Source organism: Paenibacillus sp. JT31N11, from assembly GCF_056269285.1.
On record NZ_JBWDNQ010000007.1, the window covers coordinates 1 to 230,686 of the forward strand.

184 protein-coding genes, 1 pseudogene and 2 riboswitches (1 of these 187 cut by a window edge) are annotated in these 230,686 nt (G+C 53.2%); of the genes and pseudogenes, 45 read left to right on the forward strand and 140 right to left on the reverse strand.

Annotation, left to right across the window (positions count from 1 at the left end):
• On the forward strand, positions 1-526 hold a 526-nt coding region (locus AC0YNV_RS22700), incomplete at its 5' end, for an SDR family NAD(P)-dependent oxidoreductase (protein ID WP_475770054.1).
• A gap of 264 nt (positions 527-790) precedes the next feature.
• Positions 791-1,356 (forward strand): annotated as a pseudogene (locus tag AC0YNV_RS22705) (oxidoreductase); the annotation flags it as partial.
• Positions 1,357-1,458: 102 nt separating this feature from the next.
• On the opposite strand, the gene AC0YNV_RS22710 reads toward AC0YNV_RS22705, so the two are convergent.
• The 12 genes from AC0YNV_RS22710 to coxB all read right to left on the reverse strand — a co-directional run bounded on the left by AC0YNV_RS22710 (position 1,459) and on the right by coxB (position 14,807).
• Positions 1,459-2,793 carry an ABC transporter permease gene (locus AC0YNV_RS22710; RefSeq protein WP_475770055.1) on the reverse strand — a complete coding sequence of 445 codons (1,335 nt, stop codon included), beginning with the start codon at positions 2,791-2,793 and terminating at the stop codon, positions 1,459-1,461.
• A complete protein-coding gene (locus tag AC0YNV_RS22715; RefSeq protein ID WP_475770056.1) occupies positions 2,786-3,688 on the reverse strand; it encodes an ABC transporter ATP-binding protein in 903 nt (300 codons plus the stop codon). The genes AC0YNV_RS22710 and AC0YNV_RS22715 overlap by 8 nt, the downstream gene beginning before the upstream one ends.
• Before the next feature lie 40 nt (positions 3,689-3,728).
• Positions 3,729-4,646 carry an ABC transporter ATP-binding protein gene (locus AC0YNV_RS22720; RefSeq protein WP_475770057.1) on the reverse strand — a complete coding sequence of 306 codons (918 nt, stop codon included), beginning with the start codon at positions 4,644-4,646 and terminating at the stop codon, positions 3,729-3,731.
• A 13-nt stretch (positions 4,647-4,659) separates the two neighbouring features.
• Positions 4,660-5,064 (reverse strand): GntR family transcriptional regulator, encoded by a 405-nt coding sequence (locus tag AC0YNV_RS22725; RefSeq protein WP_475770058.1) that lies wholly within the window; start codon positions 5,062-5,064, stop codon positions 4,660-4,662.
• Positions 5,065-5,103: 39 nt separating this feature from the next.
• Positions 5,104-5,829, reverse strand: a complete 726-nt coding sequence (locus AC0YNV_RS22730) for a hypothetical protein (RefSeq protein ID WP_475770059.1) — start codon at positions 5,827-5,829, stop codon at positions 5,104-5,106.
• A 373-nt stretch (positions 5,830-6,202) separates the two neighbouring features.
• On the reverse strand, positions 6,203-9,238 hold the full coding sequence (locus AC0YNV_RS22735; protein ID WP_475770060.1) for a PAS domain S-box protein: 3,036 nt from the start codon (positions 9,236-9,238) through the stop codon (positions 6,203-6,205).
• 173 nt (positions 9,239-9,411) lie between these two features.
• Positions 9,412-9,867, reverse strand: a complete 456-nt coding sequence (locus AC0YNV_RS22740; protein ID WP_379113533.1) for a DUF420 domain-containing protein — start codon at positions 9,865-9,867, stop codon at positions 9,412-9,414.
• A gap of 79 nt (positions 9,868-9,946) precedes the next feature.
• Positions 9,947-10,864, reverse strand: coding sequence for a cytochrome c oxidase assembly factor CtaG (gene ctaG / locus AC0YNV_RS22745; protein WP_475770061.1), 918 nt, complete (start codon positions 10,862-10,864; stop codon positions 9,947-9,949).
• An 87-nt stretch (positions 10,865-10,951) separates the two neighbouring features.
• A complete protein-coding gene (locus AC0YNV_RS22750) occupies positions 10,952-11,269 on the reverse strand; it encodes a cytochrome C oxidase subunit IV family protein (RefSeq protein ID WP_210038889.1) in 318 nt (105 codons plus the stop codon).
• Between the two features lie 4 nt (positions 11,270-11,273).
• Positions 11,274-11,894 (reverse strand): cytochrome (ubi)quinol oxidase subunit III, encoded by a 621-nt coding sequence (locus AC0YNV_RS22755; RefSeq protein WP_210038888.1) that lies wholly within the window; start codon positions 11,892-11,894, stop codon positions 11,274-11,276.
• Positions 11,891-13,699, reverse strand: a complete 1,809-nt coding sequence (gene ctaD, locus AC0YNV_RS22760) for a cytochrome c oxidase subunit I (RefSeq protein ID WP_379113552.1) — start codon at positions 13,697-13,699, stop codon at positions 11,891-11,893. The genes AC0YNV_RS22755 and ctaD overlap by 4 nt, the downstream gene beginning before the upstream one ends.
• 67 nt (positions 13,700-13,766) lie before the next feature.
• Positions 13,767-14,807, reverse strand: a complete 1,041-nt coding sequence (gene coxB / locus AC0YNV_RS22765) for a cytochrome c oxidase subunit II (protein WP_475770062.1) — start codon at positions 14,805-14,807, stop codon at positions 13,767-13,769.
• Positions 14,808-15,168: 361 nt separating this feature from the next.
• Here coxB and AC0YNV_RS22770 point away from each other — a divergent pair, with 361 nt between their 5' ends.
• Positions 15,169-15,897 (forward strand): hypothetical protein, encoded by a 729-nt coding sequence (locus AC0YNV_RS22770; protein WP_475770063.1) that lies wholly within the window; start codon positions 15,169-15,171, stop codon positions 15,895-15,897.
• Positions 15,898-16,038: 141 nt separating this feature from the next.
• Here the strand turns inward: AC0YNV_RS22770 and AC0YNV_RS22775 are convergent, their stop codons facing one another.
• Positions 16,039-16,776: a phytanoyl-CoA dioxygenase family protein gene (locus tag AC0YNV_RS22775; RefSeq protein ID WP_210038885.1), complete on the reverse strand. Its 738-nt coding sequence runs from the start codon at positions 16,774-16,776 to the stop codon at positions 16,039-16,041.
• Positions 16,777-16,938: 162 nt separating this feature from the next.
• Here AC0YNV_RS22775 and AC0YNV_RS22780 point away from each other — a divergent pair, with 162 nt between their 5' ends.
• The 4 genes from AC0YNV_RS22780 (at position 16,939) to AC0YNV_RS22795 (ending at position 20,553) form a co-directional block, all read left to right on the forward strand.
• Positions 16,939-17,793, forward strand: coding sequence for a helix-turn-helix domain-containing protein (locus tag AC0YNV_RS22780; RefSeq protein ID WP_475770064.1), 855 nt, complete (start codon positions 16,939-16,941; stop codon positions 17,791-17,793).
• Positions 17,794-17,917: 124 nt separating this feature from the next.
• Positions 17,918-18,694: an ABC transporter permease gene (locus AC0YNV_RS22785; RefSeq protein ID WP_210038883.1), complete on the forward strand. Its 777-nt coding sequence runs from the start codon at positions 17,918-17,920 to the stop codon at positions 18,692-18,694.
• Positions 18,691-19,482 carry an ABC transporter permease gene (locus AC0YNV_RS22790; RefSeq protein WP_475770065.1) on the forward strand — a complete coding sequence of 264 codons (792 nt, stop codon included), beginning with the start codon at positions 18,691-18,693 and terminating at the stop codon, positions 19,480-19,482. Before AC0YNV_RS22785 ends, AC0YNV_RS22790 begins: the two co-directional genes overlap by 4 nt.
• A gap of 48 nt (positions 19,483-19,530) precedes the next feature.
• Positions 19,531-20,553, forward strand: a complete 1,023-nt coding sequence (locus AC0YNV_RS22795; RefSeq protein ID WP_475770066.1) for an ABC transporter ATP-binding protein — start codon at positions 19,531-19,533, stop codon at positions 20,551-20,553.
• Positions 20,554-20,769: 216 nt separating this feature from the next.
• On the opposite strand, the gene AC0YNV_RS22800 is transcribed toward AC0YNV_RS22795, so the two are convergent.
• Both AC0YNV_RS22800 and AC0YNV_RS22805 read right to left on the reverse strand, forming a co-directional pair.
• Positions 20,770-21,396 carry a cyclodeaminase/cyclohydrolase family protein gene (locus tag AC0YNV_RS22800; RefSeq protein ID WP_475770067.1) on the reverse strand — a complete coding sequence of 209 codons (627 nt, stop codon included), beginning with the start codon at positions 21,394-21,396 and terminating at the stop codon, positions 20,770-20,772.
• Entirely contained in the window at positions 21,393-22,259 is an 867-nt protein-coding gene (locus AC0YNV_RS22805) for a bifunctional 5,10-methylenetetrahydrofolate dehydrogenase/5,10-methenyltetrahydrofolate cyclohydrolase (protein WP_475770068.1), read from the reverse strand. The genes AC0YNV_RS22800 and AC0YNV_RS22805 overlap by 4 nt, the downstream gene beginning before the upstream one ends.
• An 82-nt stretch (positions 22,260-22,341) precedes the next feature.
• A riboswitch (ZMP/ZTP riboswitch) is annotated at positions 22,342-22,481 on the reverse strand.
• Between the two features lie 178 nt (positions 22,482-22,659).
• Between AC0YNV_RS22805 and AC0YNV_RS22810 the strand changes: the two genes are divergently transcribed.
• The 4 genes from AC0YNV_RS22810 (at position 22,660) to AC0YNV_RS22825 (ending at position 25,028) form a co-directional block, all read left to right on the forward strand.
• Positions 22,660-23,103: a MarR family winged helix-turn-helix transcriptional regulator gene (locus tag AC0YNV_RS22810; protein ID WP_210038878.1), complete on the forward strand. Its 444-nt coding sequence runs from the start codon at positions 22,660-22,662 to the stop codon at positions 23,101-23,103.
• A gap of 220 nt (positions 23,104-23,323) precedes the next feature.
• Complete coding sequence (locus tag AC0YNV_RS22815; protein WP_475770069.1) at positions 23,324-24,103, forward strand: pirin family protein; 780 nt, start codon at positions 23,324-23,326, stop codon at positions 24,101-24,103.
• Between the two features lie 130 nt (positions 24,104-24,233).
• A complete protein-coding gene (locus AC0YNV_RS22820; protein WP_475770070.1) occupies positions 24,234-24,395 on the forward strand; it encodes a hypothetical protein in 162 nt (53 codons plus the stop codon).
• 83 nt (positions 24,396-24,478) lie between these two features.
• A riboswitch (guanidine-I (ykkC/yxkD leader) is annotated at positions 24,479-24,594 on the forward strand.
• A gap of 104 nt (positions 24,595-24,698) precedes the next feature.
• On the forward strand, positions 24,699-25,028 hold the full coding sequence (locus AC0YNV_RS22825) for a hypothetical protein (protein WP_210038875.1): 330 nt from the start codon (positions 24,699-24,701) through the stop codon (positions 25,026-25,028).
• Between the two features lie 203 nt (positions 25,029-25,231).
• On the opposite strand, the gene AC0YNV_RS22830 is transcribed toward AC0YNV_RS22825, so the two are convergent.
• From AC0YNV_RS22830 to AC0YNV_RS22840, 3 genes are all read right to left on the reverse strand, one after another.
• Positions 25,232-26,269, reverse strand: coding sequence for a zinc-binding alcohol dehydrogenase family protein (locus AC0YNV_RS22830; RefSeq protein WP_475770335.1), 1,038 nt, complete (start codon positions 26,267-26,269; stop codon positions 25,232-25,234).
• A 192-nt stretch (positions 26,270-26,461) separates the two neighbouring features.
• The gene (locus AC0YNV_RS22835; RefSeq protein ID WP_475770071.1) at positions 26,462-28,480 is read right to left on the reverse strand and encodes a beta-galactosidase; all 2,019 of its coding nucleotides are present in this window, start codon (positions 28,478-28,480) and stop codon (positions 26,462-26,464) included.
• A gap of 88 nt (positions 28,481-28,568) precedes the next feature.
• The gene (locus AC0YNV_RS22840) at positions 28,569-30,932 is read right to left on the reverse strand and encodes a helix-turn-helix domain-containing protein (protein ID WP_475770072.1); all 2,364 of its coding nucleotides are present in this window, start codon (positions 30,930-30,932) and stop codon (positions 28,569-28,571) included.
• Positions 30,933-31,254: 322 nt separating this feature from the next.
• On the opposite strand from AC0YNV_RS22840, the gene AC0YNV_RS22845 reads away from it, so the two are divergent.
• Positions 31,255-33,930, forward strand: coding sequence for a family 78 glycoside hydrolase catalytic domain (locus AC0YNV_RS22845; RefSeq protein WP_475770073.1), 2,676 nt, complete (start codon positions 31,255-31,257; stop codon positions 33,928-33,930).
• A gap of 1,259 nt (positions 33,931-35,189) precedes the next feature.
• On the opposite strand, the gene AC0YNV_RS22850 is transcribed toward AC0YNV_RS22845, so the two are convergent.
• The 6 genes from AC0YNV_RS22850 to AC0YNV_RS22875 form a co-directional block, all read right to left on the reverse strand.
• On the reverse strand, positions 35,190-37,577 hold the full coding sequence (locus AC0YNV_RS22850; RefSeq protein WP_475770074.1) for a glycoside hydrolase family 95 protein: 2,388 nt from the start codon (positions 37,575-37,577) through the stop codon (positions 35,190-35,192).
• A complete protein-coding gene (locus tag AC0YNV_RS22855; protein ID WP_475770075.1) occupies positions 37,574-38,605 on the reverse strand; it encodes a hypothetical protein in 1,032 nt (343 codons plus the stop codon). The genes AC0YNV_RS22850 and AC0YNV_RS22855 overlap by 4 nt, the downstream gene beginning before the upstream one ends.
• Before the next feature lie 37 nt (positions 38,606-38,642).
• Complete coding sequence (locus AC0YNV_RS22860) at positions 38,643-41,108, reverse strand: glycosyl hydrolase family 95 catalytic domain-containing protein (protein WP_475770076.1); 2,466 nt, start codon at positions 41,106-41,108, stop codon at positions 38,643-38,645.
• Positions 41,109-41,303: 195 nt separating this feature from the next.
• A complete protein-coding gene (locus AC0YNV_RS22865; protein WP_475770077.1) occupies positions 41,304-42,992 on the reverse strand; it encodes an ABC transporter substrate-binding protein in 1,689 nt (562 codons plus the stop codon).
• A gap of 80 nt (positions 42,993-43,072) precedes the next feature.
• Positions 43,073-43,969, reverse strand: a complete 897-nt coding sequence (locus tag AC0YNV_RS22870; protein ID WP_475770078.1) for a carbohydrate ABC transporter permease — start codon at positions 43,967-43,969, stop codon at positions 43,073-43,075.
• An 18-nt stretch (positions 43,970-43,987) separates the two neighbouring features.
• The gene (locus AC0YNV_RS22875; protein WP_475770079.1) at positions 43,988-44,920 is read right to left on the reverse strand and encodes an ABC transporter permease; all 933 of its coding nucleotides are present in this window, start codon (positions 44,918-44,920) and stop codon (positions 43,988-43,990) included.
• A 328-nt stretch (positions 44,921-45,248) separates the two neighbouring features.
• On the opposite strand from AC0YNV_RS22875, the gene AC0YNV_RS22880 reads away from it, so the two are divergent.
• Positions 45,249-47,327, forward strand: a complete 2,079-nt coding sequence (locus tag AC0YNV_RS22880; RefSeq protein WP_475770080.1) for a glycoside hydrolase family 65 — start codon at positions 45,249-45,251, stop codon at positions 47,325-47,327.
• A gap of 44 nt (positions 47,328-47,371) precedes the next feature.
• Positions 47,372-47,569, forward strand: coding sequence for a hypothetical protein (locus AC0YNV_RS22885; RefSeq protein ID WP_475770081.1), 198 nt, complete (start codon positions 47,372-47,374; stop codon positions 47,567-47,569).
• 309 nt (positions 47,570-47,878) lie between these two features.
• On the opposite strand, the gene AC0YNV_RS22890 is transcribed toward AC0YNV_RS22885, so the two are convergent.
• Positions 47,879-48,493, reverse strand: coding sequence for a TetR/AcrR family transcriptional regulator (locus AC0YNV_RS22890; protein ID WP_475770082.1), 615 nt, complete (start codon positions 48,491-48,493; stop codon positions 47,879-47,881).
• A 160-nt stretch (positions 48,494-48,653) separates the two neighbouring features.
• Here AC0YNV_RS22890 and AC0YNV_RS22895 point away from each other — a divergent pair, with 160 nt between their 5' ends.
• Positions 48,654-49,547: a ketopantoate reductase family protein gene (locus AC0YNV_RS22895; RefSeq protein WP_475770083.1), complete on the forward strand. Its 894-nt coding sequence runs from the start codon at positions 48,654-48,656 to the stop codon at positions 49,545-49,547.
• Between the two features lie 158 nt (positions 49,548-49,705).
• Positions 49,706-50,692 carry an NADP-dependent oxidoreductase gene (locus AC0YNV_RS22900; RefSeq protein ID WP_475770084.1) on the forward strand — a complete coding sequence of 329 codons (987 nt, stop codon included), beginning with the start codon at positions 49,706-49,708 and terminating at the stop codon, positions 50,690-50,692.
• 255 nt (positions 50,693-50,947) lie between these two features.
• Here the strand turns inward: AC0YNV_RS22900 and AC0YNV_RS22905 are convergent, their stop codons facing one another.
• The 5 genes from AC0YNV_RS22905 to AC0YNV_RS22925 all read right to left on the reverse strand — a co-directional run bounded on the left by AC0YNV_RS22905 (position 50,948) and on the right by AC0YNV_RS22925 (position 58,493).
• Positions 50,948-53,140 (reverse strand): alpha-L-rhamnosidase-related protein, encoded by a 2,193-nt coding sequence (locus AC0YNV_RS22905; protein ID WP_475770085.1) that lies wholly within the window; start codon positions 53,138-53,140, stop codon positions 50,948-50,950.
• Positions 53,141-53,165: 25 nt separating this feature from the next.
• Entirely contained in the window at positions 53,166-53,999 is an 834-nt protein-coding gene (locus AC0YNV_RS22910) for a carbohydrate ABC transporter permease (protein WP_210038861.1), read from the reverse strand.
• 15 nt (positions 54,000-54,014) lie between these two features.
• Complete coding sequence (locus AC0YNV_RS22915; protein WP_475770086.1) at positions 54,015-54,911, reverse strand: carbohydrate ABC transporter permease; 897 nt, start codon at positions 54,909-54,911, stop codon at positions 54,015-54,017.
• A 75-nt stretch (positions 54,912-54,986) separates the two neighbouring features.
• Positions 54,987-56,294 carry an ABC transporter substrate-binding protein gene (locus AC0YNV_RS22920; protein WP_475770087.1) on the reverse strand — a complete coding sequence of 436 codons (1,308 nt, stop codon included), beginning with the start codon at positions 56,292-56,294 and terminating at the stop codon, positions 54,987-54,989.
• Positions 56,295-56,399: 105 nt separating this feature from the next.
• The gene (locus AC0YNV_RS22925) at positions 56,400-58,493 is read right to left on the reverse strand and encodes an amylo-alpha-1,6-glucosidase (RefSeq protein WP_475770088.1); all 2,094 of its coding nucleotides are present in this window, start codon (positions 58,491-58,493) and stop codon (positions 56,400-56,402) included.
• Between the two features lie 229 nt (positions 58,494-58,722).
• On the opposite strand from AC0YNV_RS22925, the gene AC0YNV_RS22930 reads away from it, so the two are divergent.
• Positions 58,723-59,736 (forward strand): LacI family DNA-binding transcriptional regulator, encoded by a 1,014-nt coding sequence (locus tag AC0YNV_RS22930; protein WP_475770089.1) that lies wholly within the window; start codon positions 58,723-58,725, stop codon positions 59,734-59,736.
• 239 nt (positions 59,737-59,975) lie between these two features.
• Here AC0YNV_RS22930 and AC0YNV_RS22935 read toward each other — a convergent pair whose 3' ends face one another.
• Both AC0YNV_RS22935 and AC0YNV_RS22940 read right to left on the reverse strand, forming a co-directional pair.
• The gene (locus AC0YNV_RS22935; RefSeq protein WP_475770090.1) at positions 59,976-60,812 is read right to left on the reverse strand and encodes an oxidoreductase; all 837 of its coding nucleotides are present in this window, start codon (positions 60,810-60,812) and stop codon (positions 59,976-59,978) included.
• 385 nt (positions 60,813-61,197) lie between these two features.
• Entirely contained in the window at positions 61,198-62,073 is an 876-nt protein-coding gene (locus AC0YNV_RS22940) for a helix-turn-helix domain-containing protein (protein WP_475770091.1), read from the reverse strand.
• 83 nt (positions 62,074-62,156) lie between these two features.
• On the opposite strand from AC0YNV_RS22940, the gene AC0YNV_RS22945 reads away from it, so the two are divergent.
• Positions 62,157-62,972, forward strand: coding sequence for a phytanoyl-CoA dioxygenase family protein (locus AC0YNV_RS22945; protein WP_475770092.1), 816 nt, complete (start codon positions 62,157-62,159; stop codon positions 62,970-62,972).
• Positions 62,973-63,144: 172 nt separating this feature from the next.
• Here the strand turns inward: AC0YNV_RS22945 and melA are convergent, their stop codons facing one another.
• The 4 genes from melA to AC0YNV_RS22965 form a co-directional block, all read right to left on the reverse strand.
• Positions 63,145-64,653, reverse strand: coding sequence for an alpha-galactosidase (melA, locus tag AC0YNV_RS22950; RefSeq protein WP_475770093.1), 1,509 nt, complete (start codon positions 64,651-64,653; stop codon positions 63,145-63,147).
• 156 nt (positions 64,654-64,809) lie between these two features.
• Complete coding sequence (locus AC0YNV_RS22955; RefSeq protein ID WP_475770094.1) at positions 64,810-65,721, reverse strand: helix-turn-helix domain-containing protein; 912 nt, start codon at positions 65,719-65,721, stop codon at positions 64,810-64,812.
• A gap of 168 nt (positions 65,722-65,889) precedes the next feature.
• Positions 65,890-67,299: a SulP family inorganic anion transporter gene (locus tag AC0YNV_RS22960; protein ID WP_475770095.1), complete on the reverse strand. Its 1,410-nt coding sequence runs from the start codon at positions 67,297-67,299 to the stop codon at positions 65,890-65,892.
• Positions 67,300-67,409: 110 nt separating this feature from the next.
• The gene (locus AC0YNV_RS22965) at positions 67,410-67,616 is read right to left on the reverse strand and encodes a DUF1657 domain-containing protein (RefSeq protein WP_210038850.1); all 207 of its coding nucleotides are present in this window, start codon (positions 67,614-67,616) and stop codon (positions 67,410-67,412) included.
• Positions 67,617-67,804: 188 nt separating this feature from the next.
• On the opposite strand from AC0YNV_RS22965, the gene AC0YNV_RS22970 reads away from it, so the two are divergent.
• The 4 genes from AC0YNV_RS22970 to AC0YNV_RS22985 all read left to right on the forward strand — a co-directional run bounded on the left by AC0YNV_RS22970 (position 67,805) and on the right by AC0YNV_RS22985 (position 71,033).
• Entirely contained in the window at positions 67,805-68,665 is an 861-nt protein-coding gene (locus AC0YNV_RS22970) for a DUF421 domain-containing protein (protein ID WP_475770096.1), read from the forward strand.
• A gap of 83 nt (positions 68,666-68,748) precedes the next feature.
• Positions 68,749-69,231: a stage V sporulation protein AC gene (gene spoVAC, locus AC0YNV_RS22975; protein WP_210038848.1), complete on the forward strand. Its 483-nt coding sequence runs from the start codon at positions 68,749-68,751 to the stop codon at positions 69,229-69,231.
• A 1-nt stretch (position 69,232) separates the two neighbouring features.
• Positions 69,233-70,240, forward strand: coding sequence for a stage V sporulation protein AD (gene spoVAD / locus AC0YNV_RS22980; RefSeq protein WP_475770097.1), 1,008 nt, complete (start codon positions 69,233-69,235; stop codon positions 70,238-70,240).
• Between the two features lie 178 nt (positions 70,241-70,418).
• Positions 70,419-71,033, forward strand: coding sequence for a YitT family protein (locus AC0YNV_RS22985; protein WP_475770098.1), 615 nt, complete (start codon positions 70,419-70,421; stop codon positions 71,031-71,033).
• Between the two features lie 239 nt (positions 71,034-71,272).
• Here AC0YNV_RS22985 and AC0YNV_RS22990 read toward each other — a convergent pair whose 3' ends face one another.
• Complete coding sequence (locus tag AC0YNV_RS22990) at positions 71,273-72,211, reverse strand: aldo/keto reductase family protein (RefSeq protein WP_475770099.1); 939 nt, start codon at positions 72,209-72,211, stop codon at positions 71,273-71,275.
• A gap of 202 nt (positions 72,212-72,413) precedes the next feature.
• On the opposite strand from AC0YNV_RS22990, the gene AC0YNV_RS22995 reads away from it, so the two are divergent.
• From AC0YNV_RS22995 to AC0YNV_RS23005, 3 genes are all read left to right on the forward strand, one after another.
• On the forward strand, positions 72,414-72,746 hold the full coding sequence (locus AC0YNV_RS22995; RefSeq protein WP_188994965.1) for a winged helix-turn-helix transcriptional regulator: 333 nt from the start codon (positions 72,414-72,416) through the stop codon (positions 72,744-72,746).
• A gap of 393 nt (positions 72,747-73,139) precedes the next feature.
• Positions 73,140-73,919, forward strand: coding sequence for a DeoR/GlpR family DNA-binding transcription regulator (locus AC0YNV_RS23000; RefSeq protein WP_475770100.1), 780 nt, complete (start codon positions 73,140-73,142; stop codon positions 73,917-73,919).
• Positions 73,920-75,071, forward strand: a complete 1,152-nt coding sequence (locus AC0YNV_RS23005; protein WP_475770101.1) for an MFS transporter — start codon at positions 73,920-73,922, stop codon at positions 75,069-75,071.
• A gap of 108 nt (positions 75,072-75,179) precedes the next feature.
• On the opposite strand, the gene AC0YNV_RS23010 is transcribed toward AC0YNV_RS23005, so the two are convergent.
• The 19 genes from AC0YNV_RS23010 to AC0YNV_RS23100 all read right to left on the reverse strand — a co-directional run bounded on the left by AC0YNV_RS23010 (position 75,180) and on the right by AC0YNV_RS23100 (position 92,753).
• Entirely contained in the window at positions 75,180-75,689 is a 510-nt protein-coding gene (locus AC0YNV_RS23010) for a DUF2179 domain-containing protein (RefSeq protein WP_379113550.1), read from the reverse strand.
• A gap of 18 nt (positions 75,690-75,707) precedes the next feature.
• The gene (gene thpD, locus AC0YNV_RS23015) at positions 75,708-76,607 is read right to left on the reverse strand and encodes an ectoine hydroxylase (RefSeq protein WP_475770102.1); all 900 of its coding nucleotides are present in this window, start codon (positions 76,605-76,607) and stop codon (positions 75,708-75,710) included.
• Positions 76,607-77,014, reverse strand: coding sequence for an ectoine synthase (locus tag AC0YNV_RS23020; protein WP_475770103.1), 408 nt, complete (start codon positions 77,012-77,014; stop codon positions 76,607-76,609). Before AC0YNV_RS23020 ends, thpD begins: the two co-directional genes overlap by 1 nt.
• Positions 77,015-77,056: 42 nt before the next feature.
• Entirely contained in the window at positions 77,057-78,310 is a 1,254-nt protein-coding gene (gene ectB / locus AC0YNV_RS23025; RefSeq protein WP_210038945.1) for a diaminobutyrate--2-oxoglutarate transaminase, read from the reverse strand.
• Positions 78,311-78,354: 44 nt separating this feature from the next.
• Positions 78,355-78,852: a diaminobutyrate acetyltransferase gene (gene ectA / locus AC0YNV_RS23030; protein WP_475770104.1), complete on the reverse strand. Its 498-nt coding sequence runs from the start codon at positions 78,850-78,852 to the stop codon at positions 78,355-78,357.
• Positions 78,853-79,004: 152 nt separating this feature from the next.
• Entirely contained in the window at positions 79,005-79,856 is an 852-nt protein-coding gene (gene ehuA, locus AC0YNV_RS23035) for an ectoine/hydroxyectoine ABC transporter ATP-binding protein EhuA (RefSeq protein WP_475770336.1), read from the reverse strand.
• A 21-nt stretch (positions 79,857-79,877) separates the two neighbouring features.
• Complete coding sequence (ehuD, locus tag AC0YNV_RS23040; protein WP_475770105.1) at positions 79,878-80,543, reverse strand: ectoine/hydroxyectoine ABC transporter permease subunit EhuD; 666 nt, start codon at positions 80,541-80,543, stop codon at positions 79,878-79,880.
• Between the two features lie 7 nt (positions 80,544-80,550).
• Complete coding sequence (gene ehuC / locus AC0YNV_RS23045; RefSeq protein ID WP_210038837.1) at positions 80,551-81,201, reverse strand: ectoine/hydroxyectoine ABC transporter permease subunit EhuC; 651 nt, start codon at positions 81,199-81,201, stop codon at positions 80,551-80,553.
• 2 nt (positions 81,202-81,203) lie between these two features.
• Positions 81,204-82,142, reverse strand: a complete 939-nt coding sequence (gene ehuB, locus AC0YNV_RS23050) for an ectoine/hydroxyectoine ABC transporter substrate-binding protein EhuB (protein ID WP_475770106.1) — start codon at positions 82,140-82,142, stop codon at positions 81,204-81,206.
• Between the two features lie 966 nt (positions 82,143-83,108).
• Positions 83,109-83,705 (reverse strand): RNA polymerase sigma factor, encoded by a 597-nt coding sequence (locus AC0YNV_RS23055; protein WP_210038836.1) that lies wholly within the window; start codon positions 83,703-83,705, stop codon positions 83,109-83,111.
• Positions 83,706-83,804: 99 nt separating this feature from the next.
• Positions 83,805-84,674, reverse strand: a complete 870-nt coding sequence (gene bioC, locus AC0YNV_RS23060) for a malonyl-ACP O-methyltransferase BioC (protein WP_475770107.1) — start codon at positions 84,672-84,674, stop codon at positions 83,805-83,807.
• Positions 84,637-85,449 (reverse strand): alpha/beta hydrolase, encoded by an 813-nt coding sequence (locus AC0YNV_RS23065; RefSeq protein WP_475770108.1) that lies wholly within the window; start codon positions 85,447-85,449, stop codon positions 84,637-84,639. Before AC0YNV_RS23065 ends, bioC begins: the two co-directional genes overlap by 38 nt.
• Positions 85,446-86,624: an 8-amino-7-oxononanoate synthase gene (gene bioF, locus AC0YNV_RS23070; RefSeq protein ID WP_475770109.1), complete on the reverse strand. Its 1,179-nt coding sequence runs from the start codon at positions 86,622-86,624 to the stop codon at positions 85,446-85,448. Before bioF ends, AC0YNV_RS23065 begins: the two co-directional genes overlap by 4 nt.
• A gap of 18 nt (positions 86,625-86,642) precedes the next feature.
• Positions 86,643-87,641, reverse strand: a complete 999-nt coding sequence (gene bioB / locus AC0YNV_RS23075) for a biotin synthase BioB (RefSeq protein ID WP_475770110.1) — start codon at positions 87,639-87,641, stop codon at positions 86,643-86,645.
• A gap of 13 nt (positions 87,642-87,654) precedes the next feature.
• Positions 87,655-88,392, reverse strand: coding sequence for a dethiobiotin synthase (gene bioD, locus AC0YNV_RS23080; RefSeq protein WP_475770111.1), 738 nt, complete (start codon positions 88,390-88,392; stop codon positions 87,655-87,657).
• A complete protein-coding gene (bioA, locus tag AC0YNV_RS23085) occupies positions 88,389-89,750 on the reverse strand; it encodes an adenosylmethionine--8-amino-7-oxononanoate transaminase (RefSeq protein ID WP_475770112.1) in 1,362 nt (453 codons plus the stop codon). Before bioA ends, bioD begins: the two co-directional genes overlap by 4 nt.
• 681 nt (positions 89,751-90,431) lie before the next feature.
• Positions 90,432-91,058 (reverse strand): phosphatase PAP2 family protein, encoded by a 627-nt coding sequence (locus tag AC0YNV_RS23090; protein ID WP_210038828.1) that lies wholly within the window; start codon positions 91,056-91,058, stop codon positions 90,432-90,434.
• Positions 91,059-91,085: 27 nt separating this feature from the next.
• On the reverse strand, positions 91,086-91,874 hold the full coding sequence (locus tag AC0YNV_RS23095; protein WP_475770113.1) for a hypothetical protein: 789 nt from the start codon (positions 91,872-91,874) through the stop codon (positions 91,086-91,088).
• A 30-nt stretch (positions 91,875-91,904) separates the two neighbouring features.
• Positions 91,905-92,753 (reverse strand): protein phosphatase 2C domain-containing protein, encoded by an 849-nt coding sequence (locus AC0YNV_RS23100; protein WP_475770114.1) that lies wholly within the window; start codon positions 92,751-92,753, stop codon positions 91,905-91,907.
• 315 nt (positions 92,754-93,068) lie between these two features.
• On the opposite strand from AC0YNV_RS23100, the gene AC0YNV_RS23105 reads away from it, so the two are divergent.
• Positions 93,069-93,284 (forward strand): hypothetical protein, encoded by a 216-nt coding sequence (locus tag AC0YNV_RS23105; protein WP_475770115.1) that lies wholly within the window; start codon positions 93,069-93,071, stop codon positions 93,282-93,284.
• Positions 93,285-93,404: 120 nt separating this feature from the next.
• Here AC0YNV_RS23105 and AC0YNV_RS23110 read toward each other — a convergent pair whose 3' ends face one another.
• The 16 genes from AC0YNV_RS23110 to AC0YNV_RS23185 all read right to left on the reverse strand — a co-directional run bounded on the left by AC0YNV_RS23110 (position 93,405) and on the right by AC0YNV_RS23185 (position 119,115).
• On the reverse strand, positions 93,405-94,046 hold the full coding sequence (locus AC0YNV_RS23110) for a hypothetical protein (RefSeq protein ID WP_475770116.1): 642 nt from the start codon (positions 94,044-94,046) through the stop codon (positions 93,405-93,407).
• A 15-nt stretch (positions 94,047-94,061) separates the two neighbouring features.
• A complete protein-coding gene (locus tag AC0YNV_RS23115) occupies positions 94,062-95,183 on the reverse strand; it encodes a glycoside hydrolase family 88 protein (RefSeq protein ID WP_475770117.1) in 1,122 nt (373 codons plus the stop codon).
• Positions 95,184-95,233: 50 nt separating this feature from the next.
• The gene (locus AC0YNV_RS23120; RefSeq protein ID WP_475770118.1) at positions 95,234-96,058 is read right to left on the reverse strand and encodes an amidohydrolase family protein; all 825 of its coding nucleotides are present in this window, start codon (positions 96,056-96,058) and stop codon (positions 95,234-95,236) included.
• A gap of 19 nt (positions 96,059-96,077) precedes the next feature.
• The gene (locus tag AC0YNV_RS23125; protein ID WP_475770119.1) at positions 96,078-97,961 is read right to left on the reverse strand and encodes a heparinase II/III family protein; all 1,884 of its coding nucleotides are present in this window, start codon (positions 97,959-97,961) and stop codon (positions 96,078-96,080) included.
• A gap of 112 nt (positions 97,962-98,073) precedes the next feature.
• A complete protein-coding gene (locus AC0YNV_RS23130; RefSeq protein WP_475770120.1) occupies positions 98,074-98,979 on the reverse strand; it encodes an aldo/keto reductase in 906 nt (301 codons plus the stop codon).
• A gap of 556 nt (positions 98,980-99,535) precedes the next feature.
• On the reverse strand, positions 99,536-101,455 hold the full coding sequence (locus AC0YNV_RS23135; RefSeq protein ID WP_475770121.1) for a DUF8034 domain-containing protein: 1,920 nt from the start codon (positions 101,453-101,455) through the stop codon (positions 99,536-99,538).
• A 27-nt stretch (positions 101,456-101,482) separates the two neighbouring features.
• Positions 101,483-103,024 carry an ABC transporter substrate-binding protein gene (locus tag AC0YNV_RS23140; RefSeq protein WP_475770122.1) on the reverse strand — a complete coding sequence of 514 codons (1,542 nt, stop codon included), beginning with the start codon at positions 103,022-103,024 and terminating at the stop codon, positions 101,483-101,485.
• Positions 103,025-103,120: 96 nt separating this feature from the next.
• Entirely contained in the window at positions 103,121-104,008 is an 888-nt protein-coding gene (locus AC0YNV_RS23145) for a carbohydrate ABC transporter permease (RefSeq protein ID WP_210038818.1), read from the reverse strand.
• A 22-nt stretch (positions 104,009-104,030) separates the two neighbouring features.
• Positions 104,031-104,960, reverse strand: a complete 930-nt coding sequence (locus AC0YNV_RS23150) for an ABC transporter permease (RefSeq protein ID WP_475770123.1) — start codon at positions 104,958-104,960, stop codon at positions 104,031-104,033.
• A gap of 958 nt (positions 104,961-105,918) precedes the next feature.
• Positions 105,919-108,246: a helix-turn-helix domain-containing protein gene (locus tag AC0YNV_RS23155; RefSeq protein WP_475770124.1), complete on the reverse strand. Its 2,328-nt coding sequence runs from the start codon at positions 108,244-108,246 to the stop codon at positions 105,919-105,921.
• A gap of 637 nt (positions 108,247-108,883) precedes the next feature.
• The gene (thrS, locus tag AC0YNV_RS23160) at positions 108,884-110,806 is read right to left on the reverse strand and encodes a threonine--tRNA ligase (RefSeq protein WP_475770125.1); all 1,923 of its coding nucleotides are present in this window, start codon (positions 110,804-110,806) and stop codon (positions 108,884-108,886) included.
• Positions 110,807-111,465: 659 nt separating this feature from the next.
• On the reverse strand, positions 111,466-112,383 hold the full coding sequence (locus AC0YNV_RS23165) for a helix-turn-helix transcriptional regulator (RefSeq protein WP_475770126.1): 918 nt from the start codon (positions 112,381-112,383) through the stop codon (positions 111,466-111,468).
• Between the two features lie 84 nt (positions 112,384-112,467).
• Positions 112,468-113,571: a 5' nucleotidase, NT5C type gene (locus AC0YNV_RS23170; protein ID WP_475770127.1), complete on the reverse strand. Its 1,104-nt coding sequence runs from the start codon at positions 113,569-113,571 to the stop codon at positions 112,468-112,470.
• A 371-nt stretch (positions 113,572-113,942) separates the two neighbouring features.
• Positions 113,943-114,956: a zinc-dependent alcohol dehydrogenase gene (locus AC0YNV_RS23175; protein ID WP_475770128.1), complete on the reverse strand. Its 1,014-nt coding sequence runs from the start codon at positions 114,954-114,956 to the stop codon at positions 113,943-113,945.
• Positions 114,957-115,490: 534 nt separating this feature from the next.
• A complete protein-coding gene (locus AC0YNV_RS23180) occupies positions 115,491-117,398 on the reverse strand; it encodes an ABC transporter ATP-binding protein (protein ID WP_475770129.1) in 1,908 nt (635 codons plus the stop codon).
• On the reverse strand, positions 117,385-119,115 hold the full coding sequence (locus tag AC0YNV_RS23185) for an ABC transporter ATP-binding protein (RefSeq protein ID WP_475770130.1): 1,731 nt from the start codon (positions 119,113-119,115) through the stop codon (positions 117,385-117,387). Before AC0YNV_RS23185 ends, AC0YNV_RS23180 begins: the two co-directional genes overlap by 14 nt.
• A gap of 277 nt (positions 119,116-119,392) precedes the next feature.
• Between AC0YNV_RS23185 and AC0YNV_RS23190 the strand changes: the two genes are divergently transcribed.
• A complete protein-coding gene (locus AC0YNV_RS23190) occupies positions 119,393-119,845 on the forward strand; it encodes a GNAT family N-acetyltransferase (RefSeq protein ID WP_475770131.1) in 453 nt (150 codons plus the stop codon).
• 151 nt (positions 119,846-119,996) lie between these two features.
• On the opposite strand, the gene AC0YNV_RS23195 is transcribed toward AC0YNV_RS23190, so the two are convergent.
• The 7 genes from AC0YNV_RS23195 to AC0YNV_RS23225 form a co-directional block, all read right to left on the reverse strand.
• A complete protein-coding gene (locus tag AC0YNV_RS23195) occupies positions 119,997-120,599 on the reverse strand; it encodes an ABC transporter ATP-binding protein (RefSeq protein ID WP_210038804.1) in 603 nt (200 codons plus the stop codon).
• Positions 120,589-121,515, reverse strand: a complete 927-nt coding sequence (locus tag AC0YNV_RS23200) for an ABC transporter ATP-binding protein (RefSeq protein ID WP_475770132.1) — start codon at positions 121,513-121,515, stop codon at positions 120,589-120,591. Before AC0YNV_RS23200 ends, AC0YNV_RS23195 begins: the two co-directional genes overlap by 11 nt.
• Before the next feature lie 28 nt (positions 121,516-121,543).
• Positions 121,544-122,407 carry an ABC transporter permease gene (locus AC0YNV_RS23205; protein ID WP_475770337.1) on the reverse strand — a complete coding sequence of 288 codons (864 nt, stop codon included), beginning with the start codon at positions 122,405-122,407 and terminating at the stop codon, positions 121,544-121,546.
• On the reverse strand, positions 122,407-123,396 hold the full coding sequence (locus AC0YNV_RS23210; RefSeq protein WP_475770133.1) for an ABC transporter permease: 990 nt from the start codon (positions 123,394-123,396) through the stop codon (positions 122,407-122,409). Before AC0YNV_RS23210 ends, AC0YNV_RS23205 begins: the two co-directional genes overlap by 1 nt.
• A gap of 18 nt (positions 123,397-123,414) precedes the next feature.
• The gene (locus tag AC0YNV_RS23215; RefSeq protein ID WP_475770134.1) at positions 123,415-125,031 is read right to left on the reverse strand and encodes an ABC transporter substrate-binding protein; all 1,617 of its coding nucleotides are present in this window, start codon (positions 125,029-125,031) and stop codon (positions 123,415-123,417) included.
• Positions 125,032-125,177: 146 nt separating this feature from the next.
• Positions 125,178-125,624 carry a nickel-responsive transcriptional regulator NikR gene (nikR, locus tag AC0YNV_RS23220; protein ID WP_475770135.1) on the reverse strand — a complete coding sequence of 149 codons (447 nt, stop codon included), beginning with the start codon at positions 125,622-125,624 and terminating at the stop codon, positions 125,178-125,180.
• Positions 125,625-125,742: 118 nt separating this feature from the next.
• Positions 125,743-126,720: a YpdA family putative bacillithiol disulfide reductase gene (locus AC0YNV_RS23225; protein WP_475770136.1), complete on the reverse strand. Its 978-nt coding sequence runs from the start codon at positions 126,718-126,720 to the stop codon at positions 125,743-125,745.
• A gap of 245 nt (positions 126,721-126,965) precedes the next feature.
• On the opposite strand from AC0YNV_RS23225, the gene AC0YNV_RS23230 reads away from it, so the two are divergent.
• Positions 126,966-127,514 (forward strand): HupE/UreJ family protein, encoded by a 549-nt coding sequence (locus tag AC0YNV_RS23230; RefSeq protein WP_475770137.1) that lies wholly within the window; start codon positions 126,966-126,968, stop codon positions 127,512-127,514.
• A 111-nt stretch (positions 127,515-127,625) separates the two neighbouring features.
• Here AC0YNV_RS23230 and AC0YNV_RS23235 read toward each other — a convergent pair whose 3' ends face one another.
• The gene (locus AC0YNV_RS23235) at positions 127,626-129,398 is read right to left on the reverse strand and encodes a methyl-accepting chemotaxis protein (protein ID WP_475770138.1); all 1,773 of its coding nucleotides are present in this window, start codon (positions 129,396-129,398) and stop codon (positions 127,626-127,628) included.
• Between the two features lie 275 nt (positions 129,399-129,673).
• Here AC0YNV_RS23235 and AC0YNV_RS23240 point away from each other — a divergent pair, with 275 nt between their 5' ends.
• The gene (locus AC0YNV_RS23240; protein WP_210038797.1) at positions 129,674-129,880 is read left to right on the forward strand and encodes a hypothetical protein; all 207 of its coding nucleotides are present in this window, start codon (positions 129,674-129,676) and stop codon (positions 129,878-129,880) included.
• A 159-nt stretch (positions 129,881-130,039) separates the two neighbouring features.
• Here AC0YNV_RS23240 and AC0YNV_RS23245 read toward each other — a convergent pair whose 3' ends face one another.
• Entirely contained in the window at positions 130,040-130,459 is a 420-nt protein-coding gene (locus AC0YNV_RS23245; protein WP_475770139.1) for a winged helix-turn-helix transcriptional regulator, read from the reverse strand.
• Between the two features lie 38 nt (positions 130,460-130,497).
• On the opposite strand from AC0YNV_RS23245, the gene AC0YNV_RS23250 reads away from it, so the two are divergent.
• A complete protein-coding gene (locus AC0YNV_RS23250; protein WP_475770140.1) occupies positions 130,498-131,136 on the forward strand; it encodes an NADPH-dependent F420 reductase in 639 nt (212 codons plus the stop codon).
• 29 nt (positions 131,137-131,165) lie between these two features.
• Here the strand turns inward: AC0YNV_RS23250 and AC0YNV_RS23255 are convergent, their stop codons facing one another.
• The 7 genes from AC0YNV_RS23255 to AC0YNV_RS23285 form a co-directional block, all read right to left on the reverse strand.
• A complete protein-coding gene (locus tag AC0YNV_RS23255; protein WP_475770141.1) occupies positions 131,166-132,527 on the reverse strand; it encodes a glycoside hydrolase family 28 protein in 1,362 nt (453 codons plus the stop codon).
• Between the two features lie 116 nt (positions 132,528-132,643).
• Positions 132,644-134,821: a glycoside hydrolase family 88/105 protein gene (locus AC0YNV_RS23260; protein WP_475770142.1), complete on the reverse strand. Its 2,178-nt coding sequence runs from the start codon at positions 134,819-134,821 to the stop codon at positions 132,644-132,646.
• Positions 134,822-134,847: 26 nt separating this feature from the next.
• Positions 134,848-137,100: an AraC family transcriptional regulator gene (locus AC0YNV_RS23265; protein ID WP_475770143.1), complete on the reverse strand. Its 2,253-nt coding sequence runs from the start codon at positions 137,098-137,100 to the stop codon at positions 134,848-134,850.
• A gap of 171 nt (positions 137,101-137,271) precedes the next feature.
• Positions 137,272-138,138, reverse strand: a complete 867-nt coding sequence (locus AC0YNV_RS23270) for a carbohydrate ABC transporter permease (protein WP_475770144.1) — start codon at positions 138,136-138,138, stop codon at positions 137,272-137,274.
• Positions 138,139-138,182: 44 nt separating this feature from the next.
• Positions 138,183-139,160, reverse strand: a complete 978-nt coding sequence (locus AC0YNV_RS23275) for an ABC transporter permease (RefSeq protein WP_475770145.1) — start codon at positions 139,158-139,160, stop codon at positions 138,183-138,185.
• A 45-nt stretch (positions 139,161-139,205) separates the two neighbouring features.
• Positions 139,206-142,499: a glycosyl hydrolase gene (locus tag AC0YNV_RS23280; RefSeq protein WP_475770146.1), complete on the reverse strand. Its 3,294-nt coding sequence runs from the start codon at positions 142,497-142,499 to the stop codon at positions 139,206-139,208.
• 78 nt (positions 142,500-142,577) lie between these two features.
• The gene (locus AC0YNV_RS23285) at positions 142,578-144,131 is read right to left on the reverse strand and encodes an extracellular solute-binding protein (protein WP_475770147.1); all 1,554 of its coding nucleotides are present in this window, start codon (positions 144,129-144,131) and stop codon (positions 142,578-142,580) included.
• Positions 144,132-144,569: 438 nt separating this feature from the next.
• Between AC0YNV_RS23285 and rbsK the strand changes: the two genes are divergently transcribed.
• Entirely contained in the window at positions 144,570-145,478 is a 909-nt protein-coding gene (gene rbsK / locus AC0YNV_RS23290; RefSeq protein ID WP_475770148.1) for a ribokinase, read from the forward strand.
• A 352-nt stretch (positions 145,479-145,830) separates the two neighbouring features.
• Here rbsK and AC0YNV_RS23295 read toward each other — a convergent pair whose 3' ends face one another.
• The 10 genes from AC0YNV_RS23295 to AC0YNV_RS23340 form a co-directional block, all read right to left on the reverse strand.
• Positions 145,831-146,496 carry a response regulator gene (locus AC0YNV_RS23295; protein WP_475770149.1) on the reverse strand — a complete coding sequence of 222 codons (666 nt, stop codon included), beginning with the start codon at positions 146,494-146,496 and terminating at the stop codon, positions 145,831-145,833.
• Positions 146,493-147,281 carry a sensor histidine kinase gene (locus tag AC0YNV_RS23300; RefSeq protein WP_475770150.1) on the reverse strand — a complete coding sequence of 263 codons (789 nt, stop codon included), beginning with the start codon at positions 147,279-147,281 and terminating at the stop codon, positions 146,493-146,495. Before AC0YNV_RS23300 ends, AC0YNV_RS23295 begins: the two co-directional genes overlap by 4 nt.
• A gap of 9 nt (positions 147,282-147,290) precedes the next feature.
• Positions 147,291-147,749, reverse strand: a complete 459-nt coding sequence (locus AC0YNV_RS23305) for a hypothetical protein (protein WP_475770151.1) — start codon at positions 147,747-147,749, stop codon at positions 147,291-147,293.
• 42 nt (positions 147,750-147,791) lie between these two features.
• Positions 147,792-148,250 carry a hypothetical protein gene (locus tag AC0YNV_RS23310; RefSeq protein WP_475770152.1) on the reverse strand — a complete coding sequence of 153 codons (459 nt, stop codon included), beginning with the start codon at positions 148,248-148,250 and terminating at the stop codon, positions 147,792-147,794.
• Between the two features lie 318 nt (positions 148,251-148,568).
• A complete protein-coding gene (locus AC0YNV_RS23315; RefSeq protein ID WP_475770153.1) occupies positions 148,569-150,755 on the reverse strand; it encodes a hypothetical protein in 2,187 nt (728 codons plus the stop codon).
• A 26-nt stretch (positions 150,756-150,781) separates the two neighbouring features.
• Complete coding sequence (locus tag AC0YNV_RS23320; protein ID WP_475770154.1) at positions 150,782-152,467, reverse strand: extracellular solute-binding protein; 1,686 nt, start codon at positions 152,465-152,467, stop codon at positions 150,782-150,784.
• A 65-nt stretch (positions 152,468-152,532) separates the two neighbouring features.
• Complete coding sequence (locus AC0YNV_RS23325) at positions 152,533-153,426, reverse strand: carbohydrate ABC transporter permease (RefSeq protein ID WP_475770155.1); 894 nt, start codon at positions 153,424-153,426, stop codon at positions 152,533-152,535.
• 13 nt (positions 153,427-153,439) lie between these two features.
• Entirely contained in the window at positions 153,440-154,354 is a 915-nt protein-coding gene (locus tag AC0YNV_RS23330) for an ABC transporter permease (protein WP_475770156.1), read from the reverse strand.
• Positions 154,355-154,501: 147 nt separating this feature from the next.
• A complete protein-coding gene (locus AC0YNV_RS23335; RefSeq protein ID WP_475770157.1) occupies positions 154,502-157,546 on the reverse strand; it encodes an alpha-mannosidase in 3,045 nt (1,014 codons plus the stop codon).
• A gap of 241 nt (positions 157,547-157,787) precedes the next feature.
• A complete protein-coding gene (locus AC0YNV_RS23340) occupies positions 157,788-158,951 on the reverse strand; it encodes a GntR family transcriptional regulator (RefSeq protein WP_475770158.1) in 1,164 nt (387 codons plus the stop codon).
• A 385-nt stretch (positions 158,952-159,336) separates the two neighbouring features.
• Between AC0YNV_RS23340 and AC0YNV_RS23345 the strand changes: the two genes are divergently transcribed.
• The 4 genes from AC0YNV_RS23345 to AC0YNV_RS23360 all read left to right on the forward strand — a co-directional run bounded on the left by AC0YNV_RS23345 (position 159,337) and on the right by AC0YNV_RS23360 (position 163,358).
• On the forward strand, positions 159,337-161,397 hold the full coding sequence (locus AC0YNV_RS23345) for a GxGYxYP domain-containing protein (protein WP_475770159.1): 2,061 nt from the start codon (positions 159,337-159,339) through the stop codon (positions 161,395-161,397).
• Positions 161,398-161,655: 258 nt separating this feature from the next.
• The gene (locus AC0YNV_RS23350) at positions 161,656-162,105 is read left to right on the forward strand and encodes a GNAT family N-acetyltransferase (protein ID WP_475770160.1); all 450 of its coding nucleotides are present in this window, start codon (positions 161,656-161,658) and stop codon (positions 162,103-162,105) included.
• A gap of 276 nt (positions 162,106-162,381) precedes the next feature.
• Positions 162,382-162,900, forward strand: a complete 519-nt coding sequence (locus AC0YNV_RS23355; protein WP_210038774.1) for a DUF302 domain-containing protein — start codon at positions 162,382-162,384, stop codon at positions 162,898-162,900.
• Positions 162,901-163,211: 311 nt separating this feature from the next.
• A complete protein-coding gene (locus AC0YNV_RS23360; protein ID WP_475770161.1) occupies positions 163,212-163,358 on the forward strand; it encodes a hypothetical protein in 147 nt (48 codons plus the stop codon).
• Between the two features lie 92 nt (positions 163,359-163,450).
• Here the strand turns inward: AC0YNV_RS23360 and AC0YNV_RS23365 are convergent, their stop codons facing one another.
• From AC0YNV_RS23365 to AC0YNV_RS23410, 10 genes are all read right to left on the reverse strand, one after another.
• A complete protein-coding gene (locus AC0YNV_RS23365) occupies positions 163,451-164,503 on the reverse strand; it encodes an ABC transporter substrate-binding protein (RefSeq protein WP_210038773.1) in 1,053 nt (350 codons plus the stop codon).
• Positions 164,504-164,590: 87 nt separating this feature from the next.
• Positions 164,591-165,586, reverse strand: a complete 996-nt coding sequence (locus AC0YNV_RS23370; RefSeq protein WP_475770162.1) for an ABC transporter permease — start codon at positions 165,584-165,586, stop codon at positions 164,591-164,593.
• Positions 165,587-165,612: 26 nt separating this feature from the next.
• Positions 165,613-167,121 (reverse strand): sugar ABC transporter ATP-binding protein, encoded by a 1,509-nt coding sequence (locus tag AC0YNV_RS23375; protein ID WP_475770163.1) that lies wholly within the window; start codon positions 167,119-167,121, stop codon positions 165,613-165,615.
• A 165-nt stretch (positions 167,122-167,286) separates the two neighbouring features.
• A complete protein-coding gene (locus AC0YNV_RS23380) occupies positions 167,287-168,270 on the reverse strand; it encodes a substrate-binding domain-containing protein (RefSeq protein WP_475770164.1) in 984 nt (327 codons plus the stop codon).
• Positions 168,267-170,057, reverse strand: a complete 1,791-nt coding sequence (locus AC0YNV_RS23385) for a cache domain-containing sensor histidine kinase (RefSeq protein ID WP_475770165.1) — start codon at positions 170,055-170,057, stop codon at positions 168,267-168,269. The genes AC0YNV_RS23380 and AC0YNV_RS23385 overlap by 4 nt, the downstream gene beginning before the upstream one ends.
• Complete coding sequence (locus AC0YNV_RS23390) at positions 170,054-171,673, reverse strand: response regulator transcription factor (RefSeq protein WP_475770166.1); 1,620 nt, start codon at positions 171,671-171,673, stop codon at positions 170,054-170,056. The genes AC0YNV_RS23385 and AC0YNV_RS23390 overlap by 4 nt, the downstream gene beginning before the upstream one ends.
• On the reverse strand, positions 171,666-173,786 hold the full coding sequence (locus AC0YNV_RS23395) for a methyl-accepting chemotaxis protein (protein ID WP_475770167.1): 2,121 nt from the start codon (positions 173,784-173,786) through the stop codon (positions 171,666-171,668). Before AC0YNV_RS23395 ends, AC0YNV_RS23390 begins: the two co-directional genes overlap by 8 nt.
• Positions 173,773-174,006, reverse strand: coding sequence for an HPr family phosphocarrier protein (locus AC0YNV_RS23400; protein ID WP_210038936.1), 234 nt, complete (start codon positions 174,004-174,006; stop codon positions 173,773-173,775). Before AC0YNV_RS23400 ends, AC0YNV_RS23395 begins: the two co-directional genes overlap by 14 nt.
• A gap of 353 nt (positions 174,007-174,359) precedes the next feature.
• Positions 174,360-176,201: an S-layer homology domain-containing protein gene (locus AC0YNV_RS23405; RefSeq protein ID WP_475770168.1), complete on the reverse strand. Its 1,842-nt coding sequence runs from the start codon at positions 176,199-176,201 to the stop codon at positions 174,360-174,362.
• A gap of 82 nt (positions 176,202-176,283) precedes the next feature.
• Positions 176,284-181,362 (reverse strand): glycosyl hydrolase family 95 catalytic domain-containing protein, encoded by a 5,079-nt coding sequence (locus tag AC0YNV_RS23410; protein ID WP_475770169.1) that lies wholly within the window; start codon positions 181,360-181,362, stop codon positions 176,284-176,286.
• Positions 181,363-181,856: 494 nt separating this feature from the next.
• Here AC0YNV_RS23410 and AC0YNV_RS23415 point away from each other — a divergent pair, with 494 nt between their 5' ends.
• Positions 181,857-182,936 (forward strand): DJ-1/PfpI family protein, encoded by a 1,080-nt coding sequence (locus AC0YNV_RS23415; protein ID WP_475770170.1) that lies wholly within the window; start codon positions 181,857-181,859, stop codon positions 182,934-182,936.
• Between the two features lie 139 nt (positions 182,937-183,075).
• Here AC0YNV_RS23415 and AC0YNV_RS23420 read toward each other — a convergent pair whose 3' ends face one another.
• On the reverse strand, positions 183,076-183,669 hold the full coding sequence (locus AC0YNV_RS23420; protein ID WP_475770171.1) for a TetR/AcrR family transcriptional regulator: 594 nt from the start codon (positions 183,667-183,669) through the stop codon (positions 183,076-183,078).
• Between the two features lie 60 nt (positions 183,670-183,729).
• On the opposite strand from AC0YNV_RS23420, the gene AC0YNV_RS23425 reads away from it, so the two are divergent.
• Positions 183,730-184,377, forward strand: a complete 648-nt coding sequence (locus AC0YNV_RS23425; protein WP_475770172.1) for a DUF2306 domain-containing protein — start codon at positions 183,730-183,732, stop codon at positions 184,375-184,377.
• A gap of 143 nt (positions 184,378-184,520) precedes the next feature.
• On the opposite strand, the gene AC0YNV_RS23430 is transcribed toward AC0YNV_RS23425, so the two are convergent.
• Both AC0YNV_RS23430 and AC0YNV_RS23435 read right to left on the reverse strand, forming a co-directional pair.
• Positions 184,521-185,204, reverse strand: a complete 684-nt coding sequence (locus tag AC0YNV_RS23430; protein WP_475770173.1) for a GDSL-type esterase/lipase family protein — start codon at positions 185,202-185,204, stop codon at positions 184,521-184,523.
• Between the two features lie 149 nt (positions 185,205-185,353).
• A complete protein-coding gene (locus tag AC0YNV_RS23435) occupies positions 185,354-186,058 on the reverse strand; it encodes an S-layer homology domain-containing protein (RefSeq protein WP_475770174.1) in 705 nt (234 codons plus the stop codon).
• Between the two features lie 228 nt (positions 186,059-186,286).
• On the opposite strand from AC0YNV_RS23435, the gene AC0YNV_RS23440 reads away from it, so the two are divergent.
• Complete coding sequence (locus AC0YNV_RS23440; RefSeq protein WP_475770175.1) at positions 186,287-186,835, forward strand: GNAT family N-acetyltransferase; 549 nt, start codon at positions 186,287-186,289, stop codon at positions 186,833-186,835.
• A gap of 438 nt (positions 186,836-187,273) precedes the next feature.
• Positions 187,274-188,095 (forward strand): methyl-accepting chemotaxis protein, encoded by an 822-nt coding sequence (locus AC0YNV_RS23445; protein WP_475770176.1) that lies wholly within the window; start codon positions 187,274-187,276, stop codon positions 188,093-188,095.
• A gap of 93 nt (positions 188,096-188,188) precedes the next feature.
• Here AC0YNV_RS23445 and AC0YNV_RS23450 read toward each other — a convergent pair whose 3' ends face one another.
• Both AC0YNV_RS23450 and AC0YNV_RS23455 read right to left on the reverse strand, forming a co-directional pair.
• A complete protein-coding gene (locus tag AC0YNV_RS23450) occupies positions 188,189-188,467 on the reverse strand; it encodes an ArsR/SmtB family transcription factor (protein ID WP_475770177.1) in 279 nt (92 codons plus the stop codon).
• Positions 188,468-188,508: 41 nt separating this feature from the next.
• Entirely contained in the window at positions 188,509-189,453 is a 945-nt protein-coding gene (locus AC0YNV_RS23455) for a glycoside hydrolase family 43 protein (RefSeq protein ID WP_475770178.1), read from the reverse strand.
• 462 nt (positions 189,454-189,915) lie between these two features.
• Here AC0YNV_RS23455 and AC0YNV_RS23460 point away from each other — a divergent pair, with 462 nt between their 5' ends.
• Positions 189,916-190,929 carry a CobW family GTP-binding protein gene (locus tag AC0YNV_RS23460; RefSeq protein ID WP_475770179.1) on the forward strand — a complete coding sequence of 338 codons (1,014 nt, stop codon included), beginning with the start codon at positions 189,916-189,918 and terminating at the stop codon, positions 190,927-190,929.
• Between the two features lie 36 nt (positions 190,930-190,965).
• On the opposite strand, the gene AC0YNV_RS23465 is transcribed toward AC0YNV_RS23460, so the two are convergent.
• Positions 190,966-191,547: a TetR/AcrR family transcriptional regulator gene (locus AC0YNV_RS23465; protein ID WP_475770180.1), complete on the reverse strand. Its 582-nt coding sequence runs from the start codon at positions 191,545-191,547 to the stop codon at positions 190,966-190,968.
• A gap of 360 nt (positions 191,548-191,907) precedes the next feature.
• Here AC0YNV_RS23465 and AC0YNV_RS23470 point away from each other — a divergent pair, with 360 nt between their 5' ends.
• On the forward strand, positions 191,908-193,065 hold the full coding sequence (locus tag AC0YNV_RS23470) for an MFS transporter (protein ID WP_475770338.1): 1,158 nt from the start codon (positions 191,908-191,910) through the stop codon (positions 193,063-193,065).
• A gap of 45 nt (positions 193,066-193,110) precedes the next feature.
• On the opposite strand, the gene AC0YNV_RS23475 is transcribed toward AC0YNV_RS23470, so the two are convergent.
• On the reverse strand, positions 193,111-193,482 hold the full coding sequence (locus tag AC0YNV_RS23475) for a VOC family protein (RefSeq protein ID WP_475770339.1): 372 nt from the start codon (positions 193,480-193,482) through the stop codon (positions 193,111-193,113).
• Between the two features lie 181 nt (positions 193,483-193,663).
• On the opposite strand from AC0YNV_RS23475, the gene AC0YNV_RS23480 reads away from it, so the two are divergent.
• The 3 genes from AC0YNV_RS23480 to AC0YNV_RS23490 are packed head-to-tail and all read left to right on the forward strand — an operon-like array spanning position 193,664 to position 196,183.
• Positions 193,664-194,221, forward strand: coding sequence for a TetR/AcrR family transcriptional regulator (locus tag AC0YNV_RS23480; protein WP_475770340.1), 558 nt, complete (start codon positions 193,664-193,666; stop codon positions 194,219-194,221).
• 54 nt (positions 194,222-194,275) lie between these two features.
• Positions 194,276-195,139: an NmrA family NAD(P)-binding protein gene (locus tag AC0YNV_RS23485; protein ID WP_475770181.1), complete on the forward strand. Its 864-nt coding sequence runs from the start codon at positions 194,276-194,278 to the stop codon at positions 195,137-195,139.
• Between the two features lie 60 nt (positions 195,140-195,199).
• Positions 195,200-196,183 carry an aldo/keto reductase gene (locus tag AC0YNV_RS23490; RefSeq protein ID WP_475770341.1) on the forward strand — a complete coding sequence of 328 codons (984 nt, stop codon included), beginning with the start codon at positions 195,200-195,202 and terminating at the stop codon, positions 196,181-196,183.
• Between the two features lie 229 nt (positions 196,184-196,412).
• Here AC0YNV_RS23490 and AC0YNV_RS23495 read toward each other — a convergent pair whose 3' ends face one another.
• The 13 genes from AC0YNV_RS23495 to desA all read right to left on the reverse strand — a co-directional run bounded on the left by AC0YNV_RS23495 (position 196,413) and on the right by desA (position 210,375).
• Positions 196,413-197,408 carry a Gfo/Idh/MocA family protein gene (locus AC0YNV_RS23495; protein ID WP_475770182.1) on the reverse strand — a complete coding sequence of 332 codons (996 nt, stop codon included), beginning with the start codon at positions 197,406-197,408 and terminating at the stop codon, positions 196,413-196,415.
• 26 nt (positions 197,409-197,434) lie between these two features.
• Positions 197,435-198,517 (reverse strand): Gfo/Idh/MocA family protein, encoded by a 1,083-nt coding sequence (locus tag AC0YNV_RS23500; RefSeq protein WP_475770183.1) that lies wholly within the window; start codon positions 198,515-198,517, stop codon positions 197,435-197,437.
• Positions 198,514-199,188 (reverse strand): hypothetical protein, encoded by a 675-nt coding sequence (locus tag AC0YNV_RS23505; protein WP_475770184.1) that lies wholly within the window; start codon positions 199,186-199,188, stop codon positions 198,514-198,516. Before AC0YNV_RS23505 ends, AC0YNV_RS23500 begins: the two co-directional genes overlap by 4 nt.
• 8 nt (positions 199,189-199,196) lie before the next feature.
• On the reverse strand, positions 199,197-200,153 hold the full coding sequence (locus tag AC0YNV_RS23510; protein WP_475770185.1) for a sugar phosphate isomerase/epimerase family protein: 957 nt from the start codon (positions 200,151-200,153) through the stop codon (positions 199,197-199,199).
• Between the two features lie 9 nt (positions 200,154-200,162).
• The gene (locus AC0YNV_RS23515) at positions 200,163-201,050 is read right to left on the reverse strand and encodes a carbohydrate ABC transporter permease (RefSeq protein WP_475770186.1); all 888 of its coding nucleotides are present in this window, start codon (positions 201,048-201,050) and stop codon (positions 200,163-200,165) included.
• Positions 201,051-201,053: 3 nt separating this feature from the next.
• On the reverse strand, positions 201,054-201,959 hold the full coding sequence (locus AC0YNV_RS23520; protein WP_379113514.1) for an ABC transporter permease: 906 nt from the start codon (positions 201,957-201,959) through the stop codon (positions 201,054-201,056).
• A 28-nt stretch (positions 201,960-201,987) separates the two neighbouring features.
• Positions 201,988-202,188: a hypothetical protein gene (locus AC0YNV_RS23525; protein ID WP_475770187.1), complete on the reverse strand. Its 201-nt coding sequence runs from the start codon at positions 202,186-202,188 to the stop codon at positions 201,988-201,990.
• Between the two features lie 21 nt (positions 202,189-202,209).
• On the reverse strand, positions 202,210-203,778 hold the full coding sequence (locus tag AC0YNV_RS23530) for an extracellular solute-binding protein (RefSeq protein WP_475770342.1): 1,569 nt from the start codon (positions 203,776-203,778) through the stop codon (positions 202,210-202,212).
• A gap of 327 nt (positions 203,779-204,105) precedes the next feature.
• Positions 204,106-206,328 carry a helix-turn-helix domain-containing protein gene (locus AC0YNV_RS23535; protein WP_475770188.1) on the reverse strand — a complete coding sequence of 741 codons (2,223 nt, stop codon included), beginning with the start codon at positions 206,326-206,328 and terminating at the stop codon, positions 204,106-204,108.
• 443 nt (positions 206,329-206,771) lie between these two features.
• A complete protein-coding gene (locus AC0YNV_RS23540) occupies positions 206,772-207,497 on the reverse strand; it encodes a metallophosphoesterase family protein (RefSeq protein WP_475770189.1) in 726 nt (241 codons plus the stop codon).
• A gap of 12 nt (positions 207,498-207,509) precedes the next feature.
• On the reverse strand, positions 207,510-208,109 hold the full coding sequence (locus AC0YNV_RS23545) for a response regulator (protein ID WP_210038738.1): 600 nt from the start codon (positions 208,107-208,109) through the stop codon (positions 207,510-207,512).
• Positions 208,106-209,242: a sensor histidine kinase gene (locus tag AC0YNV_RS23550; RefSeq protein ID WP_475770190.1), complete on the reverse strand. Its 1,137-nt coding sequence runs from the start codon at positions 209,240-209,242 to the stop codon at positions 208,106-208,108. Before AC0YNV_RS23550 ends, AC0YNV_RS23545 begins: the two co-directional genes overlap by 4 nt.
• A gap of 35 nt (positions 209,243-209,277) precedes the next feature.
• Positions 209,278-210,375, reverse strand: coding sequence for a Delta(5) desaturase DesA (desA, locus tag AC0YNV_RS23555; RefSeq protein ID WP_475770191.1), 1,098 nt, complete (start codon positions 210,373-210,375; stop codon positions 209,278-209,280).
• Between the two features lie 289 nt (positions 210,376-210,664).
• Here desA and AC0YNV_RS23560 point away from each other — a divergent pair, with 289 nt between their 5' ends.
• Complete coding sequence (locus AC0YNV_RS23560; RefSeq protein WP_475770192.1) at positions 210,665-211,993, forward strand: FAD-dependent oxidoreductase; 1,329 nt, start codon at positions 210,665-210,667, stop codon at positions 211,991-211,993.
• A 128-nt stretch (positions 211,994-212,121) separates the two neighbouring features.
• On the opposite strand, the gene AC0YNV_RS23565 is transcribed toward AC0YNV_RS23560, so the two are convergent.
• The 12 genes from AC0YNV_RS23565 to AC0YNV_RS23620 form a co-directional block, all read right to left on the reverse strand.
• Positions 212,122-213,117, reverse strand: coding sequence for a phytanoyl-CoA dioxygenase family protein (locus tag AC0YNV_RS23565; RefSeq protein ID WP_475770193.1), 996 nt, complete (start codon positions 213,115-213,117; stop codon positions 212,122-212,124).
• Between the two features lie 91 nt (positions 213,118-213,208).
• On the reverse strand, positions 213,209-214,108 hold the full coding sequence (locus AC0YNV_RS23570) for a helix-turn-helix domain-containing protein (RefSeq protein ID WP_475770194.1): 900 nt from the start codon (positions 214,106-214,108) through the stop codon (positions 213,209-213,211).
• A gap of 198 nt (positions 214,109-214,306) precedes the next feature.
• Entirely contained in the window at positions 214,307-215,368 is a 1,062-nt protein-coding gene (locus tag AC0YNV_RS23575; RefSeq protein ID WP_475770195.1) for an NAD(P)/FAD-dependent oxidoreductase, read from the reverse strand.
• 32 nt (positions 215,369-215,400) lie between these two features.
• Positions 215,401-216,399: a FecCD family ABC transporter permease gene (locus tag AC0YNV_RS23580; protein WP_475770196.1), complete on the reverse strand. Its 999-nt coding sequence runs from the start codon at positions 216,397-216,399 to the stop codon at positions 215,401-215,403.
• Positions 216,392-217,402, reverse strand: coding sequence for a FecCD family ABC transporter permease (locus AC0YNV_RS23585; RefSeq protein ID WP_475770197.1), 1,011 nt, complete (start codon positions 217,400-217,402; stop codon positions 216,392-216,394). The genes AC0YNV_RS23580 and AC0YNV_RS23585 overlap by 8 nt, the downstream gene beginning before the upstream one ends.
• A gap of 126 nt (positions 217,403-217,528) precedes the next feature.
• On the reverse strand, positions 217,529-219,520 hold the full coding sequence (locus AC0YNV_RS23590; RefSeq protein WP_475770198.1) for an ABC transporter substrate-binding protein: 1,992 nt from the start codon (positions 219,518-219,520) through the stop codon (positions 217,529-217,531).
• Positions 219,521-220,197: 677 nt separating this feature from the next.
• Positions 220,198-224,304: a LamG-like jellyroll fold domain-containing protein gene (locus tag AC0YNV_RS23595; RefSeq protein WP_475770199.1), complete on the reverse strand. Its 4,107-nt coding sequence runs from the start codon at positions 224,302-224,304 to the stop codon at positions 220,198-220,200.
• A gap of 796 nt (positions 224,305-225,100) precedes the next feature.
• The gene (locus AC0YNV_RS23600; protein WP_475770200.1) at positions 225,101-226,192 is read right to left on the reverse strand and encodes a PdaC/SigV domain-containing protein; all 1,092 of its coding nucleotides are present in this window, start codon (positions 226,190-226,192) and stop codon (positions 225,101-225,103) included.
• Positions 226,193-226,350: 158 nt separating this feature from the next.
• Positions 226,351-227,325, reverse strand: coding sequence for an ABC transporter substrate-binding protein (locus AC0YNV_RS23605; RefSeq protein WP_475770201.1), 975 nt, complete (start codon positions 227,323-227,325; stop codon positions 226,351-226,353).
• 123 nt (positions 227,326-227,448) lie between these two features.
• Positions 227,449-228,294: a helix-turn-helix domain-containing protein gene (locus tag AC0YNV_RS23610; protein ID WP_475770202.1), complete on the reverse strand. Its 846-nt coding sequence runs from the start codon at positions 228,292-228,294 to the stop codon at positions 227,449-227,451.
• A gap of 46 nt (positions 228,295-228,340) precedes the next feature.
• Positions 228,341-229,495 (reverse strand): response regulator, encoded by a 1,155-nt coding sequence (locus AC0YNV_RS23615; protein ID WP_475770203.1) that lies wholly within the window; start codon positions 229,493-229,495, stop codon positions 228,341-228,343.
• Positions 229,492-230,686: the 3' portion of a sensor histidine kinase gene (locus AC0YNV_RS23620; protein ID WP_475770204.1), read on the reverse strand. The gene runs 617 nt beyond the window's last position; the window shows 1,195 of its 1,812 coding nt (coding positions 618-1,812); the start codon falls outside the window, past its right edge; the stop codon is at positions 229,492-229,494. Before AC0YNV_RS23620 ends, AC0YNV_RS23615 begins: the two co-directional genes overlap by 4 nt.

Here is a 230,686-nt window from a genome sequence, read left to right on the forward strand (position 1 = left end):
TTTCTTTGAACAGCGGTACGGTAAGCTTGATATGTTGATTAATAATGCGGGGATACAGATAGAGATTGAAGATCTTGCGCCCATTAATGAAACAAGTACCGTTTCGCCGGCTGTTATGCGTGAAACCTTCGATGCCAATTTCTTCAGCATGGTTGAATTAACTCAGCTCCTGCTGCCGTTGATTCGCAAAGCGCCTGCCGGAAGAATTGTTAATGTATCCAGTGCACTTGGATCGAATACCCTGCATTCCAATCCTGCTGCTCAAATTTACGATGTCAAGCTTCTTGCTTACGATGCCTCGAAGGCGGCAATGAATACCTTTACGACTCATCTTGCACATGAGCTTAAGGATACACCAATCAAAGTGAATTCTGCTTACCCGGGTTGGGTAAAGACTCCACTGGGCGGTAAATACGCTGATATGGATCTTGAAGATGGCGGTAAGACAAGCGTAATGCTTGCCACGTTGCCTTCGGACGGACCGACAGGCAAGTTCTATCATATGGACACAGAGCTACCTTGGTAATCAGGTAGTTAATAGTAAAACGTGTTAATGCGGCGAGCGCTTTCCCAATATAACGGGAGAGCGCTCGCCTGATTAAAGCGAAAAAAATGGTGTGAACTTATTTTGAATGATATAAGGTTTAAATGCTCGCTGCTTTTTTATCGCCTTTATGATGCATAGGCTAAAAACCACAAGGGGTTGAGAATAATGTCAACAGTTAAATTTGTTGTTTCACCATACGCAATTAATAAGGTTGAATTAAAAAATCGTGTAGCACTTTCCCCCATGACTCGCATGTCGGCAGAACTCGATGGGAGAGCATCTGAAAAGATGGTTCGCTATTATTCAACGTTTGCCGAAAATGGGTTTGGTCTTATTATTACCGAAGGTGTATATACGGATGAATTACACAGTCAAGGATATTCAAATCAGCCTGGACTAGTAAACGAATCACATGTACATTCATGGAAAATAGTCACAGATGTGTTCATACAAAAGGCAGCAAAATAATTGCTCAGCTGATGCATGCTGGTGCTCTTTCTCAATTCGCAAATGAAACGGTTGCTCCTTCCGCAGTCAAGCCTATGGGTGAAAAACTTGCTTTATTCGGCGGTAGCGGAGAATTTATGGTGCCACGAGAATTATCAATTGATGAAATTCAATTAATCGTCGAAGGCTTTTCAAACGCTGCTTTAAATGCTCAAAAGGCCGGTTTTGACGGCATTGAGATTCATGCAGCAAACGGATATCTGTTAGATCAGTTTCTAACAGATTACACCAACAAACGAAACGATGCATATGGCACTACTACAGAAAATCGTGTCCGACTGATTAGGGAAGTTATTAAAACGATCAAGAAGAATGTCAGTGAAAATTTTATAGTCGGCGTACGTATATCGCTTGCAAAAGTGAATGATTTTACGCACAAATGGTCATTACATCTTCGCAATCCCTTACCCTTTGTACGCCCTCATAGCCTTCCGCAGCTCACGAATGCTCGGACGCTTGCCATACATCAGAACCCCGGCGCGGTAAATCCTCGCAGCCAGCCAGCCGACGATAAGAATCGATACGATCAGCACCGCGATCGAGATCCAGAGCTGCCATACTGGCGGATCGGACAGCCCGAGACGGGTGACCATGACATAAGGCGAGAAGAACGGAATGTACGACGTCACTTTGACCAGCATCGTGTTGGGGTTGTTCAATCCCCCGAATATGCAGATATAGAAGCCTGCCAGTGAAAGCATCGTAATCGGCAGTACCGCCTGCCCGAGATCCTCGGTACGGCTGACGATGGAACCAACCGCCGCGAACATGGTGGCAAACAGGAAGTAACCGAGCAGATAGAAAATGATCGAATAGACCAGCAGGACCGGATCCATTTCACTAAGCGAGATATTCATGTCCTTCAGAGTCTCCAGATTATGCGGCAGCGTCATATTAACAACAATGACGATAACATATACCGAGATTTGAGTCATCCCGACCAGGAACATGCCGAATATTTTACCGAACATCCCCTTAAGCGGCGATACGCTCGTAATGAGAATCTCCATGACACGCGAGCTCTTCTCGGCGGTTATTTCACTTGCAATCATCTGCCCCGTAATCATAATAGCCATGAACAGCATGAAGATAATGACATAGACAAGACCGATATCCATCGCTTGCTCCGAGGCCGTTTTCCCCTGCCCCACCGAGCCCGCGCCTTCGGATGTAGAGATTTGGACGGAATCGATGACCACCGGAGCCTGCAGCACTTGCTTCAGCTCATCGCTTAGACCCACACCGCTTAATATGGCATCATTCTTGATCGACAGCAGCGCAACCTGAAGCGATTGCGTCGAGCTTGTATCGAGCAGCGCTTCCGACTTGTACACGACATTCGGGAACGCGCCTTCTGCACCTGGTTCAAATTCGAGATAGCCGTCAATCTTCCCATCGGAGACCGCTTGTTTGAGAGCTTTTTCATTGGCTTCTTCCGACCCCGCATCGGGAATGGATACCATTTCGATATCCGGCTTCTCCTGGACTTTGTAATAATCGCCCAGCTGCGCCGCGATATGACCGGGAGTAAACATCTGTGAGCTCAATTGATCCTGCGTGCTGCCCAGATAACCAACCGCTGTCGGCTGGTCCTCACCGCTGAATTTGGCGAAGAGATAAGGAAGATTAATGACCACACTAAGAATGATGGCAATAATAACGGTTGTAATCAGAAAAGCTTTTCCTCTGAATTTGTTCTTGACCGTAAATCCGACAACTGTCCAGAATCCGTTACTCATGATTATCACCTACCGTCTTTATAAAGATTTCGTTAAGCGTTGGTTCCATAACTTCAAAACGCGTGACATCCGTCTGCCCCATCGCCAGCTCCAGAACCGGCCTGCCTGCCGCTTCGCCCGATATCAGCAATTCATAACCATATTCATGACGATTCACCTTCTGTACGCCTTCAAGCGTTTCCAGTCCCGACACCTCGCCGGTTGTCGAAAGAATGATGCGCTCACGCGGGAATTGATTCTTGATGCTCTTCAAATTGCCCTGCAGCACCTGATTGCCTTTATGCAAAATCGTAATATTGCGGCACAGCTCCTCGACATGCTCCATCCGGTGTGTAGAGAACAGGATGCTGGTGCCCGCATCGCGCAGCTCCTTGACTGTCGACTTGAGCAGCTCCACATTGACAGGATCAAGGCCGCTGAACGCTTCATCCATAATGACAATTTTCGGCTCATGGATAACCGCCGCAATGAACTGTATTTTCTGCTGATTCCCTTTGGAGAGCTCCTCCACCTTCTTGCCGTAATACTCCGGTACGCTGAACCGGTCCAGCCATCTCTTCAGATTGTGGTCGGCATCCTTGCGGGACATGCCGCGGAGCTGGGCCAGATAAATGATCTGATCATTGACCTTAACCTTGGGATACAGCCCGCGCTCCTCCGGCAAATAACCCAGATTGCGCAGCTGCTCCAGATCGTATGGCTTATCGCTGTAGTGAATGCTGCCTCCATCCGGGTAGATGAGTCCCAGCACCATGCGCATCGTTGTCGTCTTGCCGGCGCCATTGGCACCCAGCAGCCCGTAAATCTCTCCCTGCTCCACTTCAAAATTGATCCCGTTAACCGCTGTCTTGTCCCCATACTGCTTCATCAACTGATTTACTTTCAATGCCTTCATTGATCCTTCCAGCCCCTCTCCTATTTCGGGTTGATCTGCCTCAAGTCTGCATGCGAAGCCGTTCTCTCTCCGTCAGCAGAACCAGAATATCATCCAGCTCCAGCTTCTGCCTTCCGACAATATGCACCTGCTGTGCTGCACACCACTCTTCCGCTTCCCTTGCTTCGCTTGTCGTAATCTTAACAGTGGTTCCTCCGGTATGCTCCATGCTGCAATAGCCCGGGACCGACTTCCAGTTGACCCCAAGACGCTCCTGACTGCCGCCATCCAGATACAGCACATACCAGGATTCCAGCAGCGTATCCTTCTCATACAGGCCAAGCATACGCCCATGAACCATGAACACGATATAGTCTGCAAGCCGCCTGACCTCATCAACGATATGCGAAGCCATGAGAATCGTCCGCTCTCCCCTCTCCATATATCGATGCAGGACATCAATCATCGTCTTCCAGGCAATGGGATCAAGTCCGGATGAAGGTTCATCGAGCAGCAGCAGCTGCGGTTGATGCGCCATGGCGATGGCGAGATCGAACTTCCGCCGCATCCCTTTGGACATTTTGCCAAGCTTCAGGTCCGTCTCCACATCGAAGCGGCGAAGCAGCTCGCGATACAGGGTAATATCCCACTGCGGGTACCATTTCCGGATAAATTCCGCTTTCCGGTCCGCTGTCATATGATCGTCGATCTCATTGCTTTGCTCCGGCACATAGCCGATCTTCTCCTTCAGCAGCTGATCGTTTCCGGAGCCGACTCTCTCGCCAAGCACTTCAATCTGCCCCGAATCCGGTTTGGAAATATCCAGCAGCAGACGCAGCAGCGAGCTTTTTCCCGAACCATTGGGACCCACTATAGCGGTTACATACCCTCTGGGAATATCCAGATTGACAGGTCCCAGCTCAAAATGCCTTCTCTTTTGAACAATCTCTTTAAGCCGTATTACCGATTGCTCCAACACGATTCACCTCCTTTCATAGGTCAGTGGCGCCGGGCTGCCGCTTGCTCTTCAATATGTCCCGCAGCATATCCAGCATCTCCTCATCCGAGCATTGCACCCGCAGACCCGCATCGACAGCGGCTTCAAGCGCCTCCATCACCGCACTGCGGCGCTGCAGATCGCGCTGCTCTTCCTCCACCTTGGCCACAAATGTTCCTGTACCCTGCCGTGTCCGCAGAATACCCTCGTTCTCCAGATCCTGGTACACGCGTCGGATCGTAATCACACTGCATTTGAGATGCTGAGCGAGCTCCCGAATGGAAGGCAGAAGCGTATTTTCAGCCAACTGTCCGCTTACAATCAAAGCCCGCAGCTGCACTTCGATTTGGTGGTACAAGGGCTCTGCGCTTTGTTCATTAATTTGAATGGGAATCCACACCTTGCACACCTTCTTTATTCTTACTTCAGCTTGAACTGCTTATTGCGCCAGATTACTGACATCCAGCCGCTTCTTGACCAGCGATCCGATGACAAGGATGGACAGGATGCCGGCAACCGGCATGCAGATGGTCAGCAGCAGCTCATGCTGCCTGGCCGCATTCAGCGTATATTCCAGAACCGAGAAGTGATTTAACCACAGCAGCAGGACGATGAAGGCATAGATAAATATATAGAGGAAGCATACAATCAGATAAATCCTCCCGCCGATCGCCATTTCGAAATAAATATAGGTTGAGGCGACCACAAGTCCATATCCCAGCCAGATCAGCAAGAATCCCAAGTACTCACTAAGGCTGAGCGCCTGACGAAGCCCACTGGAGACAAGATACTGTGAAGCAAAGAATACCAGTCCTACTATCAGAAAGACCACGAGCATCTGAATGATTCTAAAGATAACAATCGAGCTCATCTGAATCGGCATCGTCCGCCAATAGGCGAACTTTTCTTTCAGGTAATCCCTCTTCCAAAATTTAAAGGAATGTTGACCCATCAGAAAGCCTAAGCAGGGGACCAGACTCAGGTAGAAGAAATCACCCATCCACGCATCGAACGAGAAGGCAGGATTCGGTTCCTCATAAACAGGCAGCAAGGGGAATGTAAATAAGCTGACATATAAAAAGAATAAAATCGAAACAATTAATCCAACCCAGGATCGGCGCATTTCATGCTGGAATAATACAAGTGCTCCCCGCCAGCTGGTCATGCTCTTCCTCCTTCACTCATTATACTGTATATATCTTTATACACAGTATAATGACAGAGGGCCAGTTCTGTCAATACCTGGTTTGTATAAAAATTAAAGACTCATACATTCCTTCGGCAGCTGCAGAGTTAGTTTCCCCACAAACCTTTACACAACTAGTAGCAAAGCTCATAAATAATACTGTAAGGTCTTGAATGAAGTAACGGCTGTTGCATCCTTTTACTGCTCCGTTCGTTTCTTCCCCGTAGATGTTAAAGAATTGTACAGGCGTGAAACTTATAAATTCGATAAGGTCAAAAAAAACCGGCCCTCACCGGACCGGCATAAGTCTAAAACTTGTATCAATATTCGTTTCTGCAGCGTGTGTTCTCCTTTAGACAGGCTCTCCTTCATCCTCCGCGAGCCCAACCGCGATTGTAAAATAAAACGTAGCTCCCTCCGACTCCGCACTCTCGACACCGATTATGCCGCCCATCAGTTCCACCAAATTTTTAGAAATAGCCAGGCCCAGTCCCGTACCCCCATATTTGCGGTTAATAGCTGTGTGCAGCTGGGAGAAGGACTGGAAAAGCTGATTCTGTTTATTCAGCGGAATCCCGATCCCTGTATCGGTCACCTTGAATTCCAGCAGTATCCCTTGGGATAAAGCTCTGCTCTTCACATCAACCGTCAGGGATATGCTTCCCGAATCGGTAAACTTGATCGCATTGCCCACCAGATTAACGAGCACCTGGCGCAGCCTGACGGGATCCCCGACTATGATCGCCGGAACGTCATCCGCTATTTCGCAGGTCAGCTGGATCTCTTTCTCCACCGCGCGATGGAGAAAGAGATCCAGCAGATTGGACATGGTCTCATGAATCGGAAAAGGCTCCCGGTTCAGCACCATTTTGCCGGCTTCGATTTTACTAATATCGAGTATATCATTGAGAATCAGAAGCAGCGCTTCGCTGCTCTGGCTGATAATTCCCGCATATCCGCGCTGTTCTTCATCCAATGAGGTTTGCAGCAGCAAATCCGTCATGCCGATAATGCCGTTCATCGGCGTCCGCAGCTCATGGCTCATCACCGACAGAAATTCTGATTTCGCCCGGTCCGCGCGTTCCGCCGATTCCTTGGCCTTGAGGATTTCCTTCTCGCCGGTAATATCCCGGAATACCACGACCGCCCCCTTGCGTTCACCCTTATCGAAGAGCGGAGTCACCTGATATTCCGCCAGAAAGCTGGTACCGTCCTTCTTCCACAGCACAGCCTCCTTCTCCTGATGAGAACGTCCGCTATGAATCGCCTGGTAGATGGGAGTATCCGCCGATGACAATCCCTGCGGGCCATACTGTTCAATCATGGTCAAATCCAGCGATTCCAGCAATTCACTGGAGCTGAAGCCCAGCAGCTGCGCTCCGGCCGGATTAATGAAGGTCGGTCTGCCCGTAATATCCAGGCCAAAAATCCCTTCAGATACCGCATTCAGAATAAGCGCATGCTCATAGCTGAGCTTTTCGATTTGATTGATATACTGCTTGCGTTCCGTAATGTCCGATGCAATCCCATATACACCGACGATCTGTCCGTTTACCATGATCGGCACATTATGAATGCTGAGATCCCTTACATGGCCGTCCTTCCCGATCATTCGGGCTTCATAGGACTGCGGCTGACCCTGCATCACAAGCTTTATGCGGCGGACGGTCTCCGCAGCATCATCCGGATGTGACAGCTCATTGAACGGCTTCGCCAGCAGCTCCTCTCTGGAGTAGCCAGTGAGCTTCTCCATACTGGGATTAAGCGAAGTAAACTTAAAATCCAGATCAAAGGAACTGATCCCCGACGGATTATAATCGAACAGCGATTTGTAGCGGCTTTCGCTTTCGCTCAGCTTCGATTCGAACATTTTACGATCCGTAATATTACGGGAAATGGAAATGAGCTCACTTATTTGATCATGTTCATCATATGTGTATCGGCTGCTTGTCTCAAACCAGACATATGTCCCGTCCTTCTTCTCGAACCGGAATACATAGGTTTCCAGATAGCGCCTGTTTTTATTGTTTTCCAAAGCCGCTATCACTTGGGCCCTGTCATCAGGATGAATATAATCGATATAGCTTGCACCAATCATCTCCTTCTGCTCATAGCCCAGCATATGGTGGCAGATCGGAGAAGCGTACAGGATCGTCAAGGCGTCGTCCACGGCATGACGCGAGATAAAGTCCAGTGAATGCTCGGATATAATGCGGTAATTGCGCTCGCTCTCGCGCAGACGATCCTCCATCCGGGTTTGATCGGTTATATCCTGCACCATGCCGATCATCTGCAGGGGCTTCCCGTCTTTAATCGCAACGGTTTCCCACTGGTTGCGGATCGTCCTGATTCCCCCGTCAGGAAGCATAATCCGGCATTTATAAGCAGCCGGCAGCCCATCAAGAAGAGATTGCTCCACGACATTCCTCGCCTGCTGACGGTCATCAGGATGAATTCGTTCCAATACAACCTCAATACTGCTCGCAACCGCTTGGAACGCATAGCCGAAAATACGGCGTGTTTCCTCCGAGAATGACAGCTCCCCTTTGATTAAATCCCATTCCCAGCTGCCCATATTGGCAATTCGCTTGGCTTTGGTCAGCCTATCCTCATACTTCTTCCGTTCCGTTACATTTCTGCCGACGGATAGGATTTTCTCCGGGATTCCATTCTTGTCTCTTACGACATGCGACCATATCTCAAACCACAAATAACGCCCATCCCTATGCTGAAGCCTACGGATAAAACGCTCTTTATCGGAATAAAGCATGCCGGGCTGCTCCATCTTGGCGGCATCCTCCGGATGATAATAATCCATGCGTTTTTTGCCGACGAACTCTTCCGGCTTATAACCGAGCAGGCTCCAGGATGATGGAGAAAGATAGATCAAGACGCCATCCGGCGTACTGATCGAGATCAGATCCTGTGCATTGCGAGTGATCAACGAGTATAAGTCCTGATAGTCGGGCATCGATGGAACCATCGCCTCAAGAGCCACATCCGGTACTTTCGCAGACAGTTCAATTACCAATTTTACTGGCTGCTTCACGTCTTCTTCTGCCACGCAGCGCGTCCATCGTTGATGGGTACGGATGCCATGGCCCAGCTTATGCCGAACGATCTGATCGGTATCATAAAAGGCGTCGCTTGAGGCCAGCAGACGGTCAAGCTCCTTCTCGGGGAGAGGTGATTCACCATTTATCCGTTCAATCAGCTCAGGGAACGTTCTATGAAGCAGCTCGCTCTCGGAGAAGCCTGTCAAATCTCTATAAGCAGGGTTGGCATACAGCACCGCTAAATCCTCTGCAGCTAATATGGCAACACCATTCATCGCATGGTGATAAATATGCCCAAAATGCGGATCCTGGTTTAACGGAGGTATAGTCATCCGGATCCCTCCTTGGTTCTTTATGTATATCTTCATTATACTATTAAACAGGTAGTCATAAACATGAGGCGGCGGGTCTAGTGTATATCCGCATCAAATAGAAAAAGAACCGAAGCAGGCTCCGATTCTTTCTTTTTGAACTAATCTAATTCCATTGTCCCGGTTAATACGGGTTAGCCGAACAAAACATCAAGCACCGGTTTGGTATGACCGCCCGGATACATTAAATATAACAGCACATAAACAATAACACCCGTAACAACGGTGACAAGCCAGATCACCGATGTAATCCTGCCTACTTTGCGATGCTTGACGAAGCTGTTTCGAAAAGCAAGCGTAAGCGTCGTGATGCCAAACACAGCCGCAACTGTGGCAAGCGTAATATGGAAGAACAGGAACACCATATAATAGGTCTTCAGATCATCCGGTCCGCCCCATTCCGTATTTCCTACGAAGATGGTGCGGGACACATAAATAATAAAGAAGAGAAGCGCCGCTATGGAGCCCGCGATCATGACTTTCTTATGCGTCTCAAGTCTTCTCTTAATCGCCAGACGCCAACCGATAGCTACCAATATTCCGCTTATAAAGATGAACGACGTGCTGATTGCAGGCAATAAATCATACATTGACAAGGAACATCCCACCAATTCTTTCAATTCAAACCCATTACCGATTTACACTGCCATAAGCTGCGGTTCCTGCAGGTTAAACCCCTGCGCCTGCAGGGCCCGCGCTACCTGTTCTTGGCAGCTCATCCTCTGTATCGCCTTGCTCTCTCTTATACCAATGAAAAAAGACATAAGCGAGAATACTGCCGTACATCAGCTCCTGAACCAGCTTCATCACGATTCCGCCAAGCTGCTGATCTTCAACGGGCTTCATCAGATTAAAGAAGGAAGGGCCGTCGAACATCGTAAGCAGACGGGTAGGATCGCCGGATACACAGTATCCCATTGCCTGTGCCCATACTTCAGGATCATTATAAGTTGCATACAAGGGTGTGGAGGCAAAGATAATCAGTGCACAAGCCGGCGTGAGCAAGATCCCGTTGGCAAATACATAGGCCATTTTGCGCAGATCCGTCAAACGGTTCCACTCCGGAACAGGGCAAACAATTTGCCACCACATCATAAAGGCTGCCAGCAGCATAACCAAGTAATAGATACGATGAACCGTATAATGCGTCATGACAAAATCATGCACGTGAGGAACATGATACAGCGAGAACAGCATATTAAACAGAACCAATGACAGAATTGGGTGCATCAGCGGATTCAACTTCTTCCAGAATGCCCCGCTAAACATCTTCCGCCATACAAACCCAGGTACAGCCAGCAAAATCAGCGGCGGAACGATCAAATAAGAGATGGACATATTCATCATGTGAAATGTAAACATCATATGTCCAAGCATCTCTAATGGCCCGCCTTGTGCCAAATAATACAAAACAGCACCAAAAACAAATAAACTTTTCTGGAGCCAAGTCGCTGGCGGCTCCTGCGGCGCGTGCTTCAGCTTCCACGGTCCCACCATATAGAAATACAGAATAACAATCGCAGCAATAAAAAAGAAAAAGATTGGGCTCCATAGCTCTTCAAAGGTGAAGTACTGCAAACCTAGCATGCCTTGATCCCCCTTCCCAGCATTACCCATATTTACAACAAAAGAGGGGGCCAGCAAGGACCACCCTCTTTTCAATTTATCCGTGTACTACCACCATGCCCAATACTCAGCCATGATAACAATGGTGAACACAACGAACACTCCCATGAGAATACCAACTATCGGAAAAATATGTCCGCGATCCTTCATGTGCATCCAAAATGACATTTGGATAATAACTTGCAGTATGGCCATAAACACCAGCATGATATAAATAAACGTTCCGTTTATTTCACCGGCGGCTACCATGGAGAAGGCAATTACCGTAAGCAGGATAGAGAAAATAAAAGCGACGATATGCTTCTGTGGTCCTTCATGCTTATGGCGTTTGCCATGCTCTTCAACAGTTGTGTCTTGGCTTGACATTTGGTTAGCCCACCTTTCCCATCAGATAAACGACAGTGAAGATGAAAACCCACACGACATCGATAAAATGCCAGTACATACCAGCAACATAAATCTTCGGCGCAGTTACAACAGTTAACCCTTTTTTGAAAATTTGCGCGATAAGCAATCCGATCCACAATACCCCGAAGGCTACGTGAGCACCGTGAAAGCCTACCAGTGTATAGAACGATGTACTGAACGCGCTCGTTGAGAATTTATGTCCTTCATGGACATATTCGGTAAACTCATAAATCTCAAGTCCAAGGAAGCCAAGACCCAGAACAATCGTAATGATGAGCCAATTGATCATCGCTTTAACTTTATTGGTGTGCATCGCTTGAATCGCGAACACGCTTGTCAAACTGGAAACCAGCAGGATGAAGGTTGCCGCGGCAACCGTCGGAAGCTGGAACAGCTCTTGCGATGTCGGATTTCCGTCTCCCACCTGGTGACGAAGCGCCAGGAACATGGAGAACAAGGTTCCGAACAAGACCGTCTCCCCGCCAAGGAAGAGCCAGAAGCCGGTCACTTTATTGCGGCCCTCAAGAGTTGCCTTCTCCGGCTCGTGCGGCAGCTTTCCGTCTACATGCGAGTGTGCGCTCATGCTTTTACCCCCTTGTCATGCAGTTCTTCCGGTTCAATATGGAAGCCATGATCATCGAAGACCGAGCGGAGGAACATACAGCCGAACGTGATAACCAAGCCCACGATACCCACAATCGTTTGGTGATACATAAATCCAAGACCTGCGATAAACAAGCCAATCGACATAATTAACGGCAGAATAGATGGTGAAGGCATATGAATCGGTCCAACCGGTTCAGCCGGCGTCATGCCGGTATTGCCGTCCATTTTTTCTTTCCAGAAAGGATCGTAGCTGCGCACAAGAGGCGTCTGCAAAAAGTTATACTCCGGCGGAGGCGATGGAATCGACCATTCCAGCGTACGGCCGTCTTCCCACGCATCGCCAAGGGCATTGCGCGGTTTCATTGCTGTGACAACGATATTGACCAGGAAGAATATTGTGCCAAGACCCATCAACATGGCTCCGACTGTACTAATCATATTCAAATTATTGAAGCCCATGCCATCCAGATATGTCCAGACCCGACGAGGCATCCCCATCAGTCCAAGGAAATGCTGCAGGAAGAACGTCAAGTGGAAGCCGATGAAGAAGGTCCAGAACGTTAAGCGGCCAAGATTTTCATTCAGCATACGGCCGAACATTTTGGGCCACCAGTAATGGAGACCTGAGAAAATACCGAAGATCAAACCGCCGACAATAACGTAGTGAAAGTGAGCGACAACGAAATAGGTGTCATGGTACTGGTAATCGGCCGGAGCGGCAGCCAGCATAACGCCGGTTACTCCACCCATTACGAACGTAGGCACAAATCCGATGGCAAACAAATTGGCTGTTGTAAACTTGATGGAACCCCCCCACATCGTGAACAGCCAGTTGAAGATTTTTATACCGGTAGGTACAGCGATCAGCATCGTTGCAATTGAGAACAAGGCGTTGGCAACTGGTCCAAGACCGGTTGTAAACATGTGATGTGCCCAAACCATGAAGCCGAGGAAGCCGATCAGAACCGTAGCGAAAACCATGGAGCTGTATCCAAACAGCCGTTTGCGCGAGAACGTACTGATGACTTCGGATATAACCCCGAAAGCCGGCAGGATGAGGATATATACCTCAGGATGTCCGAAGATCCAGAAGATATGCTCCCATAGAACGGCGTTACCGCCATTATTAACCTCGAAGAAATTACCGCTGAACAAGCGGTCAAACATCAGCGCCACCAGACCAACTGTCAGTGCCGGGAAAGCGAACAGAATGAGCGCCGAGGTAATGAATGCGGTCCAGGTGAACATCGGCATACGCATGAAGCTCATGCCCGGAGCGCGCATATTAATAATCGTCGCCAGGAAGTTGATACCGCCGATCAGCGTTCCGATACCGGCGATCTGCAAACCGATGACATAATAATCAACGCCATGATCCGCACTATAGGTCGAGGTTGCAAGCGGTACATATGATGTCCAGCCCGCGTCCGGCGCTCCACCTGTGAACCAGCTGACATTCAGCAGCACTCCGCCTGCGAAGAATGTCCAAAATCCAAGTGCGTTTACAAAAGGAAAGGCAACGTCGCGCGCGCCAATCTGCAGCGGTATAACCGCATTCATCATCGCGAAAATCATCGGCATCGCGGCGAGGAAAATCATAGTTGTACCGTGCATGGTCAACAGCTGGTTATATGTATCAGCGCTGACAAAATCATTTTGCGGCTGCCATAACTGAATCCGAATCATAATAGCTTCCAAACCGCCAACAAGGAAGAAGAAGCCACCTGAAATCAAATACAGAATACCAATTTTCTTATGGTCAACGGTTGTCAGCCAATCCATTAAGCCGCTATACCGTTTAACCGCATGTGCGTGAGCCAAAGTTGGTACCTCCTTCAATCCGCGAGTATTAATAATTAAGCTTCAAGTCAGCCAAGTACTTGGCAATGGCATCAATCTGTTGATCGTTGAGCTCTACTTTCGGCATCAGTGATCCAGGCTTAACGGCTTGAGGATCTGATATCCATTTCTTAAGGTTATCCTCAACCGATCCTTCATTCTTGTATTTAGGCTCGTCTCTATTGACTAATATGCCCGCAACCGCATCGCGGCTTCCGATTCCTGTCAGGTTCGGATAGGTTTGTCCGCCATTGGCGCCAATCGCATGACATGACAAGCACTGGTTAGTTATGAGATCCGCAGTTGCCTGATCGGCAGGCAGCGCAACAGGCTCTTTCATCTGTGCAACCCAGCGATCAAAAGAAGCGCGGTCGACTACTTTAACCTTGAAATCCATCAGTGAGTGGGAAGGTCCGCAAAGCTCGGCGCATTTCCCTAAGTACACGCCTGTCTTCGGCGCTTCAAAATACATTCTGTTGACGTTGCCGCCCGGGTTCGTATCGATCTTACCCGCAAGTGAAGGAATCCAGAAGGAATGAAGCACATCGGCCGTCTTGGCTTCGATGGAGATAACGGCATCATTAGGAATCAAAAGCTCCTGAGCCGTCTTCAATCCGTATTTCGGGTATTCAAATTCCCACCAGTATTGATGAGAGGTAACCTTGATCTGAATCGCGTTGGGATCTTTGGAATAATCCTGTGCGAGTCCAAAAACCGTCTTGATTGTCGGAACACCGAGAATGATCAAAAGAATGATCGGAATAACGGTCCAAATAATTTCCAGCTTGTGGTTACCTTCAACCTGAACCGGAATTTTGTCGCCTGGACGACGGCGATAGCGAATAATAACATAGAACGCAATTGCGAAGATGACCACGACTACAATTACCATGATAATAATAGTCAACTTCATTAGTCCGAATTGTTCCTCGGCTACCGGTCCTTGCGGTCTAAGAGTCGACAGGTCAGCTCGTCCGCATGCTGACAGGAGCAATACCATCCCCGCAAGAAGCGGCATAAGCCGTTTTAGAACGTGCCACCGATTCATCATCAATCAACCCCACTTTTGACTTTTTCGCAGCAGCCTTGGATGGCGGAAATACGGCCTGCTGCGTGATTTTCCTAGGTGTATAGACAAACTTCCGCAATCTAATCACTTTATTAAATATAAAGTTGGAGGTGCTATTTGTCAATGTTCCCAAGAGAGTTCACAAATTGTTCTCAAAGCTGAAAAAACCTCGATTTTAGCGCTTTTTTTGCTTGCCAACAGCTTGCTCCATGACCCTCTTGAAGCTCCATGTCTATCCTTCATTGTTTGCTTAAACCATGGTTCTTTATGTATGAAATTGTGATGCATATTTCAAGTTTCGACGCCCATGCTAAGAACAGATTAAAGGAAGGGGCGAACCACCGTGGAAAAGCTGCGCAAGCTTCTTATGTCATTCACCGCAATTGCCGTCATTCTAACCGTCTCAAGCGGCTGCAATTACAGACGACAAACCGAGAACAGCACCTACGATTACGGCACCCAGCAGAAGAACGATCCGAAAATGCTCGGCAGCCGCATGTACGGGACGATGAGCGGCTTGCCGGGTCAGCATGACAATCAGTGGCTCGAGTACAGCAACATGCTCTCGACCGAAGTGTCCAACATCAACGGCGTTGCTGCCGCGCTCGTATTTCTGACGGACAAGAACGCATATGTAGGCATGACGCTGGACTGGACGGCAACCCACACCCGTAAAACCGGCGGCAGAGGCACCCGGGAACAGAACAATACCGGCTCGAACTCCGGCGTTTATAATTCGGATAACGGCAGTCCGTACTGGAACAACCAGCGGATCGTCGGTCCTTATAATTCCCAGTTGTCCGTCAATGATCATAATGAAATTTCAGGCGAGCTCAAGCAGACCATTGCCGTTCATATACGCAGACTGGCGCCTGCTGTTCAGGAAGTTCATATATCGGCCAACCAGCAGTTCGTGAACCACCTTGTCCAGTATGCCCAGGAAGCATGGGCAGGACACCCTCTCACCCCTTGGACAGACTCCTTCAATAAATTGGTCAAGCATCAGTTTGTTGGCGGCGATGATGTTCCCGAGCCGCTGGATGTACAGATCCGCCGCGCACAAACAAAATAAAGATCAAGACTGAGGAATGCGCTGACGCACATTTCCCCGTCTTGATCTGCAAGCATAAAATGCTGATTGTAATTTATTTTTCTTCTATAATATATGCAATAAGATTACGCTGCCCCGCCTGATACACCCGGCCCGGGCAGTTTATTCGTTCACGAATTTGCTGCCCGCAATATTCTTGCCCCTGGCCAGCCACACCTTGAATCCGGGATTCTTCTCCGGCACGACCTTGGCTTCCGTGGAGAAATACCTCATTGTGTAGCCGCAGCGTCGGTAGGGGCTCTTGTTCGCTTCTGCACCATGAATGATACGGGAATCATGCAGCGAGCATTCTCCTTGCTCCAGCTCGAAATAAACGGCTTCAGACTCGTCAACGTTCTTGATTTGGGTAGCAAACAGATTCTTGGCCGCGTCGATATCCTCGTACTCGGAGAACCCGTTCCGATGAGTGCCGGGAATCACGCGCATGCATCCATTCTCTTTCCAGCTGCGGTCGATGGCAAGCCAGACCGTGATGATTTTGTCGAAGGAGCTCAGACGTCCCTTCCAGTACGTAGAATCCTCATGCCATGGAGTCGGGCGGCCAACTACAGGATCCTTACATATAAAGTGACTCGACCAGAGTCCGATATTGGGCCCGATTATGGGCTCAACCAGATCGAGCACCTCGTCGCTCAGCAGATAATCCAACAGCCGTTCATCGCGAAAATGCGGCGTATCCAGCTCATCGGACAGCTTGCTGCCTTTTTGGGCCAGCTGCTCCTCGAAGATTTCCGTGAGAGTACGCATTTTTTCCGGACTGAAAAGCTGTTTATTGTGGAGCAAATAGCCATTCTCCTGATAATAGTCAACCTGTTCCTTTGAAAGCGTAGACAATTGCATTAAAAATACCTCCTTCGTTGGTGTTTCCTTGCCTGTTGTCCTCATTTTATAATGTTTCGGTCTGCGAATTCTCCTTTTATGTTCAGATATAATACGCATATCTTCAGATTGATGATGAATTCCTATATAATCTACTTAGATGAAAGGAGATGAAGGAAACAAATGGTCTATCCCCCGCTGCCGACAAGACTGACCAATGACGAGTATTTCTCCTCCTCAACCTTCCGTATCTTTCATCAGCACATTAAGGAACAGGTGGATCTTCATTGGCATGAGTTTTATGAGATTTCCTTCGTCGTGTCAGGTGAAGGCTATAATATTGTCAACGGAGTTCCGATGACGATCGCAAGAGGCAATCTCTTCCTGCTGACGCCGGCGGATTTTCATATAATCGGCCCTTCGCGAGGGAACTCTCTGGAGATTTACAATCTCATATTTTCCGATGAGTGGATGGAGCCTCAGATGCGCGAGCTGCTGTTTCATAATCCCGTTGAACTTTCTGCTGTAATGACAGAGAGCATGACGCCGGATCTGATTGCATGCTTCTCCCTTATTATGAAGGAATCACCCAGTCAATTGTCCGGCAGGCGTCTCATGGTGGGAAGCGCTCTGAACCGCATATTGATTGAATTGCTGCGCGCATGCGAGGCCGAAGCCGGGGAAGCGGAGAGGAAGCAGCCGCCAATGCCTCATGCCCATTCAGCCGGCATACAGGATAGCCTCGTGTATATCCACCATCATTTTCGCGAACCGCTCTCTCTGGAGGCCGCTGCCAGACAGGCAAGGCTTTCCCCCAATTATTTCAGCGATTGCTTCCGCAAAACGACCGGGACTGCCTTTCAGCAATATTTGCAGAGCCTCAGGCTTAATTTTGCCAAATCGCTCATCCAGTCCTCCTCCCTCCCGATCTCGGAGATCAGCTATATTTCCGGCTTCAACACGCTGACCCATTTTGAGAAAATGTTCAAACGGAAGTTTGGAGATGCTCCAAGGAGCTTCCGTACCATGGCTGAATAAAAAAATATTGCATTTCCTCCACCATTTAGGATATGATGGTCTCTCGCTCTCTCTACGAGCATTTCACCTTTGCATCCAGGCAGTCCGGCTCTTCGCCGCAGCTTATCATGATGGAGGTGCTATTTTGCTTTTCCTCGTTTTGGCCCGTAAGACATACTTACGGAATCTGCAGTACCGCGGCGCACATATGGTACATAATATCGCCAGCGCCCTGTTCGGCTTCATCTACATTTCCATCTGGACCGGCATTGGCGTAAGCCAATCGCTTGGCGCCTACGGAATGAGCGGCATGATCAGCTATGTCGCCTTCAATCAGGTCAGCTTGTGGGTCGCCGCTTTTCTGAACAACGGCCTGGGCCTGGAGCAATCCGTCCGAACCGGTCAAATCGCCATTGAGCTCATGCGTCCGGTTCACCTGTTCTATCAGCTGATGTGCAAGGAATGGGGGCAGATCGCCTACCAGTTTGTCTACAAGTTTCTCCCGATTTACACGCTGTACCTCTTCGTCCTTCCGCTTCATGTCCCTTCATCCCTGCTTACATTCATCTGGACCGCTGTCGCTTTGATGCTCGCCGCCTATATTTCCATCTGCATCAATTTCCTGATTGGAGCCCTGGCACTCTGGACGACCGAATCACGCTGGCTGTACTGGGTCAATTATGCCTTCAGTATGCTGCTGTCCGGCTTTCTCATTCCCATTGAGTGGCTGCCGGGCTGGCTCGAGCTGATCAGCCGGGCTTCGTTCTACCCGTTCCTGCATTATGTGCCGACCCGGATTTATCTGGGCATGGACGGCCCCGGCCCGCTGCTCGGCTCTCTTGGCTGGGGCGCAGGACTCACCGGCATCTGCCTGATGATTGCCCGGACTATGCGGCGCAAAGTGGAGGTGCAGGGCGGATGAAATGGCTTCGCATGTACCATCTGCTGGTAGTCGCCAGCCTTCGCAGCCGAATGCAGTACAAATTCAATTTCTGGTTCTCTTCCCTGATGGCTGCCCTGATCAATGTCGTGGAATTCGCCATGCTGGCTATTATTCTGCTGAAATTCGGCCATATTAAAGGCTGGTCACTGGCAGAAGCCGGCTATCTGTATGCCATCCTGACTCTGTCCAAAGCGATATACCGGACGGTAGCCTCTGATGTGCATCATCTGGAAAAATATTTGCTCAGCGGCGACCTGGACAGTCTGCTGCTGCGGCCGGTCCCCGTGCTGCTCGGACTGATGTCGTTCAATGTATCCTTCCGGATCGGGGAGATCATTCAAGGCGCCGCCGTGCTTGCTGTCAGCATGCAGGCTTTATTTGCCGCCGGGCAAATCTCCTGGGCCTCTATCCCGCTGACGCTGCTGGTTATCCTCTCAGGCGCTTTGCTATTATTCGGAATCGGACTGCTTACGGCTACAGCCGGCTTTTGGATTACGAGGATTGAAGAGCTGCAGAATATTACGGAGGACGCAGCGCGGACAGCCGTCCAGTATCCTGTTTCGATTTATCCCAAGTGGATGCAGGTCATGCTGCTCAGCGTTATTCCGGTCGCATTCGCCAATTATGTCCCCTCATTGTATATTCTGCGCGAGGAAGGCGGAGTTTGGCTGCTGTTGTCCGCATTCGCGGCGGCTGTACTGGTGTTTGCCGCAGGACTGTTTATGTGGCGGGTCGGTTTATCCCGTTATCAGAGTACAGGCAGCTAAACAAGCATCTCTATTCGTATATTCTCAAATAGGAGGACCAGCGCTCATATGATAACGGTCGAGCACTTATCCAAGGAATTCAAATCAGCCGTCCCCAAGGAGGGGCGGTTCAGCGGGCTGCGCACCATGTTCTCAAGGGATTATAAGGTGAAGGAAGCCGTCCGTGATATCAGCTTTACGATTAATCACGGGGAATTCGTCGGGTATATCGGGCCTAACGGAGCGGGAAAATCAACAACGATCAAGATGCTATCCGGCATTCTTCATCCGTCAGCGGGCGAAGTGCGGATTGCCGGCATGAGCCCCCACCGCGAGCGGCGCACCGTCGCGCGCAGACTTGGCGTGCTGTTCGGTCAACGGACACAGTTGTGGTGGGACTTGCCGGTGCGGGATTCCTTCGACATTTTGGCCGCCATGTACGGTGTGCCCGATGAAGTGAAATCGCGGCGCCTTGGCGAGCTGAGCGAACTGCTGGCTCTTGCCCCGTTCATGGAGACGCCAGTGCGCAAGCTGTCACTCGGACAAAGAATGCGCGCCGACATCGCGGCGGCGCTGCTTCACGATCCGGACATTCTGTTTCTCGATGAACCGACCATTGGACTTGATGTGATCGCCAAACGAAGCATCCGCGAATTTTTGCATTCCATCAACCGCGAGCTGGGCAAGACGATCCTGCTCACGACTCATGATATGGACGATATTGAACAGCTGTGCAGCCGCGTCATTGTGATCAATGACGGCCGTCTCGGATTTGACGGGACAACCGACGGGCTGAGGCGGAGGATCGGCTTGCCGACCATCATTCGGGTAACCTATCTCAGCATGGCTTCTCCACTGATAGACGGCCAGTTTAATCCGGCCGACTGGCCGGGAAGCGCCGCTGAGGAACCGCAGGACCGCCGTTGGCCTCTGCGGCTTACGAGCAGCGACGGTCATACGCTTACCGTGGAGTGCAACCGCGATCAGCTCAGCGCCATGGAGGCGCTGCGGATGCTGGAGCAGCTGGGCGAGATCGAAGATGTTCATATGGAGGAGCCCGACTTTGAAGAAATCGTTCACCGGGTCTACTAAGACCTGATTGTGTTAAAGACCTGATCAGGATAAATCAGGTCTTTATTTACAAACGCCCCACTCCATGCGCGCAGCCCGTCAGAGTCAGTTGGTATTGGCCAGTCCGTTGGCATTAGCCAGCTAGTTGGCGCTGGCCAATCAGTTGGTATCGGCCAGTCCGTACGCCACTTGGAGTATGGGCCAAAGTTTATCTTGTCTCAAATGAAAAGGAGCAGCTTACAATCGGGATCTGACTGCCGTCAGGATCTCTGCCTGCAGCTTGGCACCAGCAAGCTCAAGCGCTTCGCCCTGTTCACGAATGCGCGCTGCGGCAGCCAGATCTTGAATGGAGCTCAAATTAATTTCAACCGTGAGCCAAGCCGATTGGATCGCCGCTTCGAGCATCAGGGCGGCGATTCCCCAATCGGAGATGACATTGCGGTTCACTTTCATAACCGCATCATGCAGCAGCAGCAGCAGCTCATGACACAGCACCATTAAGCCTAATGGCACCTCGGCCGCGCGGACAGCAGCTCCGCTGAGGGCCTTTTTGCGCAGCTCCCGCTCCTCTTCAGATGTCCTTGGCAGAGCCAGAACGCGCATAAACTCCCCGAAGCTCTCTATATCCTGCAGCATGACCGCCTCGCATGCCGATACAGCCCCCGTCATTTGTCCGGTTATGAAACTCATATCCGCCTGTACATCTTCATACTTGTTTCCTGTCGTCAGCCGGGTTACCATCGAGCCCATGGACGCACCAAGCGCCGCGGCTAGGGCAGCCACGCTTCCTCCTCCTGGAGTAGGAGAAGCGGAGCCCGCTTTCTCCAAAAAAGCATGGATCGATTGCTTCCATGAATCGCTCATATGTGCAGCCTCCCCACATCCTGCTGCAGCTTTAATGCATGCAGGACATTCTCGAATAATATCGTCGTGGTCAATGTGCCCACACCCCCAGGGACCGGTGAAGAAGCCGCTACATGATCGGCCGTTTCCAGAGCGGCATCACCGGCAATTCCACTGCCATCTTGCCTGACATTGATGCCTGCGTCAATGAGAGTCAGCCCGGTATGAACCATCTCCGGGGTAATCAGGTTCAATCGGCCCGCAGCCGTGACCAGCACGTCCGCAGCCTTGATCATTCGAGCCAGATCAGCCGTACGGGAATGGCACACGGTCACAGTTGCGTTCAGGTGCAGCAGCATTTGCATCAGAGGCCGGCCTACCGTCTCCCCCCTGCCGACAACGACAACATGCTTGCCGCTTAGCGGGATTCCCGCAGCCTCAATCAATCGGATGCAGGACTGCGGGGTAGCCGGCCGCAGACCGGGTTCATTCATCATGCAGGCAAGCTTATTGGCCGGGGTAATACCGTCAATATCCTTCAGCGGATCCAGCGCAGCCGCAAGCCGGCTGGAATCCAATCCCGCTGGCAGCGGAAGCTCGATCAGGATGCCGTGAATGCTGTCATCCCCATTCAACCGCTGAATCTCCCGGAGCAATTCAGCCTCCGTGACGTTCTGCTCGAAAGTCAGAAGCTCGAAGCCAATATCCAGCTTCCCGGCAAGCCGCCCCTTGGCGTTGGCATAGGCTGCCGAGGCCGGGTCTCCATTTACCATCAGGACCGCAATTGCCGGTGCAATCCCTGCTTCCTTCCATTCCTGAACCTGTGTCTTGATGAGCCCGCCTGCCTCATCAGCGAGCGGTTTTGCCTTCAACAGCTTGGCCATGATCGAATGCCTCCCTCATGCAATAGGTAAACAAAAAAAAGCATCTGAAAGGACCCGTGCTCTTAAGCACATCTTCCTTCAAATACTTTGCCCAGGCGTACGGCTATGACAGAGCGGCCGCTGCACCCCAATTAACTGATAGCGGAGGTCAGCATGGATACGCTCATTCAGTCGCTTGCTTCCTCGTGGTTAATCCACGCTGCGCCAGTTGCACGCGACCCTTATTCCAATGCTGTCATTATAGCAGAAACAAGGTCCAGAAGAAACGGCTATTGACGTCCTCTGGAGGATATATTGGCATTCCCCCGACTGTAACGGAATGCAGCCGCTTGACAACGTCGTCGAATTGATTTATCTTTAAATTAAGATATTTAATATAAAAGAAAATGAGGTGAGCAGCGTGAGTCAACCTCCGGATACTTCTTTACAGCTATTCGTTACTTTATCACGGGCGAATCAATGGGTTAGCGCACATATACAGCAGGATATTCGCAAATACGGGTTGAACCCCACTGAATTTGGTGTGCTGGAGCTGCTGTATCATAAGGGAGAGCAGCCTCTGCAGCAGATTGGCGAGAAAATATTGATGACAAGCGGCAATATTACCTACGTCATCGACAAGCTGACGGCCAAAGGATTAGCGCGGCGCAAGGCATGTCCTACGGACAGGAGAGTAATTTTCGCAGAGCTTACGGAGCAGGGGACCGAGCTGCTTGAGCGGATTTTTCCAGAGCATACCGTGGCGATTCAGAAGGCGGTAGCCGGTCTCACGGCTGAAGAGCAGACACAGGCCATTCAACTGCTTAAGAAGCTGGGCCTTGCAGCCCAGGCAAGCTTCATCTAGTTAGCTGCTTGCATTCAGAGCTACAGAGAAGCTGCGCATGCGGAACGTCTTCAGAATATTCGAGGGGGATGAGCGTGTTCACCGCTTGTCACTTGTCTAAAAATCCGTTGCAGACTGTTTCCGTCTGATACGCGGTATGATAACCGGCTTTTTGAGACGATCAATTGTCATATTGAGGCTATACCCTAATTATATAAAACCACTAATGGAGGTCATTTCTATGCAAACCTTAATATACGGTCCAACTTTACAAGGCAGAGGCGCATTTGACGGCGGCAAAATTACAGAGCAGAAACCAATCGGCTTTACCGGGGACGGCTCGGTGCTGCGCAGAATCGGCCCATTGTTCTACTGGGCTTGGGCGCATTCGGCCGAAGGCGGGCACATTCCGCTGCATCCCCATCAAGCCTTTGAAATTATGACCTATGTAGTTAACGGCCAAGCCGAGCATGGCGATACTCTGGGCACCAAAAGCACTGTAGGGCCCGGCGGCGTCCAAATCATGCAGACCGGCTCCGGCGTCAGCCACCAGGAGCGTTTTGTAGGCCCGGATATGGAAGCTTTCCAGATCTGGTTCGAGCCAAGCCTGGAGACGGCCTACAAAGCCGCGCCAACCTATAATCAGTATGATCATGAGGCGTTTCCGATTGTGGAGACGGACGGCGTTATCAGAAAAACCGTGATCGGCGAAGGATCGCCCATCTCCATCGTTGCCGATGCCCGGATGTGGGATGTTACCGTACCGGCCGGACAATCCTACCGCCATCAGGTCCCTGCCGAACGTACTTTATCGGCGCTTGCGATTCGGGGCGGGGGCAGCTGGTCCTATGCAGAGGATGCAGAAAAAAACACGGATTTTCAGCACAAGGATTATGTCGTAGTGCGTGCTGATGAGGAGCTGAACGTCCTCATAACGGCAAGTGAGGGCACCGAGCCGCTGCGGCTCATTCTGATTGAGGTTCCGACGATCGTAGACTATCCGCTGCACCCCAAACGCTGAGTATAGAAGTAATATTAACTGTCATCAGATCAGGGCTATAGCCTTATATGTATCCTTTCCATCTCCTCTCCGATTTACTAATGCCATTTAACATGTTATATTAACTAACATATGAGTGCTGGAGAGGACGATGGATGATATGAATGTCATGCGGCTGGCTTTACTGGTTGTTTTGCTGCTTCCGGTTATTTATTTGTCAATCCAACATACACAGCTGTTTCTTATCAGCCTGCTTATCTTCTCCTTCGGGATCCGCAATATGAAATTCATAAACCTGTTCCGACGCTTTTGAGGGAAAGAGTCTGCATGCCGGCTGAAGATTCCGGGTTGATTTTTCAGTCCTGATCGTTTATATTAAAAACAATATAACTTTATATGTAAGGTTTCTAGGGTTCCGCGGCATCGTTTCAGCCGGACTGGACCGAGGGAAACCCACGTAAGCCGGTTCATCGGCACGCGTGACGACACGGAGGGATAAAAGCCCGGGAGATATCGTTATGATCGATATTTCCAGGCTTTTTTGTTTTGTTCAGGTGATTTCTTTCCATACTAAAGGGAGACTTCCACCACGATTGCGGGAGAGAAAGTGAGGTTTATGATGAATTTTATTTTGGATAATAAGTGGTTTATCCTGCTTATGCTCGAGGTGCTCGCCTGGGCATCCACCTTCTTTATGGTGTTTGCCAGATACCGGCTGGGCTCCAAGCCTCTGTTCCGGATCGGAGCCATACTGACCGTTCTCACAGGCGTGCTGCCTCAGGTTACGCTCGGCATTGTGAATTTTATTGTAGAAAAGAAGCTGGATCTCTTTACCTTCGTTATTGTGCTCCTGATACTCTATGGCTCCACGCTGGGGCGCAAGAAAATCAAGCAGCTGGACGACTGGGCCAAACGCAAGTTTTCCAAAGCTGGCCCGCAGATCTGAACGGCGCTGGCCGGCATGCGGCAAGCAAAATCATTGCAGCAAACTAACCGCCCCGTCATCCAGCCTTCAGAAGCACAGCTGGAAAGACTCAAGAAGAAGCCTGACTGTCGCCGTCCTAGGACCCACAGCCAAGCTTCTTCCCTCCAGGGCATAAGCAAAGTCTGATGGAATTTTAACCTTTATTGCCTTTAAAGAAACAAAGACTATTGGAAATGCTCGAGAACAACCTTGCCAACGGTCCGGCCGGCTTCAATCGTGGCATGGGCCTTTTTCAGGTTGGCGGCATTAATCGGTTCCATTCTTTCGGTCAAGGTTGTGCGGATGATGCCGGCATCAATGAGCTGGGCCAACTCGTTCAGCAGCTTATGCTGTTCAATCATATCCGCCGTCTGGAACATCGCACGGGTGAACATGAATTCCCACATGAACGCTGCGCTTTTATTTTTAAGCACATTCAGGTTCAATGACTCCTTCGTTTCCACAATAGAACAAATTTTGCCCTGCGGCGCTACCGCTTCGCCCATGTTCTCCCAGTGCTGCTCCGTGCTGTTCAAGCAGAAAATATAATCGGCCTCCGGCAAGCCGATGTCCTTCAATTGAGCGGTGAATGGCTGGAAATGATCGATGATATAATCAGCTCCAAGCTCCTTGACCCATTCCGCCGATTCTGGACGTGAAGCTGTTCCAATAACCGTCAGCCCCGCATATTTCGCCAGCTGCACGGCGATGGACCCCACACCCCCCGCAGCTCCGATAATAAGGATTGACTTGCCTGCATTAGCGTCCTTATTCCGGGACACCCCCATCCGGTCAAACAGCCCTTCCCAGGCCGTGATCGCCGTTAAGGGCAGCGCAGCCGCCTGGGCAAAATCCAGCGATGCCGGCTTGGAACCGGCAATCCGTTCATCGACGAGATGAAACTCGCTGTTGCCGCCTGGCCGGGTAATGCTGCCGGCATAATAGACCTCGTCGCCAGGTTGGAACAACGTACATTCCGGCCCTGTCTGCTCTACGACTCCCGCCACGTCCCAGCCCAGAATTTTTGGCGAGTCTTCCGTCTTGTCTTTCGGAGCGCGCACCTTGGTATCGACCGGATTGACAGAAATGGCCTTAACCCGGACCAATATATCCCTCCCGGTTGGAACCGGCTTCTCAAGCTCCATATCGATCAGGCTGTCTGGATGCTCAATATTCAAATATTTATAAAGACCTATCGCTTTCATTGTTTCCTTGTTTGTCATCATGCCAACTCCTTATAATCCAAGATTGCTTCCATATCTTATTTTACCCGCTCCAATCCAAAATAGTAAATATACGCATTCGTGCGAGGTGAAAGCAAATCGTAGCAAGCAAGGCAAAAGGACAGGATTATTCCCTGGAGGGCAGCCTGAATGACTGCCCCCAGGGGAGATAACCCTGCCCTGATGATAGAATTATGCCGTCTCTTCTGTGCTATCGGAAAGAAATAAAGCAGCTCCGTAGGCTGGGAGCTTCAATGCGCTATCCTGCAGCTGTCCTGCGCCGCACACGAGAGCCTGCCAGCCGGCCGGGATTTCTATTTCCGCTGCTGAGGCGTTATGATTCAGGACGAACAGATATTCACCGGCTTCCCCTTTGCGCCGCGTGATCTCCACTCCATCCACAGATTCGGCAATGCCGCGAATTCCCGACGCCCGGACCAGCTCTTCGACGAGCGTTTCCATCGTCAGGGGACCAAGCTGTGTACCCACATAATAGGCAAATCCGCCGCCATATGAATTTCGGGTAATCGCCGGCGTATTCGCATAGAACTCCTCCGTATACTCGGCAAGCGTCTCAGCTCCGTCAAGCGTGATGATATCACACCATAGATTGGCGCTCTCCGTGACTTCCCCGTTTCCGATCCAGCGTATGCCCTGGCCGAATTGACGCAGGCAATCGTAATCCTCAATCTTCACACCGGCGAGCTCCGCATAATCGCCGGGCAGCGCCGCGGCATGAACCGCATTGTCCCAATCCTTAACGCCAGCCCGGATATCAAGCACCAGATGGCCGCCGGCTGCAGCATATTCGCGAAGCTTGCAGCTGAGCCCCGGATTGGTTAGGAACATCAGCGGGGCGATAAGCACCTTGTACGCGGAGAAATCCGACTTGTCGGACACCAGGTTGACCGGCACATTCTTATCGAAGAACGCCTGATAATAGCTGTACAAATGCTTCACGTAGTGCAAATCCGGATGATGGGGCTGAATCTGCATGGCCCATTCCTGGTCGTAGCTGAACACGATGCCCACTTCGGACCCCGGAAGACCGCCCTTGAACGCGTCCATATGAGGGGCCAGCTCCTGAATCGTCTGCTTGATCTCCGCGTGGCGCCGCCCCGGAATCCGGCTGTGGGGCAGTATGCCGTGCCAGTACTGCTCGCTGCCCACAAGCGCCGTATCCCAGCGGAAATAGACGATTGTATCCGCTCCATGCGCAATGGATTGGTAGGTCCACAGCCGGATTTGTCCGGGACGGGGCGTGGAGCCGAGAATTTCCGTGCCTGTCGGACCTGCCAGCTGCTCCATAATCCAGAACGACTGCTCCTTGGTTCCCCTCATCAGATCAAGCGCCATTCCCAGATGCGCCGGCGAGCTGCGCTTGATGCGCTCCTCCAGGAAAAGCATCGGGTACTGATCATGGGAGATGAAATCCAGATCCCTGGCAAGCTCGAAATAATCAGTTTTGTCGAAGAAACCCATAAAATTATGCGTTATAAAATGATGAGGGCAGATTTCCCGCAAAATATCGACCTGCACCTTCTGAAAATCGACAATCAAATCCGAGCAAAACCGCTTCCAGGCGAGCAGATGCGACGGATTATGGGAATTCGGCGTCGGCATGGGAGCCGGAACCTGATCGAAGCGTGAGTAGGTCTGGCTCCAGAAGACGGTGCCCCAGGCTTCATTCAGCGCTTCAATCGTGCCATACCGCTGCTCCAGCCATTGCTGGAAGCGGCTGCGGCAGGAATCGCAGTAGCACAGCTGCTGATGGCTGTTGCCGAATTCATTATCCGTCTGCCATCCGATAACGGCGGGATGATCCTTGTAATGCAGAGCCATCTCCCGTACAAAACGGCGTATATGCGTGCGGTATGTCTCGTTCGACTGGCAATCGTGATGACGGCCGCCGAAGCTCACACGCATTCCGCTCGCATTCACGGGAAAAATATCGGGATGCTTTTCCATAAGCCAGACGGGGGGAGCTGCGGTAGGTGTCCCCAGCACTGTTTTGATTCCCCGACTGTTCAGGATTTCGATAGATTTGTCGAGCCACCCGAAATCGTACCGTCCTTCCTCCGGTTCCATCTTCGACCAGGCAAATTCAGCCATGCGGACAAGATCGATGCCCATGCCGCGCATTTGATCCGCGTCCCATTCCCAAATATCGCTTGGACAATGTTCAGGATAATAATCCACTCCAAATTTCATACTTTCGTTCCTCCTTATGATTCTCCAAACGAAAACCGCTTGCTGATATTCATGTGATGAATTAAACATTTAACAATATACATCATATCTATTTATCCTGTACAGCTTTTTGTATCCGGTCTTGGGTAATCAGAATATCCTTCTTCTTCCCCAGCGTTTTGCGGTATACCAACGGCGTTGTCGCATGTATGCGCTTAAATGCGCGGCAAAATGTATTGGAGGAATTATAGCCGACCGCAGCTGCGATTTCGTTCACGGAGAGCTTGGTTGCGCCGAGCAGAATTTTCGCCTGATTCATGCGGAGGTCCTCAATGTAGCTGGAGAAGTTGACGCCCGATTGCTCCTTGAAGAACTGGGACAGATACATCTCCGAGATGTGAAACCGGTCGGCAACCGCGCTTAAATTCAGCGATTCATCTACATAAGCCTCCTGCAGAAAAGCAATGATATTCTGAATCATCTCGTTGTTATGGCTTTTTTTGCGAAGCTCCACCGTGTCGCATATTTTCAGAAACGTATCCGTCACGGACTCGAACATCCGGCTCTGGTTGTGTACCTGATCCTGATTGATCATATTGTCAACAAATTCGCTGATTTCCGCCTCGGATATGGAAGCCTGATCAATCAGCTTGATGAAACTGCCCGACAATTCATATAAAAACAACCTGAACATATAGGCGGAAAGCTTGCGGTCCCGAAAATTCCACTTATACAGCTGCTCGAGAATTTCACTGACTTCCTTCTTGTTGCCCACCTTCGCATAGTTGATCAGCCGGATTTCGACATCGCCGGGATAAACATAATTTTCATTTGTTTTTGGCAGGTCGCTGTACCAGACGATTCCCTCGGTAAGCTCCGAGACCTTATAATTCAAAGCCCGCATAGCTTCCTCGTAGGAACGGGATACCTCTAGAAGATTGCTGTAGCTTCCGCCTACGGCAAAATCTGATTTCGCCTGGAATTGATGACCGAGCAGTTCTTCCGCTTTCATGAGGTTCTCCGTAATGTTCCGGCGGCACTCATCGAGATCATCAAAATTGCATACAAACAGCATAGCGGTTTTATTCTCGCCGGCGTCATGAAAATAGACATCCGATTCAAACAAAGAACGAATGACCTCCTTGGCCACAACTCTTTTGATATCCAGCTCCTGAAGCAGATCCGCGTTATCGAAATGATCGTTTTTCTCGAACTGCAGCAGCGCCACCATATAGAACCTGCCGTCCAGGTTGATCCGTATATGGTTTTGCTGCGCCTTGATTTCCTCCAGTGTCATAAAGCTTCCTGCGAGCAGCCGTTGGAAGAAAGCCGCCCGGAGGAAAGGTTTATGGGCTTCAATCTCGGTCTCCAGCTCCTCATTGTTGGAGATCAGCCGGGCGATCGTATTCTCGATGAAGCCGTATGCGTCCTTGCCCCGAATATGCTCGAAGGAGAGCTTGTCGGAAATTCTGGCGATGATCGTCTGCACCGGCCTGCTGTTCCGGTACGAAAGATAAAGCGCACAGAACAAGCCCAGCAGCAAGGAAACCGCAAGTACGATCAATGTGATCCGCTTAATATAATTGACTTTGTCCATGACCACATAAGTGGGCTGAACGGCTACGAATTTCCATCCGTTGTAGGTTGAGGTCGTGTACGTTACGCTCATTGTTTTGGAACCGATTTGATGATTGAAAAATCCGGATGGCCGCTTGGCGTCAAGACTGACCGGCTTCACCCCTTCTTCTCCGGCGCCCGAGGCCCCCGTGATAATGTTTCCGTTCTGATCGGCGATATAAGCCCATCCCCCGCTGGAAACGTCCACCCCCTTGAGCAGCTGCATAAGCTCTTTATTGTCAATCAGCACCATGATGGCACCCTGTGGATTGCTGGAGAGCCCCATCGATTGGATATAAGTGACCAAATCCACATTCTTGCCCGCCAAACGAACCGGCTGAGCCGGGAAATATTCTCTTTTGTGATAAGGCTTCAGAAATTGATCGTACCAAGTCTGGTAATCCATATCCGTATAGGTCATATAGTCCTGATAAAACTTGGGCAGCGTATAGGTTTTATGCGGAGTTAGCGCAATCTCGCTGTTCTTGAACATCAAGGCATAGTCCAGTATGAAATTATTGTACAGCCCGTAGTCGGCGATGCTCTTCCTGGTTTCCAGCAGCCGGATCAGATTCGTATCCTTGAACGGTTCGCGGATCCCCTGAAAACTGAGCACGCCGGTATTGGTGATCAGCTGCTGGGCCAGCATTTCCACATCGGACAGTCTGCGGTCTATGGTCGTTTTCGCTTGGTCCAGCAGAAGCAGATTCGATTTGGCCGCTTCGTTCGACATAATCGTGGATGTCTTGGTATAGGCAAACAGGCCTATGAGCAATGGTACGATCAAAATAATCAGATATGGAACAAAAAAGCGCAGCCATATGGATTTATTGTTCTCTCTAATTGTTCTCAGCACTTCTTTGTCTCCCCCTTTGAAAATAAGTAAGCGCTTTCCGACGCCGATACAGGCTCTTCTTTTTCTGTGAACCCAGAATAACATATCCCGGATATTGAGGCGAACCCGATTATTGGGTAATGCACATTAATTTTCAAATGCAAATTCCTTTTGTATGCCGTGTATATTCCCGAATTATTGCATATCCGGCGTTCAGGGAATGTGCACCATTCTCAGCATTTACTTATATCCTTGAGCTGCGCCTATTTCTTAAACTATATGCAAGGTTAAGTTTCCACCCTATAAGCAGAGTCGAAAATCAGTTTGAAGGAGGAATAAGCAGATGATAAAGGACCTGTTTGTTGAAGGCCAACAATGTCCGCTTGGACTGGATGTCGGGCATCCAGACTTTGGATGGAGCTTCCGCTCTTCGCAGCGACGCTCCGTGAAGCAAACCGCATACCGGATCATCGTTTCCGGGACGCAAGAAGAAGTGCAGGACGGCAAAGCTGGAATATGGGACAGCGGCGAAATCCGCAGTGCGAGAAATATGCACATTCCCTATGAAGGAAAACCCCTGGAATCACGTAAACGGTATTATTGGAAGGTTCAGGTTCGGGATCAGGACAATGTCCTGTCTGAGAGCGCTGTCTCCTGGTGGCAAATGGGCCTGCTCCGCTCTTCGGACTGGCTTGCCCAATGGATCGGCACGCCCGAAATTGGGCCGGACGCGGATGCAGGGAGCATCCCTTTGTTCCGCAATGAGTTTACCGTGGACAGGCCCCTGGCTGGAGCCGTTCTATATATATGCGGATTAGGTCATTACGAGCTGCGGCTCAACGGTCTGAAGGTTGGGCAGCGCGTGCTCGATCCGGGCTGGACCCACTATGATAAAAGCTGTCTGTATGCGGTCCATGACGTCACCGTTCTATTGCGGCAGGGACAAAATGCCCTTGGAGCGATAGTCGGCAATGGGTTCTATAACGTAACCGGCGGAAGATACACGAAATTCAAGCACTCATTCGGCCGGCCCAAATGTCTCATTCAGCTGGAGCTTTCTTATACCGACGGCAGCAAAGCATTCGTTACCAGCAGCGGCCAGTGGATGACCGCCTGCGCTCCCCTGACCTTCTCCTGCATGTATGGGGGAGAAGACTATGACGCCCGGCTGGAGCAAGACGGCTGGGATCTGCCCGGATTCATCCCCGGCAGCGGATGGAGACGCGCAGCCAATGCGGAAGCTCCCGCAGGCGTATTGAAGGCGCAGCAAATCCCGCCGCTAAAGGTCATGAAGACTTTCCATCCCGTCTCAATCGTGCCGCAGCGTCCCCATGTTTATACGATCGATTTTGGCCAAAATTTCTCGGGCTGGGTTCAAATTGCCATAAAGGGTCCCCGTGGCGCTTCGATCCGGATGCTCCCTTCTGAATTGCTGCACCCCGACGGTTCGGCCGATCAGCGGGATTCCGGTTCCCCCTATGAATTCAATTATGTCCTCAAGGGGGAAGGAACCGAGGTGTGGAGCCCCCGGTTTACGTATTATGGCTTCCGGTATCTGCAAATTGAGAATATTGCCGTCGAAGGCGGGCAGGCGGCAGACAGCGGGCTTCCCGTTCTGATTGCCGCAGAAGGACAAATGATCTATCCGGATATCGAGGCATCAGGCAGCTTCATGAGCTCAAATCCTATGCTGAACAAAACGCACGAGATTATTAATTGGGCGATCCTGAGCAATATGAAAAGCGTGTTCACGGACTGCCCTCACCGGGAGAAGCTCGGCTGGCTGGAGCAAACCCATCTCATGGGTCCTTCCCTCCTGTACAATTATCCGGTTGAATCATTGATGCTGAAGGTGCTGGAGGATATTCGCGAAGCCCAGCTCCCAAGCGGCCTGGTCCCTACTACCGCGCCGGAATATATCGTATTCGACGGAAAGCTGAGCAAGTACCGCCACTCTGTTTCCTGGGGTGCCGCCTATATCATGAACTGCTGGAATTTGTTCCGGACCTGCGGAAACACCACGGTATTAACCGGGCAATTTACCGGTATGGAGCGGTATATCCGTTATCTGGAGGCTAATTCGGAAGGGTTCATTATCCAGGATGGCCTTGGCGATTGGTACGATATTGGCGAGAATGGCCCAGGTTATGCGCAGAACACCCCCATTGCGCTGCCGGAGACGGCCATGTTTTACCAGATTGTCTCGGTATTCGCCCGAATTGCCGGTGAATTGGGCCGGGAACAGGATGCAGAACGCTACCGTGTGTTGAGCCAGTCCATCAAAAACGCCTATAACCGTACATTCTTCAATCCGGCGACCTGCCAGTACGCAACCGGCAGCCAGACTTCCAACGCGATGTCGCTGGCTATCGGGCTGGTCGAGGAGCAGTACCGCTCCCGGGTGCTGGCCAATCTGGTTGCGGATATTCACAACCGCCTTAACCATACGACTGCAGGCGATGTAGGACACCGCTATGTTCTGCTGGCGCTGGCGAGTCATGGCCGGTCCGACATCATCTGCGAGATGGCCGCCCAAACGGACTATCCAAGCTACGGGTACCAGATCGAACACGGAGCCACATCGTTGACGGAAGCATGGGATGGGCCGACAGTAGGCAAATCGCAAAACCATTTTATGCTGGGTCATCTGGAGGAATGGCTGTACCGGGGATTGGGCGGTCTGGATTACGAATTCAATTCCGCTGAGCAGACCTATGATTTTACCATCAAGCCCTACATTGATCTGGAGCTTGATCATCTCGAAGTTACAGGCAAGCTGCCTGGCGGGCAAGCGCGGATCAGCTGGAACCTCCTCGGCGGTCGCCGGATCGGTCTCGAAATCTCGATTCCCGTCAACTGCACGGGCACTCTGTATGTGCCTGCGGTTTCCCTCGCGTGCGTAAGCGAGAGCCATGCGGCGCTGGAGGAATCGCGTGATATCAAGGTTGTTGCCTACGAGGGCGGCTGCGCCGTGCTGCGGGTGAACTCCGGCAATTATTATTTTGAATCGGCGGTTTGAGCACCGCGCCACAGCTGTGATTTGCGGATGAACGGTACGGTTGCGACAAAATAATCGCCCTGTCCTTTTGGAAAGGACAGGGCGATTATTTTACACCGAAGGATGATGCCTCACCATCCTCTTGGCCGGTTAATCCTGCTTGCAGCGAGTTCGGCCTCTATTCGCACGATCCAGCAAGGAGAAATCTCACTGCCGCTGCCTTTCTGCTCCATTATTCCAGCTCACCGGTCCCATCCCCACTCTATGCCGGTTTTTCCTGCTTGCAGCGCGCCTCCGTCTCTATCCCGACGCTGCAGCGAGGAAAAACCTTGCTACATGAGCCATGCAGCTCTTTTCACCGGTCGCTTCTCCCTCTATGTCGGTTTTTCCTGCTTGCAGCGCGCCTCCGTCTCTATCCCGACGCTGCAGCGAGGAAAAACCTTGCTACATGAGCCATGCAGCTCTTTTCACCGGTCGCTTTCCCCTCTATGCCGGTTTTTCCTGCTTGCAGCGCGCCTCCGTCTCTATCCCGACGCTGCAGCGAGGAAAAACCTTGCTACATGGGCCATGCAGCTCTTTCCACCGGTCGCTTCTCCCTCTATGCCGGTTTTTCCTGCTTGCAGCGACCGCAAATTCCAAATGACGGCTCCAGTGTGTAAGCTACAAAAATATATTTATAGCTAGCTGCTACTATGTAAAAGAAGGAGAACCGGCTGTTGCTTTTTAAAAGGGGATGACAAGCCCTTAACCCTTTTAAAAAATTATAGAAGTGAATGAACCTTATTGATCCAATATAGTCAAGCAGGGCCCGGCAGGAATCTCGGGTTGGCTTGATAGTAGCAAGAGGCTGCCGCTTCCCGCGGATGAAATCCGCACGAGCGACAGCCTCTTGCCTTTTCTTGTCCTGCCTGTCAGCAGGCAGATGCCTCAATCGTTATTGAGACTAATTCGGACTGGTCCCTGGAGCCCACCCGAGGGATAGATATCCTGCCCAATGTCGAGACGGCCAATTTCCCCGGTAGCTAACAGCCGGCTTGCCGTCAATGAGACTGTTTGGGCATCCTGCCTCATAATGGATCCCTTCTTGAGCCTGATCCGTAGATGGTGACCTGCGAAGACAGATTACTCAGCGAATAGCGGTAATAGCTTATCTTCTCCACGGTTGGCAGGCCATTCACCACTACCTCCGCCTTACCGCGAGCATATCCCTGATCCAGCATATCACCGACCGAAGTCCGGTTTAGCCGTATGAAACTGTGATGCGATTTCTGCGATTTCCGTCAGAGCCCCATCTCCGCCATTTCCCGGGAAATTCGATAAGTTGCGCCCTTCTCTGTCGCGAATGCGACAATATCCGATTCCACTGATACCGTCGCAACCGATCTGTCTCTCGCCGTGATAATGAACGGGTTCTCGCAGCGGATGCTGCATATCCCCCCGGCATGGGAGACGATTTCCGCTTCCGTCAGCCTGCCGTTCTTCCAATTCAGGCTGACCTCGAAGCCTCCCCGCGCTCTTAAGCCTTTGATATACCCGTCAGGCCATTCGTCGGGAATAGCGGGAAGAAATTCGATAAAGTCCTGATGGGACTGCATCAGCAGCTCGATAATACCCGCTGTGACGCCGAAGTTCCCATCGATCTGGAACGGCGGATGCGCGTCGAACAGATTGGCGTAAACACCGCCCGAGTGGTAGTTTTTCTCCTCGGTTTCGCAAAATTGCAGCAGCTTGTGAACAAAGGATGCCGCCCGGTTGCCATCGCCGAAACGGGCCCACAGGCCAACTTTCCAGGCCAGGCTCCAGCCCGTCCCGTCGTCTCCGCGCCTCTCAAGCGAACGCTGGGCTGCGGCGAACAAGTCAGGCGTGCCGCGCTGCGTCAGCTGACGTCCCGGATAAACGCCGAACATATGGGCAATGTGGCGGTGATGGACATCCTGCTCTTCAAAATCCCGAAACCATTCCTGCAGCTGTCCGTATTGGCCGATCTGCATGGGATATAACCGGTCGCGGGCGGCAGCCAGCTCCCGCCTGAATTCATCGTCGGCCTCCAGCACCTCGCATGCGGCCATGCAGTTGGAGAACAAATCCCAGATCAGCTGCATGTCCATGGTCGAGGCAAGACTGACGCCAGCCAAACCGTCCGCGGTCTGGAATCTGTGCTCCGGCGATGTCGACGGACCGGTAACCAGATAACCGCTCTCGTCCTCGAACAGCCAGTCCAGACAGAACAAGGCGGCTTCCTTCATAATCGGATAAGCCGTGTCGCGCAAATAAGCCTCGTCTTTCCAGAAAGCGTAATGCTCCCATAGATGCTGGGACAGCCATGGGCTCGCCATCGACCAGCTTGCCCAATGGGCCTCGCCGTTGCCATAGCCGCCGCTTGGCGAGGTCAGGCACCAGATATCGGTGCAATGATGGGCCATCCAACCCCGTAAACCATAAATCTCCGCCGTTTTCCTCCCGCTTCTCGCCATATTCGCGACGAAATCCAGCATCGGCTCATGGCAGGCTTCCAGGTTCCCCGCCAGAGCCGGCCAATAATTCATCTGCGTATTGATATTAATCGTATAATTGCTGCTCCAGGTCGGGCGCGTGTCCTTGTTCCAGATCCCCTGCAAATTGGCAGCCTGGGAGCCGGGCCGGGAGCTGGCGATCATCAAGTAGCGGCCATATTGGAACAACAACTCAACAAGACCCGGGTCGCGCCCGCCGTAGGCTTTGATCCGCTGCTCGGTCGTCATATTCGCAGGAGCAAGCGGCTCTCCCAGATGCAGCTCCACACGGTTGAACAAGGCGGTATAATCGGCGATATGATCGCCGCGGACTTGATCGTAGTTTTTCTGCAGCGCGTTTGTCAAATAATCCCCGCATAGACCAGAAGGGTTCTTCCCCTCCGTGCGCGGCGGGCGGTCGAAGCCGTTAAAACTGGTCGCAGCGCAGAAATACAGCGTTGCAGAGGTTGCTCCATAAATATGCAGGCCATCATGATCAACGGTCATCGAGCCTCCCTCATGTCTGGCGCCCAATCTGCCTTCAAAGCGAACCGCATCGGTTTCATCCCAATCGCCATACTGAATGGGATTGTCCGGGTTCTGATGGTTAGGCCCGCAATACTCCGGCGCGCTGCCCTGCATAATCAGGGTATTCCCGGCAGCGGCAGTCCGGAAGCGGAGCTGGCTTCCGATACGGGCGTGGAAGCTCAGCATCCCGGGCTTATCCGCTTCCAGACGGACGACGATCGCCTGATCCGGGTAAGAAGCGAAGATTTCCCGCGTATGCCGGACATCTCCGATCATGTAGCTGACGCGGGAGATTCCGTCCCGCAGATCAAGGGACCGTTCATAAGAAGCGGCAAGATTGCCGTGCTCGAACTGAATGCGCAGATCGCCCAAGGGCATATAGGCTTCGTTGTAGGGACCCATCAGCTGCTTGCAGCCGATGCCCGCTTCCACGTATTTGCCTGCTTTCAGCAGCTCCCGCACAGCATGAAGCGATTCCTTGGCGCGGGGAGCCTCCCATTCCTGACGCCCTCCGGACCAGAGGGAATCTTCATTCAGCTGGATCAGCTCCGCCTCCACGCTGCCAAAAATCATCGCCCCCAGCCGGCCGTTGCCGACAGGCAGCGCATCCGTCCATTTTCGCGCAGGATGGTCATAATGAAGCTTCACTGCTCATTCCCCCCTGGCAAAACCCGCTGAAATACATCATGGGAGGCTGCAACCGTTATCGTGCGGAATTCCCTGCCGTTATTGTTGCGCGTCCGGTCTCCGTCCTGCGACGGCCTTGCCGAGCAGTAAAAATGATATAACACGCCGTTATGCGTTATAACCGTTGGTTTGTGGGCATAGGTCGAATCAATTTCCCCCTCTGCACCAAGACGGATGACAGGTTCCGGATAGGCCTCCCAGTTGAACAGATCGGAAGAGACAGCCACCCCTTCCTGGGCCCGTCTGTAATCATAACCGAAGAAGAACATCACCCATTCGTCCTTGCTCCGCAAAACGCACGGATCGCTGACAAAAGCGCTTTTCCAGCCTTCTTCCGATACGCGAAGCACCGGATTATGCTCGTAGCGGATCCAGGTTTTCAAATCCGCGGAGGTTGCAAGGCCCGTCTGCTCCACCCAACCGGATGTGTTTTTGTTCTTGGCGTTGTAAAATAAATAAAACAGGCCCTCATGTTCAACCAGGCATTCCTTGTACAGGCCGCCCTTCTCCCAGTCCTCCCCTTCCTCGGGAGTCAGAATCGGGTCAGGCAGGCGGTGCCACTCCAATAAATTCTCGTCTTCCGTATAGGCCAGACCGATCTTGGCGGAGCCTTCCTCATAACCGTCCTCGGGATAGCTGTGGTAGGCAAGCCAATACTTATTGTCCCATTTCTTCAGTACAGGCGGCGCCTCAAGCTCGTTCTCTCTGAGCATCCAGGTGCCGGCAATATTTTTGGAATCCCAGTTCGACAGATCGTTCCGCTCCAGAATAACGCCGTGATGCTCCCAATTCAGAAGATCCTCGCTAACCGCCAGCGCGGTCTGGTAGCCAATTCCGTTAAATCCCACGTACATCATGTAGAAGCGGTCCTGATGCTGAAAGACAAACGGGCAGTCGACCGCATTCTGATCGAAATGATCCGGCAGACCCGAGCCTGTCAATACCGGCTTGCCGTATTTATAAGGGGTCAAATAAGGCGCAATATTCATTGAAGATCCCTCCGAATTTGTTTAATAGCTTCCGTGATCATCCATGCCTCGTAAAGCGGATAAGCTCGCCCGGCACTGTGTCCAGCGCAATATCGCCCAGAAACGTCTCTCTCTTCATACCTCTAACGCAGGCGGTCCCGTTCTCCCACGGCGCATATATTTGAAGCTTCCCGCCCGCCTCGCTCTGCACTTCAAGCCACTGCACAGCCCCGTCTCCCCATGCCGCGCTGACCAGAAATCCTCCTGCGGCGCGCAGTGTCCGGAATTCCGCATACCGCTCGCCCGGCCAGTTCGGAAACAGGCGGAGGATGCCATTGTAGCTTTGCAGCAGGCATTCGTTGATTACGACTGGCAGAGCAGTATTCTCAAACCATACGCCCATGCGCGACATAAAATCGAAATTCAGCGTGTCTTTATAGCGGCCGCCGACCTGAAGCACCATATCGGTGCAGGTCCCGTTCGGCATCATGCAGTATTCGATTTGCCGCTTGAACCTCTCCAAATCCAGAATGCCGAGCCGCGCGCCCTGCAGATTATGGAAAACTAGCTCGTTGCCTCCTTCGTTGCGGTGGTTGCGGTATGAATTGCAGGCGATCTCATAGATGTCTTCAGGCGAATGCAGGCCGTGATCCTCCCCCGGAAATACGGTGAACGCGCTGTTCGGGGTGTTGTACACCATTTCCGGATCCTCTCCCCGCACGGATACGAAAACTTCCCCCCGCTCCTGCGACAGAGCTGTCGGATAATCGGGCAGATGCTCCAGAATATCCAGCACTTCACCGATGAGCGCGGCTTCCTCAACCTCGATATCCAGCGCCGCGCACGCCTCCACATAGGCACGAAAGACGAATTTGAACAGCGTAATATCCGTCAGGCTGTCAGCATTATATTTGAATCCGGGCATCAATCCGTACAGCTCCGGAGGAACCGTCGGGAATATATGATAGCGGTCATCGCCCCACCGGGGGCCTTGGGCATCCGGGCGTGTCATATAATCCGCCATGAACAGTACGGCGAGCTTGATCGGTTCGAAGCCCTTATCCCGCAGAAACGCCTTATCCATCGTATAGACATAATGCCACCACAAGCTCTGCACCACCCACGGAGTCGTACACATGACCCACCCGAAGGGCGGTCCGGCACTGGGATTGATCGTCATATCGACGGGAAAAGCCGAGACCGGATAGAAGGCGCCGCGCAGACCGTAATAGTCCTCGGCCCATCTCCTGCTGACAGGCGTAATATGATGCACCATCTCCACATACGGCAAATGGCGGTCCACATGATTGCTGGAGAAAGCCAGCCAGAACGGCTGCTGGGTATTGTAATCCAAATGGTAATCGCCATGCCAGGCGGAACCGATGGTATCATAGGTCCAGTTCGCGAACAATCCGGGACAAGTTGCCCCCTCTTTTACGCCGCATTGGAAGAAGTACAGGTTCCAGTACCAGATTTTCTCCAGTTCCTTGTCTCCAAGCAGAACGCCGGAACGGTTCCAGAAAGAGGAATAGGCCTCCCTGGTGCTCTCGAAGCAGGCAGCCATCTCGCCGTACCGAATGTCCCTGTCCCCGGGAAAGCCGACCGAACGGGAAACATGCGCGTCCATTCCTTCCTCCAGGTCGACTGCCGCCAGGAACGGACCTTCCGGCTTTACCTTATACTCCAGTATATGCGCGCTATCTCCGCTCATATAATCGTCAAGATGCGTCGCCACAATGCCATTGCGGGTCTCATTTTTCACGGACAATTGCGCAAGCGAACCGCCGGATAAGCCCAGCGTCAGACGGAACGCCTTGTCCTTGCTGTGGCGCTCAGTTCCGCTTTCCAGATAAGGGAGAACCTGCCTCATGGACAGGAATGCCGCCTTCATATCCGCCGAGCATTCCGCCGCGGGGATTTCCTTCGGTGTGGACGGATCGGGAATAAGCCGCACCCGGTCGAATGGCGCGGCAATCGGGAGTCCGGCCTCATTCACAAAGCTCATCCACAGCCGGTCCCGCGAGGCCTCCGCAAAAATCCGCAGCGTTGCGGGAATGCCCTCCACCAGGAAGCGCACCTCGCATAAGCCGCTTGAGATATGAACCGTATGTCCCAGTACCTCCGCCTTTCGGCGGTCAAAGCCAAGAAGAACCGAACCGCAAGGCATCGGCCGGGGGTACGGCTTGTTATAGGTTTCTTTGAGCATAAGGCAGTATTCCCGGTACCAATCGTCCTCTACCAGAGATCCGATATTATCGGGAAGCTGCTTCAATCTTTCGAACACTTCGCTGAATGTGCCGACCTTCCCCGCATCCTGTTCGGCGATTCTCTGATCCCATACATTATTGTGGGAAAAATGAAGAATAACCGCATCGGGACGGGTCGTGACGACGATTCCCATGCCGCCGTTGCCGAGCAGCGCCCCGGAGAAAAAATCCGGCGCGATCCGATTGCAGACGATCGGATGCAGGGCAGCCTGACCGGCTGGCGTAAAGGTAGAGCTTGACCTAGGTTCGACCATCATATTCGCCTCGTATCCATGGAATATTGGATAAGAAGAAACGGCTTCGCCGCCCTGCGGCGGCAAAGTCAGTTTCTTCCCTTAATGGAGTGAAAATTATAAATGCTATAAGGCAAAGAAGAATGGACTGGCCGCTCTTAAGCCGCGGCCAGCCAGTTTCTTCTCACGGAGCTTATCCCTGCACAGTTTCGCAGAGCTTTATTTTTTGGTCATCGTATCGTACGCTTCCTGGTAAATCTCGATATACCGGGATAAATTCATGCTGTCCAGACGCTTGATATAGGCGTCCCATTCCTTGCTCAGATCAGCGTCGCCGCTAATAAAGCGGGCATTCATCTCGCGGACCTGTCCGTCGATCGTCGCTTTCAAATTGGCGATTTCATTGGACTGCTCCGTCGTAAAGTACAGCGGAGGAATGACCTCTTCCTCGGGTATCTTAAACGGCTCGTATTTCTGCGTTTCCTTGTACAGAATCGGCTCAACTGAAGCCTCCGGATCCGTCACGGCCCAGCCCAGACGGAACTCGTTGGTTTCGTTCATCGGAAAGCTGTTATACCAGTTGATCCTCTGCGCGCCGCTGGTCGGCGTAATTGCCTGGAAGAGCGCCGGCTTGCCGTCGATGCCTAATTGTCCTTCATCTGCGTACTTCCATTCGACGCCTTCTCTGCCATACTTCCCGTTCAGCAGCACTTCCTGCGTATAGAAGGCATCTGCCCAGCGCATGGCTACATCGGGGTTCTTGGCGGCATTCGTAATGATATACCGTCCGGTGACAGCCGTGTAAGGCGTATTGCTGGCAACCTGCAGACCGCCTGGTCCCTTAAGCGGCGGAACCGCCTTGTACTGCAGCCAGCGGCCGCTTTCCCCGTTGAACTGCGTGAAGTTGCCCATATGAAAGGCTGCGGCAACTCCAAGTATCGGTACATCCGGGTTTTCGCCAATACGCTTCAACTGGTCATTATCCATGGTGAAGGATTCAGGAGAAATCAGCCCTTCCTGGTACAGCTTATGCAGGTAGGTCAAGCCTTCTTTCCATTCCGGCTTGTTGAAAGCCGCATCGATTTTGCCGTCTTTAAGCAGCAAACCGAAGTTGTCATGCGTCAAATTATCGTAAATGAACGCATTCATAACAAAGCTGTCTATATTGTTTCCCGGTGTCGCAATGGAGCCCGCAAACGGAATCTCATCCTGTTTTCCGTTGCCGTTCGGATCCTGCTCCTTGAATGCCTTCAGCACATTGTAGAACTCATCCGTTGTGGTCGGCATCTTCAAGCCCAATTTATCCAGCCATGGCTGGTAAATCCACATTTTCTGGACAACCGTACAGTGGTAGCAATCGCTGACATACGGAAGCGAATAGATTTTACCGTCTGAAGCGGTAGAAACCTGCTTGATCAAGGGATTCGCTTCGAACATCTTCTTCGTCTCGGCGCCGTATTTCTCGATCAGGTCAGACAGTTCAAGGAAAACGCCGTCCTGACCGTAAATCATCTGCTGGGCCGCAGGCACGTTGAAGTTCATAATAACGTCGGGCAGATCGCCCCCGGCAAGCGTCAAATTCAATTTGTCCTGCGCGTTCATCGGGGGAACGACTTCCCATTCCACATGGACATTCGTTTTTTCTTCGTACCATTTGGTGAATTCGTTATCATCGAACGACTCCACGTTGGCGTCGCCCATGACCATCACTTTCAATGTCGTTTTTTCTTTGACAATCGGAAACTCGCCCGCCGCAGTCGCGAGGTTAGCGCTTTCGCCGGCTCCGTTATCCGCCTCCGCCGGCTGATTCGCCGCATTATTGGTATTATTCGTATTGCTTGAACATCCGGCAAGGATAACGGCCAGACACAGCAGAGCCAGAATTCCGGACATGACGACCTTTTTCATGTTACACGCTCCTATGATGAGAGAAATGGATGCCTTGTGGCAGTTAATGTTTACTTGGTGACGAGCCCGCTTTCAATGAATCAGCCTTTCAACGATCCGATCATAATGCCTTTGACAAAAAACTTCTGGACAAACGGGTAAATCAGCAGCAGCGGCGCGGACGATACTACAATCAGCGAATATTTCAAAAGCTCCCGCAGCCCCTCTCTTTTCGCCGCCTGCTCCACATCTGTCAGCATGTTAAGATCAACCTGGTTCTGCACGAGGATTTCCCTCAGCACAATTTGCAGCGGATATAAATCCCGGTCCTTCAAATAGATTAACGCGTTGAAATACTGATTCCATTGGCTCACCGCATAAAACAGCGTAATAACGGCGAGGATTGGACCTGAAAGCGGTATCACGATCTTCCATAAAAACTTCAGATCGCTGCAGCCGTCCAGATGCGCCGCTTCCAGCATTTCAGTCGGTAGAGTCGTCTGAAAATAAGTCCGGGTAATAATCATATTCCATACGGATAGCGCGGTCGGCAGAAGCATCGCCCACCTTGTATCCGTCAAGCCTAAATCCTGAACGAGCAGATAGGTCGGGATGAGTCCTCCGGTGAACATCATCGTGAAGACGAACAGAAACATAAAGTAATTTCTCCCGACAAAATCATGCCGTGACAGCGGATATGCAGCCAATACCGTAAGTATGACATTGATGGAGGTGCCTGCGACCGTATAAATAATGGAATTTGTGAACCCTGTCGTAATCATGCTGTTCTTGAAAATCGCCTTGTAGCCTTCCAGATTGGGCTCCACCGGCCACAGCCAGACGCGTCCCGAGATGACCGCATTGGAGGAGCTGAAGGATGCGCTCACAATATAGATAAGCGGGTAAAGCACGAGCAGCGCCATGAATGCCAGAAACACATAATTCACAATGGAGAATAAACGGTCACCCCATGATTGCTGCGAAAACTTGTATTCCATGTTATCGCCTTCCTATTCCTACCATAAGCTGGTTTGTCCGACTTTCTTGGCAATCTTGTTTACAGTGAGCAGCAGAACCAGGCCAATGAAGGATTTAAATAATCCGATTGCCGTCGAATAATCGTAATTGGGCACCATGGACGTCAATCCCTGCTTGTACACATAGGTGTCTATGACTTCCGAGGTTCTCATATTAAGCGGGTTTTGCATCAGCAGCACCTTCTCGAATCCGACATCCAGAACATGGCCCGTATTCAAAATAAACAGCGTGATCGCGATCGGCAGAATGCCCGGCAGATCGATATACCAAATTCTTTGCAGCTTGGTCGCCCCGTCCACAATGCCCGCCTCATGCTGGGACGGATCGATGCCCGTCAGTGCGGCAATATAGATGATGCAGTTGAAGCCTATCGTCTGCCAGATGTCCGATGCGACATAGATCGTCTTGAAATAACCCGGCGTTCCCATGAAATTAATGGCGTCGCCTCCGAACCAGCCGATAATGATATTGATTATACCGGTTCTGGGCGCCAGGAACTGCAGCATGATCCCGATCAGCACCACCACCGAAATAAAATAGGGGGCGAATGTAATCATCTGCACCGATTTTTTAAAGGATCGGTTGCCGACATAATTCAGGCTCAATGCGAAAATAATGGGCAGCGGGAATCCTGCAAGCAGCGTGTAAAGACTCAATCCGACCGTGTTCTTCAGGATTCTCGTAAACTCATAGGAATGAAAGAATTCCTTGAAATGGGCGAAGCCAACCCACTCGCTTCCCATAATCCCTTTGGACACGGAGAAGTCCTTGAACGCAATTTGCGCCCCATACATGGGGCCGTATTTGAAAATAACAATGTAAATGACAGGCAGTAAGATAAGCAGATACAGCTGCCATACCTTGGCCATCTGTTTGAATGTGTGTTTTCCCGTTGCCTTCATGCCGGTCATTGCAATAACCCCTCCCTCCTCTTAAGCGGATATGACCCTCCTGTTTGCTGCCTTAGCTGCTGTCGTCGGCCGTGACAACCAAAGTATAGAAAAACGGGTGGAGCATCCGCAAGATGAATGTCCCAAGGAATGTGCACCGGAATAGATTGAAGCAAATGTGCAGCAAACCGGGATGGTGCAGCATTTTATAACCCCTGCCGCATAACGATAAACTTCTGCCGGGAAATGTGCAATTGCTATGGAGATAGGGATTTTGCCTTTTATCCGGGCATTTCACGCGTATAATAGTGGCGTAAATCATTTCATCCGATAAGGAGATGCGACACAGATGATCAACCGGCAGGCTCTCGTTGGACGCCATCATCCCGTTATACAAGGCTTTGACAAAAACGCTTCGCTCTCGGTCGGCAATGGAAACTATGCCTTCACGGTCGATGCCACCGGCCTTCAGTCGTTTCCGGCGCTTTATGCGGACGGCGGCGTTCCCCTCGGCCATCTCTCCAACTGGGCCTGGCATACCTTGCCCAATCCGGAAGGCTACCGCATGGATCATTATCCGCTTACTTATTACAACACGTTCAATGGACGAAGCGTCGGCTTCCCTTACTCGCCCCGCGGCCAGCGGAGCGCCGAATACAATTGGCTTCAAGCCAACCCGCACCGGCTGCAGCTTGGAGAGATCGGATTCCGGATCTCACTGCCTTCCGGCGCCGAAGCCGCAAGCGGGGATCTGACCGATATGCGGCAGGAGCTGGATCTGTGGTCCGGGAAAATTACCAGCCGCTTCAGCGCAGCCGGGCTCCGCACGGTCGTGGAGACCTGCTGCCATCCGGATATGGATCTGATCGCAGTACGCATAGGCTCGGAGCTGATTGCAGATGGCGCGCTGCGCATCGCTTTCCGTTTCCCCTACGCAAGCGGAACCTTCTCCGGCAGCCCGGTGTGGGATGAACCGGACGCGCATCAAACGGAGATTGAAGCGCAGTCGCCTTCTTCCATCCGTCTTCGCCGGACGCTTGATGCGGATGTCCATTATATGACGGCGGCCTGGTCCGGCGGCTCATTCGTCCGCGATTCAGCGGATCCGCATCAGTTCCTGCTTACGCCGTCCGCGGAGGATCATGGCGGCGAATTCGAGCTTTGCTTCCGCTTCGGGCTTGAAGCCAACGAAGACCCGCTGCCTGCCTTCGGGGAGACAGAGACTGCTTGCCGCAGCCATTGGGAGTCGTTCTGGAGCAGCGGAGCTGCCGTGGAGCTGGCGGGGAGCGCGGACACGCGGGCGCATGAGCTGGAGCGGCGCATCGTATTGTCCCAATATTTGACCGCGATCCAGTCCTCCGGGTCGCTGCCTCCTCAGGAATCCGGCCTTACGCATAACAGCTGGTACGGGAAATTCCATTTGGAGATGCATTGGTGGCATTCTGTTCATTTTGCATTATGGAACCGGACGGAGCTCCTGGAAAATAACATGGGCTGGTACAGTGATATCCTGCCGCAGGCGAAGGCGCTGGCCGCTTCGCAGGGCTACAACGGTGCCAGATGGCCCAAATGCATCGCTCCCGATGGGGTTAACGGCCCCTGCTACATTGAACCTTTTCTAATTTGGCAGCAGCCCCATCCGATCTATTATGCCGAGCTTATCTACAAGAGCGGAGGCGGAGACGGGGCACTTGCGCGCTACCGTGAAATCGTACTGGAATCCGCCGCTTTCATGGCCTCTTTTGCGGAGTGGGATGAGGAGCACAGACGCTACGTGCTTGGTCCGCCGGTTGCTCCCGCCCAGGAGATTTACGACCATGCCGTCACCTTCAATCCGTCCTTTGAGTTGAGCTATTGGGCATTCGGGCTATCGGTCGCAAATACGTGGAGAGAGCGGCTTGGCCTGCCCAGGGACGAGAATTGGGATCATATTCTGCAGCATCTGTCCAGACTGCCGGTAGTAGATGCAGTATATACAGCGGCCGAAACCGCACCGGACACCTTCCGGAACAAAACGGGCGTTGTCGACCATCCGACCATGCTGGCACCCCTCGGTATGCTTCCGGGACTGATGGTTGACCATGAAACGATGAGACTTACGCTTCATGAGGTCTGGAAGAACTGGAACTGGGATCATACATGGGGATGGGATTATCCGATGACTGCCATGACTGCCGCCAGACTTGGCGAAGGCCGATTGGCTGTCGAAGCTCTATTAATGGAACGGGGGAAAAACAGCTATCTTCCCAACGGGCACAATTATCAGAGGCCGGATCTGTCCGTCTATCTGCCCGGCAATGGCGGCCTGCTGACCGCTGTCGCCATGATGGCTTCAGGCTGGGAAGACGGGCCGGATACGCATGCTCCCGGGTTTCCGCAGGACGGGTCATGGACCGTCCGCTGCGAAGGTTTTGTCAGGATGCTCTAGCCGCGATAGCAGCAGGGTTGCCGCCCAAGGATCCATGGACAGACATGGACAACCATCGACAACCACAAGAGGCGGCTACGGATGAATCGCATCCGGGCGCGGCTCGAGCAACGAGCGGGGCGGTCATTGCCCTGCAGCTTCATATGATGAATTTGCCTCCCAGGCAGCAGGAGAGGATCGCCCCCTTTCGCAAGCAGTTTTATACGATACTGCAGGAGCGGGGAGGATCCTTTTTCTTTTAACAGCGGCATGAAGGCTGCCCTTGCAGAAATATACTGCTTGGCCTTTCGAATCTCTGAGCGGTTATCCGTGACGCTCATTTGTTCGAACCATGGAATAAGCTCCTCTTCCAGCCAAACGATCAAACGCTCGCAGTTTGCAGCATTGGTTGATCCTGGTGCATATCATCTCGTCCTGCCGCAATCAGTGCGGCCAGCTGCTGAAAGGCGGAAGTCAACTCCGGCAGCCCGGTTTCGTCATACTGGGGCGACGGCAGGGAGTAACCACTCTTCCGTTTCCAATCTGAAATATTGGGCCTTGTGAGCATTAACCTAAGGCGCTGTCGGCGAGTCGTTTAAATATTCATTGCAATTGCGGTACAGCCCCAAACCATTCATTACATAGGGACGAACAATGTCTACAAGTAAATCGGCTCGATTATTTTCCCCAACAATTAACCAATAATGCGCTGCGCCATAGATCGCTGCGCCTGTCATGGCCGAAATGATCTTTGTATGATGGCGGTCCGCTATATGATGGTTATCCCCTTTCACAAAAATGCCTTCTATTATTTGCTGCAACATCTTTTTTACCTTTTCATCCACAAGCTTAGCAATAGATTGGGAATCCATTCTGCATATCTGATAAAAATATACGATGTAGCGGTGTGTCAGCAAGACCAGCTGACTGCATATTTCATCTGTAAACTCCCGCGCATTCACCACTTGTTCAGGAATCATCTCGCGAAAAGCCTGTTCTGTAATTTCCTCCATCAATGCATATTTATCTTCATAATGGGCATATAAGGTGGCGCGGTTAATAGTAGCTCTCTGCGCGATATCTTTTATGGTTATTGCATCAAATCCTTTATTCTGCAACAACTCTCTGAATGCTTCCCTGATTAACTGTCGTGTCCGTAAAACTCTTGGATCCTCCTGATTTACCATATCTATATCCCCCTTCTTAAACATCAAATATCAAAATTTGTTGTCTATGCAACGTTTTACATACTCTGCCGATTGAAATCCTCATCATGCCGTACTATTATCGTATCAAACAGATGTTGTTTAAACAACTGTGACTAGTTAGCTGAAAGGAAGGACAATATTGAACAGCAAACAACATAGACTTTTGATAGTTGGCGCCGGTGTGATTGGCAGTGTATACGCACTCAGATTTGCACAGTCGGGACTGGACGTCACTATGCTGGCCCGAGGAAAGAGACTGGATGCGCTTAAAAGGAACGGACTGCGATACAACGATAATGGTGTGATAAAGCAAATATCGATCAAGACGATAGAGAAGCTTGCAAACGACGACATCTATGATTTCATCTTTGTTCCTGTACGATATGATCAGGCAGAATCTGCCCTGTCTGCGATCAAGAATAATCAGAGCCAAACCATAATCACCTTGACTAATACCATTGGGTATGATCACTGGCTTGAAATCGTGGGTGATCGGTTACTTCCAGGATTCCCGGGTGCAGGCGGAGATATCAAAGAAGATGTTCTATACGCCCAATTCGGTTCCAAAACTCACCAAGGAACCTTTTTTGGTGAAATAAATGGACAAACGACCGAAAGAGTGAAGGAGCTTGCCAAAATATTTGAAACAGCGGATTTGCATTATGAAATACAGAAGGACATTCAAGCATTCCATGTTTCGCATGCTGCGCTCGCTGCAGTCAACAAGCATTTCTATACGAATGACGGAATGGTGGATATAGAGACAGCAAGAAGTGAAAGCATTCTAAGCAAGGTCGCCGCAGATCTTAAACTAAATCTTCGCCTGGTCGAGCAAGCCGGAATCCCGGTGATCCCGCCTGAGACGAAGTCGATGGGAGAATTGCCTGAGAAAGATATTATTTCCCGGTACCGCCAGATGCTGAGCAATGACTTTGTGATTGATGTTAAGCTTGGAAACCATGCTGTCAGCAAAAAAACAGAAATACTGTTATTGGATGAGATGTTTCATAAAAAGCTATCTGTTCGACGATGACATCGCCATCTCTCCACAAAGGACGGCAATACGTTCGATAGTACCTCCCCAACGGGAAAGCAACTAACGGATCATGCCAAGGATTGGCCCGGTTAACACAGTAGAAACAGCGGCAGTTGAAAAATCAACGTATGTTCAATTTAAGAGGAGGCATAATCATGAAAGCTATTGCTTTGACAAGCTTTGGAATCCCCGAAGTGCTAGAGGAACTGGAAGTGCCGATTCCCGCACTCACCGACACACAGGTTCTCGTCGAAATGCGCGCCTCTTCCATCAATCCCGCAGATATTCTATTTCGCAGCGGCGCGATTCTTCAGAGTCCCATGGCCGATAAATTTCCGGCTCAATTTCAATTGCCGCTTGTTCTTGGTAATGAAGCAGCCGGCATCGTAAAAGAGGTTGGCGAAAACGTGCGTCATTTCAAGCCGGGGGATCGTGTCATGGGCATGGTTCAGAGGGGTTCTTACATGGACTATGTTGCGGTGGAGGAAGATCTTCTTGCCGTTATCCCTGACAGTCTTTCCTTCGAAGAGGCAGGCGCCGCGCCTACGGTTGCCCTGACAGCTTGGCAAGCGCTGTTCGAGCATGGCCGTCTTCAACCGGGACAACGCATCCTTGTTCAAGCCGGCGCCGGAGGCGTGGGACATGCAGCGGTCCAGTTGGCCAAGCAACATGGAGCATATGTAATCGCAACCGCGAGGGACTATAATCATGATTTCGTCAAAGGACTCGGTGCGGACGAGGTGTTCGACTACACGAAAGTCGACATTGCCACCCAAATAACAGATCCTGTTGATATCGTATTGGATTCCGCTATGGACCCATCCACTTTCGGTACCGGGTTACCGGGAGAAATCGGAAAGAAGAACTACTCGGTCATCAGGGATGGCGGAGCCTATATTTCAGTGGTGGCATTCGCGATCAATCAATATCCGAAGGTCCGCGGCATTGACGCACGTTTCTTCCAGGCAAGACCTAACCGTACCGATTTTGAATCCATTGTTCGCCATATGAAAGAGAATAAATTGAGTATCCATATCGATGAGACCTATCCCTTTACTGCTCAAGGCCTGCTTCAGGCGTATCGCAAAAGCGAAGAGTCGCCGAAACGGGGAAAAATCGTCATATCGAAAAACATGGGATAAGCTTCTTGCTTGGTGAGATGGGATGTCTCAAAAGTAAGTTTGCGCACTTGACGGATAGCTTGCCTGATCAAATCATCTTGCAAAAATAAAGCAATGGCGGTGCTGGGTCCCCCCTGCACCGCCATTGCTGGTTTCCGCCTTCTCCGATAAATGACAAGACCCACCCGACAAATGATGCGCAGCAATCAGACTCGAACCTTCTCGAATAGAATGGACGATGACCGGAAGCGCCAACAACCCCTGCATAAGCTTTACCTAAAGCTCCAGCTCAATCAGCGCTTCCGAGCTTTGCACCCTGCGGTTGTTCCACTCGACCGTCACGTTCCAGCAGGCTTCGTTGCGGATCGACACGAAGCGGGCAGCTTCTCTTTCTTCCAGATGGATATCGAATTCCGCCTCGCCGATCACCAGCCGCTCCATTGAACAGCGTTTGCCCCTCCAGGCCGAGGGAAGCTGCGGCTTCACCACAAGCTCCTTGCGGGCGGCAGCCGGGTTGATCCCGAAGAAATGGCGCACGACCGGAACCGCCACCGCATAGATCGTCCACGCCTGAACCACGCAGCCATAGTCCGGCGACATCTCGGAGAGGGAACCCGGCAGCACATAAGAGAAGCTCCTGAACATTCTCTCCAGCAAATCCAGCGCCGCGTCCGGATTGCCGCTTGCCGCCTCCGCAACAGCATGAACCCCTGTCGAAATTGTCATCGTGCCCTGCTGATAGATGCCGGACAAATAAGTACCGTATTCACCGATAAAAGTGTCATTGCGCATATGTTCAAGCGCCAGCTGCGCTTTGTCCGGATCGGCGATCCCGGTCTCCATCGGCGTAACAATAACCCAGTTCTTGTTCAGCAGCCAGCCGCGGTCCTCCGCCTCATCCTCCACATCGTCAAGCAGCCCTGTCAAATATTCGCGATATCCGGTAATTCCTTGCTCTTGGGCAAGCGCTGTCATGTAATCAAGCTTCGGCTCAATCTCCTTTTTGGGCGCAACCGCATCGGCAAACAGTCCTTCCGATTCCATCCAGAACCGCTCGTTTATGGCAGCCGCGCTTCTCTTCGCCAGGAGGCTATAGCGGTGATGACCCTCTTCATCCTGCAGCCAGCGGCTCATCTCCGTTATGGCCTGCAGCGCTTTGGCCGTATAGACGGCGCTGTCGATCAGCTCCATGTTGAGCCCGGCTATTTCAATGATTCCATAGCCGGATGGGAATAAATCGCCGTCGGGGTCCATTTCACCGAGCAGCCAGTCTATGCCTTTTACGCAATAATCATAATGCCTGCGCAGCAGCGCCTCATCTCCGGTCCAAAGAAATAATTCCCATACGAACGCGATATAGTGTGCGGTCTCCTGCGTATTTCCGGGATTGGACACGGCGCCCATGGTCGTGGCCTCATGGATGAAGCGCCCATTGCCGTTCACTTCTTCGGACTTGCGCAGCAGCAAATCCAGCGTCTCCTTGGCAAGCCGGTGATCGCCGATCGCGAGCACGCCCTGAAGGGAATAAGTATTGTCGCAGCCGAACCACCATGGATAAGTCGGTCCTCCTGCCGTAAGTCCGCGTCCGATGCCGTCCACCTGCTGAATGAGCCATTGATTATTCCATTTGACCCAGGTGAAGATATCGTTGAACACAGCTTCTCCTTCTATCATAAGCTGAGCCCGCCGGGCCACGCTGTCATAAGCGCTTTGCTTATCGCGGAGCATGCGTTCATGATCATGCTCCAGGCTGCGGTAGGTCTCCTGGCAGGATTCCGCAGAGGCATAGGAACCGGCGACAAACAAATGGAACTCGAATTCCCCCTCCGCAGGAATGATGATCTCCGCGCTGAACTTGATGCCGCAGCCATTGCCGGCTGTAAACTCCGGACCGTAAAGATCCGGCCGGCATTCCATCCCGTCCCCCGGCAGGTCCGTACCGATCATCGCATACCAATCGTGACTGCTGTCCTTCACCAGCACCTCCCGGCTGCCGAGCTGCACCGCTTCATCCTGAACGCCGTCATGGATACCGATTTCATCGGAGAACCACACCGGCCGCAGATCGGTGCGCGCCAGCAGCTCCAGCTTCAGCCGGAGCTCTCCTTGTCTTGTATGATGAAGCTTGTATCCGGCAACCATGCCTTTGGCAAGCTCCGGCGCAAATTGGGTACGTTTGATGGTCAGCGGAATATGGCTCAGACCGTGGCCATAGTCAAATGTGCTGCCCCAGGATTCATTCGTGAAGGCATCCGCTCTGGACCACACGGAGATGCCCCTGTCCATGTCCGTCACTTTGAGCCAGAAGCCGTCCAGCAGCTTGATGGGATGAAGCCATACCCCGCCCATTTCATTGGCGACATGATGCCCGAAATCGGGAAAATAGCCATCCTGCGTCCCGCAGATTTTCACATATTCGCCTGCATTATAATAGAGATTGAATGGATGTTTGCTCGTTGTATTGATCATAATGATGCCTCCTTAAGCGGCATTCTCAACCCTTCACGGCAGAAGAGATAGAGATGCCTTCTATGAAATATTTCTGCGCCACGAAGAATACAACGAGCGCCGGCAGCATAATGAGAATCGTCGCGGCCATCAGCATATTCCACTCGATGTTGTACATGCCCTTGAACATGGACAGTCCGAGCGCCAGCGTATATTTATCATTGGAATTCAAATAAATGAGCGGACCCTGAAAATCATTCCACACGCCCATAAAGGTAAAGATCGCTACCGCGATGAGCGGCGGCTTGGACAGCGGAATCATGATTCTGGTGAAAATCTGCCATCTTTTGGCTCCATCCACGAAAGCGGACTCATCCAGTTCCCGCGGAATTCCGCGCATAAACTGCCGGATCAGGAAGATGTTGAACGCTCCGCCTCCGAAGAAAGCCGGCAGAATAAGCGGCAGGAACGAATCCGAGAATCCCGCCTCCTTGAACATGAGAAAAGTAGGGATCATCGTCACCTGGCTTGGCAGCATCATGGTCGCAAGCAGAACGAGGAACAATGTGCGTTTCCCTTTGAAATTAAAGCGGGCAAAGCCATATGCGCTGACCGCAGCCGACAGGACGGTTCCGATCATGACCGGCACGAGAATAATCAGCGTATTGCGGAGAAACAAAAAAAACGGGATGGCCGTTATCGCATCCGCATAATTGGACCACAGCCATTTTTTCGGAAAGAATTGGGTGCCAAACACTTCGGCCGGCGTCTTCAGCGACGTGGACAATGTCCACAGCATCGGCACCAGCACCACGGCCGACCCGGCAAGGAGCAGAACCAGAGCAAGAAGCCGCAGCGGGTTAAATTTATTGAGCAGCATGATATTATCCCCTTTCTAGTCTCGTTGATCGTCGCCCTGATAGTGGACCCAGAGGGAGGAGCTGCGAATGACCAGCATCGTGAAAACCAATATAATCAGGAACAAAATCCAGGAGAGCGCCGACGCATAGCCCATATCGAATTCCATGAACGCTTTGTTATACAAATACAGATTATAGAACAGCGTCGAGTTGAGCGGACCGCCTTCGGTCATGACGAACGCCTGGGTGAAATATTGAAATCCTCCGATAATCCCCATAATCACATTAAAGAACACCGTAGGCGAGATGAGCGGAAGTGTAATGCCGAAGAACCGGCGGAAGGGACCGGCGCCATCCAGCTCAGCAGCTTCATACAAATCCTCGGGAACGCCCTGCAAACCGGACAAATATATAATGACCGTATTGCCAATGCCCCACAGCCCCATTACAATCAATGCCCCCAGCGCATAGCTTGGATCCTGCAGCCAGGCTGGACCCTGTATCCCAAACCAGGCCAATGCCTGATTCAATATTCCATACTCCGGATTGAAAATCATGACCCACATCATGGAGATTGCGACTGCAGGAATGACGGACGGCATGAAGAAGACAAGCCGGAATACCTTCATCCCCCTCGAACGCATATTCAGCAGCACCGCAACCAGAATGGACATGATCTGAAAAAGCGGCACGGAAACCAAGGCGAAAATAAAGGTAACCTTCAAAGATTGGTAGAACAAATCGTCATGAAATATAGCTTTAAAGTTATCCCAGCCGACGAACTGGATCGATTCCACACCGGTAATGACATCCCACTTACTGAAAGAAAGCACCAGCGAGAAGATCATCGGACCAAGCGTGAAAATCACAAGCCCGAGCAGCCACGGGAGAATAAACAGATATCCTGTGCGTTCAGATTTGGCGTTATTCATAATGACCTCCTTGATAAAAGAAGGTGAAGCGCGAACAACGCTTCACCCTTCGCCTATTTTATTTTGAACACGAATTTATTTAATTTTGGCATCCACATTTTTGGCTGCTTCATCCAAAGCGGCCTTCATATCCTGGCGGCCCAGCAGCACTTTTTCGAGTGCCTGCGTGAATTCATCCTTGAACAGCGGACCGTTGCCTGAGCGCATGGTCACCGGTTTCTGGGCGTAATCCATCATCTCAATGACTGCCTTGTCGGCTTGCTCCGCCGATTTGACCGCTTCCAATTCCGTAACCGTCGCCGGCAGCACCAGACCGTCTTTGGAACGCAGCTTCTGGGCATCCGTGCCGGACAGCCATTTCACAAGCTCGTAAGCTTCCTGCTTGTGTTTGCTTTTGGAATTGACCGCCCAGCCTGCGGCAGCGATAATGCCGGCGCGTGTTCCGTCTGCACCGGTAGGGATAAGCGCTGATCCATATTCCACATCCGACTTGTCGAGATCGGATTTGACCCAGCGGCCGGTAATCATCATGGCCAGCTTGCCGGTCATGAACATCGAGGAGTCTCCGCCCAGCGTTTGTGTATCCTGAGGCGTCGGCGATACGCGGTTCTCGCCTTTGGAGAGCGCAACGTATTTCTCCATCGCGGCAACCGTTTTCTCGCCATTCATAAAGCCTTCGGCTTTTGAACCGTCTTCATTGGCAATATCCGTGCCATTCGCCCACAAATACGTGTAGATCGGATATTCCCATGTGCCTGCATTAAATCCGAACTGCGTGAATTTGCCATTCTCCTGCTTGGTCAGCTTTTGGGCTGCCTGGGTCATGTCATCCCAGGTCCAGTCCGCGCTCGGGTATTCGATTTTCGCATCGTCAAACAGCTTTTTGTTGTACCACAGGGCCAGCGGATTGAAATCCTTCGGAAGGTAATACAGCTTGCCGTCCAATGTCTCCATATCAATCAGACTTTTCTGGAAAATGTTGATATCGAATGCATCATCCTTGGCGATATAATCGTCCAGAGGCTCAATTACCCCTTTGTCCACAAAAGAACGGAAATCCCCTTCTCCGACGAGAAATACGTCAGGCGCGGTGCCGCCGGCAAGCGACGCAGTCAGCTTCGTGCCATAGCCGTCGCCGGGTACCGGCTCGAATTTGACTTCAATATTGGGATGCGCCGCATTGAATTCGTCAGCCAGCGTCTGCTCGTTGGCGCCGCTGTTTACATCTCCCCACAGGGTGAAGGTCAGCTTCACTTTCTCGGCGCTGCTCCCGGAGCCCTCTCCGTTTCCGGCATTGGAGCTGTTTCCGCCCGAAGAGCAGGCAGAAAGCAGCAGGGTTAAAATCAGGACGGAAACCAGACTCAATAATCCTTTTTTCTTCATAATGAATAACATCCCCTTAAAATATAGTATATATAGCTCGGAAAGCTAAAGCCCCTCCATGATTCAAGCGGCTCTCCTTTTCCGGTATTACCTGGAGGTTCCCATTTACAGGATGTTCAACTGATATCCGGTTTCATTCGCCATGACCCGAACCTGTGGAACATCGCTTCCCGCTTCACGCATAATCAGCAGGTGAAGGTGGCCATCGCCGATATGAAGGCGTTGGATCTCAAGCACATTCATGCCCGCCAGGAGCGCGGGCTTCAGCGTAATCCGCTTCTCCAGCGCATCCGGCACAATTCCCAGCAGAGCCTGAACAAATGCCAGCGATGTGCCGGCTGCCCATGCCTGGGGCGAACAGGCGACCGGATAGGGAACGGGCTGCCCCAGCGATTCGCCATACCCGCAGAACAGCTCAGGCAGTCGGGCATACTCGAATGATTGCGATGCCTTGAGCAGCCCTTCCATTACGGTGAGCGCTTCGCTCTGAAAACCATTGCAGCTCATGCCGATTATACTGAGCGAGTTGTCATGCGGCCATATGCTGCCGTCATGATAGCTCATCGGGTTGTAGCCCGAAGCGTCTGTGCTCATCGTGCGGATGCCGTATCCGCTGAACATATCGCCGGCTACCAGACGCCCGGCAACCGCCCGCGCCCGTTCAGGCGAAGCAATGCCGCTCATCAGGATGTGGCCTGCGTTGGAGGTAACGGAATGCACCTGACGCTTGGCGCCATCAAGAGCAATGGCGTAGAACTGCTCATCCTCCATCCAGAACTGCTGCTCGAACCTCTCCCTGAGCCGGGCCGCTTCGTTTTCAAGCCGGTCAGCGCGCTCAGCGCTTCCGAAGCTGCGGAACAGCGGGGCAAGTCTTGTTTTCGCCTGGTAGACGTAGCCCTGGACTTCAACCAGGGCAATGGGGGCCTTCGCATATTCACCGTCGGCATGGACGATAGAGTCCGCAGAATCCTTCCAGCCTTGGTTGGCGATGCCCTTGGACGATTTCTGGACATATTCGACGAAGAGATCGCCGTCCTCATCGCCATAGCGGTCGATCCATTCCAGTGCGGCATCCACATTCGGCATCAGCTGCCGGATCAATGCGGCATCTTCCGTCCAATGGAAGTACTCGGCAGCCAGCAGCAGGAATAACGGCGTAGCGTCAATCGTGCCATAGTAAGGCGTAAAAGGCACCTGATTTGTCCCCGCCAGCTCGCCATAGCGGATTTCATGCATGATTTTCCCTGGCTGTTCGTCCCGCCACTCATCCACCTTCGTTCCCTGATAAGAAGCCATCGTCAGCAGCGTTCCTTTGGCGATTTGCGGATTCAGCGGAAGCATCTGCAGCGCTGCAATCAAGCTGTCGCGTCCGAACGGCACCGCGAACAGCGGAAGACCGGCGACGGGAAACGGCCCGTGTCCGAGATCGGTCAGCAGCACCCGCAAATCCTGCAAACTGCGGTCAATGAGATTGTTAAATGCCGGCAGGTCGCTGTGGATGGAGGTGGAGCTGACGTTCCAGTCCCCGTAGGACGCATTCAGCTTCGCAAGAGCTTCCGGCGCTTCGTGCAGCCTGGGCTCCGCTCCATCGATTACAGGCATGACGACAAAAGAGATTTCAGTCGATTCCGCATGGGATAATCCGATCCGGAAATGAACGGTCCCGTCGGCGTCCACCACATTCTCGGGACCTTTCCAGCGGATTCGGGTTTCCCTGTTTACGCGGTCCGCGCCCATGTACGAAATCGTGCGCTCTCCCGGACCGGAATGACGGCCGGTAACCGTTCCAAGCTCCCCATACTGAAAACCCCGTATAACGAACATATCTGCAAAATCCGCATCCATCCGAACAGAAAATTCAAAATCGACTGGTTTTGGATAATAACTGGTAATCCGAAACGTTTCGTAGAGAACTCCAGCGTAAATAAAGCGCTCTCTTACGATTTCTACCGATTCACGCCATAAAATCAGTTCTCCATCCTGCTCCATATGCGGATTCGTCAGCCGGATAACAGCGACGAAGTTTTCATCGGCCGATGAGGAAAGAAGGATTGGTTTTTGCCCATTGACAAAAATGTCCAGATGGCTCAAAAAGCGCGTATCCGATGTGTACAGCCCGTTTCCGCTCTCTGGCGAAATATTGCCGAGCTTGTCGGTAATCAGAAATAAATTGTTCTCTTTGATAACACGGTAATCCAATTTAAAACCTCATTTCTCTTGTTGTCATGATGCCATCGCAATTCCGAAACGTTTCGGATTTCAACCAAAAAAATATCTCCTTTCGACGGAGACCTTTCCGAAACGATTCGGATCGACTATACTTAGTATTATAAATTGCCTTGTAAGCATTTACAACAGTTTTTTAAAGTTCATTTCACAATCTGCGATCTACCCGCCTAATATATTTTTGCCGAAGGAGAATCCTATATTGGTTACCATTAAAGATATCGCTAGAGCCGCTCAAGTTTCCATTACCACCGTTTCGCGCGCGTTAAACGGTTATAGTGACGTAAACGAGGAAACACGCAAGAAAATTGTGGCGGTAGCCGACCGGCTTGGCTACAGCCCCAACATAGCGGCGCGTTCGCTTATTTCCAAGAAATCAAAAACGATCGGTCTGCTGCTCTCCAATGTAACCAGAGACAGCTCCAAGGACAACATCGCTTTCGAGGTGCTCTGCGGCATGAACGACCGTGCCGGGGAACTGGATTACGATCTGGTGCTGTTCAGCACAACGCCGCAGAAGCAGAAAACCAAATCCTATAAGAAGCTTTGTAATGAAAGAGGCGTCGACGGCGTCATAATCATGGGCATCCGCCTCGACGATCCTTATCTCGAGGAAATCGTATCCTCGGAAATTCCATGCGTTCTGATTGACATTCCGCTGCGGGGCCCCAATGTGGGCTACGTAACTTCCGATAATGTGAAGGGCGCCTGCACGGCTATGCTCCATTTGCTGGAGAATGGCCACCGCCATATCGGGATGATTAATGGGCATACACAGGCAGACGTCAGCCGACACCGGCTGAGAGGGTATATCGATGCGCTTGCAAGCTACGGCATCCCGTACAACGAATCTTACGTGATGGACGGTTCCTTCTCCGAGGCTGCCGCCAAAGAAGCGATGTACCGCATGCATTCGCTCTATCCGGAGCTGACGGCGGTATTTTGCGCAAGCGATCTGATGGCCCTTGGAGCGATACAAGCCGTCAAAGGCTTGGGACGGAGCGTGCCGGAGCATATCTCTATCGTCGGATTCGACAACATCGACATAGCGGCATACCATACGCCCGCCATTACAACCGTCAATCAGCATAAATACGAGACCGGCTATCAAGCTGCCCAGCTGCTGGTTGATCTGCTGGAGGGACGCAATGTCAACCGCTATATTGTGCTTAATACGGAGCTCGTGAAGCGCGATAGCGTGCGGACTATTCTTTGAGGGTATGTGAAGAATACTGGCTGTTCAGGCGGTCAATCACCGGCCTGCTAGACTACCCGCCGGCCACGTAAACCGTCTTCCCTTGCCCCTATATGACAAAGAAGCTGTCTTTTGAGTTGGAACAACCTCAAGTAACAGCTTCTTTGTTAGCGTTAATTCCTCAGCCTGATCCCAGACAATGGGGCGATCTTCCCTGTTTATCAACAAGTCCGGCAGCCTGAACGGCCGCAAAGCGTTCTTTATTCGTCGAAGCCGATGGATTCACTAAGATGGCGCCACTTGGCGTCAGCCTCGAGCCGGGCCTGCCCGACGGTTTCCGCTAAGGCGACGGCGTCGCTTCCGAGCAGCAGACGCAGCGGCGGCTCATCGAGCTCCGTGATGCCGATGATACCCTTCGCAGCCTTGACGGGGTCGCCCGGTGCTTGTCCGCCGTGTCCGGTGAACATCCGCACCAATGCGCCGACGGTCTGATCGTACGGCTCGCTGATCGGCGGAATGGTCATGGAAGACCCTGCCCAGTCGGTGCGCAGCCCGCCTGGCTCGATAATGGTTACCTTGATTCCGAAAGGGGCGATTTCCTGAGCCAGAACCTCGGAGAAGCCCTCCACGGCCCATTTTGCACTCTGGTATGCCGCCAAGCCGACAGTCCCGATACGTCCCCCGATGGAAGAAATCTGGATGATATGGCCGAAACCCTGCTCCCGCAAAATCGGCACAGCCGCCTTGGTAACGTAGACGACCCCATAGAAGTTTGTATCAATTTGAGCCCGAAAATCGCTCAGGGTGACGTCTTCGATGGAAGCTACATCCCCGTAGCCCGCATTATTAACGACAACATCCAGCCGGCCAAACACAGCGGCAGCTTCCTTCACCACAGCTTGTACCGCCTCCGGATCCGTGACGTCAAGCGCAAGCGGGCGGATCTGCCCGCCGTAACGGTCAACCAGATCGGCCAGCTGCTCGGGGTTGCGGGCAGTCGCAATCAGTCTGTCACCTTTCTTCAATATCTCTTCAGCCAATCTGCGGCCCAAACCGCGGGAGCTTCCCGTTACCAGCCATACTTTTTGTTCAGACATGGGTTCATTCTCCTCTTCTTTTGTCCAATATAGTCATTTGCAGAAAACCAATAGATATGTGCATCTTCTTCTTATACCTTGCAGCAATAAACAGTAATATTAAATGAACGTACACTTATAATATTTAAAAAAATCGCCATCATATCCGGAATGCTCCATATAAATTAGACTCCTTTTCGGCAGCACCACCTCTCCTGATTGATTAATGAACGTTCACTTAAATGGATGTATGATCCTATGCAGATCCATCCAAACGAAACGTTCATATCCCTCTGATTCTGATCATCGTCTATTTAATCTCATGGCTTCGTTCCATGTCACTTATAATAAAAGATCATTCATTTAATGTCAATGGTAAAATAAAATATGCCTGTTTAAGGATGTTTCACACCGGCTCGTCCCCCGAACCATCCTGCACAGCAGATCCGTAATCGATCGACTTGCGGTATGCGGTGGGGCTTTTCCCGTACAAGGCGGAGAACTGCTTTGTGAAGTAGAAGGAGTCTGCAAAACCGACATCCTCCGCTACCCGGGCGATGGACAACGCCGTCCGCTCAAGCAGCCGGGCCGCGTAGTTCAGCCTCATTTTCAGCAGCGTCTCGATCACCGAATCCCCTGTTTCCTGCTTGAACAGATGGGCGAACCGGGAAGGCGACAGGGCCACCCGCTCGGCAAGGGATGCGATGGTGTGCTGCTCCCTGAATTGCTCGCTCAGGTAATCCAGTATCTGTCCAATGCGCGAGTCCATCAGCCCGCCCTCGAACTGCCGGGTATAACGGCCAAGCAGCAAAATGACTTCTTCGAGCGCATTATTCGCGAGTCTCTGCTGCAGCACATCCCCATTCACGCTATCTCTCACAACGCGCCGGAAAGCGGTCAGCAATCGTTCCCGGACGGTGGACTGCTCGATATGCAGCACGAACAGCTCCCCTTTCTTATTGGGAAACTGCAGCAGATCGATCCACCCCGGCTCCGGGAGAAAATGGGCCCAGACAAATTTCCACACTTCACCCTCGCGGGTTTCATAATCATGCCGGTCTCCCGGTCTGATCAGCACTACATCGCCTGCGGCGCATGGGTGACGCTCATCATCGAACCCGAAGCTTCCCGCTCCCCCGTAAGTAAAGGTCAGCAGCCAATCCCGCGTCCCTTGCGGGCGTCTTATCCGATAGCCGACAGGCTGCTCAAAGTCGCCCGCAAGTATAATTCGGGAGTTAAGCGAATAGGAGCCCGCAGCAGGATCAACCAGATTGTCAGCCATTCTATATATTCCTCCATCATTATTGTCAACTTATAATAAGGATACATGAATTCAATGAATCCGTAAAATCAGGAGGGTTTTCCATGACGACAGCAAAGCTTGGAAACGTATTGAATGCCGATCAGAAGAAGCAGTTTGATCAAGAGGGATTTTTGCTGCTATCGGGATTGTTTGCCGGGGAAGCGGCCATGCTGCGCGAGCATTATATGAAGCTGCGGACAGAGGCGCCGCCCCAATTCTACAAGGCGGCAAGCGCGGAGGAAGCAGCCGGAGACATTCTCAAGCAGTATCCGCGGATCATGCATCCCCACCGCTTTGACGAGCTGTCCAAATCGTATATGCTGCATCCGAAATTAATGAATATACTGGCCGATCTGTTCGGAACAGATCCCTTGGCCGCCCAATCGATGCTGTATTTCAAGCCTCCAGGAGCCAAAGGCCAGGCTCTGCACCAGGATAACTTCTACCTGCTTGTTGAACCGGGCACCTGCATTGCGGCCTGGATTGCTCTTGACGACGCCGATCAGGATAACGGCGGCATGCTTGTCGTGCCCAAGTCCAATCAACTGGAAATCCAGTGCCCGCATGAAGCGGATCCCGCTCTTTCGTTTACCCGCCATGAAGTGGATGTACCCGAGGGCTACAGCCCCGTACAGACAAATATGAAAGCCGGCGATGTCCTATTCTTCAACGGCAGCATCATTCACGGCTCCTACCCGAATGTATCGAAGGACCGGTTCCGCAGAGCGCTCATCTGCCATTATGCCAGTGTTGAGGACACGAAGATCAGCGCAGGCTACAAGCCGTTGTTCCGCTTTGACGGCAGCGAATTCGAGATCGCAAGCAATGAAGGCGGCGGACCATGCGGCTCCGAGTTTGATGCTGCCGGCGTCCATTAATATGGACAGCGGCCGCTCCAGGCCAGATTGCTGCACAATCACAACAACCCCTGAACGGACTGACCGTTCAGGGGTTGTTTGCTCGCGTTCCGCACCTGCGCAGCTCCAGGAGCAGAAACCGCCGCTGCGGGGCGATGGTCATGTACCATTACAGGTATCCGCTCGGTATACTTTAATGCGCCGCTGCGGGACGCTCCTGGGCTTTATCCGCCTCACCGGCATTGCGGTTGGCCGCTTCACGGTTCTCCATCATCTCTTCGACGGTCTTCGTCTTCAGGCGGGCCGCTCCCTTGTAGCCCTCGCGTGTAGGGATAAGATTGCCCGAAGCAAGGCGCGCCTTCGCTTCTTCAACAGCCTGCCCGTATTGCGGCAGCCACTGCGCCTGCGCCACGAGCATTTCATCAGCCATCTGCCAAATTTCCTTCGGATTGCATACCGCGCCTACAAGCGGGTCCATCATCATCGCCTGACGGAGCAGCTTGTCGTCTCCATGAACCGCCGCTTCCACGGCGAGACGCTGAACGGAAATGCTCACATTGCATACGGCCGCGCAGCCCAGCGGTAGAGCGCCCACATGCGGGATGTTGATGCCATTGCGGTCCACATAACCCGGCGCTTCAATAATCGCATCATCCGGAAGGTTGGAGATCACGCCGTTATTCACCACATTAAAGTGACCGCGGTAGACCCGCCCGGTCTCCAGCCCTTCAATAATGTACGAGCCGTGCTCCTCGCTGCGCTTGTCGGCTGCATAGACGAACGGTTCCTCTTTCATCCAGTTCGGGAATTCCGTCTCGAACCAGTTCCGGCCTTCCGTGCAAACACGCAAATAACCGCCAGTTTCCCCGTTGATCCACGAGCCCAGATCAATCCAGTCCATAATTTCATCCGAACGCTTGCGGTACCAGGGCACATACTCGCTGAGATGACCATTGGATTCCGTGGAATAATAACCGAACCGCCGCAGCATATCGATCCTCACCTTCTCGGTCTTGGAGAATTCGGGATGATTCTCGAACGCTTCCAGCAGCTTGCCCGTCATATCCTCGCCGTTATGCTTGACACTGATATACCAGGTTTGATGATTGATGCCCGCGCAGATGATATCGACATCCTTCTTCTCCAGGCCCAGCGCCTGGGCAATCTGCCGGTGGCCGCCCTGAACGCCATGGCAGAGGCCGATCGTGCGCACGCCGCCATATTGATTGCAGGCCCAGGTCAGCATCGCCATTGGATTCGCATAGTTCAGCAGCAGCACATTAGGGTCGGCAACCTCGCGGATATCCTTGCAAATATTCAGCATCTCCGCGATTCCCCGCTGGCCGTACATGATTCCCCCGGCGCACAGCGTATCGCCGACGCATTGATCCACCCCGTACCGGAGCGGAATATCCACATCATGCTGGAACGCTTCAAGGCCGCCGATCCGGACAACCGTAAACACATAGCGGGCATCCTTGAGCGCCTCTCTGCGGTCGGGAGTCGCATGAATCTTGATGGACAAGCCATTCTCATCAATATCCCGCTGGCACAGCCTGGTCACCATATCCAGGTTATGCGGATTGATGTCCGTAAAAGCAACCTCCATATGGTTGAATTCCGGAACTGCCAGCAAATCCCTAAGCAATCCGCGTGTGAAACCGATACTGCCCGCACCGATAAAAGCAACTTTAAAAGACATGAAAAAAACCTCCCTCATCGTTTCCGGACCCGCCGGCTGGTCAAAACCGTAAGAAGCCCATAAGCTCTTGCGCTTATTGCGGTTTGGTTCATAACCTTTTGACCCCATTGTAGCAGGACGCCAAGGAAGGCGTTTTCAATTTTGCAACAGGTTCGGCTAGCGGATGTCAACTATTGCAACCTGATTATGGAATCCATGCACCGTCTCCCGGGATTTGCGATAGGCTGCCGGGGATAGTCCCGTATGCTTCTTGAACATGGCGCTGAAATACTGCCTGCTGTTTAGTCCTATATAATCGGCGATTTCGATAATCGGAACATCCGTCCTTGCGAGCAGCATCTTCGCTTTCTCGATCCGCAGCTCTGACAAATACTCCGTCATCGTCATGCTCATGCTCGCCTTGAAAATCCGCTGCAGGTAGACCGGATGCAAATTGACCGCGGCAGCGATGTCCCTGGTCTGAATATCGGCGTCGTAATGCTGATGGATATAATCCGCCGCCTTGCGGACATAACGGTCGATCTGGCGGACCGAATTACCCTTCCGATCCTCTGCGGCAAGCCGCGCAACCCGAATCAGCAGCTGCGAAATGAGCAAATTGGCCATCATTGTATGTTCCCCGCTGCCGGTATCCAGCTCTGTGACGAGATTTTTGAGCGTATGGTAGACATCGCTTGGATCGCGGAGAACAATATATGGCTCCCCGCGGTCCAGGAGCTGCCGCAGCGCAGGGCTGCCGGCTGCAAGCTGGCCCAGTGACGGATAGCTGCCCCGGCACTCGGCAAAAACAAATTCCACATTAAGCATCCGGCATGGATTTCCGTCCACACTCAGCCGATGCTCCACGCCGCTGTCCAGCATAATCAGGTCGCCTTTGCGCATCGCAATCGTCTGATCTCTGGCTACAACCGTACAGGTGCCGCTAATGACATACATAATCTCAATGGTTTGATGCGCGTGAAAGCCCATATGGAAGTCAATCCACTGCTTATAATAGTAAGCAAGAATTTGCGGCCGGTATTCCTCCAGCGCCCATTTGGGATTGAATAAGCTGTACATATTCTCCATTAATGCCCTCCTCACGATTAAGAAGAAACGGCTTGGCCGTCCTTTGGCGGCATCGTTAGTTTCTTCCCTCAGATCTTATAGAAATGGATACATGTGAAATTTATACATTCTATAAGATCAAAAAGGCGGCCCGCCCAAGGCGCCAAACCTTGGGAATCACCGCCTGTATTATAAAGCTTTCTTCTCATCGGTACGCACGGTTACCCGCTTGCCGGCATTCGTAAGCCGGTCGACCACCTTCTGCAGCGATAATCGCGCCGTATGATCCCAGATCTTGGCCGCGCTCAGGTCAATATGCACTTCCTCGGCCGCACAGCCATGCTCGATCCGATTGTCCAGCTCGGCTGCGGAAGCAAAGAACAGCTGTCCTTCCACCCGGTACGTGCGCTTGCTGCCCTCCCATTCGCTGTGCACATGCACGCGGGAGGCCCGGACCGCAAACCAGATAAAGCTGATCAGAACCCCCACCAGCACCCCGACCGCCAAGTCATGAGTCGCCACAACGGAGGCCACCGTTGCCAGCATGACAACCGTTTCACTGGCCGGTACGGCGCGCGGCTTGAATACCGACCGCCAATCGAAGATCGCCGCGCAAACCATCAGCATGATTCCAACCAGCGCAGCCATGGGAACAAGCGCGAGCAAGTCGCCTGCGATGACCACCAACAGAAAGAGAAACAGAGCGGCAACCAGCGTCGACAGCCGGTTGCGCCCGCCCATCTTCACATTGAGCACGGATTCGGCCACCAGCGCGCAGCCTGCCATTCCCCCGAAGAAGCCGGCGACAAAATTGGCAATGCCCTGACCGCGCATTTCCTTGTTCTTGTCTGTCCGCTCCTCCGTCATCTCGTCCAGCAAATTATGCGTAAGCAGCGTTTCCGTGAACCCGACGACAGCAAGGGACAGGGAATAGGGCAGGATAATCATCAATGTCTCCCAGTTGAACGGTATATCCGGGATCAGGAAGGAAGGCAGAGAGGCATCGATGACGGCAATATCGCCGATACGTGAAACATCACCCATCCCGAATGCCCATACGGCCAAAGTCAGCACGGCTACGGCAATGAGCGGCGATGGAATGGCTTTGAAAAAACGCGGAAGCACATAAATGATAGCAAGCGTTGCAGCGACGAGCGCATACATCGTCCACGCTGCGCCCTCGAAATACCGCAGCTGCGACATAAAAATCAGAATCGCCAGCGCGTTGACGAAGCCCGTCAGCACTCCGTGGGGGACAAAATTCATCAGCTTGCCAAGCTTGAAGGCCCCCATCAAATATTGAATGATGCCTGTAAGAATCGTAGCGGAAAACAAATAGGCAATACCATGCTCCTTCACGAGCGTCAGCATCAGCACGGCCATGGAGCCAGCGGCCGCCGAGATCATCCCCGGCCTTCCTCCCAGGAAGGTCGTAACGAGCAGTATACAGATGGAGGCGTAAATACCGACCGTAGGCGGCACTCCAGCCATCAGGGAAAAGGCCAGTGAATCCGGGACAAGCGCAAGCGTGGCGGTCATTCCCGCGAGCACGTTTACTTTAACATTGGTTGTCCATTGCTTATGCCATACAGCATTCAAAATCATTCACCTCTAGTAGGAATCGTTAGGCTAGCCGAAGTAGAGCAAGACTACTCGGCTAGCATAACGTGAACCCCTCATCAGGTCAATGAAAAATGTGCCCGTTTTGCCTAGAACCCTTTATATTGAGGCTCTTCATTTTCCAACTGCTGCACGCGGCTTTCCAGCTGCTGAAGGACCTGCTGCGTCGTTTCTGCGGCATTGGTGTAGATGGTTTTGGCGTCCTGGTTTTCTGTGCTCAGCGCGAATTGCTCAAGACTGGCTTGAGCGCTTTTTAGCGAAGCGACACAGGTTTTTACATCGGATGATACGGTCATCTTTTTCACCTCCATATGGCTAGTCATTTTTTACCCTGAGTATTCTACCCCATATGAATAGGTTTATTCCCACCGGAATTCAGCTTTTAATTAATGGCATTAATGAATTAAGGAGGAGGGCATGGGGGACTATTTAACAAAGAAACATTTGCCATGGAAGACGACAGATCTTATAAAGGAGCGGGAATATGCCGGAATGGTTGCTGGTCGCGTTAAGGACCTTATTAGCGGTTGTTGTGCTTTTTGTGATGACGAAATTGCTCGGGAAGAGACAGGTTTCCCAGCTCTCTTTATTCGAATATATAACGGGAATTACAATCGGCAGCTTGGCCGCCTACATATCGCTGGATGTCGATACCAAATGGTTTCTCGGAATTGTCTCGCTGTGCGTCTGGGTGGGCGTATCGCTTGGCATTGAACTTTTGCAGCTCAAGAGCAAGGCTGTCAGGGATTTCATCGATACGAAGGGAACCATCCTTATAAAGGATGGCAAAGTCCTGGAGAAGAATCTGAAGAAAGAAAGGCTCACAACGGACGAATTGATGGAGCAGCTGCGCAGAAAAAATGTGTTCCTGGCATCTGATGTTGAATTCGCCATCATGGAGCCGAGCGGCGATATCAATGTGCTGCTCACCCGGGATAATCAGCCGCTTACAGCCAAGCACATCGGATTGAAGGTCAACCCCGAGCAGGAGCCGCAGGCAGTCATTATGGACGGCAAAATCATGGATGAGCCGCTCGCCACGATCGGGCTCAACCGGCAGTGGTTGAATACGGAGCTTGAGGCGATTGGCGTTACGCCTGAAAATGTGTTCCTCGGTCAGGTTGACGCCGATAAGCAGCTTTACGTCGACCTGTTCGACGATGCGCTTGTCGTTCCGAAGCCGAGCAAGAAAGCCGCCCTCTTTGCGCTGCTCAAAAAATGCGAGGCGGATATCGAAATGTTCAGTCTCTCCACACAGGATCAGCAGGCGAAAAATATGTTCGAGGACTGCTCCTATGCTCTCCAGAACACGATTGCCGAGCTCAAGCCTTTCTTGACCCGGTGACATCCTTTTCGTCTGACCCGGCATTGGAAGCTCTCTGTATAAGATGCAAGCCAAGGCTTAACAATAAAGGAGGACATCACCCCATGGTTAAAGAGAAATTGAAAGATGCCACGCCCGTTCAGCGGGATTACCAGGAGCTTGCCTCGCAGCTGGAGCCCAAGAGACCTGCGGTCCTTAACAGCCTGCGCGCTTTTCTGGTAGGAGGGGCCATCTGCATCCTTGGCCAGTTCATACAGGACATGTTTGTCCGCTGGACCGATTTTGACAAGGAGGAGGCCGCCAATCCCACGGTTGCTATTCTGATTCTGATTTCAGTGATTCTCACCAGCTTCGGCGTGTACGATAAAATCGCCCAATGGGCCGGGGCGGGTTCAGCCGTGCCGGTCACCGGCTTCGCCAATTCCATGGCGTCAGCCGCAATCGAGCACCGCAGCGAAGGACTGGTGCTGGGGGTCGGCGGAAATATGTTTAAAGTCGCGGGAGCTGTCATCGTCTTCGGCACCGTGGCAGCTTTTGTAGTGGGCGTGCTGACATGGATAATCGAAGGCTCGGGAGGGGGATCCTGATATGTTGAAAGGACATCAAAGCTGGGTATTTGAGAATCGGCCGGTCATCCGGGGAGCCGCTACGGTAGTCGGTCCCTTCGAGGGGCAGGGTCCGCTTGCCAATGACTTTGATATCATCCACGGCGACCTGATGCTGAAGGAAAAGAGCTGGGAAAAGGCCGAGAAGGTTCTGATTGAGGAAGCTTCCAAGCTTGCCATTGAGAATGCGGGACTCTCGAAGGAAGATATTCAGTTCTATATCGGCGGCGATTTGATGAATCAAATCATCAGCAGCAGCTTTGCCGCACGTACGATGGAAATTCCGTTTCTTGGCGTGTTCGGCGCCTGTTCAACGTCTATGGAGAGCCTCGCGCTCGCTGCTACGCTTGTTAATGGAGGCTCGGCCCATCATGTCCTGGCCGCGACCGGAAGCCATAATGCCAGCGTAGAGAAGCAGTTCCGCTATCCGACGGAATACGGCTCGCAGAAACCGCCTACCGCGCAATTTACGGTTACGGGCTCAGGCGCTGCCGTTGTCTCCAGATATGGCACCGGACCTGTGGTCACGTCGGCAACGATCGGGCGGGTCATTGATATGGGAATTACAGATCCCTTCAATATGGGCGCGGCAATGGCGCCAGCCGCTGTAGATACGATTGAAGCCCACTTCCGGGACTTGCAAATCGAGCCGGATTACTATGACCTTATCGTTACCGGTGATTTGGCCAAGGTTGGCCATAATATCGCCACCAAATTATTCGAGAAGCATAACTTCCCCATCCATCAGACCGTCTTCGGCGACTGCGGCATGATGATTTACAATTATGAAACCCAGTCTGTTCAGGCCGGTGCGAGCGGATGCGGCTGCTCAGCTACTGTAACGTATGGACACTTGCTCAAACGGATACGCGAGGGGGACCTGAAACGGCTGCTTGTCGTTGCGACAGGCGCCTTGTTATCGCCGCTGTCTTTTCAACAGGGTGAGAGCATTCCAAGCATCGCACATGCAGTATCTATTGAAGCCCAGTAAGAGGAAATCGAAGGCTCCGTCCTTATGACGGCTGACATCAGGATTCTTCCACAAAATATGAGAAAAGGTTAGGCCAGGTACTAACCTTTCTCTATATTTAAAATATATAATAAATTTAAGCAAGCTATCCCGGGATAGAGCATATATATTAGACATGCTATCCCCGGGAGTTGATAAAGTGCCGTCCTTCGCACAATGCTTGGCCATTATTGTTGGAAGTCTGCTGATCGCAGCCGGAATTGATTTCTACCTGGTCCCCTATCACATTATGGACGGCGGCTTTATCGGGGTCGGACTCATTTTCCACTATCTTTTCGGGTTCAAAATAGGGAATGTCATCATATTATGCAGCATCCCCGTATTTCTGGTCTCCTGGTATAATGAGCGCGAATTTCCGCTCGGCAGCCTGCTTGGCATGCTGATGTCTTCCTTTCTGACAGACCTGTTCGAGCCCTACCACTATCAAATTCCCCTGCCGCCGATCAGCAGCGCTATTATTGGAGGCGGATTCGTAGGATCGGGGCTTGGCATCATGCTGCGCCATAAGGTCAGCACAGGGGGCACGGATCTGTTGGCGCATCTGATAGCCAAGGATACCTCCATCAATGTCGGCCTGCTGATCTTCGCGGTGGATATTGTCGTGATTGGACTTGGAGGCATGCTCATTACCGCGACCTCCTTCATCCTATCGGCAATGACGATAACCGCAGGCGCTATTGCCACGATTCTCATCACCAGCACCAGCGGGAGAATGCTGTTTTTGCCATCGTTGATCAAACGCAAACGGAGATGAGCCGCTTTAAAAAGACCCGAGCCTGTAAACATCTCTATAAATCTGAAACTAAGAAGAAACTAACGGCACCGTCTTTGGCGGCATCGTTAGTTTCTTTCCTCAAACCTTATTGAAATTAATAGGCGTGAAAACTTCTAAATTCTATAAGGTTTAAAAAACCGCTGAATGCAAAGCCCGGATCGTAAATCCCGGCTTCTGCTTTCAGCGGTTCATGCTGCCCTGCTGCTATAACAGCATTCTTATTTCAGGATCTGTTCGATCCGTTCAACGACTTCCTCAGTCAGCACAATTCCAACTGCCTGCACATTCTCCACCACTTGATCAGGATTGCTTGCGCCGACAAGTGCGCTTGCCACGTTAGGCTGACGCAAAATCCAGGCCAAAGCCAGCTGGCCGACTTTGATATCCAGTTCTGAGGCAATTTCCGAGAGGGCGCGCACTTTGGCAAGCTTCTCTTCGGTAATTCCTTTGCGGACCCAGTCCAGCTTGGCTGCGCGGCTGTCTGCGGGCACATCCTCAAGCGAGGTATATTTGCCTGTCAGCAGTCCCTGCGCAAGCGGCGAGAACACGATTTGTCCGATGCCATTGCGTTCGCCGAACGGAATGACCTCTTTCTCGATGTAGCGCTCGAACATATTGTAGATCGGCTGATTCACGACGATGCGGTCCAGCAGGTAACGGTCTGCCGTTCCCAACCCTTCAGCCATCTGCGTTGCCGTCCACTCGCTGACGCCGACGTATTGAACCTTGCCCTGACGGATCAGGTCGTCTATTGCGCGAAGCGTTTCGTAGAGAGGGGTTTCGGGATCATGGCGGTGGCAGTAGAAAATATCTACATATTCCACGCCCAGACGCTTCAGACTGGCGTTGCACTGCTCGATCACATGCTTGCGGGAAAGGCCGCGGTCATTCGGTCCGTCGCCCATCGGCCAGAATGCTTTGGTTGCCAGCACATAGGATTCACGCGGGAACGACTTGATCGTTTCGCCCAGCAATGTCTCGGCTGCTCCCCGTTCATATACATTAGCCGTATCAAATGAATTGATCCCCAGCTCATAAGCCTTCTGAACGGCTTTCACCGCATTCTCACGTTCTACATAACCGCCATATGTCAGCCAACTGCCGAGGCTGATCTCGCTTACCTTCAATCCGCTGCCACCAAGTTTACGATAATTCATGTAAGGAAAATCCTCCTCTTATTTGGCAAAGCCGAAGCTTTGTCCATTTATTCGATTCTACCTGCGCTTGGTACCTCTTCTATTCTACGCATGCTTCTATCATTTTAAAAGTAGTGAAATATTAATCATTTTATTATATTATCTATATATACTATACTAATAGTTACTATCAATCTTTCACAGAAGGAGTGCGCTTATTCTCATGTCCGTAAACAACTATATTCCGAAAGTACCAGCCTGCATCGATTGCAATATTGAAAAAACGCTTAACGTTATCGGCGGAAAATGGGCTTTTCTCGTCCTTCGCGAGCTGTTCGGCGGCAAGAAACGGTTCGGAGAGCTGCAGCGTCTCATCTCTGCGGTAAGTCCCCGCGCGCTGACCAGTACCCTGCGCCATCTGGAAGAGCAGGGCGTTCTTGAACGCCATGTATTTCCGACCGTCCCCGTCACCGTTGAATATTCCCTTACACCCAAAGGCGTCGATTTGCATCAGATCCTCAAGGAAATGAAGCTCTGGGCGGCCAAGTGGACGTAACGGCATAGATTTAAAGGGCAATCAGATCCAGCAGCCGTTCCCGCTCCTCCTGTACCTCTCCCGCAATCTGGCTGCCGCAGCCGGCAGCATTCCGCTTTCTATCGCATCCGCGTCTTCAGCCGCCGGCATGATACAGTCTTCCCGATCTATAAAAGGGACCTGGGGGGCCGGTTGATATGCCCGGCGGCCTGTAAGGAGGCGCTATTATGATGCAGCTTATCGCCTCATTGCCAAGCTTCTGCCCGCGTATGCATTGATCCAATCGATATTGGCGGCCAATTGACCTTACGAAGGAATATCCGGATGAAAATCTCCCATGACAACCCCCTGCCCCCCCCCCCCCGAAGCTTCTCCAGATAACCGCAAATCGCAATATAGAGGTGAAGGTGGAAGATGTATCAGGAAGAACGTATCCTCTCCATTAAAGCGTATTTGGAGCAGCACCAGCGGGTAAGCATCCAGGATATTTGCGAAATATTCAACGTATCCCGGGACACCGCCCGTCGCGACCTGTTGAAAATGGATGAGCTTGGCATAATCAACCGTACTCATGGCGGAGCCGTTCTGCCTCAAAAAAACAAGGAAATCTACGAATATAAGGAGAGGCTGGTCAGGCAATCCGGGAACAAGCGCGATATCGGGTTGTATGCGGCTTCCCTGATAAAGGACGGGGATTTTATCTTGATGGATGCTTCAACCACCGTACAATTTACGGCCGATCATCTAGCTTCCAGAGATGTGGCCGTGGTTACCAATTCGATTGATATTGCCGATGCCTTGTCCCGTAAGGAGCGGGTCAGGACCTATTTGCTGGGCGGTGAACTAAATCCCCGGCACCGTTTTCTCTATGGACAATCCACTATTGCCAAGCTGTCCGATTATCAGGTGGACAAATTATTTCTGGGGGCCTGCGGCATTACTGTCAACGGCCTGTCCTATCCCCACGAGGAAGACGGAGATGTGAAGCGGGAGATGATCCGCCGGGCCGATCAGGTTATTGTGCTGGCGGATCATACCAAGTTCGGCCATCAGATGTTTTACAAAATATCAGAGTTGGAATCCATCGATCTGCTGATCACAGACCGGCAGCCGGACCAGGAGCTTACCGATAAGCTTGCCGAAAACAATGTGGAATTGCTGATCGTACCGGATTCAAGCCCGACAGGCGAATAGATGAATAGGAATACAAGAATGATCTGGTTAGGCTGCTTATCGTATTTGCTGGTTGGACTTTCTACGGTTGTTTTTGGCTCCTTGCTGTCAGAGGTGCTCCATGTGTACGGACGAAGCTTTGGCGATGGAGGGGAGCTGATTTTTGCCCAGTTTGCCGGTTTTCTGGCAGGGGTGCTTCTGGTTCCGTTCGGTCTGCGCCATCTGGGGTATCGAAAAGTCCTGACGGCTGCTTTTTTGCTGCTGCTTATCGCTCATACGATTCTTTACAGCCAGCCGCATTGGTCGATTTTATTTGTCTCTTTGATCATAAACGGATTCGGATTTGGAACGGCACAAACCGCAGTCGGAACGCTGCTGCTGGAATCCATGGGCCATCGCAAAGCCATTGTAATGAGCCGTCTTGAAGTATCCTTCGGTATCGGAGCGCTGGTCATGCCAATCCTCTCCGGCCTGTTTATTTCCCGTCAATCGGCATTCGCCTCTTTCGCTGTAATCGCCGTATTGGCGCTCATGATGGCATTGATTTGGGTGATGCAATCCTTCAGGTCTGCCGTTTACCAAGACACCGCAGCAACCGATGCACACACTGAAGCCGGTACAGCGAAAATGATGAAATTGCTTGTTCTGTTAAGCTTTATCTTCATTTATGTGGGGCTTGAAACCAGTGTCATTAATTTCCTTCCCTCCCTGTTTGCCGAACGTCTTGGACTCTCGAACGCAAGCGCTGCGCTCAGTGTCTCCTTCTTTTGGACTTCGATGATTGCCGGACGGCTCTTATCCGGTTATATCGCCGAGAAAACAGGCTATATGCGCTTTTTGCTTGCCGGTACCTCCGGAGCTCTTGTGGCTCTCTGCGGTATGGCTGCTATTTCAAACATCATTGCCGTATTTGCTTTCGTTCTCATGCTGGGGCTTTTTCTGGCAGGCATTTTCGCCATAGCCATTGTTTATGCCAGCCGGTTGTTACCCCATAACACCCGCCGAACGACGAGTATCCTGATCGCTTCCGGTGGAATCGGCGGAGCTGTGCTGCCTTTACTGGTCGGCCGGAGCATGAATTATTTTCAGCCCGCTTTAACAATATGGCTGTTGGCTGGCTGCGCTCTTTGCATGCTGGCCTTGCTTCTGGCTTTGAAGCCGAATAAAAAATAGGCTATCCCCGCGGTTATGCATTCGGTTAGGCAAAATATCCAAATTCAAACAACCCAAGCAGCTGCCTGAGAAGACATCCGCTTGGGTTATGCATGCAGTAAATCCCGCTCACCGCTCGATCATTTTCGTCCAGAAGCCGCCTTTGAACTGCCTTGGCTCGTGGGAGATCACGAACGCTTTGGGCGCAACCATGCCGATGCTCCGCATGAGCCGCTTCTCGTTGCTGCGTTTGACCAGAACCTGCATGACCAGCCGTTTGCCGTCACGTCCCTCCGCCATCCAGGATGTAACGCCATAGCCAAAGTCGCGGAGCTTGTTCGGCAGGCCGGTTGCGGCGGAATCGGCGATAACTTGTACGACCGAATAGCCCAGTGCCAGATATTCCTCAATCCGGCTGCCCGCATACACGCCAATGCCGAAGCCCAGGCAGTAAGCCGCCATGTTGATGGGATTGGACAGATTCTGGAGTACGAGATTGAGCCCTGCCAAGTAAATAAAAACCTCCGCCATCGCCATAAGAGAAGCTGCGCCTCTTCTCCCTTTGATCACGAGAATCAGGCGCAGCGTAAAAATCGAAACATAGACGACGTTGATCGCTATGATAGAGAGAACAAGCATAAGACCGCTCACGCCGGGTTACCCGCGTGCAGCAATATATTTCGGCCTGGGTGTTTGCCCCGAATACGGCTTCTCCAAGGCATTCTCCACACTGTTGTAGACCATGAACACATTGCTTCGCGGCAGAGGCGTGATATTGCTGTTCGAGCCATGCATAATATTGCAATCGAACAGCACGATTGAGCCTATACCGCCAACAATCGTTTCGATTCCGCCTTCTTCCACAAGCCGGGCCAGGCTGCCGTCATCGGGCACGCCGTATTCCTGGCGGCGGAGCGACTGCTTGAAATGATCGTCCGGTGTCTGCCCGACACAGGAAACGAATTTCTTATGCGAGCCGGGCACCACCATCAAGGGACCGTTAAAATGAAAATTATCCTCCAGTGCAATGGAGCAGCTGAGCGCGCGCATGGAAGGCATCCCATCCTCCACATGCCAGGTTTCAAAATCAGAATGCCAGTAAAACTCCTTGCCGGTAAAGCCCGGCTTGAAGTTGATCCGGGATTGATGGATATAGGTTTGCGAGCCGAGAAGCTCGTTGATGATTGCGGTCAGACGTTTATTGGCCGAGAGCTCCTTGAAGCGTTCATTATGCTCATGGACCGCGAAGATGGAGCGCACCTCCGTCCCGCCCGGCTCGCGAATGACATGCTCCGCCTCACGCTGCCCGTAATGCTGCTGGAGCTTCTTCAGCTCGGAGCGCCAACCGGCGACCTCCTCACCGGAGAAGAACTGATCCAGAAACAGATAGCCGTTCCTGTCGTAGAACCGAAACTGCTCTTGGGTCAATGGGCTGCCTGACTTCCAGGTGCTGTAGACAACAGGGTCCGCGCGCTCCACGATAGCAGGCTTGTCGGAAATCCGGGACGGATATTTATCTTCTCTAGTCTTCTTGGAATTTGCCAGATTTATGCTCATTAGCGGTTCGCCTCCAATTCAGCCTCTTCAATCAGCGGATAAACCCCGTCCTTGTCATGCACCTCGCTGCCGGTTAGCGGAGGGTTGAACACGCATATCGTCCGCACCTGCGTTTTTGCCCGCAGATAATGCTTCTCATGACCGTCCAGCGCATACAGCATGCCCGGACGGATGGGGAACTTCTCGCCGGTGGCGACGATTTCAATCTCTCCTTCTCCTTCGATGCAATAAACGGCCTCCACATGATTTTTGTACCAGATGGTCGTTTCCGTGCCGGCTTTGATAATCGTATCATTCAGGGAAAAACCCATGCCGTCCTTGCGGAGCAGCAGCCTGCGGGCGTTCCAGGTTTCGGTATCGATATCATACTTGGAGTTCACAATGTCCTCTAAATGCTTGACAATCATAGTATCGCTCTCCTCTCGAATTTGCCTGCATTTCGCAAGCACTTAAACCAGCGCCCCAATGCGCTCCGACTGTACGATTTCTTCAAAGCTTTCCTTAAGAATGGCCAGCCCCTTCTCCAGAACGGAGGATTCAATGGTAAGCGGGGGCATCAGCTTGGCGACTTCGTCATGCGGACCCGATGTTTCCATGATGACGCCGCGTTTGAAGGCGACTGCGCTCAGTTGTCCGGCCAGCTGCGGCGGGTCGAAGGAAATGCCCTGAATCAGACCCTTCCCTTTCCTGTAGGCTTTGACCTCGGGATGCTCCTTCAGAAGCTGGCTCAGCGCCTCTTCAATACGGCTGGCTTTCCCGGCCAGTTCTTTCTCAAACGCCCCGTCCTCCCAGTAGGAAAGCGCCTCGGCTGCGGCGACAAAGGCGAGGTTGTTCCCGCGGAAGGTCCCGTTATGCTCGCCGGGATGCCACAGATCGTATTCCGGCTTAATTAGTGTCAGCGCCATCGGCAGACCGTAACCGCCAATCGACTTGGACAGGCATACGATATCCGGGTTAATGCCCGCTTCCTCGAAGCTGAAGAAAGTCCCCGTACGGCCGCAGCCCATCTGCACATCGTCCACAATCAGCAGAATGTCCCGCTTCAGGCACAGCTCCTGGACTCTCTTCAGCCAGGCCGGGCTGGCCGCATTCAATCCGCCTTCGCCTTGCACCGTTTCCAGAATGATGGCTGCCGGCAGGTCGAACCCGCTTCCCGGATCATCCAGATATTTCTCCATCATATCCACCGTATTGATGCCTTCGCCGAAATATCCGTCATAAGGCATGAAATTCGTGTTGGGCAGATCGACGCCGGCTCCTTTGCGCTTGAACGCATTGCCTGTAGCGGCAAGCGATCCCAGACTCATCCCGTGAAAGGCATTGGTGAAGCAGACAATATTCCTGCGTCCCGTAACCTTGCGGGCAATCTTCATGGCGCTCTCCACAGAATTCGTTCCTGTCGGGCCGGGAAACATAATTTTATAATCAAGTCCGCGCGGTTTCAGAATGGATAAAGTGAACCGCTTCAGAAACATTTCTTTCGCTTTTGTCGCCATATCCAGGCTGTGGGTCACTCCGTCTTCCAGCAAGTAGTCAACCAGCCGGGTGCGGATAGCCGGGTTGTTATGACCGTAATTGAGCGCCCCCGCACCGGCAAAAAAATCAATATATTCCCGTCCTTCGATATCCCACAGCTTGGCGTTCTTGGCCTTATGGAACACCTTCTCAAAGCTCCGGCAGTAGCTGCGCACCTCTGACTCCATCTTGTCGAACACCCTTAAATCCGCTGCGTCCTTCTTGACTTCGCTCACCGAATCACTCCTAAAGAATTATTTGTAAACGGTCCGACACGAAACAGCAGCTCCGGCTCATGATCGGATTCTTCGGGAAAATAAGCGGCCGGATAATATTCCGTAACATGACATTGTCCGCCATTTTCCTCGCCAAGTCCCATGAGCATCCTTTGTGAAGCCATATTATCCGGTCCAATCGTCGCCTCAACAAAGCGGATCGGGCCATTTTCTTCCCGGCTCAGCAGCTCGCGGAGCATTTTTTTGCCCAATCCGTTACCCTGCCAAGCGCTGCCGACCACAGCCTGCCAGATAAACAGCGTATCCGGCTGATCCGGTCTCTTGTAAGCGGACATAAACCCCACGATTCTTTCCTCCTGGACAGCGATGACGCAGGTATCGCGAAAAACATCGCACAGCATGATGTAGCTGTATACGGAATTGAGATCCAATGTCCCTGCATCCTTCACCAGCTGCCATACCTGCTTGCCGTCGGAGGCCGACGGTTTATTCAAATTTATAAGCTGTATAACGCTTCACCTCTACCGTGTTCTATAAGTTCCGGGGAAGAAATTCATCATTACCGCCAAAGGATGGCGACAGTCATTTCTTCCTTGTACCACCTCATCGAGGGGCGGATTGCTTCCCATCGGCCCTGGCCCCTTTGTCATGATGATTGGGAAGCAGCGCCGGCGAAGCGTCCGAGGAAGGACTGCAGGCGCTCGCTCTGTGAATTCTCAAATATTTGCTCAGGCGTTCCCTGCTCCACAATTCTGCCTTCCGCGCCAAAGATGATCCGGTCGGCCACGTCTCTTGCAAACTCCATCTCATGCGTGATCAGCAGCATGGCCATCTCGCCTTCGCGGGCGATTTCCTTAATAACCTCCAGCACCTCGCCGACCAGCTCGGGATCAAGCGCAGAGGTCACCTCGTCGAATATCATCACCTTGGGCTGCATGACGAGCGCCCGGGCAATGGCGACGCGCTGCTTCTGTCCGCCAGAGAGCTGTGAAGGATACACCTCCAGCTTCTCCTCCAGCCCCACCTTGCGCAGCATCGTGATGGCGCGGTCATGCGCTTCTTCCCTGGACAAGCCCAGCACGGTACGCGGAGCCATCGTCACATTGCGCAGGACGTTCATATGCGGGAACAGATTGAAATGCTGAAAGATCATCCCCACCTTGCCCCGCATCCGATGCAGATGCTTCTCGTCCGCACGGACCAGCTTGCCTTTGACCTCCATATGCCACAGCAGCTCGCCATCCAGCTCGATTGTTCCGCCAGTCGGCTCCTCGAGCGTCATGAGCAGGCGCCCAAGCGTGGTTTTGCCCGATCCGCTCGGTCCGATCATGGCGATCTTCTCTCCCGGATAAAGCTCCAGATCCACACCCTTGATTACCTCCAGCTCCCCGAAGGATTTCGTTATATTGTTATATTTTACAATCGGCTGTACATCCGCGAACCTCCCGTTCCGGTCTTCCCGCGCGTCCAGCTCCTCTGTTTGTTTCTCCAATTGCATGCTCATATCGGACCTCACACCTTACCCTGCGTATTTCCCGTTGAGCTTCTTCTCCAGAAACCGGAACAGCACGGTCATGATCAGGCTGATAATCAGGAACAGCACTCCTACAACGGTATAGGGTTCAAACACCCGATAGGAATCAGAGGCGGCATTCTTCGCGGTGAGCAGCAGCTCAACGAGCGTAATCGCCATCAATATCGGAGTTTCCTTGAAAATAACAATCAAATAGTTGCCCATCACCGGCACAATTGGCCGGAAAGCCTGAGGCAGTATGATTTTGATCCACGTTTGCGTTTTCGTAAAATTAAGCGCGCTGGCCGCTTCCCATTGACCGCGGGGCACTCCGTCAATGCCGGAGCGGTAAACCTCGGACAAATACGTGCTGTAATGCAGCCCCAGCCCGATTACCCCAGTCGTGAACGCGGATAAGGAAGCCGAAGGAAACAGCATCGGCAAAATATAAAACAGCGAGAACACCTGCACCAGCAGCGGCGTGCTGCGCACGAACTCCACGAAGCCGCGGATCGTATACCGCAACACGGCAAATCTGGAGCGGGAACCAACCGCCAGCAGCAAGCCGAATGCAGCCGCAACCAGAAACCCGCACAAGGTCGCATAAAGCGTTACCCGCAGAGCGCCGAGCAGCTCGGGCAATAAATCCCAGACATAATCCCATTTCCACATCTCTCATTCACCTCCAAGCCGCAAATTTGCGTTCCAGCAGCCGGATCGTGACCGTGATGCATGCAGACAGGGCAAAATAGATCACAAGCAGCAGACCAAATATCTGCGGGGTCCATGATAAATAATTATTGCGGAGAATCATGGCTTCATAGGTAAGATCGCTTAGCGTAATAAAATAGACCAGCGAGGTCGATTTCAGCAGCTCGATCAATAAATTTCCAAAAGGCGGCAGCATGCGGACAACGGCCTGCGGAATGACCACGCGCCACATTCGCTGCCGAGGGGTCAGGTTCAGCGCCAAGGAGGCTTCATACTGACCGGAAGGAACAGCCAATATGGAGCTTCGTACGATTTCCGAGCCGTATGCCCCGCAGTTCAAGCCGATAGCCAGCACTGCCGTCACCATCTTGCTCAGCTCTATTCCCGCAAACGGCAGAGCGAAGTAGATCCAAAACATAAGTACAAGAAGGGAGGAGGCTCTAAACAGATCAACGTAGATGCGGGAAATACCTCGTACAACCGCATAGCTCGATACCCGGCCAAGACCAGCCGCCACAGAAACGATCAATGCGACAATCCCGGCCATTACCGTAACTTGAATCGTAATCTTGACCCCTTCGTACAGGAGCGGAAACATCGCCGACCAGGTCGGAGTCATGATTATCCCTCACATAACTGGCTGGAGGTCATATCTCCAGGCAGCTCCTGCTCCGTAAAACCGAATTTCTTGAGAATTTCCAGCAGCTCGCCGGATTCCTTCATCTTCTCAAGCTCTGCGTTATAGGCCTCCTGGAAAGACGTATCCTCCGGACGGAAGGCTGTAGCGCCGTAGCCCGTAACATCTTTGCCATCCACCGTTGGCTGTTCAAAGTCCATGACCCGCTCCAGCTTGGCATCCTTCGCACTGTCCAGTCTGGATTGCAGGGCCGGCCCCGTCATCGTCATGGCATCGGCGCGTCCGGACTGCAGCGCGCTGATGGCCGCATCCTGATCCGGTACGATAACCATCCGATCCTCCGGAATGCCGGACGCCTTCAGATAATCCAGCTCAACGGCACCGGCCATAACCGCAACCTTGGCCTTGTCGTTATCGGCAATATCCTTATAGCTCCCCAGCTTGAGCGGATTTCCCTGCTTCACCGCTATCGCTTCGCCGATGCTGTACTCGGGATTCGCGAACAGCACCGCTTCACAGCGTTTGGGATTAATGAACATACCCGCCGTAATCATGTCGAAGCGTTTAGCCTGCAGACCTGCGATTAAGGAAGTGAACTCGGTCAATTCTCCCTTCATTTCCTTAATGCCCAGCCGATCCAGGATAACGCGGGCGATCTCCACCGCCTCACCGGTCAGCTTTCCGTCGGCATCTTTATATGCATAAGGATTCTCGTTGGCAAAACCGATTGTTACCGATCCTTTTTTCTGTACGTCAGCCAAGGTCCCTGTCGCCTCGCTGTTCCCCCCGGATGCATTGGCATTGTTATTTGCCGGTGATGTCCCAGCCGTATCGTTCCCGGCAGCTGGTTCATTGCTGTTCTGACCACAAGCCGCCAACAAGAGCATTGGCAGCAAAACGACGATTGCCCAACCCTTCTTCAAATGCTTACACAACCCTTCGTCTATATTTATTAAGAACACTTATATAAGGCTAACATCTTTGCCGCAGGAGGTCATTTCCAGTATTTCAGGATAAAATTGCTTATTTTTGGCTCTCGTAGGCAGAGCCACCCTCATCCGCCACATCCTCCTTTTTCCTCTTGTATATTGCCGTATGATCCTGCATAAGGAGTTTTACATCAGGGGCTATCTATGATAAATAAACAATAATTATAAATCGAATCGCCTTTTTGTTACATTTTTATAATAAAAATAAATTATATTTTACAACTGGCGATAAAATGGGATAGAAACGAACAAAAAACCACCTTTTTCGCGATTGTTCGCTAAAAGGTGGTTTGAGGCGAAACTATTACGGGTATGCTGCGCGGGTGGATCAATTTACATCGATAAAGGCACGCTGCGCGGGCGGATCATTCTTACATAAATGCACGCTGCGCGGACGGATCATTCTTACGATCGCTGTTGTCCTTCGGAATTCTTGATTGGATGAAACATTTAGCGGTTAATTTCGAAAGACAAAGGCGACCACTATCGTTTCTCCAGAACGATTCCGCCCGCTCCGCGCTCAAGATTCAAAGCCAAGCCGAATGGCACTTCACCGCCCATACAACAAAAAGAAGAGCGCTTGACGCGCTTCAGCGCCACAACCGCTATTTCATCTAATGATAAAGCTATATCGCCTTTTTAACTCCCCGCGAATATCAGAAATTTCCTCATGCGCAGCCAGGCCTTTTGCACCAGCCTTTCAGAATAAGACCGATAGCGCTTCGCAATGACTTCGAATGATAAGAATAAGACCGATAGCTTCGCACGATGCTCGACAGATCAAGATCGATCGCGCTTCGCTCGATGCTCGGATATAAGAATAAAACCGGTAGCTTCACACGATGCTCGGCAGAGCAGAACAAGACCGTCCGCGCTTCGCGCTTATGCGGCTATTACGGCTCATCTGCTTTCGTAATTCATCACGGCGCGTGTCCATCTGTCGACGACGAAGGAGCGTCTGGGCATGCGCATGGGAGGCTTAAGCTGTGGTTTGAGCGAGATCAGTTCACCCGTAGCCTTATGCTGGGCGCCGCGTTTGCGCAGAGCCTGCTTGGATCGGTGGAGCACCATTTTGACCGCAGGCACGGTACAATCCAGTTCATCTGCAATATCCTGATAGGAATAACGAAACACCTCGGCGAGCAGCAGCATTTCTACTTCACGCTCCGACAAATGCTCCGTTACCCACTCCAGCAGACCCCGAACAGAGGCATAATTCTCATCGCAATAGGACTGTTCACCTGCTTCATCTATAGGAACCATAATGCCCCTGCGCCTACGATATGCGTCTATGTAAACGTTTCGGGCTATTTTATACAATAACGATCGCGGATATTGGACATCACCCTTGCTGCGGTAATGCTTGAAAGCCCGGAGCAGCGTCTCCTGGCGCAAATCCTCCGCTTCCCAATGAGATGCCGTCAAATAAAAACAATAGGTCCGTAAATGATTCAGATGCGGGGTAATGACATCTTCAAACTCAGCCCACGGCCTCATGCATTCGCCTCCTCACTGTTTTTTCCCAGTGTAGCACGCAAATATGAAACCAACATGAAAGCTACATGAAAAATCCGGGCCTAATTCGTGACCATGGCACTAACGGGAGGCTTCTGCTTGAATGATCAGAACGTCGTAAGTGGCAGCAATGCCCCCCTGTATGCTGAATTTGTCCTCATATGACTTATACATATCGGCAAACAGGCGGCGCGTCCCGATACTGCGTGTTGTGTCGGCCTGGGATGTGCTGGCCCCCATCGCCTTGACCGAGTGGAGAAATTCCCTGGGGGACGCGTAAATTTCCCTTTGAATAAAACCCTCACAGCGAATATTGGCAAATCCCGCTTCATAAAGAAGATTAACCCAGCCATCTGCCGATTGAAAGGAAAGCCCGTGCCGCTGCGGCGCATGCCCGCTGGCTGTATAAGCTTCATGAAAGGACGCATGCAGCTCATTGAAGGTATCCGGCCCAAAGGTGGCGAATGTCAACAGCCCTCCTGAGCGAAGCAGCCGCTGAATGTGGCCAAGCGTTTGCCCCGGATTGTCCAGCCATTGAAAACAGGCGTTGGAAACGATGAGATCGTATGCGTCTTTCGGTGCATCAGCCGCCCATAATTCGACATCGGCCTGAACAAAACGTACAGGATCGCGCCGTTTGCGAATTCCGCCCTCCTGGTTGGCCTTGTCCAACTGAAGCCTATGCTTGGCCGCATCGATCATAGCGGGCGCAATATCAAGAGCCGTCATCGATGCTCGAGGCCATTGGGCGGCCATTCTTTCAGTCAGCGCGCCCGTGCCGCAGCCGATCTCCAGAATATCCAATCCGGCCATGTCCGTCTCACTCTTCCATCGGACCAGGGATCTCGCCACCCGGTCTGCCATATCGCGCTGCACTCGGGAGTGAATATCATACATACCCGCCGCGCTGCGGTTAAACTGATGCCGTATTGCCTGCTTGCCGCTGCTCATACCACCATCTCCTTATTTCATCGGCCAGCTCAGCTTCCCTTTCCAGGAAAGGCGCATGCCCGCAAGCGGGCAGGGCCAGCAGCTCTGCCCGCGGCAATTGTGCCGCAAGCTCTGACGCAGCGCCGTATGGGCAAATTTTATCCTCTATTCCATGTATAAGCAGAGCCGGACAAAGGATTGCCGGAAGCTGAGACTGGCATTCCATGTTCCGCAGAATCTGAAGACCTGCAAGGAGCGCCGGAGTCGTCCAGCTGCCTGCCGGCGGAAGGCTGGCGCCAAGTCCGCTTTTCCATTCCGCCTCCGTTAGCAGAAGCTGTCGAAATCGGGCCTCTACGGCATCCCGATTCTTCGCAAGACCTGTAATCATCTGCCTGAGGTAGATATCTGCCCAGCCGCGGTCTGACTCTTCCCTGGAGCGGATAAATCTTGCGTTGGCCGCAAACAGGACGAGACCATCGGCCCAGCCTGCGGCCGCCAGTCTCAGCGCCAGCAAAGCGCCAAGCGACCAGCCTCCAATCAGAAGGGGGCCGCAGCGAGTTTTTGTCTGACTGGCAGTCCGGTCTGGTGACAGAGCCTTCCTGACTGCCGCTTCCGTCAAAAGCAGTATCGCCTCCTCGGAATCGGCAGCGCTGTACTGTGCGGAAAGATGTTGAAAATCCGGCAGCTGCGAGCGCAGCCGGTCAAAAATCGAATCCGGCATGCTCCATCCTGCCAGCCACAAAATCGTGCCCCTGGACTCCTGCTGCAAGGGCGGCCCGTTACCCGAATGCCTCATCCACCTGCCACCCCTGATTGAAGGGCAGCGGCACAGATGAGTGCCGCGGCATCGGCCAGCTCCCGTTCCGAGTGGGCGGCGGACAACGAGAAGCGAATCCGCGCCGTGCCCTTGGGCACAGTCGGCGGACGGATTGCCGCCGATGCAATACCGGCTGCCTCCAGTGCGCTGCCGAAACGCAAGACAGCCGCATTATCGCCAATAATGACGGGGATGATCGGGGAATCTCCCGCAGCGATATTGAAACCGGCGGCGCCAAGCGAAGAGCGCAGTCTCCTGCCCGCAGCATTAAGCCGTTCCCGGCGCCAGTGCTCGGTCTGAACCAGCTCCAGCGCTTTGGCGATACCAGCAACTATGGATGCGGGCAGGGCGGTCGAATAGATCAAGGTTCTAGCCTTGTTTATCAGCCATCGGATCAGCGTACGGCTGCCGCAGACATAAGCGCCGTAGACGCCAAACGCTTTGCTGAATGTTCCCATATGTACATCCACGTCCGCCTGTACGCCAAGCTCATGGCATAATCCCTCGCCGCGCCTGCCGTATATCCCTCCGCTATGCGCCTCGTCCACCATCAGCATGGCACCGTATTCACGCTTGATCGCTGCGAGCTCGCGCAGCGGAGCCTGGTCGCCATCCATCGAGAAGACGGCATCTGTCACGATCAGCTTCTTCTTTTTATCCCGGTGCTTATTCAATAAAGCCCGCAAATGCTCCATATCGTTATGGCGGTATCGGGCATGCTCCGCGCGGCTTAGTATGACGCCATCCACGATGCTCGCATGGTTCATCTGATCGCTGAATACAACATCGCCTCTGCCTGCCAGCGCGGCGATGACGCCGGTATTGGCCATGTAGCCATTGGCAAAAACAAGCGCTGCCTCGCAGCTCTGCCACAGGGCCAGCGCAGTTTCCAGGCGGCCGAAGGACGGCCGGTTGCCCGTCACCAGGCGCGAAGCGCCGGAGCCGGCCCCTTCGGCGGACTGAGCTTCGCGCATCGCTTCATTAATCGCGTAATGCTGCGCAAGTCCCAGATAATCGTTGGAAGACAAATCGAGCAGCTTTCTTCCCCCGCGCATGATATAACCCGGGCATCCGGGCACCGGAGCGCTGGCTCGCAAGGTGCGTTCCAGAGAAGCGTCAGTCATCATTTCAAGCTCTTCTTCCATCCAGTTCATGATCATTCCGCCCTACCCTTATAGAGCACTAATTTCAATTTCAAAGCCCATATCTTCAATCATTTGATGATCTTCGGATACATGTTGTCCGGCTGTCGTCAAATAATCGCCCACAAACAGGGAATTGGCTGCATATAGAGACAGCGGCTGCAGCGTACGAAGGTTGACCTCACGGCCGCCGGCCACGCGGATTTCCTTGGAGGGGCATATAAATCTGAACAAGGCCAGTACCCTCAGCGCTTTTAAGGCCGGTACACGGTCCGCCTTTTCCAGGGGTGTCCCCGGTATCGCATTAAGAAAATTGACCGGAATGGAATCCACATCAAGCTCGCGGAGCGCAAAAGCCATTTCCACAATTTCCTGATGGGTCTCGCCCATGCCGATAATGACTCCGGAGCAGGGAGACATGCCGTAGGCTTTCACCTTTTCCACAGTTTCTACACGCTGTCCATAAGTGTGGGTAGTGGTGATTGCCGGGTAGTTCGCTTTACTTGTATTCAGGTTATGATTGTACCTATGCACGCCCGCTTCCGCCAGCCGCTCGGCCTGGCCGTCCTTCAATAAGCCCAGACAAGCGCATATTTTGAGCGGCATGGTTCTGCGGATTTCCTGTACCGCGTCCGCTACCTGCCCCAGTTCCTTGTCCGTCGGTCCTTTTCCCGAGGCTACGATGCAGTAGGTTCCGGCTTTGCGCGCCATGGCTTCGCGCGCTCCGGCGAGCAGGGTATCTTTATCCAGCAGGCTGTATTTTTGTATGGAAGCCGTCGATACGATGGACTGCGAGCAGTAGCCGCAATCTTCGGGACACAACCCGCTTTTGGCATTGATGATCATATTCAGCTTAACCTTCCTGCCGTAAAAGAACTTCCTCACACTGAACGCGGCATGCATGAGCGGCAGCAGCTCATCATTGCCGGCTTCCAGAACGGCAAGCCCTTCTTCCAGTGTCAAGCATTCCCCATTTAACGCCTTTTGGGCGAACGATTGCCATTCTATTTGAAGTGAAATTGTGTTCATCTCGGTCATCTCCCTAATTTCCAGCCAAAAGCGCCTCTTTGACCAGTGCGAATTGAATATGTTGCCGTACGGTATGTACCAGCGTGTTCGTATCCTCCGGGGCATGAATCCGGGGAAGACGGCCAAGCACCGGAATGCTGCTGTAATGTTCGATCAGCTCTGCATTTGTGGATAGGCTCGGATCGTCATGCATTTCTGCCGATTCGCCATCGTTCAGGATGATACCGACAATGGAAATTAATCGAAGCTTCAGGTATGACACCGTCAACAGCGTGTGGTTAATCGTGCCGAGGCCGGATCGGGCCACAATAAGTGCGGGCAGACGAAGTTCTGCCATCAGGTCCGCCACGAGGGCATCCTCTGCCAGCGGAACAGCCACGCCTCCCGCTCCCTCTACAAGGAGCGCATCGTAACGCTTGGCAAGCGGTCCGCCGGATGCAATCAGCTTCTCCAGCGTAAGGGTCACTCCCGCTTCCCGGGCTGCGAGCAGCGGTGTAAGCGGAGCGGCAAACGAGAAGGGAGCCACCGCCTCCGGCAGTTCATCGATCCCGGTGCTCTTCAACAGCTGCTGGGCATCAGTCCTTCCACTGCCAAAAGTGCTGCCGGATTGAACCGGCTTCCAGACGCCGACATTCCTTCCTTCGGCGCGAAGTGCAGCGGCGATAGCCGCTGTGACGACCGTTTTGCCAACGCCGGTGTCCGTACCCGTCACGAATAGTCCTCTTATTGGCTGTGCATTCGTTTGGTTCATGCCGCCGGCCCGCTTTCGGTGACGCAAATTATCGCTTCCACCAAAATAGCCGTCATGAGCTCCAATTCCGCTTCGCTGCTGGCAAGCGGAGGGATGAACACGATCACATTGCCGAGGGGCCTCGTCAGCATGCCGAGTTCTCTGGCTTTAAGACTTGTCCTGACGCCGATTCGCTCCGCCCATTCGTACGGTTCGCGTGTATTCTTGTCGCGTACAAGCTCGATTCCGATCATCAGTCCCTGCTGGCGGATGTCCCCAACATGCGGGCGTTCTTTAAGCGCTGCGAGCCTATGCTCCACCAAAGACGCCTTGGCCCGAACCCCTGACAGCATACTGCGCTCTTCAAACAGCTTCAGGCTGGCCAGCGCCACGGCACAGCCAAGCGGGTTTCCCGTAAAGGAATGACCGTGAAAAAAAGTTTTCTGCTCCTCGTAATCGGCATAAAACGCGTCATACACTTCATCGGTCGCAAGCGTCGCCGCCACAGGCAAATAACCGCCCGTAAGACCTTTGCCGATGATCATCAGATCAGGGGAAACCCCTTCAAGGTCGCACGCGAACATCTCTCCCGTCCTGCCGAAGCCAGTCGCCACCTCATCGGCGATTAGCAGGACATCATGCTCGCGGCACAGCTTCGCGATTTCCCGCAGGCAGCCAGGCGGCATCACGATGATGCCCGAAGCCCCCTGCACAATCGGCTCTACGATCAGAGCGGCAATGCTGGCCGCCTGCGAATGGAGCAGCCTGCGCAGGGCGGTAAGCGTAGTTTCCAATGCTTCTGCTTCTCCGCCCTCGCAGCGGTAGGCATAAGGATAAGGAATGACATGGGAAGGAAAAAGCATGGGACGGAACACATCATGGTACAGCGGAATCGCACCGACACTGACCGCGCCGATCGTATCCCCGTGGTACGCCTGATTCATCGTGATAAACTGCGTTTTGCCCCGCACACCCCGGTTATGCCAATATTGAAAAGCCATCTTGATGGCAATTTCGACACCGGTTGCTCCGGAATCGGAGTAGAAGACTTTCGTCAGACCTGGCGGAGTAATTTCGGCCAGCTTCCCGGCAAGCTCAATGGCGGGCACATTGGCCATGCCAAGAAGGGTGGAGTGCGCGACGCGGCCCAGCTGGTCCGTTATGGCCTGATTCAGCTCCGGCACGTTATGTCCGTGAATATTAAGCCAAACCGAGGAGAAGCCGTCAAAATATGCCCTGCCGTGAATATCGTACAGCCTGATGCCTTCGCCGCGTTCGATAATGAGAGGTTCCGAGGCATGATAGTCTTTCATTTGGGTAAAAGGATTCCATAGATGCGCCTGGCTTGTAGCAGCAAGCCGTTCGTAATCCGTATGCACAAGACATCACCATCCATTAGGCATTTTAATTGTTAACCATAAATAAAAATATGGTTAACAATTAAGTAAAGCCATTGTAGCAAACCCGTTTATGTCTGTAAAGGGAAAGAATACGGCGGTTTTATCGCATCGTACAATACTGCTGGGGCATCGTTATAGCTTCCTTCATCCCGTTTAATAGCCATCCTCCATGCGTCTGCTGGCTGGCATACAATCCAATGAACCTTCTCAAGGATATAGATTTAACACGGCTTATCCACCTATTGAGGAGTAAGAAATTTAATGAAAGCTTGTCTGATCAAGGCGTTATCCGAAGGCCATTTGATTATTACAAGTGCATTTTTCTCCAGCTTTCTTCGTACTGGTCGGCGTGCACGGCATTCACGCAATCTCTAACAAGCGAACAGGTATCCGGCATCTTTACTTGGAGTCTGCCAACAAGTGAAACGATGCCGAAGAATGGGGTCACGAAGCCCGCCCTACAGGCTGCTGCCGAATAAGGCTGAATGCCGGATGAGGGAACCTTCATACAGCGAAACACCGCGTGCCGGGAGCTGCGCGCGGTGCGAAGAGATGAGCTGCCAGAAGCGGTGAGACTGGATCAGCAGAATGGGGTTGAATGAGGAATTTAGCGGCTGAAGAACCGCGGGCTGGAGACAGGGCAGGCAACAGGCAGCCCTGCTACGCTCTGCCGGCTGCAGTCCTTCTTTGCCAGATGAGGAACAGGCGGATGCACAAGGTGATCCAGCAGGCGCTGACCCAGTAACCGCCGAGCACATCGGATGGATAATGAACACCGAGATAGATGCGGGAGAGGCCGATGCACAGTATCATGAACAGGCTGAAGGCGATCAGGGCAATTCGCCAGCGCTTGGTGGGCAGATGCCGCCACAGCAGAAAGGTTAAAATGCCGTACAAGGTGAAGGCCGACATGGAATGGCCGCTGGGGAAGCTGAAGCCCCCTTCCGTGGCAATACGGTGTATATCCGGACGAGCGCGCTGATACAGGGCTTTCAACGTTTCATTGAGCATCCACGAGCCGAGCAAAGCGGCGATAAACAATACAATCTCCCTGCGGTGCTTGAACGCCACAGCAAGCAGAACGGCGATAACAAGCGAGAATGGAACGGCGATTTTCGAGGAACCAAAATAGGACAAGCCATTTGCAATCCGGGTGAGCCAATCATTTTCCCAGCCTTGAACGGCATGAATAATTGAAAGATCAAACTGCTTTAGGCTGTCTCTTTGGACAAGCAGGGAAAGCCCCCCGAATCCGGCTAAAGCTAGCAGCAGCAACAAAACCCACATCAAACATTTACCTCCATATTCTATAATTCACAGTACGCCGAGAATCCAGCCTTCCAAAGGAACAATCTCCGCTTTCTGCTGCGGCGTCAGTGTGGACAAGCTCATATAATGCCCCAGTCCGCCGGACCTGTCCTGCTCCTGCAGCCAAAGCGCGATGGCATAAGCATCCCGCTCGTCCCGTTTGGCAAGCTCCCCGGGGTACGAATACCGGTTGTGCAGCAGCGAAGGATACACCTCCGCGATCACGCTCTTGTGCGGGGGCGGCTCGAGACCGTCATAAGGCCAGACGTGCAAGATATCGGCGAACTCTCTGCGGAGATCGTAGATCCAGGGCAGCCCGGCATGCGTGGAGAACGCCACGGAGATCAGCGTCGGATTCAGGTGAAGCACACTCTTCGCGGAAGACGTGTACTTCTCCGTCACTCTCAGCTCCGTCGGATTCGGATAAGGCAGCGTCGGGGAGGCAATCGCCGACACCGGCTTCTCCCTCGCCTCCCCCCAATGCTCGTCAAAATGCCGCAAAAAAGCCATCCAGTCAGGCAAAGCCGGCTTATGCGGTCGCTCATCCCGAAAATAGGACAAAGGAAAGGACAGCCCGTGATCCATTCCCACAATCATCGTCCCCCGTTTGCCTTCCTGCTGCGCTCTGAGCGAATCCGCCAGATAAGCGTAACAGCCCTGGCGCGACCAGCTCCGGTTATGACGCGCACGCTGCGGCTCCCCGCCGGCAAGGGCCTCAAATATCTGAATCGAGGTATGCTTGTGCCTCGGTGAAGCTTTGCCGGAATAATCGATGCCCACATAATGCTCAAACATAAACAGCCTCCATATTAGCGGACTTATGACTCAAGTGAAGCTGATCACAATCGCCGTCTTGTCGTCCGATTTCTTGACCCGGGGATATATCACGCAGTCGGGATCGGATTCCTCCAGGGCAAGAAGCCAGTCGATATAAGGCTGAAGGCCCATTTCCCGCACCTTGACGGCGATCTCCAGCGCTCCCTCGCGATCGGATTCGCCTGCTTGCTTCGGTATGTACAAACCGTCGGACAATAGCAGGAGCGACTCGATATTGGTCCGGCTGATCCGCCCGAATTCCGCATAATCCACAAATGCCGGATCGCCGTTCAGCACGGCATAGCCCCCCGGCGCGTTAGCCAAATCCCGCCCCTTTATGATCTGCGGCTTGGCATATTCCCACAGCTCCGCCCGCGTCGCAAGTCCCGCCTGAACCCCTTCGGCCCAAACAGCTTTTGTCCGGTCGTCGACATGGGCCAGTTGATCATGTGTGATGATCCGTATCGTGCCATCGTTATAGTAAGCTGCCAGCATGCAATCGCCGGCATGGGCGAATTCAATCCATTTCTCCCCGATATGAATCAGGACGGCGCATGCGCTCCACAGCTCTTCTTTCCGCTCAGGGCGTATGCCCGCGTTCAGCATGCGCGCGCGCAGCAGCCGGTTCGCCTCCTCCAGCAGTCCAAGCGGAGAAACTGCCCCTCCTTCTTGCGCAACGCAATAGTCGGCAATCAGCCTCGCGGCCAGATAACCTCCGGTCTCTCCACCGGCTCCCGTATAAGGAACGAGCGAAGTGGCCCCATCCACAACGCCGAACAGTCCGGCTTCTTCATTCACTATGAAGGAATCCTCGTTCCACGGACTTACGCCTTTTACGGTAACACTCGTCAGTTTCAAAAGCCTTCTCCCCCTATCGGTTCTCTATTATTATGGAGGTATTTCCGGCACCATTCAAGTGTAGGCATGCAGGCGCAGTTGTCCGCTTGGGAGGCAGGCACTCGACATTTTCATGCATTGGCTTTATGATGATTCCGATACATAATGAACCTGTTCTCATAGAGACCGGGCACGGGTACGATCCCATCAACCCGAACCGGCCAATGAACAAGCATCAGCGCCCGGATCGAATCCAAGCGGGCATAGATTCAGGCTTGAAACAACAAAATCCCCATCCTGTGGAAGAATGGGGATTCATGAAAAGGAGCATGAGAAATGGCACAGCATCGCCGTTTATTGACGGATCAGGATTTCAGTGAAGCGCAGGAGCGCCAGTTCCGCATCCGTGTTTTCAAGGATGATCATATTACCGATACGGGCGGGGTAATTGTCCGTTTTGACGAGCAGACCGTTGTTATCCAGTCCAGTGTCAGCGATGTCGCTTATCATGCCCGGAAGGACTGCGAATTTTTTGAGCTGCGCAAAAGATAACCGCGTGTGGCTGGCATCTAAACACGCATCGCCACAGCGTGCGCGGGGAGCTCTTGCGATGCAGAAGCTGCCGAACGCGGCCTTGAAGGAGATCAGGCCATAAGGGCTGATGACATTCCGCTAAAAGCTGAAAATCAGCCTCAGCGGACGCCACAGCTCCTGACCATGGGCAGCACCGGCCCAGCGTTCGAAGTGAGGCTCCATGGTGCCGTGCCAATCCTCCGGCGTGCGGCTGGTGTCCAGAAGCCCTCGCCTCGGGACAGCGCTCACCTCTGCCGGAAGCTCCTGATAGGAGAACAGCAGCGTGCCGCGTGCTCCGATGATATAGGTTTTATTGAAGCCCTCGGGCCGCTCCTCCTGCAGCTGGTAATGATAGAAGACATAGGATGCGAACTGCTCCGGCTTCAGCCGGGCTACCGCTCCGGCACGCTGCTCCACCTTGCGCGAGCCGCGCCAGGAATCAGCATCTTCGGGCAAGCCGTCATGAAAAATATCGATCATCGATACCGACGTTTGCCCGCCGCTTTCGTCCGGCCAGTTCTCCAGCCATCTGCCGGCCGCCGGTTCCCATTCGAAAACAAAATCATCGTTTGCCGTTTCGTAATACAGGCATACATGCCTGTCGCCCGTAAAGACGGAGAATGTGCCTATGCCCTGATTTTGCAGCACTGCCTGAAGTACGTCCCCATTCTCCTGCAGGACATGCAGAAAAGGCTCCGAACCTCCGGTCTTAAGCATGGAATAAGCCAGTCGTCTTCTCATCCGCATATTCCCCCCTTACCAGAATAGCTCCTCATGTCCCCTCAGCTTGCAGATCGCCTCCGCGAAGAAATAATCGCCATAGATCATGGGAACATTCACGAATGCCCGCTTCGGAAAATTCGCGGTTCCCATGCGCAGCAGCCCCTCTTCCCCGTCGTCATCCCAGGTCCCGCAGCGTTCATCCAGTTTCTTCAGCATGCCAAAAGCCGCATCCCGATAGAACCGGGCATCCGCCGCGGGCACAAGCCGGGCGATTTCCAGCATTCCACTGGCTGCGCAAACGGCGGCGCTGGAGTCCATCCCCATGCCATCTTCATGCGGGGCCCGGAAATCATAAGGCGGCAGTCCGTCCTCCGGCAGATGATCGAGGAACATCTGTGCCGTCCTCCTTGCCGAATCCAGATACCGGTTCTCGCCCGTATACCTCGCGCCGAGCGCCATTCCGTAGAGCGCCCAGGCCGTTCCGCGGGACCAGGCCGAGTCTGCGGCGTAGCCTTGACCGGAGATCGCCCCAAGCCGCTGCCCCGTTTCGGGATCGAAGCTTACGATATGATTGCTCGATCCATCCGGGCGGATGATGTCGCGCAGCGCCATATCCGAATGCTCCATCGCAAGATGACGGTAGCGGGGATCCCCCGTCTCCTCGCTCGCCCAATATAACAGCCCGAGATTCATCAGGCAGTCGATGATCGCCCAGCCCACGCGTTCCGGCTGGTTCCAGGCCCGGATGAAATGTCCCTTGGCATTGTAACGGCCCATCAGATGGCTGGCCGCCGTCAGGGCGCGGCGTCTGGAATCGGGATTGCCCAGCAGCTTGTAATGCGCGACTGACGTCAAGCTCCACATGAAGCCGACATCATGATGCAGCGTCTCGTACTGCTGGAGCGGAGCATCCAGCTGTCTCTCAACGGAGTCGGCAAGATTCCGCAGCCGTTCATCTCCGTTCTCCCGGTAAATCAGCCAAAGCAGCCCCGGCCAGAAGCCATTGGTCCACCAGTCCGGCTCTTCATTGTAGTATTGTCCGTCTATCGAAATATAGGGAAATGAGTCGCCGATTCGCCTGCTTGTGAGGCTGACCTTGCCGATAATCTGCTGCCACTTGTCCTCTGCCCATTGAAGCTGTCCCGCATCCTGCATCCCTGTAATCCCCCATCCTTTATCATGTCATGTACTTCCGCCACCGGCCTTCACACGCCATAGATGCGCCTGGCATTGAGGCTTCGCGCAAGCTCCCGCTCCGGCTCGCTCCATTCAGACGGCAGCACCTTCTCGAAAAATTCTACTGCTTCGTCATAAGTGCCCCCGAGCAGCGCAACAGGCCAGTCGCTTCCGAACATTACCCGCTTGGGACCGACCGCCCCGCACAGATGATGAACATAGCGGTAGAGCAGCTCCGGATAGAACCCTCCCGCCTGGGTCAGCATCCCGGAGATTTTGAAAGCGGTGCCAGGAAGCTGCGCCAGCAGCGAGACTCCCGAGCTCCATGGCTCCCAGGCTTCATCCTTCACGCCCGGAATGCCCAGATGATTGATGACGGCCTTCAGATCCGGCAGCATCGACAGTAACTTGGCGGCAGCTCTCAAGTGCACGGCAGTCACCAGCATATCCAGCGTCAGCCCGTCCGACTGCAGGCGGGAAAGCCTGGACAGCAGCAGGCTCTCGGCGCTGCTTCCGGCCTCGGGAATATCGCCTCCGTTGATGCGGATCCCGGCAAAACGGCGGTTCTCCCTCAGCCTGACGTAATCCTGCTCAAAATCGTCCGCCAGCAGGCTCATCCCGCCTACCACCCCCGCGATCCACGGAACCTTCTCCGCAAGCGCCAGCATGTAATCTGTCTCCGCAGTGGTCGCCGCAGCCTGAACAAGGATTACCGAATCGACATGATTACGCTCCAACGCAGGCAGCAGCTCTTCCGGAATGAAGTCCCGCGCAATCACCGGAGTATCCGGTTTAATCCAAGTATAATCCCCGCGTGCCAGCTCCCACATATGGACATGGCTGTCTACATACATGCGATTACCCCTTTCCGAATTACACCCGCCATTTAAACCGTACTTCACTCTCAACATGCAGATCTGGCCTGATTGCCGTCAAAAGAATGCGGTAGAAGACACGCTCCTCTCCATTCAGCCCTTTGGCCGTCTGCGAGTCGATTTCCAGCTCAAAAGCCTCCGGTTGATAATTCATCTCCACGGGCCCAAGCAGCAGCTTACCTGTCTCCGGCCGCAGCGGCTCAACCGATGAAATAAAGACTTCGACCACCGATTGCGGTTGTCCTTCAAACCGCAGGGAGTCCGCTACCATCAGCTCGAAAGCTCCCGCTGCTGATCGCATCCAGCGGAAACGGCGCGTCAGCCCGGCCAAGCCTGGACAGTCATAGGCTCCGGTTAAATCCAGATCAAAGCCAACCTCTTCCTCCGTGCGTGCATAATGGATGACCTCCGCCCGGTACTCTTTGCCCGCAGACTGCCTTCTGCCCCCAATAATTGGTACTGAATGCCCGTGCGATCCGGCGGTCAGCGTCTCGTACCGGATTCCGGGCTGAAAATATTGCCGCGTATAATGGCCGGCTCCCGGGTCAGCCAGCACGCTGACGCCATTCACATGCAGCAGAAAGTGCCCCAGATCGTTGTGGTTATGCGGCTCCCCGTTGCTGCCTCCCTTGGCGGCGAAGGCAATGAAACCATCCCCGCTGCGGCTTTTGGAGATCGCCCATTGGTGGCCCTTGAAATAATAATCCTCATGGACCGGCTCGCCGCCAGCCGTGCTGGACGGAGCTTCAGCTGTGGAAGCCTCCTCGGCCGCATCTCCGCCGTCCAATGTCCACATCATCAGCCTGCTCGTATTGGCCCAATACGTGAACAGCTGATTGGCCTCAGGCTGCTGCTGCGGCACCTCGACATTGTTGAAACGGGAATGCAGCCGCGCAAACAAGCCCAGATTAAAATCAATCCGCTCCACCGAATCGGAGAAATTGACGACCTTGCTGCCTGAGAGCAGGCAGGCATTCGGAAAAGTGACGATCCGTCCGATCTTATCGCCCTCCAGGAGATCAATCCGTCCTCCCGTCCGCTCGCGCAGCAGCTCCGCGAAGTAGACATAGAACCCGAAGCCGAACTGCCAATAGGCTACGCCTTCCGCGGTTGCTCCTTCCTCGTCGAAGCCGCTCAGATGGTTCCTCATCGAGTCAATAATCCGCCACAGCATGCCCGACAGCCGCTCGCTGTCACGTTCTTCATAGATAGCGCACGCGCCGATGCCAGCCGCGCATACAGCAGGCCAGTTGTTGGTCTTCAGCTCCCAGGTATGCGGCGCCGGATCTCGGAAGAACGGGCCGAAGATGCGGCTGTCCAGCTCCTTGCGGATCCGGTTTCGAATCCAGGGATGCAGCGTATCTCCGAGCATAGCCAGGATTTCGGCAAGCGCGAAGCCGGTAATCGCAGCGAACAAATCCACCGATTCGCGCGGCGGAATTTCCCGGTCCCAAATATCGTCCGGGTACGCGTTGCGGTATACCCCCACATGCGCCGGGAAGACCCATGTCGATTCCTCGCAAATCGCCCACAAGCAATCTTCAAGCGGCGTATCCCATTCGCCTGGGCCGTCTGTCAGCCGAAGCAGGGAAAGCACGGTAAGGCGCATCCTCCTGTCAAATATTTTGGCCTCGAAGGTCTGCCGGTCCCCCGTCTTCCCGAAGAGGATAAATTCGGAGAACGGCAGCACCTCGGGCTGATTGGCCGCGTAGTACGCGCCCTTCTCCCGCACCTGCGCCCATAAAGGGGCAAACAGCGGCTTGGCCGCGCTTTTCTTCCAGTTATCGGCCGCTAATGATTCGGGGAACAAAGTATAACCGTCCCTGTCCGCTTCTTCAAGCGCCGTCTTCAGCTCGCGAAGTGTCAGTTGATCGATGCCCATGGCTTAAGCTCATCGCCTTCCTTAACCATTCTGATTTACTTGCTGCAGCGCGCCTCGCTCCCGGCGGGAGGCCTTGTATAGGCGCCGGTTCCTGGCTTCGTTCCGGCTCTTGTCAGCCAAAGACGGGCGGGAGCCCACCAAACAACTCATACAAACGGGCAAGCTCCGCTTCCGGCAGCCCTTGCCCGTCGCAATAGCTGATGTTCTTAAGCAGCGACTGCACGGAGCTCGTACCCGTCAGCGTAACCGCAATGTCCGGACAGGTCAGGCTGAAGCGCATGGCCGGCTCGATCAGGCCCTTCGGTCCGGGCCTGCGCAGAAAGTCCAGCTGCGCCTTGCGCCGCTCCGCCTCTTCAAGCAATTCCCGGCCCTGAAGGAAAGGAGCGGGTGAATCCGCGAGCAGTCCCATGCCCAGCACGCTCCCGTTGATAATGCCGACTCCATGTTCTCTGGCGAAGGGGTGCAGCGTGTCCTTCGACGAGAAATCGATCAGCATGTAGCGGCCGTAATTTTGCACCATGTCAATCTTCCCCGTAGCAATGAAGGGCAGCAGCAGCTCGGGCTTGCCGGCATTGACGCCGATCGCCCGCACTTTGCCCTCCTCCTTCAGCTTCAGGAAAGCCGCGACGGTCCCGTTCATCGCTTCCTCGAAGGTCGTCCGCTCCAGCTCATGCAGCTGAATGAGATCGATATAATCGGTTTGCAGGCGGCGGAGGCTGTCCTCGAAGCAGCTTAGGGTATTCTCGTACGTATAGGCCTGATCGCGCCTCACGGCTTTGGTTGCCAGCACCGTATCGGCGCGTCTTCCCTTCAGCGCGCGCCCGATACGCAGCTCGCTTTGCCCGTTGCCGTACAGGGGAGCGGTATCGATGAAATTAATGCCGGAATCAAGCGCCGTGTGAACGACGCGCTCTATCTCTTCATCCGTAGTTGCGCCGAAGTCGCCGCCCAGGGGGGCGCCGCCAAGACCGAGCTTCGACACCCGGATGCCGGTTTGGCCCAGCGTCGTATACTGCATTTCTTTCCCTCCTTGCTTTATCAGCCCCCGCAAGCTGAAACGGCTAATGCCGTCCTTTGCGGCAGCGTAAATTACTTCCCTTGGACCTTCTAGTAATGGATAAATGCGATACTTATGCATTCTGGCAAGAAGTAACAGCTATCGCCGTCCCTGGCGGTAAAGTTAGTTTCTTCCTCACAATTATCAGAAAAAGTGAGGCCAAATTTTATACGTTCTGATTTTCAAGAAGAAACGGCCGTCGCCGTCCTATTGGCGGCGCAGCAAGTTTCTTTACTCAGACATATAAGCAAAGAATAGATGAAATGATATACCTCCATATATTTCAAGAAGCTTCGCCGCTCTCAGGCGGCAGACCAAGTTTCTTCCCCTGAAAAAATCCGACTGCGCAGTCGAGAACGTCTCCTTGGTATCCGCGGAGAGCTGCAAAACGGATTTTCCGCCTGCAGCACTTGTCGGCAATATTGTTGTATACGGCTGCTTACGCAGACGCTTCCTTACACAAAGCTTGCGTTTCTCCGGTCGTTACCGCCCGCACCGTCAGACAATCACCGGACTTCTAAGTCCTGCCTCGCAGCATGAGTGTGCTGTCCGCCTGCTGCCAGGGCGTTTCATAGGAAGGCGCATTCACATAGCGGTCCATCTGCAGCACCAGTTTGACGCCTGCGCCCCTGCCCAGCCTGACCAGCAGCCACTTGCCGGACGCGTCGGCGCTGCCTGTCCTGCTGCCTGCCTCATCATACAGCTCAGCCTTGCGGAACGCATGCTCCCCGAAGCTTCCTCCCTGCAAGATAACTTCCTTCTCCTCGAACAGGCTTAAATTGACCAGCGTCAGCGTAACGGAAGTCTCCGATATGCGGTCGATCAGAGCGCCGACCGATTCAGGCAGTCCCGGCCGCCTGCCCAGGCCGTCATAATAACGGATGCGGGCGTGCTGCAGCCCGCCATGGGAAATATGCGCAGGCGCGCCGAAGGTCAGCTGTACAAGCGATTCCATATAGACCGGACACATTTCCTGCCAGGTGTGGATGCCGTTAATATCTTCCCAGTCCCAATTGGCGGGATCTCCCGCCTCTGAGCGCATTTTGCCCAGCTGCTGTGCGATCAGGCGGTAATTGGCGTCCAGAATGCGCTGGGGATAATCCGGAAATTCCCCCTGCATGAACAGGAACCACGGAATCAGATTGCCGATGAAATGCTTCGTTTCCTTGCCTGTATCCGGATTTCGCCCCGATACGACGGGAATATCGATTCGCCTCAGGAACTCGGGAATAGGTATGCGCCGGACGCGCTGCAGATCCTCTTCGCTCATGGATACGCTCCACAGATGAATGGGATACACGGCATTGGGTATACGGTAATCTGTCCATCCGGCATCCGTATGCTTGTTCGGCGTGACCCAGCGTCCCTCCTGATCCTCCTTGCCCAGACTCCAGTTCATATCCAGCTGGCTCCTTGCAAGATCCAGCTGACTTTTGTCGCCTGTCAGCAGCAGCGCGTTCATCGACGCATTGATCATCGGCTCGATAATCGTCAGGAAGCCGTGCGGCCACCGCCACCCATAGTAGCCACCCCACCATTTTCCATCGTTGTATTCGCCGATCTTCCCGCTCAGACCAACGTTATCGGGCGTCAGCCCCCCGTTACTGGCAGTCCGCTCTCTCCAGGCATCCAGATAGCCCAGCACCCACATGCGATAGGCTTCATCCCCGGTGAACAGGAAGGCGTGGGTAATCAATCCCGTTGCGTTCAGGTTCAACGGCACATCGCCTTTGGCCTTGCGTTCATTCATCCGCTGGATGATTTGCCTGTAGATCAGATCGTCGGACCAGCGGCAGGTGCCGCTGGCGTAATCGACGCCATCCAGATCCTCGAAGGGAGCCGGATAATGATCCAGCACCCCCCGGTGAGTGATCCAGTCTTCCTCCGTCATGTCGAACCGGGGACCGCGGCTTCCCGTAATCGGTGAGCGGATAAGCCTTAGTTCCTTATCATAGTTGGGAGCCGCAGAATCGTCGCCGGTATACATGGCTGCGAATTTCACGGTCCGCTGCCTGTTCTTCAGTGACTCCGGGTCGCTCATGCCCAGAAAATAAAAGTATAAATAACCTTCGCCATGATGCATCCAGTCATAATAACCGTCAAACTCATTATGAATCTGGCCATACGCGGTCCACTGCCAGGTAAGCGCTTCCCACATAAAGCCGGAAAGCCGCTTGACCTCTTCGCTCCCGCCAATTGTGTAGAGTAGAGACAGATACATGAACGCTTCATAAGGATCGTCCGATCCATCCATTCCGGGCCAATTGTCCCGCCAGATCAGCGTTCCGTCCGGACGTGTGTAGCGGGCAACGAATTCCGATGCCGCCTCGTTCAGCGTGTCGATCAGCAGCCGCTCCGTCAGCGCCCACTGCGGAGGCGCCCAAAGGGTGTCCGCCTGCAGGATGGGCATTTCCACCCGTTCTCCCGATAATGGCATAGGTTAAGTTCGCTCCTTTTCGTTTCCTTACTGTGAAGCCTTCCAGGCATCGAGCTGCTTCTGCGCTTCTGCAATAATCTCGTCAATGCCCGCCTGCTTCAGCTTGTCGCGGAATTCGGCCAGCTTATCCGCTGCGCTGATGACACCGGTATTCAGACCCGGGGAGTACTCGTCGACCACGGAGGTAACGTTGGCAATTTGCGACAGGACCGCATCGGATTTGAATTTGAAGCCCATAATCGGCGAAGGCTTCGCGGATTCGTTCTCTGCCTTTGTCTGCTTCGCAACCTCAGGATCCTTGCCGTCCAGCACATAGCCGTTGAATACATTGCCGAGTACCCAATCGCTGAGAGCATAGCCGCTGTCCGGAATCAGCTTGACCTTGTCGTCCGCCGTTTTCGTGTAGTTCGTGCCTTCAATTCCGTAGATGAGCAGATTATATAACTCTTTATCCGTATTGACCAGATTAATCAGCTGCATGGCCCGCTCGGGATTCTCGGACGTCCGGCTGACCGCCGACATCGTCGTAATAATCGTATTCGTGCCGGTGTACACATCAGTCATAGGAACATAAACAAAATCTTGTCCGCCCATCTGAACCTTCGTCTCCGCTTCGCCGCCCGGCTTCAGTACGTTATGGTAGGAAGTGATGACATTGCCGGTCAGATTCATATTGGCTGCGTTCTTGAGCGTTGCCGCGTCCTGATTAATGTAGCCTTTCTCAAACCAGTCCTGCACCAGGGCCAAATATTCCTCGTACTGCGGCGTCTCGTACATATTGATGATTTTATCCGGATTATCCAGATCGATGACGGCAATATTCGTGATGACATTTTCCAAATTATAGGTACGGTTCATATTGCCGAATTTCCCTTTGTTGTCCATGCCCATTGGAATGACGGAGCTGTCGTCCGCATGAATTTTTTCCAGCACAGCCGTCAAGTCGGAAGGCTTCTTGAGCGTACTGGTATCAATGCCGAGCTTGTCGACATAGCGCTTCTGAATCATGAAGCCTTCGCGGTTCGTTACCGTCTGGTAATTGGGAACGCCATAGATTTGTCCGTCAATTTCAGTCGCCTTCCAGACAAAATCCGGCATGCTTGCCTTAACGTCCGGCCCATACTTGTCAATCAGCTCATTGAGCGGAAGGAATGCGCCCTTACCCTGATTTTGCACATAGTCAAAATTCCAGTTGGAGGTCCAGATCAAATCCGTTTTCTCCCCGGATGCGACCACAGTATTCATCTTCTGCGTGTAATCCCCGAACGCCACCGGCATAAATTTGACAGTCGCGTTGATTTTTTCCTTGATGATTTTGTTCGCTTCCGCAGCCACCTTATCCATAGCGGCGGGAACAGCCGAAACCGGGAAATACCAGGTCAGCTCCACTTCCTTGGACGTATCGGCGCCATTGTCAGCCGTTTCGCCGGCTGCCCCGGAGTTCGGGGTGTTTGTACTGCCGGCCGCGTCATTCACGCCATTATTGCCGGTGTTGGAACCACAAGCGGAAAGAACCAGAACCATCAAGCCAAGCATGACCATGAGCAGTTTGTTTTTCGCCTTTGTCATCTTCTTGTAACCTCCCGTTTTCTATTCATCTCTTCTTTGAAGCTGTATGTGTCACAGTCCGTCCGGCCTTGGCCGTACGGAAGCGGATGAACCGGATCAACCCTTGACGGAACCAACCGTGAGTCCGCTTACAAAATATCGCTGGAAGAAAGGGAACACGAACATCATCGGGCCGGCTGCCAGAACGGCCATCGCCATTCGGGCGGACAGCTTCGGAAACTGTGTCATGTCGATTTGAACATTCACCCTGTCGATATTATTGGACAAATAATCAATCGTGTTCATAATCCGGTACAGCAGCAGCTGCAGCGGAACCAGCTTCTGGTTGTCAATGAACAGGAGTCCCAGCCACCAGTCGTTCCAGTAGGCGAAGGAGATAAACAAACCGACCGTAGCCAGCGCCGGCGTGGACAAGGGCAGCACGATTTTGAAAAAAATGCGGTATTCGCTGGCTCCGTCCATTTTTGCCGACTCATAAATTTCACCGGGAAGCTTCTCCATGAATCCTTTCATAATCAGCACGTAGAACGGATTGATCAGATAAGGGATGATCAGGGCCCAGATGGAATCCTTGATGCCCAGATATTGGGTTACGAGAATATAGAACGGCACCAGGCCGCCGCTGAACAGCAGCGTGAAAAACACATACAGCGTCGTGGCCCGCCGGTAGCTGTAGTCCGCCCGGGAGATGGAATAGGCAACCATTGAGGTCAGCAGCAGGCCCGCCACAGATCCCACCACGGTAACCAGAATCGTAACGCCGTATGCCTGCAGCAGCTGGCCGGGATTTTGGAGAATCATGGAGTAAGCGCTGAAATTAATATGGCTGGGAATGAGCCGGTACCCTGTCGTCAGCAGCGATTTTTCGTCTGAAATCGATATGGAAATCACGAGCAGCAGCGGAATGACGATCAGCGCCGACAGCACGAGAAAGAACAGATTAATGATCAGCTGCGCGGATTTTGCACTAGCCGTATTGGACATGGATTCTCACCTCCTCTAACGCTTACCATAAGGCGTTGTCTGAATTGACTTTTCGGATCAGTGCATTTGCCGCTAACACCAGCACCAGCCCCACAACCGACTGATAAAGACCGATGGCCGTGGACATCCCGATGTTGCCGACAACGCGCAGGGAGCGGTAGACATACGTATCGATAACGTCCGTTGTCCCGTACAGGAAGCTGGTATCGTTGGGAATAAAATAGAACAGCCCGAAATCGGCGCGGAAGATATTGCCCACATCCACAATGAACAGAACCACAATCAAGGGAACGAGCAGCGGAACGGTAATCCGCGTGATGACCTGCCATTTGTTCGCTCCGTCGATGCGGGCCGCTTCGTAATAACTCGTATCGATCCCGATGATGCCTGCGTAGTAGATCAGCGTCGAGAAGCCGACCATTTTCCACAGCTTCACCAGCACCAGAATGTAAGGCCAATATTGGGATTCCTGATACCATTTGACCGGGTGGCCCCCGAAACGGATGAGCAGCTCGTTCAGGTAACCGCTCGTCTGATCGAAGAAGCCAAGCGTCACGTAGCTGATTACCACCCAGGACAGAAAATAGGGCAGAATAAGCACGGTCTGATGCAGCTTCAACCAACGCCGGTTGATTTCATTCATGAGAATGGCCAGCGTGACGGCAATCAGAATGGTCAGCACGATAAAGGCCGAATTATACAGGATTGTATTGCGGGTAATGCGGAAGGCATTGTCGGTTGTGAAGAAAAACTTGAAGTTGTCCCATCCGACCCAGTCGCTCCCGAGCAGGCCTTTTGCGTAATTGTAGTTTTTGAAAGCGATTACCAAACCGATTAGCGGAAGGTAGTTAAAGATGAGCTTGAACAGGAGAGCCGGCAGTGTAAGAATGAACAGCTGCCGGTTCCTGTTCCAGCGCCTCCATCCGGCGCGAAACCGACTGGTGGAATTCATGGCCTCACCCCTCTCTGACGTGTTACTTCCGATTATGAAGCCGCTGCCCGCCTCTTGAACACTGCTAAATTCATACATCGACTGCGATTTGCGCACTTCCCGGCTGCTCAATTCGAACTGTTCATTCCGGCTATGACTGTTAAAATGTGTTTTTGCGGCTTGCCGCGGGGAATACCGGCCGCTCCGTTCGATGGCCTCTGCGTGCTATGCCCTTATGTCTCATGTGGTTCAACCTGCCACATTGCTGTCGACCTCGGGTTGAACCCCTCAAAGTGGGGAAAACCTTGCCACAGCTAAGCCGGAAAAACCTTGCTACAACTCACCCGACATGCTCCACAGTACGTATTTGCCCCATTCGCCCGCTCGAGCAAGGAAAAACCCGCTTCCACCGCTTCCGGCCTCGGTTTGAAGCCTCAAAGCCGGAAAAACCTTGCTATATCTCACCCGACATGCTCTACAGTATGCATTTGCCCCATTCGCCCGCTCGAGCAAGGAAAAACCGGCTTCCACCGCTTCCAGCCTCGGTTTGAAGCCTCAAAGCCGGAAAAACCTTGCTACAACTCACCAGATGTGCTCCACAGCAATCAATTGCCTAATCGCCCACTCGAGCAAGGAAAAACCCGCTTACCCCGCTCCCAATCTCCGTTTGAACCTCTCTAAGTGGGAAAAACCTTACTATAGCTCCCCCCTTGTGCTCCACAGCACAACATTAGCCCCGACGTGCTCCACCACTGCATGCCCCACCCTAGCTGGCCCCGCCTGCCCGCTGCCCCAAGAAAAAATGTCCTTTCTCATGCTCGCGAGCGCTACCGAGTACCATAAAAAGGCACCCCCGGAATCGTGGAATCCTGCACAGGTATTCCAACAGCATTCGATTCCAGTGGTGCCTGTCATACTGCATTAAGCCAACGTTAACCAGGGGCAGCCTGGCCCGCCTCCTTACAAATCGCTCTTGCCCTTACCCTCTCCGAGCGATGCGGTATTCGCCCGGGGTCATGCCGATATTTTTCTTGAACAGCTTGAAGAAATTGCTCTCGCTGCTGTAGCCCACTTTATGCATGATCTCGATTACGCTGTCCTCCTCCTGCTCCAGCAGCTTCATCGCCACCGCCAGTCTCACCTGGTTCATATAATCAGCCACGGACAGAGATTCGCTGCTGCGGAAATACCGGCCCAGGTAGGCCGAGGACATTTTCATAATAGCGGCTATGCTTTGCAGGCTTAAATTGGGATCGGTATAATTCAGCTGCACAATCTCCTTGACCGCCTCGACCAGGAAATTCTGCTTGCCCGTCTTGACATGATTCCGCTCATTGACCAGCTCTTCCAGAACATGCTCGATCTGCTCTCGGATATCCTCCAGCGTTTCCTGCTCCAGAATCAGGTTCGTATAGCGCTTCAGCTTGCTCATAACGGTCTGCACATGCTGAATGTTCAGCTCCCGGATGGTTTGGTGGATGACCATAATAACCTGCAGCACAGCAAAATCGATCTGCTCAATATGAAGGCCCTTGATCCACACCATCCAATCATCCAGCCTGGCTTTCATCATAGTAAGATCATTGCTGCGGATGCTCTCAGACAGACGCTTCTCCAGATCAAGGGGGATCTGCTCGTTTGCCTCGCCGGCTTCCGCCGCATACAGCTCTGGCGTAATCAACGCCTGCTTGCCCAGGACCATCCGGTGCAGGGAATAAAATTGAAGCTGCTCATACTGCCGCGTCAGCAGCTTGTAATCATTGAAAGGCTGGCCCACGACGATGGTCAGCGTGAGCTTGTAATAACTGCTGACCGTATCCTGGATCAGCCGAAGCCGCTCAAGCAGCGCGGAGTCCGGCTGCGCTCCGACCTGAGGATGGCGAATCAGCAGGACCAGATGGTCGCTTGCCATATCCACCGCCGGATCGGCATCATGCGAAGCGATGATCTCTTCCACGATGTTGGTCACGGCGAATTTGACCAGCTTCTGCTCCCGTTCATTGCGGGAATCGCGGAATTTGGCGTAATCGTCAATCTTTAGCAGGCAAAGCACAAAGGTGGAGTCGGCATCCAACCCGCGATCCTGGCAGTACTCCTCATATTCGCTCCTGGATATGCCGGGACTGTCCATTAGCCAGCGCTTCAGAAAATAATGATGCCGCACGTCACGACTCGCTTCGCGGTCGTTGCGGAGAAGACTCATAGTCGTCTGCATATCCTCATAGACGAAGGACAGATAGCCCAGCTCGTCCCTGCTGCCGCTCACCCGCTCGCGGTCAAGCGTCGGCGGAAGATTCAGCTGATTCATCAGCTTACCGACCGGCTTGTACAGCTTTATTGAAGCAAATGCGGCAACAAACAGCGAAATCGCCACAAATAAAAGCAGAACCACAAGGGAGAACGTCCCGATGGCATTGATTTTGCCAAAAACGGCATCATAGGGCTGAACACTGACGATCTTCCAGCCATTCACCCTGGAGGTGAGATAATTGACGATCTGCTTGCCCTGCGCCGTCTTGGCGATAAAATAACCCGAGGGCGCCTCGACATCCAGCAGCCTGCCGTTGAGCTCCTGCATAATGCTGTCGTCCGGGGCCGCCTGCTCGCGGGGACTGAATTGATTGCCCTGCGAATCGATAATGAAGGCATAACCTGACGAATTATCGCCCAACTCGTTGATCATGCGGATATTATCGAACATCCAGGAGGATTTCACATTCAGCATCAGAATACTCTGGCTGGACGAATAGTCGCCCGCCGAGCTGTAGATCAGCAGCGATAATACCGAGCCTTTGCCTGCCCCATCCTCTTCCGTCATGGGCTGGAGCGTAAGCTTGGGGAACGTCCGGTTCTTTTCTAAAAACGCTTTCAGAATATTATAAGGCTCCTTCGCCCCACAGCTGATCGGCGAAAGAAAGGTGGTCGAATAATAGCATTTATTTGAGCTGTTATAGATCGCAATGGAGCTGAGATAAGGATTGGAGATCAATATCCGGTCCATCTTCTCCAGCTTATTATAGAATTGGAACATATCGAGGGAAGGACTGTTCAATAAAGAGATGATATCGCGGTCATTAAAGGTGGATACGGTCAAATTCGTAACCATTTCATTCAGGTTGTCGATATTGTAGTTGATTTGGCTGAGAACCTTGTGGTTGGCGTCCTGCTGAAGCTCAAGAGCGGTATTCCGCGAGAAGGCATACAGGACGCTGCAGAAGATCAGCAGCAGGGGCACGATAAGCAGGATGGTTGTGAAGAAGATGCGTTTGAAATAATTGCGTGAACGATAGAGCGCAAACAAGCCCATGGGGATGCCCCTCCCTCTTTTGTATGCGATAATGCCGCCATTATATCACGAAGCAGGTTTGCGGGACGAGTGTATCTGTCGGAATAGGCGGCGGGAACAAATAATTGCAAAAAGAAACGGATGTCGCCGTCCTTTGGCGTCAAGTTAGTTTCTTCACATAAAAATATTCAGAAAAGTAGACGCCAACTGTTATACGTTCTGAATATGCAAGAAGAAACGGATCTCACCGCCCTCTGGCGGCAAAAAATGCTTCTTCCCACAGACCTTATCGACATTTTCAGAATGAACCTTAATACCAAAGAGTTGAAAAAGGCCGGATTATGCGATATGGAACCCGCATAATCCGGCCTTTCTGCTGTACTATTAAGCTGTAATTTTTATCAGGGATATGATGTAACTGACAACAATCTCTGCCGGGGGCTTGCCGCATGGTCTGTTGTTTTTGGACTTGCCGGTTCCCCGAATATCCCGTCCGCGTTCTCCCTAAACAGCGGTACCGCTGCCCGGCCCCATTGACGGAGCCACGGTTGTCCTTCCCCTGGCCGCCGCTACCCTTGCCCGCGATTTCCTGGAGCAACAGCGCCATTGCTTCTGCTGCAATCAGGGAGCCTCGATGTCTCTTCCATTTGGCCGCCCGCTAACGCCTGCCCGCAATCTCCCCGAGCAGCAGCTCCGTTACTTCCGCTACGCTCATGGAGCCAAGGTCGCCCTCTCCCCGCCTGCGGACCGCGGCAGCAGCGTTCTGCTTCTCCTGCTCGCCCAGCACCAGCATATAAGGGATCTTCTGCAGCTGCGCTTCCCGGATTTTATACCCGAGCTTCTCGCTCCGCAGGTCCACCTGAGCACGAATACCCGACCGTTCAAGCTGCCGCTTTACCTCTACCGCATAATCTGAAAACGGATCGGATACGGGCAGCAGCTTCACCTGTACGGGAGCCAGCCAGAGCGGAAATGCCCCGGCGTAATGCTCTGTAAGAATGCCGATAAAGCGGTCGATGGAGCCGTACACAGCCCGGTGAATGACAACCGGACGATGCTTCTGGTTATCTTCACCGATGTAGCTCAGATCGAATTTCTCCGGCATCTGGAAATCCAGTTGAACCGTGGCGCACTGCCAGCTGCGCCCAAGCGCATCCAGAATATGAAAATCGATTTTCGGCCCGTAGAAGGCCCCGTCGCCTTCATTCAGCCGGTACTGGATTCCACGATCCTCGAGCACATTGCGCAGGGCCGATTCCGCTGCTTCCCACAGCTCGGCAGAACCCATGGAGTCCTCCGGTCTTGTCGACAGCTCCAGCCTGTAATCGAACCCGAACACCCTGTAGAAGCGGTCGATTAAAGCAAGAACGGCATTTATTTCTTCCGCAATCTGGTCGGGCCGCACAAACAGATGCGCGTCATCCTGGCAGAACGTCCGCACCCGCATCATTCCGTTCAAAGCTCCCGAGAACTCGTGACGGTGCACCTGTCCGAATTCGGAGATCCGGATGGGAAGCTCCCGATAGGAGCGCAGGGCGTTCTTGAAGATCAGCATATGTCCCGGGCAGTTCATCGGCTTGAGCGCGAATCTTGTTTCATCCACCTCGGTAAAATACATATTCTCATGGTAATGGTCCCAGTGGCCGGATTCCTCCCACAGCCGCTGATTCATCATGAGCGGCGTACGGACCTCCTCGTAGCCTTCCTGCCGCTGCTGCCTGCGCGAGAATTCCTCCAGCTCGTTACGGATCATCATCCCGTTCGGCAAATAAAACGGCATTCCCGGAGCCTCCTCGGAAAACATGAACAATTCCAGCTCTCTGCCAAGCTTGCGGTGATCGCGTTTCTTCGCTTCCTCAAGCCGCTGCAGATGCTCGTCAAGCTCCGTTTTCTTCACAAAAGCCGTTCCGTACACCCGCTGCAGGACGCTCTTGCTGGAGTCGCCCCGCCAGTAGGCGCCGGCCACGCTCTGCAGCTTGAAGGCACGGATCAGACCCGTTGATGGCAGATGCGGGCCCCGGCACAGATCGAAAAATTCACCCTGATCATAGATCGAAATGACGGCAGCCTCCGGCAAATCGCGAATCAGCTCCAGCTTGTACGGATCATCAAGCTCTCCGAAAATCCGCAGCGCTTCGGTCCTTGATACTTCCCGCCGGGTAATCGGCAGATCCTCCTGCGCGATCCGCTTCATCTCTTCCTCGATGGGTCCCAGTTCATCGACGGAAAGCGGCTTCGCCAAATCCATGTCGTAATAGAAGCCGTCTTGAATGACTGGCCCGATGCCAAGCTTTACCGCTTCCTGCCCATATAAGCGCCTGATAGCCTGGGCCATCAGATGGGCCGCGCTGTGCCGGTAGACAGCTAGGCCGTCCTCGCTCGCCAGTGTGACAATTTCCAGAGCACAGTCTTCGACAAGCGCTGTGTCCAGATCGACAAGCCGGCCGTCTACCCGGGCGCATGCGGCGCTTTTCCGCAAGCTCGCGCTGATCGCTTCGGCAACCTGCAGAGCTGTGGTTCCCTGCTCCACCTCTCGTATTTTTCCATCCTGCATCCTTACTTGAACCCGCTTCATTGCCATTGTCCTTCTCCTCCTTTTCTCCGGTATTTTCGTTTATGTGAACGCAAAAAAACGCCTCCATCCCTGGAAAGGGACGAGTGCGTTCAAGCTCGTGGTTCCACCCTCATTCGATCCGCCTCAAGCCGCGTCATATGCGCTGCTTAGACAGGCAGGATCCTCATTGATGCATCCGGTAACGGGGATGATTCGGTCTCGTCTACTAACGGCTGCTGTCATTCGCAGCGGGTTCGATGCCACGGCTACAAAGGGGTAATTCCACATCCGGTCACCGGGGAGCTCTCAGCCTTGACTCCTTCTCTGGACAGTCCGTTACGTTGAACCATGTCTTTGATTATCGCCTCATATTCAATTTCCCACAGTATAATGAATTGGCGATACGCGGTCAAGCACAAACTCAAACGACATTCCCAAAATGTGCGGTCATGCAGGTTATACGCTTTTCAGACCGATCAGGGCAATCACTGAAGATAGAAGTCTCATGGACCGCTTCCGCTTCGTTTCAAGCCACATCCAGGCATTCCTATCGATTTTTTTGAGCTCACGATTATGCAGTTTCATCTGTTCTTCATAGAAAAAGGGATGATTGATCATCAGCTCCACTTTCCTTCCGTTTATCGTATTTGAGCTCATTATAAATAAAAAAGTATGACAACAGAGTGTCATACTTCATCATATCGGGCTAACATATTTTCGATTTTCTTTTTCATCCGGCGCCTCAGCGAGGGCGGTTCGAGAACGACCACATCCTCGCCGAAGCTCAGCAGCCTTTCCATCAGCCAATCGGTATCGATAGCCTGAGCAATCGTCAGCGTAAGCGTGCCGTCTTCATTGAACCTTTTCTCGTCCAGATAAAATTCATCCAGCACCCTGGCGAGCGGGCCTGCCGAGAAATGGATGACCGCATACTCGACCTGCTCCTGAACATCTCCGCCGCCGGAGAAAATATCTTCGGTGGGAACGTTGGGACGGCGTTCGAACAATTCCGGCAGGGCAGCAAGCTCCGACATTCTCGTCAGCTTGAAAACCCGATAGTCGCTGCGCGATCGGCAGAATCCGTATAAATACCAGGAATCGTATTTCAGCAGCAGGCTGACAGGCTCAACGGTCCGCTCCATACGCTCATCCTTGGCACTCATATAATAAAACCGGACAAGCTGGCCGGCGTTAATCGCTGATCGCAGAGTTCGGAGAATTTCATTGTAGGCCCTCCAGCTTCCCAGATCCATCGTCAGGCTCGGAGTACGGTTATTCTTGTTCTGAACAGTCTTCAGCCGATGAATCGTCTGCTGTGCCCGGTCATCCTGGAATACGGTTGCCGTACTGTTTAGAAGGGTGATCAAGGAGGCGATATCGTCGGAACCGAGCAGGCTTTTGTCCATCTTGTATTCTTTAATGATCCCATACCCGCCGTTCACGCCCTGATAGGATACGACGGGGATGCCTGCCGCGCAGATAGCCTCTATGTCCCGGTAAATGGTCCTTTGCGAAACGCCGTATTTGTCCGCCAATTCCGATGCCGAGACCACCTCGTTGTTCAGCAGCGCATATGTAATGGATATCAGCCTCTCCAGCTTCATGAATGGATCACCGCCTTTGTCCGATATTACCGATGTTCTTAAATATGTAATGGACCATCTTTGGCTTAAATGTTCGGTGAATGGTCAGGATTGCGCATATTTGGATTCCAGGCTGTCAATATGCTGTTTTACTTCAATCCAATTTGCAGCGCGCAATACCAGGTCATTAGTAACGGACGAATTATAAGGCTGCTCATATAAAATAACCGGTTTATTGGCAAGCGCAAATTCCTCCGCATAATGAGGACCATCATCAATCAGCACATCTACCCTGGACTGGATACATTCCTGGAGTTTGTCCTCAACAAGCGTAATATTGTGATAATTAATCTTATGGTGTTTAAGCCATTCAACGGTAACCTCACGAAAAAATAGGGGCCGGGCAGTAATAATCGAAATATGATGGTGATTAAACAGCTGCTGCAATATTTCCGCTGCCATCGGATAAGGGGATGAGCTCCAGTGAATATCATGTCCGTATTGTTGATAAACGGCATTCCGTTCCGCCTCGTCCCACCCATATAAGCGGTACAAATAAAAATCATTCACATCGCTATGCGTCAACGATAATCCGGAAGCTTTATTATAAAAATGCAAATGTGCGGAAGTGGCATCAAGAATTGTGTTGTCTAAATCTACTCCAATATGCAAAGACTCACAACCCCCAGCGTTAAATTTTACGAATAAAATTATATCATATGCAAGACTTGACCGGTTGCCATTAAGAATAAAACCGCAGCATCTCTGCCGCATGATCCCGGATGCTCTGCCGGATCTCCGCCGGGTGAATGACCTCCACCTGCAAGCCCAGCGCAAACTACGTCTGCGGGCGGCAGCCTCGTTCTCAAAAGATAAGGCGAGCCTCTTCCAGCCGGACCGTACGGAGGGATGGGACTGCTCGCCCTGCTGCAGGACATCCACACCCTCCTCCCGGGACAAGAACGGAATCGCGGCCTCTGCAACTTCCACAACCACCGGATAGGAAGCTTCCCTTAATTCGTAATGGGCAACCCACGCCTGCCACGAGACTTGCAGATCGTACCCTTCGGGGCGGTTGAACGGCTCTTCTGTCATTTGAAACGAACGAATCCGCGATAAGCGGTACGCTTGCGTTTTGTCCCCGACCACGCCGATTATAAACCAGATGCCCGATTTTGCAACCAGACCGTACGGTTCGCGTAATTTCATTGCCGGCACGCGTTGTATAGGACAGGAGGGCCCTATTTCTCCTCCCAGATGGCCTGCTGCGCGCTTCTGATGAAAGCCGCATTATCTTTGTGGGGATGCTACATATCCGTGTCGAGATAGATTCGGTTGCGGATTCACTCCGCATCCTCAATTTATGGAGATGCTGCATGCAGAAATGGGCATAAGCCCCTCGTCTGAAGTGAATGCTCTTTACAGACAGCTGTTGGCGGAGCTGGATTGAGGGAAAGCAGCGGATGAGAAAAATTCTTCTCAGAGCTGATAGAACTTCATCGTTATAAAAAAAGGGACCGTATCAGGTCCCCATTTCCGTGTTTTTATGAGATCCGGCTGCTCGAATGCCCTACCGGCGATCAGGGCCGGATGACGATCTTCAGTGTCGTTTCCTTTTCCTTGCTGCACAGCCTCATCGCTTCTTCCATTTGATCCAGCTCCAGAACATGCGAAATGATCTTGTCCCCGGGTATGACTCCTGCTTTCATATACTCCAGAACCATCGGCAGATATATGCCGGGGCTGGCATAACTGGCGCGGAGCTGCAGCTTGCGGACGTGAAAATCATTGACATCCAGCTCGATCTTCTCGTCACCCGATGCGCCGAACCCGATATAGGAGATGATGCCCCCGAAGGCCAGCAGCGGGAGCGCATCTCCCAGGAAGTGCGCGGGCGCTGTCGTCAGCACGCGGTCGAATTTCTTATGCAGATCAGTCCGCCCGCTCAGCGGCCCATCGACAACAAGGACCTCCGCCCCCAGCTCCTTCGCCACCTCCAAACGCTTGCTGTTGCCGGATCGGCCAATGCAGACGACCTGGACCGCGCCGCTGCGCAGTGCCAGCGGAATCGCCATCAGCCCGATCGGTCCCGGTCCGATGATGCAGACACGCGAGCCCAGCTCGATGCCGGCCGTCTTCACCATGTCCAGCGAGACGCCTGCCGGCTCCGCCAGGCAGGCCACCTCCGGCGAGAGCCCCTCATATGGAACGACGCAGCAGGCGGGAACCGTCATATATTCGCTGAACCCCAGGGCCGGGCGTCCCCAAAAATGCGGCGCGCTGCGGCAAAGATCGACCCTGCCGTTGCGGCATACTTCACATTGACCGCAGAAGCTCGACGACTCCAGCACGACCTTCTGTCCAACCTGCAGGCCGTCGCAGCCGGGTCCCAGCTTCTCGATGACGCCGGCGACCTCGTGGCCGAAGGACTGCCACTCCTTCGCTTTGCTCTCAGCCGCAAACAGATCCGAACCGCAGATGCCGCATGCCTCGACCCGGATGAGCACTTCTTTGGCCGGCGGCTCCTCCGGCATGCTGACCCGTCTGATCTCGGTCTGCCATGGTGCCTTCAAATACGCGCTTCTTATTTCCATTTTACACTCCCCCCACTGCAACCGTTGGATGCAGGCTTGCCGCAGCCCGGTTGTCAGTAACTGCAACCGTTGGATGCAGGCTTTCCGCTGCCCGGTTGTCAGTAACTGCAACCGTTGGATGCAGGCTTGCCGCTGCCCGGTTGTCAGTAACTGCAACCGTTGGATGCAGGCTTGCCGCTGCCCGGTTGTCAGTAACTGCAACCGTTGGATGCAGGCTTGCCGCTGCCCGGTTGTAGTAACTGCAACCGCTGGATGCAGGCTCGCCGCTGCCCGGTTGTCAGTAATCTGCAACCGCTGGATGCGGGTTCACCGCAGCCCGGTTGTCAGTAATCTGCAACCGCTGGATGCGGGTTCACCGCAGCCCGGTTGTCAGAAATAATTGAACTGTCATCCCCGCAGAGTTTTTTTGAAGCGCTTACAGCTTCACTGACTCCGCTTACCCTCATTTTACACTTCCAGTCCGTCACTTGTCCTTTGTAATATTGTTCAGCGGACTGGAAATGCCGGATCAGGACAAAGCAGGCGATGAGCCGGCTAACCGCCGGCCACCGCTCCGAACTGATTCGTGAACATCGTATAATAGATTCCCCGCCGCTCCATCAGCTCCGAATGGGAGCCGCTCTCCACAATTGCGCCGCGGTCGACGACCATAATGGTATCCGCATCCCGGATCGTATTGAGGCGGTGGGCGATGAGGAAGCTGGTCCGCCCCCGCAGCACGCCCCGAAGCGCGTCCTGAATATGCAGCTCTGTCCGGGTATCGATGCTGCTGGTCGCCTCATCGAGAATAAGTATAGACGGATCGGCCAATATAACCCGCGCAATCGCCAGCAATTGGCGCTGGCCCTGGCTCAAATTGCCGCCGTTCTCCGTGAGCGGGGTATCGTAACGCAGCGGCAGCCTGGCGATGAAAGCTGCTGCATTGGCCAGCTCTGCGGCGCGCTCTACCTCACCGTCGGAGGCATCCGGCTTGCCGTACTTGATATTGTCCTTGATCGTACCGGAGAACAGATACGTGTCCTGAAGCACGATGCCGAACGCCCGGCGCAGGCTGTCCTTCGTATAGTCGCGGATATCGCGCCCGTCAATCCGGATGGAGCCTTCTGTAACATCGTAAAATCGCGTGATCAGATTTACGACTGTCGTCTTTCCCGCTCCCGTAGGGCCAATGAAAGCAGTGCTCGTTCCTTCTGCCGAGTCGAAGCTGACGTTCTTCAGAATCGGCACGTCGGCTCGGTAGCCGAACGATACATTGTCGAAGACGACATGTCCCCGCGGGTTCGTAAGCGGCACCGCGCCCGGCGGGTCCTCCGGCTCCTCTTCCTCGTCAAGCACCTCGAATACCCGCTCCACGCCGGCAACACCCGACTGCAGCACATTGAACAGATTGGCAATATCCGTGAGCGGACGAACGAACTGGCGCGAGTAGCTGAGAAAACTGGCGATCACCCCGACCGTAATATGGCCGTTCACCGCCAGGATACCGCCGACGAGAGCCACTGCGGCGAAGCCGATATTGTTGATGACATTCATGATCGGCATCAGAAAGCCCGCACGGATCTGCGCCTTGATGCCGACCTCGCACAGCTCGGCATTCACCTCGTCGAACTCGGAGATCGCTTTTTCCTCGCGGTTGAACGCCTTGACGATGTGGATGCCGGAGATCGTCTCCTCCACATGGCCGTTCAGCCTGCCAAGGCGGTTCTGCTGCTCCTTGAACAGCGGTCCTGTCGAGCGTGCGATCGCGCGCGTCAGCAGGAAAACGCCGGGCACCGTAATCAGACTCGCCAGCGTCAGCCACGGGCTGAGGACGATCATCATTACAAGCGAACCGACAAGCGCGACCGAGCCCGTCATGACCTGGACGGCGGACTGGGCCACCGTATTGCTGACATTGTCGATATCATTGGACATGCGGCTCATCAGATCGCCGTGCGTCCGGGTATCGAAGAAGCGGATGGGCAGCTTCTGCAGTTTGCCGAACAGCGATGTCCGCAGACGCCCGACGATACGCTGCGCCACGCCGGCCATCAGCCAGCCCTGCAGAAGAATCAGCCCGCCATCCGCAAGATAGGAAACAACAAGCGCAATCAGCGCAACTTGAAGGAGGCTGAAATCGACCTGCCCGACCGCCTTCCCGCCCCCTGCGCCGGACATCGCATCTACAGCCATCCCGATAAGATAAGGACCGGTCAGCGTAATGAGGGCATCAACCAGGATAATGGCGAAGATAACGGTCAGCCGCTTTCGCTCGCTGCCGACATACGTCCACATCCGCTTCAATGTCGCGGCCAGGTTTTTGGGCTTAACGACCGGGCCGCCTCTGCGTCCGGCGCCGAAGCCGCCCCGTCCCGCCATTCCTATCGGCGGGGGAGGAGGGGCAGGCGTACCAGCCTGCTGCTCGCGGCGTTCATTCTCCTCACTGCGTTCAGACACTGGCATCCACCTCCTGCCCGGCCTGCGACCGGTAAATTTCCTGATACGCCCTGCAGCTTCTCATCAGCTCGTCATGCTTGCCCGTGCCGACAATCTCCCCGTTGTCGAGAACGACGATCCGGTCGGCGTCCATGACGGACGTAATGCGCTGGGCGATCAGCAGACATGTCAGCCCTTCGGCATAGCGCTTCAGCGCCTCCTTGATCTTCGCCTCCGTCGCCGCGTCGACGGCGCTCGTGCAATCGTCGAGAATGAGGATCGACGGCTGCCGCACAAGCGCCCTGGCGATCGACAGCCGCTGCTTCTGCCCGCCCGACAGATTGACGCCGCCCTGGCCAAGCTTCGTCTCGTACCCCTCGGGGCATTTCAGAATGAACTCTTCCGCCTGCGCCATCCTCGCCGCCCGCTCCAGCTCCTCCTGAGTGGCATCCTCCTTGCCCCAGAGCAGATTCTCGCGAATCGTTCCCGTGAACAGCACGGTTTTCTGCGGCACGATGGCAATTTTCTCCCTCAGCCGCGCCGGCTCGATCGCGCTCACGTCTTCCCCGCCGACCTCCACCGTTCCGGAATCCGCATCATAGAATCGCGGAATGAGGCTGACGAGCGTGCTTTTGCCCGAGCCGGTGGAGCCGATGATGCCGACGGTCTCTCCGGGAAGGCAGCTCAGCGTAATGTTCCGCAGCACAGCTTCCTTGCCCACATAGGCAAAGGATACGTCCTTGAACTCGACGCTTCCGGTCGCCTCCGGCGCGTGCGGCTGTTCTTCTTTCCAGGCCATCGCATCCTGCTCCGCGAAAACCTCGCCGATCCGTTCCGAGGACGCCTTGGCCCTGATGAACATATTGAATACGTTGGAGATCATCATCAGGGAAAACAGAATCTGCGTCATATAATTGATGAAAGCAATGATATGGCCGACCTGCATCTGACCTTGATCGACGCGGATGCCCCCGATCCAGATGACGGCAACGATGCCGAGGTTGACCGACAGCATGATGCCGGGACTGAACAGCGCCATTGTCCGCATGGCGCGGGTGGAGGCGGTCTGATAGCCCCTGTTGACCTCGTCGAACTTGTCGACCTCATAATCGAACCGGTTAAACGCCTTGACGACACGGACGCCGGAGAGATACTCCCTGGAGAGTCCGTTAACCCGGTCGAGCGCCGTCTGCACCCTGGCAAATCGCGGGAACCCGATCCGCATATTGGAGACGATCAGCACCGCCACAATCGGGACGACGGCAATCAGCACAACCGACAGCGGCGGATTAAGCCGCACGGCCATGATCAGGCTTCCCAGGCAGACAAGCGGGGCTTTGACAAAAATACGCATCAGCCCGTTCGTAAAATTCTGAATCTGCGTGACATCGTTGGTCAGCCGGGTGACCAGCGAGGCGCGGTCGAACTTGTCGATGCTGTTGAAGGATAAGGATTGGATTTTGCGGAACAGATCCGAGCGGAGCTTCGTGCCGAAATTTTGCGATACATGACTGGAGATGATGTTGCGCATGGACGCACCCACTGCTCCTGCTGCCGTGACAAGCAGCATATAGCCGCCGAACTGCAGCACGTAATCCATCTGCTTGTTCGCGACGCCCTCATCGATGATGCGCGACATCAGCAGGGGCTGCAGCAGATCGCAGAACGCTTCCAGCATGAGGAAAAGAAGAGCAGCGAAAAAAGGCTTGCCGAATTGGCGGAAGTAAGGTTTCAGAAAGCTCACTTTAGAGGACTCCCTTGCCGTTGTGTATAATCCTCCAAATTATATCACATCGCAAAGCGGATACGTCCCTCACAAAATTTGATGCGGTCATTCATTTAATGAATGAGGGATTTAAGAAATGCAGGCTTCCCCGAAGCCGCCTGTTCGACGGATCTTTCCCTGCCCCGGTTCCACGCGGCTGCACGCCGCTTTAATCCTGCAGATGTCTTTTGGGAATGCCTTTGGAATTTCATATGTTAAACTACAAGTAATTATGGTCAGAGGGATGTGGCATGAAATGGAAATCCGGGAACTGCATGGAGATGAACAAGCTCCGATGGATTTGCTGCTGTTGGCGGATCCGTCCCGCAAACTCGTTGACGAGTATATCCGAAGAGGGCAATGCTTCGTCGCAGAATTGAATGATGGGATCGCAGGCGTCTATGTGCTGCTGCCAACGAGGCCGGAAACCGTCGAGATCGTAAATATAGCCGTTGATGAGAGCAAGCAGGGCCAAGGGATAGGCAGGCGGCTGGTGAACCATGCCATTCAGCAGGCCAGGATCCACGGCTACAAGACGATTGAAATCGGCACTGGAAATTCAGGGATCGGGCAGCTTGCGCTTTACCAGAAATGCGGGTTCCGGATAACCGGAGTGGACAGGGACTTCTTCATCAGACATTACACGGAAGAGATATTCGAGAACGGAATACAGGTAGTGGACATGATACGGTTGGCGCAGGATCTGTAGGGAAGGTCCGGTTCAAAAAACCACATAAAAAAGCCTCCGGATCCACTTCTTAAGCGGGACGGAGGTTCCTGGATAAATGAGAGCTGCTGCTGCGTTTTTTTTATCCATTCCACTTTGACAATGAACCGACTATTTGAGGTCGGGAGCTTTCTCATGCCTCACCCAGCCTGATCCATCGATGGCAGAGCCGCTCAATCAAATGCAGGTCATGACTGATCAGAAGCAGACCGAGCTTCCGCTCGCGCGCAATCGCAAGCACCGCATGCCAAATCTGCGCTTGCGTAACGGCATCCAGCATAGTGGTCATTTCGTCGGCGATCACAAAGCGGGTCTTGCTGCCTAATGCTCTGGCGATGCAAATACGCTGCAGCTCTCCTCCGGACAATTCATTGGGCCATCGCTTCAGCCAAGCCTTCTCAATGCCCAGCTCCTGCAGATAGGCCGGCTCCGGTTCGCCCGCCTCTGCAAGGATGCGATGGATGCGCCACCTTGGATTGACGGCCCGCTCCGGATGCTGGAACACCAGCTGAACCGGATGACAGCCGCTGCGGGGCAGCTCTTGACCGTCAAGCGTTATGGCTCCTTCTTCCGGCTTCTCATAACCGGCCAGAATCCGGCCAATCGTCGTCTTGCCGAATCCGCTCGGACCGACAAGACCGACGATTTCACCGGATTGGACCGCTACTTCAAGACTGCGGAAAAGCCATGGTCCCTTGCCGTAGCGGAAACCGAGACCTTCTCCCTTAAGAAGCATGAAAGCACCTCACGGATCCGCCGCGCAGATCCCGCATATCAGGTCTGTCATCCGTGCATGCTGAAGTGGCCGCCGCACAGCGAGGGGCGAACAGACACCCTGCCGGCAAATTGTCCGGTCCGGGCTGGGCGCCGGGAAGCGGCAGAAAGCCGTTCTGCGGCAGCGCCTGCCAGAGCTCCTTGCTATATGGATGCCGCAGCTGCGCTCCATTGTCGGCGAAATCCGCAGCTAAGGCGATTTCAACCGTTGTTCCGGCATAAAAGACCGCAACCCGGTCGGCAATCCGGAGCGCCGCTTCGATATCATGCGTAATGAGCAGCACCGCGCAGCCCCCATCGGCCAATTCCCTGAATGTAGCCAAGGCTTCCGCCATATCGTCCGGATGCATGCCCGGCGTTGGTTCGTCCGCAACGATAAGCCGGGCGCCGCTGATTGTCGCTGTCGCCACCAATACCCGGCGGGCCATGCCGCCGGATAATTGAAAAGGGTACAGCCGCTCAGTCTGTTCGGCAAGCCTGTAACGTTTGAATATGGCCCGCTGCGCAGCCAGCGGCTCCGGGCCGGCAGCCGTCGTTCTTACTTGCGCTCCGACCTTCATGAGCGGATCCAGATGATTCACCGACTGCGGCACAAGCGCAATTTCTTTGCCCCGCAATGTATTCAGCCGCTCGGCGGACATAGTTCTCCCGTCATAGCGGATCGTCCCTGACATCCGGGCATTCTCCGGCAGAATGCCCATAATGGCGTGAGCGAGCAAGCTTTTGCCGGAACCGCTCGAACCGATGACGGCCATGACTTCTCCTGCTTCCACCTTCAAATGCAGGCCTGTGATGGGCTGAACCGAATGCTGACCCAGCCCGCCGCCGTCATATTGCGTAAAAGAAACGGAGAGATTATCGACCTCCAGCAATGCCATAATGGCTTTCACCCCGCATTCCAATGAATTATTCATGTGCGCGACGCGGATCAAGCAGCGTTCGCATATGGTCGCCAAGACGGTCGAACGAGCGGACGATCACGAGCAGTCCAAGACCCGGAAATACCGCCAGCCACCACATGCCCGTTGACAAGTACCGCATCGCTTCCGATAATATAATGCCGATTGCCGGCTGATGAGGCGACAGCCCCAACCCAAGAAATGTAATAGAGGCCTCGTGCAATATCGCATGCGGAAACAACAGCATGAGACCCACGAGCAGCTGCGGAACAAGATGCGGAATGAGATGCCGCGAAGCCACCCACCAGCTCGATTTCCCCAGATGCCTGGACACCTGAATGAATTCGGCGGATCGCAGCTGCAGCACTTCGGCGCGGATAATCCGCGAGAGACCCGGCCAGTGGGTCAAGGCAACGCCGATAATGACCCCTTTAATGCCGCCGCCGCATACAAAGGCGATAAGAATGAGAGCGACCAGATGCGGAACGCTCAGAAACAGATCAATCAGCCATGACAGGATCCGGTCCGCTGTTTTCCCCAGGGTAGCGGCAGCCAGCCCGACAGCGGTGGCGATCATGACACTGCAGACAGCGGCGATCATGCCTACGCCGATACTGAGCGCCAGCCCCTTGATCGTGCGGACAAACATATCCCTCCCCAGCCAATCCGTCCCGAAGGGATGCAGCAGCGAAGGCGGTAAATTCCGGATTTCCAGATTCGTTGCAAGCTGTCCGTCCCCCAGCAGCATGGCAAGAATCCCGATCGCGACAAGAAGAGCCGAGAGACAAACAGCCCATGCTAACGCCCGTTTCCGCCGATTGACCCGGAAACGAAATGCCGGGTTCCCGGCAGGCTGAACCAGATTTTCCATCATAGCGCCCTGCCTTCCCGGACCCGCGGATCAATTACTTTATACAGCAGATCCGCGATCGTATTGCCTGTAAAGACGAACAGCGAGCTGCACAGGACAAGTCCCATAAGCAGCGGAACATCCCCTCTTAAACCCGCCTCAACCGTCGCTTGTCCAAGGCCCGGGTACGAAAACACCTGCTCTGCCAGCACGGCGCCTCCGAACAATTCGCTGAAGGAGGTGAACTGCAGGGTGACGGCCGGCAGGGCAATATTGCGCAGACCATGCCTTCGCACCAGTCCGAATCCCTTCTCCCCCCGGGCTCTGGCAAACCGTACATAATCGCTCTCCAGAACATCGATCAGCTTCTGCCTGGTATGCAGCGCGATTGGCGCAATTCCGATGATGCTAAGCGTCAGCGCAGGCAGAATGATATGCCGGATGCGATCCGCGAGCGTAACCTGCTCCGCAAGAACGCCTGCGGGTACGCCGAGTCCGATCGGAAACCACCCGAGCCAAACGGAGAAGAACATGAGAAGCAGCAGTCCCAGCCAGAATGTCGGTGTGGACGCCAGCGTATAGCAGTACCACTGAATGAGGCGGTCCATCCATGAGTTTTTTTTCACCGCCGCTATTACACCGGCTGTAAACCCTGTAATTCCAGAGAGCAGCCAGGCTATCGCCATCAGCGCGGCGGAATTCAGGAACCGCTCGCCGATGACCTCCGCCACCGGCTCGCGGAATATCATAGAAGTGCCGAGGTCGCCGCGGAGCAGAGCCGAGCCCCAACGGGCAAACTGCTCCGCGGGCGGCTTATCCAGCCCCCAATAAGCGGAAATGCTTTGGCGCTGCTCAGGCCCGACACGCATGACATCCGATCCAATGTAAGCCTGAACCGGGTCGATTGGCGAGAGACTGACGAGCGTGAACGAAACGATGCTGACAGCAGCCAGAAGCGTCGCCAGACGAACCAGCTTCAGCCCCAGATACGCACCCAAATTGCGTGTCATGACCAACCCTCTTTTCCGCTAGTTGTTCCATATCCATTCTTCGATATTATCCGTGATCGGCCAGCCATGCCCGTGCGGTTGGATACGCTGCTTGCCGATGTCCAGCTTGTCGTTTACGAGATACAGATGATCGATATTCACAAGCCACGCCCATGGCGCATCCCCGAGCGAGCTGAGTCCCGTCTTTCCATCCCACTGCGCATTCTTCCAATATTTCAAGGCCTCTTCTTCGTTCGTTGCGCGAAGAGCCTGGTTCATCCAGTCATCTACCACCGGATTGCTGTAATAACCGGCGTTGTAATAATCAACTGCCTGATACGTGCTGCTGTACAGGTTGTACATTTCCAGGGGATCGTGGCTGCCCCAGCCGAACATCACAGCGTCGGCATGCATTCTTTTATCAATATCGTCCCAGCTCTTCCCTTCCACATTCATATGAATGCCGGCAGGCTTGACCATATCCGCAGCAGCGAGAGCAAGCGATTGGCGGGCAATATCTCCGGATGGATAAAGAAGATTGAACTCAGCCTTGAGCGAACCCTTCTCGGCAATCCCGTCACCGTCTGTATCCGTCCATCCCGCATCGCTCAAAATGGTCTTCGCTTCATTCACATCGGCATCTTTGATTACGATTTGATCATTCCCCCAGGGAAGTCCGTCATTGGCCGAGTAAGCGGGCGAGCCATAGCCTTCCAGAATCCCCTCAACCAGCGCGCTCCGGTCGATGGCCACATTAACCGCCTTGCGGATGGCAATATCCGCGGTTACATCGTTGCCGATTGGATTGCCGTCCTTGGTTTGGCCGCCAGACGGAACATAGGGGAACAGGATGCCCCGGTTATCCACGGTTTTGATATCCTCAAGACGCATGCCCGCTACCGTTTCCTTGCTGTAGGAGGACGGGATATAGGCCACATCGACCTTGCCTGACTTGGCAGCCGCAAACGCTGCATCTTCACTCAGAAACAAAAACGTCATTCGTTTGAAATGCGGCTTCGCGCCATAATAATCGGGATTCGCTTCGGCGATGACCTGCTGGCCTTTATCCCACTGCACAAATTTATACGGCCCCGATCCGATGGGGAGCTCCGCATAGTCTTTTCCGTATGCGTGTTTGGGAACGATACCGGTTGAAACAAGAAGAGAAACAAAAGTAGATTGCGGCTCCTTGAGTGTGAAGATGACGGTGCCCTCCCCTTCGGACTGCACGCTCTTCAAATTGGTCAGATCGATGGCGGAGCCGTTCCCGGCCGCTGTATCAAAGGTGAATTCAACATCTTCTGCCGTAAGCGGCTTGCCGTCGGTAAATACAACATTGGACCGCAGCTTGACCGTCCATACCGTACCATCTTCACTCACCTCGTAGCCGGTTGCCAGATCATTCTCAATGCGCAGATCATCGTCCCGCTTCAGCAGTGTGCTCTGAAACAGCGGTGAACCGTAGCGCCCCCAACCGGTCGTTGGATCAAACCCGGTCTCCGGTTCCGCGCCAACAGCCAATATTAATTCGTCTTTGCCGGTGCTCCCGCTCTCCTTGGGGGATGACGAGCAGCCCGCAAGCAGAAGTCCGTAAACCATCACCGCCAATATCGAATAGACCCCAATCTTCCTCACGTTTCTCCCACTCCATCCCATCGATTTTATATGTGGCACGTTTTTAATAAATTGTAGCACAACAAAAAAAGGGAATCACTCCCTTTTTCACCGGCATGCTCAAAAATATTGAAATATTTCAACAAAAAAAGACCGCCCCTTTTTGGGACGATCGCATATTCTGGTTTTTATTTATGATCATGAATCTCCAAGCCTTGTTCCTCCGCATAAGTAACGGAAAGCTCGGCATAATGTACGCCTTTTTGTACTTGTATCTGATGATGGAGTGTGCGAAGCCCCGATAAGCGGCCCCGAACGACGATGACCTCCAGGCACTGGTTATGGTTCAGGTGAACATGCATCGTGGATATAATGTCGTGGTGGAACTGGTGCTGGAGCTCTGTCAGTAGAAGAGGAAGATCCCGGATGTGATGGTCGTATACCATGACTATGGTGCCGGCAACATGCGCATCGGATGGAAGCTTTGCAGGATCCAGCATCGCTTTTCTGGCCATATCCCGAATCGCTTCGGACCGGTTCGTATAGCCTTGTTCCTCAATATAGTGATCGAACTGCTCGATTAATGGAGCCGGAAACGCCACTCCGAACCGGATCAGTTCTTCCTTGTCTGCCATAAAACCACCCTGCCCTGCCTTCATTTCACTAAATTGTATCATAGGCGATATGAAATGAAAAATGCATCCGATGGGGCAGCATCAGACCGGGCATTCTATCCAAAATACGGCATCCTTCCTATTTCCTGCCCATATCGACCGCAATTTTTTCGGCAATTTTCGGCCCATGAAGCCGTCCATCATCAATAAACACTTTATTGGTTATTCCTCCCGTAACGACGCCGGCAACAAATATGTCCGCCACATTGGTTTCATACGTTTCAGGGTCAAAGAGCGGAATTTGAGTTTGATGATCTAACATAATTCCCAGATCGTTCAGCATCGAAAGGTCAGGCTGATACCCGATTAAGGAAAATACAAAATCATTTTGGATTTTAATTTGCTCATTCCCGCTTTGGACGAATACCTGCTCTTCTTCAATACGCGTGATTGCCGACTCGGGATAAAACCCGATTCTTCCTTTTTCAATCAAATTCCGTATATCGAGCAGCAGGGTGGGCTTAATACCTTGATAAACCGTAGCGCCACGGTGAACCAACGATACTTGCGCTCCGCTGCGATATAAGTCGATTGCTGCTTCAACCGCGGAATTTTTGCCTCCCGCTACAAGAACAGACCTTCCCGAATAAGAGTGTCCTTCCGTATAGTAATGCATCACTTTGGATAAGTTCTCGCCTGGAACCCCTAACAGTCTCGGGTGATCATATATCCCTGTCGCGATTACGATCCTTCTTGCTTCAAACACTTCCTCTTTCCCCAGATGATTATGGGTATGAACGAGAAAGCCGTCCGAAGAACGCCCGATCCTAATGACATGATGAAACGTTAGAATATTCATTTGCTGCCTTGTAACGACAGCGCGATAATAGCGCATTACCTCATGTCGGGTGGGACGTTCTTCTTCTGATAAAAAGGGAACATTTCCGATTTCCAACCTGTCGCTTGTACTATAAAAACGCATATTAGCAGGAAATGAAAGAATCGTATTTACAATAGCCCTTTTCTCGAGTATTAAGTAATCAATTCCTTGCTCCTGCAAGGCCATCCCGACAGAAAGTCCGCATGGGCCGCCGCCTATTATGATAGCTTCTTTCATCTGATTTCCCCTTTGTTCATTGAAATTACGTCATTCTTGTGTCATTTTACTTGACATTCCACATCAATTACAAATTTATTCGAGTTATTAAACTTAAAATCCGGTCATGTTCTACATAATTTTTTAATAATTTGATGACATAAATCGATATATTCTCCCAATTCTCTTACGGTATACTGCATAAAGCAGTCTTCTTTCATCCAGAAACGGCAAATGAACTTGGTATCATTCGAGGAGGAACATAAGTGAACTCAGGTTGGTATTCTTTCTTTACACTTGGCATGAACCATATTTTATCCGGGTACGATCATCTATTATTTTTGTTTTCTCTCATTGTTGCGAGGCAGACGTTCAAACAGTATACGGGCATGATCACCGCTTTTACGATCGCTCACAGCATCACGTTATCATTGACTGTATTGGGAATTATTGATATATCTCCCCGGATTGTCGAGCCTGCCATCGCTTTGAGCATCTGTTTTGTCGCCATCGATAATATTATTCGCAAACAGGTCAGTCACCGTTGGGTGCTGACGTTCTTCTTCGGCTTAATCCATGGAATGGGCTTTGCTGACATTCTTAAAGGAATGAATCTTCCCAAAAGCCAGCTGGCTGTGGATTTGCTCAGCTTCAATCTCGGAATCGAGGTTGTTCAGATCACGTTGGTCGGCGTCGCCCTCCCTCTGCTCATGATGATGCACAAATGGAAGTTTTCCAGAAATGCCGTTATCGCAGGTTCCGCATTGGCCTTCGTTTTGGGTGGAATCTGGTTGTCCCAGCGCGTATTCTTCTAAACTCCTTAATTGGGGGAAGCAAGCACCTGAAGCCCGCTGTTTCTGAACTGAAAAATAGACAAATAAAACGAGCCTCCGGATTGTTTCCAAGGCTCGTTTTATTTGTCCGAATTACACCTTTACCTGCTTGACGGCCGCAAGCAAATGATGCGTCGTCCCGCTCAGCTCTGCGGCGGAATCGGCAAACTGCCGAACGATGCGCAGCTGCTGATCCGTCAGCTCCCGGATCTGAAGCGTCTGGTCGGAGGAGGCTTTGGCGATTTCGGCGATCGTGACGCTGGATGCCAGAACCTCTTCGGAGCCGGCTGTCATTTGCTCGGTTCCGGCGGAAATTTCTTGAATTTGTCCGCTCACTAACCGGAACATTTCCACCACATGCGTAAACGACTCGTCCGCCTCCACGGATAGCGCTTCCCCCGTATGCACTTCTCTTGCGCCATTCTCCATCGCCTCGCTGATGCGAAGCGATTCGCTTTGAACATTTTGCAGCAATGAAGCTATCAGCTCCGTGGAGACGAAAGCCTCTTCCGCCAGCTTTCTTACTTCCCCTGCAACAACCGCGAATCCGGCACCGTGCTCGCCGGCCCGCGCCGCCTCAATAGATGCATTGAGCGCAAGCAGCTTCGTCTGGTTGGCAATTTGGGAAATGGCCGCCAACGCTCCTTCGATCTCGACCGAATAATTGCGCAGAGTCGCCACCCGCAAGGCAGCTTCCTCCGTAGCCGCAGAAATCGTGCGGATCTGCTTGTTCATTCGTCCGACGGAATGCCTGCCGGATTCCGCGCTTTCGAGAGCCTGCACGGATGCGTCCGATACCGCAGATGCCGCTTCGGAGATTCGCTGGATAATAGCCGCAATCTCCCCCATCGAGCCCGCGCTTTCTTCCGAGCTGATGCGCTGGGCGCTCGCGCCCTCGGCCACCAGGCCCGAAGCTTCGCTGACACGGGTATTCATTTCAAGCAAATGCTGGGCTTCCGCCGCAAACCGGTCCGAGGATTGGGCGACCTGCGCAGATGTCTGGGCAATGTTCGATACCATACCGCCGACGATCGTGTTCAAGCTGGTTGACATGTTGACGATTGCCCTGTACATGGCGCCTACCTCATCCTCCGACCGGACAGGATGCTCAAGCATCTGCCGGTTTGCTTTGGCAAATTCGCCAGCCGCTATATTCTCCGCTCCGGATACAATCCATTTAAGCGGACGGAATGCGCGGAAGAGCACCCATACAATAAGCGCGAGTCCCAGCAAGGTCATCAAGATGATGAGCAGATAAAAGGGAAGGCTTTCGCGTATGGCGCCGCTTGCGATGCTTTCAATAACCGCGGCTTCCGTATCGATTCCAAGCACGCCGATGACCGTTCCGTCAGGACGTTTGATCGGTGCGTACGAGGAGATATATTTGCCGTACTGCGGATTATCGATTACCGGCGAATTCGCCGGGCTGCCAGCCAGCAGCGACTTGACCGCATCCGCGGGGATATCCGTCACTTCATTGATCGGAGATGCGGAGTCCGAATCCTTCGGCTGGCCGTCGATCATAATCAGCGGACGCTGGCTTGCGTCTATTTGGACAATATACACATACAGAGCACCGATTTGCGTACGGAACCGGTCAAGCCCCTGCCGGATCGTCCAGTACAATTCGTTTTCCTGCGGATCGGCTAAAAATTGCTCCAGTCTTTGCGTATCGAGATGGCTGGAATAGCTGCCGGCCATACGCGTGCCATAGCTCGTAATCGCCTCCTTGGCCGCTGTTTTCGTATTGCTGATTTGCAGCCAGATATAACATGACGATAACAGGAGAAAGACCGCCATGACCACCGCTGCAATCCGTAATGTTAAGCGTTTTCTAAACCACACAAACCCCTTCATAATCTTCATCCAGTCCCTTCGGATTGTACAATATCATTCCTGCTGCCTGCTGCGATAAAACGACCATGCTGCTTATATCGGCTTCCAGTGCCCATATGTATATATGTAAATGCAAAATAGCCTGATGCATTTTGTCACAATTCCTTCATATTTACACCATAAAATGTCATAAAAACCCGGATTATTTCAGAATTTGTTCAGTGGCGTCCGATATAATAGGTATTAGTAACCAGGACTAAAGATTTACCTTTTGAAGAAACCACCTAGAAGGAGTGCGAAACAGCATGAATGGCGAATATTTCGAAGAAATGCGGAAGCTGAGTCACGATGACGATCGCAGACACCTAATGCTGATGAGAGGCCTGCGAATGATGCAGGAGGAGCGGAAGAACAGCAGCTTCCTGAAAAAGCTGGGCAAGAAATGGGGCCACAAAAGCAAACTGGAGATCAAGGAATGGAATAGCGGTCAGCAGTCTACTGCCGCTCATTAACTATAGAGACGAATGCGCCGCTTCCCGGAGGAAGCCTTGAAACAGGCTTCCTCTGGCGAAATGATACCTCAATCTTATTGGTCTAACTCCGTACCATTTATATCGGACTGTTAAAGCGGAAGCTCTGGATAGGCTCTCTTTTTCTCCCGCTACCCTCTGTCATTGTGAATGCCCCGAAGAAAAGTGCTTAACTCCCCACTCGCTCATCATGTCAAGAAAGGATATCATCGACCGTCCACGCGGAGTCAATGAATATTCTACCTTCGGCAGCATTCCGCTATAAATTTCCCTGTCAATTATGCCGTCAGCCTCAAGCTCCCGGAGCTGCTCCGTCAGCATTTTTTTTGAAATGGATGGCAGATGCCGGCGCAGTTCGGCATATCGCACAGGGCCATTCTTATATAAGTGTCTATATATGGGGATTTTCCACTTCCCGCTTAAGAGGGAAAATACAAGCTCGACCGGACATTCGTTAGGCTTAACAGGCATCGAATCACCTCGTTTTTTAAAACCATTATACCCGATATCAGTTTCGCGGATATTGGAAACCAAAAAGTGCCTTATTGTCCGCCCCATCATAAGCTCTTATAATCTCATCTAGAGAGGAGAGGATGTTTGTGAATATCGGAATCATCGGGGCAGGCAGCGTAGGGGCAGTTATAGGCCATGGCCTGATACGGGCCGGCCATCATGCGGCAATCAGCAGCCGCGACCCGCAGCTTGCGAAGCACGGGGCATGGAAGCAAGCAGCAGGCGGACAAGGGGACGTCGTTTCCTTTAACGAAGCGGCCCGGTTCGGTGAAATCATCGTCGTGGCGCTTCCCTGGTCTTGCGCGGCCGATGTGCTTGATAACATTGATCATTCATACATGAAGAACAAAACGGTTATTGATGTAAGCAACGCGGTTGAGTTCAGCAGCGGTCCACGGCTGCTGTACGACAATACGTCAGCGGGTGAAATCATGCAGCAGATGCTGCCGGAGAGCCGCGTCGTTAAAACACTCAATACGGTCAGCGACAAAAGAATGGTGCGGCCGGCATACCGGGAGGGCGTACCCGTCATGTTTATGTCCGGCAATGAACAACATGCCAAAAACCAGGCCGCGTCCCTCCTGAACGATCTGGGGTGGAAGGACGTTGTCGACCTGGGCGATATCCGGCAAAGCCGCCTGCAGGAATCCATCATGCTTGCTTGCGTCATAAGCGAAATCCGGCTTCAGTCGCCTGGCGCGGCATTTGCGCTTCTGAGAGATTAATAATCGCGGATCAGACCAGGATTTCCAGTCTAAGAGTCTTCCAAGGTTTTGAAAACAAAGCGCTCCACTTCCGGCAGGTCAACGCCATCACAATGGTTCAAGCGGACATTGACGCCATCCAATGTGCGAATGACTACATTGTTCATTGTCCAGTCCTTCGCGTGCGCGATAGTGCCGGCTGCATGGCTTTCTATCAAGATATTGCTCAAGCGGATGCCGCTGATCGGCTTTTCTGGATACGCCTCCACCTCGAAGGCATAGGATACGGGTCTGCCCGAACCGGGGAGCAGATTATTCCTGACCGTGACATTGGCGATCTCCACATTGCGGAACTCCGGTATTCCCCGCTGCTCAGGCAGCACGGGCTCTGCGAGAACCTGCCAATGAACAGGGACCCCGCCCTTCCAGGTTTCCGGAATTTGAGCATAGCTGTAGCTGGGGTTCCAATTCAGCAGGAAGCTGAACGGATTACGCACATCGCTCATCTCCAGGTCATGGACCCGGATATTCTCAATCAGGCCTCCGCGGTTCCGCGCCGATTTAAACCGCAGGCCGTTGCTCGTCCCGACAGATTTGATGTTGTATATCTCTACATTGCGAATGCCCCCGGAGGTCTCGCTGCCAAGGGTGATGCCGGCTCCCGCTCCCGTTATGCAATTGCGGATAACGATATCCTCGGCGGGCCGGTTGACCCTCAGTCCATCGGCGTCGCGCCCGGCTTTAATACAGAGATTATCATCGTTGCAATCGATGAAGCAGTTCTCCACCAGAACATGGGAGGATGAATCAATATCGATCCCGTCGGTGCTTGGGCCCTCATTGTCGCGGATCGTCAGCCCCGACACCGTTACGTGCTCGGAGTAGCAGATATGCACGTTCCAGAAGCCTGAGCGGAGAGAGGTAAAATCCTTCAGTTCGATCCGGGACGAATCGATAACCAGAATGTTCCGCGGTCTTTTGCAGTCGTAATCGACGGCCCAGCGCAGCCCCTGCTCCGTATATACCTTGCGCATGCTCCAATATTTATCCCACCAGCAGCTGCCTTGTCCATCAATGGTCCCCTTGCCGGTTATGCTTGCGTTCTCCTGACCGCAAATGTTGATCAATGCGCTGTACCAGTTCATCTCGATGCCGGCAACACGCGACCATAGCTCAGGGTAGTCCTCCTCGCCTGCGGCACCGCGCAGCTCTACACCTTCAGCCAAATGCAGCTGCACATTGGACTTAAGAAACAGAGCCCCCGTCAAATAGGAGCCCGGAGCAAATTCAATCCGGCCTCCGCCTGCGCCCCATGCAGCGTCGATAGCCTCCTGAATTGAAGCGGTGGCCAGCGTGTCTCCGTCCGCAGCCGCGCCATAATCATTCACCAAGAAAACTTCGTTTCGTCTCATTTCTTTCCCGCCCGTCTCCGCAAAGCAGTTCATTTTTTTAAAGCTTCAGCCAAAGCATCCGCATGAAGGGGTTCACAAGAGTTTCCGCGGGTTAACCTCCTGGTCAGTCACAGCCACTAGCTTCCAAGGGGAGCCGCATGCATCCCGGCAAGCAGCTGCTCCATTTGCAGAACCTCGATCCCGGCAAGCAGCACGATTCCAATACCGTGCGTATCGTTAAGCAGCCAAGGCAGGTCATCCTTGTAGTAATCTCCATTGAATGAATACCCGGAGCCCCTGCATACGCCGTATACATTGCCTGTTTTGTCGATGGAGATCTGCGTCATTCCCTTCCAGCCCTTCAGGACCGCCTCGACATACCGCTGCTTGCCGGTTAACCAGCCGAAGCGAATGCCGCGCGCAAAGGCATATATAAACATGGAGGTGCAGGAAGTCTCCTGATACGATTCCGCGTCGGTCAGCACCTGGTGCCACAGGCCGTTCACCCCCTGCAGCCGCAAATACCCTTCACACAGCTCATTAAAGTAGCGAAGCAGCTCCCGGCGCTGTTCATGATCTTCCGGCAGAGCCGCCAGCAGCTCGGAGAGCGAGAACAGCACCCAGCCATTCCCCCGCCCCCATGCCACCACGGTGGGCTTGTTCAAAGTGAGGTCATACACATGGGACATGACCTGCAGATGCGGAATATACATCAGCTTCCTGAACTGAAGGAACTGGTTGACCGCGTCTTCAATATAGCGGATGTCGCCGGTGCGCTGATAATAACGGCAAAGGAAAGGCACGCTCATATACAGATCGTCGCACCAGACCGTTTCATGGGTAAAATCGGCGATTCGCGGCTTGCGGTACAAGGCCCCCGTCGGAAGCCGGTATTGTTCGCCAGAGATGTAATCCGCGATCAACTCTGCGATCTCGTCAGCTCCGTTCATGCCCTGTTCCTGAAGCGCCAGCAGCATGGTAGCCCCGAAGGAGCCGCAGTCGTCCAGACTGTCAAGTGTAGCGAGCGTATTAAGCACACCCGACGCCCCGAACTGCTGCTTGTCCCATATGGCATAGCGGTACAGCCGCGTGCAGGTTTCAATATGGCTTCGCACATAGGCCGTTACATCCCCGCGATCGAGCAGCCTGCCGGTTTGCAGCAAACCGTACAGCGTAACGCCAAGCGGATAATTCCATCTGCCGTACAGTGCGTTATCCGCGAAGAGGCGCACCCAGGTATTGGGCTGATCCAGACGCCAGAAGGTGCCGCCCGCTTTCGTATCGATCAGCGCATAAGCCGTCCCGGTTGGCGGCAGCGGCTCATCCGCTTCGAGCGGGCCGGCATATAACCACTCGTCCGCTCCGCCCTCCACAGGATAAGGCGGCGCCAGCCGGACTCCTGCAGGCAGCTCATCCAGCCGGAATCCCCAATTCTCCACGGTGCCGGCGCAGCGAATATGCAGATCGTGCCGGCCGTATGAGAGATCGAGCGGTATGGAAAAATCCCCCGTCGTCTGTTCGGCTATTTTGTTCCCGTCGATGAATATATCTGCGATTCCCGCTGCCCGGCCCTTTAGTACAATAGAGGATGCGCCGTCCAGCGTGCAGTTTAATTTCGTCCAGGCTACGGCATAACGGTTGTTCAAATCTCCAAATATGCGTGCCATGGGATGCAAGAGATCCCGCTCACCCCACTGCAGGCGTGGATACCAGACGATTCCGCTGTCACCCTCTTTGGTTTGCGGGCCGGGCAGCTCCCGGCGTTTGTCCTGCGGACCGCTGTATATCCAGCCCTCGTGCCCGTTTCTCTCTGGTGACGGGGCCAGCACATAGGTCGGATTGCTCTTGTATGAGCCGGGTCCGAAGGAGCCCCCGCAGCCAGCCTCAGTCTTCGTAAACAGGATGACAAAATGGTTCCAGCCCTTGTCCAAAGGTACGGTTACGGGTATTCTCCGCTTGGCATTCAATTCATCGGCCAGATTCGCTTTATATACGGAAGCCCCGTTTGCAAAAAATTGAAGGGGTCCATAGCAATGCAAAATAAAGGTCATGGGCGCGTCCTGCTCGCTCCAGAATTTGGACCAGGCATAGATGTACTGGCCGTTTTGCATATCGGGAAAGCGCTCCGTCAGATTGAAATCATAGCTGTAATCGTGCTTTTTCAGTATCCCGTCGGCATTGAAGGCCCGGCTGGTCATCGGATGCTGCGGATGATTGCCGATGTAGCGATTCGTTACCGTTGTTAATGCCTCGCCCACGCTTCCGCCACACGCCGTAAATATGCTGTCATGCTCATTCATATACGCTTTATTCATGGCTTAAAGAACCTCCTGGTTAGCTGTCATTTTCCTTGCCGGTTCAGCTCGCGGTAGCTGCTGGGTGTAATGCCCTCATATTTTTTGAAAATGCGGTTGAAGTAGCTGTGCTGATAGCCAACCTTCTCTGCGACCTCGTTAATTTTCAGGTCGGGGTCCAGAAGGAGCAGCTTGGCGTTCCGTATTCGAATATCGGTCAGGTAATCGATGAAGTTGATGCCTGCTATCTGCTTGAACGCCCGGCTGAGCGTATAAGGACTCGTTTCAAACCTGTCAGCGCATGATTCAAGCGATAGTCCGGTCATATATTGTTCGTTCAAAAAAAGAATGACCTTCTCAATAATATGCTTCAAGTGGTAATCCTGCCTGCTGATCATCTCCTGAACCAGCACCTTGACCACCTTATGCCGGAACCATTTCTGCATTTCGTCCCGCTCCTTGATCCCGGCCAGTTCATCGAAGAGATTGACACTCCCGAATAGTCGAACGGGGTTCATGCCGGATTGCAGCGCAGCATAACGGATACTGCCGAGCAGCTGCAGCATGCCCTGTTGAATATAAAATTCAGTCGAGCCGTTGGCCGACAAATCGTCCATGAACTGGCTGATCAACTCGCCAGCAGTCTCCTCCAGACCGCTGCGGATGGCGTTAATGATCTCTTTGTCGAGGGAGAACGGATAACTGCTCTCCATGAGCAGGCTTGATTTCGCCAGCTCCTCGGTCCATAGTATCTGGTTGTCGTCGTCGATCAGCTCGCGGTATGCCATTGCCTGTCTGACTTCCTCAAAAATATGCGGAATCTGCTTGACGCTGTATACTGATTTGCTGATCGCGACCGTCACCTGCATCCTGATAATATGATTAATGGTTCGCATCAGTTCCCGGCAGAAGAGATCCAGATCGGCATTCAACCACTTGACAGGCTGGTCGCTCGGCAGTGCCAGCAGCAAGCCGATAGAGAAGTTGTGGAAATTGATCACTTCCGCCTGCTCATACTGCTTTCTTGCCAGCTCGTCGACGATGTTGGCCGTCGCGTAGGTAACCAGATCCTCATCGCCAAGCGAGAATCGCCCCTCAAGACCGGAGAACCCGGTCAAACGGAACATGAGCGCTACATACTGCACATTATCATTTTCCCAGCCATAATGCCGGATTCGCCCCTTTATCTCGTTTTCGCCCAGAGCAAACAAATAGCCCTGTGCCAGCTGCAGGAAGAACCCTTCGCGCAGAACCGGAAGCTGTTCCTTCAGCTTCGAGTGAAGCAGCTCCCGCTCACTGGCCAGATGCTTCCATTCCACCTCGAACATATCGAACTCATCGCTGTACTCGGAGCCCCTGCCTCCGGTCAACAAGGCCACAAGCCGTTCCACCGGTGAATAAATGCGCCGCAAAACAAACGACGACATCAGAAGAGCAATAGTCAGACCAGTCAAGCTGATGTACAGGATCCATTTGGATACCATCACGACAGGGGCGACAATAGAGCTGAGCGGCGTCGCCGAGATGTACACCCAGGTTGCGCCGAGACGATTGAACTGGCCGTAGGAAACGGAATAGCTCTTATCCTTGTACGGAAACAGAAAAGATTCCGAACTGGAACTGTGCGCTACATATTCCTGCTTCAGCGCCTCTTCCAGCCTTGAGAACGGCTTCCCGCTCGTCGACAACTCCAGTCCCCCGTTCTTATTCAACAACAGCGTCACTCCCTCATGGGTTGGAGTCAGCGTCTTCAGAGACTGAATCAGCTTGCTTGTGTTGATTGTTGCAATGATCATGCCGAACGGCTTGAGGCTGCCTCCGGGTATTTTGTTGACAAGAGCAATGGTATCCTCAGTACCATATTGATTCGTCCAGAAAGCCGACTTTTTCTGGTTCAACAACGTGCTGTAGATCTCGGCGTCCCCAGGCTGGTCAATATAAGTAAACCTTTCCGTCGAGAAGAGAACCGGCCGCGGTTCATTGAGAAACAGCTGCACCTTCTGCAGAAAAGGATGGGTTCCCTCCATCAGGAGCAGGGTTCGATACAAATCCTTCACCTGCTCGAAATCATAGCCGATGTTAAGCGTTTTCAATTTCTCGTCTTCAAATTTGGGGTCAAACGCCCAATGCGACATCGTAAGCTCCAGATAATTCAGCTGATCGTCAATGACCGCGGCCCCTTGATCAATCTGATCGATATGCAGACGCTGCAGCTCTCCCTCCAATTTATCAGTCGCAATCCAGTAGGTGCAGAAGCCGATAATCAAGCCGGGGAAGCTGGCAACAAGCAAAATCAGCACCAGGTTTCTGCGATAAAAGCGGCTTTTCGATTTAAATTTACTAGCTTTACCGAGTCGTGGCTTCCAGAATCCTGTCAAGGAGAGTTCACCTTCCAAAATTTCGTTTTTATATGACCCATTTCGACAGTACAAAGATGGAATCCTTTATAGCCGACCGACCCGGCCCCTGGCTTATCCTTTAACCGAGCCTACCATCGCACCTTTGGCAAAGTGCTTCTGCAGAAACGGATAAACAAGAAGAATCGGAACTGTGGCAACGATGACGGCCGCCATTTTGAGCGTTTCCGTTGGCGGGGCAATCGCCGTTGCGTCCGTGCTCAGCTCGCTGTTGTTGGCGTTAAGCAGAATATTCTGCAGCATAACCTGCATCGGCCATTTGGAGGCGTCGTTAATGTAAATCAAGGCATTGAAGAACTGGTTCCAGTACCCTACCGCGTAGAACAACCCGAAGGCGGCCAGCGAAGGAAGCGACAGCGGCAGGATAATACGGATGAAGATCGACAGATCGTTGCAGCCGTCCATGGCCGCCGACTCCTCCAGCTCGGCTGGAATATTGTCGAAAAAATTTTTCATCAGGATCACGTTCCATCCGCTGGCCAGTGCCGGCAGAATCAGCGACCAGAGACTGTCAATCAGATTCAATTCACGAACAATCAGATAGTTAGGAATAATGCCCGGGCTGAACAGAACCGTAAGCAGAATTAGCAGCAAAATAATCTGCCTTCCGCGCAATCTTTTGCGCGACAGCGTATAGGCAAATGCTGCAGTCACCACCAGGCTGCAGGCTGTTCCCACCACCGTGACATACGCGCTGACGCCGATGGAATGTGTAAAGGCACCTGTGGAAAACAGGAATTTGTAGGATTCAAGCGACCATTTTGTCGGGAACAGGACAAAGTTTTTGGTTACGTATTCCGTGGGATCGGTAAAAGAAACGACAAACACATAGTACAGAGGAAAGGCTGACACAACGGCAATCAAGCCGAGCAATGCGACATTCATTACGCTAAACATGCGATCTCCCAGACCGGTTCTCATTGTACCCCTCCTTGTAAGGCTTCGGGTGCTTTCATGGAGTCTTGTCAATATACGCCATCCTCACCCATTTTCTTGGACAGCCAGTTGGCTGCCAGGACCAGCGTTAATCCAACAACCGACTTGAACAAGCCTGCCGCAGTACTGTAACTGAACTGTCCCTGCTGGATTCCGACCCTGTACACGTAAGTGTCAAATACCTCCGCCACTTCCGATACCGCGCCATTGTACATGAGAAACACCTGCTCGAAGCCGACGTCCATCATATGGCCAAGTCTTAGGATCAGCAGGACAACGATTACACTGCGGATCGCCGGCAGCGTAACATGCCACATCTGTCTGATTCTGCTGGCACCGTCCATGCGGGCCGCTTCATACACCCCGGGATCAATGCTTGCCATGGCCGCCAGAAAGAGGATTGTACCCCAGCCGCATTCTTTCCAGATCGATTGGAGCGTCAGCATAATCCAGAACAGGTCGGCATTGGTCAGAAAGTCGATCCTGGCCCCTCCAATCGCCTCCAGAACCTTGTTGACCAGACCTTCGCCTGTGGCAAACAGCAGGAAGGTGAGGCCGGAGATAATCACCCATGACAGAAAGTGGGGCATATAGACGACGGATTGAACAACCCGCTTGTAGACCATGTTCTTCACTTCATTGAGCATGAGTGAAAGGATGATCGGCAGAGGGAAGAAAAAGATCAGGCTCATCAGATTAATCGCCATCGTGTTCCGGAAAAGGAGCATAAATTCGGGATTGGAGAAAAATCGTCTGAAATGCTCCAACCCGGCCCACTCGCTCCCTGTTATTCCCGCAAACGGGGAGTAATTCTGAAAGGCAATCACGATTCCGCCCAATGGGAAATACTTGAATATCAGAAAGAAAAGAAGACCCGGCAAGGCCAGCAGGTACAGATATTTATCACGCTGCAGGTCTTTCCACAGTTTTCTTAAACGGGATTGCCGCGATAAAGGGAAGCTTGATGCGCCCTGCGGCGGAGATTGCCGCTGGCTTAAAGTTGTCATGACATTTCTCCTTTCTCGGATGATTAATCGGGCAGCCTCCAGCCATTACAGGGTCTGCACCGGTTTCAAGCTATGATCGGCATAATCGAAATACTTCCCTTCCAGCAGTCCGATCAGCGTCGTGGTAACACGAACCTCTATGCGGTTCTCCCCTTCGTGCAGCAGCCCGGCTTCTCCGCTCCACCGGTACGGCATCCATGTGCATACGCCCAGCGAATGCCCGTTGACCAGCACCTCGGCAGTCTCGTGGAATTGAGGATCAAAATTGTTGAACGTAAGCTCAAACGGGCTGGGGCCGGCATCGGACGGGAGGTTGACCGTCCGCTGAAACGACATTACGCCTGCAAAGAACGGATGGCCCGGATATGGGCCTGCCTTAAGCGCCGACAACCGTTCAACCGGAGGACCGAGCACAACCCGGCTGCCGTTAAAGCCGGCATCGAAGCTCCCTGTCAGATAGATGGCATCGACCAGACCGTCCCAGTCATGTCCGAGCTCGACCTCGACGCTGATCGAATTCATGCCTGCCTGCAGATAGGCTGTAATGTCGCAGCCTGTATTCATGTGATCGTACAGGAAGACGCTCTCCAAGCACGATGCATTCAAAATATTATCGTTTACTCTGATCGTCCATTCCCCCGAGACCGCCCCTTGATCCATGACGATTCGAACGGCATCCGGCACTTCCAGTATCTCGACCTCCACGCTGTAGCGGCCAGCCAGCGGATAAGCCATCGCAATTCGCTGCGGTGTTCCGAATAATTGCCCCATATTCACAGGCAAAGGCTTGGAGGCAGTCAGATCCGCACATTGATCAATAAAGGTTTTCACCGGCACATTGTCCGCTTCAATCAGAGGAGCAGCCGCAGCCGGCCCACCGCTATGCACGCTCAAGCGGAAGGTGTCGAGCCGTACCGCGTTATCCTGCAGCGGCCTGATCTGCCACTCCCCGGAAGCATCCACCGGCAGCTTCCATGGCTGGTCTCCGGCGCTTGCCTTCTCCTGCCCGTTATTCACAGATGGAACCCGCTGGAGCATAACCAGACAAGAATCGTAAGCGGTCAGCTTGACCGGCAAGGTCCATTGGCCATCGCGGCATTCACCCGCTGCAGGCTTCACAGAGCCGTCATCGAGCGACAGGAACTGGAATTGTACGCCGTAAGCATCCCCACTGGCTGCTTTGCCCCACAGGCTCCCGTCTGCCTGCAAAACAACGTCCCGCTGCGCCTCCTCCTGATTGCTGATGAAGACGAGCGCCGTGTCGGGAGATAGGCGCCGGGTCTGCAGCAGCAGCCCCCAATCGCCGCAAGCAGGCAGCAGCTTGACCGGCGCAGGCTGAAGCTTGTTCAACAGCTCCGCAAGCTGCTCCACGCCGGATTTTACGTCCAGGGACGCCGGGCAGGCAAGGTGGTACGCCTCCAGAGGGCCTTTGCTCCACTGCAGGTTCTGATAGCCGTAATTGCCGGACAGCCCGCTCCAGAAATGCTCGCGGATCCCCTCAGGCAAGCCGAATGCGCGCCCGATGCTCTCCCCGTCCCATGGCGTCCCGCTTATATTCTCATAAGGCAGCTGACCTAAGCTGAGCACCGTTCCGCCCGCTTCAATAAAGGCTTCAAGCTTGTTCCATGCGCTTGTTTCCAGGTTCGTGAGCGGCGGAACAACCAGCACCGAATAACGGGCGCTGCCCAGCACAAGCTCTCCTCCATCCAGCTCCGCAAGAGCCAGAAGCCCGGCATCCAGATGGTCGAAGTCTCTGCCGCTCTTGGTCAGTCCGTCGCATATGCCTCCCCACCAGCGCTTCAAATCCTCCAGACGCCGTTTCTCCTCCGGCTGCCGGCCCCCATAGCCGAAGCCATGCAGCGGATTGCCCATATGCGTCCAGAGAGAAGTCGTCGGCTGCAGAACGGCAATTGAAATAGCCGCTTCGCCTGTGCTCATTACGTAGCTGATCCTTCCCACATAGTCCCCCAACTGGCGGAAATGCTCCCAATACGGATTTTGCAGAAACTGCGAGGGCGGGGCATCATGCTTGGCCAAACCGTCGAGCGTGTAGAAGAACGCATGGAAATTGAAAAAATTCGTGCCCATCGCAGCCATCCGGTCGATCATCCACTTGGCATCCTGAAGCGTCATGGACCACCCTACACTGTGGAAGCATTCGATCAGATTGCGTTCCCGCTTGAACTGGCGCGCGATGGAGCTGACCATCTTGGCGTTGCTTCGGAAATTGACGGCATTGCGCTCCAATATCCAGTCGAGCGAACGTCCGAGCTTCTCATGGGCGGTGTCTCCTCCGGGAACGTGGCTGTATGTTTGGGTTGTGGCTCTGACGGAAGGAACCTCCGTCACATACTTAAGCCCGTGGCTTTCACACCAGTCATGGACCTGCTTGTGATAGCTTTGGAGCAGCAGCAGGTGAACAGCCTGATAATAATCGTAGCGAATCCGCGCCGCCTGCTCTGCATCGTGAAACAGCAGCGCCTCCAGGTGCTCGCGAATATCGTAGCCGTTAAGCTCCAGGAAAAACTCCGCCAATTGGGGCGACCAGGGGATGCTTCCGAGCAGTCCGATTTCATCGGTAAACATTCCCTTGATGGTGCCGCCGAAATACTCGGACAAATGTTCGGCGTACTTATCGTGCGTCAGACGGATGAAAGCAGCCATCGCTTCGCTGTTGCAAGGATCGACGAAGGTGCCGTAGTATTTGAAATCCTCGATCTCTTCCTCCTGGACGATGATGATTTCCCATTCTCCGTCCGGTACCGTCCAATCCATTTTTTGCACCGTCCGGTAGGTGAAGAAGCGCTTCTGGTTATAAGCGGTCAAGCCGGCCTTCTGGAAAATCGGTTCCGATTGATAATTTCCGATAGATCCGCGCACATCAACGGCTTTATTCCAGATATGCTCCCCTGCAGGGGTGAGCGGCACAGCCTTCGCATACAGGATACGGGCCCATGGCAATTCCAGCGCCAGATGCTGCCCGCCCGAAGCGCGCTCCGTCCGATGGGCAAGGGTGTAGTGCTTGGCTTCAGGATGTTCCAGCACGACCTCTCCCCCGGCTATGCCGCTGGGATACGGATATTCGTCATACAGCCATACGTTCAGGCGGTGCTCCTTGGCCGCTTCAACGGCCACCTTCACCTTGCGGAACCAGGTGTCCGATAAATAGGGGATTTTCAAGCCTTGCCTGGCGCATATAAAGAAGCCGCCGAGTCCTTTCTCCGCCATCTCGCGAATTTGCAGACGGATCTGATCATCGGCCATTTCTCCGTTCCAAAACCAGAAGGGATGCACCCTGTACTCTGTCGCAGGATCCATGAACGATTGCAAATCAAACATATTGATTCCTCCTTGCTTCATTATGATCAGAATAGTATGAGGGACGGCCGGCTTGCCGGGACGGCTGTCCCGTTTGGGTTATTTGCTGGAGATACGCTGTTTGTACGCGTCCGTCAGTTCCTGGCTCAATTTGACCATATCCGGGTCATCCTTCATCTTCGTCACGAAGTCGTCCCAGGCGGTCATTGGCTCTCTGCCAAGAATGATTTTGGTCTTGAGATCCGTTACCTTCTTATCGAATTCAGGAAGGAAGGTTTGCGCTGTCGGAGAGTACAGGCCAGTGGCGATATCCGCTACGCTGGTTTTTGCGCGCTCGTCCTGGATCGATGTATAGAGCTTATTGACCTCATCCGGAAAATTGATTTTGGTGGAGCTGGCATACGGGTCGGCCACATAGACGATCTGGTTGAAGTTCGAAGCCCCGTCCTTGTCCAGCGCCTCCTTGTCGATGATTTTCTTGCCGTTCTCCACCTTATAATGTTGACCTTCAAAGCCATACTGCTGGATAGCGAACACATCATCGTTCATCCATGTGTCGATAAGCCCCAGAATCTGCTTCATCTTGGCTTCCGGAACTGATTTCGGAATAGCCAGAATCCCGGAGAAGCCGGTGCCTTTGGGATTATAGCCGTCGATGCTTGTCAGCGGGTAAAAGTCTGCTTCCTTGAAGCTCGGGTCCACCTTTTTCAGCGTATTGTAGTATTCGGTCATGGTTCCCGCCTTCTCCACAATCATCCCGGCTTTTCCGGCTTTAAACATATCTCCGACCTGCGATAGTTTTAAGGACGCAAAGTCCTCGGGAATCAGCTTTTCTTTATACAGCTTGGTTTCAAATTCAATCGCTTTGCGCATTTCAGGGAGGAAGTTTACATTTACCAGCTGATCATTTATATATTTCCATTTGCCATTTACTCCTGTAAAGCTGTTTTCCACCTGATTCAAGGCTCCCATGTCAAGAGGGGAATTCAAGTATGCCGCGAAGGGCACAATGTCCTTTTGTCCGGTTTTACTTGGATTCTTTTCTGAAAAGGCTTTCAAAACCTGATAAAACTCATCCATCGTCGTGGGTTCTTTCATCCCTACGCTGTCCAGCCAATCCTTTCGGACAACAAAGAAGCTGTCTGCTTCCTCGGGGCGAGGGCGGGGAACACCGTAATTTTTTCCATCCTCCATCTTGGTCAGCTGCCATGCTGTCTCCGATATCTTCGAATTAAGATTGGCATAATCCTTAATATAAGGCGTCACGTCCCAGAAGGCTCCCTGGGAGACCGCATTGCGGAAGACAGGGGTAAACGGATCATTGATCAGGATGATGTTCGGGATATCTCCCGAAGCCAGCGTAACATTCAATTTGTCCGCGTAATTATTGCCGGATACCCATTGAATATTCATCTTGGAGTTGGTAGCTTTCTCAATTGCCAGCTTAAGAGGGTTGTCGTCGGCCGTAGGGGTGGAGCTGAGCAATATGGTCATGATGCTAACCTCAAGCGGCTTTTCACTTTGGGCAGTCCCCTGAGTCTCTCCTTCACTGTTACTGTTTGAACTGCCGCAGCCCGTTAACGCGAGTGACAAGGCCAAAGCGATTGCCGGCAGCATGATCGCTGCTTTTCTGATCTTTCCAGTCCTGAACATGTTGTTCCTCCCTTTAATCAATCGAATAGTAAGCGCTGTACACAAGCCGTCCATGCACAAGGAAAACATTAGTACAGCCGGTCTTGCACCGACAATGGTCTTTTTTTGCCGGAGCGCCCAAGGAGCATAGGACTTTTTCCTGCTGTTTGCACATTGAAGCGGGCTGCAGGGGATTCACCGCAAACACGGCAATACCGGTATTCCCCGGAAAGCCCTCTGCCTGGACCGGCTGCTTCTTGAACAGTTTCCCCGTGCAGGGTTTATACTCGTAAGGCGCAAGAATGTCTTAGCCTGCAAAAAAATGCCCCTGAACGCAGCCGGTTCTTATCAGGCCTAATATACGCCGGCCAAGCGGTCATGATATAGTAAGTAAACGTTATCATTAATTTCAGAGCAAGGGCCAAAAGTTACATGACCAATATGGAAGGGGCAGACCGAGTGAAAAAACCAAGCATTGTAGTTGTAGGCAGCTTGAATATGGATCTTGTCATTTCTCTGGACCGGTTGCCGGTCATCGGGGAGACTCTACCCGGCAAGGAAATCCATTATATATCCGGCGGCAAAGGGGCCAATCAGGCTGTCGGGTGCGCACGGCTGGGCGCAGCCGTTACGATGATCGGAGCCGTGGGCGATGATATGTTCGGCGCGCAAATCATTAGCCGGATGGAACAGTTCGGCGTCAGCACGCCGGCAATCGCCGTGAAGCACGACACTTCCACAGGCACAGCCACAATTATGCATACGCAGGAGGACAACTGCATTGTCATCATCCCCGGCGCCAACGGGTTGTGCGATCCCGAGATGGTAGAGTCGCATGCGGAAGCCATCCGCAGCGCGGATATCCTGCTCGTCCAGCTGGAAATTCCGCTGCCTGCGGTGGAGCGCGCGATGCGCATTGCCGCTGCAGCCGGCGTGACAATCGTGCTGAATCCGGCGCCCGCTCTCCCGCTGCCGGATGAATGGATTCAGCTCGCGGATATCTTCACGCCAAACGAGACCGAATTTGCCCATTACAGCGGCTCTTCTATCGATTCGGAGGAGGAGCTGTTCAGGCAAATGAGCAAATGGCAGTACCGCTATGGCAATACGCTGATCGTCACCAGAGGCGAAGCCGGCATATCCTGCATCAATGGGGACGGCATCATTACCGTGCCTGCGCGGAGGGTCAAGCCGGTCGATACCACCGGCGCCGGAGATTCCTTCAATGCCGCGCTCGGCTTCGCCATCGCAAGCGGACGGGAGCTTGAGCCAAGTCTGAATTTCGCCGTCAAGGCAGCCTCCTTGTCTGTCATGAAGTTCGGCGCCCAGGACGGCATGCCGTCGCTTGATGAAGTGGAGAGCGAGTGAACGACTCTTTTTGTCCCGGATAGCTTGAAGGAAATAAGACGGACTGCTGCCGGGGTTGAAGAAAGCGAATGAATTCAAGAAAAAACGGCTGTTGCCTTCCTTATGGCGGCTCCGTTAGTTTCTTCCTTCAACCCTTATAGAAAGTTATAGGCGTGAAACATTCTATAGGTACACAAAAGGGTCTTCCACAGCTGTTCTGGCAGCTGTAGAAGACCCTTTCTTTAAGCCATTTATAACCTTGCGTCTCGTAACTGGCAGATTATCCGGAAGCCCGGCTAATGTGATCTATACGATAGGAGCTTGGCATCTGAAGCTGCTTGCCTCGTTGTTGAGAGGAGTCCGGCTGCAGCGGTTAACGTACAATACGGTTGCGTATCGCAAAGACAACGGCCTGCGTCCGGTCATCCACTCCGATTTTGTGCAAAATCCGGTGGACATGGGTTTTGACCGTACTTTCCCCGATATGAAGCCTGCCGGCAATCTCCTCATTGCGCAGGCCGTAGGCCATTTGCTGCAGCACCTCAAGCTCCCGCTCCGTGAATGGCTCCAGAAGCTGCGCCTGGGACTGGACTGTATCAGCTGCGGCCGGTCCGACCGCCCGGGCAATAACCTTCGCCGCAGTCGCCGTACGGAAGATCGCTTCACCGCGGTAGGCGGCCCGAATCGCGTCTACCAGCTCATCGGGAGCGGCATCCTTCAGCAAATAGCCGACAGCTCCGGCCCGTATGCCGTCATAAACATATTCCTCCAGATCGAAGGTGGTCAGGATGACCACTTTGCTCTCCGGCAGCGACGATAAAATATCGCGGGTGGCGGCGATGCCGTCATATTCCGGCATCTGCACATCCATCAGCAGGACATGGGGTCGGGTGCGGTTCGCCAATAATACCGCCTCCCGTCCAGTGGCAGCCTCGCCCGCCACCTCCATATCTTCCTGCGCGTTGATGATAAAGCCCAGGCCATGTCTGACCAGATGCTGATCGTCGACAATGGCGACCCGGATAAGCTCGTCTGTCATTCCTCTCCACCTCCAGCCGTATGGCCCTCAATCGGCACTCTTACTGCAACAATCACACCGTGGGGCATACTCGCCCGGATATCGAATATGCCTCCTTCCCGCTCGCATCTCGCCTTCATCCCTGACAGACCAAAGCCCGGCACGAGCGGCGGTTCCCCGGTATAAGCTCCATCGTCCTTCACCGTCATGATCAGCTCCCCCGGCCCCTCGCTTATCCCTATATCGACACGCGTGGCTCCCGAGTGACGGATCACATTGGTCAGCGCTTCCTGCAGCACACGGTATAGCAGCTCTGAAATATCCGGCTTCCACCGGCTAGTTGGACCGGAGACATCCAGCGCGATATGCAAGCTGCTGTGACTGCGTACCTGCGCGATCAGGCTCTTCAAACCAGCCAGTCCCGGCAGCCCCTCATCCGCAGCCATCTGATGGACAACGCTGCGTACTTCCGTCAAACAGCGCCTGGCTACATCCAGTACGGTAGCAACCATCTGATCCGCTTCCTCCGGATTAGTCCGGAGCACATACGGCATCGCCTGAAGCTGAACAATGACGGAGGTCAGTCCATGTCCGATACTGTCGTGAATATCCCTCGCGATCCGGGACCTCTCCTCCAGCACAGCATACCGAAGGGAACGGCCGGCAGCCTCCTCCAGCTGCGTATGCGCCTGCTCCAGCTCCTCATGCGCCTTCCGCAGCTCCAGATGCGTCCGTTCCAGCTTCGCGTGCGTTTCGCCCAGCTCGCGAAAATGCAGTTTGCTGACGTCCTCGGCTTCCCTTCTCACCCGGTCGCCTCATACAAAGATATAGATCGCCGCATGAAAAATGGAGTACATCCAGATGAAATCATACGGCTCCCCTGTCCAAAGCATGATGGCTGCATCCCCCGCAATAACCCCGGCAGCCTCCAGAGAGGATTTGGAGGAAGGCAGCCGCAGCGCAATATAGGCGATAAGATAGAAAAGCAGCGAGATGGATATGCTTACGTTATGAAAAACACCCCATGGCACCGCCATCGCGATCCAGAGCACAAAGACAATGACTATGCGTCTCCGGTCAGTTCCGACCAGCCGGTCGGGTATCCAGAGTACGGCTATATGTGCAAGGCACAGCAGGATATTGACCAGAATAATGGAGAATATTCTGTCTGTCGTCTGGAATCCGACTATGACAATGACCAGGCTAAGGAGCACAACCCGCAGGCGCTGAGGAGACTGTCTGCGAAACCACGAATGCCGTTGTACTGTTTCCATCTTGTTTCCTTCCCTCATTCCCCGCCGCTGGTCAGGCGCTTGTTATCTGTGCTGGCTGACCATTTGCCTGTATCTTGAATAAATGATATATCGCCGTGCACAAACACTGCCAAGAGGAATCAACAGCAGCGCGTTACTCAATAATACCAAAGCATGTCCTTTTCCCCAATACTCTACCAGCAGCCGCAGCACCATGGCACCGACGAAAAGCGCGATGCCGGCAGCAGTGCTTTGCGAGGTTATTTTGCCCGTTGCCGGGTTTACACGGACAATTTCAACCCTTCCTCTCCATATTCCGAGCGCCAGTCCGATGATCAGGAACAGCAGATAAAGAAGAAATGTCGAAGCTTTTGGCTGAAAAGACTGGACCATGCCGGAAGCGATAACGAAAGCGTACAATACCGGAGTAATCCACATGCGGGACGGCTGGACTTCCCTCTCCCTGCCCAGACGCAAAATAATGATGACAATAATAATCAGATAAACAGCATTGCACGACATAAATTTCCTCTTTTCGTTTTTAAAATCTGGCGGTTCTATGAACAAAGTATAGTCTTTCCCGCCATAGATGAAGTCCACCTCCGGATTGATATTAACCTGCTGCCCCTCCACCTGCGGATGCATGAACCACGGATGTCATGCAGGGCTGTCCACTTCTCGCAGTCCTATGATTAATACAAACCTCTTCCCTCTGAGCTTTCAAGAGGCAGGGAAAAGGCATGACGCAAACCCGTACTTCTGGAACGTTGAACATAAAACAAGCCGTATGAGCGTTTTCGCTCATACGGCTTGTTTTATTTCATTATTGCTGATTATGAGCTACCATTCCAGAGTGACTTCAACACCTTCCGGACTTCCCGGATAACGGACCAACACGGTTCCGGATTCTGCATCCCGGCTCCACTCGGCCGGCTGCCCGCCAGCCACTGCACGCACCGGCTCATTTGCCATCCGAATCCGTGTACTGACAGTCATATCGGACGGGGATTCGGAGAAGAAGGTGAGACGGTTCGCTTCAAGCCGCTCATCCCGGATTTGCGACGAGCTGATAAGAATTTCCGCAGCGCCGCTCCCTTCCCTCGTCCAGCTCAAATCATAGAGGAGGCAGTCCTCTCCCTGCTTCAGCGCTACCCCTTGAAGAACGGGCAGCTCCGCCTCGAACAAATCGATATACCGGCCTTCGAAACGGATATCCTCAGCGGTATTCGTCTCGTCCAGCCGATGGGCAATCAGATAAGGGCCGCGTCTGATCTGCAAATGTCCCCTCGCCTTGTACTGCCCCTCTTCACCGCGAATCGCCAAGGCCCGGCGGACGCTTGCCTGCACCTGCTTCGCACCCTCTCCGGATCTGGACAGGCTGGCCGGATCAATCCGGTGAACCAGCACCGCGCCGCTGCCAACCGAATGCTCACCCTCCAGCGGATCAAGGCCAAGCCCCATCGACTCGAACAAATGCTGCTCCGGACGCTCATACCGCTTGCGGCTGGCGGCATTGTTCCACCATTCCTGAACCCCGTGGAAAGGGTCCGAGCCATCGCCGACGTAGATCAGCACGCCGCCTTCTCTGACCCACTGCCCAATCGCCTGATGAATGCCGGGATGCTCAGGCTTCATGAACTCATAGCTGAGCAGCAGCACCCGGTAATCCTCCAGGTAGCCGGGGAAGGTCAGGATATTGTCCAGCTGCACCGGGCGCAGCGGGATTCCATCCTTGACAAGCGGCAGGGCGAGCCCATAGAACGACGACCAGTCCAGCAGCTCCTGCTGGGGCGGCGACAGCAGATCGGCGGTTGTCGTGCCGTCGTATTTGAACGCTGCTGCCTCTTCCTCGCCGGGAGCCAGCACCTCCCCGCGCTGATACATGGCCGAATTGGCCAAACACAGCCCGACCCCGGAGGTATAGGCTTCGCCCGCCTCCGCTTCTTCGTGATTATGCATATCCCTAAGCACGCTCATTACGGTCAGCAGGACCGTCGCGTAGCTGCCGGGGATGGTTTCTTTGCCTGTGCCGTCCTCGGTTGGATAACTGCCTTCGAATACCCGTCGCGGCCATGGACATACTTCATATTGGCTGACGCCGGGATGCAGCAGCGAAGCGACAACAGTCGAGCGGTAATTCTTCCGGTAATCGCTCCAGCTGTAGCGGGGATTATCTTCAATGGGATCGTGCAGGAACCACATCTCCCGCCCCGTACCGCGAGTCAACTCCTGCATAATGCCGTACTCCAGAAAAGCCGTCTCGAAGGTCCTCTCGCGGCGGACGCCCTGATACACATTCGGCGTCCGCGCCGTTCCCGTCCAGATCTGGGCGATGAAGCCATCGCAGGAAGGCATGGATACCAGCAGCGCCTCGGGACTGACAATCCGCCACTGCGTATAGTTGATCAGACTGTGGGTCGGCACATAGAATCGTACGGTCCTGCCATAGGTGACAAGCGAATATTCCTTCATCTGGCTGCAAATCCGGTCCAACGCCCGGTAATAAACCGCAGCCTTCAGCTTTGACGCCCGGTACTGGGCGTCGGGCGAGGAATGGGGCGGAATCCACTCCTCCCCGTAAGCATTAAGCCATTCCCGCTTGAACGCCTCCGAATAGCCGCCGGCCGCCCAAAATTCAGGCTCCTCCATATGGATGGCTTCCACGCCGCAGTCAATGGCCTTCTTGATATGGCTGGCCAGATATTCGGCAAACGAAATCGTGGGCACCATGTAAGGCACATCCTTGCCATGCAGCAGATGCGTTCCTCCACGCTCGGCCTGCGCCTCGTCCCAGTGATCGCGCCCGTCATAACGGCCGTACAAATAATCCTGATACTGCCCCCACGAAACGCCCGTCATCAGGTGGATCGTGTAGCCCGCCTTCTTCCAGCCTTCGATTCTTTCAGGCAGGTCGTTTGATATCCCGTACACCATGACAAAATCAGTGCGCAAATCATACTTTGGCCCGTAAGGACGTGATTCCTGAAATCCGGTCCATTCGGGATTTGCTTTCGTTCCTCGGCTCATGCCATTCCCTCCTTGGATCGATTCGATTAGTTCGGCATTTGCAGCTTCACAATTTCTTTGCCCTTCAATTGTTCATTGGCGAATTGAATCGCTTCCGGATAACCCGTTTTGTTCATCTGCCCGCGAAGATCGTTAATAACCTTCAGCGCCGCATCATCGGATTTGGCGAAAATAGCCGTTTTCCAGACATCGCCGATCTGATCCATAGACGGCTTCAATGTTTCCCACTGCGGTGAATTGCTCACGGCATCCCCCGGATTATAGGCCGAAATGACGCTGATTCCGTTAGGACGGAGAATCTTGCGCGCCTTCTCCATGGTGGCGATCCGGTCCTGGTCTGCCCAAATATCTCCGGCCCCCAGGGAAATTGTGCGGTCCTGCCCGCCAAGCGATTCGAAGCCGTCGGTAAGGCCTTCGTTTTTCTTCAATTTGCCTGTCGTATCTGCCATAAACTTATCGAACCATTCTTTCTTCGCCACCGGCTTGCCGTCTACCATGTCCCAATGTACGCCTTGAACGCCATAACGAACGAGCAGCGTACCTTCGTCAGAAGCCAGATACTCGAGCAGGCGCAGAGCGGCATCCACATTTTTTGCTTTTTTCGTGATCACTGTTACATTGTTGCCTTGAATCCCAAGATCAGCAGGCCGGTCAGGCTCGGCTCCCGCCCGCTCCAATGGACCAAGCGGAATATACTCGCTGCCTGGATGCGTTTTCAAATATTCCTTGGATGCGTCAAGGATGGCCGGATAGTGAGCGGCCAGCACGGCGACGCGGCCCTGCGTAATTTTTTCTTTGGCGATAGGATCTGTCTGGGTAAAGGTTTCCGGGTCGAGCAGCCCTTCGGCAATCAGCCTGCGATAATACAGCGTATAGTCCTCATAAGCCTTCGTGAAGAAAACATGCTCGAAGGTCCCGTCCGCTTTGACCGGATAATCGCTGCCATAAAACATCGTATTGCCGATCCCGACGGCCCAGCCGTTGCTGAATCCGCCAAGCGGCATGACAGGCATGCCATTCTCCTGCAGGTTGGCGTCTTTGATTTTCTTCAGAAAGTTGTACAGGTCATCCTTCGTCACGACGGATTGCGGATCCACCCCAAGCTTGTCGGCCACATCCTTGCGGACATAAAAGCCGTACAGCCAGTCGGTCGCATCCTCGTCCGTGGCGGGTTGATTCTGATAAAGCAAATATTTCTTGCCGTTGATTCCGCCGATGGCTTTGTCATACAAAGCAGGCGGGACATTTTCTTTGGCGACGGCCTTCGACAGATTCGGATATTTGTCCAGCTTATCAGTCAAATCGGCCAGCTGGCCTTCCTTGGCCGCCTTGATAATGCCGTCAAGCTCCCCGCCCCAAGCCGGTCCGGTGTAAATATCCGGAAGCTCCTGCGTGGTGAATATCGTATTCACCTTCTCTACTTCGCTGCCTTTTGTATACTCCCATTTCACCGTAATCCCGGTTTTCTCTTTGATGTACTCGCTGACGGGCGTCATGTCCGTATCGGCACCCGTAGAACCATTCCAGTTATGAAGAATAGAGACCGTTACTTGCTCCGTTTCACTACCCCCGCTGTTATTCCCGCCTGATGGGGCATTTGTATTTCCATTTGTCGATCCATTACCGCCGGAATTGCTGCAGCCGGCGATCATTCCCGCAATCAAGCCTACGGCCAGCAGTGCTTTTGCACTTCCATACCTCTTGTTTCTCATGCAAACCCTCCTGATTAATGAGATTTATGATAAAGTTCCGGATCGGAACGCTTATCTGTGGCCTTCTATCCTTTTACCGAACCGATCATGGCGCCTTTGACGAAATACCGCTGCAAAAACGGATAGATGCACAAGATGGGAAAGACGGTTATGACCAAGAGGGCCATACGCATGGATTCGGGAGTAGCGCCGGCATTGGTGCTGATGGTCTGCCCGCCCTGCTGCTGCGAACGCTGCATGGAGGATGAGAGCGCTTCCGCTTCGGTCAGCAATTGCTGAAGCAAAGTCTGAACGGGAATCAGCTTCTTGTCGGTTACGTAATAAGCGCCAGTGAACCAATCATTCCAATGCTGAACACCGACGAACAGCGCAATTGTTGCCAGCACAGGACCGGATAAAGGAAGAATAATTTTCAGGAAAATTTGAAAGTCTCCATATCCGTCGATACGCGCCGACTCTTCCAGCTCCTCCGGGATTCCCTGAAAGAAGGTCCGGATGATCACAATATTTAGAAAGCTGAACAGCATCGGAATGATATAAACCCAGAAGCTGTTAATCAGGTGCAGCTTCTGAAGGGTAATGAAATAAGGGATGAACCCTGCGCTGAAGATGGTCGGAAGAAAGATATAAAAGGTGAAGAAGGTCCGGCCAGGCAGCGACTTTTTGGATAAGGCATAGGCCATTAAGGTGCAGAGTGCCACATGCAGGAACGTCCCCAGCAGCGTGCGTGCGATCGTGATTTTATAGGCCTGCCAGATCAAAGGGTTATCGAACACCTGCACATAATTATCCAGCGTAAATTGACGCGGCCAGAAGTACAGCGCACCAAGCATGGAATTCTTGCCGTCGTTTAACGAGTACACAAGAATATAAATAAAGGGATAAACCATCGTGAACGCAACCAACGCCAGAATGACATAATTGAACAGACTGAATAGTGAAAACCTTCGTTGACTCAACTCACATCACTCCTTAGAACAGGGATACATCGCTGTATTTACGAGCTAATTGGTTCACCGTTACAACCAGAATCAGTGCGATCAAGCTTTGGAACAGACCAACCGCTGCGGCGTAACTGAGACGGCCCTCCGAAATACCTGCGGTGATGACATGCACATCGAGAACGCTGCCGATGGCCGTTGTAGCAGGGCCATTCAGAAGAAGAAGCTGTTCGTAACCCGCACTCATAAGGCTCCCGGTGGCCAGAATTAACAAAATCACTGCAATATTGCGGATGCCTGGCAGTGTGACATGCCACATTTGGCGGAATCGCCCGGCGCCGTCGATCTTGGCCGCCTCATACAGCTGCTGATCGATACCGGAGATCGCCGCCATGTAGATGATGGAGTTCCAGCCGATATTCTTCCAGATATCCGAGCCGAGGACGAGCTGGTAGAACCATGACGTATTATTCATGAACTGAATCGGACTCGTACCGAAAACGGCGGTAATCATGTCATTGACCGGTCCTCCGTATGGTGTCAGCAGCCGCTGCATGAGGGTGATCACGACAATCCAGGATACAAAATATGGCAAATACGAAAGCGTTTGCACAACTTTTTTGAATTTGCGGTTTTGGACCTCATTCAGAAGAATGGCCAGTATAATCGGCATGGGGAACCCGATCAACAGCTTCATCAGACTGATGATGATCGTATTGCGGATGATCGTTCCGGATTGGTAATAATCAAAGAACTGCTGGAAGTATTTCATCCCCGCCCAGGGGCTTCCGGTGAATCCCCCCATGAAATTAAAATCGCGGAACGCCACCTGAATGCCATATAACGGAACATAAGAGAACAGAAAAAACCAGACGATACCGGGCAGCATGAACAGATAAAATAATTTATGACGCCAAATTCGTTTCCCCAGCAGGGAATCCTTCATCGTCGTCAGCCTCCTTTCTGGATTTGAAGGGGTGCGTCTTGGGATAACCTGCGCGCAGCAATGGCCGCACACCGGTTATCCGGCACCCCGTATCCTTAACAGGGATGTTTCCCGCCGTTCATTGATCGTTTGCTACTCCATTAACTGTCAGTTAGCCGTAAGCCTTAACGTCTTGATTTCAAACGGAGCGAAGGCAAGCGCAAGCTTCCCGTCCTCGGGATGAAGCTGCCCGCCATTTGTCTCCATCAAGTCCGTCGACCAAGCCTCCGAGAACGCGAAGCCGGTTGTCAACCTGGTCGTCAGCCTTGTGCCGGCCGTTTCATACATGCGTACGATGATGCCATTGCCATCCTCCGCCTGCTTGATCGTCTCGATCATGACATTCGGATGATCCAGCGCAAGCAGCGAAGTCCCTTCATTCCACTGCCGTTGTCCGCTCTGACCTGCCGGTACGGCTGCCGCACGCACGGGAACATTCAGTTCATAACCGCGCTTGTAGACCTCGGCCTGAACATGGTTGCCCCCGTGGGGATAAAGCGAATAGGTGAAATCATGCACGGCGCGGTCTGCCTCCGGATCGGGATAGGACGGGCTGCGCAGCAGATTCAGATCGAGGATACTGCCCGCTGCGCTGTAGCCGTATTTGCTGTCATTCAGGAGCGCAACGCCATAATCCGCTTCGGAGAGATCGACCCAGTGGTGGGCGCAAATCTCGTCTTTGGCATAATCCCACATCGTATTGCGATGCGTCTGGCGCTTCAGGTAACCGAACTGGATCTCGCAGCTGACGCTATCCGAGCGGACATCGACCGGGAATGATGTGCGGAGCATACGCCCGGATTCCTTCCAGTCCACCTTCGTGACAAAATCAATCCGGCGGCTCCCCTCGGTAAGCACAAGCTTCTGCGTCAGAGTGGATTGCCCGTACCGGTATTGCAGGATCAGGCCTGCCGCAGGTCCGTCGCTGAATGCAGCCGTTTCTTCAAGCGCAAGCGGAGCGCCTCCGGTATGGCGGTAATCCTGACGGAAATCCCAGGCATCGCCGTCATCGTGGTAGATGCGCAGATCGTTCGCCCGCTGCCCCGGCGCGATCACCTCCCGCTGATGCTCTTTATCCCAGATGGATACGATAGCGCCGTCTTCCCCGATTGTCACGGAAAGCAGCCCGTTCTCCACCAGACGCTCCTCTGCCGATGCCCGCAGCTTGCCCGGATCGGCTTCATAAGCGACAGCTCCGGCTTCAGCAAGCGCATAGCCCATCGCCGGCACAGTGACGCATACCCATTGCCCGCCCAGCTTCAGCCACTCATCCCGCTCCCATGGAAGGGAATTGAAGATAGCTGCAGGTCCCACAGCGCTATGGGACGCCGCTGCCGCTGCCTCCGGAGCGCTCCCCGCCACAACCGTGGAGTATGCTTCTGCAATCAGCGTCTCCACGCGCGCAAGCAGCAGCGCATACCGCTCAAGCGATTCATCGTAGACCCGCTTGATCGACGAGCCTGGCAGAATATCATGGAACTGGTAGAGCAGCACTTCTTTCCAGATTTCCTCCAGCTCGCTGGACGGAGCGGAAGCCTGGCCGTTCAGCTGCGCCAGCACCACAGCAAACTCCAGCTCGCGGAGCGCTTTCTCCAGCTTGCGGTTGTACCATTTGTTGCGGCCCTGGCTGGTCAGCGTGCCCTGATGCTTCTCCAGGTAGAGCTCCCCGCTCCAGGTCTGGTAACGCTCCGTATCTGCGCTCAGCTTCTCGAAGAATTGCGCCGAGGTTTCCTGAACGACCGGACTCAGGCCAAGCAGATTGCCTTCGCGGGCAAGCCGCTCCAGATGCTCTTCCCCCGGGCCGCCGCCGCCGTCGCCAATACCGAACAGCATCAGGCAGTTGTCCGAAATGTTCTTATCCAGGTACTGCGCTTCCGCCTTCAGAATGGAACGCGGCGCCGCCGGACTGTTGTAGGTATCCTCCGGAGGCATATGCGTCAGCACCCTGGAGCCGTCTATTCCTTCCCACATGTAGGTGTGATGGGGATGGCGGTTGTAGGTGCTCCAGGACAGCTTCTGCGTCATCATCGAATCGACGCCGGATTTTTTCAAAATTTGCGGCAGAGCGGCGGTATAGCCGAACACGTCAGGCATCCAGAGCGTCTTCATCTCCTGGCCGAACTCCTCCATGAAATAGCGCTTGCCGTACAGAATCTGCCGGACCAGCGATTCCCCGCTTGGCACATTCGTGTCCGATTCGACCCACATCGCCCCCTGCGGCTCCCACCGTCCTTCCTGAACGCGCTCCTTGACCTGCGCATACAGCTTCGGATAATGCCGCTTCATCCAGTCATAAAGCTGGGGCTGGCTGGCTCCGAAAATATAATCCGGATACTGCTCCATCATCCGCAGCGCCGTGGAGAATGTCCTTGCCCCCTTGCGGATCGTCTCGCGGATGGGCCACAGCCAGGCCAGATCAATATGCGCATGGCCGACCGCGCTGACGGTCAATACCGGATCGCCGCCGCGCTTCGCCAGCTGCTTGCCCAGGAGGTCCCGCGCCTTGGCAATGCGTTCATCCGTAAGCTCGGTCAGCAGCAGCGAGACATCGTACAGCACGCGCAGCAGACGCTCCTTGCGCGCCGTTCCGGCAGGCAGCAGCTCCGCCGTCTCCAGCAGCACTTCCACGTCATAATACAGCTGACGGGCATTCTCGCGGCAGATCGCGATGACGGCTTCCTTCAGCGTGCCGCTGCGGTACCGGCCGAACAGATCATTGCAGCCTGCGTCGGCCCAAATATCTATGGCCTCCGATCCCGCGGACTCCGGGCTGATATGCACCACCCGCTTGCCCGGAAGGCCAAGCTCGTAGTCGAATTCCGAATTGATATTGGTCAGCCCCTGTACCGGCGAGCCTTCCTCATCGACCAGACACAGTTCGCCATTCACATCGATGAGCAGGACAACCTTGGCTCCCCTGGCGCTCTCCGGCACTTGACCGGTGAAGCGGAACCAGGCGCAGTCCCACAGGCTGCCCCACCGGTCGCCATGCGCAAGGTCTACTTGTGCTCCTGACATCCGCTGCTCATAGGAGACCGGCTCCGGCGTGACCCACGCGCTCACCCGCAAATCCGCAACGGGTTCATAGATATGGGCCTGCAGCCGTTCCAGCATGGATTTTAATCGGTTTGTTTTCACTGTTTCGTATGGCATGTTGGCCTCCTTGGGCGATGTCATGATGAAATTGGATGTACCGCAGCATAAAATGCAGATTCCAAATGCTTCTAAACGAACTCTCCATCCCAATATAATATAAATATTATATATATTCAATATATTAAAATTATTTTAATTTTTAAAAAGCCTTAGAAGCATCGGTTATCGATTCGAATAAATAAAAAAAAGACCACTTCCACGATGGGAAGAGGTCTTTTTTTCCGTTGATTCCGCGAAGCTATGAGGAAGCATTCGGGCCGGTCGTTTGACGGATAACGAGCTCAGGCTCAATCAAGGTTTTGCTGTATTTGCCGACGCGGCCTTCACCGGCACGGATGACTTCCAGCAGTTTATCCGCCGCGCGGTAGCCCATATCATACTCAAACTGTTTGATATGCGTAAACGTGCTGAATTCCTCGACGATCGCCGTAGGATCATCGAAGCTTACAATCGACAGGTCCCGTGGAACACTTAGGCCGGCCTGACCGGCCATTTGGTAAATTTGCACCCCGAGCTTGCCGTTAAGGGTAATGTAAGCCGTCGCCATCTTGTTGCGGATATAGCGGAATAACGGGTGCGTTTCCGCATCTTTCAGGCTCTCTACTTGAAAACCGGTAATAATGTGGGCGGGATTGATAAGCGCCCCCTTGTTCTTAAGCGCATTCATATACCCTTCGATCCGCTCCTGTACCGTAACCGTTTGCAGCGGAGAATCCGAACAAATCGCAATTTCCCGGTGCCCCAGCTCCCACAGGTAATCGACCGCAAGGCCCGTCCCCATCCTGCCGTCGGCGGCGATATAGTTGGTTTCCACGCCAGGCAGATAGCGGTCCACCAGCACAAAGGGAAAGCCGCTGAATTTCATCCCGATAATTTCCTCGTTGTACTGCTCCTCATCCACCGGAAAAACCAGCATTCCTTCGACACCAATGTCCTTAAGTGTCTTGATGGCTTCCTTCTCTTCCTCAAGCTCGCCGTCGGAAAGCAGGATCATCATCCGGTAATTCTTCTCGCCAAGCGCCTTCTGAACGCCTTTGATCAGACGTGTGGCAAAATAATCGTCAATGGAGGGCATGACCAATCCGATGATGCGCGTACGCAGACCGGCCTCGGATCCGCCCGCCTCAACCATCTGTTCCTCATGGGCGCCGGCGGCTTCCGGCTGAATATGCGATTCCCTGTCACTGACGAAGCTGCCTCTTCCGGGCACGCGGTTAATAATCTTCTCATTCGCAAGTCCGGATAAGGCGTTGACCACCGTGATCTTGCTGACATTGAAGCGTTCCATCAGCACCTTCTCCGTCGGAATACGATCCCCTGTCTTCAGCCCCTCGGAATCAATAAGCTCGCGAATGTACTCCTGGACCTTCTGGTAAAGCGGTATTCGGTCAGCCGTGCTCATTTTATCACCAAACTTCAGATATTTGTAATATATATTATATCCTAGATTGGTATAACGCAACTGCATGAGCATGGTCCAGGCAGGGCTTAAACAAGCTTTTTTTGGAAAAAAATAGTTGGGCCCTTCCATCATTTGAACTAATTAAGCCTTATTCAGCCCTATTTCTTGGGAGGTTTTGTCGAATGACTTGAAATTATTAAGTATAATATATTTAATATGTATTATATCTCGACCAGAGAGGAGATGAGCGATTACAAATAATCAGGCATCAGTACGCGACGGTCACGTTCAGCCGTTCATGCAAAAAGCAGCCGCTGCGCTGCTCAAGCCCTGCTTATTCTTCAAACGCTTCGCCAAATCAGCATAAAGTTGAGGTGTTTTGTTCATGATTCGAAAATTAACCAGCGTAAGCCTTGCTCTAATTTGTCTCTTCTCTCTGTCCATCGCGGTATCTGCGGAACCGGCAGCCAAGCCTCCGTCCTCAGGCTCTATCAACTGGCCAAATTCGCAAGCGCTTCCATCATTCGCGAAGGCGAAGCAGCTGGAGGTAGCCGATGTCTATGACGCTCCCGGGGATATCAAGCTGATGATGGCCACCCTGCAGGGTGTGGTGAACCGTGCGGAGCCCCGCATCTACCTGCTGGAGAACAAGGAAGAGGGCAAATTCGCATGGCTGAACGATCTGGATGTCCCCTATAAGGTGCGTGACGATTACTGGGACATTGTGCTCAAATTCAAAAATGAAATCAAAGGCATCATTGTCTATGATCCGAAAGTGCCGGACAGCATTAATGTCGCAACGACGCTGGCCGGGTTGAAAAATGCGGTTGTCGCAAGCCCCGAACTCGCAACCAATTTGACGGGAGCCCCCTACAATCTGAAGGTACTCGATGATCTTCAGGGCAAATTCAAGGACCGGCTGGACGCCTACACCTGGCAGTACGATAATCTGTGGAAACAGGCGACCCACCGTATGCTGATCGGTTTGAGCCCGGATACATCCGTCAAGCTGCCTCCCGGCCTTCCGGCTTCGTTCAAAGTGCTGGCGGAGGATACCACCCAGGAACGCGACGGCAATAACCGCCAAGCCTATGATTTGGACTTGTCATCCCTGCTGGGCAAAGAGGCGGTTTATCTGCGTTTTGAAGACGCCTTTACCCAGGATGGCTGGGGTGCGGCTGTGCATCAGGTGACAGTGAAGGCCGATGACCAGGTCATCGCACAGTTCATTCCAGGCACGCCGGAGGAGGAGCCGTTCCTCTATGACGCCCAGAGCTCGCAGCTTTCCGCAGGAAATGAAGGGCATCGTTTTGCCGATAATGGCCGCTATTTTGTCTACAAATTCGCCGTGCCCGCCGGAACCGGGAAATTGACCGCTTCCGTGGACATGTGGAATCAATACAAGGTACTGGCAGGCAATGAAGAGCCGCCATCCTCGGAGCAGAAGGAGCCTTACGGCTATCTCCGGGATTACGCGGTGGCGAACAAGGCGATGGTGTTCTGGCTGGATTCCAATATTCCGGAGCAGAAAGCGCTGTTCGAGAAGATATTGTCGGATGTACAGCCCGGGACTCCTTACCTGGGATGGTTCAGCAACGATGTCGAGGGCGAATTCAGCTCGGTTGAAGTCACATCCAACCATAGTGTTTATGTGCTTGCGGCAGATTGGTTCAGCAACCTGACCGTGTTCTCCGCAGCTCAGACCAAGTCCTATACCCCTGACCAGAAACCGCAAGAGCCAAAGCTGGAGAACAAGATCTACGTCACCTACACCTTCAGCGAAGGCGATAATTTCCAATACAACCAGCATCGCATGCGGATTTTATGGGATGATCCAGGCCGCGGCCAAGTGCCGATCAACTGGACCTCAAGCCCGCTGCTGGTTGACGGAGCTCCGGCTATGCTGGACTACTACAACAGGACAGCGACCAGGAACGATCAGCTGATTGCCGGTCCTTCGGGAGCCGGATATTTCTATCCGGATGCATGGCCCAAGTCCACGCTGCCGGCATTCCTGAAGCAGTCCTACACCTATCTGAAGAAAAGCGGCATGACGGTACCGTATGTGCTGAACCGGGTAGACGGCCAGAACATTCCGCTCAGCCAATCAGTAGCCGACGCCTACCAGCAGAACTATCATACAGCCGGCCTGTTCCTGAGCTGGGAGGATCGTTATGGCGTTGAAATCGTGAACGGAAGCCTTCCCGTTTCGATCATTCAGGGCATCAGCACCGTGCAGGACGGCAAGCGTATTCTGGAGGACGCCAAAGCCAAATGGGACGGCAAATCGCCGCAGTTTGTGTCCTTGGGACTGCTCGCCTGGAGCCTGACGCCAACCGATGTCGCGGCAATTTCCGATTCGCTGGGGCCCGAGTACAAAGCCGTTCTGGCCGACCAGTACTTCTCGCTTATCCGCGAAGCGAATAAGCTGCCGGCGAAGCCATGATGGCTGTAATCGTGTAGAACAGTCACGAAGGAAAGAGTGAAGCCTGGCTGTAACAGGCAGGAAAATTAAGAACCGCAAAGCGAGATTATTGATCTCGTGCTGCGGTTCTTTTGTTTTGTGTCTTCAACGCTGCCGGTAGCTTACAGGAGTTGATTTTGATCCTTTTCTCTTAGAAGCCATCCGCAAAATGATAATGAAGAAAACACCTGTGATGTTATACAATGATCTCAACCCTCATGGAAAGCAGGTGCAGGCAAATTGAGTACCACCCTAAGCAGATTCATTCGGGAAGATGAACTGGAAGAGCTCTTGCTGCTTTATAAGTTTCTGCAGCCGGCTGATCCGGAGCTGGCAAGAGATCAGGAATTGGCTGATCTTTGGCAGGATATCCTGAAGGACGAGAATATGAGAATCATTGTGGTCGAGCACAAAGAAGTTATCGCCGCTTCCTGCGTCCTTGTCATTGTCAGGAACCTGACCCGAAGTGCAAGACCCTATGGATTGATAGAAAATGTCGTCACACATGAAGCATATAGAAGGAACGGATTCGGGCGTATGGCCCTGGAGAAAGCGATAGAGATTGCCGGGGAAAGGAACTGTTATAAGCTGATGCTGATGACGGGTTCCCACAGAGAAGAAATACATCGGTTTTACGAGCAGGCCGGATTCGTGAAAGGGAAGAAAACGGGATTTATTATGCATATGTAAGGGATAAATTGTGGCGAATTATCTAATCCGGATACTTCTTAAACCCCTTGGCATCCCGCCCGATCCCGCCATTCTGACTCTCTGAGCATGAATAACCTCCGATTTATTGAGAATAGTTAAATTTTACCATATACCATAATATGGGATAAGTATCGTCAGCAGAATGGCCTGTGCAGCCCCCTCATGGAGAGCAGGCACCAATTCAGGAAGTCTGGGCATACCCTGTATTGTGCTGAGACGACAGCCGCCTTCAGATATATGAAGAGGAGGATTTCCATGCCATATAGCGGCAAAATAGTTACCGATACCCTGATCAAGCGGGAGGATATCCCTACGGGGCTCAGTTATGAGGATCTTATGCCCGCCTTCGAGCGGGAGCTGGGACGTTGGGACCCGGTCATCGAGAACGCGCTCATCGAAGCCGAAGCGCCCTGGGACAAAGTGAAGGCTGCCTTCCAGACCATGGCCGGCCCGCATGGGCTGATGATTTTCTTCAAGGTGAATCAGGGCCGCTTGACGTCGCTTCATAATGGAATCAAACGCTGCTGTCTGTATATTGTGGGCAACGGGATCGTGGCCGAGCAAATCCTTTCCATCGATATCCGGGCCAGCCTCTATGTGCCGTTCCATGTTTGTCTATATGATAACGGCAATCCGGGCGGCGCCATCATCGCTTATGACCGCCCTTCTTCCTTTCTGGCAGTATTCAACAACCCGGCTCTGGTTGAAATCGGCTACCTGCTCGACCACAGAATGGATCGTGTCGTACAGGCCGTCAAAAGCAATAATCGTTAATATCGGCGCCCCGCGCATGTCCTTCATCATTGGAGAATAAGCGTGGGCTGCTATTTTTGCTTCCACACTATTGCTTGGCAGCAAGTGTCCGGTTCATAGAAAATAGTCGATATCAAGTCGGATGAATTGAAGAAGCTTGGACTTAACGAAACAACCGTTAAAATGCCGATCCAAGCCTCCTAATTAAGAGCTCCCCCGGGGTTGTTCACGCTGGGCCAAGCGGTAAAAGCGGTCGTCGTGGACGGAAGCAATCTCGCTCGAATATGTGAAATAGTCATTCCTATAGCTCCCACAGAAGGAGTGCCATCCTGATGACCGCTCTTACCACCATCGGCGCCCTGCTGCCACTCGCATACGGGACGGGCTTGGAGATGCCAGTTGGGCCTGGCGAGCGCCGGGCGAGCGCCAGGGATGCCTTTCCGACTCTACTATACAAGCCGATACGTCTAGTAAAATAAAAAATCGCCCCCCGCCTGGTCTGAATAACCAAGTGGGAGGCGATTGTTTTCATCAAATGACCGGTATCGGGACGAACCTTGATGCCTCGGTATTACTCGTAAATAACAGCTTTCACTTCATCGCTGTCGATATTCGTTTTGTCGTACCAGACGAAGCCGCTGTCTATTAAGGCTTCAACTGTTTCGCCTTTGGCTGCCGCTACCGCCGCTTTGACCGTTTCGTAGCCGATGCCGACCGGATTTTGGGAAATCGCGCCAGCCATCAGGCCGCTTTTGATCGCGTCGATTTGCGCCTTGCCGGAGTCATAGCCGATTACGGTAATTTTGCCTTCGGCCTTCATTTCGGTTACCGCATTGATAACGCCGACTGCAGATCCCTCATTGGTGCCGAAGAAGCCCTTCAGATCCGGGTGAGCCTGCATGATCGCTTTGGCCAGGTCGGTTGATTTCAAATGGTCGCCGCCGCCGTATTGAATGTCGACGATGTTGATGTCGGGATATTTTGCTTTGATCTGGTTCACGAATCCGTCGCGGCGGTCAATCCCCGTACGGCTGGTTTGATCGTGGGCGATTATCGCGATTTCGCCTTTTCCGCCGATCAGCTCAGCCATTTTGTCTGCGGCCGTGCCTGCTGCGGCAACGTTGTCCGTCGTGACAAGACTGGATGGAATGTCGCTGTCCACGCCTGAGTCGAAGGCGATAACCGGAATGCCTTCATCCTTGGCTTTTTGCAGCAGCGGAATCGATGCCTGGCTGTCGAGAGCGGCGAAGCCGATGGCGCTCGGTTTTTTGTCCAGTGCGACCTGCAGCATCTCCAGCTGTTTATCCACCTGCGATTCCGTCTCCGGACCTTCAAATGTGATTTCTACATTAAATTCGGAAGCAGCTTTCTCGGCGCCTTGTTTAACCGCTTGCCAGAACTGATGCTGGAATCCTTTGGAAACGAGCGGAATATACATTTTTTCCGCAGGCGCATTGGCGCCGGCATTCGCGTTATCGGTGTTAGTGGCCGCAGGGTCTGCTGCCGGAGCCGGCTCATTGCCGCCGTTTGCATTCCCGTTGCCTCCGTTACCATTCGAACCACAGGCGGTGAGGACTAATACGAATGCTGCCAACAAAACAAACAAACTCTTTTTCATCTTCATTTCCCCTTTTATGCCATAGTATGATTGCTGTTTTCCATTCCCCCGCGCCTCTCTCGCGGAAGAACGCCCTGCTGTTCAAGCATTGGTTCAAGCTTTGCGCCGGCGCAGAATATCCGCATAGACAGCGAGCAGAATAACGAAGCCGACGACAACCGTCTGCCATTCCTGCGGCACCGACAAGATGCGAAGACCGTTCGTCAGGACGCTCATAATCAGTGCGCCGATGACGGTGCCCACGATGGTGCCCTTGCCTCCGCTGAGCGAAGTGCCGCCAATAACCACGGCCGCAATCGCTTCCAGCTCATAGCCCGAACCAAGCGACGGCTGAGCCGAGTTCAGACGCGAGGCAATCAGGATGCCGGCAAGACCCGTGAACAGACCGGTAATCGTATAGATCACGATTTTCCAGTTGCGGACATTGACCCCGGACAGGCGCGTTGCTTCTTCATTGCTGCCGATTGCGAAGTTATACCGTCCGACAATCGTGCGGGCAAGCAGGATGCTGCCGATCACCGCCGCGAGGAAGAAGATGAGCACTGCATTCGGAATATCGAAGCCGGGAATCAATTCGCCCAGCAGTGAACCCTGCGAAATTTCCATAAACACTGGGGTATCCGTAAAATAAACCGGCTTCGTGCCCGAGATGACGAGCGCCAGCCCTTTGGCGATCATCATCATGGCCAGCGTCGCGATGAAGGGCGGTATGCCGAGTCTCGCGATGACGACTCCGGATATCAATCCGCACAGCGCTCCGGTGAGCAGCCCGCCGATAATGCCGATTGGTACAGGCAGCCCCCACATCGTAATAAACACCCCGGTCATGACTGCGCACAGCGTCATCACCGTTCCCACCGACAGATCGATCCCGCCGGTGACGATGACGAATGTCGAACCGAGCGCAAGCACGCCGATTACCGCGGTTGAGAGCAGAATTCCAACCATGTTGGAAAAATGAAAGAAGTTGCTGGATGCAAGTGAGAAAAAAACAATCATCAGAATCAAACTGCCGAAAGCCAAAAACTGCTGCAGCCCCGATTTAAACGCAAATTTCGGTTTCGGGGATACCATTACCGTATCCTTCATAGCCAAATATCTCCTCCTGTCCGAACCTAGCCGATCCGCTTGGTCGCATACGTCATAATCTGTTCCTGCGAAGCATGCTGATCGTTAATAAGCTCTCCCGTAATTCTTCCTTCGCACATGACGATGATCCTGTGGCTCAGCCGCAGAATTTCCGGCAGCTCCGAGCTGATCATGATAATCGATTTGCCTTCCGCCGCCAGACTTTCAAGCAGCTTGTAAATCTCGCTTTTGGCTCCGACATCAATGCCCCGCGTCGGCTCGTCGAAAATCAGAATATCGCAGTCTCTCGTCAGCCATTTGCCGATTATAACCTTCTGCTGGTTTCCTCCGGACAGGAATTTGAGCTTCTGATTGATCCCCGGCGTCTTCACGCGCAGCTCCTCGACGACCTTGACCGAAACTTCGGCCATCCGCCTGTCGCTCATGAAGCCCAGCCCGCTTGTAAAGCGGCCCAGCGCCGCGAGCCCGACATTCGTCTTGACGTCCATATCCAGCAGACAGCCAAAATGCTTCCGGTCCTCGGACAAGTATCCAATGCCATGCTTCACCGCCTGATGCGGCCCGGCAATGCGGACCTCGCGTCCGCGGATCAGGATGTCTCCGGCATCAATCGGATCGGCGCCGAAAATTGCCCGCGCCATCTCCGTTCTGCCTGCGCCGACCAGTCCCGCGACGCCCAGGATTTCCCCTTTGCGCAGCGAGAAGCTTAAATCGTGAAGGACGTTCCTCCGCGAAAGACCACGCACCTCCAGCACCGTCTCCGGCGCCTTCTCCGCCTTGCGGTCCGGCTTGACCGGCTGGTAGATTTCCCGGCCGACCATCATGGCGATAATCTGGTCGATGCTGATATCCGGCGTCTGGACCGTATCGATATAAGTGCCGTCGCGCATAACCGTAATCCGGTCGGTAATTCGCTTCAGCTCCGCCATCCGGTGCGAGATGTAGACGATACCGACGCCCTTCTCCTTGAGCTGCGCGATCATCCGGAACAGCTCGTCGATTTCGGAATCGCTGAGCGCCGCCGTCGGCTCATCCATAATCAGCACCTGGGATTCGTAGGAAATCGCCTTGATGATCTCCACCATTTGCTGTTTGGCCACCGTAAGCTCCGCCACAGGCGTCGTCGGATCGATGTCCAGCTTCATCTGCTTCAGCAGCAGAGCCGTTTGCCTGTTCATTTCCTTGTCATCCAGAAACAAGCGGATCGCCTTGCGCGGCTCCTTGCCAATAAATATGTTCTGCGCCACCGTCAGATGGGGAGCCAGATTCAGCTCCTGATGGATCATGCCGATCCCCAGCTTCTGGGCGGACCTTGTATCGGCGATTTGCACTTCCTCGCCTTTATAGAAGATGCTTCCCTCATCCTTGCGGTAAACGCCGGTCAGCACCTTCATCATCGTTGACTTCCCTGCCCCGTTCTCACCGACGAGCGCGTGCACTTCACCGGCCCGCAGCTCAAACCGGCAGCCCTTCAACGCGTGAACGCCGGCAAAATGCTTCTCGATTCCTTCCATGCGCACAATGGTCTGTTCCATCTTTCCACCTCCCTCAAACTCTTGTTCCTGCTGTTGTAGCTAACTTTACACGGTCCGGCTGCAGGCTAACATGTGATTTCTTCCTGTAAGAGTCGAATAATTTTGGAGGTTGCACCGCGGACAAGAGCAAAAAAAAACAGGGCTCCCGGGGCCCCGCATAATACGTTATTTGTTGACGAAGGGAAACAGCAGCTTCTGGTTTTCCTCCTCGTACATATTCTGTTTCGTAATGACCAGAGAGCCGGTATCGATCATCTTCGGCACCTTCTTCCCCCTGACCGCGTCCACAGCCGTCTTAACGCTCAAATAACCCATCTGGAAAGGCCGCTGGATGACGGTCGCCTTCATCACCCCTTCGTCCAGCAGCTTGATCTCGTTGACGGAGCTGTCGAATCCGATCAGACTGACCCGGTCCTTGAGCTTGAGCTCCTGAATCGCCCGGCCCGCGCCGACGGTTGTAGGCTCGTTCAGCCCGATTATGCCCACGACATCCTTCTGCGTCTGCAAAATATTCCTTGCCATCAAGTAGGCGTTCTCCTCCGAGCCTTCGACATAATAGGTGTCGAGCAGGTCGAGACCGGCATTGCCGCCCAGAATGGAACGGACGCCTTTCTCCCGGTCGATATGCGAAGCGGCATTTTTGACATAGCTGATAATCGCAACCTTCGCATTCCCCGAGATATGCTGCCGCATCGCTTCGCCCGCCTTCCTGCCGGCAATTACATTGTCTGTCGCCACGCTGCTGTGCGCGACACCGGAGTTGATGCCCGAGTCCACAATGATGAGCTTGATTCCGCTTTGCCTGACTTTCTCGGCAACGGGAACAAGCCGGTCAAAATCGTTCGCAGCCAGCACAATCGCATCGGGCCGGTCCCGGATCGCCTGCTCCACCAGCGCAATCTGCTCGTCGACATCCGTTTCGGTTTTGGAGCCGGAAATCTTGACGCTGGTGTCGAATTCCTGAGCTGCCTCGCGAACCCCGTCGATCAGCACCAGCCAGAACTCGATCGAAGCGTCCGTCGATTTAATAATGACCCTGATATCCAGCGGTTTCCGCTGCGACAGCCAGCCTCCCCAGCCAGCCAAGCCTGCCGCAATAATCAGAAGCAGCCCGACAATCGCCAGTGTCCGCTTATGCTTCCAAATCATCTTCTGCCTGCCTCCAATAACGGCGGAGACTTGGGAAAGCGGATGAGCACCGTTGTCCCTTCGCCTGATACGCTTTTGTAAACCAGTCCATACTGCGCGCCAAAATAAAGCTTGAGCCGTCCATGCACATTGCGGACGCCGACGCCTCTGCCTTCCTCTCCTTCATTCAATGGAGTCAGAAGCCTGGACAGCTTCTCCTCGTCCATCCCGTTCCCGTTGTCCCCGACGATCAGCAGAATATCCGTCTCCGTCTCTTCGGAGGAGATCGTAATGAGGCCCGGCCCCCGCTTCATCTTGATGCCGTGATAAATCGCATTCTCCACGATCGGCTGCAAAATGACCTTGATCGTCCTGTACTGCCTGACCGAATCGCCGATCTCGATCTGATAGTCCAGCTTGTTCTTGTAGCGCATCTTTTGAATCTTCAAATAGTTCGTAATATGCTCAAGCTCGGTTTCGATCGTGACAAGCTCCTCGCCCTTGCTGATCGACGCGCGGAACAGCTTCGCCAGCGCCGAGGTCATGAGGACAACCTCCTGGAACTTCTTGCTCTCCGCCATCCAGATGATGGAGTCCAGGGTGTTGTACAGGAAGTGGGGATTGATCTGCGCCTGCAGCGCATTCATCTCGCTTCTTCTTTTCAGCTCCTGGTCCCTGACGACCTGCGACATCAGCTCTTTGATCTTGCCCACCATAATGTTGAAGGCCCGGGCCAGCCTGCCGATCTCAATCGTGGTCGGAACGGGAACCTGAATGTCGAAATTGCCCTTTTCCACCTCTTTCATGTAGCCCTGCAGCTGCTTGATCGGCTGGCTGACCCGCTGCGACAGGAACAGGGAAATGACAATCGCCAGCACGATGCAGATTAAGCCGAGAAAAATAAAAGAAAGCCGCACCTCATTCTGGTTGCCGACCAGCTCATTGACATAGGACACGCCGACGATTTTCCACCCGAAGTCAGACTCCTGAACGGTGTACATTCTGCTGTTGCCGCCCTCGTCGCTGATGAATGTGCCATTCTTGATCTGGAGCACCTCGGCGATTTTCTCCGTTTTCAGGCTGCTGTAAATCAGCTGCTGCTGCGGGTGGTACACGATTTTGCCCTCGGAATCGACGATGAACAGATAACCCCGCTGGCCAAGCCGGATATCCTGGAACATGTCGTTCATCACGCTGAAATTCAGGTCGATCAGGAAGACGCCAAGCTTCGTCCCGCCGTCCTTGCTGACCAGCTCCATGCTCAGGGAAACGACCCAGGGATACCGGTCCTTAAACACCGGCTGCACATGCGAGGGAGAAATCACGTACGAGCCTCCCGCCTCCCGGGCGCCACGGTACCAGCTGAGGCTCGTAATATCGATGAACGGGTTCAATTCCAGCCCTTTGCTTCCCGTCACGAACTGCCCGTTGTAGCCAAACAGGCTCACCGAAGAAATGTCGGCGCGCGATACGGCCATCGATTCCAGAAAGTCCGCAACGGCCTGTTTGCTTTTCTGCTCCTCTGTCAGGCTTTCGTATTTGAATTGCGACAAATATTGCTGCACATACGGGTTGCCGTCCACCAAATCGGAAATATATTTCATCCCGTTCACATAAGACTTGATATTGTTGTTCACTTGCTTCACAAGCTCCGTCGTATAAGTCTGCGCATTGGACTGCACGGCGTCCTTGGACAAATAATAAGAGACGACGCTCATAATTAGAATCGTCATCAGGATAAGCAGGACAAAGGCCAGCACCATGTTCGTCTGGATGCTGCGGAATCGCGAGAAGAGGCCCAGCTTCATCCCTCATTCCCCGTCATTTTGAAGCGGAAGTCCGTCGGCGTGTCCCCGGCATGCTTCTTGAATGCGCTGCTGAAATACTGCGGATCGCTGTAGCCGACGGCGTAAGCGATTTCGTAGCTTCGCATGGAGGTCAGCTTCAGCAGCTCCTTCGCCTTCTCCATCCGCTCGTGAATCACATATTCCACGAAGGTCCGGCCGGTATTCATCCTGAACAGGGTGCTGAAGTAGCTGGCGCTCATGGACACATGCTTGCATACAGTCTTCAGCGACAGATCCGGGTCTGTATAATGCTGCCTGACATAGGCCATCGCCTTCTCGATCTGCAGCACGCTGTGATCCTCCCGCATGCCCCGGATGACCGTTACCGCTTTGCCGCACAGCTCTTTCATCCAGATTTCGATTTCGTCCAGTGCCGCGAGCCTGCTGATTTCCGCCACCGGATTGGCCGCTTCCCCGAACACCCTGCCGGTATCGCTCTCCATTTCATACAGCGTATGCATCAAGGTAAGAACGTACCGCTGCAGGTAGATATAGCAGACATCTATGGGGACAAGCTGCTTGCGGAAGGTCGAAAACAGCTTGGCGATCCATTCGTCCATTTCCTGCGGCGTACCCGTCTTCAGCTTCGTGATCAGCTCATGCTCCCAGGTGACCGCGGACAGCAGTTCCGGGCGCTTGCGCCTTTCCATATCGGAGATGCGGATAATTTCATTGGTGCCGATAACATAGCGGTAATCCAGAGCGGACAACGCCGACCGGTGAACCAGGGCGACATGATCCTCAAGCCTGCAGGTATGGCCGATTCCAATAGAAGCCTTTACGGGCAAATAGGTGGTGACCGCAGTGTGGATTTCCTCCGCCGCTGCCCCGGCTGCCTCGCACAGCGCTTCGGGATCGGTGCCGGACAGCAGGATGAGCACGCGGTTTTCCCTGTCGCGGAACACCTCCGCACCGGCACTCTTCTCCGTTAATTCTTTGGCGATGTTATAAATGGCAAACCGGAACAGCTCATCGTCGGACGGTGTAGCCGGATGCTTCAATATAAGCTCGTCGACATCGATCGCAAGCTCGATCAGGAATGACTGGTCCCAGACGATTTGAAAATAACTGCAGCTTTCGCGTTTTTGCTTCGCCGTCATCGATGAAGTGACGAGCCGCTCCAGAAACCGCTCCTTGAGCAGCGGCATGCTTTCTTTCAACTGGCGCTTCAGCTTCTCGTAGTCCCGCTTATGCCGGTTCTCATTGTCCAGCTGCTCGCCAAGCCGCAGCAGAATTTCCTCCATCTCGGCGGCTGTAACCGGTTTCAGTATATAGTCCGCAACCTGCATTTTCAGCGCCTGCTGGGCATATTCGAATTCATCGTACCCGGTCAGGATGATCACTTTCACTTCCGGGTAACGCACGGAGAGCTCTCGCGTCAGCTCGATGCCGTTCATGAACGGCATCCCGATATCGGTCATCACGATATCCGGATTCTCCCGCTCGACGAACTCGAGCGCTTCGATGCCGTCCTCGCAGGACCCTACGCATTCAAGTCCCATGGCCTCCCAGTTCATGCCATCCTGGATCGCTTCGCGAACCAGCGCTTCATCGTCCACAATCAGCAGCTTATACATGGAGTTTCACCTCGTTGTCCTGCGGTATTTGAAATTTCACGATCGCTTCGGCAAGTTTTACAGAGGCTTGTTCCAATTCCTGCGCCATATTGGCGAGCGTCTCCGTCTGATGCATCTGCTCTTCCGAGGAGGCGTATGCCTCCTCGGAAGCCGCCGCCGTTTCCTGGGCAATGGACGCGATGCTTCCAATGGCATGCAGCGCGCCGTCACGCGAATGCTGCAGCCGCCCGGAAGCGGTGCGGACATTCGCCGCATGTGACAGCATTTGCTCCAGCTGCCGCTTGACCAGGACGAAGCTGCGGTCCGTTTCCTCAACAGCCTCAAGCTGTTCTTTCATCATATTCACCGACCGTCCGGCCTCCCTGACTGTTGCTTGAGAGCGGTTCAAAACTGCGGAAACCATGTCGCCGATTTGTTCCGACGCGATCCGCGACTGCCCGGCCAATTGCCTGACCTCCTCCGCCACAACGGCGAAGCCCCGGCCCGCGCTCCCGGCCCGCGCGGCTTCGATGGAGGCATTGATAGCCAATATATTCGTTTTCTTCGAGATAACGGTAATAAGCCGGGTAATTTCGTTAATTTGGCCGAGCTCCGCGTCCAGCGAACCAATGTCCTGATGCACAAGCAGCAGGGCGGAATGGGAAGCGGCCGCTTTATCGTTCAGCCGGCTTACCGACTGCTGGGCACCGGCACAGATGGCGTCGATATCGGCGATCGATTCGGAAATCGTACCGATTCCCTCCCCGATATCACTGATATTTCCGGACAAATCGTTCATACTCTCCGCGCTGGCCGCAGCATCACCCGCCTGCTGATTGGATCCGTCGGCAATTTGCTTGATCACCTCGACGAACTGCTGCTGATTTCCTCTGAATCTGCCGGATACGGCTGAGACGACCCCTGACTGCTCCAGCAGATAATCCGATGATGACGCCACCCGCGCAAGCAGCGTCCTCAGCGTTCCGGCCATTTCATTGAAGCCTGCCGAGATTGCGCCCATTTCGTCTTTGTGCGGATCCGCCCAGGCCAGATTCAAGTCTCCGTCGTTCACCCGTTTCATCTGCGCCCTGAGCATTCGTCCGGGAATGGATACGCCCAGCGAAATCAGATAAGCGATCAGTGCGGATAGGAGCAGGCAGGCTGCGCCGATCAGCAGCATCGTTAATCTCAGATCATTGATTTCCGCCTGAATGAACGATTTCGGAATGACAGCCGCCACCTTCCAGCCGCTGGCCGCCACAGGCGTATACGCAACAAGCGATTCGACGCCCGATGCTTCTCCGAAGTAAGCCTCGCCGTCCGGCGAGCTTCCGCCTGCCACCCGCTGCGCCAATTCCCGATCCGGGAGCGGACGGTTGACCGGGTATCGGGCCTTGTTTCTGCTCGATATGACGCTGCCCTGATCATCCAGAATAAAAATCTCTGCCGATTGGCCCAGATCGGTCCCTTCATAAAGCCTGGCGATATGGTTTTCCTCCAGCGTGATGACGATAACGCCAAGCGAGTCCCCGTTGACTGCCGATCGGATCGGCTTGCTTATGGAGAGAAACGCTTTTCCCTTCACCTTGTCGTCTATGAGAAAGTAGCGATAGTCCGTACCGCCCTCGGTCCTTTGAATAATCGAATCCAGCTGCTCCTTATCCAGGGAATTGTACGTACCCAGCGTCGTCTGCCGGTCTACGCGAATTGTGACGCTGGAGATGTAAGTGAGCATGGACAGCTTGTGGGAAATCGTCTTGTTGATGGCATTGGTCAGCGTGTACTGCTGACCGCCGGATGTCTTCAGGTCGGCCAAGCCGCTTTGCACATCTTCGCCCGATATAATATCCTCCATGACAAACTGGATATGCTGCAGCTCCAGATCAAGATTTGCGCCGATCTGTCCGATCACCTGTCTGGAATACAGCTCGATTTTGCCATTGAGCGCTGCGCTGGATTGCCGGTAATTCACCACACCGACAGTCGCGATGGAGGCAAACAGGATAAGGGTGAAAAAGAGGGTCAACCTCACTTGAATCGTGGAAAAACGTAAAATGCCAAGATTGGAGATGCGTTCCAGAATCGAATTGTGCCTGACCGACGAGTCCACTGCTGTCCCGTCAATCAAACGCAATATAAGGCTCCAGCTCCGCGAACAACGGCCCAACCTCCGCCTCGTCCGGAACGACGAGGAATAACGGCTCGTTGATTTTCAGCACATACATGCCCAGCAGCGATTTGGCGTCAGCCATGCCGCTTTTGCTGTGTATCCAAATATCGAACGGATACCTGGACACGATGCGGTTGATTTGTTCGATATCATTCGCATTCCTCACTTTAATCGGTTTAATCATAGTCAATCGACCCTCTCCCGCAATTGAGCTCATATTCGGCTTTGAATCCGCTTTCAAGATTGCCTCAGGCTTCCTGCCTTTGTCTTTCTAAAGCTTCCGGCTACGCCTATTATACAGCCGTCCCCGGCATTAGCACATGTATAATTATCGCTTTTTAGTCGAATTATTTTCTGATCGCGCCGCAAGTTCCAAACCGGGCATATCAACCCCGCTGCGCGCGAAAATGAACGTGGAAAACGGAGCTCCCGGAGCCTTGGAAGATCCGAATGACCAATTACTAACGAAAAAAGAGAAGAGCATAACATCCTCTTCTCTCTTCGTACGCTTACGATAATCCCGCTCTATCGGCGCTATTATTGCACTGCGTTATAAATGTTGTACAGCATGACCGCCGCTTCCGCGCGGGTTGTTGCCGATTTGGGTTGAATTTGATTGTTATAGCCGTGAATGATTCCGCTCTTGATCAGATACTCGAAGCTTTCCTTGGCATAAGTGGCGGCGGCATCTTTATCCTGGTAGTCATCCAGGCCTGTCGCCGTCGTTTCTTTCAGGAGTTTGTTCGCCGCTTTCAGCGCCTTCTCCGTCAATACCGCCATATCTTCCCGGGTGATCGGATTCATGGGTTGGAACAGATTATCGCCGGTGCCGTCGGCAATGCCGAGTGCTCGGGCCGTCAGCAGGGCTTCACTATAATAAGCGCTCTCGGGCACATCGGCAAATGAAGCTCCTGTTTGCCCTTTCAGCTCCAGCATCCGCATCAGCAGCACCAGGAAGTCTGCGCGGGTAACCGGTTTGTCCGGTTCGAACGATTCATCCGAGAATCCGTTGACAATGCCTTTTGAGGCCAGCACTTCAATCTGCGTTTTCGCCCAATCCAGAGCAGCGATATCGCCAAATGTTTTCTGCACAAATGCCACGGCATACGTACCCGATTGTGCAGCGGTGAAGGTGACCTGCCCGGATTCGGGGTCATACCTTCCGCTGGTTACAGGTTGAGTCCGGCCTGCATCATCGATTGACCAGACGACGATATGCTCGGGATTCTTCAGTTCTTCCGCGCTTGGCTTGTAAGGAATGCGCACGGTAACCGGCGTCTGCGAATGATTCCATTCAGCGGTCTGGCCGCCGGACAGGACCTTCAATTCAATTGCCGGACGACCGCCGATCTGCTGCTTGATGCTGTCATTCAATTGCCCATCAGCAGGCTGGCCCAGATGAAACTCTACGTCACCGGAAGTCAGCGCGCTTCCCCGGAACAGGCTGCTTGGAACAACAACCGTGGCCAGAGGGGTACTGATTTCGATCGAGACGGGATTCGACTCGTCGGACAGCGAGGAGACCGGCAGGGTTTGCACATAGCCTTGAGCGCCTTCCGCATTTAGCACGATGCTTACCGGAGTTTTGCCGGTTGTGTCGGCTTTTGCGGCCGCAATCGCTTTATTCAAGGCCTCGGCATCGACGGAAGAGCTCGCGATGCCCGTAGCCTTATCCAGTACAGATACCGGCTTGATCAAATTAGGTGCGCTGGCCGGCGAATCAGTTGAGTCCCCCGGATCCGTTGTATCCGGATCGGTCGGGTTTGGATCTGTTGGATTTGGATCCGTCGGATCCGGATCGGCCGGATTCGGATCGGTCGGGTCCGTTGGATCTGTTGGATCTGTTGGATCTGTTTGGTCTGTTGGGTCTGTTGGATCGGTCGGGTCCGTTGGAGTCGACGGATCGCTGATAACGGCAACCACTTGGGCATCGCTTGTAAACTCGGACGAGGCAAATTGTGAATCCACCAGCGTCAAGCCCGCAAGACCGATTTGGGCGGACCCTGTGCCAATCGCTTTGAAAGTCAGCCTGGCCAGCGTCGGATTGCCGGATTGCCCCGGCGTGCTTCCTGTTTCCGTATGCGCGATTTGAATCGTACTGCCGCTGACAATCGGTGTAATGGAGTAGCCTCCAGCCAATGGCTCCACGCCTTTGAACTCCAGAAGAGCGGGGTTATAGCTTACATTGATCTCATAACCGTACATATCGGTGACCTGGCTTGCCGCTACGCTGACTTGGAATTCCTCCTGCAGAGCCGGGCTTTCATTCGTAATCGCAAGCGAAAACGATGGTGTGCTGTCCGCCAGCGCGATACCCGGGCTTACCAGGGAAACCAGCAGAATGAAGACCATACTTATGGATCGCAATTTATATGTCATGAACTAAGATTCATCCTCTCGCGGAAAGATAGCCCGGGGAAGCGTCATGCTTGGCCGCTTCCCCAAGCTGTAACAACTGCTGTTATTGCCCGATCTTGGAGGCCAGTACCGCAAGATCAACAATCGTGATTTTATGATCGCTGTTCCAATCGTACCTGTTGACCAGCTGCCAGTCAGGACTTGCGGATGTTAGGCCATACTTCATTCCCAACAGGGCAAGATCCTCAATGGATGCCGTCGTGTTCACGGCTGCCGTGAAAGTCTGCACGGCGGTATCCAGTGCATTGGCTGCCTGATCCGCCAGCTCCTGGGTGGCGTCCACGCTCGCAGCCGCCGCTTTGGCATTCGCGATCTCCAGCAGGAGGGCATCAACTGCTCCCTGCGAATATTGACCCCACAGCGTTCCGACCGAAGCTGCGGATACCAGTGAATCGGCATTGGCGATTTTCACATTCAACAGCGCCAGATCTACCGGTATGTTCAGCTTTCCGGTCGGCAGCGAAGGAAGAGCGCTTGATGTCGCTGCTGTCCGGACGCGGAGATCGTCATTCGGCGCTGCGGACAAATCAAGCGTGGCCGTGCCTGCAGCAATCGGAGCCGTAACATTGGACCAGTTAGAGCCTCCATCCAGACTGTACTGCATCGTTGTCGCTGCTCCCACCAGCTTGACTTGCTCCATGCCGTAGTAAACATTGGCTGTTACTGTCGGTGCGGGAGCCGGCGCTGCCACTGTTGCCAGCAGGCTGTTGATGCTGTGATTGCCCACTACCCGCAGATAAATCTTGCCCGGGACGAATACAACCGGCGTAGTTCCCGTACCTGCCGCAGCCCAGCTGCCGTCGCTGCCATCTGAGGAATCCAGGCTGTATTCCATATCCTCAGTTGTGCCGGAAATTTGACCTGCCCCCACATTTACGCTCACACCGTTGAAATTATCCAGAGGCTGAACGATAAAATAGTCGATGTTCGATCCGGAATCTCCGTTATTGAGCATCAATTTAACCGCTGAGCCAGCCGGAATGCTGACATTCGTCTTCACGACGGCATACGCTCCGCTCCAGACGCCGGTGGAAGGGAAGCCGACGCTCTTGATGAGCTTGTCGTCGACATAGAGGCTCAGCTTGCTGTTCGCATTGGCTGTCGTATATCCGATAACCAATTGCCCGCCCTTGGCCGTGCTTGTGAAGACCATGGAAGAACTGCCCGGGGTGGACAAGCCGGTAACCGCTTTGCCGCCGGAAGCCGCTCCATCCGAAGAAGCGTCTACTTTGGTTAATGTGGTGTTCTCCGCCTCGTACATTTGTCCGACAATGGTCTGCAGCAGCTTATAGTTGTTCGGGTTTGCCGCTTCTCTGACAAAAATCTTGCCCGGCGCCATGACAACCGGCGTATTGTCCGCCTTGGCCGCGGTCCATGTGCCGTTCCTGCCGTCGGTCGAGTTCACGCTGTACTCCAGGAACGTATTCGTGCCTGTAATTTGACTGGTCGCCGTGTTCAGGCTTACGCCGGTCAAATCCTGCGATTGCACAATCATATAGTCAATATTGGCTCCCGAATCTCCGCTGTCCAGCTGCAGCTTGACCGTTGCGCCCGCTGGAATGGCTTTGGTGACCGTGACCGTGGAATAGTTGGTATTCCAGCCGTGGGTAGTCGGGAAAGTGATGTTCCCGCTGTCCACTCCATTGATGTACAAGCTGAGCCTGCCCGGATTATTGTCCGTGCAGTACGCAATAATCAGCCGCGAGCCCGTCGCAACATTGGACAAGGATACGGAATCTCCGTTATTGGAGAAGTGATCCACGACTTTGCCTCCGGAAGCTTTGGAATCCGAGGCTACGTTGGTCGAACCGGTTCTTGTGCCGCCCTCGGCTTCGTACTTCGGTCCGCTGAACGGCGGTACCGTTGCAATCAGGGCAAAATGTCCCGGATCGCTTATATCCCTGATATATACTTTTCCTCCCAGGAACATAACCGTCGTGCTGCCGGCCGTAGCCGTCGTCCATGTGCCATTGAGACCATCCGTGGAATCAAGGCTGTACTGCATATCGACCGTAGTGCCTGTTATCAGATTGGAAGCTACATCCACGCCTACCCCGCTCAAATCCATGGATATGTAGGAGAGGGAATCGAGATTGACAGCGCTGTCCCCGTCATCCAGCTGGAATTTGACGGTTGCGCCTCCCGGAATATTTACCGCCACCGTCAAGGAAGGATATCCTCCCTGCCATACGCCGTTCGTCGGGAAGCTGATATGCTTGCTGAAGACACCATTAATATAGAGGCTGATCTGTCCAGGGTCGCTGGCTGTGGCATACGTAAATATGATCTTGGAGGCCGAACCGGAGTTCTCGAAGGTTAACGAATCGCCGGTCTCCTCGAATTTTACCGCATGGCCGTCCGAAGCCGCAGCATCCGCATATTTGTTCGCGGGATTGCTTAATGTGCCGCTCTCGGCTTCAACCTTTGTGCTGCCGTCGCTAAGATAGATTTTCACCGATGACATCTTATCGTTGGCATTCGGATTGGATCCGGACGGAAAATCCGTATCCGAGGTGAACAGCCACTTGGTTCCTGTAAAGTTGTCATTGTCGTACACAGCAACCGTGTAGCCGGCCGGTACCCGTACCGATGACGCCCAGTTATTCGGTATGTTCGCCGTCATCAGCTGTGCTGTCGTGTAGCTCCCCGGCGCCAATGTCTCATCTGTTCCTCCGTAAGAGCCGTCCGCATAAAAAGTCGTAATGGCAACGCGGCCTCCCGCAGCGCTAAGCCCCAGCTTGGAGCTTGTTTCGCTTAAAGATTTTACGCCTTCATTGGCAGTCCCAGTCAGTTTGGCATGTGTATAATTGCTCAAAGGCTTGGCGGTGCGTTCTACCACATATACGGTGTCCGCATCCGTATTGAACGTAAATTCACCGCTTGACGAGGTCGTGACGACAGAATTGTCGGAAACCTTTCTGACCTGCACCGCTTCCGCGCCCCAAGGATTGACTACAGTTGCCGGGTTGCCGTACAGGCTTTTGATCCCGACATATTTGATCTCGTCGCTATCCTTCTCGGAGCTTACCTGGAACCCGCCGCTGGCCGACAATGTAAACTTGCTGACAAAAGCAGCGTCGGTCGGCAGAGCAGGGAAAACTCTGATCTTGTCGTTATAGCTTTGCAGCAGCGATTCGTTCATGGCCAAAAGGTGCACGCCCATGTACTCATACTCGCCGTTGGTATTCGTCGTGCGTCCGTTCGGATACTGCTGGTACCGTTGAAGCATCATTCTCATACCCAAATAAGCTTCGTCTCCCAATCCTAGCCGGGCTGCCTGGATGGGGGCCGGATCCCAGACGTTGTTCGACGTGTACTTGTATGGACGGTTATTGTATCCGTTGAGCAGCTTCTGATAGTCCGGATAGCCGATGCCGCTTACGTTATAAGGCCACGCCAGCTCCAAAATGGAATTCTCATTGTTCCGGTTCTGGGACAACGGCGGAGCATGCGGCAAATACTGGTTGGGGTCGTTCGGATCGAGCGGGTATGGGACAAGATTATCCAGAACGTCCTGCCACTTGAGGCGGAGATCCGCATCCAGCTGCAAATCCTCGCTCGTCTTGATTGCCGCCGGGAACAGATCCCGTACAGCCGCCAGGTCGGTAATGGCATTCTTCACATCCCAATGCTGCTCATGCACATTCGAGGATTCCATATAGTATTGGCCCGTTGTTTCGTCGAATAAGAGCTTGGCCGCATAGAATTTGGCCGCCTCCCGCATGAACGGATACGCGATATTCTTCAAGTAATCGGTATCATTCGTATACTTGTACTGCGCATACATATTCATCGCCGCTTCCGATGCGGTCGATAGCGTATCCTGCGTGTAGTCGCTGTTGATCGTGCCTGCGGCACTTGCGTTCCAGCCCATCGTCTCCGGAACCCAGATGCCGTCGATACCGTACCTGGTCTGCGTGTATGCCTTCAGCGTATCGAAATTGCGGCTGTATAGATTGTTGAAGACTTCCACCATATCCGCATGGTTGGAGGCGAGGAACGAATGGTAAATATCCCTCTGATTCCAGTACCAGTACGCGTTGCTCCACTTTCCGCTGTCGCTGTCTTCCACGGCGCTGAATACGCCGTTGATAAAGTGGAACGGATAGTTGCCGAATGCGCCTGCGGCGATGATATACGTGCTCAGATAATAAAAACTTTCCATATAATCGGCATCGCCTGATGCGTTGGAATACTGGACGAAGGACTTGGACCAGAAATCATGCCACCAGTCCTTGTAGCTGGCCAAGGTGGTATCGTACCCGGCAGCCTTGACAGTCGTTAACTGTTTCTTGGCTTCGGCAATCGAGTCATACCCCGGGGCATTGAGCCGGCTTGCCGTAGAAATCCAGATCGTATAGCTCGATGTAGGCTTTATGTTCAGCCTTACCTTGCTGCCGTTGACAGTCTGGGTCGTGAAGTCCGCCCCTTCGACCGTCGCAGCCATCGTGTAGCCAAAATGATCCGGGTCGGCCTGCCCTCTGCTGAACCCGACGACAGTCGGATCGGCGAAGGTCGTGACCGTTCTCCATGCGTTGATATTCTTCACGTCGCCTCCGCCGAAGTTGCTGACATCCCACAGGCTCAGATCCAGCGAAACGCTGGCCAGGCCCACACGGCTGTCTTCGACATGGATGCCCATCACCTCGGAATTCGGCGATCCCATAATCGTAATCTTGCGGTTGGAATCGTACTCGGTCGTCAAGAGGCCGTCATACAAGGAAAGTCTCTGTTTATATGCAGAGTAGCCCGTATTCAAACCGGGGTTCGTATATAAATTAACCAGGCCTTGCGAAGCGAAGCCTTCCTGCGAAGCATCCACTCCGGAAACCTGCATCGTAAGTCCGTTGGCTGTATCCCAGACCATTCCGCCCACCTTGCCGTTCCCTACGGTCAAAGCCCCTTTGGGATCGGTGATCGGCGCATTGTATACCACATCGTGCTTGGACAAGTATGAAGCATAGTCCACATCGAGCGTGCCCGTGCTTGTGTTGAAAGCTTCAGACGCCGTATTGTCCGCCGCCCCCGCCACGCCCGGTATCAGGCTGGAAGATATCGCAAGGGATAAGACAACTAGCGAAAGGAAAGATTTCTTTACTTTTCTATTCTTATAAAACTTCATGGGCCAAAAGCCTCCCTGTATGATCATCTTTGTTTTTCAATTATCCCTGCCGGGACTTCCGTTCACTGATGAAACTGAATGAAGCGCTTTCACGTTCAATCATTTGTTATCGCTTACAACATCGGATACGCGAGCCAGTCCGTCAGCGATAGTGACCCTCATCCTTTCCTTTTCTAAAATGATTCTGTTCATTGCAACACACCCTCCTATGGTGTTTATATCCTAATCATAGTCCCTGCGCAATTAAAAACAATTGAATAATATCTTCAAACAGTTTAGAAAGTTACGATCAACGATTTTTCACCCCGGACTCTTGCTGTCATCGCTGCTGCACAACGCCAACCCGTCCAATCTTCCTTGGCTTGTCAACATCGATTCATGTCATCAAATGTCCATACAAATGCAGCGCGAAGCGATTGTCAATGATGTCAAAATGGCGTAGTCTAAAAAGAGACCGTACCGTCCGGTCTCAAAATTAGTCGGAGGGGATACAAATGCTTGTGCAAATTGTGTTGTTTGACGGATTTGACCTGCTGGACGCATTGGCGCCTTACGAGGTATTTACCGAAGCAGGAAGGTACACGGGAGGCGCGATTCGCGCCGAGCTGGTGTCGGCTGAAGGCGCGAGATCCGTTCCCAGCGGGATCAACGGCCTGCAAATTTCCGCATCCGGGGCGATCGATCCGACAGCCGCGGCGATAATCGTTGTTCCCGGAGCGGCCGGGCCTGTGTATGGGGAAGGGGACGAATCAATCGTCTCTCTGTTGCGAAGGGCGTCGCAGACGGAGCTGGTCCCCAAGATAGAAGCTGCCTTGTCGGTTCCGGGACTGACAGTCGCAGCAGTGTGCGGAGGTTCGCTGCTGCTCGCCATGCAGGGGCTGCTTGAGGGCCGCCGTGCCGCAACCCACCATCTGGGCATGGCGGCGCTGGGAGCGACGGGAGCTGTCCCCGTGCATGCCCGCGTCGTCGATGACGGCAATCTTGTATCGGGCGGAGGCGTGACTTCGGGTCTCGATGTGGCGCTGTACATCGTCGAGCGCGAGCTGGGGCCGCAAATCGCACATGAAGTGGAGAAAATGTTCGAATACGAGAAGCGGGGGACGGTCTGGCGCCCGGTCGGCATGCTGCCCATTATGGAATCTTCGGATTTCGAAGCAGCGGCATTCGGGGCGGATGAGCGGGAGCCGGAAAATACGTCCGGCATTCTCGATACCGGAGACGGGATCATCTCCACAAACGGGCCAACTGCCTGTGAGAATGCCGGAATAACCGTGTTTGTCGGGAGGTGGGAGGTAATCGTTGCCACGCCCATCGGAAAGCTCCCGGTCACGTTGAACATCTCCGGGGACAGTGGACGTGTGAGCGGAACGGCCGTGCAGGGCGATGAGAGAGTCGAGTTCATCGATCCCGTCGTGGCTGGCAGCCTCTTAAGCTGGTCGCTGAAAGTGAAGAAGCCGATGCGTTTGAACTTGAAATTCGAGGTGACCGTGCTGGGGGACGAAATGTCGGGCAGAGCCAGGGCCGGCCTGCTGCCTGCTTCCAAGGTATCGGGCAAGCGCACGGCAGCGAACTGAACGAATCCGCAGAACCGGCCACTAAGAACCGGCTGACGCCGGAAGTTGGCGGCTTCTCCATGTTTCTTTCTTCCCTAAGGAATAGCAGCAGCGTATTCAGAAGCCCTGGGCCGCCGCCCTTACGGTTATGCCGTATGGTTCACGTCCGGGCGCAGGAGCGCAGTGTGCTTTCGATCTGTTTCGTCGCGAAGGCGACATGCTTGTTGTCCCGGGTCAGCCGGCTCGCCATTATGGCGCCTTCGATCGCCGAGAAGATGAAGGAGGCGAGTGCCTCGGTGTCCATATCAGGCTGGAATTCTCCGGCAGACACCCCCTGCTCCAGAACGCCTTGCATAAAGGATTGGGTATGCCCGTATGCATCGATCGCCTGGTCCCGCAGCAAGGGAAAAGAATGATCGGCCTCGACGGCGGTGTTCAGAAACGGGCAGCCTCCCTGCAGAGGAGGATTGTTCACGGTGTCGCTGTATACGTTGCACATCGCGATAATCTTCTCTGTTGCCGTCTCGCAGTTCTCGGTCGCCTGGGAGAACAGCCGCCAGAGCACCTCGCCCGCGTATTGAAACGCAGCAACGGCAATGTCATCCTTGCCGGAGAAGCTGCGGTACAGCCCGCCCTTGGTCAGGCCGGTCTCGTCCATGATATCCTGCATGGTCGTAGCCGCGTATCCTTTCCGGTTGAAAAGCTCGGCGGACTTCATGATGATCCGGAGCCTTGTTTGTTCGCCCTTGCGCATGGCTCATACCCTTTCACGATGCAGACTGTTTCCCTAAATAATAGCACAGAGGTGTCCGGAATGCCCAATACGAAGCGATTGTACCGGCTCATGCTGATTGTGGCGGCAGGCTTTATCGCGTACGTTCTGTACGTCAATTTCATTGCTGATCCCCGGGCAGAATCCTTTCTAAGCCATAAAACAAATCTCAAGCACCCCATTAACGTTCCGGTCTGGTTAAACGTCTTGTATGTTCATGTGGCATTCGCGTGCGCGGCCATGGTGTCGGGAGCCATCAACTTCTCGCAGAAAATCGTGTACAAGCACAGGAGGCTCCATAGATTCAACGGGTACTTCTATTTGATCGCCGTTTTTGCCGTCGTGATCACTTCCGGCTATATGGCTCCAGCAGCGACAGGAGGCAAGGCGGCCAGCATGGCCTTCAACCTCCTGAACGTCCTGTGGCCGGCCATGACGGTCACAGCGGTGGTTCAGATCAGAAGAATGCGGGTCGACAAACACCGGAAGTGGATGTGCAGAAGCTACTCCTTCTGCTTTACCAATATGTTTATTCACCTGTTTACCTTCATTGGCACCAAGGGATTCGGTCTCGCTTACGAGAAGAGCTATACGGTCAGCGTATACGGATCTATTGTGCTATTGCTGTTGCTGGCCGAACTGGTCATACGAACGGTTTACAGCAAACCGGCGGGAGGGCTACAGAATTAGGAATCCGCCATCACAAAAGAAATAGACGATCGTCAGCTTCGCGGCAGCGGCATCCAGCTGAAATCGCTTCCAAAATGTGGCGGCCTTTAGCTGGGTGTTCGGGGAAATCATAATGACGACGGAGTCCCCCAAAGGGACTCCGTTTATGCTAACGGCCCATACCCCTGCTTATCCAACTCCTCCGCAATTACGCTGTAGCCCCGCCCGTTGGGATGAAAATGATCCAGCCATAAGAGCTCCCGCTCCCTTCCCAGAAACGAGTTGTAAATATTCGCGACCTTGAGATTCCCGTCCTCGAAGCTTTCGAGCTGGCTGTTGAAGCGCCTGACCCACAGCCCTGCTTCGGGCTGGGATGGTGTGGGATTATACAGATCGACCGCGCGGATCAGATAAGGCTTGGAGCCGGACTTCAGCTGTCTGATGACCGCGAGAATACCTGCAAAATTCTTCCGGCAGCTCGTAAGGGCTTCACTGAACACCTCTTCGTTCCGGTTGACTGCGAAAGCTCTGGCCGCATCGACCATATCATTGCCACCGACTGTCAGAGTGATGATATCAGCGTTCCCCAGGATGGCCCTCGCCTTGGGATCATGTCTTACGACCGATAGAATACGCGGCATCCTTGCTCCCGATATACCGATTTTGTCGTAATAAACGGGCTGTCCCAATCTCTCCTGAATCAGCCATCCATATTTCGGAACAAAACCACCGCCTAACAGTCCCCCCACTCCGGCAGTCAGTGAATCCCCGATTGCGGCATAATGGATCACTCGCGCTCCTCCACCTTCCCCATCATAATCGCCTTCCCCTTCATATACCATCAGCATATGATTTCCCGTCTTTATCAGTGCTTTGGGGAGCATAAAAAATGGCAGTGTAAATTGAAAAGGCAGGAAATCCCCGGGGAGATTTCCTGCCTGCTTATGGGTTTGCTTCATGGTTCGGGGAGACCTGGACAGGTAACTCCCAGCGTGTATTATCCTTCGTTTGGCGTTTCCATCTGGGCCGAAGTTTCGGGCTGCGCCGGGGCCGGATGAGCTTTAACGTATTCAATCGCGTTATAGATCATCTCAGCGGATTCAGCGCGCGTGATTTCCGCTTTGGGATGGAAGTTCCCCTCTGCATCCAGCGACGTAATGCCCAGAACGATTGAGCGCTGGATCGGTCCGTTATATTCTACGGTGAAATCGTCCTGATCCTTGATATCGACGGTTTTGACATTGATCATCGGCAGCGGGAAATGCCCTTCCATCGCCAGCATCAGCTGGTGGGCGAATTCCTCTTTCGTCCATTTCTTGCTCGGATCGAGATCGGCCGGCAGATCGAAGCCGCTGTTTGCCGCGATAATCAAAGTGTCGGCGTACCAGGCATCATTTTTCGCGTTTTTGTAGTAGTCGGTTGCCAGCGGCATTTTGACGAAACGAAGGGTATCGATATTCAAATCAAACGCTTTGACGATCATTTGAATACCTTGCGAAGCCGTCAGCGTAGCGGCGGGAAGAAACTGGTCGCTGCTCACGCCCGATACGAATCCGCCTGCCTGCAGGGAAATGATTTTATCCTTGGCAGCTACCTTATCCAGATCGGTAAACGTTGTCGATGCGGCAAAGCTTTGTCCGCCAAAAGACAACGAAAGCACGACGGCTGCGGAAAGACCCAGCATTTTTTTCTTGGATGTCATCTCTATCACCTCTTCTAATTTATGGAACGTTCCATAGACTCAAACGTTGTGCAGGCGCGAAGTGTTGCATATTGTCGAAGATTTATATGTTAATATTATGTGAAGCCCCGGGATGCTGCCAAGGCAGTCCATTCTATTTACGTGCAGGGCAGCGGATCATAATCTCGAATATAAATTTAGAAGAGTTGAATTACGCATCCTGATAATCAAAATTTGGGGGATGATTTAATGACAAAAGGCGATAACGTTTATATCAGACCGCTAAATACGGATGATGCGGCAGAAAGCCTTAGATTACAAATGGATAATCGTGATTTCTTCGAAAAATTCTCCATGCCTCGTGATCGTGATTTTTATACGATAGAAGGTCAAATCAGGAAGATCGAGAAATATGCTGAAAATAGGCATAAAGACGAAGAGTATTTCTTTGGAATCTTCAGGAATAATGACGATACGCTGATTGGCACAATTAGCCTCTTTCAGGTGCTTCGAGGCGCTCTTCAGAGTGCCTTTGTCGGTTATTATTTAGACAAAAGGCATAACGGCAAGGGCTACACTACGGAAGCTGTTCAATTAATTGTTGAATATGCATTCCATGACTTAAAGCTGCATCGGATAGAAGCAGGTGCTATGCCCCATAATATGGCATCCATTCGGGTATTGGAAAAAGCGGGCTTTCATAAAGAAGGAATCGCTCAAAAAAATGTCAGGATAAATGGAAAATGGGAAGACCATCAGGTTTTAGCCATAATAAATCCCAATGACTTTTTGGATTGAAAATCAACAACAAGAAGAAACGGCTGTCGCGTACCTGAAGCGGCGCAGTTCGTTTCTTCGCTTTTATAGACATGAACAAGAGTGAGTGAAGCTTATACATAAAAAAATACAGAGCAGCAGAGGCCCCGCCTCATCATGCTCTGTATGGGAATCACTCGAATGAAAACTGCATCACAAATTCCCTCAGCTCCTGCGCCTGCCGCGAAATGATATCCGCCGATGCGGACATCTGCTCCATCGTGGCATACTGCTGCTCCGCATTCTTTCAGAATGAACCGTTCGGCATGGATATCCCCCTCTTCAAAGTACAGGTCCAAAAAGCATTAATTAGGAGACTGCGGGAAATTCCGAGAGGCTGTATTATGTTTGAGAGGGTTCCCGACGATATTAATTAATGGAAGAATGAGATGCGGTTTAGAAAAGAGAGGAACTGAATAGATGAACAACAAAGTCAACTCGCTGGAAAGCCTCGTTGCGCTGCTGCCTGTCATACAGGCCGCCGTGCCCGCGGATATGTCTATCGCAGTATGCGATCTTACAAAATTCATTGCCTACTATTCCGGGGAAAATATCGACCTCCATATCGGCGTCGGTCAGCAATTGAATCCGGATGAGCCGCTTGCGGCCGCCATTCTGGAAAACAAATATTTCGAGGGAGATGTCCCGGCCGGCTTCTACGGCTTCGAGTTCACCGGCACGGCTCTTCCGGTTCACAATGACGAAGGCGTCGTTATCGGCGGACTGGCCGTCCAAATTCGACGGCACAGCGAATTGATCGAACTCTCGAACCATATCGTGGTTGCCCTGTCCCAAGCGAACGAAAGAATCGCCAAGGCTGTCAGCGGCTCCAACATCATAGCCGATCTCAACCGTCAGCTGCTTGTGCTGTCGCAGCAGGGGAGCCAGAATGTGGAGAAGACGGATCAGGTGGTGTCGATTATTAAAAATGTCGCCGATCAGTCGAATTTGCTCGGCTTGAACGCTTCGATTGAAGCAGCTCATGCGGGGGACAAGGGGAGGGGCTTTGGCATCGTCGCCGGCGAGATCCGCAAGCTGTCCCAGGAAACCATCGATTCGACCAGGAATATCCGCCAAACGCTGCTGTCCCTGAAGGAAGTGACACAGCAGATCGGAGACGCTATCAGCCAGGTGGCTTCCATCAGCCAGGAGCAGGCAGTATCGACAGAGGAAATATCGGCGTTTATCAGAGAAATCCAGGAAATGACAAACCGCTTAAACGATTTTGCCCACAAATTGTAACCCCTCTTGGCTCCTCGCCATAAAAATGCACCCCTTGGAAGTTCATCGGACAGATTGTCCAATGTCTCTCCCAAGGGATGCCGTTTCATGCATCTATATCTCCGACAAACGCTCCAAATAATCTCTCAGCACATGGCGCTGGAGAACGAGATTCATAAACTTGCCTTCGCGGATGATCTCCACCAGGCCAGCCGTCTCAAGCTCCTTAATATGATGAGAGATCGTCGCGGCGCTGACACGGTGGGTTTCGTGCAGGTCGCTGCAGGGAAACGGGACGCTGCTGGCGCCGATTTCCTTGAGCATCTGATAACGCCGCGGCTCCGCAAGAGCACGGGATATCCGCGTAAACTGCTGGTCTGTCATTGGGGTCATTAGGCTTGATCTCCGTTTCCTATGGGTTTGTCAGGAGTACGCTAATAATCTTCCGGCAAAGGACGGGCTTGAACCCCTTCGAAGGTAATCGCGACCGGCTGGATGGTGCCGTCCTCGTTGAAATACATCCGGTCGATGCAGACGACCCGGTGATTGGCGTCGGTCTCCGTCAGCGGTCTCCGATGGTAAACGATGTACCATTCATCCTGCCCTGGAATCTGGATCATCCCATGATGGCCTGCGCTTGTTGCGACATCGGGATTCTGCTGCAAAATCTTCCCTACGCGCTCGAACGGGCCGGTCGGGGATGACGAGACCGCATAAGCGACCGAATAGTCCGGCTGTCCCCAGCCGCCCTCCGCCCACATGAAATAATAGCTGCCGTTTCTCTTGATCATGCACGGCCCTTCGACGAACAATTCCGGCGTTATTTCCTTGTACACCTCTCCATCCCCGAATGTATCCAGACTGATCATATCCTCGTTCAGCTTGACCACATTGCAGCGTCCCCAGCCTCCATAATACAGATAGGCGCTGCCATCCTCATCGATAAAGACATGGGGATCGATCGGCTGCGCGCCGTGATGGAATTTATCGATCAGCGGCCGGCCGATCGCATCGCGGAACGGTCCTTCCGGCTTGTCGGCTACGGCAACGCCAATCCCGCCCAATTCGTCATCGCTCTGAATGTCGTTGGCGGCAAAATAGTAATAATATTTGCCCCCGCGTTCAATCGGGGAAGGCGCCCACATAGCGCGCCACGCCCAGGAAATATCGGCCATTTTGAGAATTCCGTCAACCTTCGTCCACTCTACCAGATCCTTGGAATAAAAGGCGTCGAAGAAGGCCTGTTCCCCATACGGGGCAGAGTAGGTAGGATAAATCCAGTAGCTTCCTTCGAAAATACGGGCTTCCGGATCGGCATACCAGCCCGGGAAAATCGGATTGCCAGCTGTACGTTTGTCATTGCTGCCTGAAATCGTCATGGGATATTTTCACTCCTTGGCTGCAGAAAAAAACCATAGTCTTCACGATGGTTTTTTTCTTATTGTAGATGATTTTCCCGCCGCTTGCCATGCTTCAGCAATTATTGGCAGGCGGCTGTGATCCCGGGAGGGCGAAGGAGCTCCAGGCTACCCGCGAAGCAAGCTATCTGATATGTCTGAGCTTATCCGGATTAACGACAATATAAATGGAGGAAATGCGCATATCCTCGATAAGAAAGGTGAAAACACTGGCGGGACTGTCATGTTCGTACGTAACGATTCCGGGTTGACCATTAACCATTGCGGTTTTGTAGGAAATAAATTTTTCAAAAAAAACATTAAGCGGCTGGGCAGAAAGGATTTGTTTTTTTATCATTATGTAATAATTACGAATAATTAAAGCATATCTATTCTATATCCCGATCAGGGAAATGAACGAAACGATGAAAGGATACAATGGAAATGACCATTCCAGTTATGATCTTGAGCGGCTTTCTGGGCAGCGGCAAAACGACTCTGCTGCTGCGGCTGCTGGAAGAGGCGCGAAACCGGGGGATAAGGCCGGGGATATTAATGAACGAGTTGGGCAAACAGGACGTGGACGGGAATATTTTAAGCGAGCAGCTTGGTGTTCAGGTCGAGAAGCTGCTCGACGGCTGCGTCTGCTGCAGCAAAAAAGAAGAACTTGCCGGAAGTATGGAAGCGCTGCTTATGGGACAACCCGATATTCTCTTGCTGGAGCTTACGGGCGTGGCTGATCCCGGGGATGTGGTTGCGATTGCGAAAGGGCCGGCGTTTGCTGAGCGTATCGGGGACATCCGGGTCATTACTGTCCTGGACGCCGAATATGTACTGGATTATAACAGCATCTTCGCTTCCGACCGTCATCTTGTGAAGACTCTGCGCCGCCAAATCGCTTCGGCCGGTCTTGTTATCGTCAATAAAACGGACCTGATCGACCCGAATATATCCGGAAAAATTGAAAATGCGGTCCGCAAGCTCAACGAAAAGGCGGAGATTCTCTACACCGTCAGAAGCCATATCGATACCGCTGCACTGCTCGCCGGCATACGTCCGAATGAAGAGCCGCCTTCAGCCGCGAGTCCATTCCGTGTGTTAAGCGGACATCCCCCCGCTGATGGCAAGCCGCATACGAAGCCCCATCGTCACTTAGCCGAATCCTACTCGCAGATGCAAGCCGTTACCCTGCCCTCTCCGGCCGGGGGACAAGTCAGCAGGGAGCAGGTGGAGCAATTTCTGCATGATTGGAGCGGGCATCTGGTTCGGGCCAAAGGATATATCCGCATCGCAGGCGCAGAGGCGATTCAATTAATCCAATATGCCGGGAAGCGAACGGTATGGGAGCCCTCCAATTACCCCGGCACTCCTTATCTGGTCGCGATCGGCATGCAATTGAACGATACGGATCTGGCTGCCCGCTGGACGAGGCTTTGGCAGGCGGAAGTTGAGGTTTGAACGGTCATTAACCGTATATCCTCCCGCGCTTAATCCTTATTGGAGCAGGTTCAGCAAGGTTTTGACGGAATTGTCTATAAACGAACGCTCGGGGTGGGACTTCATCATGACGGTAAGCCCGATCATCGACACCACCAGCGTTTGAGCCATTACCTGAGCATTCATATCATTCCCAAATTCACCCGAACGGATGCCTTTTTCAATCGTCTCCTGAAACAAGGCAGCCAGATACATCTGATGTTCTCTTGTCAGGATCTCCATTTTTCTGTCATGCGGGGCGAGCTCTACCATCGTATTGATGCAAAAGCAGCCCCTGCTTGGCCCGTTATCATACCCCTCTTCCACGATGCTTTCAAAATAGGAGCGGAAGGCTTCCTTTACCGATGCGGAGTTTTGCAGCTTCGCCCTGGCATTGGAAGAGTGGTCACGGGTGTATTTGCGGAGCGCGGCTTCAAACAGCCCCTGTTTATTGCCGAAGGCCGCATATATGCTTGGCCTCTGAATGCCCATTCCGGATGTCAAATCACTCAAGGAAACGGCTTCATACCCCTTCTCCCAAAAGAGCTGCAGCGCAGCATCCAGTGCTTGATCCTCGTCAAATTCCCGTGGCCTTGTCATCCTATGACCTCATTTCATATCAATCAGTATAATATCATGTTAGTATGATCAGGGATTATTGTCAAATCCAACTCCAATTATCAAACGCCTTTTTGTTATTATCAACAATTTCGGGTTTTAATCTTGACATTACATATTCATCATCGTTATATTTACATCAATTCATAACGTACCAATTAGTATGAAATAATTGTGATTTTACTCATCAGGGGGAGTTGTTGATTCATGGGATATAGGGAATCCGGTAAAGGAGCGGCCCTCATCGGAGAGAATGTCATCGTACAGCCGGAAACAGAAGAAACATCCAAAGAGACCGTATCCGAAGCTGCTCCTGTTCCCGCACTGAAACGTTCCACAGCAATGCTGTTTGCCGTTTCCTGCGGGCTGGCGGTCGCTAATATTTATTATGCCCAGCCGCTTCTTGACGCTCTTGCGGGCGAATTCGGTATTGGACAGGCATCCGTCGGCATGGTCATAACCATGACTCAAATTTGTTATGCGCTGGGACTGCTGCTGCTCGTCCCGCTTGGCGATCTGGTCAACCGCCGCAGGCTGATCGTCACACATCTCCTGTTGTCCGTACTGGCGTTGGTCATAGTCGGATTCGCGCCTACCGGCATTATATTGTTTGCGGGAATGGCTGCTGTCGGCTTGCTTGCCGTCGTGACGCAGACTGTGGTTGCCTATGCCGCAGCGTTGGCGGCACCTGCCGAGCGCGGGCGTGTGGTGGGACTGGTGACAAGCGGAATAGTCATCGGAATTTTACTTGCCAGAACCTTTGCTGGGATATTGACCGATTTGGCAGGCTGGCGTTCGGTCTATTATATTTCTTCGGCTATGACGCTGGCGATGGCCTGCTTATTGTTCCGGGTACTCCCTCGATATGAGCAGAGGAAAGCGCCGCTTTCCTATTCGCAGCTGCTTCTCTCGGTATTTGCCTTGTTCCTTCAGGAGCCGGTTCTGCGCATCCGCGCCGTGCTCGCTCTCTTGATCTTCACCGCGTTCAGCATCCTTTGGACTTCACTGGTACTGCCTCTAAGCGCGCCGCCTATCTCGCTATCCCATACTGCAATCGGCTCGTTCGGGCTTGCTGGAGCGGCGGGGGCATTGGCGGCAGCAAGGGCAGGCAGGCTGGCGGACCGGGGGTTGGGACAATGGACCACCGGAACCGCGCTTGCCCTCCTGTTCCTCTCATGGCTGCCGATCAGTTTCATCAGCCATTCGCTATTCGCTTTAATTGTTGGGATTGTCCTGCTCGACCTCGCGGTACAAGCGGTGCATGTCACCAACCAGAGCATGATCATGAGCGTTCGTCCCGAGGCGCGCAGCCGGCTCACAGCCGGTTATATGATCTTTTATTCCATCGGCAGCGCTGCAGGTTCAACCGGCTCGACTGCAGTCTACGCGCATGCCGGCTGGAACGGTGTATGCATGCTTGGCGCAGCGGTCAGCGCACTTGCCTTGTTGTTCTGGGCGCTGACTCGCCGCCGGACCGACCGGCTGCTCAACCAATCCTGAATTTTTACGTTATTCGCGGTAAGACGGCTGAATCAGTCGGGCATATTAACCTTTTGCCAGGTTGAGCTGCCAGGAAACGCCGTATTGATCCGCTACCCAGCCAAACTTCTCACTCACGGGAGATGGAGCAAGCGGCATCAAGATCTGACCGCCTTCGGACAACCGTTCGAAGATGCGGTTGATTTCTTCTTCAGTCTCAAAGGATACGAACAGGGAGATGGCCGGTGTGAATGTGAAAGCATGCTCGACGATGCTGTCTATACACATGAACGATTGACCTCTTAGGGCGAATACAGCATGCATGACCGTCCCGTCCTCATGGTGCATGATACTGTTTACCTCGGATTGGCCGAATAAAGAGATGTAGAAATTCATTGCCTCCTCCGCCTTGCCGGAGAACATGAGAAACGTGGTAATGGATTGATTTGTCGCTGGTCTCTATCCCGGATGGGAATACACCAGGCGTTTTTATACATTCAAAAAATTAAGTTACAATTTATATAATATGTAACTTGACACATGAAACTTGAAACAGTAATATATCCTCATAGGAAAGGAGGAATTTATCATCGCAGACTCCACGATTTCCCGGACATCCATTCTTGATGCCGCTGAAGAAGTTCTCCGGCGATTCGGAATGGCCAAATCCAACTTGTCCGACGTGGCCCGGGCGCTCGGTGTCAGTCATGCAGCGATCTACAGGCATTTTGACAATAAAGCTGCGCTCCGCGAAGCTATGGCCGAGCGGTGGCTGAACCATGTCATGGAGCCGCTGAATGCCATTGTAGCCAATAATGACGAACCTGAAATCCGCTTGCGAAGCTGGCTCGATACTCTGCGGGCATTCAAACGCAGCCGGGCCTTAACCGATCCGGAGCTCTTCGCCATGTATATGGCTCTGACCGCTGAAGCGGCCGACTTGCTGCATCGTCATGTCGAGGACATGCTGGAACAGTTGACTGTCATTATTGCAGACGGTATTGCCGCAGGCGTTTTTGCACCGTGCGATGCGCGGGAGAGCGCACGGGCATTTTATCTGGCTACGACCCGTTTCCATCATCCCAGTCATGCGGGGGAATGGGAATTATCCGATTCCGACATCAATTATGAAATTACCTGGAAACTGCTGATGAGTGGTTTAACAAGCAGATCCTAGGTGCAAGAGGTCCAGTCTTCAAATAATGTTGTTGTTTTGGGGAGATGATTGCAGATGTATGCCATTATGGGTGTTACAGGACAAGTCGGGGGTGCTGCAGCCGAGGCGCTGCTGGCGGAAGGCAAGAAGGTTAGAGCCATCGTAAGGAATGAAGAAAAGGCCAAAGCATGGCGTGAACGCGGCGCCGAGACGGCGATTGCGGATTATCGCGACTCTGCAGCCTTGCAGGAAGCTTTTACAGGCGTGAAAGGTGTATTCGTTATGAATCCGCCTTATTTTTATCCGGAGGATGGATTTCCCGAAACAAGAGCGGTTGCGGAATCCATACGCAGGGCGCTTGAAGCCGCAGTTCCGCCGAAGTTCGTTGCTTTGTCCTCTGTAGGCGCGCATCGCGATCACGGACTTGGAATTATTGAATCTCTTCACATCCTGGAGCAGGAGCTTGGGCGGCTGTCTATTCCTTCGGCATTTCTGCGCGCAGCCTGGTTCATGGACAATTCTTTCTGGGATATTGAGCCTGCGCGGAGAGAAGGACAAATTCCCGGTTTCCTTTCCCCATCGGATCGTAAGATACCGATGATTTCGACGTTGGATATCGGCAGAATTGCAGCCGAAACCCTTCAGCAAAGCTGGGAAGGCACGCGCTATCTTGAACTGCAGGGACCAGACTCCTATTCCCCCGATGATATTGCTTCTGTGCTCGGCAGGCTGCTGAATCGCAAGGTAGAGGCCGTTCCCATTCCCCGTGCTGATTGGGATGAGCTCTTTATCAGCCAGGGCGGGATTGCCGGACGGATACATGGCAGAATTGAAATGCTGGACGGCTTTAATAACGGATGGATTGACTTTGAGCGCCAAGGAACTGAGCTTGTCTCGGGTTCAGTGACATTAGAGGAATCTTTGAAAAAGCTTATGTAAACAATATAACGAGAAGAGCTTGCTGTAATATCCATTTTGCGGAGGTGTATCAGGAAGATGATGAATAAGAGAGTGCTTGGTAAAAATCTTGAAGTGTCCGCGCTGGGCCTGGGCTGTATGGGCATGTCCGCTTTCTACGGCGGACGGGACGACGAGGAATCGAACCTGACGATCGAACGCGCATTGGAGCTGGGTATTACTTTTTTTGATACAGCGGATATGTATGGAACAGGCCGGAATGAAGAACTTGTCGGCAAGGCGCTTGCCAAGCGCCGCAGCGAAGTTGTGATCGCGACCAAGTTCGGCAACCAATGGAACGAGGAAGGCAAGATGATCGGCATCAATGGGCGTCCCGAATATGTGAAGGCTGCCTGCGAAGCGAGCCTGCGCAGGCTTGGAACGGATCATATTGATCTTTATTACCAGCATCGCGTAGACCGCAATACGCCGATTGAAGAAACGGTTGGGGCTATGTCCGATCTCGTCCGCGAAGGAAAGGTGCGATACATCGGATTATCCGAAGCCGGTCCCGCCACCATCCGCAGAGCCCATGCGGTTCATCCGATTACGGCCCTGCAGACGGAATATTCGCTGTGGAGCCGGGATGTCGAGGATGAGATCCTGCCGACATGCAGGGAGCTCGGCATCGGCTTCGTCCCGTACAGTCCGCTTGGACGCGGGTTCCTGACCGGGGAGATTAAGAAATTCGATGATCTTGCGGAGGATGATTTCCGCCGGAACTCCCCGAGATTCCAGGGCGACAATTTCCACAAGAATCTGGACCTTGTCAGCAAGATCGAGGAATTGGCCGCCATTAAAGGCTGTCAGCCTTCGCAGCTGGCGCTGGCCTGGCTGCTGGCTCAGGGCAACGACATTGTGCCCATTCCCGGTACGAAGCGGAGAAAGTATCTGGAGGAGAATATAGGCGCGCTTGGAATTCAGTTCACTCCGGACGAGCTTAAGCTGATCGACGAAATCGCCCCCAAAGGCGTGGCGGAGGGAACCCGCTATGCAGAGGCGGGCATGAATAACCTGAGCTTGTAATGATCGTATCTGCTGGATAACGATCACACTGTCCTGCTTCCCGTCAGCAATGCTTTACTTGTTGTTTCTGGTTGTTCGTTTCTCAAACAAAGAAGACCACCCGGGTGTCTAACTTCGCCCAGGTGGTCTTCTTTGAATTCTAAAACAATCTGTCCAAGCGCAACTCGTTCAAAGCCGCATCGCTTAAAAGAAGCCAAGCGCATATTGCCCGAACAGTCATTGATAAATGCTACTCCTTCAGATCGGCCAGACTTACCGCTCCGCCCGAACGCGCCGACAGATTGGAGGCCTCCATCAGCCGGGTCAGATCAAGCGCAAGTTCCATATTCCGGGTGCCCGGAATTCCGCTGCGGATACTCGATACCCACTGCTCGAACGCCGTTGGCAGCGCGTCGGGCAGCGGCCACTCCGAAACAGGATCTGCGCCGTTAGCGTAGCCCGCGACGATAAGCTTGCGGCTGTGAGCGGAATACTGCAGGCTGCCCTCCGTCCCGTGTACTTCAAGCGTGAACGGCGAGAACGGGTTCACAAACCCCGCCTCGACGATACCAAGAGCACCGTCAGGATAGCGAAGCACGACTGCGGCATTGTCCTCCACTTCGCGGCCGGTTACATAACCGTAGCTTGCGCTGACGCTCTCCGGCATGCCGAGCAGCAGGCGCGTCAGATACATCGGATGGCATCCGAGATCGATCATCGCGCCGCCTGCGCACTGCTCCAGGCTGTAGAAATACGCCGGCAGCCCGGTTTCCGAAAGCGCGCCTTTATGTGCCAGCCTCATTCGGGCCAACGTCAGCCTGCCGAGCAGACCTTTGCCGATAACCTCCTGCGCAGCCTGTGCGAACGGCGTATTCAGCCGTGGCAGCGATACGGTAAGCATGACTCCTGCGGAATCCACGGCCGCCATAATTTCATTGCACTCCAGGATGGTAGGGGCAAGCACCTTTTCCGTAAAAATATGCTTGCCTGCATTCGCCGCCGCCACCATAATATCCCGGTGCATCGTCGTTGGCGCGGTTACGATGACCGCATCGATGCCCGGCTCAGCCAGCAGCTCCGCCAGATTATCGTAATAGGGAACCTGATGCGTATCCGCGTGCATGCGTCCCCGCTGCGGATCCTCATCCCATACGGCCGCAATGGCGATATCCGGATGCTGCTGCGCCTGCAGCACGTAATCCTTGGCATGAACATGCCAGAAGCTCAATATTGCTGTCCGGATCATTTTATCCCTTCCTCCCATCGACCGGATCAGTCAAAATAGACTGCGTTCCCGGTACGGTTCGATTCATAGATTGCCTCAATAATCTCAGATACGACGCAGGCCTGCTCCGGTGTGGTCATCGGTTCCGTATCATTCATAACAGCTTCGATCCAGAGACGGATCTCCTTGTCGTGCATGCTTTCCTTGCGGCCCTCGAAGAAGTCCGCGCCTTTGACGTTGAATTGAATATCGGTATCGTACAGCCGCCCGAACTTCTCTCCGTTGATGCGCAGCGTTTCCTTCACATCCGCTCCGCCCTCGGTTCCGCACAGCGTATAGATGGCTTCCCGCGTATCGAGCATATTCAGCGCCCAGCTGGATTCCAGCATGAGCGTAGCGCCGTTCTTCATCACGATCATTCCGAATGCCGAATCCTCAACCGTGAATTTCTTCGGGTCCCATGGACCGGCGGCGTTCGCCGCCTGCTCGCGCTGTGACAGCTTGTGATAAGCCGAACCCAGCACGACGCGCGGTTCATAATTGTTCATCAGCCAGAGGGTCAGATCGAGCGCATGGGTGCCGATGTCGATAAGCGGCCCGCCGCCCTGCTTGTCCTTGTCCAGGAAGACGCCCCAGGTCGGTACGCCCCGTCTGCGTAGAGCATGCGCTTTGGCAAAATAAATATCGCCCAGCTCGCCGTTCTCGCACATTTTCTTCATGAACAGACTGTCCGGACGGAACCGGTTGTTGTAGCCGATCGTCAGCTTCTTGCCCGTACGGCGGGCCGCTTCCGCCATGCGGCGGGCATCCGCTGCCGTCTTCGCCATCGGCTTCTCGCACATGACGTGCTTGCCCGCTTCCAGCGCCGCGATGGATACCTCGGCATGGGCGTCGTTAGGGGTGCATACATGGATGACATCGATGGAGGCATCCGCCAGCAGCTCGCGATAGTCCGCATAGACCTTGGCTCCGGAAGCGCCGAATTTATCCGCAGCCTGCCGGGCACGTTCGGGCACGATATCGCTGAACGCGCACAGCTCGACCTGCTCCAGCTTGCTGAGCGAGGGCAAATGCTTGCCGGAGGCGATGGACCCGCAGCCGATCACGCCAACCTTTACTTTATCCATCATTGCTGGCCACCTCCCAGCAGCTCTCTGATTTCCACCAATCTGTCCTTGATGCGCAGCGGCACTTCCGCATGCAGCTCAGCCCAGGTCACATACAAGGCGGGATCGATGCGATACTCGGTAAATTCCATGGATGGCTTGAAACGGCGCGTCTTCAAGTACTGCTCCACCAGCCGGTCCGTCTCGTCATCGGTCGTATAGACGCCGTCGAACGGACCGGTGATGAGCAGGCCCCGCCGTCCAGCCGTTTCATACGTGCAGGTCATCAGCTCGGGCAGCAGATAGAACATATCCGGCTGCGGCAGAAAAGCGTGCTTGCCGGGCTGGGAATACAGCTTGACATGGGTGCCGTCCACCAGATTGCTGCGGTCGTGGAGCAGTCCTTTGAAATGCCGGCCGTGAAAGCTGGCGTCGCAATCCACTACTTCGCCGTCATGTCCGACATAGATCCATACATGCTCCAGCTCGTAAAGATGCTGGATATCGTAATCCCAATAGATTGCATATTCGATCAGATATTTGACCTGCGGGTCTTCAAATTCGAAGATTCTGCGCGTCGAGGGAGAAGGTCCCGCCTCTTCCAGTACGGTAACGCCGACACGGACAGGGAAGAAAGGCTCGTTGTTGTCAAAATAAATATAGGGGGCGTATTTGGAAATCCATTCGTTATTCATTGTTATATTCATCCTTCCAGGAGAGCTGTTTTTTGGGTGATACGATTATGGCTTTGTTCGATTTCTTCAGGCAGACACTGTGATTTCAGTTCATATACCTTGATTGGCGCGCGCTTGATGACCTCGAGGAAATGGTCGAAATAGACGTCATCCCCGCTGTGCACATACGGGCACCAGTGATCCGACAGTCCGATCGTCTCGTGAATATGAACGCCGACGATATGGGTACTGACCTCCCGCAGGTCGCGCAAATTGTCGTACAGGCCCATCCGGTCCATCATCATGGCGTGTCCGATGTCGTACCAGAGCCCGACCGGGCTGCCCTTCAGGCTTTCTATAAGCGCCCCGGCCTCCCGAAGCGTCGGAATCTGGTAGCAGCGGGCACGCGTCTCGATGCCGATGGCGACGCGATAGCCTTTTCTGGCCACAAATTCACTGATCTCCTCCAGACTGTGCCGGATTCGATTCAGATACGACGGGGCAAGCTTCTCCCGCCTCTCCGTCATCTCCTGCCACAGCTCCCGGTATTCCTGCGAATCCCGGCCCTGCTCGCGGTAGATCTGCTTGAGCTGCGAATCGATATTCACCGGGAACGGCACCTCGCCGGGATGAACGACTACTGCCTCCGCCCCGTAACGATCCGCATATTCAATGGATTGCTTCAGCAGGTCGACTGCGCGCCTGCGTTTCTCTTCATCCTCAAAGCCGAGCATGACGGAATCCGTGTCGTACTCCTTGTCGTCGACGAACGGGAACGCATGATGTACGCTGGATATGCGGATCCCTCCGCTGTCAATCATCGGCTCGATCGTCTCCAGATGCTCGCGCGTCACATTATAGTTCAGCTCCACGCCGCCGAACCCGAGTCCTTTGATCTCTTCGATCATGGCCCGGCCATCCCGGTGCTTCTTGATGTTCCAGCAGGTAGAAAAAGAAAACTCTCCCTTGTCCGTTACCTTGTTCATATCGGGTCTCTACTCCTTCACCGATCCCAGCATGACGCCCGAGATAAAATATTTCTGCAGCCACGGGTACACGATCAGAATCGGCACCGTGGCGAACATGATGCTTGCCGCTTTAATGCTCTCCGGCATTATCGAGACCAGCTGGTCTCCCTGCATCGACAGCGGATCGTTGGTCATGCTGTTCACGATGACCTGATACAGCTTGAGCTGAATGGGATACAGCTCGGGATTGGTAATATACATGAGCGCATCCATAAAGCTGTTCCAGCGGCCCACCGCATAGAAGAGACTAAGCGTGGCAAGCGCCGGCATGGACAGCGGCAGAATGATCTGGACAAGCGTCCGAAAATGGCTGCTTCCGTCCATCTCGGCTGCCTCCGACAGGCTTGCCGGGAGCGAGCGGATGAACGTGATAAGAATGATCAGGAAGAACGGATTTACCATCGTCGGCAGTATGAGCGAGCCGATATTATTCGTCAGGTGCAGACCCCTGATCAGCAAATAATCAGGAATCGTCCCGCCGCTGAAAAACATCGTGAACAAAATCAGAAACATGAAGAACTTCTTGCCCCGCAGCCTCTTGGATAAGGGATAGGCCGCAGCGATCGTCATCAGCATGGCCAGACAGGTGTAGCCTGCCGTCATCACCAGCGTCAGTCCAAGCGATCTGATCATCGTATCGTCCTGAAATACCTTCCGGTAGGCTTCCATATTGATGCCCCTTGGAAAAACCGTCACTTCTCCCGACAGTATCGCTCTGTTGGAGCTGAGCGACACCGAAGCGATATGAAACAAGGGAGCGAGGCAGAGGATCACCAGCACAACTATCAGGATTACGTTGACAGCCTCGAAGGGCCTCCCTTTGCGGGCCGTTATCAGTCGAGTGTTCTCAGCCATCGTTTAGAATACTCCGTTTTCGGTTATTTTTTTGGCGATATAGTTCGCTCCCAGAAGCAGCACAATGCCGACCAGAGCCTGAAACAGACCGACGGCGGTCGCAAGCGAGAATTGCGAGGTCTGTATCCCCATTTTGTACACGAAGGTACTGATCACCTCCGAGAAATCCCGGACGCTCACATTCCCGATCACAAACGGCCGGTCAAAGCCGATCTGGACAATTTCGCCGATCTTGAGAATGAGCAGGACGACGATGGTCGGCTGAATCCCCGGAAGCGTCACTGACCACATCCTGCGCATCCGGCCAGCCCCGTCGACTGCGGCGGCTTCGTACAGCTCGGTATTGACGCCGGTAATGGCGGCCAGATAGATAATCGTCCCCCAGCCCGCGCTCTGCCAGACGCCGACAGCCAAATACGTAATAAGCCAGTCGTATTTGTTCGTCAGGAACGGAATCGGATCGATGCCAAAATGGCCGAGCAGCAGATTGATAATACCGGTATTCGTTGCAAACACCTGATACATGATCCCGCCGATAATAACCCAGGACAGGAAATGGGGCAGATACAACGCCGTCTGCGCCAGCTTCTTGAACCGGCGTCCGCTCAGCTCGTTCAGCAGCAGCGCAAGCACGATCGGAGCGGGAAAGGATACGATCAGATCCAGTATGTTGAGCATGAAGGTGTTCCGCAGCGCTTCATAGAAGCCGCTCATCCCGAACACTTCCCGGAACACGTCAAGCCCGACCCAGGGACTGCCGCTGACGCCTTTGAACAGATTGTAGTCCTGAAAGGCGATCAGAATGCCGTACATCGGACCGTACTTGAAGATCAGGAAATAGGCGAGCGGCAGGACCAGCAGGGCATACAGCTGCCAGTTACGGTAGAAATAAAGGCCTTTGTTGTTCAATCCAGCTCACTCCTTGCTGCTTCGCGAATTAAAAGCCCGGTGAAAAAGACAGGCTGCGCATGCGAAAAACGTCGTCCGATACTCGCGGGGCGACTGCAAGCATATCTATCGCTTGTCGCTTGTCGAGATCGCTGTTGTACCCTGTAGATGCTCCCGAAGCAGCTTTCTTACGAAAGCTTGCGGCTTGCGCTTCTCCAGACTGTTTCCGCCTGCTCCGCCTGTTATTCACCGGACTTTAATGCTCCTGCTGTTATTTCTTCATCGCTTGAAAGGCTTCCGTGCGTTCCTTCACAATGGCGTCGCCGCCGCTTGCCATATAATCCTTGAGCAGATCGTCGTAGGTTTTGTTGAAAGCCTCCGGCTTTGCCATCACGCTCTTCACGATAATTTCATCGTACTTGTCCTGCAGCGTTGGCATATACTTGTTCTCCGCCTCGATCGGCGTCGTAAAGTTCGCATAATTGATCGTATCCGTCAGCGACATCTTGTAGGCGTCCTTCACATATTGCTGGAATTCCTCAGGCACAGACGCCGCCGCCGCCGCCCAATTCTTCTCGTCGCTGCCGAAGTCCTCGCCTTGGGTAATCATTGTAATGTCGCTGGAATTGTACATCCGCTTGCTCGTCGCATCGGATTCGATGCGGTGCGGCAGACCGTCCTCCAGCGTATAGTCCTCGCCTTCGACGCCGTTCATCAGCGCAAACAGGACATCCGGCTGCGCCATCCAGTCGAGATATTTGATCGCTTCCGCTCCGCGCTTGCTGGATGCCGGCACCATCAAAAAGAAGCCCGTCGGATCATATTCCGGCTTGAGATGCTTGCCGGCGTTATTCGTATACGGATCAACAGGGACAAGCTTGGCGTCAGGGACGTTCTGCGTCAGCACCTTGGCGATGCCCGGTGTCGCATTGTAGCTGTTGCCCAGATTGTCGCTGTACATGCCGACTTTACCCGTCATGACATCCTGGAAGACCTGTTTCTCGTCCTTGTCCAGCGCGAAATCGGGACTCATCAGTCCTTCGTTGTACAGCTTGTTCAGAAACTCAACAGCATCCTTATGCCCTGGGAGCAGAAGCGGATAGCCCATGCTCTCCGACAGCGTGTAACGCTGCTCGTCCGTAAGACCGTCCTGAATGAAGGACCAGACAATCGGCTCGATGGATGCAGGCGTCAGCGAGAAGCCGAGGGGAATAACCTTGCCGCCCGTCTGACCGGGATCCTTTTCCTTGAACGCTTTTAAGGTCTGATAGACCTCTTCCGTTGTCTTCGGCATCGGCAATCCCAGCTCGTCCAGCCAGTCCTGACGGATGAGATTCTCATATTTGCCCGTATTGACGCGTCGTCCGGGAATCGAATATTGAACGCCCTCCACCTTGCCGCGGTCAAGCGTGGGAGCCAGATATTTTTTCAGGTTCGGACCATACTGATTGATGAGATCATCAAGGGCCAGCAGTCCTCCGTCCTTGGCGTAGCCGTAGGATGTGAGCACGTTCGTGTTGGCGAATACGATATCCGGGGCGTCGCCGCTGGACATCATGACATTGACTTTGTCGGTGGCGTCCGTACGCGGGATCGGCACGAATTCCACTTTAATGTTGTTCGGATCGCCGAAATTCGTCTGCACATAATCAGTCCAATAATTGTCGGTTACGGTAACTCCCGCAGGAGAATTGCCCCTGTCGAAAATACCGACCTTCAAGGTAACCTGCTCCGGCTTCGCCGTGGAGCCCCCTGCCGATGCGGAGGAATTGCCCGCCTCATTCCCGCCCTGCGAGCATCCCGCCAGCAGACCGAACGATGCGACAACCGCCAGCATCATACTCAACCCTTTCCTTCTCATAAAACACCTCGCCATCTTTTTTTAAAATATAAGAAAGCATAGAATTCGACCTGCACTTTGCTTATATTTTTGAGTGAAGAAACTTACTGCGCCTCATAAGGAAGGGCGGAGCAAGCCGTTTCTTCTCTGCATCTCAAGTTATAGCGCTTCTCAAAAAGCAGGGCAATTTACACGTTTCCGCGGAACAAACAAAAAAGCAGATTGGCGCATCTGCCTGGAGTTTTGTATGGAGCAAACGAAATTCAGTGAACATACGAAAGGTCGGAAATCCCCGAAAACCCGCATAACGCCTAGCTTTCCGGCTTTTCACATTCCCTCTTGCGTTCTGCTGGGGTGCATCAGCCTGCGATAGTCGCCGGGAGACACGCCAACCATTTTCTTGAAAATCCTGCCGAAGGAAATGGCATGCTCGTATCCGACCTGCCGCGAAATTTCATTGATCGATTGATCGGTTTCACGCAGCAGCTTTTGTGCCTGGCCAACGCGCAGCCCGATCAGAAAATCGACAAACTTGACACCGAATTCTTCCTTGAACAGCTGGCTGGCATATTTCCCGTTCATGCCGAACCGTTCGCTGATATGATTCAGGGACAAGTCGGAATTCGCGTAATTGTCCTCGATATACTTTTTCACATCATAGATGATATGGGTATTGCTGCCGGATTCCAGAATCGTGACGTATTTATCGTACAGTTCGCCGATCAGCGACTCATATATTGCCCGGATTTCCGTCATTGCCCCCGTCTCCTTGAGCGCCTCTGCCATCCGTGGATAGGTGACCGTATCCCAATATTCATTGATCTCCGGCGATATCTCCTCCATCTCGCGGGCGAAACGGTGGGTCAAATAGTTCAGGAGCAGCTGCATCTCTTCGTTCCTCAGCACCCGCTCCTCCAGATGATCGAAAATCCGGGCAAAATCGTCCATCCAGGCCGGCGCAGGAATTCGGAAATGATGAATCAGATCCTCCAGCCATTTGAAATAAAGCGAATCGACGCGATTCTCCTTGTCTTTGATTTGCTGATAGACGATAATCCGGTTGTTTCCGGCTGTCATCTTATATTGAAGAGCGGCGAGTGCCTCGCGGAAGGACGTCTTGATATCCGGCCAATCATCTGCAGACGAGCCGATACCGATCGTTACCGAGAAGACCAGATCGCCCGCCGCCCATTTGCGCAGCCTTTCCATCATGGCGTCGATGGGATGCGGCTTGGCTTCCGGATCCGGATGAACCTGAACCAGGAGAGCCAACCGGTCGCCGGATATCCACTCCGAGCCGACGACCATTGCGCCGGAATGCCGCCATTTCCCGGCCGCCTTGTCCAGCTGTTCCTTGGAAGCAAGCAGTTCCTGCCGGTCACGACGCAGCAGAGGGACATATTTATCAATTTCCATAATCGCGATTACCAAACCGCACTTATCCTCCGGCAATCCGAACAGACGGGCGTATTCCTGCCACTCCTGCATGGGGATGGTTTTCTCGTCCTCCTGCAGCTCAAAGAAAAATTGCTTGCGCCTGACATGCACGCTCTCGGCCTCCTGCCGGTCGATCAAATCCATACGGACCATCATCGTGTCAAATGCGTGCTCGATAATCGAGAACTCGTCGCTATTTGCCGCCTTTGTCTCCTGCTGATAGGATGAAACCCGCCTTACAATGTTCTCGATCGGCTGATAGTTTCTCCGGGTGACATACATGATATACGCAATAATGGCGGCCAGAGACAGGATAATGATCGCCAAGGGCATCAGTGAGCGTATCGCAGCCTGAGCAAACAGATTGGTACTGATCGTTCCGCTCGAATAATGCCAGCCGATGTAATCCGATTCCAGATCAGTGAGCGGCTTCGCCCTCGGCGAGGCGGGACGCGTCGAATAAATCGGGCTGCCCTGCCCGTCGGTGATGTCCATGAATTCCTTGGTGCCGCCTCTGAGCTTGCTTGCCATCGACAGCAGCAGATCGGCCTTTACGTTCAGCACGATGATGCCCTCATTGCCGATGGAGTTTTTGGTAATCGAAATAATTCTCTCCGGCGGATCGATCAACGGAAACTCGGAATATTTGCGGATGGGCGACCAGTGGACGCTCTGGGACTTATTTTGCACCTCCTGTACAAATTGCCTGTCCGTAAAGTCCTCAAGCTTCGCGGCATATCCGCCTGTCAGCACCATCTGGTCCTTGTTTCTGTAAAAGTAAATCGAATGAATCAGCGGGTTGTTGCGGATCTTGGCAATTTCACTGGACGCTTTGTAGTTGATCAGACTCGGCTCGTAGGCGCTGCCGTTGAAATAATCGTTGATCGCCTCGTTCTTGACGATCTGATTGGCGAGCATCAGCTCGATATTTTTGAGCGAGGTCGTCATGCCGTCCACGACATGGTCCGCATACGTGCGGTTGGTCTTTTCGGTTTCCTTGACCACATTGTTGTATGTAACGGCAAAAACGATCGCGATAATGACGGCTCCGGAGACGAACAGAGTCGAGAGGTGGGAAAGCAGAAACCGCTTGTACCATTTTTTGTTTTCCAAATCAACCTCGCCCCTTCCATTTGAGCTTTTTACCGGCAGCGGATTTGGAATCCTATACCGCAGGAAGAAACAGCCTTGCCTCCCTCTGACGGCATAGTTGGTTTCTTCCTCAACCTGACAGGCATTTGGATGCTATCTTGGCAAACAAAATAAAGCCGGCTATCTCCATCATACCCCCGATGTGTTATCGCAGTGTTGTCAGCGGGAAATTAGCCGGGAACAAGAAGAATTGGCTGGCGCCGTCCTCTGGCGGAGCATGAAAATTCAAATATAAGCAATATATGGAAAATTATATATATTGCTATGCTATGAAAAAAAGCCGCTTCGAAAAATCGAAGCGCCTCTTTTTATGGTGAATAAGGAATTGAATTGACGATGTCCGGGTTAACAAGCTGCTGCAGCTGGGAGGAAAGCTGCCTGAAGACTGCGCTTTTTCCGCCCCGCTACAGATTCACGCTGGCATTGCGCAGGATTCTTGCCATCATTTCGGCATTGGGATACTGCCCTTCCCCATACTGACGGATAACCTCTTCGATATCAAAATCAACACGCTCGATTGAACAGCTGATTGAACCCTGAACCGCCTCGACAATGGCGTAAGAGGCTTTCTTCATCCCGTCAAATGGCAGGCCTACGCTCCCGATATTCATAAGCACCCTGCCTTTGATATAACGTATGTAAGGCTTATGAATATGAGCATATATGAAAATATCCGCATCCGCCCCCGACATAAGCTTCTCCTCCAGCAGCTCGTCCTCCCCGCCTGGAAGAACAACGTCGAACAGGCTGTCCGGCGTGGCGTGGAACGCACTGACGGAGACGCCTTCCATATCCAGATGAAGCCTGGTCGGCAGCCCGTTCAAATATCCGATATCCTGTTGATCCAGCTGTGACACCGTCCAGTCCCGCTCCGTATTCATCATGTCGATGACCTTATCGGGAACCTCCCCTGGAAGAACGCCCCGGACGACCCACTCGTCCGCATTTCCCTTAATAACGCGGGTATGCAGCGACTGGACCAGAGCAAGAGAGCCTTTCGGATCGGGTCCGCGGTAGCATAGATCGCCAAGCACATAGATTTGATCGATGGCCTTCTTGCGGATGTCCTCCAGAACGGCTTGAAGCGCGACGGAATTGCCATGAATATCCGAAATAAATGCTGCTCTCATCAGCTCACTCCTTTATTTAAACCAACCCTTCTCCTTGAAGCGTGTGATCGCTTCGATCCGGTTGGTGACCTGCAGCTTATCCAGAATGACGGATATATAATTGCGGACGGTTCCTGTGGTAATGTCCATGTGGCTGGCGATATCCTTCGTGTTCTTGCCGTCGGCGATTAACGCCAGCACTTCCTTCTCCCGGAGCGTTAACGGATTCTCTTCGCTATAGCCCTCGTCCACCAGATCCGATGCATAAATACGGCGGCCTGTCATCAGGCTTCGGATCGAATCCGCCAATTCCTCGCTGGGACTGTCCTTCAATAAATAGCCGTGCACATCGGCCTTGAGCGCGCGTTCAAAATAGCCGGAACGGGCAAAGGTGGTCAGGATCATCACCTTGCATCCGAAGCCCTTCAGCTCCTCGGCAGCGTCCAGCCCGCTCTTGATGGGCATCTCGATGTCCATGATACAAAGGTCAGGCCGAAGAAGCTTGACAAGCTTGACGGCTTCCTCGCCATTGTTGGCTCTCCCGACAACCTGCATATCTTCCTCAAGGTCCAGCAGGGAAGCAAGCGCTCCAAGCAGCATCCGCTGGTCCTCGGCAATTACGATTCGAATCATACCTCCGCCTCCTGTACCTGTTGTTTCAAGACGTTCGGGACGTTTATCACGAGGGTCGTACCAGCAGTTGAATGAATGTCCAGACTGCCGTTCACAAAATCAAGACGCTCTTTCATCCCCTGAAGACCGTTTCCTCTCATGCAGGTGGTGGGATCGCCTATGCCGACGCCGTTGTCCTTCACGGTGATTCTTAAGCCTGCGGGCGAAGGATCAAGCCTCACGGAACAGGCGGAAGCGCTGCTGTGTCTAACCACATTGGTTACAGCTTCCTTGAGGCACATGCTCACGACATTCTCGTTCAGCAGGGAAGTGTCAGTCAGCCTGGGATCTCCCTCCAGCGTGAACTCGATACCGGCGGCCTTGAGAATCTGCCTGATCCGGAAAATCTCATCTTCTACGGTTGTTCCGCGCATTTCCGTAACCATCTTCCTGACTTCCTTCAAGGCGCTTCTCGCCGTTACCCGGACATCGTCGATTTCGCTCTGGGCCTGAACCGGGTTCTGGGCGATTAATTTGTGAGCCAAATCGCTCTTCAAGCCGATCAGGGAAAGCTTCTGTCCCAGCGTATCATGCAGATCCCTGGCGATCCGCTGGCGTTCCTCCAGCTTCACAAGCTCGGATATCCGTTTGTTGGCATCCTCCAGCTGCTCCTGCAGCTTGTCGCTCTTGTTCCGGTTGTAGGTGGTCACCGGAAGAAGAATGACGGCAATGAGACTGATAAGCACGAAGGGCAGCTGGGTAATGATAACGGGATTCTTGGAGACGAACCCGAAGTTGATGGTGATGATCGTGCTGGATAGATGGATGGCGTACAGCGTAATAAATCCGGCGCGATTTTTGATATTTCCGATAAAAAAAGCTAAAAATATAGCAAAATATACGTAACCGTATATTAAGCTCATGGCAATCGAGATCAAAATTTGGATGCTGATCCACACATATACCGGCCAGCCCTTTGAAATAAAGGAAAGCACGTAGCAGATAAAAAAAGCGGCGATGAGCATGCCCCCGACCATGACCTCATACGTCGAGGAAGAGCGGAATATAAAGTAATAAGGAAGAATGTAGAGAACGACCCAAACATAAGGGATGATTCCCGTGTTTTTATGAAAAATCTGATACCACTTCTGCATGGGCTTCCCCACCTTTATCTTGGCGCACGTATTAATTATAAGTTATTCTCGACCTTTACGGCAGGTTTTATTATTTTGCCGCCTTTAATGCCGCTTTTGAGTGTGCTGGCTGCGCCTGCCGAGGCATCCGCGGGATTCAGCAAACGTCTGACTTTTTTGAAGCCGACAAATGTTTTGTTCTGCTCATCCCACAGCCGGAATTGAAGCGATTTCAAACTTGCGGCAATGGTAATGGTCGTCGCTTTCTGCAGAGGCAATGAAGCATTATGGGCCTTCTCCAGGTTATAGTTCGGTACCCGGGGGCTCAGATGATGAACATGGTGAAAACCGATATTTCCGGTGATCCACTGCAGAACCTTGGGAAGCTTATAATAGGAGCTGCCGTCTACTGCGGCCTTCACATAGCTCCATTCCTCTTCATTCTCGAAATACGAATCCTCAAACTGATGCTGCACATAAAACAGCCAGATGCCCATCGAACCAGAAACAAAGAAGACAAGGCCCTGGATCAGAAGAAAATCCTGCCAGCCAATAGCCCATATCAGCAGCCCGTACAAGGCGGCTATGGAAACATTGGTCACGTAAGTGTTGATACGCTCCTTGCGTTTTGCCCCTTTGCGGTTAAAGCGGTATTGAATCAGGAACACGAAGATCGGTCCTATACCGAACATCACAATGGGATTCCGGTACAACCGATAAGCGATCCGGCGAAGCAGGGGGGCAGCCCTATATTCTTCCACAGTCAGGATCCACATATCCCCGGTTCCCCGTTTGTCGAGATTGCTGCTCGTCGCATGATGAATGGAATGGCTCAGCTTCCACTGTTGGTAAGGCACCAGCGTCAGAACGCCGGTAATGGTGCCAAGGATATCATTCACCCGCCGGCTTTTAAAGAATGATCCGTGGCAGCAGTCGTGAAAAATAATAAAGGTGCGGATGACAAAACCTGATGCCGCAATGGCGATAGGCACAGTAAGCCAGTAGGATACCGAAATACTGAGGTACGCGGCAATCCAGAGCAGGACAAGCGGCGCAAGCGTGTTAATCAGCTGCTTCACGCTTGACTTTTTATCGTTTTTTTCAAATGGGGTCATATTTTCTTTCAATTGGGCTATGTTTCCGGCTTTATTCATCGCATATGCCTCCTGGGTATGATGCTCTTGTAGGATGAAATAAGCCGCTACGCTATAACTTCCTACTTTCATTATAGAGAACGCTTTCCATTTGCCACAGTCATAAACGTCACACTCGGGAGTATGACAAACGTCATCCTTTCGTACAAATCGCCCATATTTCGCTGACCCCTTGTCATTTTCCGGCAGGAGGCGTATACTAAAAGCAATAAAGTATTGTGAAATAAATCACATAGTAGAGTACATTGTGAATTTAATCACAATAGCAAATATCGAGGAGGCGCTTCATATGAAGATTATTGTGATAGGCTGTACACATGCAGGCACGGCCGCCACTACCCAAATGGCCAAATTATATCCCGATGCCGAGATTGTCGTTTATGAACGCAATGATAATATTTCTTTTCTCTCGTGCGGGATCGCGCTTCATGTCGGGGGCATTGTCAAGGATGCCGCTCAGCTCTTTTACGCGAATCCGGCGCAGCTGGCCGAAATGGGCGTTGTCACCCGGATGCGGCATGACGTGCTGGCGGTCGATACGATCGGCAAGAAGGTGCAGATCAAAAATCTCACAACCGGCGAAATCCTCTACGACCGCTACGACAAATTGGTCATGACCACCGGCTCGTGGCCGATTATCCCGAAGCTCGCTGGCATTGAGCTTGCGAATATCCTGCTGTGCAAAAACTACGCCCATTCCCAGACGATTATCCAGAAAGCGGCAGACGCCGCCAAGATCACGGTTGTCGGCGCAGGCTATATCGGCATTGAGCTGGCTGAAGCCTTCCAGCAGCTTGGCAAGGAAGTCACGCTCATCGACAATACCGACCGCGTGCTGTTCAAATATCTGGACCGCGAGTATACAGAGCGGGTCGAGGAAGAGCTGACAAGCCGCCAGATCCGGCTGGCGCTGGGGCAGGGCGTTACCGGTTTTACAGGCGAAGCCGGAAAAGTCACGCGGGTTGTGACAACGGCCGGGGAATATGAAACCGATCTTGTCGTTCTGTGCATCGGCTTCCGCCCCAATACGGAGCTGCTCAAGGGGCAGGCGAATATGCTGGACAACGGCGCTCTCTTCGTGGATGAATATATGCGTACCAGCTGTTCTGACGTGTTTGCGGCAGGCGACAGCTGCGCGATCCACTACAATCCGACAGGCCAGGACGCCTATATACCGCTGGCTACCAATGCTGTCCGGATGGGCGCTCTCATTGCCCGCAACCTGGTGAAGCCGACGGTCAAATATATGGGAACCCAGGGCACGTCGGGCATCAAAATCTACGATTATCATATCGCCTCGACCGGCATGACCGAACAGGCCGCCCGTTCTGCGGGGATGATTGTGAAATCTGTCACAATCAATGACAATTATCGTCCGGAATTTATGCCCACTTATGAGCAGGTGCTGCTCAAGGTCGTCTATGAAGAGAACGGAAGACGGATTATAGGCGCCCAGATCATGTCGAAGGCGGATTTGACCCAGGCTATCAATACGCTGTCGGTGTGCATTCAGAATGAGATGACCATGGATGAGCTGAGCTTCGTCGACTTCTTCTTCCAGCCGCATTACAACAAGCCGTGGAATCTGCTGAACCAGGCAGGGCTGCAGGCGATCTGAGCCGTAGGGCTGTCAAAAAGACGCTTCCAGCGCCACTGATACAGTGGTCTTGGAGGCGTCTTTGCACGCTGCCCGGATGTGACTCGCTATCTCTTTTGGGATGGCTGCTTCCCGCTTCTGCTATTACTCTAGTCCTTCTTCTGCGCGACCGGCATCATCATGCCGTTATCCATGCCCATCATGGTTACGCTGTCCGCAGACTCGTTCTCTTCCGCGAGGAACACCTCGGTCCCGAATGCAGGCTTCGCGTAAGGCAGATGCGTCCGGCCGCGGGCCAGAATCTGCCGGTAATTGCCGGAATCGCCTTCATACCCGTCATGATCCCAGGGCACCCAGGAACGGGCGCTGCAGTAATGACAGACATACGAGCGGCGGTAGCGGTCCTCCGTCCTGTTCGGATAAGACCGGTGAAACAGATGCGAATGGAAGAACAGAACATCCCCCGCTTCCATAGGCACCGGTATCGCTGGCGGGTATTTCGCCACGATTCTCGAGAGTGTGTTTACCTCATCATCGAGATGACTGACGTTGTGCACCGCGTTCAAATCCCCGAAAGCATCCAGGGCATGAACATTGCCGCCGCCCATTCCTTCCGGCGGGTAGACCGGCTCATGATTGGAGCCCGGCACCACCCAGAGGCAGCCGTTCTCCTCATCCGCCTTCTCAAGTGCGACCCATGCTCCGATCAGCGTATCCGGGTGCGTTTTGATGTAGCAGGAGTCCTGGTGCCAGCCTTGTCCGCCCCGTCCCGGCGGATTCAGAAACATCATCGATTGAACCGCATAGACATCGGGCCCGATAAGGGCTTCCGTCACATCCAGGATTCTTGGATTAAGCAGCCCTTGCTCGGCCACGGGATCCAGCCTGGAGAGCATATGAACGCGCGTCAGGTTGGTGAATTCCTCCTTCAGCGGATCCTTGCTGTCCGGATCGGGAGCCTTGACTTTCTCCTTGCTGTCCAATCGCGTTTGCTCTGCCAATTGATAGAGCCTGCCGATGTCTTCTTTTGATACGAGACCCTTGACGACGACATATCCTTCGCGATGGTAATGCTTATATTCATCCACGCTTACCAAATAACGATCGTTTCGCTGGCGCGACTTCGGTGTGTAAAATTTGCCCATTGCCGTATCCCTCCACATCAGCTGCCTTCACTATCATTGTGCATCATGCAAGAGAGCGTTCTCAATGGAGCAATCCGGCAAAACGATGTATTTATTTGATATGGTTATTGACCACAATATGACGGTTCACCGTGTATGGCGCTTCCGTACCGGCAGACTCGGCCATATGGCGGAAAATCGGGTTCCGGCATTGTTGAATATAGTCGGAAGCCGAGATTCCGCGAAGCTTTTTATAGGTTTTGGAGAAATGATGCTCGTCGCCGAAGCCGACTTCATAGGAAATTTGCTTGACCGACCACTGGCCGTTCAGCATCAGCTGCTCCGCCCGCTTCAGGCGGTGCTCCAGCAGTGCCCGCTTGGGCGTCATGCCGACGCTTGCCCGGAACATCCGGGTAAAATGCTCATGCGACCAGCCTGTCTGGCGGGCGATATCTTCAATCGTCAGCGCCTCGTCAAGATGCTCCTCCATATATGCGATGGCCCGCGTGATCTGGATGGGCACCTGAAGCAGGGTGTCCTCGAGCGGCTGATCCGCCGATGCGCTCAGCTCCTCAAGCGCCGCCGCGAGCAGAACGGACAGCCGCTTTTTCCAATGAAGGGACTGCTTGCCCGAAATGCGGAGCATCTGCCTGATCAGGTCGGGAATGAGGCTGTTCGGGCGGACCGGATGCACGGCACGATCATGCAGGAGCGAAATCAGCCGGTTATCCGTCAGGCGCAGCACCTCGTAATCAAAATGCACGAACAGATGGCGCACATTCTTCTCCTTGTCAAAGCAATAGCGGTGACGTTCATCCGGGCGCGTAAAAACAAAGCACGGATCATTCAGTATATGCGGCTTGCCCTCAAGCTCGTAGACGGTATCCGTGCCCACGGGAAAATAAACCAGTTCATAATCCTCGATGGTCCGCGCATCCAGAACAAAACCGGCTTTAATGACGATATCCCCGACACTATGAACGATCGGCCATCCGTCCTCTGGTGCGGCCATACCCTGTCCACTCCTTTTCCGGTGAAATGCCCCTTTAGCGGGCGGGTTTATGCCATTATACCGCTTTTGGGCGCTCGCTGCTCGGGCGAAGCGGCGGCTTCTCACGGTCTGATCGTTCATCTGCTTCCCGCCGATAGATAACAGAGTCTGCAGCTTCCTTTCCCTCCTCCCCCTGAAACAAACCACCTGCTGATGTTCTCAGCGATGCGCCTCTTCCTCCGAAACGCCCAAAGCCTCATTCTTCTCATTGAATCTGCTATTATGCGAGGAGACATATGCCGTCTTCGGCGCATTCGGCTCCATATATAATTTGGCGCTGTTGACTGCCAGGGCCGCATCCGTGAATGTGCCGGCGATCAGATGGAGCTTGCTCGGGTAATTCGCCGTGTCCCCCGCCGCGAAGACACCGGGCAGATTGGTCGCCAGCTTCTCATCCGCATTAATATTCCATTCCCCCATATCCAGACCCCATCCAGCAATCGGCCCCCTGTCGCCGCGCAGTCCATGATTGACGATCACAGCATCGATCTCCAGCCGTTCCGCTTCTCCGGAGAGTTGGCCTTCCGGATTCACGCGCTCAATCGATACCGCTTCAATCCGTCCTCCGCTGCCATGCAGCTGCGTAACCGCATAGGGCGTTCTTACATCGACGGACGATTCCTTCATCCGGCTTACACTCTTCTCATGCCCGCCGAAACGGTCGCGGCGGTGCACCACGGTCACCTGCCCGGCAACCGGCTCCAACTCATTGGCCCAATCCACCGCGGAATCCCCTCCGCCGGAGATAAGCAGCCGTTTGCCGCGAAAGCCTTCCACTTCCGTCACCGTGTAATACAGATTGGCGGCCTCGTAGCGTTCCGCTCCCTGGATCTCCAGCTTCGCAAGCTTCAATACGCCGTACCCCACCGCTAAAATCAACGTCCGGGTATGATGGCGCTCTCCGGTTTCAGCGGTCACAATCATCGTACCGTCTTCCAGCCGCTCCAGCTTGTTAATCTGCTGCCCCAATACGATCGCAGGATCAAATGTGCAGGCCTGCCGGATCATTTGACGGGTTAACTGCTCGCAGCGGATAGGCGGAACTCCGCCGACATCCCAGATCATTTTCTCCGGATAGATGAGCGTTCTTCCGCCGAGTTCTTCTTTTGCCTCGATCAGCTTGGTTCTCATATCCCGCATGCCGCTGTAGAAGGCGGCATACAACCCTGCAGGTCCACCGCCTATAATGGTCACGTCATAAAGCTCTGATGCCTCTTTCATACCGTTTCCTCCCGCCATGATGGATTTGCAAGTTATACCGCTTTACGTTTGAACAGCAAATACATGAAAAAAGGAGCGCCGACCCCTGCCGTGAAGACACCTGCCGGAATATCGAGCGGCTGGAACAGCATTCTTCCCGCCAAATCCGCGAGCAGCAAAATAATCGCGCCAAGCAGCGCAGAAACCGGGATCACGATAGTATAGGAGCTGCCTGCAAGCCTTCTCGCGATATGCGGAGCGAGCAGGCCGATGAAGGAGATGGTTCCTGCTACTCCGACCGCGGCTCCGGCCAGCGCCACGCTGTAAAACAGCAGCAGCATCCGGCTAAGCTGAAGGCGGCTTCCGAGTCCGACAGCCGCCTCCTCGCCCAAGGCTTGAATATTCAGCTCTTTGGCAAACAGCAGGGACAGCGGAATGAACACAGCGATCCAAGGCCATAAGGCTTCAACATAGCTCCAGTTGGTACCGTAAATGCTTCCCGTCATCCAGTTCAATACCTGCGCCGCCAGATAAGCGGGTCCGCTTATGAGCAGGAACATCGTCATTGCGCTCATAGCTGTGGATATGCCGATACCGATAAGCACCAGTCTGAATGGGGACACCCCTCTCTTCCATGCGAGTCCATAATTGATAGCGACCGTAATATAAGCGCCTGCTATGGCAATTACCGGCACGAGATGTATGCTGTAGCCTGTGAATAAGGTCATAAAGGCGACCACCGCAACCGAGGCTCCTCCCGTTACTCCCAGCAAATCCGGGGACGCAAGCGGATTGCGGATCACCCCCTGGAACAAGGCGCCTGAAACCGCCAATGCCGCACCGATCAACAGGGCCGCGACTATTCTCGGCAGGCGGAGCTGCATGACGATGAGATCGCTGCTCTCTGCATTCGAGCCTATAAGAGAGAAGAATACTTCCTTGATGGGAACATGGACTCCGCCTATGGACAAACAAACAAGCGATAAAACGGCTGCAAGAAGACTCAACGCGGCAAGGATAGCCATGGATTTTCCTGTTCGGTGTCTACGCATGCTTCCTCCTTCTCGCCACATGAATCAGGAAGGGAACCCCGATAAGCGCCGTTGCGACGCCTACAGGAACCTCCTTCGGCATAAGGACGAAACGGGCGGCAATATCTGCAGTCACCAGCAAAATGGCACCTGTTACAGCACAATAGGGCAGCAGCCAGCGGTGATCGTTTCCTGCTATGTATCTGCATAAATGCGGGACGACTAGTCCTACAAAAGCAATAGGACCCGCTGCGGAAACAGAGCTTCCCGCCAGCAGGACTACAGCAAGGCCTGATAAGGCTCGCGTAAGCATTAACCGCTGGCCGAGACCTCTGGCGCTGTCATCTCCCAGAGCCAATACATTCAACGAGCCGGACAGCATCGCGGCTATAAGCAGTCCCGCAGCCATATAGGGCAGCACAATCAGCAGCTGATCCAGCTGTCTTCCGGATACAGAGCCGATCATCCAGAACAAGGCGGATTCCAGCGAATCTTTATTAATCAGAATCATGCCGGATGTGACCGATGAAGCGAATGCCGCAATCGAAGCCCCGGCAAGTGTAAGCCTAACCGGTTCAAAACCTCCGCTCCCTTGGGTACCCAGCGCATAGACCACTGCCGAAGTGACGACCGCGCCGGCAAAGGCAATCCAGATCATGCTGCTCATCGTGAGTGACGAGCCAAAAACAGCCAGTCCGATCACAATAAACAAGGCTGCGCCGGAGTTAATCCCGAATATGGATGGAGAAGCGAGCGGATTCCTCGTTAAGATTTGCATAATCGCCCCGGCTACGGCCAGACATGCGCCTACCGCAGCCGCAGTCAGCGCCCTGGGAACGCGTGTCGTCGTAATAATGAGATGCTCATTGGAGCCATCGAACTGACTGTAAGCCAGCCATAAATCGCTTAAGCCGAATTGTTGTAGGCCGAACAAAATACTGGCAAGAATTGTGACAAGCAGCAAAATTACACCTGCCCCCAGTACCAGCAGCTTCCGCCATCGGCTTTGCATCCATAATGCCAAAATATGTCCCTCCCGTGTGCAGGCTTGAAGGACGCCCTCGCGCCCGCCTGTCATGGTTCCGTTGAAATAAAAACAAGCTGACGCCAAATCGTGCCGACATCAGCTTGCGGATGAAATCATGCCAATCTATTTTACGTCAAAATATTCAATGAGCTCGTCCAGGAGCAGATTAGCCGCTTTATAACCCCCTGCCGTATTCCAGATGGCTTCATCGACTTGAATAACCTTGTTGTTCTTGGATACGTTCAGGTTTTTGAACAGGGGATCCTTCATCCACTCTTCAACCACTTTGCTCCCGTCTGTCGTGCCGGGGGAATCCGTGACAAAGTAAAACATCACATCCCCGTCCATTTCGGGAATCCGTTCCTTGGACATAACCTCGATAAAGGCATCCTTATCCTGTGACGCAGGGCGGGCAATTCCTAATTGGCTTAAAAGTACGCCCGCGAAGGTTTGCTTCTGATAAATCCGCACCTGCGAGGCGGAGAAGCGCACAAGCGACACTTTCGTATCCGCTTTGCTGCCAAGCTTGGCCTTTACATCCTCAACGCGCTTGTCGAAGTCAGCCATAGCCTTCTCGCCTTCTTCTTTCTTGTTCACGGCCTCCATATACAGATTGAAGTTGACTTTCCAATCACCGCCCAGATCCTCCGCGAAGACAGTAGGGGCAATCTGCTTCAATTGCTCATATATTTTCTCTTGCCTGACTTTATTTCCAATAATCAGATCCGGCTTGAGGCTTGCGATCATCTCGATATTCGGCTGCAATTCGTCTCCGACAACTGTGACATCCTGCATATCCTCTTTTATATGGTCATACCAGGGATCGCCGATCCAGGACTGGACAGCGCCGATTGGCTTGATACCGACAGTAAGAAGGGCTTCGGTTCCTTCATTCGTCAGAATGACGACGCGTTCGGGCGTGCCTGTGAGCGTTTCTTCGCCCATTGCGTGTTTGATTACCCGCGGCGCTTCGGCTTCCGGTGTGTTCGCAGCCGCCGGCGCGGCGGCTGCCGCATTGCTCCCCGCCGTGTTGGCCGTATTGGCCGTATTGCCGTTCACAGTATTCGAATTGTTCGTGCCGGTCGTGCATGCGCTGAGCAGTAATGTGAAGCAAAATAATAATGTTGCGGCCATGGATATTCCGGACCTTCTGTACATGAGTGTATTTCCCTCTCCTTTATATTGATAATGATTATCATACTCATTAACAATATAACGTCGAAGCTTTTTGGCAGCAATAGAGGATCCCGACAAAAAGGATGGATTATTTCGACTCCCTTCCGTTTGATGGGCGTTTTCTTTGAAGCTCACCGGAGATACCCCTACCATTTTCTTAAAGACACGGCTGAAATAATAGCTGTCTGAATACCCGACGCTCTCCGCTATTTCCTTCAGCGTATATGCCCTGCTCCGCAGTAACTCCTTGGCCTTGTTCATGCGAACGTGGATCAGATAATCGATCGGGCTGGTATTCTTCTGGCTCTTGAATATCCTCAGCAGCTGTCTGGAATTGCAATCCAGCAGCTCCGCCAGTGATTCGAGCGTAACCTGCTCCCGATAATGCTCCTGCATGTAACGGATGGCCTGCTCTGCCAGATCAGGCTTGACGCTGCAAACGCCTTGCTGGTGCAGCTGCTCCATAAGCTCATAGACAAACTGGTAGAACAGCGCTTTGACATGCAGCTTTTCCAGCGTATCGGGCCGCTGCCACTCTTTGTACATCAGCTCGGCCTTGGCGGATAAAGAAGCCGGAAATTGCGGAGAAAAGCCGTATTGCATGTGAAACGGGTTTTCGGTTTCCATGATCCTTAGCAGCTCCCGCCGGTACGGCAGCGGCAGAACAGCCTTGTATAGAATCAGATAAAACTCGAGGATTTCTTCAACCGCAATATCCAGGCACAGCCCTTTGCCGCCATGAAGAACATGGAACCGCTCCACTATGCCGGCAGCTCCGTCCATCCGTATCCGGGCACTGCCGCGTGTGATATATATAAAGGCGCTTGCCGGCAGCCGGTAAGAATGCAATTCCTCCCCGGACTCCATGATCGTATGGCGCACATCCATCACCCTGATGAAAACATGATTCCACAGAATGATATGGTCATTAAGCTTCATCCGTCTATCTTCCTTCCCTTCCAAACCTATCAAATGGATCAAATTCGAAAAATATATCAGGCATTGAAATCATTATAAATGATAATTATTCTCAGTTACAACCTGAAAGTTTTAATGCCCCCCTAAATCCCCCGGAGGGGGACCCCGAGGGCGCCTGCCCTCTGGACACCCGGAAAGGTATAACGCAGGCGCTGCCGAGAAGCGTATTAGTTACTTGCCAGATATCCTCGTTTACGTCCCTGTCGGGACCCACTTTAACTTTTTCCGCACTCGAGCTGCAGGACAACACCTCCTCAATGGTAAGACTCGCCGTCCTCCGGCATCGCCCGTCTCCGGCCCTCAAGCCGGTTTTTTTGGTTTTTCCTGCTTATATTTCATCTCCGCCGCCATTTGGACACTCCAGCAGGGAAAAACCTTGCTGCAGCTGCCCCGCAACCCCTTAGCCCCTCTGCTCGCGATCGATTCTCCGCTCCAAGCCGGTTTTTCCTGCTTGCATTGCATCTCCGGCACGATTCAGACACTCCAGCAAGAAAAATCCTTGCTGCAGCTGCCCCGCGCACCCGCAACACCTCAGGCTCCTCACTCTCCGGCCTATTCGCTCTCCCAGCCTTATATCTGAACGTGAACAAGGCCGGGCAGCAATTGCCTGCCCGGCCTTGTCCATTCCTGATTTCCCTCTAGCTGAAGCTGATCGTCTGCACGTTCAGATCCAGCACTGTCCAGTCGGGTACTGCAACAACCAGATCGTAGCTGCTTGGCAGATGAATAGCCTCCACCTTATCGTTCTGGGGCGAATTGGCGGCTTTATCGATCGTGAAGGCGCGCACCTCGACGGTCTTCGCGCTGCTTCGGTTGCCGATACGCACGACCGACATTTCGGGAGACAGCGTGATGTCCAGTCCTGCGGCGGGTCCTCCGCCGATTCCCTGAATCGCGAACGCCCGTACCTGATCGTCGATTTGGCGGGCAATCGTCATCGTGAATTCCTTCTCTGCCCCCGGCGTAAAACGAAGCTGCGTGTAATCGGCATTCGTCGACAGCAGGTCTTCCTGTCCCACTGTCGTGGATACCTCCGAGATGACAATCGACAAACCGTTCGGGAGAATGGAGTTGTAGGTATAGGTCCCCGCGCCGGTGCCGACAATTTTCCGCGAGAGCGGCACATTTTCCGGCAGCAGGTATGCTCCGGGAATCAGATAGCATGGATGGCTGTCCGGAATGCCCGCATGCAGCTGCGAGCCGAAGCGGCCGGTCGCAAGCCCGTTCTCGTCCGTGATCTGCAGATCGGCCGGCGAGAGCAGGAAGTCGAACACGAAGCGGGTAAGCCCGAACGGTCCGCTGAAGGGCAGATCGTGATCAGCCAGCATATACTGGCCGTTCGTCATAAGTCCCAGCGTAATGCCATCCTGACTGCGGAAGCTCACCACGCCCGGATCGGCAAAGTATTCAAATTCGAAGATGCCTCCATTACGCTTGAATTTGAGCCTGCATTGATCGGATTCCGGACGGTTGCAGTCCCATACGAACATCTCGACGCCGTCAAGGTCGTTAATCGTCGTTATTCCGTCGGCGGACAGCTGTGGCCCAGGATGTCCGTTCGGATAAACAAACTTGTAAGGCATAACGCAATGCGAGCTGCTCAGCTTGTCCGTATACCCTGCATCCCATACCTCGCCCGATGGGATAAAGAAAAGCAGCGGAGCATTGTCGCGGTCGCAGCCGCGCAGGAACGAGGCTTCAATCTCGCGACAGGTTTTCTCCACCCGCGATGTTCCTTCGCGGCCCTGATCATGAAAGTGGATCAGGCTTTCACGGCTGAGCAGCTTGCCGTGCACGCCGGTCAGCTGCTCCTGCAGCTCTGCTTTTGTCAAAGTCGGCGTATCCGTACGTCCCTGCCAGAAATTATCCGCGACGATGCTTGCCAGTGAAGTGCAGTAGCCGGTAGCCAGTCCGCCGTTGGCCGTCCCCTTGAGGAAATAATGATAGAAGCCGTAGAAGGCCGCTGTCAGGATCGGGTGGCCAAATACCGGGTCCAGCTGCTCATGCCAGATTTCCGCTGCCCCGAAGGTATCCTGGTACGTCCCCCAATCCGGGACGCCGTCCGAAAAGTTGCCGAATTTTAAATTATGGACGCCGTATTTGAACGGAATTTCCAGTACCCTGGCTACCGATGCGGATCGGCCGTTGCTGACCAGACCATCGGGGTTGCGCACCTGAAGCGATACATTGCCCCCTGCGCTGCCCGTCCCGCCGGTTCCCGGCATAACAAAGGTGAGCTGGGTCCGGCCAAGCACATCCGCGGGTGCCGCAGCACCATTAACAAGCACCGAGGCTCCCGGCAGGAAAGCGCGTCCCGCAAGCGCGATGGTCGAGCCCGGTATCAGCGCTGCCACGAAGGTATCCAGCTGCGGCTTGACCCGCATCGTGATCCGGTTGCTCTCTGTTGCGTCCTCGCGGCGCACGTATACGGTCTTCTCTCCCCCTGCCGCATCCAGCGGAATCGTGACGGACAAGCTTTCATCCGCATTAACTGCCGGCACAAGCACGGTCCCTCCTAATACGACGCGGTCGTGGCTGGTGAAATGGCTTCCGCGAAGCGTCAGACTATCCCCCGGGAACGCCTGGGTCGGTGTGATTTCCGACAGCCAAGGGCGTTCCAGCAGGTCCTCCCAGGCATCATCGGAAAACTCAAAAAACTGGATGCTTCCATCAAGGCCCTCGTAGGCGGCATCCATACCCGGATTGCCGCGCTGCCCCTGTGCCCCGCTTCTTCCATCCCGCGCATCCTTACAGGTTTCGCCCACGCCGCTTCTGCCGCCGAAGCCCGGAAAACCGCCTTCGGCGCCATTGCCGCCGCGTCCGCGCTGGCCGCCTTGATTCTTGATCTTGAACGCGCGGCTGGTCACCGTCGATACCAGCGTTCCGTCCAATACGCCGATCGTAATATTGCCGCCTGCTCCCCCGTTGCCGCCGCGGCCGCCGCGGCCGCCGGCACCGCCGTCGCCGCCTTCACCGCCATCGCCCGGATCCTCCCAGCAATGCCAGCCGAATGCCCACCACCGGTCGCCCGCCTCCCCGTCAGCGCCGTCGCCGCCTCTGCCGCCGCGCTGGCCAAGCCCGCCCTTGCGGCCGTCTTCTCCATTCAAATCGAGATTGGGCATAGCGCTCATATCGCGCACCCACGTTTCCAGATTGGGGGCCACCGCCCCCTTCGCCCCGTCAATACCCGGCTCACCGGAGCGCCCGTCATCGCCGTTCAGACCATCCCGGGAATCCGGCTTGGTATGAACACCGGACCATCCCCGGCCGTTCAGATCGGGATTATCCAGTCTTGGAGGGGTTTCACCGCCCGGTCTGCGCCAGGTGATCCTGGCTTGATCACCGCAGATGATTTTCTCGGCGATGATATAGAAGGTCGATACGTTGGGCTCCACCACAAGCTCTGTTTCCGTCAGATCCAGCGTATGGGCGATAATAACGGCGCTGGATACGGGAATAGTCTTCAGGCTGAACAGCTGCGCACCCTTCTCCGAAAGGGACGGCCAGTCCGCCGGCTTGGGAAGCTCCAGCTTGTCGATGATCGCCACATCATTCAGCTGAATGGCGTTGCGGTTAACAGTGATCAGCTCCGAGATCGACGTGTTGCGCAAGGACTGGCGGAGAACCGGACTCTCGCGCAGGACATTGGTCGGCATCAGAACTCCGCCGCGCCTCACGGCATCCAGACTTCGCGAACCGGCAGCCGGAGACGTTCTGGTAACGGTCGGAATACCTATTCCTCCCGGAAAGCCAGGACGGGGAATCGTCGATATGGGAGGCGTGTTCTGCGACGGCGGCAGCCATCTCCTGAGAGTGGATGTGCTGTTGCGGTTCACCAGATACTTCGCCAGACTATCCCGCTTCGCCACAACATCTGTTACGGAGGACAGCTGGAGCGCAATTTGGGGCCAGTCAATGACGGCAGCCGACGTCTTGCGCGGGGCAATCAGAATTTTGCCAGGCGTCATAACTGTCTTGGCCGTGAACTTCAGGGTCCCCAGATCCGTCAGCTTCTCGACCCCAGCCGCATTCATCAGATCCTTCACCGGCTGCAGGCGCGCCCGGCTGATATCAGGCTGCAGAATAACCTTGATGTTGGGATTGCCGACCACCTGCCTCACGGATTGCTCGATGCCCGCTGCCTGCTGCTGCTTCAGCGTCGCGAAATTGGCGCTCACCGCACCGCTGCGGATAACCGTTTGGCCGATTCTTCCCGTGAACGCGCTGCTGGTGCCGTCAATGCCCGCCCCCAGCTTGAAGCCAAGCTGTCCGACATTTTGAATAGGGCTCGAGACCGCTTTGGATCCCACAACCTGATTATTAATATGAAGCTCCATGATACCGGAATCATCCCTGGTCAACCGGACCCTGGCTGCTTCGCCCGCCTTGATCAGCGCGCTGCCGCTGTCCAGCGTCTCCCAGCCTGCGGAGGTGTGAACAGCGCCAACGAGCCTGCCGCCTGCCTCCAGATACAGGGCTACCGAGGGACTTTGCGCCTCCATAATGGTCTGCCTGCCGCCGTCCACCCCATCGGGAGCGATGGTTGCTTCGAGCGTAAAGGACTGCAGCGACTCCAACGCCTTATTGCCCGCCAGTTCGATGTAGCCTTTGTCCAGATGGAAGCCCATGTCGCCGTCAAGGACCTTCGCATTGACGGTCTGTGCAATGGAGATTCCTTTTATTGAACCGTCAAAGGCCCCCTCGTTGTCGCTTTTCAATAAGAATAAAGCGGTTCCCTTTTCCATTCTCATACCTCCTCTTGGATTTACCTTGCGTTATTCCATTCGTAAATTCGAACAGCCACAATTCTTATATCCGCGAAGCTGCCAAGATGAAGGCATATATGACGTCAGCCCTGCGCTCTGACCGGGAACCTTAAATCCCGGAAAATCAGACAAATCCGGTGTGATTCAACCGTTTTCATTTTATTCGACTAGTTAAATATTCCAGACTGCAAAATTCGCAGCAAGCGCCTAAAGACCGAGTAGGATATCCATTCAATCGACCTACTCTGTACGCTGCCAAGTCTGCTTTTCCCGATTGTTTGAACCCGCAGTCCCCGGTTGTTTGCCGAAAACGGCAGGGTGCGACAGAGTTCGATGTATTTTGAAATCAGCAGGTCAATTAAACAAGCTGCGGAGAACAAATCGTAATATACTCCTTGCCAACATGCGGGCGATCCTCCTGTTTCCATTGCTTATACTGCGGTTCACGTATAACCTATCGAGCAGAAATAAAGGGCACCCAATTGGATGCCCTTAGTTAGTCGGAAGCTATTTACATGACTTTTTTGACAATGGTTATTGGATCAGCCTTATTGAACCATCATGAATTATATTAAATCGGACTTTTGCAGCAGCCGTTGCATGGTATAGCTGCCACAGCTTCTATTAAGGGTAAATTATTTCTGAACACTTCATACTACAATCCGTCTTATAAAAAAAAGCCGACCCCCATTAGTTGGGATCGGCTGTAACGCTTAATTAAATGTGATTAACAGATTATGACCTGCCTGTCTGCATTCTTCCTTCATTAGCACAGTTATTTAAACGCCGAATACGGAATAACAAACTCCGGCATTCCATCAGCAAATGCTGTGTATTCATATTGAGTGAAGTAAATAACAACCCCATTGCGGTTTAGGAAATAATCGCGATTCGCCTCTATAGTCTCAAAAGGAGCAATCAACGATAATTTCCGGCTTTTAATTTGCTCTTTAATCTCATTGTTAAAAATGGATACATAATTTGCATTCTTTTCAATGACATCCTTCAATGACAGCAGATCGCCCGTTGCCAGATCGAATGTATAAGGCACGCGTGCAGTAATCCCGTGTGCTCCCCCCGAATAGACATAATAATCCACGTAAAGGCTCAATCTGCCCTTCTCATTATACGTAACGGTATACCGGCCGTCGAGGCTTGGCTGCCGAACCTCAGCCTTGGGATCCCCGGCCAGGATTTCATTGTTTGCTTTTACAACCGGGTCCATTTCCTTCGATCCAGCCGCAGCATGCTTGTCGGCCTCCTGCTTCAAAAATGCATTAATTTTCTGTTGGACCTCCACATTGCTATAACCCGAGATCACAGGATAGTAAACCGATAATGACTTGCCGTCTCCATCCGCACCGATAACTTCAGATTGAATTTGCAGATCATTCTCTTGAACCGCATGAATTCCAATTAGCTTTGTGCTTTGCTCATAGGCAATTTCATAACCCATACGCTCCAGCAAAAAGCGAAGCGGCAGGTAAGTCGTATTATCCTGAACAATCACTTGAGGTCCGGCAATCAGTTGGTTGTTCAATGTGATGGCATTGCTTTTCAGATTAATCTCCAGCAGCCGGTCGTTACCTGAAATTTTAGCTATCTGGGTATTCTTATCAAAATTTGTGACCAGCCCCAAGGCCGTATTAAAATTCCTCAGCGCAATGTAGGTCGAACCCTCTTTATTGATCGTACCGATGCTCGTTTTAGCTCCTTCTATGTTAAACGGCTGTGCTGTAATCTTGAATTTCGAACTGGAAGCTGCGGCAGACGCATGATCAGCAATTGACAGTGCTACTGGAGATGCGAGAAATGCTGCTGCAAGAGTCAGGGCAAGCAGCTTTTTTTTCTTATTATTTCTTTTCAATTGTCAACAATCCCTTCATGTGTCGGGCAATCGCCCACCTGTAAGTCAAATGAATGCATCATCCAATAAACGGTATTAAATCAAGAAAGGTTGCATGCTTAGAGCAAAAAATAAACGGGAGGCTGTCTAGCCTCCCGTTTATCTTACTTTCGCAGGGACTAATTGTTCCCGCTCATAATTTGATCCATGAACTCCAATCCCTTGAACTGCCCCATGGCGAGCGGGCCCACGATTTCCGTGTCCACGATGAACATCTTCTTATTCTTCACCGCGGCCAGACTGTTCCACACCGCATTCTTCGCAAGCTCGTCGGCAGTCAGCTCTGCGGCATTGGTAAAGTCCTGGCCGAGAAAGATATAATCGGGATTCCATTTGCTGAGGCCCTCCAGGCTAATCTCCCCGTAATCCTCCATATCGTCAAACTCCTTGAAGCCAAGCTGTTTATAATAGGGCTCCATTCTGGGGCCGCTGTAATAATAGAAGCCTTTGCCCCAGGTCATCATAAACACAGCCGTCTTCCCCTTCTCCCCCGACTGCTCCATCCTGGCCGCAACCTCATCCAGCTTCTTATGGTACGAATCGATATACTGCTGCGCCGCTTCTTCTTCGCCGATCACTTCTGCAACCTTCGTGATTGTATCCTCCCATTTCTCCGAAACGGGAATCACGATCGTCGGAGCGATTTTGACAAGCTTATCATAAATCGCCTCTTCATAATCCGAGGTGATAATGACATCCGGAGCCAGGGCCATTATCTTCTCGAGATTCGCTTCATCACCCAGATCGGCGATTCGTCCGTCGTTTAGGAATGGCTTGTACACCGGGAAATTCTGAAGCGATTTGAGCCCCACCACACCCGTGACAGCATCGGCTTGTCCAATGGCGAATAGATGCTCAGCGTAAGGGAAATAGGTCACGGCAATGGTTTCAGGCTTTGACTCCAGCGCTACTTCTCCCTTGGCATCCTTGATGACCTTGGGGAATTCCGCAGCCTGCTGCGCAGGCTCTGACGCCGGACCGTCATTGGCTTTGTCGGCATTCGGAGCTCCGCACCCCGCGATTGCGATTAGCACTGCTCCAAGCAGCCAAGCTGCCCGGAACCGGAACCTGCTTTTCTTCTGTAATCCTGACATGATATCTGTTCCTCCACCCTTATCGTCTGTCCAGCCTCAAGCCTGAAGCTTGCAATATTATGATAATGATATTCATTATCAATGTAAATTATAAGCATAAACAGACAGGAGGGGAATAGACAATTACTCAAGTAAATGTGGATTATTACCCAGACCGGCCCGGAAGGCTCTCGGCGAGCTGCCGGTATGCTTCTTGAACAGGCGGCTGAAATAGTGCGGGTCACTGTACCCGATGCTCTCCGCGATCGAGCTAATGCTGCAATTGCTTTGCGCCAGAAGCTGCCTGGCTCTTTTCATCCGGTGCTGAATCAAATAATCAATGGGAAACATCCCGCTGTATTTATTGAATAAATAGGAGAACTGCTTGACCTCCAGCCCTTCCAGCTGCGCCAGGCTGGCTAAGGTTATCGGCTCCCTGTAACGGTTATGTATATAGTCGATCGCATGTCTGATGAGCTCTTCACTCTCGCGGTTCTGCTGTTTGCGGGCTGCCGTTAATGATTCATAGAGCAGACTGTAAAATAATTCTTTGATTCGAACGGCCGACATATGGCCGGGGACGCCATATCCTTCATGCAGCAGCTGAAGCAGCTGAGCAATGATCGCATTCTCACCGGTATCAAGCGAATAATGGGTATCCGCATAGCGCTGCCTTCCAGCTTCCGCTTCATGGGCAAGTGTGTAATGGATCAGGCAGTACTCCAGACCGGTCTCGTCAATGACAAGCGAGAGCTCCATATTCCTCGCCCCATGTACGACTTTTCCAGGAATCAGCTCATAGGCCTCCCTTCCTTCAAAGATGAAGGTCCCTCTTCCCCGCAGCGCAAATACAAAACCGGAAAAGGGAGTCGGGTATTCACGGGTATGGACAGGATAGGAGCCTGACGGTAAAAACACTCGATAAACACCGTCTACGGACAGCTGTCCTCCGGCGATTTGGCCCGCCAGTTCATTCAAATCCACTTCCATTGCGGCCAGCAGCCTCCTTTCCTGTTCTCATGCCTTTGGCATTTCTTTATTTTTTGTTGTCGGAAGACTCGCTTACAAGCGAGTCATACAACATAAGCAGTTCCTTGGACGGGCGAATGCCAAGCTCCCTGTTGAGCAGCTTTACGTAATCGGTATACTGGGCGGTCAAGCCTTTTTTGTTTCCTTCCTGTCCGTGTATCTTCATAAGCAGACTTACGACCGATTCGTCCAGCGGATTGCGGGCATGCAGCTTAAGCAGCAGCTTCGAAGCGGCAGTCCTGTTCCGCAGGGATATTAACAACTCGGAGAGCCTTTTTACGAAGGAGGCATACAGCTCGGCAAGGCGCTCCGTCTCGTATATCGCCCATACATAGGCTTTATTGCCGAACAAGTCTCCTGTGTACAGCCTTTCGAACTGCAGCACGCTTTCCACGTCGCACGCCTCAATGTTCCCGGGCTTTCCCACCCGCAGCTCAAACACCTCGTAGTCGATAACAGCATTGGTTAATTCCAACGCGTAACCATCATTCTCGGAACGAACTACCTCCCGCAAACCAAGCGGCTCCAATGACTTGCGCAGCTGATAGACAGCCGTATTCAAATATTTCTCCGCACTTTCCCTGGTCATGCCCCCGAAAATATCCCCAATCAGCCGGGTACGGGCAATCCGTTTGCCCCGATGCAGCAGCAAGTATGCGAACAACTCGGCGCTTTTGCTGGAAATCCATTTCACGCGGCCCAATTCGTTCTGTATGGAGAAGTCGCCCAGCGCCGTAATGATAATTTCACCTGTTCCCTTGTCAGCCGAATCCTTCAGCGGCGGCATACGGAAGGATTCTCTGCCCGCCAGCGCGCGGTTAACCGTCCGTTCCAGCCGCTCCTGGGACACGGGCTTAACCAGATAATCCACCACGGACAGCTCATAGGCCTTTACGGCAAATTCTTTACTCGACGTGACAAAAACGATCTGCACCCTGCCACCCGCCTCCTCCATCCTGGAGGCAAACACCATCCCGCTTTCGCCCGGCATGGAGATGTCCACGAAAGCCAGCCCGATGTCATTGTTGGCGCTCAGAAATGCGGCTGCGGACTGGGTATCCTTGAAAGCCCCCGCTACCTGGACTCCGGGAAACTTGACCAGCATCTTCCGCAAGATCAGATGCATCACAGGATCATCATCAATCAATATTACTTTCATCATGCGCCCAACCCCGTTTCATCGTTCTTAACCGTTCCCGTGCCGCCGGCGGAGCCAGGCAATGTGAATATAAAGGTCGTTCCTTCTCCGGGTATGCTGTCAAACTGGAGGCTGCCTCCATGAATGCGGAGAAATTCGCGGGTCAGCACCAGACCGAATCTCATCTCTCCTCCTTCACTCACGAAGCCCGGACCCTTGAAGAACAGCTCTTCCTGCCGCAGCAGCCTTGACGTCTCCTCATCGATGCCCGACCCGTTGTCCCTCACGTAAACCTTAACCAGACCCTCTTCCAAAGAGGCTCCGATTTCGATCCTTCCGCCAAGTCCGGTAAACTTGATCGCATTCGACAGTAAATTTCGGAGAATAAGGTCGAGCATCTCTTTGTCGGCATTCACCGTTATCAGCTCGTCCACAAGCTCCGTCAATTGAATTTGCTTCATGGCGGCCCGAGTCCCGGCAAGCGCCACGCTCTGCCGCACAACCTGCTTCAGATTCCACACCACCGGGTGAAAAACGACTCTCCCGTTTTGGCTGCGGTACCAGTCAAGCAAATTATCAACGAGATGGAAGGTGCCGCTTACCTGCCTTCTGATTTCCTGGAACACTTCTGCATGCGCAATATCGGGATCCGTCGGTTCCTCGCCCAAGAGCTCGGTCAGGCTGACAAGAAGCGCGATCGGATCGCGGATATCATGGGCCACGACGGTGAACAGCTTGTCTTTGAACGTGTTCAGCTGGGACAGCTGGCGGGCATTTTCCCGCAGACGCTCCTCATTCTCCATCCACTCCGTAATATCGTTGAACATCAGCATTTTGCCGATCGGGGTCTTCCCGGTATCGTAAATAAAAGACATGCTGCAAATATAATGCCTGTGCCGATTATCCCGCAGACGCCGAAACGGGAAGCGTTCATCCCCGCTGTCTGCAGCGGAAATCCACTCCAGCAGCTCCGGGGAAGCCGACAAAACGTCCTTGCCGTTCGCAGGGTAGCCTTTTGCACGGCCGAGCTCTGGAAACACCTCTTCGGCAGCGAGATTGTAATTCACGATTTCATCCTCATAATCCATCAAGATAACGCCGTCCCGGATTGTATCGAATACTTTGGCAAACGCCAGCGGCGTCAAGCGCAGCAAGTTGAACCGGTAAATGCCCCAAACGTAAACGACGCCCGAGACGGCAAATCCGAACGGCGTA

What these genes read in the sequence shown, in the direction of transcription:
- AC0YNV_RS22710 (WP_475770055.1), bottom strand. Translation starts at nt 2,793, where the DNA reads ATGAGTAACGGATTCTGGACAGTTGTCGGATTTACGGTCAAGAACAAA.
- AC0YNV_RS22715 (WP_475770056.1), bottom strand. Translation starts at nt 3,688, where the DNA reads ATGAAGGCATTGAAAGTAAATCAGTTGATGAAGCAGTATGGGGACAAG.
- AC0YNV_RS22730 (WP_475770059.1), bottom strand. Translation starts at nt 5,829, where the DNA reads ATGACCAGCTGGCGGGGAGCACTTGTATTATTCCAGCATGAAATGCGC.
- AC0YNV_RS22735 (WP_475770060.1), bottom strand. Translation starts at nt 9,238, where the DNA reads ATGACTATACCTCCGTTAAACCAGGATCCGCATTTTGGGCATATTTAT.
- AC0YNV_RS22740 (WP_379113533.1), bottom strand. Translation starts at nt 9,867, where the DNA reads ATGTATGATTTATTGCCTGCAATCAGCACGTCGTTCATCTTTATAAGC.
- ctaG (WP_475770061.1), bottom strand. Translation starts at nt 10,864, where the DNA reads ATGCTAGGTTTGCAGTACTTCACCTTTGAAGAGCTATGGAGCCCAATC.
- AC0YNV_RS22750 (WP_210038889.1), bottom strand. Translation starts at nt 11,269, where the DNA reads ATGTCAAGCCAAGACACAACTGTTGAAGAGCATGGCAAACGCCATAAG.
- AC0YNV_RS22755 (WP_210038888.1), bottom strand. Translation starts at nt 11,894, where the DNA reads ATGAGCGCACACTCGCATGTAGACGGAAAGCTGCCGCACGAGCCGGAG.
- ctaD (WP_379113552.1), bottom strand. Translation starts at nt 13,699, where the DNA reads ATGGATTGGCTGACAACCGTTGACCATAAGAAAATTGGTATTCTGTAT.
- coxB (WP_475770062.1), bottom strand. Translation starts at nt 14,807, where the DNA reads ATGATGAATCGGTGGCACGTTCTAAAACGGCTTATGCCGCTTCTTGCG.
- AC0YNV_RS22775 (WP_210038885.1), bottom strand. Translation starts at nt 16,776, where the DNA reads ATGCAATTGTCTACGCTTTCAAAGGAACAGGTTGACTATTATCAGGAG.
- AC0YNV_RS22780 (WP_475770064.1), top strand. Translation starts at nt 16,939, where the DNA reads ATGGTCTATCCCCCGCTGCCGACAAGACTGACCAATGACGAGTATTTC.
- AC0YNV_RS22790 (WP_475770065.1), top strand. Translation starts at nt 18,691, where the DNA reads ATGAAATGGCTTCGCATGTACCATCTGCTGGTAGTCGCCAGCCTTCGC.
- AC0YNV_RS22795 (WP_475770066.1), top strand. Translation starts at nt 19,531, where the DNA reads ATGATAACGGTCGAGCACTTATCCAAGGAATTCAAATCAGCCGTCCCC.
- AC0YNV_RS22800 (WP_475770067.1), bottom strand. Translation starts at nt 21,396, where the DNA reads ATGAGCGATTCATGGAAGCAATCGATCCATGCTTTTTTGGAGAAAGCG.
- AC0YNV_RS22805 (WP_475770068.1), bottom strand. Translation starts at nt 22,259, where the DNA reads ATGGCCAAGCTGTTGAAGGCAAAACCGCTCGCTGATGAGGCAGGCGGG.
- AC0YNV_RS22815 (WP_475770069.1), top strand. Translation starts at nt 23,324, where the DNA reads ATGCAAACCTTAATATACGGTCCAACTTTACAAGGCAGAGGCGCATTT.
- AC0YNV_RS22820 (WP_475770070.1), top strand. Translation starts at nt 24,234, where the DNA reads ATGGATGATATGAATGTCATGCGGCTGGCTTTACTGGTTGTTTTGCTG.
- AC0YNV_RS22825 (WP_210038875.1), top strand. Translation starts at nt 24,699, where the DNA reads ATGATGAATTTTATTTTGGATAATAAGTGGTTTATCCTGCTTATGCTC.
- AC0YNV_RS22830 (WP_475770335.1), bottom strand. Translation starts at nt 26,269, where the DNA reads ATGACAAACAAGGAAACAATGAAAGCGATAGGTCTTTATAAATATTTG.
- AC0YNV_RS22835 (WP_475770071.1), bottom strand. Translation starts at nt 28,480, where the DNA reads ATGAAATTTGGAGTGGATTATTATCCTGAACATTGTCCAAGCGATATT.
- AC0YNV_RS22845 (WP_475770073.1), top strand. Translation starts at nt 31,255, where the DNA reads ATGATAAAGGACCTGTTTGTTGAAGGCCAACAATGTCCGCTTGGACTG.
- AC0YNV_RS22855 (WP_475770075.1), bottom strand. Translation starts at nt 38,605, where the DNA reads ATGAATATTGCGCCTTATTTGACCCCTTATAAATACGGCAAGCCGGTA.
- AC0YNV_RS22860 (WP_475770076.1), bottom strand. Translation starts at nt 41,108, where the DNA reads ATGATGGTCGAACCTAGGTCAAGCTCTACCTTTACGCCAGCCGGTCAG.
- AC0YNV_RS22865 (WP_475770077.1), bottom strand. Translation starts at nt 42,992, where the DNA reads ATGAAAAAGGTCGTCATGTCCGGAATTCTGGCTCTGCTGTGTCTGGCC.
- AC0YNV_RS22870 (WP_475770078.1), bottom strand. Translation starts at nt 43,969, where the DNA reads ATGGAATACAAGTTTTCGCAGCAATCATGGGGTGACCGTTTATTCTCC.
- AC0YNV_RS22875 (WP_475770079.1), bottom strand. Translation starts at nt 44,920, where the DNA reads ATGACCGGCATGAAGGCAACGGGAAAACACACATTCAAACAGATGGCC.
- AC0YNV_RS22880 (WP_475770080.1), top strand. Translation starts at nt 45,249, where the DNA reads ATGATCAACCGGCAGGCTCTCGTTGGACGCCATCATCCCGTTATACAA.
- AC0YNV_RS22885 (WP_475770081.1), top strand. Translation starts at nt 47,372, where the DNA reads ATGGACAACCATCGACAACCACAAGAGGCGGCTACGGATGAATCGCAT.
- AC0YNV_RS22890 (WP_475770082.1), bottom strand. Translation starts at nt 48,493, where the DNA reads ATGGTAAATCAGGAGGATCCAAGAGTTTTACGGACACGACAGTTAATC.
- AC0YNV_RS22900 (WP_475770084.1), top strand. Translation starts at nt 49,706, where the DNA reads ATGAAAGCTATTGCTTTGACAAGCTTTGGAATCCCCGAAGTGCTAGAG.
- AC0YNV_RS22905 (WP_475770085.1), bottom strand. Translation starts at nt 53,140, where the DNA reads ATGATCAATACAACGAGCAAACATCCATTCAATCTCTATTATAATGCA.
- AC0YNV_RS22910 (WP_210038861.1), bottom strand. Translation starts at nt 53,999, where the DNA reads ATGCTGCTCAATAAATTTAACCCGCTGCGGCTTCTTGCTCTGGTTCTG.
- AC0YNV_RS22915 (WP_475770086.1), bottom strand. Translation starts at nt 54,911, where the DNA reads ATGAATAACGCCAAATCTGAACGCACAGGATATCTGTTTATTCTCCCG.
- AC0YNV_RS22920 (WP_475770087.1), bottom strand. Translation starts at nt 56,294, where the DNA reads ATGAAGAAAAAAGGATTATTGAGTCTGGTTTCCGTCCTGATTTTAACC.
- AC0YNV_RS22935 (WP_475770090.1), bottom strand. Translation starts at nt 60,812, where the DNA reads ATGTCTGAACAAAAAGTATGGCTGGTAACGGGAAGCTCCCGCGGTTTG.
- AC0YNV_RS22940 (WP_475770091.1), bottom strand. Translation starts at nt 62,073, where the DNA reads ATGGCTGACAATCTGGTTGATCCTGCTGCGGGCTCCTATTCGCTTAAC.
- AC0YNV_RS22945 (WP_475770092.1), top strand. Translation starts at nt 62,157, where the DNA reads ATGACGACAGCAAAGCTTGGAAACGTATTGAATGCCGATCAGAAGAAG.
- melA (WP_475770093.1), bottom strand. Translation starts at nt 64,653, where the DNA reads ATGTCTTTTAAAGTTGCTTTTATCGGTGCGGGCAGTATCGGTTTCACA.
- AC0YNV_RS22955 (WP_475770094.1), bottom strand. Translation starts at nt 65,721, where the DNA reads ATGGAGAATATGTACAGCTTATTCAATCCCAAATGGGCGCTGGAGGAA.
- AC0YNV_RS22965 (WP_210038850.1), bottom strand. Translation starts at nt 67,616, where the DNA reads ATGACCGTATCATCCGATGTAAAAACCTGTGTCGCTTCGCTAAAAAGC.
- AC0YNV_RS22970 (WP_475770096.1), top strand. Translation starts at nt 67,805, where the DNA reads ATGCCGGAATGGTTGCTGGTCGCGTTAAGGACCTTATTAGCGGTTGTT.
- spoVAC (WP_210038848.1), top strand. Translation starts at nt 68,749, where the DNA reads ATGGTTAAAGAGAAATTGAAAGATGCCACGCCCGTTCAGCGGGATTAC.
- spoVAD (WP_475770097.1), top strand. Translation starts at nt 69,233, where the DNA reads ATGTTGAAAGGACATCAAAGCTGGGTATTTGAGAATCGGCCGGTCATC.
- AC0YNV_RS22990 (WP_475770099.1), bottom strand. Translation starts at nt 72,211, where the DNA reads ATGAATTATCGTAAACTTGGTGGCAGCGGATTGAAGGTAAGCGAGATC.
- AC0YNV_RS22995 (WP_188994965.1), top strand. Translation starts at nt 72,414, where the DNA reads ATGTCCGTAAACAACTATATTCCGAAAGTACCAGCCTGCATCGATTGC.
- AC0YNV_RS23000 (WP_475770100.1), top strand. Translation starts at nt 73,140, where the DNA reads ATGTATCAGGAAGAACGTATCCTCTCCATTAAAGCGTATTTGGAGCAG.
- AC0YNV_RS23005 (WP_475770101.1), top strand. Translation starts at nt 73,920, where the DNA reads ATGAATAGGAATACAAGAATGATCTGGTTAGGCTGCTTATCGTATTTG.
- AC0YNV_RS23010 (WP_379113550.1), bottom strand. Translation starts at nt 75,689, where the DNA reads ATGCTTGTTCTCTCTATCATAGCGATCAACGTCGTCTATGTTTCGATT.
- thpD (WP_475770102.1), bottom strand. Translation starts at nt 76,607, where the DNA reads ATGAGCATAAATCTGGCAAATTCCAAGAAGACTAGAGAAGATAAATAT.
- AC0YNV_RS23020 (WP_475770103.1), bottom strand. Translation starts at nt 77,014, where the DNA reads ATGATTGTCAAGCATTTAGAGGACATTGTGAACTCCAAGTATGATATC.
- ectB (WP_210038945.1), bottom strand. Translation starts at nt 78,310, where the DNA reads ATGGAGTCAGAGGTGCGCAGCTACTGCCGGAGCTTTGAGAAGGTGTTC.
- ehuA (WP_475770336.1), bottom strand. Translation starts at nt 79,856, where the DNA reads ATGCAATTGGAGAAACAAACAGAGGAGCTGGACGCGCGGGAAGACCGG.
- ehuD (WP_475770105.1), bottom strand. Translation starts at nt 80,543, where the DNA reads ATGTGGAAATGGGATTATGTCTGGGATTTATTGCCCGAGCTGCTCGGC.
- ehuC (WP_210038837.1), bottom strand. Translation starts at nt 81,201, where the DNA reads ATGACTCCGACCTGGTCGGCGATGTTTCCGCTCCTGTACGAAGGGGTC.
- AC0YNV_RS23055 (WP_210038836.1), bottom strand. Translation starts at nt 83,705, where the DNA reads ATGAGGCCGTGGGCTGAGTTTGAAGATGTCATTACCCCGCATCTGAAT.
- bioC (WP_475770107.1), bottom strand. Translation starts at nt 84,674, where the DNA reads ATGAGCAGCGGCAAGCAGGCAATACGGCATCAGTTTAACCGCAGCGCG.
- AC0YNV_RS23065 (WP_475770108.1), bottom strand. Translation starts at nt 85,449, where the DNA reads ATGAGGCATTCGGGTAACGGGCCGCCCTTGCAGCAGGAGTCCAGGGGC.
- bioF (WP_475770109.1), bottom strand. Translation starts at nt 86,624, where the DNA reads ATGAACTGGATGGAAGAAGAGCTTGAAATGATGACTGACGCTTCTCTG.
- bioB (WP_475770110.1), bottom strand. Translation starts at nt 87,641, where the DNA reads ATGAACACAATTTCACTTCAAATAGAATGGCAATCGTTCGCCCAAAAG.
- bioD (WP_475770111.1), bottom strand. Translation starts at nt 88,392, where the DNA reads ATGAACCAAACGAATGCACAGCCAATAAGAGGACTATTCGTGACGGGT.
- AC0YNV_RS23090 (WP_210038828.1), bottom strand. Translation starts at nt 91,058, where the DNA reads ATGTGGGTTTTGTTGCTGCTGCTAGCTTTAGCCGGATTCGGGGGGCTT.
- AC0YNV_RS23095 (WP_475770113.1), bottom strand. Translation starts at nt 91,874, where the DNA reads ATGTTTGAGCATTATGTGGGCATCGATTATTCCGGCAAAGCTTCACCG.
- AC0YNV_RS23105 (WP_475770115.1), top strand. Translation starts at nt 93,069, where the DNA reads ATGGCACAGCATCGCCGTTTATTGACGGATCAGGATTTCAGTGAAGCG.
- AC0YNV_RS23110 (WP_475770116.1), bottom strand. Translation starts at nt 94,046, where the DNA reads ATGAGAAGACGACTGGCTTATTCCATGCTTAAGACCGGAGGTTCGGAG.
- AC0YNV_RS23115 (WP_475770117.1), bottom strand. Translation starts at nt 95,183, where the DNA reads ATGCAGGATGCGGGACAGCTTCAATGGGCAGAGGACAAGTGGCAGCAG.
- AC0YNV_RS23120 (WP_475770118.1), bottom strand. Translation starts at nt 96,058, where the DNA reads ATGTATGTAGACAGCCATGTCCATATGTGGGAGCTGGCACGCGGGGAT.
- AC0YNV_RS23125 (WP_475770119.1), bottom strand. Translation starts at nt 97,961, where the DNA reads ATGGGCATCGATCAACTGACACTTCGCGAGCTGAAGACGGCGCTTGAA.
- AC0YNV_RS23130 (WP_475770120.1), bottom strand. Translation starts at nt 98,979, where the DNA reads ATGCAGTATACGACGCTGGGCCAAACCGGCATCCGGGTGTCGAAGCTC.
- AC0YNV_RS23135 (WP_475770121.1), bottom strand. Translation starts at nt 101,455, where the DNA reads ATGCCATTATCGGGAGAACGGGTGGAAATGCCCATCCTGCAGGCGGAC.
- AC0YNV_RS23140 (WP_475770122.1), bottom strand. Translation starts at nt 103,024, where the DNA reads ATGACAAAGGCGAAAAACAAACTGCTCATGGTCATGCTTGGCTTGATG.
- AC0YNV_RS23145 (WP_210038818.1), bottom strand. Translation starts at nt 104,008, where the DNA reads ATGTCCAATACGGCTAGTGCAAAATCCGCGCAGCTGATCATTAATCTG.
- AC0YNV_RS23150 (WP_475770123.1), bottom strand. Translation starts at nt 104,960, where the DNA reads ATGAATTCCACCAGTCGGTTTCGCGCCGGATGGAGGCGCTGGAACAGG.
- AC0YNV_RS23155 (WP_475770124.1), bottom strand. Translation starts at nt 108,246, where the DNA reads ATGGGCTTGTTTGCGCTCTATCGTTCACGCAATTATTTCAAACGCATC.
- thrS (WP_475770125.1), bottom strand. Translation starts at nt 110,806, where the DNA reads ATGGCAATGAAGCGGGTTCAAGTAAGGATGCAGGATGGAAAAATACGA.
- AC0YNV_RS23165 (WP_475770126.1), bottom strand. Translation starts at nt 112,383, where the DNA reads ATGAAGCTGGAGAGGCTGATATCCATTACATATGCGCTGCTGAACAAC.
- AC0YNV_RS23170 (WP_475770127.1), bottom strand. Translation starts at nt 113,571, where the DNA reads ATGAAATTACGCGAACCGTACGGTCTGGTTGCAAAATCGGGCATCTGG.
- AC0YNV_RS23175 (WP_475770128.1), bottom strand. Translation starts at nt 114,956, where the DNA reads ATGGAAATAAGAAGCGCGTATTTGAAGGCACCATGGCAGACCGAGATC.
- AC0YNV_RS23180 (WP_475770129.1), bottom strand. Translation starts at nt 117,398, where the DNA reads ATGCCAGTGTCTGAACGCAGTGAGGAGAATGAACGCCGCGAGCAGCAG.
- AC0YNV_RS23190 (WP_475770131.1), top strand. Translation starts at nt 119,393, where the DNA reads ATGGAAATCCGGGAACTGCATGGAGATGAACAAGCTCCGATGGATTTG.
- AC0YNV_RS23195 (WP_210038804.1), bottom strand. Translation starts at nt 120,599, where the DNA reads ATGCTTCTTAAGGGAGAAGGTCTCGGTTTCCGCTACGGCAAGGGACCA.
- AC0YNV_RS23200 (WP_475770132.1), bottom strand. Translation starts at nt 121,515, where the DNA reads ATGGCATTGCTGGAGGTCGATAATCTCTCCGTTTCTTTTACGCAATAT.
- AC0YNV_RS23205 (WP_475770337.1), bottom strand. Translation starts at nt 122,407, where the DNA reads ATGGAAAATCTGGTTCAGCCTGCCGGGAACCCGGCATTTCGTTTCCGG.
- AC0YNV_RS23210 (WP_475770133.1), bottom strand. Translation starts at nt 123,396, where the DNA reads ATGACACGCAATTTGGGTGCGTATCTGGGGCTGAAGCTGGTTCGTCTG.
- AC0YNV_RS23215 (WP_475770134.1), bottom strand. Translation starts at nt 125,031, where the DNA reads ATGGGATGGAGTGGGAGAAACGTGAGGAAGATTGGGGTCTATTCGATA.
- nikR (WP_475770135.1), bottom strand. Translation starts at nt 125,624, where the DNA reads ATGGCAGACAAGGAAGAACTGATCCGGTTCGGAGTGGCGTTTCCGGCT.
- AC0YNV_RS23225 (WP_475770136.1), bottom strand. Translation starts at nt 126,720, where the DNA reads ATGAAAGAAGCTATCATAATAGGCGGCGGCCCATGCGGACTTTCTGTC.
- AC0YNV_RS23235 (WP_475770138.1), bottom strand. Translation starts at nt 129,398, where the DNA reads ATGAAGATTATGAAGGGGTTTGTGTGGTTTAGAAAACGCTTAACATTA.
- AC0YNV_RS23240 (WP_210038797.1), top strand. Translation starts at nt 129,674, where the DNA reads ATGAATGGCGAATATTTCGAAGAAATGCGGAAGCTGAGTCACGATGAC.
- AC0YNV_RS23245 (WP_475770139.1), bottom strand. Translation starts at nt 130,459, where the DNA reads ATGATGGGGCGGACAATAAGGCACTTTTTGGTTTCCAATATCCGCGAA.
- AC0YNV_RS23255 (WP_475770141.1), bottom strand. Translation starts at nt 132,527, where the DNA reads ATGAGACGAAACGAAGTTTTCTTGGTGAATGATTATGGCGCGGCTGCG.
- AC0YNV_RS23260 (WP_475770142.1), bottom strand. Translation starts at nt 134,821, where the DNA reads ATGAATAAAGCGTATATGAATGAGCATGACAGCATATTTACGGCGTGT.
- AC0YNV_RS23270 (WP_475770144.1), bottom strand. Translation starts at nt 138,138, where the DNA reads ATGAGAACCGGTCTGGGAGATCGCATGTTTAGCGTAATGAATGTCGCA.
- AC0YNV_RS23275 (WP_475770145.1), bottom strand. Translation starts at nt 139,160, where the DNA reads ATGACAACTTTAAGCCAGCGGCAATCTCCGCCGCAGGGCGCATCAAGC.
- AC0YNV_RS23280 (WP_475770146.1), bottom strand. Translation starts at nt 142,499, where the DNA reads ATGTTTGATTTGCAATCGTTCATGGATCCTGCGACAGAGTACAGGGTG.
- AC0YNV_RS23285 (WP_475770147.1), bottom strand. Translation starts at nt 144,131, where the DNA reads ATGTTCAGGACTGGAAAGATCAGAAAAGCAGCGATCATGCTGCCGGCA.
- AC0YNV_RS23295 (WP_475770149.1), bottom strand. Translation starts at nt 146,496, where the DNA reads ATGACAGACGAGCTTATCCGGGTCGCCATTGTCGACGATCAGCATCTG.
- AC0YNV_RS23305 (WP_475770151.1), bottom strand. Translation starts at nt 147,749, where the DNA reads ATGGAAACAGTACAACGGCATTCGTGGTTTCGCAGACAGTCTCCTCAG.
- AC0YNV_RS23310 (WP_475770152.1), bottom strand. Translation starts at nt 148,250, where the DNA reads ATGTCGTGCAATGCTGTTTATCTGATTATTATTGTCATCATTATTTTG.
- AC0YNV_RS23315 (WP_475770153.1), bottom strand. Translation starts at nt 150,755, where the DNA reads ATGAGCCGAGGAACGAAAGCAAATCCCGAATGGACCGGATTTCAGGAA.
- AC0YNV_RS23320 (WP_475770154.1), bottom strand. Translation starts at nt 152,467, where the DNA reads ATGAGAAACAAGAGGTATGGAAGTGCAAAAGCACTGCTGGCCGTAGGC.
- AC0YNV_RS23330 (WP_475770156.1), bottom strand. Translation starts at nt 154,354, where the DNA reads ATGAAGGATTCCCTGCTGGGGAAACGAATTTGGCGTCATAAATTATTT.
- AC0YNV_RS23335 (WP_475770157.1), bottom strand. Translation starts at nt 157,546, where the DNA reads ATGCCATACGAAACAGTGAAAACAAACCGATTAAAATCCATGCTGGAA.
- AC0YNV_RS23340 (WP_475770158.1), bottom strand. Translation starts at nt 158,951, where the DNA reads ATGAGCACGGCTGACCGAATACCGCTTTACCAGAAGGTCCAGGAGTAC.
- AC0YNV_RS23345 (WP_475770159.1), top strand. Translation starts at nt 159,337, where the DNA reads ATGATTCGAAAATTAACCAGCGTAAGCCTTGCTCTAATTTGTCTCTTC.
- AC0YNV_RS23355 (WP_210038774.1), top strand. Translation starts at nt 162,382, where the DNA reads ATGCCATATAGCGGCAAAATAGTTACCGATACCCTGATCAAGCGGGAG.
- AC0YNV_RS23360 (WP_475770161.1), top strand. Translation starts at nt 163,212, where the DNA reads ATGACCGCTCTTACCACCATCGGCGCCCTGCTGCCACTCGCATACGGG.
- AC0YNV_RS23365 (WP_210038773.1), bottom strand. Translation starts at nt 164,503, where the DNA reads ATGAAGATGAAAAAGAGTTTGTTTGTTTTGTTGGCAGCATTCGTATTA.
- AC0YNV_RS23370 (WP_475770162.1), bottom strand. Translation starts at nt 165,586, where the DNA reads ATGAAGGATACGGTAATGGTATCCCCGAAACCGAAATTTGCGTTTAAA.
- AC0YNV_RS23375 (WP_475770163.1), bottom strand. Translation starts at nt 167,121, where the DNA reads ATGGAACAGACCATTGTGCGCATGGAAGGAATCGAGAAGCATTTTGCC.
- AC0YNV_RS23380 (WP_475770164.1), bottom strand. Translation starts at nt 168,270, where the DNA reads ATGATTTGGAAGCATAAGCGGACACTGGCGATTGTCGGGCTGCTTCTG.
- AC0YNV_RS23385 (WP_475770165.1), bottom strand. Translation starts at nt 170,057, where the DNA reads ATGAAGCTGGGCCTCTTCTCGCGATTCCGCAGCATCCAGACGAACATG.
- AC0YNV_RS23390 (WP_475770166.1), bottom strand. Translation starts at nt 171,673, where the DNA reads ATGTATAAGCTGCTGATTGTGGACGATGAAGCGCTGGTTCGCGAAGCG.
- AC0YNV_RS23400 (WP_210038936.1), bottom strand. Translation starts at nt 174,006, where the DNA reads ATGATTAAACCGATTAAAGTGAGGAATGCGAATGATATCGAACAAATC.
- AC0YNV_RS23405 (WP_475770168.1), bottom strand. Translation starts at nt 176,201, where the DNA reads ATGACATATAAATTGCGATCCATAAGTATGGTCTTCATTCTGCTGGTT.
- AC0YNV_RS23410 (WP_475770169.1), bottom strand. Translation starts at nt 181,362, where the DNA reads ATGAAGTTTTATAAGAATAGAAAAGTAAAGAAATCTTTCCTTTCGCTA.
- AC0YNV_RS23415 (WP_475770170.1), top strand. Translation starts at nt 181,857, where the DNA reads ATGCTTGTGCAAATTGTGTTGTTTGACGGATTTGACCTGCTGGACGCA.
- AC0YNV_RS23420 (WP_475770171.1), bottom strand. Translation starts at nt 183,669, where the DNA reads ATGCGCAAGGGCGAACAAACAAGGCTCCGGATCATCATGAAGTCCGCC.
- AC0YNV_RS23425 (WP_475770172.1), top strand. Translation starts at nt 183,730, where the DNA reads ATGCCCAATACGAAGCGATTGTACCGGCTCATGCTGATTGTGGCGGCA.
- AC0YNV_RS23430 (WP_475770173.1), bottom strand. Translation starts at nt 185,204, where the DNA reads ATGCTGATGGTATATGAAGGGGAAGGCGATTATGATGGGGAAGGTGGA.
- AC0YNV_RS23435 (WP_475770174.1), bottom strand. Translation starts at nt 186,058, where the DNA reads ATGACATCCAAGAAAAAAATGCTGGGTCTTTCCGCAGCCGTCGTGCTT.
- AC0YNV_RS23440 (WP_475770175.1), top strand. Translation starts at nt 186,287, where the DNA reads ATGACAAAAGGCGATAACGTTTATATCAGACCGCTAAATACGGATGAT.
- AC0YNV_RS23445 (WP_475770176.1), top strand. Translation starts at nt 187,274, where the DNA reads ATGAACAACAAAGTCAACTCGCTGGAAAGCCTCGTTGCGCTGCTGCCT.
- AC0YNV_RS23450 (WP_475770177.1), bottom strand. Translation starts at nt 188,467, where the DNA reads ATGACCCCAATGACAGACCAGCAGTTTACGCGGATATCCCGTGCTCTT.
- AC0YNV_RS23455 (WP_475770178.1), bottom strand. Translation starts at nt 189,453, where the DNA reads ATGACGATTTCAGGCAGCAATGACAAACGTACAGCTGGCAATCCGATT.
- AC0YNV_RS23460 (WP_475770179.1), top strand. Translation starts at nt 189,916, where the DNA reads ATGACCATTCCAGTTATGATCTTGAGCGGCTTTCTGGGCAGCGGCAAA.
- AC0YNV_RS23465 (WP_475770180.1), bottom strand. Translation starts at nt 191,547, where the DNA reads ATGACAAGGCCACGGGAATTTGACGAGGATCAAGCACTGGATGCTGCG.
- AC0YNV_RS23470 (WP_475770338.1), top strand. Translation starts at nt 191,908, where the DNA reads ATGCTGTTTGCCGTTTCCTGCGGGCTGGCGGTCGCTAATATTTATTAT.
- AC0YNV_RS23485 (WP_475770181.1), top strand. Translation starts at nt 194,276, where the DNA reads ATGTATGCCATTATGGGTGTTACAGGACAAGTCGGGGGTGCTGCAGCC.
- AC0YNV_RS23490 (WP_475770341.1), top strand. Translation starts at nt 195,200, where the DNA reads ATGAATAAGAGAGTGCTTGGTAAAAATCTTGAAGTGTCCGCGCTGGGC.
- AC0YNV_RS23495 (WP_475770182.1), bottom strand. Translation starts at nt 197,408, where the DNA reads ATGATCCGGACAGCAATATTGAGCTTCTGGCATGTTCATGCCAAGGAT.
- AC0YNV_RS23500 (WP_475770183.1), bottom strand. Translation starts at nt 198,517, where the DNA reads ATGATGGATAAAGTAAAGGTTGGCGTGATCGGCTGCGGGTCCATCGCC.
- AC0YNV_RS23505 (WP_475770184.1), bottom strand. Translation starts at nt 199,188, where the DNA reads ATGAATAACGAATGGATTTCCAAATACGCCCCCTATATTTATTTTGAC.
- AC0YNV_RS23510 (WP_475770185.1), bottom strand. Translation starts at nt 200,153, where the DNA reads ATGAACAAGGTAACGGACAAGGGAGAGTTTTCTTTTTCTACCTGCTGG.
- AC0YNV_RS23515 (WP_475770186.1), bottom strand. Translation starts at nt 201,050, where the DNA reads ATGGCTGAGAACACTCGACTGATAACGGCCCGCAAAGGGAGGCCCTTC.
- AC0YNV_RS23530 (WP_475770342.1), bottom strand. Translation starts at nt 203,778, where the DNA reads ATGATGCTGGCGGTTGTCGCATCGTTCGGTCTGCTGGCGGGATGCTCG.
- AC0YNV_RS23540 (WP_475770189.1), bottom strand. Translation starts at nt 207,497, where the DNA reads ATGAGAGCAGCATTTATTTCGGATATTCATGGCAATTCCGTCGCGCTT.
- AC0YNV_RS23545 (WP_210038738.1), bottom strand. Translation starts at nt 208,109, where the DNA reads ATGATTCGAATCGTAATTGCCGAGGACCAGCGGATGCTGCTTGGAGCG.
- AC0YNV_RS23550 (WP_475770190.1), bottom strand. Translation starts at nt 209,242, where the DNA reads ATGCAGAAGTGGTATCAGATTTTTCATAAAAACACGGGAATCATCCCT.
- desA (WP_475770191.1), bottom strand. Translation starts at nt 210,375, where the DNA reads ATGAATAAAGCCGGAAACATAGCCCAATTGAAAGAAAATATGACCCCA.
- AC0YNV_RS23560 (WP_475770192.1), top strand. Translation starts at nt 210,665, where the DNA reads ATGAAGATTATTGTGATAGGCTGTACACATGCAGGCACGGCCGCCACT.
- AC0YNV_RS23565 (WP_475770193.1), bottom strand. Translation starts at nt 213,117, where the DNA reads ATGGGCAAATTTTACACACCGAAGTCGCGCCAGCGAAACGATCGTTAT.
- AC0YNV_RS23570 (WP_475770194.1), bottom strand. Translation starts at nt 214,108, where the DNA reads ATGGCCGCACCAGAGGACGGATGGCCGATCGTTCATAGTGTCGGGGAT.
- AC0YNV_RS23575 (WP_475770195.1), bottom strand. Translation starts at nt 215,368, where the DNA reads ATGAAAGAGGCATCAGAGCTTTATGACGTGACCATTATAGGCGGTGGA.
- AC0YNV_RS23580 (WP_475770196.1), bottom strand. Translation starts at nt 216,399, where the DNA reads ATGCGTAGACACCGAACAGGAAAATCCATGGCTATCCTTGCCGCGTTG.
- AC0YNV_RS23590 (WP_475770198.1), bottom strand. Translation starts at nt 219,520, where the DNA reads ATGAAGCTTAATGACCATATCATTCTGTGGAATCATGTTTTCATCAGG.
- AC0YNV_RS23595 (WP_475770199.1), bottom strand. Translation starts at nt 224,304, where the DNA reads ATGGAAAAGGGAACCGCTTTATTCTTATTGAAAAGCGACAACGAGGGG.
- AC0YNV_RS23605 (WP_475770201.1), bottom strand. Translation starts at nt 227,325, where the DNA reads ATGTCAGGATTACAGAAGAAAAGCAGGTTCCGGTTCCGGGCAGCTTGG.
- AC0YNV_RS23610 (WP_475770202.1), bottom strand. Translation starts at nt 228,294, where the DNA reads ATGGAAGTGGATTTGAATGAACTGGCGGGCCAAATCGCCGGAGGACAG.
- AC0YNV_RS23615 (WP_475770203.1), bottom strand. Translation starts at nt 229,495, where the DNA reads ATGATGAAAGTAATATTGATTGATGATGATCCTGTGATGCATCTGATC.